Annotated in this window: 214 protein-coding genes and 2 pseudogenes (2 of these 216 running past the window's edge); 133 read left to right on the plus strand and 83 right to left on the minus strand. The window is 71.7% G+C overall.

The window, feature by feature from the left end:
* Positions 1–72: the start of a MarR family winged helix-turn-helix transcriptional regulator gene (locus BSL84_RS21050; RefSeq protein ID WP_045324113.1), read on the minus strand. It extends 450 nt beyond the left edge of the window; the window shows 72 of its 522 coding nt (coding positions 1–72); the start codon lies at positions 70–72; its stop codon lies off the left edge, out of view.
* Between the two features lie 249 nt (positions 73–321).
* Between BSL84_RS21050 and ilvA the strand changes: the two genes are divergently transcribed.
* The 3 genes from ilvA to BSL84_RS21065 all read left to right on the plus strand — a co-directional run bounded on the left by ilvA (position 322) and on the right by BSL84_RS21065 (position 3637).
* A complete protein-coding gene (gene ilvA / locus BSL84_RS21055) occupies positions 322–1554 on the plus strand; it encodes a threonine ammonia-lyase (RefSeq protein WP_030028893.1) in 1233 nt (410 codons plus the stop codon).
* Positions 1555–1751: 197 nt separating this feature from the next.
* On the plus strand, positions 1752–2783 hold the full coding sequence (locus BSL84_RS21060) for an ATP-binding cassette domain-containing protein (RefSeq protein ID WP_075970913.1): 1032 nt from the start codon (positions 1752–1754) through the stop codon (positions 2781–2783).
* Positions 2780–3637, plus strand: a complete 858-nt coding sequence (locus BSL84_RS21065) for an ABC transporter permease (protein ID WP_030028890.1) — start codon at positions 2780–2782, stop codon at positions 3635–3637. Before BSL84_RS21060 ends, BSL84_RS21065 begins: the two co-directional genes overlap by 4 nt.
* Before the next feature lie 92 nt (positions 3638–3729).
* Here the strand turns inward: BSL84_RS21065 and greA are convergent, their stop codons facing one another.
* Both greA and BSL84_RS21075 read right to left on the minus strand, forming a co-directional pair.
* Entirely contained in the window at positions 3730–4227 is a 498-nt protein-coding gene (gene greA / locus BSL84_RS21070; RefSeq protein WP_030028889.1) for a transcription elongation factor GreA, read from the minus strand.
* A gap of 213 nt (positions 4228–4440) precedes the next feature.
* Positions 4441–4854, minus strand: a complete 414-nt coding sequence (locus BSL84_RS21075) for a DUF4307 domain-containing protein (RefSeq protein WP_030028887.1) — start codon at positions 4852–4854, stop codon at positions 4441–4443.
* Between the two features lie 116 nt (positions 4855–4970).
* Here BSL84_RS21075 and mca point away from each other — a divergent pair, with 116 nt between their 5' ends.
* Positions 4971–5852: a mycothiol conjugate amidase Mca gene (mca, locus tag BSL84_RS21080; RefSeq protein WP_045324116.1), complete on the plus strand. Its 882-nt coding sequence runs from the start codon at positions 4971–4973 to the stop codon at positions 5850–5852.
* Positions 5853–5854: 2 nt separating this feature from the next.
* Entirely contained in the window at positions 5855–6076 is a 222-nt protein-coding gene (locus tag BSL84_RS21085; protein ID WP_030028884.1) for a hypothetical protein, read from the plus strand.
* A gap of 960 nt (positions 6077–7036) precedes the next feature.
* Here the strand turns inward: BSL84_RS21085 and BSL84_RS21090 are convergent.
* Complete coding sequence (locus tag BSL84_RS21090; protein ID WP_079273467.1) at positions 7037–10363, minus strand: tetratricopeptide repeat protein; 3327 nt, start codon at positions 10361–10363, stop codon at positions 7037–7039.
* Between the two features lie 262 nt (positions 10364–10625).
* On the opposite strand from BSL84_RS21090, the gene BSL84_RS21095 reads away from it, so the two are divergent.
* On the plus strand, positions 10626–11933 hold the full coding sequence (locus BSL84_RS21095; RefSeq protein WP_075970915.1) for a recombinase family protein: 1308 nt from the start codon (positions 10626–10628) through the stop codon (positions 11931–11933).
* A gap of 47 nt (positions 11934–11980) precedes the next feature.
* Positions 11981–14044, plus strand: coding sequence for a thioredoxin domain-containing protein (locus BSL84_RS21100; protein WP_075970916.1), 2064 nt, complete (start codon positions 11981–11983; stop codon positions 14042–14044).
* A 75-nt stretch (positions 14045–14119) separates the two neighbouring features.
* Here the strand turns inward: BSL84_RS21100 and trhA are convergent, their stop codons facing one another.
* A complete protein-coding gene (gene trhA, locus BSL84_RS21105) occupies positions 14120–14851 on the minus strand; it encodes a PAQR family membrane homeostasis protein TrhA (protein WP_420711234.1) in 732 nt (243 codons plus the stop codon).
* Between the two features lie 219 nt (positions 14852–15070).
* Between trhA and BSL84_RS21110 the strand changes: the two genes are divergently transcribed.
* Both BSL84_RS21110 and BSL84_RS21115 read left to right on the plus strand, forming a co-directional pair.
* Positions 15071–16897: a phosphoenolpyruvate carboxykinase (GTP) gene (locus BSL84_RS21110; RefSeq protein WP_075970917.1), complete on the plus strand. Its 1827-nt coding sequence runs from the start codon at positions 15071–15073 to the stop codon at positions 16895–16897.
* Positions 16898–17189: 292 nt separating this feature from the next.
* Complete coding sequence (locus BSL84_RS21115) at positions 17190–17630, plus strand: hypothetical protein (protein WP_159393541.1); 441 nt, start codon at positions 17190–17192, stop codon at positions 17628–17630.
* Positions 17631–17679: 49 nt separating this feature from the next.
* Here the strand turns inward: BSL84_RS21115 and BSL84_RS21120 are convergent, their stop codons facing one another.
* The 3 genes from BSL84_RS21120 to BSL84_RS21130 form a co-directional block, all read right to left on the minus strand.
* A complete protein-coding gene (locus BSL84_RS21120) occupies positions 17680–18318 on the minus strand; it encodes an RDD family protein (RefSeq protein WP_030033181.1) in 639 nt (212 codons plus the stop codon).
* A 230-nt stretch (positions 18319–18548) separates the two neighbouring features.
* A complete protein-coding gene (locus tag BSL84_RS21125; protein WP_045324179.1) occupies positions 18549–18941 on the minus strand; it encodes a hypothetical protein in 393 nt (130 codons plus the stop codon).
* A gap of 105 nt (positions 18942–19046) precedes the next feature.
* Positions 19047–20258 (minus strand): pyridoxal phosphate-dependent aminotransferase, encoded by a 1212-nt coding sequence (locus BSL84_RS21130; protein WP_030032561.1) that lies wholly within the window; start codon positions 20256–20258, stop codon positions 19047–19049.
* 329 nt (positions 20259–20587) lie between these two features.
* Between BSL84_RS21130 and BSL84_RS21135 the strand changes: the two genes are divergently transcribed.
* The 4 genes from BSL84_RS21135 (at position 20588) to BSL84_RS21150 (ending at position 24615) form a co-directional block, all read left to right on the plus strand.
* Positions 20588–20821 (plus strand): hypothetical protein, encoded by a 234-nt coding sequence (locus tag BSL84_RS21135; RefSeq protein ID WP_051873427.1) that lies wholly within the window; start codon positions 20588–20590, stop codon positions 20819–20821.
* Between the two features lie 2023 nt (positions 20822–22844).
* Positions 22845–23321 (plus strand): macro domain-containing protein, encoded by a 477-nt coding sequence (locus BSL84_RS21140; protein ID WP_075970918.1) that lies wholly within the window; start codon positions 22845–22847, stop codon positions 23319–23321.
* A gap of 64 nt (positions 23322–23385) precedes the next feature.
* Positions 23386–23613 (plus strand): hypothetical protein, encoded by a 228-nt coding sequence (locus tag BSL84_RS21145; RefSeq protein ID WP_158880266.1) that lies wholly within the window; start codon positions 23386–23388, stop codon positions 23611–23613.
* Between the two features lie 33 nt (positions 23614–23646).
* Positions 23647–24615, plus strand: coding sequence for an arylamine N-acetyltransferase family protein (locus BSL84_RS21150; RefSeq protein WP_045324399.1), 969 nt, complete (start codon positions 23647–23649; stop codon positions 24613–24615).
* 52 nt (positions 24616–24667) lie between these two features.
* On the opposite strand, the gene BSL84_RS21155 is transcribed toward BSL84_RS21150, so the two are convergent.
* Positions 24668–25126 (minus strand): nitroreductase/quinone reductase family protein, encoded by a 459-nt coding sequence (locus BSL84_RS21155; RefSeq protein ID WP_045324398.1) that lies wholly within the window; start codon positions 25124–25126, stop codon positions 24668–24670.
* 111 nt (positions 25127–25237) lie between these two features.
* Here BSL84_RS21155 and BSL84_RS21160 point away from each other — a divergent pair, with 111 nt between their 5' ends.
* On the plus strand, positions 25238–26257 hold the full coding sequence (locus tag BSL84_RS21160; RefSeq protein ID WP_075970919.1) for a LysR family transcriptional regulator: 1020 nt from the start codon (positions 25238–25240) through the stop codon (positions 26255–26257).
* Positions 26258–26634: 377 nt separating this feature from the next.
* Here BSL84_RS21160 and BSL84_RS21165 read toward each other — a convergent pair whose 3' ends face one another.
* On the minus strand, positions 26635–26820 hold the full coding sequence (locus BSL84_RS21165; protein ID WP_030034983.1) for a hypothetical protein: 186 nt from the start codon (positions 26818–26820) through the stop codon (positions 26635–26637).
* Between the two features lie 178 nt (positions 26821–26998).
* On the opposite strand from BSL84_RS21165, the gene BSL84_RS21170 reads away from it, so the two are divergent.
* A complete protein-coding gene (locus BSL84_RS21170; RefSeq protein ID WP_045323790.1) occupies positions 26999–28348 on the plus strand; it encodes a carbohydrate-binding protein in 1350 nt (449 codons plus the stop codon).
* Between the two features lie 98 nt (positions 28349–28446).
* On the opposite strand, the pseudogene BSL84_RS37800 reads toward BSL84_RS21170, so the two are convergent.
* The 3 genes and pseudogenes from BSL84_RS37800 to BSL84_RS21185 form a co-directional block, all read right to left on the minus strand.
* Positions 28447–29464, minus strand: a pseudogene (locus BSL84_RS37800) (YdcF family protein).
* Positions 29465–29528: 64 nt separating this feature from the next.
* Positions 29529–31109 (minus strand): N-acyl-D-amino-acid deacylase family protein, encoded by a 1581-nt coding sequence (locus BSL84_RS21180; RefSeq protein ID WP_075970920.1) that lies wholly within the window; start codon positions 31107–31109, stop codon positions 29529–29531.
* 14 nt (positions 31110–31123) lie between these two features.
* Complete coding sequence (locus BSL84_RS21185; RefSeq protein ID WP_075970921.1) at positions 31124–32416, minus strand: amino acid deaminase; 1293 nt, start codon at positions 32414–32416, stop codon at positions 31124–31126.
* A 160-nt stretch (positions 32417–32576) separates the two neighbouring features.
* Between BSL84_RS21185 and BSL84_RS21190 the strand changes: the two genes are divergently transcribed.
* Together BSL84_RS21190 and BSL84_RS21195 are read left to right on the plus strand one after the other, a co-directional pair.
* Positions 32577–33329 carry an IclR family transcriptional regulator gene (locus BSL84_RS21190; RefSeq protein WP_075970922.1) on the plus strand — a complete coding sequence of 251 codons (753 nt, stop codon included), beginning with the start codon at positions 32577–32579 and terminating at the stop codon, positions 33327–33329.
* Complete coding sequence (locus BSL84_RS21195; RefSeq protein ID WP_030027627.1) at positions 33326–33736, plus strand: RidA family protein; 411 nt, start codon at positions 33326–33328, stop codon at positions 33734–33736. Before BSL84_RS21190 ends, BSL84_RS21195 begins: the two co-directional genes overlap by 4 nt.
* 90 nt (positions 33737–33826) lie before the next feature.
* Here the strand turns inward: BSL84_RS21195 and BSL84_RS21200 are convergent, their stop codons facing one another.
* The gene (locus BSL84_RS21200; RefSeq protein WP_030027628.1) at positions 33827–35158 is read right to left on the minus strand and encodes a M14 family metallopeptidase; all 1332 of its coding nucleotides are present in this window, start codon (positions 35156–35158) and stop codon (positions 33827–33829) included.
* A gap of 127 nt (positions 35159–35285) precedes the next feature.
* Positions 35286–36977, minus strand: coding sequence for a chitinase (locus BSL84_RS21205; protein WP_030027629.1), 1692 nt, complete (start codon positions 36975–36977; stop codon positions 35286–35288).
* 388 nt (positions 36978–37365) lie between these two features.
* Between BSL84_RS21205 and BSL84_RS21210 the strand changes: the two genes are divergently transcribed.
* From BSL84_RS21210 to BSL84_RS21270, 13 genes are all read left to right on the plus strand, one after another.
* Complete coding sequence (locus BSL84_RS21210; protein WP_079273258.1) at positions 37366–38379, plus strand: hypothetical protein; 1014 nt, start codon at positions 37366–37368, stop codon at positions 38377–38379.
* Positions 38380–38429: 50 nt separating this feature from the next.
* Complete coding sequence (cpaB, locus tag BSL84_RS21215; protein WP_075970923.1) at positions 38430–39131, plus strand: Flp pilus assembly protein CpaB; 702 nt, start codon at positions 38430–38432, stop codon at positions 39129–39131.
* A gap of 7 nt (positions 39132–39138) precedes the next feature.
* The gene (locus BSL84_RS21220) at positions 39139–40410 is read left to right on the plus strand and encodes an AAA family ATPase (protein ID WP_075970924.1); all 1272 of its coding nucleotides are present in this window, start codon (positions 39139–39141) and stop codon (positions 40408–40410) included.
* 3 nt (positions 40411–40413) lie between these two features.
* Positions 40414–40800, plus strand: coding sequence for a TadE/TadG family type IV pilus assembly protein (locus BSL84_RS21225; RefSeq protein WP_030036421.1), 387 nt, complete (start codon positions 40414–40416; stop codon positions 40798–40800).
* 1 nt (position 40801) lies between these two features.
* Positions 40802–41170: a TadE/TadG family type IV pilus assembly protein gene (locus tag BSL84_RS21230; RefSeq protein WP_045323796.1), complete on the plus strand. Its 369-nt coding sequence runs from the start codon at positions 40802–40804 to the stop codon at positions 41168–41170.
* Positions 41167–42516, plus strand: a complete 1350-nt coding sequence (locus tag BSL84_RS21235; RefSeq protein ID WP_030036425.1) for a CpaF family protein — start codon at positions 41167–41169, stop codon at positions 42514–42516. The genes BSL84_RS21230 and BSL84_RS21235 overlap by 4 nt, the downstream gene beginning before the upstream one ends.
* Positions 42513–43451, plus strand: coding sequence for a type II secretion system F family protein (locus BSL84_RS21240; RefSeq protein ID WP_075970925.1), 939 nt, complete (start codon positions 42513–42515; stop codon positions 43449–43451). The genes BSL84_RS21235 and BSL84_RS21240 overlap by 4 nt, the downstream gene beginning before the upstream one ends.
* Before the next feature lie 16 nt (positions 43452–43467).
* Positions 43468–44361 (plus strand): DUF5936 domain-containing protein, encoded by an 894-nt coding sequence (locus BSL84_RS21245; protein ID WP_030036429.1) that lies wholly within the window; start codon positions 43468–43470, stop codon positions 44359–44361.
* A gap of 3 nt (positions 44362–44364) precedes the next feature.
* The gene (locus tag BSL84_RS21250) at positions 44365–45051 is read left to right on the plus strand and encodes a response regulator (RefSeq protein ID WP_030036432.1); all 687 of its coding nucleotides are present in this window, start codon (positions 44365–44367) and stop codon (positions 45049–45051) included.
* A gap of 110 nt (positions 45052–45161) precedes the next feature.
* The gene (locus tag BSL84_RS21255) at positions 45162–45407 is read left to right on the plus strand and encodes a hypothetical protein (protein ID WP_030036434.1); all 246 of its coding nucleotides are present in this window, start codon (positions 45162–45164) and stop codon (positions 45405–45407) included.
* The gene (locus BSL84_RS21260; protein ID WP_030036436.1) at positions 45407–46063 is read left to right on the plus strand and encodes a pilus assembly protein TadG-related protein; all 657 of its coding nucleotides are present in this window, start codon (positions 45407–45409) and stop codon (positions 46061–46063) included. The genes BSL84_RS21255 and BSL84_RS21260 overlap by 1 nt, the downstream gene beginning before the upstream one ends.
* Before the next feature lie 31 nt (positions 46064–46094).
* Positions 46095–46688, plus strand: coding sequence for a hypothetical protein (locus BSL84_RS21265; protein WP_075970926.1), 594 nt, complete (start codon positions 46095–46097; stop codon positions 46686–46688).
* 4 nt (positions 46689–46692) lie between these two features.
* A complete protein-coding gene (locus tag BSL84_RS21270; protein WP_030036439.1) occupies positions 46693–47331 on the plus strand; it encodes an OmpA family protein in 639 nt (212 codons plus the stop codon).
* Here BSL84_RS21270 and BSL84_RS21275 read toward each other — a convergent pair.
* Both BSL84_RS21275 and BSL84_RS21280 read right to left on the minus strand, forming a co-directional pair.
* Positions 47303–47695: an SCO4225 family membrane protein gene (locus BSL84_RS21275; protein WP_075970927.1), complete on the minus strand. Its 393-nt coding sequence runs from the start codon at positions 47693–47695 to the stop codon at positions 47303–47305. The genes BSL84_RS21270 and BSL84_RS21275 overlap by 29 nt on opposite strands.
* A 246-nt stretch (positions 47696–47941) precedes the next feature.
* Entirely contained in the window at positions 47942–48487 is a 546-nt protein-coding gene (locus BSL84_RS21280) for a TetR/AcrR family transcriptional regulator (RefSeq protein WP_030036442.1), read from the minus strand.
* A 104-nt stretch (positions 48488–48591) separates the two neighbouring features.
* Here BSL84_RS21280 and BSL84_RS21285 point away from each other — a divergent pair, with 104 nt between their 5' ends.
* The 11 genes from BSL84_RS21285 (at position 48592) to BSL84_RS21335 (ending at position 59981) form a co-directional block, all read left to right on the plus strand.
* Positions 48592–49005 (plus strand): nuclear transport factor 2 family protein, encoded by a 414-nt coding sequence (locus BSL84_RS21285; protein WP_075970928.1) that lies wholly within the window; start codon positions 48592–48594, stop codon positions 49003–49005.
* Positions 49006–49209: 204 nt separating this feature from the next.
* A complete protein-coding gene (locus tag BSL84_RS21290; RefSeq protein WP_079273259.1) occupies positions 49210–49635 on the plus strand; it encodes a hypothetical protein in 426 nt (141 codons plus the stop codon).
* Positions 49632–51527 carry an alpha/beta hydrolase gene (locus BSL84_RS21295; RefSeq protein ID WP_075970929.1) on the plus strand — a complete coding sequence of 632 codons (1896 nt, stop codon included), beginning with the start codon at positions 49632–49634 and terminating at the stop codon, positions 51525–51527. The genes BSL84_RS21290 and BSL84_RS21295 overlap by 4 nt, the downstream gene beginning before the upstream one ends.
* Before the next feature lie 98 nt (positions 51528–51625).
* Positions 51626–52120 (plus strand): hypothetical protein, encoded by a 495-nt coding sequence (locus tag BSL84_RS21300; RefSeq protein ID WP_030036450.1) that lies wholly within the window; start codon positions 51626–51628, stop codon positions 52118–52120.
* A 69-nt stretch (positions 52121–52189) separates the two neighbouring features.
* Complete coding sequence (locus BSL84_RS21305) at positions 52190–53017, plus strand: alpha/beta fold hydrolase (RefSeq protein WP_075970930.1); 828 nt, start codon at positions 52190–52192, stop codon at positions 53015–53017.
* A 243-nt stretch (positions 53018–53260) separates the two neighbouring features.
* A complete protein-coding gene (locus BSL84_RS21310; protein WP_030966572.1) occupies positions 53261–53593 on the plus strand; it encodes a hypothetical protein in 333 nt (110 codons plus the stop codon).
* 57 nt (positions 53594–53650) lie between these two features.
* Positions 53651–53965 (plus strand): pore-forming ESAT-6 family protein, encoded by a 315-nt coding sequence (locus tag BSL84_RS21315; protein ID WP_045320797.1) that lies wholly within the window; start codon positions 53651–53653, stop codon positions 53963–53965.
* A gap of 72 nt (positions 53966–54037) precedes the next feature.
* Positions 54038–54487 (plus strand): DUF6507 family protein, encoded by a 450-nt coding sequence (locus tag BSL84_RS21320; protein ID WP_075970931.1) that lies wholly within the window; start codon positions 54038–54040, stop codon positions 54485–54487.
* A complete protein-coding gene (locus BSL84_RS21325) occupies positions 54484–57351 on the plus strand; it encodes a hypothetical protein (RefSeq protein ID WP_075970932.1) in 2868 nt (955 codons plus the stop codon). The genes BSL84_RS21320 and BSL84_RS21325 overlap by 4 nt, the downstream gene beginning before the upstream one ends.
* A 65-nt stretch (positions 57352–57416) precedes the next feature.
* Positions 57417–58202, plus strand: a complete 786-nt coding sequence (locus tag BSL84_RS21330; RefSeq protein WP_234363492.1) for an immunity 49 family protein — start codon at positions 57417–57419, stop codon at positions 58200–58202.
* A 789-nt stretch (positions 58203–58991) separates the two neighbouring features.
* Complete coding sequence (locus BSL84_RS21335) at positions 58992–59981, plus strand: hypothetical protein (RefSeq protein ID WP_075970934.1); 990 nt, start codon at positions 58992–58994, stop codon at positions 59979–59981.
* A gap of 166 nt (positions 59982–60147) precedes the next feature.
* On the opposite strand, the gene BSL84_RS21340 is transcribed toward BSL84_RS21335, so the two are convergent.
* On the minus strand, positions 60148–60729 hold the full coding sequence (locus BSL84_RS21340) for a TetR/AcrR family transcriptional regulator (protein ID WP_030036465.1): 582 nt from the start codon (positions 60727–60729) through the stop codon (positions 60148–60150).
* A gap of 125 nt (positions 60730–60854) precedes the next feature.
* On the opposite strand from BSL84_RS21340, the gene BSL84_RS21345 reads away from it, so the two are divergent.
* The 3 genes from BSL84_RS21345 (at position 60855) to BSL84_RS21355 (ending at position 64078) form a co-directional block, all read left to right on the plus strand.
* Positions 60855–62483 (plus strand): MDR family MFS transporter, encoded by a 1629-nt coding sequence (locus tag BSL84_RS21345; RefSeq protein WP_075970935.1) that lies wholly within the window; start codon positions 60855–60857, stop codon positions 62481–62483.
* Between the two features lie 241 nt (positions 62484–62724).
* A complete protein-coding gene (locus tag BSL84_RS21350; protein ID WP_075970936.1) occupies positions 62725–63567 on the plus strand; it encodes a polysaccharide deacetylase family protein in 843 nt (280 codons plus the stop codon).
* A gap of 181 nt (positions 63568–63748) precedes the next feature.
* Complete coding sequence (locus tag BSL84_RS21355) at positions 63749–64078, plus strand: hypothetical protein (RefSeq protein WP_030036470.1); 330 nt, start codon at positions 63749–63751, stop codon at positions 64076–64078.
* Position 64079: 1 nt separating this feature from the next.
* On the opposite strand, the gene BSL84_RS21360 is transcribed toward BSL84_RS21355, so the two are convergent.
* Complete coding sequence (locus BSL84_RS21360; protein WP_045321741.1) at positions 64080–65216, minus strand: EstA family serine hydrolase; 1137 nt, start codon at positions 65214–65216, stop codon at positions 64080–64082.
* A gap of 144 nt (positions 65217–65360) precedes the next feature.
* Between BSL84_RS21360 and BSL84_RS21365 the strand changes: the two genes are divergently transcribed.
* Complete coding sequence (locus tag BSL84_RS21365; protein WP_030030623.1) at positions 65361–65984, plus strand: hypothetical protein; 624 nt, start codon at positions 65361–65363, stop codon at positions 65982–65984.
* A 257-nt stretch (positions 65985–66241) separates the two neighbouring features.
* Here BSL84_RS21365 and BSL84_RS21370 read toward each other — a convergent pair whose 3' ends face one another.
* From BSL84_RS21370 to BSL84_RS21380, 3 genes are all read right to left on the minus strand, one after another.
* Complete coding sequence (locus BSL84_RS21370; protein WP_037663376.1) at positions 66242–67528, minus strand: extracellular solute-binding protein; 1287 nt, start codon at positions 67526–67528, stop codon at positions 66242–66244.
* 275 nt (positions 67529–67803) lie between these two features.
* The gene (locus tag BSL84_RS21375; RefSeq protein WP_030030621.1) at positions 67804–68421 is read right to left on the minus strand and encodes an SMI1/KNR4 family protein; all 618 of its coding nucleotides are present in this window, start codon (positions 68419–68421) and stop codon (positions 67804–67806) included.
* 59 nt (positions 68422–68480) lie between these two features.
* Positions 68481–68837 carry a DUF192 domain-containing protein gene (locus BSL84_RS21380; RefSeq protein WP_075970937.1) on the minus strand — a complete coding sequence of 119 codons (357 nt, stop codon included), beginning with the start codon at positions 68835–68837 and terminating at the stop codon, positions 68481–68483.
* Positions 68838–68941: 104 nt separating this feature from the next.
* Between BSL84_RS21380 and BSL84_RS21385 the strand changes: the two genes are divergently transcribed.
* On the plus strand, positions 68942–69733 hold the full coding sequence (locus BSL84_RS21385; RefSeq protein WP_045321742.1) for a prepilin peptidase: 792 nt from the start codon (positions 68942–68944) through the stop codon (positions 69731–69733).
* Between the two features lie 142 nt (positions 69734–69875).
* Here BSL84_RS21385 and mgrA read toward each other — a convergent pair whose 3' ends face one another.
* Entirely contained in the window at positions 69876–70913 is a 1038-nt protein-coding gene (mgrA, locus tag BSL84_RS21390; RefSeq protein WP_045321743.1) for an L-glyceraldehyde 3-phosphate reductase, read from the minus strand.
* A 129-nt stretch (positions 70914–71042) separates the two neighbouring features.
* Here mgrA and BSL84_RS21395 point away from each other — a divergent pair, with 129 nt between their 5' ends.
* The 6 genes from BSL84_RS21395 to BSL84_RS21420 all read left to right on the plus strand — a co-directional run bounded on the left by BSL84_RS21395 (position 71043) and on the right by BSL84_RS21420 (position 77629).
* Positions 71043–71804, plus strand: coding sequence for an isoprenyl transferase (locus BSL84_RS21395; RefSeq protein WP_030029708.1), 762 nt, complete (start codon positions 71043–71045; stop codon positions 71802–71804).
* A 310-nt stretch (positions 71805–72114) separates the two neighbouring features.
* Positions 72115–73431: a PhoH family protein gene (locus BSL84_RS21400; RefSeq protein ID WP_030029710.1), complete on the plus strand. Its 1317-nt coding sequence runs from the start codon at positions 72115–72117 to the stop codon at positions 73429–73431.
* Between the two features lie 448 nt (positions 73432–73879).
* Entirely contained in the window at positions 73880–74569 is a 690-nt protein-coding gene (locus tag BSL84_RS21405; protein ID WP_030029711.1) for a transglycosylase SLT domain-containing protein, read from the plus strand.
* A 130-nt stretch (positions 74570–74699) separates the two neighbouring features.
* Positions 74700–76076, plus strand: a complete 1377-nt coding sequence (locus BSL84_RS21410; RefSeq protein WP_075970938.1) for an AI-2E family transporter — start codon at positions 74700–74702, stop codon at positions 76074–76076.
* Positions 76077–76231: 155 nt separating this feature from the next.
* Positions 76232–76915, plus strand: a complete 684-nt coding sequence (locus BSL84_RS21415; RefSeq protein ID WP_159393542.1) for a hypothetical protein — start codon at positions 76232–76234, stop codon at positions 76913–76915.
* 9 nt (positions 76916–76924) lie between these two features.
* Positions 76925–77629: a hypothetical protein gene (locus BSL84_RS21420; RefSeq protein WP_075970940.1), complete on the plus strand. Its 705-nt coding sequence runs from the start codon at positions 76925–76927 to the stop codon at positions 77627–77629.
* A gap of 65 nt (positions 77630–77694) precedes the next feature.
* On the opposite strand, the gene BSL84_RS21425 is transcribed toward BSL84_RS21420, so the two are convergent.
* Both BSL84_RS21425 and BSL84_RS21430 read right to left on the minus strand, forming a co-directional pair.
* The gene (locus BSL84_RS21425; protein WP_030027242.1) at positions 77695–78231 is read right to left on the minus strand and encodes an alkyl hydroperoxide reductase; all 537 of its coding nucleotides are present in this window, start codon (positions 78229–78231) and stop codon (positions 77695–77697) included.
* Positions 78232–78234: 3 nt separating this feature from the next.
* Positions 78235–78789 (minus strand): peroxiredoxin, encoded by a 555-nt coding sequence (locus BSL84_RS21430; RefSeq protein ID WP_030027243.1) that lies wholly within the window; start codon positions 78787–78789, stop codon positions 78235–78237.
* Positions 78790–78881: 92 nt separating this feature from the next.
* Between BSL84_RS21430 and BSL84_RS21435 the strand changes: the two genes are divergently transcribed.
* Positions 78882–79874: a hydrogen peroxide-inducible genes activator gene (locus BSL84_RS21435; protein WP_420711144.1), complete on the plus strand. Its 993-nt coding sequence runs from the start codon at positions 78882–78884 to the stop codon at positions 79872–79874.
* A 19-nt stretch (positions 79875–79893) separates the two neighbouring features.
* On the opposite strand, the gene BSL84_RS34845 is transcribed toward BSL84_RS21435, so the two are convergent.
* From BSL84_RS34845 to BSL84_RS21470, 6 genes are all read right to left on the minus strand, one after another.
* Positions 79894–80879 (minus strand): IS5 family transposase gene (locus tag BSL84_RS34845; RefSeq protein ID WP_420711141.1). Its coding sequence is split into 2 segments (ribosomal slippage): positions 79894–80475 and positions 80478–80879, totalling 984 coding nucleotides; the frame shifts between segments, so codons are not numbered across the junction.
* 109 nt (positions 80880–80988) lie between these two features.
* Entirely contained in the window at positions 80989–83337 is a 2349-nt protein-coding gene (locus BSL84_RS21450; protein ID WP_030027245.1) for an FtsX-like permease family protein, read from the minus strand.
* A complete protein-coding gene (locus BSL84_RS21455) occupies positions 83334–84023 on the minus strand; it encodes an ABC transporter ATP-binding protein (protein WP_030027246.1) in 690 nt (229 codons plus the stop codon). The genes BSL84_RS21450 and BSL84_RS21455 overlap by 4 nt, the downstream gene beginning before the upstream one ends.
* Complete coding sequence (locus tag BSL84_RS21460; protein WP_030027247.1) at positions 84020–84544, minus strand: PadR family transcriptional regulator; 525 nt, start codon at positions 84542–84544, stop codon at positions 84020–84022. Before BSL84_RS21460 ends, BSL84_RS21455 begins: the two co-directional genes overlap by 4 nt.
* A gap of 146 nt (positions 84545–84690) precedes the next feature.
* Positions 84691–84924 (minus strand): hypothetical protein, encoded by a 234-nt coding sequence (locus tag BSL84_RS21465; RefSeq protein ID WP_030027248.1) that lies wholly within the window; start codon positions 84922–84924, stop codon positions 84691–84693.
* Positions 84921–85829 (minus strand): SPFH domain-containing protein, encoded by a 909-nt coding sequence (locus BSL84_RS21470; RefSeq protein ID WP_075970942.1) that lies wholly within the window; start codon positions 85827–85829, stop codon positions 84921–84923. Before BSL84_RS21470 ends, BSL84_RS21465 begins: the two co-directional genes overlap by 4 nt.
* 232 nt (positions 85830–86061) lie before the next feature.
* On the opposite strand from BSL84_RS21470, the gene BSL84_RS21475 reads away from it, so the two are divergent.
* Positions 86062–88338: a transglycosylase domain-containing protein gene (locus BSL84_RS21475; RefSeq protein WP_075970943.1), complete on the plus strand. Its 2277-nt coding sequence runs from the start codon at positions 86062–86064 to the stop codon at positions 88336–88338.
* 79 nt (positions 88339–88417) lie between these two features.
* Here BSL84_RS21475 and BSL84_RS21480 read toward each other — a convergent pair whose 3' ends face one another.
* The 3 genes from BSL84_RS21480 to BSL84_RS21490 form a co-directional block, all read right to left on the minus strand.
* Positions 88418–90676, minus strand: coding sequence for a SpoIIE family protein phosphatase (locus tag BSL84_RS21480; protein ID WP_107484824.1), 2259 nt, complete (start codon positions 90674–90676; stop codon positions 88418–88420).
* A gap of 249 nt (positions 90677–90925) precedes the next feature.
* Entirely contained in the window at positions 90926–91645 is a 720-nt protein-coding gene (locus tag BSL84_RS21485; RefSeq protein WP_075970944.1) for a DUF402 domain-containing protein, read from the minus strand.
* A 113-nt stretch (positions 91646–91758) separates the two neighbouring features.
* Positions 91759–93162 (minus strand): class II fumarate hydratase, encoded by a 1404-nt coding sequence (locus tag BSL84_RS21490; protein WP_075970945.1) that lies wholly within the window; start codon positions 93160–93162, stop codon positions 91759–91761.
* A 107-nt stretch (positions 93163–93269) separates the two neighbouring features.
* Here BSL84_RS21490 and BSL84_RS21495 point away from each other — a divergent pair, with 107 nt between their 5' ends.
* Positions 93270–94796: a ricin-type beta-trefoil lectin domain protein gene (locus BSL84_RS21495; protein ID WP_045321747.1), complete on the plus strand. Its 1527-nt coding sequence runs from the start codon at positions 93270–93272 to the stop codon at positions 94794–94796.
* 96 nt (positions 94797–94892) lie between these two features.
* Here the strand turns inward: BSL84_RS21495 and BSL84_RS21500 are convergent, their stop codons facing one another.
* Positions 94893–95660 (minus strand): glycerophosphodiester phosphodiesterase, encoded by a 768-nt coding sequence (locus BSL84_RS21500; RefSeq protein ID WP_075970946.1) that lies wholly within the window; start codon positions 95658–95660, stop codon positions 94893–94895.
* Between the two features lie 53 nt (positions 95661–95713).
* Between BSL84_RS21500 and BSL84_RS21505 the strand changes: the two genes are divergently transcribed.
* Positions 95714–96163: a hypothetical protein gene (locus tag BSL84_RS21505; protein WP_045321749.1), complete on the plus strand. Its 450-nt coding sequence runs from the start codon at positions 95714–95716 to the stop codon at positions 96161–96163.
* Here the strand turns inward: BSL84_RS21505 and BSL84_RS21510 are convergent.
* The 7 genes from BSL84_RS21510 to BSL84_RS21550 form a co-directional block, all read right to left on the minus strand.
* Positions 96126–96731, minus strand: a complete 606-nt coding sequence (locus BSL84_RS21510) for a hypothetical protein (protein WP_045321750.1) — start codon at positions 96729–96731, stop codon at positions 96126–96128. The genes BSL84_RS21505 and BSL84_RS21510 overlap by 38 nt on opposite strands.
* A gap of 180 nt (positions 96732–96911) precedes the next feature.
* Positions 96912–97340 carry a hypothetical protein gene (locus BSL84_RS21515; RefSeq protein ID WP_075970947.1) on the minus strand — a complete coding sequence of 143 codons (429 nt, stop codon included), beginning with the start codon at positions 97338–97340 and terminating at the stop codon, positions 96912–96914.
* 101 nt (positions 97341–97441) lie between these two features.
* Positions 97442–97882 (minus strand): glycine-rich domain-containing protein, encoded by a 441-nt coding sequence (locus BSL84_RS21520; RefSeq protein WP_199816136.1) that lies wholly within the window; start codon positions 97880–97882, stop codon positions 97442–97444.
* A gap of 549 nt (positions 97883–98431) precedes the next feature.
* The gene (locus BSL84_RS21535; RefSeq protein ID WP_075970948.1) at positions 98432–99262 is read right to left on the minus strand and encodes a helix-turn-helix domain-containing protein; all 831 of its coding nucleotides are present in this window, start codon (positions 99260–99262) and stop codon (positions 98432–98434) included.
* Positions 99259–99777 (minus strand): DUF6879 family protein, encoded by a 519-nt coding sequence (locus BSL84_RS21540; RefSeq protein ID WP_075970949.1) that lies wholly within the window; start codon positions 99775–99777, stop codon positions 99259–99261. Before BSL84_RS21540 ends, BSL84_RS21535 begins: the two co-directional genes overlap by 4 nt.
* Complete coding sequence (locus BSL84_RS21545; RefSeq protein WP_045321755.1) at positions 99767–99964, minus strand: hypothetical protein; 198 nt, start codon at positions 99962–99964, stop codon at positions 99767–99769. The genes BSL84_RS21540 and BSL84_RS21545 overlap by 11 nt, the downstream gene beginning before the upstream one ends.
* 202 nt (positions 99965–100166) lie before the next feature.
* Entirely contained in the window at positions 100167–101834 is a 1668-nt protein-coding gene (locus BSL84_RS21550) for a fumarate hydratase (protein ID WP_075970950.1), read from the minus strand.
* A gap of 147 nt (positions 101835–101981) precedes the next feature.
* Here BSL84_RS21550 and BSL84_RS21555 point away from each other — a divergent pair, with 147 nt between their 5' ends.
* Together BSL84_RS21555 and BSL84_RS21560 are read left to right on the plus strand one after the other, a co-directional pair.
* Positions 101982–102656, plus strand: coding sequence for a DUF1707 SHOCT-like domain-containing protein (locus tag BSL84_RS21555; RefSeq protein ID WP_030027923.1), 675 nt, complete (start codon positions 101982–101984; stop codon positions 102654–102656).
* Between the two features lie 156 nt (positions 102657–102812).
* Positions 102813–103229 carry a WhiB family transcriptional regulator gene (locus tag BSL84_RS21560; protein ID WP_376506848.1) on the plus strand — a complete coding sequence of 139 codons (417 nt, stop codon included), beginning with the start codon at positions 102813–102815 and terminating at the stop codon, positions 103227–103229.
* A 145-nt stretch (positions 103230–103374) separates the two neighbouring features.
* On the opposite strand, the gene glpX is transcribed toward BSL84_RS21560, so the two are convergent.
* Positions 103375–104406: a class II fructose-bisphosphatase gene (glpX, locus tag BSL84_RS21565; RefSeq protein WP_030029065.1), complete on the minus strand. Its 1032-nt coding sequence runs from the start codon at positions 104404–104406 to the stop codon at positions 103375–103377.
* Between the two features lie 279 nt (positions 104407–104685).
* Here glpX and BSL84_RS21570 point away from each other — a divergent pair, with 279 nt between their 5' ends.
* Entirely contained in the window at positions 104686–105204 is a 519-nt protein-coding gene (locus BSL84_RS21570) for a DUF4245 domain-containing protein (protein ID WP_030029066.1), read from the plus strand.
* Between the two features lie 118 nt (positions 105205–105322).
* On the opposite strand, the gene BSL84_RS21575 is transcribed toward BSL84_RS21570, so the two are convergent.
* The 3 genes from BSL84_RS21575 to xseA form a co-directional block, all read right to left on the minus strand.
* Complete coding sequence (locus BSL84_RS21575; RefSeq protein ID WP_030029068.1) at positions 105323–105913, minus strand: malonic semialdehyde reductase; 591 nt, start codon at positions 105911–105913, stop codon at positions 105323–105325.
* Between the two features lie 130 nt (positions 105914–106043).
* The gene (locus BSL84_RS21580; protein ID WP_030029069.1) at positions 106044–106262 is read right to left on the minus strand and encodes an exodeoxyribonuclease VII small subunit; all 219 of its coding nucleotides are present in this window, start codon (positions 106260–106262) and stop codon (positions 106044–106046) included.
* Positions 106263–106316: 54 nt separating this feature from the next.
* The gene (gene xseA, locus BSL84_RS21585; RefSeq protein WP_075970952.1) at positions 106317–107639 is read right to left on the minus strand and encodes an exodeoxyribonuclease VII large subunit; all 1323 of its coding nucleotides are present in this window, start codon (positions 107637–107639) and stop codon (positions 106317–106319) included.
* A 248-nt stretch (positions 107640–107887) separates the two neighbouring features.
* On the opposite strand from xseA, the gene BSL84_RS21590 reads away from it, so the two are divergent.
* From BSL84_RS21590 to ppgK, 3 genes are all read left to right on the plus strand, one after another.
* On the plus strand, positions 107888–108103 hold the full coding sequence (locus BSL84_RS21590; protein WP_234308377.1) for a hypothetical protein: 216 nt from the start codon (positions 107888–107890) through the stop codon (positions 108101–108103).
* Between the two features lie 130 nt (positions 108104–108233).
* A complete protein-coding gene (locus tag BSL84_RS21595; protein ID WP_030029073.1) occupies positions 108234–109238 on the plus strand; it encodes a 4-hydroxy-3-methylbut-2-enyl diphosphate reductase in 1005 nt (334 codons plus the stop codon).
* A 21-nt stretch (positions 109239–109259) separates the two neighbouring features.
* The gene (gene ppgK, locus BSL84_RS21600) at positions 109260–110009 is read left to right on the plus strand and encodes a polyphosphate--glucose phosphotransferase (protein ID WP_045321769.1); all 750 of its coding nucleotides are present in this window, start codon (positions 109260–109262) and stop codon (positions 110007–110009) included.
* A gap of 61 nt (positions 110010–110070) precedes the next feature.
* Here ppgK and BSL84_RS21605 read toward each other — a convergent pair whose 3' ends face one another.
* On the minus strand, positions 110071–110478 hold the full coding sequence (locus BSL84_RS21605; RefSeq protein WP_045321770.1) for a DUF6542 domain-containing protein: 408 nt from the start codon (positions 110476–110478) through the stop codon (positions 110071–110073).
* 264 nt (positions 110479–110742) lie between these two features.
* On the opposite strand from BSL84_RS21605, the gene ychF reads away from it, so the two are divergent.
* The gene (gene ychF, locus BSL84_RS21610; RefSeq protein WP_030025957.1) at positions 110743–111831 is read left to right on the plus strand and encodes a redox-regulated ATPase YchF; all 1089 of its coding nucleotides are present in this window, start codon (positions 110743–110745) and stop codon (positions 111829–111831) included.
* Between the two features lie 84 nt (positions 111832–111915).
* Here the strand turns inward: ychF and BSL84_RS21615 are convergent.
* A pseudogene (locus BSL84_RS21615) lies at positions 111916–112014 on the minus strand (type II toxin-antitoxin system RelE family toxin); the annotation flags it as partial.
* 86 nt (positions 112015–112100) lie between these two features.
* Between BSL84_RS21615 and BSL84_RS37805 the strand changes: the two are divergent.
* Positions 112101–112385: a CbrC family protein gene (locus tag BSL84_RS37805; protein ID WP_075970953.1), complete on the plus strand. Its 285-nt coding sequence runs from the start codon at positions 112101–112103 to the stop codon at positions 112383–112385.
* A 183-nt stretch (positions 112386–112568) separates the two neighbouring features.
* On the opposite strand, the gene BSL84_RS36580 is transcribed toward BSL84_RS37805, so the two are convergent.
* Positions 112569–113198: a DUF6000 family protein gene (locus BSL84_RS36580; RefSeq protein WP_199838738.1), complete on the minus strand. Its 630-nt coding sequence runs from the start codon at positions 113196–113198 to the stop codon at positions 112569–112571.
* Positions 113199–113504: 306 nt separating this feature from the next.
* Entirely contained in the window at positions 113505–114086 is a 582-nt protein-coding gene (locus BSL84_RS21630; protein WP_030025993.1) for a Uma2 family endonuclease, read from the minus strand.
* Between the two features lie 112 nt (positions 114087–114198).
* On the opposite strand from BSL84_RS21630, the gene BSL84_RS21635 reads away from it, so the two are divergent.
* From BSL84_RS21635 to BSL84_RS21645, 3 genes are all read left to right on the plus strand, one after another.
* Complete coding sequence (locus BSL84_RS21635; RefSeq protein ID WP_037660520.1) at positions 114199–114810, plus strand: HdeD family acid-resistance protein; 612 nt, start codon at positions 114199–114201, stop codon at positions 114808–114810.
* Between the two features lie 63 nt (positions 114811–114873).
* Complete coding sequence (locus BSL84_RS21640; protein ID WP_075970954.1) at positions 114874–115314, plus strand: PadR family transcriptional regulator; 441 nt, start codon at positions 114874–114876, stop codon at positions 115312–115314.
* The gene (locus BSL84_RS21645; RefSeq protein WP_030025996.1) at positions 115311–115868 is read left to right on the plus strand and encodes a hypothetical protein; all 558 of its coding nucleotides are present in this window, start codon (positions 115311–115313) and stop codon (positions 115866–115868) included. The genes BSL84_RS21640 and BSL84_RS21645 overlap by 4 nt, the downstream gene beginning before the upstream one ends.
* A 22-nt stretch (positions 115869–115890) precedes the next feature.
* Here BSL84_RS21645 and BSL84_RS37075 read toward each other — a convergent pair whose 3' ends face one another.
* On the minus strand, positions 115891–116910 hold the full coding sequence (locus tag BSL84_RS37075) for an SMP-30/gluconolactonase/LRE family protein (RefSeq protein WP_234363493.1): 1020 nt from the start codon (positions 116908–116910) through the stop codon (positions 115891–115893).
* A 182-nt stretch (positions 116911–117092) separates the two neighbouring features.
* On the opposite strand from BSL84_RS37075, the gene BSL84_RS21655 reads away from it, so the two are divergent.
* The 4 genes from BSL84_RS21655 (at position 117093) to BSL84_RS21675 (ending at position 122546) form a co-directional block, all read left to right on the plus strand.
* Positions 117093–117530, plus strand: a complete 438-nt coding sequence (locus BSL84_RS21655; protein ID WP_030025999.1) for a MarR family winged helix-turn-helix transcriptional regulator — start codon at positions 117093–117095, stop codon at positions 117528–117530.
* A 378-nt stretch (positions 117531–117908) separates the two neighbouring features.
* A complete protein-coding gene (locus BSL84_RS21660; protein WP_079273470.1) occupies positions 117909–118964 on the plus strand; it encodes an alpha/beta hydrolase in 1056 nt (351 codons plus the stop codon).
* 1711 nt (positions 118965–120675) lie between these two features.
* Entirely contained in the window at positions 120676–121758 is a 1083-nt protein-coding gene (locus tag BSL84_RS21670; protein WP_030031361.1) for an alpha/beta hydrolase, read from the plus strand.
* On the plus strand, positions 121755–122546 hold the full coding sequence (locus BSL84_RS21675) for a trypsin-like serine peptidase (RefSeq protein WP_030031362.1): 792 nt from the start codon (positions 121755–121757) through the stop codon (positions 122544–122546). The genes BSL84_RS21670 and BSL84_RS21675 overlap by 4 nt, the downstream gene beginning before the upstream one ends.
* 49 nt (positions 122547–122595) lie before the next feature.
* Here BSL84_RS21675 and BSL84_RS21680 read toward each other — a convergent pair whose 3' ends face one another.
* Complete coding sequence (locus BSL84_RS21680; protein ID WP_030031363.1) at positions 122596–123537, minus strand: EamA family transporter; 942 nt, start codon at positions 123535–123537, stop codon at positions 122596–122598.
* 63 nt (positions 123538–123600) lie between these two features.
* Positions 123601–124749 carry a threonine synthase gene (locus tag BSL84_RS21685; protein WP_045323625.1) on the minus strand — a complete coding sequence of 383 codons (1149 nt, stop codon included), beginning with the start codon at positions 124747–124749 and terminating at the stop codon, positions 123601–123603.
* A 197-nt stretch (positions 124750–124946) separates the two neighbouring features.
* Between BSL84_RS21685 and BSL84_RS21690 the strand changes: the two genes are divergently transcribed.
* The 8 genes from BSL84_RS21690 (at position 124947) to BSL84_RS21725 (ending at position 134613) form a co-directional block, all read left to right on the plus strand.
* Complete coding sequence (locus BSL84_RS21690; protein WP_030029548.1) at positions 124947–126521, plus strand: S8 family peptidase; 1575 nt, start codon at positions 124947–124949, stop codon at positions 126519–126521.
* A gap of 169 nt (positions 126522–126690) precedes the next feature.
* Positions 126691–127857 carry a DUF4190 domain-containing protein gene (locus BSL84_RS21695; RefSeq protein ID WP_158880206.1) on the plus strand — a complete coding sequence of 389 codons (1167 nt, stop codon included), beginning with the start codon at positions 126691–126693 and terminating at the stop codon, positions 127855–127857.
* 139 nt (positions 127858–127996) lie between these two features.
* The gene (locus BSL84_RS21700; protein ID WP_030029545.1) at positions 127997–128749 is read left to right on the plus strand and encodes a GntR family transcriptional regulator; all 753 of its coding nucleotides are present in this window, start codon (positions 127997–127999) and stop codon (positions 128747–128749) included.
* A 430-nt stretch (positions 128750–129179) separates the two neighbouring features.
* Entirely contained in the window at positions 129180–129365 is a 186-nt protein-coding gene (locus tag BSL84_RS21705) for an SPOR domain-containing protein (protein WP_030029543.1), read from the plus strand.
* Positions 129366–129403: 38 nt separating this feature from the next.
* Entirely contained in the window at positions 129404–129835 is a 432-nt protein-coding gene (locus BSL84_RS21710; RefSeq protein ID WP_075970955.1) for a (deoxy)nucleoside triphosphate pyrophosphohydrolase, read from the plus strand.
* Between the two features lie 157 nt (positions 129836–129992).
* Entirely contained in the window at positions 129993–130433 is a 441-nt protein-coding gene (locus BSL84_RS21715) for an ATP-binding protein (RefSeq protein ID WP_030030647.1), read from the plus strand.
* 197 nt (positions 130434–130630) lie between these two features.
* Positions 130631–133261: a SpoIIE family protein phosphatase gene (locus tag BSL84_RS21720; protein ID WP_420711230.1), complete on the plus strand. Its 2631-nt coding sequence runs from the start codon at positions 130631–130633 to the stop codon at positions 133259–133261.
* A gap of 119 nt (positions 133262–133380) precedes the next feature.
* Entirely contained in the window at positions 133381–134613 is a 1233-nt protein-coding gene (locus BSL84_RS21725; RefSeq protein WP_075970956.1) for a hypothetical protein, read from the plus strand.
* A 12-nt stretch (positions 134614–134625) separates the two neighbouring features.
* On the opposite strand, the gene BSL84_RS21730 is transcribed toward BSL84_RS21725, so the two are convergent.
* The 6 genes from BSL84_RS21730 to BSL84_RS21755 form a co-directional block, all read right to left on the minus strand.
* On the minus strand, positions 134626–135345 hold the full coding sequence (locus BSL84_RS21730) for a PspA/IM30 family protein (protein ID WP_030034252.1): 720 nt from the start codon (positions 135343–135345) through the stop codon (positions 134626–134628).
* Positions 135346–135408: 63 nt separating this feature from the next.
* A complete protein-coding gene (locus BSL84_RS21735; protein WP_420718788.1) occupies positions 135409–137502 on the minus strand; it encodes a TPM domain-containing protein in 2094 nt (697 codons plus the stop codon).
* Positions 137503–137914: 412 nt separating this feature from the next.
* Positions 137915–138685: a succinate dehydrogenase/fumarate reductase iron-sulfur subunit gene (locus BSL84_RS21740; protein WP_045322769.1), complete on the minus strand. Its 771-nt coding sequence runs from the start codon at positions 138683–138685 to the stop codon at positions 137915–137917.
* Entirely contained in the window at positions 138682–140598 is a 1917-nt protein-coding gene (locus BSL84_RS21745; RefSeq protein WP_030031230.1) for a fumarate reductase/succinate dehydrogenase flavoprotein subunit, read from the minus strand. The genes BSL84_RS21740 and BSL84_RS21745 overlap by 4 nt, the downstream gene beginning before the upstream one ends.
* A gap of 1 nt (position 140599) precedes the next feature.
* A complete protein-coding gene (locus BSL84_RS21750) occupies positions 140600–141424 on the minus strand; it encodes a hypothetical protein (RefSeq protein WP_075970957.1) in 825 nt (274 codons plus the stop codon).
* A gap of 157 nt (positions 141425–141581) precedes the next feature.
* Positions 141582–141827, minus strand: coding sequence for a hypothetical protein (locus BSL84_RS21755; RefSeq protein ID WP_075970958.1), 246 nt, complete (start codon positions 141825–141827; stop codon positions 141582–141584).
* 385 nt (positions 141828–142212) lie between these two features.
* Between BSL84_RS21755 and BSL84_RS21760 the strand changes: the two genes are divergently transcribed.
* The 17 genes from BSL84_RS21760 (at position 142213) to BSL84_RS35595 (ending at position 164035) form a co-directional block, all read left to right on the plus strand.
* Positions 142213–144507 (plus strand): ABC transporter family substrate-binding protein, encoded by a 2295-nt coding sequence (locus BSL84_RS21760; protein WP_075970959.1) that lies wholly within the window; start codon positions 142213–142215, stop codon positions 144505–144507.
* A gap of 334 nt (positions 144508–144841) precedes the next feature.
* Positions 144842–146746, plus strand: coding sequence for a translational GTPase TypA (gene typA / locus BSL84_RS21765; RefSeq protein ID WP_030037016.1), 1905 nt, complete (start codon positions 144842–144844; stop codon positions 146744–146746).
* 482 nt (positions 146747–147228) lie between these two features.
* Positions 147229–148884 (plus strand): peptide ABC transporter substrate-binding protein, encoded by a 1656-nt coding sequence (locus BSL84_RS21770; RefSeq protein WP_234308467.1) that lies wholly within the window; start codon positions 147229–147231, stop codon positions 148882–148884.
* Positions 148885–149115: 231 nt separating this feature from the next.
* Positions 149116–150009, plus strand: a complete 894-nt coding sequence (locus BSL84_RS21775) for an ABC transporter permease (protein ID WP_234308468.1) — start codon at positions 149116–149118, stop codon at positions 150007–150009.
* Positions 150010–150032: 23 nt separating this feature from the next.
* Complete coding sequence (locus BSL84_RS21780) at positions 150033–150956, plus strand: ABC transporter permease (protein ID WP_045322774.1); 924 nt, start codon at positions 150033–150035, stop codon at positions 150954–150956.
* Between the two features lie 117 nt (positions 150957–151073).
* Positions 151074–152057 carry an ABC transporter ATP-binding protein gene (locus tag BSL84_RS21785; protein ID WP_376504744.1) on the plus strand — a complete coding sequence of 328 codons (984 nt, stop codon included), beginning with the start codon at positions 151074–151076 and terminating at the stop codon, positions 152055–152057.
* Positions 152050–153102, plus strand: a complete 1053-nt coding sequence (locus BSL84_RS21790) for an ABC transporter ATP-binding protein (protein ID WP_045322775.1) — start codon at positions 152050–152052, stop codon at positions 153100–153102. The genes BSL84_RS21785 and BSL84_RS21790 overlap by 8 nt, the downstream gene beginning before the upstream one ends.
* Positions 153103–153251: 149 nt before the next feature.
* Positions 153252–154178, plus strand: a complete 927-nt coding sequence (locus BSL84_RS21795) for a GNAT family N-acetyltransferase (RefSeq protein WP_030037001.1) — start codon at positions 153252–153254, stop codon at positions 154176–154178.
* A gap of 107 nt (positions 154179–154285) precedes the next feature.
* The gene (locus BSL84_RS21800) at positions 154286–155914 is read left to right on the plus strand and encodes a peptide ABC transporter substrate-binding protein (protein ID WP_030036999.1); all 1629 of its coding nucleotides are present in this window, start codon (positions 154286–154288) and stop codon (positions 155912–155914) included.
* A gap of 69 nt (positions 155915–155983) precedes the next feature.
* On the plus strand, positions 155984–156907 hold the full coding sequence (locus BSL84_RS21805; RefSeq protein ID WP_030036997.1) for an ABC transporter permease: 924 nt from the start codon (positions 155984–155986) through the stop codon (positions 156905–156907).
* A gap of 85 nt (positions 156908–156992) precedes the next feature.
* The gene (locus tag BSL84_RS21810; RefSeq protein WP_199838797.1) at positions 156993–157919 is read left to right on the plus strand and encodes an ABC transporter permease; all 927 of its coding nucleotides are present in this window, start codon (positions 156993–156995) and stop codon (positions 157917–157919) included.
* A 12-nt stretch (positions 157920–157931) separates the two neighbouring features.
* Positions 157932–158915 (plus strand): ABC transporter ATP-binding protein, encoded by a 984-nt coding sequence (locus BSL84_RS21815; RefSeq protein WP_075970961.1) that lies wholly within the window; start codon positions 157932–157934, stop codon positions 158913–158915.
* Positions 158908–159972: an ABC transporter ATP-binding protein gene (locus tag BSL84_RS21820; RefSeq protein ID WP_075970962.1), complete on the plus strand. Its 1065-nt coding sequence runs from the start codon at positions 158908–158910 to the stop codon at positions 159970–159972. The genes BSL84_RS21815 and BSL84_RS21820 overlap by 8 nt, the downstream gene beginning before the upstream one ends.
* 360 nt (positions 159973–160332) lie before the next feature.
* Entirely contained in the window at positions 160333–160527 is a 195-nt protein-coding gene (locus tag BSL84_RS21825; protein ID WP_030036986.1) for a hypothetical protein, read from the plus strand.
* A gap of 49 nt (positions 160528–160576) precedes the next feature.
* Positions 160577–161473 (plus strand): N-acetyl-1-D-myo-inositol-2-amino-2-deoxy-alpha-D-glucopyranoside deacetylase, encoded by an 897-nt coding sequence (mshB, locus tag BSL84_RS21830; protein ID WP_075970963.1) that lies wholly within the window; start codon positions 160577–160579, stop codon positions 161471–161473.
* Positions 161470–161853 (plus strand): DUF6113 family protein, encoded by a 384-nt coding sequence (locus BSL84_RS21835; protein WP_075970964.1) that lies wholly within the window; start codon positions 161470–161472, stop codon positions 161851–161853. Before mshB ends, BSL84_RS21835 begins: the two co-directional genes overlap by 4 nt.
* 205 nt (positions 161854–162058) lie before the next feature.
* Positions 162059–164035 carry a hypothetical protein gene (locus tag BSL84_RS35595; RefSeq protein ID WP_075970965.1) on the plus strand — a complete coding sequence of 659 codons (1977 nt, stop codon included), beginning with the start codon at positions 162059–162061 and terminating at the stop codon, positions 164033–164035.
* A 266-nt stretch (positions 164036–164301) separates the two neighbouring features.
* Here BSL84_RS35595 and BSL84_RS21845 read toward each other — a convergent pair whose 3' ends face one another.
* Together BSL84_RS21845 and BSL84_RS21850 are read right to left on the minus strand one after the other, a co-directional pair.
* Entirely contained in the window at positions 164302–165027 is a 726-nt protein-coding gene (locus BSL84_RS21845) for a transglutaminase-like domain-containing protein (protein ID WP_078849078.1), read from the minus strand.
* 65 nt (positions 165028–165092) lie between these two features.
* Entirely contained in the window at positions 165093–166079 is a 987-nt protein-coding gene (locus BSL84_RS21850) for a GNAT family N-acetyltransferase (RefSeq protein WP_075970966.1), read from the minus strand.
* A gap of 117 nt (positions 166080–166196) precedes the next feature.
* Between BSL84_RS21850 and fdxA the strand changes: the two genes are divergently transcribed.
* On the plus strand, positions 166197–166526 hold the full coding sequence (gene fdxA, locus BSL84_RS21855) for a ferredoxin (protein ID WP_030027294.1): 330 nt from the start codon (positions 166197–166199) through the stop codon (positions 166524–166526).
* A 107-nt stretch (positions 166527–166633) separates the two neighbouring features.
* Positions 166634–167731, plus strand: a complete 1098-nt coding sequence (dapC, locus tag BSL84_RS21860) for a succinyldiaminopimelate transaminase (protein ID WP_030027292.1) — start codon at positions 166634–166636, stop codon at positions 167729–167731.
* Positions 167732–167817: 86 nt separating this feature from the next.
* On the opposite strand, the gene BSL84_RS21865 is transcribed toward dapC, so the two are convergent.
* Positions 167818–168189, minus strand: coding sequence for a hypothetical protein (locus BSL84_RS21865; protein WP_030027291.1), 372 nt, complete (start codon positions 168187–168189; stop codon positions 167818–167820).
* Positions 168190–168490: 301 nt separating this feature from the next.
* Positions 168491–169471 (minus strand): hypothetical protein, encoded by a 981-nt coding sequence (locus BSL84_RS21870; RefSeq protein WP_420711199.1) that lies wholly within the window; start codon positions 169469–169471, stop codon positions 168491–168493.
* 87 nt (positions 169472–169558) lie between these two features.
* On the opposite strand from BSL84_RS21870, the gene dapE reads away from it, so the two are divergent.
* Complete coding sequence (gene dapE / locus BSL84_RS21875; RefSeq protein WP_075970967.1) at positions 169559–170638, plus strand: succinyl-diaminopimelate desuccinylase; 1080 nt, start codon at positions 169559–169561, stop codon at positions 170636–170638.
* Between the two features lie 64 nt (positions 170639–170702).
* Complete coding sequence (locus BSL84_RS21880) at positions 170703–171470, plus strand: TIGR00730 family Rossman fold protein (protein ID WP_030027288.1); 768 nt, start codon at positions 170703–170705, stop codon at positions 171468–171470.
* 187 nt (positions 171471–171657) lie between these two features.
* Here the strand turns inward: BSL84_RS21880 and folP are convergent, their stop codons facing one another.
* Positions 171658–172518 (minus strand): dihydropteroate synthase, encoded by an 861-nt coding sequence (gene folP, locus BSL84_RS21885; RefSeq protein ID WP_030027287.1) that lies wholly within the window; start codon positions 172516–172518, stop codon positions 171658–171660.
* A 77-nt stretch (positions 172519–172595) separates the two neighbouring features.
* Here folP and BSL84_RS21890 point away from each other — a divergent pair, with 77 nt between their 5' ends.
* Positions 172596–172952 (plus strand): DivIVA domain-containing protein, encoded by a 357-nt coding sequence (locus tag BSL84_RS21890; RefSeq protein WP_030027286.1) that lies wholly within the window; start codon positions 172596–172598, stop codon positions 172950–172952.
* Positions 172949–173536: a DNA-3-methyladenine glycosylase I gene (locus tag BSL84_RS21895; RefSeq protein WP_030027285.1), complete on the plus strand. Its 588-nt coding sequence runs from the start codon at positions 172949–172951 to the stop codon at positions 173534–173536. The genes BSL84_RS21890 and BSL84_RS21895 overlap by 4 nt, the downstream gene beginning before the upstream one ends.
* 64 nt (positions 173537–173600) lie before the next feature.
* Here BSL84_RS21895 and BSL84_RS21900 read toward each other — a convergent pair whose 3' ends face one another.
* Positions 173601–174404, minus strand: a complete 804-nt coding sequence (locus BSL84_RS21900; protein ID WP_030027284.1) for an enoyl-CoA hydratase/isomerase family protein — start codon at positions 174402–174404, stop codon at positions 173601–173603.
* A 332-nt stretch (positions 174405–174736) separates the two neighbouring features.
* On the opposite strand from BSL84_RS21900, the gene BSL84_RS21905 reads away from it, so the two are divergent.
* Entirely contained in the window at positions 174737–174904 is a 168-nt protein-coding gene (locus BSL84_RS21905) for a DUF3117 domain-containing protein (protein ID WP_003966491.1), read from the plus strand.
* 118 nt (positions 174905–175022) lie between these two features.
* On the plus strand, positions 175023–175640 hold the full coding sequence (locus BSL84_RS21910; protein ID WP_075972182.1) for a hypothetical protein: 618 nt from the start codon (positions 175023–175025) through the stop codon (positions 175638–175640).
* 53 nt (positions 175641–175693) lie between these two features.
* On the opposite strand, the gene BSL84_RS21915 is transcribed toward BSL84_RS21910, so the two are convergent.
* The gene (locus BSL84_RS21915; RefSeq protein WP_030032218.1) at positions 175694–176356 is read right to left on the minus strand and encodes an O-methyltransferase; all 663 of its coding nucleotides are present in this window, start codon (positions 176354–176356) and stop codon (positions 175694–175696) included.
* Between the two features lie 176 nt (positions 176357–176532).
* Here BSL84_RS21915 and sigE point away from each other — a divergent pair, with 176 nt between their 5' ends.
* The 5 genes from sigE to BSL84_RS21940 all read left to right on the plus strand — a co-directional run bounded on the left by sigE (position 176533) and on the right by BSL84_RS21940 (position 180851).
* Positions 176533–177309 (plus strand): RNA polymerase sigma factor SigE, encoded by a 777-nt coding sequence (sigE, locus tag BSL84_RS21920; protein WP_075970968.1) that lies wholly within the window; start codon positions 176533–176535, stop codon positions 177307–177309.
* On the plus strand, positions 177306–177968 hold the full coding sequence (locus tag BSL84_RS21925) for a zf-HC2 domain-containing protein (RefSeq protein ID WP_075970969.1): 663 nt from the start codon (positions 177306–177308) through the stop codon (positions 177966–177968). Before sigE ends, BSL84_RS21925 begins: the two co-directional genes overlap by 4 nt.
* A gap of 54 nt (positions 177969–178022) precedes the next feature.
* Positions 178023–179408: a S1C family serine protease gene (locus tag BSL84_RS21930; RefSeq protein WP_075970970.1), complete on the plus strand. Its 1386-nt coding sequence runs from the start codon at positions 178023–178025 to the stop codon at positions 179406–179408.
* Between the two features lie 118 nt (positions 179409–179526).
* On the plus strand, positions 179527–179961 hold the full coding sequence (locus BSL84_RS21935) for a sec-independent translocase (RefSeq protein ID WP_030027055.1): 435 nt from the start codon (positions 179527–179529) through the stop codon (positions 179959–179961).
* 137 nt (positions 179962–180098) lie between these two features.
* Positions 180099–180851, plus strand: a complete 753-nt coding sequence (locus tag BSL84_RS21940; RefSeq protein WP_079273261.1) for a hypothetical protein — start codon at positions 180099–180101, stop codon at positions 180849–180851.
* A gap of 109 nt (positions 180852–180960) precedes the next feature.
* Here BSL84_RS21940 and BSL84_RS21945 read toward each other — a convergent pair whose 3' ends face one another.
* The 3 genes from BSL84_RS21945 to BSL84_RS21955 all read right to left on the minus strand — a co-directional run bounded on the left by BSL84_RS21945 (position 180961) and on the right by BSL84_RS21955 (position 184105).
* Positions 180961–182121 carry an Mrp/NBP35 family ATP-binding protein gene (locus BSL84_RS21945; protein ID WP_045322631.1) on the minus strand — a complete coding sequence of 387 codons (1161 nt, stop codon included), beginning with the start codon at positions 182119–182121 and terminating at the stop codon, positions 180961–180963.
* 42 nt (positions 182122–182163) lie between these two features.
* On the minus strand, positions 182164–182715 hold the full coding sequence (locus BSL84_RS21950; RefSeq protein ID WP_030027058.1) for a DUF1003 domain-containing protein: 552 nt from the start codon (positions 182713–182715) through the stop codon (positions 182164–182166).
* 118 nt (positions 182716–182833) lie between these two features.
* Positions 182834–184105, minus strand: coding sequence for a magnesium transporter MgtE N-terminal domain-containing protein (locus tag BSL84_RS21955; RefSeq protein ID WP_030027059.1), 1272 nt, complete (start codon positions 184103–184105; stop codon positions 182834–182836).
* 187 nt (positions 184106–184292) lie between these two features.
* On the opposite strand from BSL84_RS21955, the gene BSL84_RS21960 reads away from it, so the two are divergent.
* Both BSL84_RS21960 and BSL84_RS21965 read left to right on the plus strand, forming a co-directional pair.
* Positions 184293–185084, plus strand: coding sequence for a hypothetical protein (locus BSL84_RS21960; RefSeq protein ID WP_234363495.1), 792 nt, complete (start codon positions 184293–184295; stop codon positions 185082–185084).
* 84 nt (positions 185085–185168) lie between these two features.
* Positions 185169–185723, plus strand: a complete 555-nt coding sequence (locus BSL84_RS21965; protein WP_075970971.1) for a hypothetical protein — start codon at positions 185169–185171, stop codon at positions 185721–185723.
* A gap of 50 nt (positions 185724–185773) precedes the next feature.
* Here the strand turns inward: BSL84_RS21965 and BSL84_RS21970 are convergent, their stop codons facing one another.
* Positions 185774–186289: a hypothetical protein gene (locus BSL84_RS21970; RefSeq protein WP_075970972.1), complete on the minus strand. Its 516-nt coding sequence runs from the start codon at positions 186287–186289 to the stop codon at positions 185774–185776.
* Between the two features lie 31 nt (positions 186290–186320).
* Positions 186321–187436: a magnesium and cobalt transport protein CorA gene (locus BSL84_RS21975; protein ID WP_030027063.1), complete on the minus strand. Its 1116-nt coding sequence runs from the start codon at positions 187434–187436 to the stop codon at positions 186321–186323.
* A 376-nt stretch (positions 187437–187812) separates the two neighbouring features.
* Between BSL84_RS21975 and BSL84_RS21980 the strand changes: the two genes are divergently transcribed.
* The 4 genes from BSL84_RS21980 (at position 187813) to BSL84_RS21995 (ending at position 190732) form a co-directional block, all read left to right on the plus strand.
* Complete coding sequence (locus BSL84_RS21980) at positions 187813–188397, plus strand: suppressor of fused domain protein (RefSeq protein ID WP_030027064.1); 585 nt, start codon at positions 187813–187815, stop codon at positions 188395–188397.
* Positions 188398–188457: 60 nt separating this feature from the next.
* Positions 188458–189102, plus strand: coding sequence for a DUF6758 family protein (locus tag BSL84_RS21985; protein WP_030027065.1), 645 nt, complete (start codon positions 188458–188460; stop codon positions 189100–189102).
* Between the two features lie 85 nt (positions 189103–189187).
* Positions 189188–190051, plus strand: coding sequence for a PHP domain-containing protein (locus tag BSL84_RS21990; protein WP_045322633.1), 864 nt, complete (start codon positions 189188–189190; stop codon positions 190049–190051).
* Between the two features lie 75 nt (positions 190052–190126).
* A complete protein-coding gene (locus BSL84_RS21995; RefSeq protein WP_045322634.1) occupies positions 190127–190732 on the plus strand; it encodes a MarC family protein in 606 nt (201 codons plus the stop codon).
* Between the two features lie 88 nt (positions 190733–190820).
* Here the strand turns inward: BSL84_RS21995 and BSL84_RS36590 are convergent, their stop codons facing one another.
* From BSL84_RS36590 to BSL84_RS22005, 3 genes are all read right to left on the minus strand, one after another.
* Entirely contained in the window at positions 190821–190973 is a 153-nt protein-coding gene (locus BSL84_RS36590; protein WP_183067205.1) for a hypothetical protein, read from the minus strand.
* A 96-nt stretch (positions 190974–191069) separates the two neighbouring features.
* Positions 191070–191927 (minus strand): alpha/beta fold hydrolase, encoded by an 858-nt coding sequence (locus BSL84_RS22000; RefSeq protein ID WP_075970973.1) that lies wholly within the window; start codon positions 191925–191927, stop codon positions 191070–191072.
* 102 nt (positions 191928–192029) lie between these two features.
* Positions 192030–194087: a DEAD/DEAH box helicase gene (locus BSL84_RS22005; protein WP_075970974.1), complete on the minus strand. Its 2058-nt coding sequence runs from the start codon at positions 194085–194087 to the stop codon at positions 192030–192032.
* Positions 194088–194534: 447 nt separating this feature from the next.
* On the opposite strand from BSL84_RS22005, the gene BSL84_RS22010 reads away from it, so the two are divergent.
* Positions 194535–195293, plus strand: coding sequence for a ferritin-like fold-containing protein (locus tag BSL84_RS22010; RefSeq protein ID WP_030029457.1), 759 nt, complete (start codon positions 194535–194537; stop codon positions 195291–195293).
* Between the two features lie 125 nt (positions 195294–195418).
* On the opposite strand, the gene BSL84_RS22015 is transcribed toward BSL84_RS22010, so the two are convergent.
* From BSL84_RS22015 to BSL84_RS22030, 4 genes are all read right to left on the minus strand, one after another.
* Positions 195419–195721, minus strand: a complete 303-nt coding sequence (locus BSL84_RS22015) for a hypothetical protein (protein WP_030029458.1) — start codon at positions 195719–195721, stop codon at positions 195419–195421.
* Between the two features lie 122 nt (positions 195722–195843).
* The gene (locus BSL84_RS22020; protein WP_030029459.1) at positions 195844–196071 is read right to left on the minus strand and encodes a DUF3107 domain-containing protein; all 228 of its coding nucleotides are present in this window, start codon (positions 196069–196071) and stop codon (positions 195844–195846) included.
* A gap of 140 nt (positions 196072–196211) precedes the next feature.
* Positions 196212–196850 carry a TetR/AcrR family transcriptional regulator gene (locus BSL84_RS22025; RefSeq protein ID WP_030029460.1) on the minus strand — a complete coding sequence of 213 codons (639 nt, stop codon included), beginning with the start codon at positions 196848–196850 and terminating at the stop codon, positions 196212–196214.
* A gap of 149 nt (positions 196851–196999) precedes the next feature.
* On the minus strand, positions 197000–197215 hold the full coding sequence (locus BSL84_RS22030) for a hypothetical protein (protein WP_045322637.1): 216 nt from the start codon (positions 197213–197215) through the stop codon (positions 197000–197002).
* Between the two features lie 141 nt (positions 197216–197356).
* Here BSL84_RS22030 and BSL84_RS22035 point away from each other — a divergent pair, with 141 nt between their 5' ends.
* From BSL84_RS22035 to moeZ, 7 genes are all read left to right on the plus strand, one after another.
* A complete protein-coding gene (locus BSL84_RS22035) occupies positions 197357–198352 on the plus strand; it encodes an alpha/beta fold hydrolase (RefSeq protein WP_075970975.1) in 996 nt (331 codons plus the stop codon).
* Between the two features lie 6 nt (positions 198353–198358).
* Positions 198359–199942 carry a DUF3152 domain-containing protein gene (locus BSL84_RS22040; RefSeq protein WP_079273263.1) on the plus strand — a complete coding sequence of 528 codons (1584 nt, stop codon included), beginning with the start codon at positions 198359–198361 and terminating at the stop codon, positions 199940–199942.
* 295 nt (positions 199943–200237) lie between these two features.
* Positions 200238–201860 (plus strand): DUF3492 domain-containing protein, encoded by a 1623-nt coding sequence (locus tag BSL84_RS22045; protein WP_030031688.1) that lies wholly within the window; start codon positions 200238–200240, stop codon positions 201858–201860.
* Positions 201857–202756 carry a hypothetical protein gene (locus BSL84_RS36175; RefSeq protein WP_045322640.1) on the plus strand — a complete coding sequence of 300 codons (900 nt, stop codon included), beginning with the start codon at positions 201857–201859 and terminating at the stop codon, positions 202754–202756. The genes BSL84_RS22045 and BSL84_RS36175 overlap by 4 nt, the downstream gene beginning before the upstream one ends.
* Positions 202757–202933: 177 nt before the next feature.
* Positions 202934–203947 carry an NAD-dependent epimerase/dehydratase gene (locus BSL84_RS22055; RefSeq protein WP_075970976.1) on the plus strand — a complete coding sequence of 338 codons (1014 nt, stop codon included), beginning with the start codon at positions 202934–202936 and terminating at the stop codon, positions 203945–203947.
* On the plus strand, positions 203935–204690 hold the full coding sequence (locus BSL84_RS22060; RefSeq protein ID WP_030030076.1) for a spherulation-specific family 4 protein: 756 nt from the start codon (positions 203935–203937) through the stop codon (positions 204688–204690). Before BSL84_RS22055 ends, BSL84_RS22060 begins: the two co-directional genes overlap by 13 nt.
* 63 nt (positions 204691–204753) lie before the next feature.
* Positions 204754–205932 (plus strand): adenylyltransferase/sulfurtransferase MoeZ, encoded by a 1179-nt coding sequence (moeZ, locus tag BSL84_RS22065; protein WP_030030075.1) that lies wholly within the window; start codon positions 204754–204756, stop codon positions 205930–205932.
* A 115-nt stretch (positions 205933–206047) separates the two neighbouring features.
* Here moeZ and BSL84_RS22070 read toward each other — a convergent pair whose 3' ends face one another.
* Together BSL84_RS22070 and BSL84_RS22075 are read right to left on the minus strand one after the other, a co-directional pair.
* Complete coding sequence (locus BSL84_RS22070) at positions 206048–207661, minus strand: alpha/beta hydrolase (protein WP_045322641.1); 1614 nt, start codon at positions 207659–207661, stop codon at positions 206048–206050.
* A gap of 486 nt (positions 207662–208147) precedes the next feature.
* Complete coding sequence (locus BSL84_RS22075) at positions 208148–210931, minus strand: lysylphosphatidylglycerol synthase domain-containing protein (protein ID WP_420718789.1); 2784 nt, start codon at positions 210929–210931, stop codon at positions 208148–208150.
* A 167-nt stretch (positions 210932–211098) separates the two neighbouring features.
* Between BSL84_RS22075 and BSL84_RS22080 the strand changes: the two genes are divergently transcribed.
* From BSL84_RS22080 to nudC, 5 genes are all read left to right on the plus strand, one after another.
* A complete protein-coding gene (locus tag BSL84_RS22080; RefSeq protein ID WP_075970978.1) occupies positions 211099–211515 on the plus strand; it encodes an MGMT family protein in 417 nt (138 codons plus the stop codon).
* A 180-nt stretch (positions 211516–211695) separates the two neighbouring features.
* Positions 211696–215172, plus strand: coding sequence for an ATP-dependent helicase (locus BSL84_RS22085; protein ID WP_075970979.1), 3477 nt, complete (start codon positions 211696–211698; stop codon positions 215170–215172).
* Between the two features lie 70 nt (positions 215173–215242).
* Complete coding sequence (locus BSL84_RS22090; protein ID WP_075970980.1) at positions 215243–219106, plus strand: UvrD-helicase domain-containing protein; 3864 nt, start codon at positions 215243–215245, stop codon at positions 219104–219106.
* A 9-nt stretch (positions 219107–219115) separates the two neighbouring features.
* Positions 219116–220549: a dipeptidase gene (locus BSL84_RS22095; protein WP_030029874.1), complete on the plus strand. Its 1434-nt coding sequence runs from the start codon at positions 219116–219118 to the stop codon at positions 220547–220549.
* Positions 220550–220601: 52 nt separating this feature from the next.
* On the plus strand, positions 220602–221543 hold the full coding sequence (nudC, locus tag BSL84_RS22100; RefSeq protein WP_030029875.1) for an NAD(+) diphosphatase: 942 nt from the start codon (positions 220602–220604) through the stop codon (positions 221541–221543).
* A 71-nt stretch (positions 221544–221614) separates the two neighbouring features.
* On the opposite strand, the gene BSL84_RS22105 is transcribed toward nudC, so the two are convergent.
* Positions 221615–221875, minus strand: coding sequence for a mycoredoxin (locus BSL84_RS22105; protein ID WP_030029876.1), 261 nt, complete (start codon positions 221873–221875; stop codon positions 221615–221617).
* 170 nt (positions 221876–222045) lie between these two features.
* Between BSL84_RS22105 and BSL84_RS22110 the strand changes: the two genes are divergently transcribed.
* The 5 genes from BSL84_RS22110 to BSL84_RS22130 all read left to right on the plus strand — a co-directional run bounded on the left by BSL84_RS22110 (position 222046) and on the right by BSL84_RS22130 (position 225893).
* Entirely contained in the window at positions 222046–224214 is a 2169-nt protein-coding gene (locus BSL84_RS22110; protein WP_199838739.1) for an ATP-dependent DNA helicase UvrD2, read from the plus strand.
* A 179-nt stretch (positions 224215–224393) separates the two neighbouring features.
* Positions 224394–224705 (plus strand): hypothetical protein, encoded by a 312-nt coding sequence (locus BSL84_RS22115; RefSeq protein WP_030029454.1) that lies wholly within the window; start codon positions 224394–224396, stop codon positions 224703–224705.
* Between the two features lie 181 nt (positions 224706–224886).
* Entirely contained in the window at positions 224887–225258 is a 372-nt protein-coding gene (locus BSL84_RS22120; RefSeq protein WP_030029453.1) for a WhiB family transcriptional regulator, read from the plus strand.
* Entirely contained in the window at positions 225255–225584 is a 330-nt protein-coding gene (locus BSL84_RS22125) for a hypothetical protein (protein ID WP_045323356.1), read from the plus strand. Before BSL84_RS22120 ends, BSL84_RS22125 begins: the two co-directional genes overlap by 4 nt.
* Positions 225585–225683: 99 nt before the next feature.
* Positions 225684–225893 (plus strand): hypothetical protein, encoded by a 210-nt coding sequence (locus BSL84_RS22130; RefSeq protein ID WP_030029451.1) that lies wholly within the window; start codon positions 225684–225686, stop codon positions 225891–225893.
* Positions 225894–225956: 63 nt separating this feature from the next.
* Here the strand turns inward: BSL84_RS22130 and BSL84_RS22135 are convergent, their stop codons facing one another.
* Both BSL84_RS22135 and BSL84_RS22140 read right to left on the minus strand, forming a co-directional pair.
* Positions 225957–227285, minus strand: a complete 1329-nt coding sequence (locus BSL84_RS22135) for an ABC1 kinase family protein (protein WP_030029450.1) — start codon at positions 227283–227285, stop codon at positions 225957–225959.
* A gap of 73 nt (positions 227286–227358) precedes the next feature.
* Positions 227359–227943, minus strand: partial view of a TOMM precursor leader peptide-binding protein gene (locus BSL84_RS22140; protein WP_075972185.1) — the 3' portion only. It continues 570 nt past the right edge of the window; the window shows 585 of its 1155 coding nt (coding positions 571–1155); its start codon lies off the right edge, out of view; the stop codon is at positions 227359–227361.

Consider the following 227943-nt stretch of genomic DNA (forward strand, 5'->3'; position numbering starts at 1 on the left):
GTCGAGCAGACCGGCTCCGGCAGGCCCGTCGGCCGGCACGGACAGATCGGAATTGGCCGGGGAGGAAGGCATGGCCGTGGGCTCTCTTCGCGTGGGTCCGACAAGGATGGGGGACAGAGTACGCGGCCCTGCGGCGGCTCGTACGCCTCGTACGAGAACTTGTACGGCCCGCACAGGCGGGCGCCCCGCACCCGTACCGGATGGCGAGATTTCGCCCATCGCCGCAGCTCCGCCCCTACCCGCCGGTAGACCCTCGCGCCGCCGCCGCCCCCCTCGTGGACGCTCCCGGCCCGGTCCCGCCCGGGCTGCGAGACTGACGGCATGAACTACCGCGTGCCCCAGCCCGTCCCGCAGGTCATCCTCGACGACGTACGGGGGGCTCAGAAGATGCTCTCCGGCGTCTCCCGGGTCACACCGATGGAAGGCAGCAGGCACCTCTCCGCACTCACCGGCTCCCCGGTCCACTTCAAGTGCGAGAACCTCCAGCGCACCGGATCCTTCAAACTGCGCGGGGCCTACGTCCGCATCGCGGGCCTGCGCCCCGAACAGCGCGCCGCCGGAGTCGTGGCCGCCAGCGCCGGCAACCACGCCCAGGGCGTGGCACTGGCCTCCTCCCTCCTCGGGGTCCGCTCCACCGTGTTCATGCCGGTCGGTGCGCCCCTGCCGAAGGTCGCCGCGACCCAGGAGTACGGGGCCGACGTACGCCTGCACGGACAGGTCGTCGACGAGACCTTCCTGGCCGCCCAGGAGTACGCGGACCGCACCGGCGCCGTGTTCATCCACCCCTTCGACCACCGCGACATCATCGCCGGCCAGGGCACCGTCGGCCTGGAGATCCTGGAGCAGTGCCCGGAGGTGCGCACCATCCTCGTCGGCATCGGCGGCGGCGGTCTCGCCGCCGGAGTCGCCGTCGCCGTCAAGGCGCTGCGGCCCGACGTACGGGTCATCGGCGTCCAGGCGGCGGGCGCCGCCGCCTACCCGCCCTCCCTCCGGGCCGGCCACCCGGTCTCGATCGACGACCCCAACACCATGGCCGACGGCATCAAGGTCGGGCGGCCAGGCGACATCCCGTTCAGGATCATCGGCGAACTCCTCGACGACGTGCGCACGGTGTCCGAGGACGCCCTCTCCAGCGCCCTGCTGCTCTGCCTCGAACGGGCGAAACTCGTCGTCGAGCCCGCCGGGTGCAGTACGGTGGCGGCCCTGCTGGCCGAGCCCGAGCTGTACGGGTCGGGCCCGGTCGTGGCCGTACTGTCCGGCGGGAACGTCGACCCGCTCCTGCTCCAGCGGATCCTGCGGCACGGCATGGCGGCGGCCGGCCGCTACCTGTCGCTGCGGCTGCGCGTGGCCGACCGGCCCGGGGCGCTGGCCGGCCTCCTGGGGGTGCTGTCGGCGGTGGACGCGAACGTGCTCGACGTCAGCCACGTACGGACAGACCCGATGCTGGGACTCACGGAGGTGGAGGTGGAACTGCACCTGGAGACCAAGGGGCCGGAGCACTGCGCGGAGGTCGCACGGACCCTGCACGGCGCCGGCTACAAGGTGATGGGGTAGCGGCCTGGGCCGGGGCCTGGGCCGGGGCCGGGGCCGGGGGCTGGGCCCGGGGGCAGGGGGCGGCGTACGCGTAGGCCGCCGGTTCGCACCGCCCACTCGTTCGGCCGAGCGCGACCCGCCCGCCGCCCATAGGATTTGCGCATAACTGCCCTGATCGGCTTGACACCACCGGCTCGATTCACATGGGGAGAATCCATATGCCAGGTGCTATCCACGCCGAAGGTCTGGTCAAGGCCTTCGGCGACGTACGGGCTCTGGACGGCGTCGACCTCGACGTCCCGGAAGGCACCGTCCTGGGCCTGCTCGGTCCGAACGGAGCGGGCAAGACCACGACCGTACGCGTCCTGACCACCCTCCTGCGGCCCGACAGCGGCAAGGCCCTCGTCGCCGGCATCGACGTTCTGAAGCACCCCAACGAGGTCCGGCGCGCCATCGGCCTCTCGGGCCAGTTCGCGGCCGTCGACGAGTACCTGACCGGCCGCGAGAACCTCCAGATGGTCGGCCAGCTCTACCAGATGCGGGCCCGGGCGGCCAAGGCGCGGGCCGCCGAGCTCCTCGACCGCTTCAACCTCGCCGACGCCGCCGACCGCCCCGCCAAGACGTACTCCGGCGGCATGCGCCGGCGCCTCGACCTCGCGGCCGCGCTCGTCGTCAGCCCGCCCGTGATGTTCATGGACGAGCCCACCACCGGACTCGACCCCCGCAACCGCCAGCAGCTCTGGGGCATCATCCAGGAACTGGTCGCCGCGGGCACCACCCTCCTGCTGACCACCCAGTACCTGGAGGAGGCCGACCACCTCGCGGACGACATCTGCGTCGTCGACCACGGCAAGGTCATCGCCCGCGGCACCTCCGACCAGCTCAAGGCCCGTACCGGCGGCGAGCGCGTCGAGGTCGTCGTCCACGAACGCGGCCACATCGCCACCGCCCGGGACGTGCTCGCCGGCTTCGGCAAGGGCGAGACCACGGTCGAGGAACACACCCGCAAGCTGACCGTGCCGGTCTCCGGCGGCGCCAAGCTGCTCGCCGAGGTCATCCGCGAACTGGACGGCCGCGGCATCGAGATCGACGACATCGGCCTGCGCCGCCCCACCCTCGACGACGTGTTCATCTCCCTGACCGGCCACGCGGCGGACCGGGCGGCGGAGGAGGAGAACAACGGCGACGGCGGTACCGGTACCGCGACCGGTACCGAGGCCAAGGGCCGCAGGAAGGAGACGGCGAAGTGACCCTCACCACCCCGACACCGGACCTCGCGGCACCGCGCCCGCGCGGCGGCCTGGCCCAGGGCGTCAGCGACTCCCTGGTGATCGCCAAACGGAACCTGATCCGGATGTCACGCATCCCCGAGATGATCATCTTCGGTGTGATCCAGCCGGTCATGTTCGTCGTGCTCTTCAGCTACGTCTTCGGCGGCTCCATCAGCGTCGGCGGCAGCACGTCACCCGCCGCCTACCGCGAGTTCCTGATGGCCGGCATCTTCGCCCAGACCGTCACCTTCGCCACCGCGGGCGCCGGCGCGGGCATCGCCGACGACATGCACAAGGGGCTGATCGACCGCTTCCGCTCCCTGCCCATGGCCCGCGGGGCGGTCCTCACCGGCCGCACCCTCGCCGACCTCGTCCAGACCTCGCTCACCCTCGTCGTCCTGGCCGTCGTGGCCCTGCTCGTCGGCTGGCGCACCCACACCAACCCCGGCGAGGTCCTCGCCGGCTTCGGCCTGCTGCTCCTGCTCGGCTACGCCTTCTCCTGGATCGGCGCCCTCATCGGCCTGTCGGTGCGCACCCCCGAGGCGGCCACCTCCGGCGGGCTGATCTGGCTCTTCCCGCTGACCTTCATCTCCAACGCCTTCGTCCCCTCCGAGAACATGCCGCCGTTCCTGCGGACCATCGCGGAGTGGAACCCCTTCAGCGCCACCGTGCAGGCGTGCCGCGAGCTCTTCGGAAACCTTCCGCCCGGCTATCCGGTCCCGGACGCCTGGCCCATGCAGCACCCGGTCGCGGCGTCCGTCCTGTGGTCGCTGCTGATCATCGTGGTCTTCCGGACGCTCGCGGTCCGCAAGTACCGCTCGGCGACCGCGTAGGACCCGCAGCGCGTCCGGCCGTACACGCGTGATGCCCGGCCGGAGAACCGGCCGGGCATCAGCACGTACAGGGTGGATCGGATCGGGGGTGATCAGCCGGTGAAGGGCTTGACGTCCAGGATCTTGACCGAGGCCGTCTTGCCGTTCGGCAGCTCGTACTCGGCGTCCTCGCCGATCGACTTGCCCATGACACCCGAGCCCAGCGGGGACTGCGGGGAGTACGTCTCGAAGTCGCCGGACGCGTACTCGCGCGACGCCAGCAGGAACTCCATCGTGTCGTCCTCGTCGCCGTCGAAGGCGATCTTCACCAGGGTGCCCGGAGCCACCACGCCGTCGGACGCGGGCGCCGTGCCGACCTTGGCGTTCTCCAGGAGCTGCGTGAGCTGGCGGACCCGGAGCTCCTGCTTGCCCTGCTCCTCCTTGGCCGCGTGGTAGCCGCCGTTCTCGCGCAGGTCGCCCTCCTCGCGGGCGGCTGCGATCTTCGCGGCGATCTCCGTGCGGGCGGGACCAGAGAGGTAGTCCAGCTCCGCCTTCAGCTGGTCGTACGCCGCCTGGGTCAGCCAGGTGACGCTCTCGCTCGTCTGGGTCACGGGTGCTCCTCGTCGGTACAGGGGACTACACGCCCGCCAGCGGCGGGCGAAACCACGAGCCTAACAATTCGGGAAGAAAAGGGGGAGGACCCCCACAGGGCCATTGCCCCGCCGACCACGCTCCCAAGCCCCGTCGCGGAAGCCCGGCAGAGGTGTGCGGTGGGATTCCCGGTCGGCGTGCCCCGACCGGCGTGCCCCGATCGGCGGAACGCCTCAGCCGGCGGAGGCCGCGGGCTGGCAGCCGACCAGCTCGACCGTGGTGGCCCGGCCGGTCGTCCGCAGCGAGACGACCTCGTCGACGCGCGACGAGGACTCGGCGAAGGTGAAGTCGCCGCGGCCCACCTCGGCGTGCTGCTCGTCCTGCGAGACCATGGTGCACACGCCGGTGACCGACGCGTCCTTGCGGACCTCCAGGTGCACCTTCACCTCGGTGTCCGACACCACCTGGAACTTGATCACCTCGGCGCTCACGCTCTGCGCCGAGACGTAGCCCCAGCCGATCCAGCCGATCACGCCCAGCAGCACGGCGCCCAGCGCCGCCCCGACGATCTTGAGCCTGCGGTCCGTACGCTCGTCCGCCGACCGGCCGTACCGGCCCTCGGGCAGTCCCTCACGCACCGCACTCATGATCTTTTCCTCTCGCTGGGGAGGGATGGGCCACCGTGTCACCCCTGGAATTTTCCGTCCCCCAGTTCGGTCACTATAGAAGCCGAGTGTCGCGCCGAACCGCAGAGGATCCTGTTTTGACCGAGCAGCTTCGACTGATGGCCGTCCACGCCCACCCCGACGACGAGTCGAGCAAGGGCGCGGCCACCATGGCCAAGTACGTGTCCGAGGGGGTCCCCGTGATGGTCGTCACCTGCACGGGCGGCGAGCGGGGCTCCGTACTGAACCCCAAGCTCCAAGGCGACAAGTACATCGAGGAGAACATCCACGAGGTCCGCGCCAAGGAGATGGAGGAAGCCCGCCAGATCCTCGGCGTCCGGCAGGAATGGCTCGGCTACGTCGACTCCGGCCTCCCCGAGGGCGACCCGCTGCCCCCGCTCCCCGACGGCTGCTTCGCCCTCGCGGACGTCGACGAGGCCGCCGGCGAGCTCGTGAAGAAGATCCGCGCGTTCAAGCCGCAGGTCATCACCACGTACGACGAGAACGGCGGCTACCCGCACCCCGACCACATCATGACCCACAAGATCTCGATGGTGGCCTTCGACGGCGCGGCCGACACCGAGAAGTACCCCGAGGCCGAGTACGGCGCCCCGTACCAGCCGCAGAAGCTCTACTACAACCAGGGCTTCAACAAGCCGCGCACCATCGCCCTGCACGAGGCGATGCTCGCGCGCGGCCTGGAATCCCCCTACGGCGAGTGGCTGGAGCGGTGGAAGGAGTTCGAGCGCAAGGAGCGGACCCTGACCACCCACGTCCCCTGCGCGGACTACTTCGAGATCCGTGACAAGGCGCTCATCGCGCACGCCACGCAGATCGACCCGGACGGCGGCTGGTTCCGCGTCCCCATGGAGGTCCAGAAGGAGGTCTGGCCCACCGAGGAGTACGAGCTCGCGAAGTCGCTCGTCGACACCTCCCTCCCCGAGTCCGACCTCTTCGCCGGCATCCGGGAGAATGCCTAGCCATGAGCGCTACACAGGCAGCACTGACCCAGCTCCTCCCCCTGGCGGGTGACACCTTCGACAAGAACAAGGTGACCCCCGGCATCCTGGGCTTCCTCGTGTTCGCGGCCCTCGCGGTCGGCGTGTGGGCCCTGATGAAGTCCATGAACCGCCACATGGGCCGTGTGGACTTCGAAGAATCCCCGGACCCGACCCAGCCCCCCACCCCCAAGCCCACCACCTAGCCCCCGCCCCACCGACGCCCCCGGCGTCCCACCGGGGCCTGCGGCCGCGCCACCCGGCCCGCCGGGCCTGCGGCCGGCCTGGCGTCCGTGCTGCCTGGGCATGCGCCCCCCTCCGGTGTCCCACGGTGCCGCGGCTGGGCCGCCCCGGGCCGCCCCAGGCCTGCGTCCACGCTGCCTGAGCGTGCGCCTCCGGCGTCCGTGCTGCCTGGGCATGCGCCCCTGGCCGCCGTTGTCCCACGGAGCCGCGGCTGGGCCGCCCCGGGCCGCCGGTACCCCCGGCGTCCCGCCGGGCCTGCGGCTGCGCCCGCCGTGGCCCGTGGCCGCGCTGCCCGGGCCTGCGTCCACGCTGCCTGGGGTCCGCGGCTGTGCTGCCCGACTGCGGTCCTACCTGCTGGGTACGCGGCCGTGCCATGTGCACGTTTTTGCCGGCTGATGCCGTAGGCCTGCGGGCCCCGCGCGGGGGCCTGCGCCCACGCCGCCCGCCCGGCCCGGCGGCGTGCCGCCCACACTGCCGGTGCCGCGGTCCGAACGACCGTTCCGCCTCGCTCCACGCACGGCTACCGCACGCTGGGTTGCGAGCCGCCCGCCAACGGGACCCGCGGCTGTGCTGCCCCGCTGGGGCTGTCGCCGACGGGGGCCCGCCGCCTGTGTCGTGGTGCCGGTGCACGGCTGTGCTGGGTGGCGCCGCGCGGGCTGCCGGGCTCGCGGGCGCCGTGACCCGACCTGCGCCCACGCCGCCGTCTGGGCCACAGATGCCGCCCGCCGGGCACGTAGCGGTCCCGCCCGGCTCTGCGGGCCGCGACCGGACCGGCCCGCCGCGGGCGGCAACCGGGCCCCGGCTCTGCCGCGGACGGAACCGGCCCCCGCCGACGCCGCCCTGCGGGCCGCCACCGGGCCGGCCCGCCGCAGGCGGCAGCCTGACCTCCGGCCCGGCCGTCCGCAGGGCCGCCGCGGGGGCCGTCATGACCGCGGCACGCCCATGACCTCCCGCGCATGAAGGTCCGGCACCAGGCCCAGCCGCCACGCCTGCCAGCCCTCCGCCGGATCCACACCCCTGCCCAGGATCACCCCGTACGTCTCCAGACAGTCCACCAGCCGACCGTCACGCGCCGGATGCGGCGCCTCCACGAGCCGCGCCAGCTCCGCCCGCGCCTCCTCCGGCACCCCCGGCCCCGCCAGCCCCACGTACGGCAGCAGCGTGCACCGCAGGAACCGCGCCCAGTCCTCCCCGCGCCGGTCGCCGTACGAGATGAACAGCCGCACCGCCTCCTCGCACAGCCCCAGCGCCTGCGACAGCCGCCCGTTGCCCGCGTCGACCACCGCCAGCTCCAGACACGTCCACGCCTCACCGTGCGCCAGACCGATCCGCTGGAAATCCGCCCGCGCGTCCACCAGCAGCTGCCGGGCGAAACCCGAGTTCTTCAGGTTCCCCGTCTGCGCCGCCCGCTGGTCCCGCGTCACCCGCCCCGAATGATGCCGGGCGTGCGCCAGCCCGTACACGTCCCGCATCCGCGAGAACATCGTCCGCGCCCGCTCCAGCTCCCGCACCGCCCGGTCCCGCTCCCCGCCCACCTCCAACGCCTGCCCCAGGTAGTACTGCGTCCACGCCTCACCGCGCGCGTCCTCCGCCTCCCGATGCCGCGACAGCGCCTCCCGCAGCCGCTCCACCGCCGCCCCCGGATCCCCGTCCACCACCCGCGCCCGGCCCAACTGCGTCAGCGCCCACGCCTCACCCCGCTCGTCCCGCGTCCGCCCGTACAGCTGCAGCGCAAGATCCAGCTCCTTCTCCGCCTGCCCCACCTCACCGAACCGCAGATACACCTGCCCCAGCTGGAAATGCGCCCACGCCTCCCCGTGCACGCTCTCGCTCTCCCGATGCAGCGCCAGCGAGGTCTCCAGCAGCCGCGCCGCCTCCGCCAGGTGCGCCAGATCCCGCTCCACCGCCGCCAGCGCGTGCAGACCCCACGCCCGGTCACCCGCCAGCTCCGCCGGCTCCTGCAACACCAGCGCCTCCCGGATCCGCACCGCGGCCTCCGGCAGATTCCCCTGGTGGTGCAGCGTGATCCCCAGCGAGACCAGCGCCATCGCCGCCCCCGCCTCCTGATGGGCCTCCATGTACTGGTCCACCACCGACGTCAGCGTCGTACGCGCCCTGTCCAGCTCACCCAACTGCCGCGCAGCGATACCCGTACGCCACCGCACCGACCGCACCAGCCGCCCCTGCGAACCCGCCTGACCCTGTCGGCCCGCCGCCACCGCCTGCGTCAACTCGTCGATCTCACCCAGCCGGTACAGGTCCCCGCGCAGCAGACAGAAATCGCACAAGGCCCCCAACAGGTCCAGCACCGCCTGCTGGTCCACCCCCTCCGAATGCCGCAGCGCCGCCGTGATGAAGCTCGACTCGTCATCCAGCCACCGCAGCGCCGCGTCCAGCGAGACGAAACCGTGCCCCCCGAACTGGTTCGCCCGCGTCGACATCTTCCCGTCGACCATCCGGATCACCGCATCCGCCAGCTGCGCGTAGTCGCGGATCAGCCGCTCGTGCGCCGCCACGGCCTCCGCCCGGTCCTCGTCCGCCGCCAGCCGCGCCGCCGCGTACGCCCGCACCACGTCGTGCATCCGGAACCGCTGACCCCGAACCCGCTCGATCAGACCGGCCTCCCACAGCTCCTCCAACGTACGCAGCGCCACCTGCTCCGACACGCCGGCCAGCGCGGCCGCCGCCGAACCCCCCAGCGAAGCCCGCCCCGCCAACGGCAACCGCCGCAACAGCAACCGGGCCGGCTCGGCCAACCGGGCATCGGCCGCCCGCAGCGCAGCCTCCACCGGATGCACCCCGCCACCGCCGGACCCGTCCCCCGCGGGAGCGGCAACACCGCCACCCACCAGCGGAGCCAGCATCCGCAACGCGAGTGGCAGCCCACCGCCCAGCTCCACCACCGAAGCCACACCCACCGCGGCCCCCTCGGCCGCAGCTCCCCCGGCCGCCGCCGCCTCCGGCGCCACAGCCCTCACCAGCTCCGCCGCCTCATCCCCGGCCAACCGCCCCACCGGCAGCTGATGCACCCACGCCGCCACGTCCCCCGGCAACTCCAACGGCTCCCGCGCCGTCACCAGCACCAGACTCTCCGAACGCTCCGGCACCAGCACCCGCACCTGCGCCGCATCCACCGCGTCATCCAGCAGCACCGTCACCGGCAACCCCCGCAGATGCTGGTGGTACAGCTCACCCAACCGCCGCACCTGCTGCTCCGCGGACGCCCCCTCCCGGAACAGCAACTGCTCACGCGGCGCACCCAGCCGGTTCATCAGGTGCAGCAGCGCCTCCCGCGTCGACAACGGCGCCTCACCGGCCTCACCCGCGTCACCTGCCTCACCCACCTCACGACCGGGGGAACCACCCCGCATGTCCACCACACACGCACCCCGGAACTGATCCCGCAGCGCATGCGCCGCCCGCAACGCCAGCGCCGTCCGCCCCACCCCCGGCTCCCCGTGCAACACCACCACCACCGGACGGGTCTCCGTACTCGCCCGCGCCGCCTGCACCCACTGCGCGATCCGCGTCAACTCCGACCGGCGCCCCACGAAACGCCCCGCCACATCAGGCAGCTGCCCGAAAGACTGCTCCAGCGCGCTGCGCCGCCGCGCCTCCGCACTCCGATCCACCCCCCGCAACCCCCCAGGCGCCCGCACCGGCGACACCGCCACCGGCCGCGGCACCCGCGCGGCCACCGCCACCGCCCGCTGCTGCTCCAGGAACGGACGTATCCCCCGCACCTCCAACGCCGACAACCACTGCAACCTCAGCTGTTCCGCCCCACCGGGCCGGCCCAGCTCCCCCGCCCGGCGATTCGCGGCCGGCACGTGCGACGCCGTCACCCTCACCACCGTCGCCACAGCCCCCGCGATCCCCACCACCGCGCCCGCCGTCAACGCCGTACCCGCCGCCACACCCAGCGACAGATCCGCCCCCACGGCCGCCGCCGCCGCGACCGCCGTCACCAGCACCGCCGTCGACGTGTCACCCCGCCGGAACGCCTCACCCAGCGACTGCTCCCCGGCCGCCGCCTCGTCCAACGCCCGTACATACGCCTCGTACTCGGGCGCCGCACTCGCGGCGAGCGCGTCCAGAGCCTCCCGGCCGCGAGACAGCAGCACCGCCCCGTCCACCGGCGGGACCCCCGCCCCGCCCGCGGCATCCGCCGAGCCCACCCCCCGCCGGACCGCCTCGTCCACAGCCCGCTCCAACAGGCGCTCGGCCTCACCGCGATGGCTGTCCCGCATCGGCATCCCCCTCAGAGAGCTCCGGCAACGAGCCACAAGTGTCCTGCGGGACAACGCCGTTCGCGAGTGCATCTGAGCTTCTTCAGAGGGAAGCGGTCATCGCCAACTCCCGCGGAGCGAAGTGTCGATGGCGCCATCGGGGACCTCCTCACGGACCGTCACGCCGAGCTGAAGGGCCTGGCACCCCTGCTCGGGGCGTAACCCCGTGTGTTGTTCGCGAGTTGTAGCGAACATCGCACCAACTCTCGACGGAGAACGCTCCATGGCCCAGATACCGGTCGCCTCGTATGCCCGAACCTCACAGGACACCCCCCAGCGCGATGCCCGCGGCGTCCGCCACCAGCACCGCATCAACGAACGCACGGCCCGCGAGCACGGCTGCGTCGTCGTCGCCACCTACACCGACAACGCGCGCAACGCGACCAAGGACGACCGTGAACGCCCGGCCTTCGACCACCTCCTCGCCGACCTCCACCGGGGTCACGCCTTCGCGGCCGGTCCGCTGCAGGGTGTCGTAGCCGTCGCGGATGACCGCCTCTACCGCAGGCCCGAGGACTTCATTCGTTTCATGGCGGCGCTCACCTCGGCGCCGGGACGTGTCTACGTTGCCCGGGACGGCCTGCGTGATCCGTACACCAAGGCCGGCCTGCTCCAAGGGGCCGCATGCCTTCAAGGAGCGGTGAGCGAGGGCGAGATGCGCAGCCGCCGGGTCCAGGACTGGCACTGGTCACGGGCCATGGACGGGCTGCCGCACAGCGGCCCCCGCCCCTTCGGCTGGCTTGCGGACCGCCGGACGCTGCACCCGGTGGAGTCGGCACTCGTCCGCAAGGCGATCGAGGACCGTGTCGGCGGCGCCTCCATGGGACAGGTGGCACGCGAGTGGGAGGCGCTGGGGATCACGGGAACGCGTGGCGGCCGTCCCAACGCGATGACCGCCACGCAGATCATCACGGCGCCGAGGGTCTGCGGCTTCCGCGCCAACCGGGGAGAACTGCTGATCGATCCCGAGACGGGAACTCCGCTGGTCGGGATGTGGGAGGCCATCGTCACGCCCGAACAGTGGACGGAGGTCTGTGCGACCTTCTCGGCCGGAAGCCTCTACACGCACCGGGGCTCGCTCAGTCCGCGCCTCACCGAAGGGAAGGCCGGGCCGAAGTATCTCGCTGCGGGATTCGTGCGCTGCGGGGCACCGCTCGGGGGCGGCGCCACGTGCGGTCAGCTCATGGGCGGCCGCAAAGTCGCCAGCCGGAAGAGTCCCTACAACTACATCTGCGCCTCGGGCCGCGGCTGCGGGCGATGCGCCATCAGCGGTCCGCTCGTGGAGGACGCCATCGACAAGCTGCTGTTTCCCGCCGACGAGCAGGGCCGGGTCCGGCTGCCCACGTCGATGAGGCTGCGATGGCAGACGGGTGAGATGGGTTTCGAGGAGAAGCGGAAGGTGATCGCCTCGGTCTTCGCCCACTTCGTGATCAGACCGGGCCGCAAGGGCTGCGGCACCTGGGACCATTCCCGTGTGGTCCCGACCTGGAAGTGGGCGGACCGTCTGATGTCCGCCGAACCGGCGGGCTGATGGCCAGGTCACCGGTCGTAAAGCGGATGGTGCGGCAGGATGGGGCCATGCCGAATCACCTCGTGAACGAGACCTCGCCGTACCTGCTCCAGCACGCGGACAATCCTGTGGACTGGTGGCCGTGGTCGCCCGAGGCCTTCGCCGAGGCACGGGAGCGGGGTGTGCCTGTGCACCTGAGTGTCGGCTACTCAAGTTGCCATTGGTGTCATGTACTCGCCATCGAGAGTTTCGAGGACGAGCTGACCGCCGCCTACATGAACGAGCACTTCGTCAACATCAAGGTGGACCGGGAAGAGCGGCCCGACGTCGACGCCGTCTACATGGAGGCCGTGCAGGCCGCCACCGGGCAGGGCGGCTGGCCCATGACCGTCTTCCTCACGGCAGACGCGGAACCGTTCTACTTCGGCACCTACTTCCCGCCCGAGCCCCGGCACGGGATGCCCTCCTTCATGCAGGTCCTCGAAGGCGTGCGGGCCGCCTGGGTGGGACGGCCCGAGGAGGTGGCCGACGTCGCGCGGAAGATCGCCCAGGACCTCGCCGGGCGGCAGCTGGACTACGGCAAGGCCGGAACCCCGGGGCCGGAGGAGCTCGCGCAGGCACTGCTCGGGCTGACGCGCGAGTACGACGCCACGCGCGGCGGGTTCGGCGGGGCGCCGAAGTTCCCGCCGTCCATGGTGCTGGAATTCCTGCTGCGCCACCACGCTCGCACCGGGTCCGAGGGCGCGTTGCAGATGGTCACCGACACCTGTGAGGCGATGGCCCGCGGCGGGATCTACGACCAGCTCGGGGGCGGGTTCGCACGGTACTCCGTGGACCGGGAGTGGGTGGTGCCGCACTTCGAGAAGATGCTCTATGACAACGCCCTGCTCTGCCGGGTCTACGCCCACCTGTGGCGGGCCACCGGGTCGGAGCTCGCGCGGCGCGTGGCGCTGGAGACCGCCGACTTCATGGTCCGGGAGCTGCGGACCGCCGAGGGCGGCTTCGCCTCCGCCCTCGACGCCGACAGCGAGGACCCGCTGACCGGGAAGCACGTGGAGGGCGCGTACTACGCCTGGACGCCCGCGCAGTTGCGGGAGGTGCTGGGGGAGGACGACGGGGCGCTCGCCGCCGGGTACTTCGGGGTGACGGAGGAGGGGACCTTCGAGCACGGCACGTCCGTGCTCCAGCTGCCGCAGGACGGGCCCGCGGTGGACGCGGAGCGGATCGCCGGGATCAGGGCGCGGCTGCTGGCCGCGCGGGTGGAGCGGCCCGCGCCCGGGCGCGACGACAAGGTCGTCGCCGCGTGGAACGGCCTGGCCATCGCCGCGCTGGCCGAGTGCGGGGCGTACTTCGAGCGGCCCGACCTGGTGGAGCGGGCGACGGAGGCGGCCGACCTGCTGGTGCGGGTGCACTTCGACGCGGCCGCCGGCCGGGCACGGCTCGCGCGGACCAGCAAGGACGGGCACGTGGGCTCGAACGCCGGGGTGCTGGAGGACTACGGCGATGTCGCGGAGGGGTTCCTCGCCCTGGCGTCGGTGACCGGTGAGGGGGTGTGGCTGGAGTTCGCCGGGTTCCTGACGGATCTGGTCCTGGACCGGTTCACCGCCGAGGACGGGTCGCTGTACGACACGGCGCACGATGCGGAGAAGCTGATCCGCAGGCCGCAGGATCCCACCGACACGGCCGCGCCGTCCGGGTGGACGGCCGCCGCGGGCGCGTTGCTGTCGTACGCGGCGCACACCGGGTCCGAGGCGCACCGTACGGCGGCGGAGCGGGCGCTGGGGGTGGTGCACGCGCTCGGTCCGCGGGTGCCGCGTTTCATCGGGCACGGGCTGGCGGTGGCCGAGGCGCTGCTCGACGGGCCGCGTGAGGTGGCGGTGGTCGGGCATCCGGAGGACCCGGCGCTGGCGGCGCTGCATCGGGCGGCGCTGCTGGGGACGGCTCCGGGGGCGGTGGTGGCGGTCGGGCGGCCGCAGTCCGCGGAGGACGGCGAGGGGGAGTTCCCGCTGCTGGCCGGACGCACACTCGTGGGTGGTCTTCCGGCGGCGTACGTGTGCCGGCATTTCGTCTGTGCGCGGCCTACGACGGACCCGGCCGAGCTGTCGGAGCAGTTGGGCGCGGTTCGTCCCTGACGGTGGTGGTGTCCCCTGCCGGGCAGGGGGTGAGGGGCCCGGTCGCGAGCGCGCGGCCGGGCCCCTGTCGTCGGCTCAGTGCTGGTACGCGGCGAGGGAGATGCCGACGTAGTGGGCGACGAAGGCGGCGAGGGTCAGGGAGTGGAAGACCTCGTGGAAGCCGAAGAAGCGGGGGGAGGGGTTGGGCCGCTTCATGCCGTAGATGACTCCGCCGGCGCTGTAGAGGAGGCCGCCGACGATCACGAGGACCAGGACGGCGATGCCGCCCGTGCGCATGAAGTCGGGGAGGAAGAAGACGGCTGCCCAGCCCATGGCGATGTAGCAGGGGGTGTAGAGCCAGCGCGGGGCGCCGACCCAGAAGACGCGGAAGGCGATGCCGGCCGCGGCCGCGATCCACACCGCCCACAGCAGGGTCCGGCCGGTGGAGGGCGGGAGGAGCAGGACGGTGAGCGGGGTGTAGGTGCCCGCGATGATGAGGAAGATGTTGGCGTGGTCGAGCCGTCGCAGGATGGCCTCGCCGCGCGGGCCCCAGGTGCCGCGGTGGTAGACCGCGCTGACGCCGAAGAGGAGGCAGGCGGTGAGGATGTAGATCCCGCAGGCGACGCGTGCCCGGGTCGAGTCGGTGAAGGCCATCAGGGCCAGTCCCGCGACGATCACGGCGGGGAACATTCCGAGGTGGAGCCAGCCGCGCAGCAGCGGTTTGGCTTCGATGGCGGACTCGACGGCCTCCGCGGCCTGGGTGACCGGGGAGGTCTCGGAGGTCGCTGCGGCCTCGGCGGCGGGGACGGCGGCGGCGTCGGAAGTCATGTGCGCCATGCTACCTACGGGTCCGTAGCTTTCCGGTCATCCTCTTTACGGAAGATTGACGGACGTGGCAATGCTCACGTGAGAGGCCCTCTGGACATATGCGCACATCCACCGGATGATCAGATGAGTGCGGTCGACACCGGATGAGCGGAGCGCGAAGCGTCCGGGTCGCAGCCCCCACGGGGCCTACACCAAACAACCCCTCAACAAGGAGCAATCGTGGCGCGCGACAACGCGGCTCCCACTGTCCCGACGAACCACCAGGAGCTGATCTCCTGGGTGGACGAGATCGCAGCCCTCACCCAGCCGGACCGCGTCGTCTGGTGCGACGGCTCCGAGAGCGAGTACGAGCGCCTGTGCGAGGAGCTCGTCGCCAAGGGAACGTTCAAGAAGCTCGACGAGACGAAGCGCCCGAACTCCTACTACGCCGCCTCCGACCCCTCCGACGTCGCGCGCGTCGAGGACCGCACCTTCATCTGCTCCGAGAAGGAGGAGGACGCGGGCCCGACCAACCACTGGAAGGCTCCTTCCGAGATGAAGGAGATCTTCGCGGGGGAGAAGGGCGTCTTCTGCGGCTCCATGAAGGGCCGGACGATGTACGTCGTCCCGTTCTGCATGGGCCCCCTCGGCTCCGAACTCTCCGCCATCGGCGTCGAGATCACCGACTCCGCCTACGTCGCCGTCGCCATGCGCACGATGACCCGCATGGGCAAGCCCGTCCTCGACGAGCTCGGCACCGACGGCTTCTTCGTCAAGGCCGTCCACACCCTCGGCGCTCCGCTCGCCGAAGGCGAGGCCGACGTCCCGTGGCCCTGCAACACCACCAAGTACATCTCGCACTTCCCCGAGACCCGCGAGATCTGGTCCTACGGATCCGGCTACGGCGGCAACGCCCTGCTCGGCAAGAAGTGCTACGCCCTGCGCATCGCGTCCGTCATGGCCCGCGACGAGGGCTGGCTCGCCGAGCACATGCTGATCCTCAAGCTGACCCCGCCGGCCGGCGAGGGCGAGACGAAGTACGTCGCCGCCGCGTTCCCGTCCGCCTGTGGCAAGACCAACCTCGCCATGCTGGAGCCCACGATCCCCGGCTGGACGGTCGAGACCATCGGCGACGACATCGCCTGGATGCGCTTCGGCGAGGACGGCCGCCTCTACGCGATCAACCCCGAGGCCGGCTTCTTCGGCGTCGCCCCCGGCACCGGCGAGCACACCAACGCCAACGCCATGAAGACCATGTACGCCAACACGGTCTTCACCAACGTCGCGCTCACCGACGACGGCGACGTGTGGTGGGAGGGCATGACCGAGGACGCGCCCGCGCACCTCGTCGACTGGAAGGGCAACGACTGGACCCCGGAGTCCGAGACCCCGGCCGCCCACCCCAACGCCCGCTTCGCCGTCCCGGCCTCGCAGTGCCCGACGATCGCCCCCGAGTGGGAGGACCCCAAGGGCGTCCCGATCTCCGCGATCCTCTTCGGCGGCCGCCGCGCCTCCGCCGTGCCGCTGGTCACCGAGTCCTTCGACTGGAACCACGGCGTCTTCATCGGCTCGAACATCGCCTCCGAGAAGACCGCCGCCGCCGAGGGCAAGGTCGGCGAGCTGCGCCGCGACCCCTTCGCCATGCTGCCGTTCTGCGGCTACAACATGGGCGACTACATGGCCCACTGGGTCAAGGTCGGTGCCTCCGCGGACGCCGCCAAGCTCCCGAAGATCTACTACGTGAACTGGTTCCGCAAGAACGACGCGGGCAAGTTCGTGTGGCCCGGCTTCGGCGAGAACAGCCGCGTCCTGAAGTGGATCGTCGGCCGCCTCGACGGCACCGCCGAGGGCGTCCAGACCCCCATCGGCATCCTGCCGACCAAGGACTCCCTCGACCTCGACGGCCTCGACATCGCCGACGAGGACCTCGACTTCCTCCTCACCGTCGACAAGGAGGTCTGGCGCGAGGAGGCCGCCCTGGTCCCCGAGCACCTCAACACCTACGGCGACCACACTCCGAAGGAGCTGTGGGAGCAGTACCACGCCCTCGTGGAGCGCCTGGGCTGAGCCGGGACACGCCCTGAAGAAGGGCCGATGAACGTGGGAGCCCCCGACCAAGCGGCGTCCCACCGCTGTGGGAGCCCCCGACCAAGCGGCGCCCACCGCAGCACCGACCCGCCCCGCCGAGAGCGTTCGCGCTCCTGACAGGCGGGTCGGTGCGCCTGCCGACGGCGGGCCTCCACCTCGTGGAGGCCCGCCGTCGCGCTTTGCGCCCCGCGCCGGTCCCGCTTCGAAATGCTGTGTGAGTTCGCGGGTGCTGGTGGGCGGGGCGGCCGCCCGGGAGGATCGGGGCATGGGCGTGAGCGCGTTGAAGTGGCAGGGCTGGCTGGTCGGCCTGGTGGCGATCGCCGGGCTGCTGGTGTTCGCCCCGCTGGGCCTGTACGTGTGGGCCAGCGGCGGCGGACAGCACGAGGCGCCGCCGCGGGCGGCGGTGGAGGACGTACGGGTCACGGGCTGCCGTGTCGATCCGGCCAGCCGGCGCGTGGCGGCCGCGGTCGAGGCGACCGGGCGGGCCGAGGGTGTCGGCGCGTATGTGGTGACGGTGGAGTTCCGTGACCGCGCCGAAGCGGACCCGGGGCGGCGGGCGGCGCAGGCGCTGGTGCGGATCCCGGGGGTGGCTCCGGGCGCGACCGAGTACGGGGAGGCGGTCGGCCCGGTGTGGCCGGTGGCGACGGTGCCCTGGTGCGGGGTCGCGGGCGCGGAGTTCACGCCGGCGACCCCGGCACCCGGGGTTCCGTAGCGGGCGGGGGCCGGTGGGCTGCCCCGCCCGCCAGCTCAGGTGTCGCTGCTCACTTCACCTTGACGACGACGGTGCTGCACACCTTGTCGGCGAAGGTCTGCTTCTTGGCGTCCCACAGCGGCCACAGCCAGCCGAGGTAGCAGGCCATGCTGTCCAGGAAGTGCGCCAGCTTGCGGACGAACGCCATGCCGAAGCCGAGGGTCGCGCCGTCGGCCTCGCGGTGCAGGCTGATGCCGACGATCTTCTTGCCCTGCGTCTGGCCGGTGGTGCCTTCCTTGTAGAGCTGGAAGAAGCCCATGCCGAAGGCGTACAGCATGCCGATGAGGCTGAAGACACCGGCGATGGAGTCGCCCGTCTCGTCACCGGAGAACGCCGCGCCGAGGCCGATCAGCGCGTACATCGGGCCGGCGATGATCAGCACGTCGAGCAGGTACGCGCCGAAGCGGAGACCCCAGTGCGCCAGCGGCGGCATCCCGCCGGGCATCCCGGGCATGCCGGGGGGCGGGTACGCGCCGTAGTTGGCCGGCGGAGGGGTCTGCGGGTAGCCGTACTGGGGGGCCGCGCCCGGCGCCGGCTGCTGCGGGTAGCCGTACTGCGGGGGGACGCCCTGCGGGGCCTGCTGGCCGTAGCCGGGCTGGCCCTGCGGAGGCTGCTGGCCGTAGGGGTTGTTCGGATCGCCGAAGCTCATTGGCGCATCTCTCCAGGTGCTCGATCGGGGACGAAGCGGAGTGGAGGAGATGGTCCAAACGAGCGGCCTCCCCCTTGCTGCCGCGATGTTTCAGCCAACATCGTGTTCGGAGCGCGGGGATCTGTCCAATTCGTTGCCTGCGGGGCGGGCGGCGGAGGTGGGCCTCGCGGGCCGGCCGGGCCGGTCATGGCGCCCGGTCCGGAGCCTCCGCGGCCCCGGACCGGGGCCGTCTAGAGGGCGCCCGCCAGGTCCAGGGACTCCAGGGCGGCGGCATGCGCGTCCATACGCTCGGCGGCGAGGATCGCGACGGTGGTGTCGGCGCGGGACGCGGCGACGAGGAGAGCGCGGGCGGCGAGGTCGTGCGCGCGCCGGTGCAGCGCGGCGGCGTCCCCCACGGGGGCCTGCGGCGCCCGGGCGGGCTGGGCCCCGCGCAGCCGGGCGACCTGGGCGGCGATGGTCTCGGCGGCCTCGTCGAGCCCGAGCTCGTCGGTGACGGCGAGCAGGGCCGCGAGGTGGCCGGCGAGCTGGATGTCCAGCGCTTCGCCGCGGCTGCTGTGGGGGTAGTCGACCGTGGTGCCGCCCATGCGGTGGACGACCGGCTTGGTGCGGATCGGCTCGTACATGAGGAGGCCTCCTGCGTGGTCAGGAGACCATCCTACATTGGATTGGTTCTAAAGTTGAGCTGGATCCTGATGTTGGCCGGTACGGGCGCTCCTGGCCGGTATCGGTCAGGCCTGGCTGTAGCCGTCCAGGAAGTTCCCGATCCGGGTCACCGCGTCCGCGAGGTCCTTGGCGTTGGGCAGGGTCACGATCCGGAAGTGGTCGGGCTCGGGCCAGTTGAAGCCCGTACCGTGCACGACCATGATCTTCTCGGCCCGCAGCAGGTCCAGGACCATCTGCCGGTCGTCCTTGATCTTGTAGACCGCAGGGTCCAGCTTCGGGAAGGCGTACAGCGCGCCCTTCGGCTTCACACACGTCACGCCCGGGATCTGGGTGAGCAGGTCGTGGGCGACGTTGCGCTGCTCCAGGATCCGCCCGCCGGGCAGGACCAGGTCCTCGATGGACTGCCGGCCGCCGAGCGCGGTGGCCACGGCGTGCTGCGAGGGCATGTTCGCGCACAGGCGCATGTTCGCGAGGATCGTGAGGCCCTCGATGTAGTCGGCGGCGTGCCCCTTCGGGCCGCACACGGCCATCCAGCCGGCCCGGTAGCCCGCGACGCGGTAGTTCTTGGACAGGCCGTTGAAGGTCAGCGTGAGGACGTCGGGGGCGATCGCGGCGGTGTTGAAGTGCTTGGCGCCGTCGTAGAGGATCCGGTCGTAGATCTCGTCCGAGCAGACGACCAGGTTGTGGCGGCGCGCGATGTCCGTCAGGCCGCGCAGCATCTCCTCGTCGTAGACGGCGCCGGTCGGGTTGTTCGGGTTGATGATCACGAGCGCCTTGGTGCGGTCGGTCACCTTGCGCTCGATGTCGGCGAGGTCCGGCATCCAGTCGGACTGCTCGTCGCAGCGGTAGTGCACGGCCGTGCCCCCGGCGAGGGAGACGGACGCCGTCCACAGCGGGTAGTCCGGTGCCGGGACCAGGACCTCGTCGCCGTCGTCGAGCAGCGCCTGCATCGACATCTGGATCAGCTCGGAAACGCCGTTGCCGAGGTAGATGTCCTCGACGTCCAGGTCGATGCCCTTGGTCTGGTAGTGCTGCATGACCGCGCGGCGCGCGGACAGCAGGCCCTTCGCGTCGCCGTAGCCGTGGGCGGAGCCCAGGTTGCGGAGCATGTCCTCAAGGATCTCCGGCGGGCACTCGAAGCCGAAGGCCGCGGGGTTGCCCGTGTTGAGCTTCAGGATGCGATGACCTGCTGCTTCGAGCCGCATCGCCTCTTCGAGGACGGGGCCGCGGATCTCGTAGCAGACATTGGCGAGTTTCGTTGACTGGATCACCTGCATGACGGGAGCTTACGGGGCCGGGTGCGGGCCCGACCCGCCTTTTGGCGAGAGACTCCAAGGTCGATATATCCCGTTTGGCGGGATGCGTGGGTGGGGGCGCCCTCTTCCCTTGGAATCCGGGGCGCGACCGCCGCCCGACCTACGGAATGCGCGCGTCCGAGCTGCGTGTGGGGGTGCGTGTTGCCCTCGTCACCTCGGGTGGGGACGGAGGTGACTGAGTACCGGGCTGAGTACGCGCACTCATGCGGGCGCCGGGCCGGCGGGAGAGGCTGGGGTCCTGGACCAGGGCGAGTGATGCCTGAACGGCGGCGATCAAGGAGCGCGGGGCAGTGGAATTCGTAGTCGGTGACATGGCTATCACCACGGTCGGCACGGATGGCGACGACCGGGCGATCGAGTTCCTGGTCAGGCCGGAAGGGACCTTGGAGGAAGGGCACTTCGCGATCTTCCGCGAGCACGGCCGTGGCTGGGAGGACGCCCGCCTGACCATCGACCCGGCGGCGGCGAGCGTCCCGGTGGCGGCGATCGAGTGGGCGGTCGAGTTCGCCCGCGAATACCTCTGAGGGGTCGGGGTCGGGGTCGGGTCGGCGGGCGCTGCGGGGGCGGGGTCGGGAAGGCGGGGCGGGATCGCGGGGGCGGGGGAGCGCTGAGGCGGGGTCGGGAAGGCGGAGCGGGAGCCTCTGTGCGGGAGCCGCGGGGGCGGGTCGGGGAGGCGGGCCAGGAGCCTCCGCGTGGGAGCCCGCCAGGGCGGGGTCGGAAGGTGCGAGGCGGCCTCGGGGTGGGCGCTGCGCATGCGGGGAGCGAAGGCCCGGCCGGGCTTCGGGGGGCGGGGGAGCGCTGAGGCGGGGTCGGGAAGGCGGAGCGGGAGCCTCTGTGCGGGAGCTGCGGGGGCGGGTCGGGGAGGCGGGCCGGGAGCCTCCGCGTGGGAGCCGCAGGGCGGGGTCGGAAGGTGCGAGGCGGCCTCGGGGTGGGCGCTGCGCATGCGGGAGCGAAGGCCCGGCCGGGCTTCGGGGGGCGGGGGAGCGCTGAGGCGGGGTCGGGAAGGCGGAGCGGGAGCCTCTGTGCGGGAGCTGCGGGGGCGGGTCGGGGAGGCGGGCCGGGAGCCTCCGCGTGGGAGCCGCAGGGCGGGGTCGGAAGGTGCGAGGCGGCCTCGGGGTGGGCGCTGCGCATGCGGGAGCGAAGGCCCGGCCGGGCTTCGGGGGGCGGGATCCACTCGGGCGGTGTTGGGGAAGGCCTGGGGGTTTCCCGTCAGTCCCATCGTCTCTCCGCGTCGGGCCGGTCCGTCAAGGGCGCTCCCGTTGGTCGCGTCACTTCGTGAGGGCCTTCGGCCCCCCTTGACTGACCGTCCCGCCACGGAAATCCGAAAGACTGCCGGGAAGCCCCCAGGGGAACGGGCCGGGTGTCCAGGATCGAGACGGGCCGTTGGCGCCGCGCGCCCGGATCCAGGAGCGCGTCAAATCGCTACGCGCTCCTGAAGGACGGCGTCAGCGAGCCTCTTGGGCTGGTCATAAGCCGCCCCAGATCGCTACGCGCTTCTCCATCACGCGTCCGCGAGCCTCTGGGGTCGGGCATAAGCCGCCACCAATCGCTACGCGCTCCTCGACGACCGCGTCCGCCCCTCGTTCGGGGCTGGGAGGGGCGAAATCGAGGGCCGGGAAAGCCATTCCTCGGCTCAGCCGAACTCAACCCCCATCAAGACGCACGACGAGATCCCACCCGTCGGTACAGACGGGGGCATTTGGGGCGAATGGCAGCCTCTCGGGTGCGGGCACTCTCCCAGACATGGATTGGCATCGCTCCAGCCGTCATCCGGCGCTTTTCCACCCCACCCAGGGGCCGGACGCCGTCCAAGAGGGGCGCGGAAAGCTTTCTGCGGCTTGTGCCCAGCCCCAGACGAACCGCAGACGCGTGATCGAGAAGCGCGCGGCCACCACTGGCGGCCTATGCCCAACCCATGAGACTCGCGGACGCGTGATGGATAGGCGCACCGCGCTCGCTGGCGGCCTATGCCCAACCCAAGAGACTCGCGGACGCCGCCTCGCAGAAGCGCGTAGCGATCGATGGCGGCCTATGTCCAGCCCATGGGGCTCGCAGGCGCCGTCGGGCAGGAGCGCGTAGCGATTGGGGGCGCTCCTGGATCCGGGCACGCGGCCCCGACCGCTTTGGGTGTCTCTTGATGGCCGGCCCGTTCCTCTGGGGGCTTCCCGGCAGTCTTTCGGATTTCCGTGGCGGGACGGTCAGTCAAGGGGGGCCGAAGGCCCTCACGGAGTGACGCGACCGAAGGGAGCGCCCTTGACGGACCGGCCCGACGCGGAGAGACGATTGGACTGACGGGAAACCCCCAGAACCCCACCGACACCGCCCCAGCGGATCCCGCTGCCCGCACCGCCGCCGCGCCTCTCGACACCCCCGCCTCGGCGGCCCCCGCCCTACACCGCCGCCGCGCCTTCCGCCCCCGCCCCGGCGGCTCCCACCCGCGCCCCCGCCTCGCCCGCCGAAGCCCCCGCTGCGGCGGCTCCCACCCGCGCCCCCGCCCCGCCGAAGCTCCCGCCCCGCGTTGTCGGTGCCGCTGCGTACCGTCGGGGTATGAAGTCGCTGAGCATCATCGCGGGGGATGCGACGAGTCCCCAGGCCGCGGGGCCCAAGGTCGTAGCGCACGTGTGCAACGACCTCGGGGGGTGGGGGAAAGGTTTCGTGCTGGCCGTATCGAAGCGGTGGCGTGAGCCGGAGATTGCGTATCGGGCTTGGCATCGGGGGCGCAGCGGCAACGACTTCGGGCTGGGCGCCGTACAGATGGTGCGGGTGAAGCCCGACCTGTGGGTGGCCAACATGGTGGCGCAGCGGGGGATACGGACGGGGAGCGCGGGCCCGCCGATCCGTTATGACGCCCTGGGGCGCTGCCTGGTCGCGCTGGGTGAACATGCCGTCGAGTTGGGGGCGAGCGTGCACATGCCGAGGATCGGGTGCGGGCTCGCGGGTGGCGTCTGGCCGCGCGTCGAGCCGTTGATCACCGGGGCGCTGTGTGAGCGCGGCGTTGCGGTGACCGTCTACGACCGGGGGTGAAGGCGTCGGCTGGGCTGGGTGTGCTGTGGCCGTGACCTGGTCCGGGTCGGCGCGTTTCCTCCACGTGACGCTCGACGACCTGTACACCAGCATCGTGGCTGACGAGATCGAATCCGCGGCCGAACCTGAACGCCTACCCCTTCTCAGTCGGGCGGAGGCGGACCTCGTGCTCGCCGTGCTCGACGTCGTCGCGGGCGGCTCCGTGGACGACGAGGTGCGGTCCATCGCCCGGGCCCTTCGGTCCCGGCTGGGACCGCGGTTGTGCACGGAGGGGCCGCGAATTCCGGCTTGACCTCAAGGCGGGTCGAGGTAGGAGGCTGGGATCATGACCACCAAGCCAGCCGACACTCCAGTTCCCGTCCCCGGTCCCGTTTCCCTTCCAGCCGTACCCAGCCCGACCGACCACCGGCCCGACCGGTGGTCCGGTGAGGTGCTCGATCTCGACGCCTACCTGGCGCGGATCGGGTACGACGGCCCCCGCGAGCCGACCCTCGCCGTGCTGAGGGACCTCCAGCGCGCCCACACCACGGGCATTCCCTTCGAGAACGTCCACGCCGTCCTCGGCCGGGAGCTGCCGCTCGACCTGCCCTCCGTCGAGGCGCGCCTGGTACGGGACCGCCGCGGCGGCTACTGCTTCGAGCACGTGCTGCTCTTCGCGGCCGCCGTCGAACGCCTCGGCTTCCACGTCACCGGCCTGATCGGCCGGGTCAGCCTGGGCGCGCCCAAGGTGCTCCCCGCCACGCACGGACTGCTCGCGGTGACGGCCCGCGACGACGACCGCGTGTGGCTGTGCGACGTCGGCTTCGGGGCCGGTCCGTTCGGACCGATCGAACTGGCCGACGGCGCCCACATCGCGTACGAGGGCTGGCATCACCGGCTGGAGCGACGGCCCGGCGCCCACGGCATCGACCAGTGGTGGCTGTACCAGACCGCCCCCGGCCCCGCCGGGCCCGACGACACGCCCGGGCGGGTGCCGACCCCGTGGATCGACCGGCACACCTTCACCCTCACCGCGCAGTACCCGATCGACTACGTCGTGGGCAGCCACTTCGTGGGCACGAACGCGCGCTCGCCGTTCGTCCGCAGGCTCTTCGCGCAGCGCATGACCCCGGCCGCCCATCACAGCCTGGACGGTCTGACGCTCGTCACCACCCTCCCGGACGGGACGAAGACCACCGAGGAGATCGCCCCGGAGGCGCTGGACGGGACCCTGCGCACGGTGTTCGGGATCGCGCTCACGGAGGAGGAGCTGAGCGGGATCGCCGCCCGCCGACAGGCGGCGGATCCCGTCTGATGCCGTACCGGGCGCCGTGGCCCGTGAACCTTTACGGTCGCAGCAGTAGGGCTCAGCGGTCCGGGTGGCGTTCCAGGATCACCAGGGGGATCTCGCGGGGACGGGCGGCCGCCTGGTCGTCCTCGAACGGGGGCCACAGGGCGGTCATCATCTCCCAGTACACCTCCCGTTCCGTCGCGGTGGCCGTGTGGGCCGTCGCTGTGAAGGTGGCGGCGCCCACCTGGAGGCGGACCTCCGGGTGGGCGGTGAGGTTGCGGTACCAGCGGGGGTGGTCCGGGGCGCCGTCTGCGGAGGCCACGACGAGGTAGCGGCCCGCGTCCTCGCCGTAGACCAGCGGGACGCGCACGGTGGTGCCGGTGGCGCGGTCGAGCGTGGTGAGCAGCAGGGTGGGAACGCCGTGCCACAGGTGCCCGTCGGCGCCGGCCGTGCTGACGTAGGCGCGGACGTGGTCGAGCCGGGCGCCGGGTCGTGGGTCCGTGGGGTGGTCCCAGTCGACTGCGAGTGTGTGCATCTACCTGTCCTTAGGGTCGTGGCGGCCCCCTGGCGGCTCAACGAGCATTAACGATTCTGGATGCGTACGACCCGTAGCGCACGTCCATATGTCTGGACCAAGCTCGGTGTCATGGATCTGGAGCTGAGGCATCTCAAGATCGTCAGGGCCGTCGCCGACGCCGGGAGCCTGACCCGGGCCGCCACCGTCCTCGGTCTGGCGCAGCCCGCGCTCAGTGCGCAGTTGAAGCGGGTCGAGCGGGCGTTGGGCGGCTCGCTGTTCGTGCGGGGGCGGGAGGGTGTACGGGCGACCGCGCTCGGGGAGCTGGTGCTGGAGCGGGCCAGGGTGCTGCTGCCCGCGGTGTGCGAACTCCAGGAGGAGGCGCAGCGGTTCGCCCGGCAGGGGGAGCGGGGCTACCGGCTCGGCGGGACGCACGGGCCGCTGCTCGGCGGGCTCGTGGACCGGCTGGCGGAGGAGGAACCGGGGGTCGCGGTGACCACGTACACCTCCTGGTCGGAGAGGGAGATCGCCGGGAGCGTCGCGGAGGGACGCCTGGACTTCGCGCTGGTCGGAGTCTGCGGGGAGAGCGCGCCGCCGGAGCCCGGGCGGCTGGCGTGGATGGAGGTGGCGCGGGATCCGGTGCACGTGATGCTGGCCGAGGACCACCCCCTGGCCCTGGGGCGGGCCGCGACGGACGAGGTCGAGCTGGCGGAGCTGGCGGCCGAGGCGTGGACGGACGTACCGGGCGACGGGTGCTTCGGCGACTGCTTCGCCGCGGCGTGCGTGCGGGCGGGTTTCACGCCCGCCTGTGTCTACGAGACCGACACGGCCTCGTGCGTGCACCTGGTGCAGGTGGGACGGGCCGTGGGGCTTTGCCGGGCCACGTTCCCGGCGACCCCGGGGGTGGTCACGCGGCCGCTGGCCGGGACGCCGCTGGTGTGGCGGCACCTGCTCGGATGGCATCCCGCGGGGCGGGTCGCGGCGCGGGCGGTGGGGGTGCTGGGGCATGCGAGGGCTGCGCATGCGGAGGCCCTGGGGCGGGCGGCGGCTGGGGGATCGGCCCTGCGGGCGGCTCCGGGTTCGGCTCCGGGTCCGGCTCCGGATTCGGCTTCTGCGGCCTTGCGGTCGGCTGTGCCGTGGCCTGCGGCGTAGCGGTGTGGGTGCGTGTGCGGAAGCGATGCCGGGTGCGGCGCCGTTGCGGGGGCGCTGCCCCCGGACCCCCGCGCCTCAAACGCCGGCGGGGCTGGATGTTGGGGGCGCTGCCCCCGGGCCCCTGCGCCTCAAGCGCCGGCGGGGCTGGATGTTGGGGGCGCTGCCCCCGGGCCCCTGCGCCTCAAGCGCCGGCGGGGCTGGATGTTGGGGGCGCTGCCCCCGGGCCCCCGCGCCTCAAACGCCGGCGGGGCTGGGATTGCGGGGCGGGGCTGGGGTTGCGGGGCGGGGCTGGGGCGGCGCCGGGGTGCTGCCCCGGCCCCCGCGCCGGCCGGGGTGGAGTTGGTCGGCGAAGGCGGGGGCGGGCAGCGCTTCGGGGGTTACGGCAGGTAGCGCTCGATGACCTGTGGGCCCTCCTTCTCGATCAACTTGCGGGCCTTCTCGACCCGCTCCGGAGTCGGGTCGTGGCCGGTCGCCATCACGAGGTCTTCGGGGTCGTACGGCCGTTCCCCGCCCGTGAAGAGCCGGTCCGACCGTGTGGGCTGCTCGTCGGGTTCACTGACCATCGCGTACCTCCTACGGTTTCCCTGCCCCCATGGTCCGGCCCCCGCCCCATGAACGCACTTCGGCCGCCGCGGAGCGACGGGCATACCGCCGGGGGAAGGGCCAACTGGCAGCTCCCGCGCGAAGGTTCGGATTTCTACGGTTTCCGCAGACCCCCACCGGAAACCGAGGAGATCCCCCATGCTCAAGCGACACGCCCGCGCGGCGTGTACCGCCCTGGCCGCCGCCGGGATGCTGCTGGCCGGGACCGGAGGCGCCGTCGCCGACCCGGCCCCAACCCCCGCGGCCCCCTCCGCGGCCGCAACGCTGCGGACCGCCGACGCTCCGCCCGAGCTGCTCGCCGCCATGCAGCGCGACCTCGGCCTGACCCCCACGCAGGCCAAGGCCCGTCTCGCCCACGAAGCCGAGGCCGGGGCCACCGCCGCCCGCCTCCGTGACCGGCTCGGCGCCGCCTTCGCCGGGGCCTGGGTGGACGGGGCCGACGCCGGCACCCTCACCGTCGCCACCACGCGGGCCGCCGACACGGCCGCGATACGCGCCGCCGGGGCCCGGGCCAAGCTGGTCCCCCGCACCCTCGCCGACCTCGACGGCGCCAAGGCCGCACTGGACCGGGCCGCCGGCCCCGCGACGCCCGTCCGCTACGTCGACCCGCGCTCCAACACGCTCGTCGTCGAGGAGACCGAGGCGGGTGCGGCCGCCCGGCTGCTCGACGCGACCGGCACCGATGCCGCCCTGGTCACGGTGGTGCGTACGGACGAGGCCCCGCGTCCGCTCTACGACCTGCGCGGCGGCGACGCCTACTACATGAACGGCAGCGGCCGCTGCTCCGTCGGCTTCCCCGTGACCAAGGGGACCGTCAACGGCTTCGCCACCGCCGGGCACTGCGGGCGGGCCGGGACCACCACCACCGGCTTCAACCGGGTCGCCCAGGGCTCCTTCCAGGCCTCGGTCTTCCCCGGCAGCGACATGGCCTGGGTCGCCGCGAACACCAGCTGGACCTCGACCCCGTACGTGAAGGGCAGCGGCGGCGCGAACGTGCAGGTCGCCGGCTCGGTGCTGCAACCGGTAGGGGCTTCGGTGTGCCGGTCCGGCTCGACCACCGGATGGCACTGCGGCACGATCCAGCAGCACAACACCAGCGTCACCTATCCCGAGGGCACCATCTCCGGCGTGACCCGTACGACGGTCTGCGCCGAGCCGGGGGACTCCGGCGGCTCCTACATCTCCGGGAGCCAGGCCCAGGGCGTGACCTCGGGCGGCTCCGGCAACTGCTCCAGCGGCGGCACGACCTTCTTCCAGCCGCTGAACCCGATCCTGTCGGCGTACGGACTGACGCTCAAGGTCAGCGGCGGCGACCCGGGCCCCGGCCCCGGTGAGCCCGAGCCGGGCGGCACCTGGAAGGCGGGCACCGTCTACGCGGCCGGCGCCACCGTCACCTACGGCGGGGCCACCTACCGCTGTATCCAGGGGCACCAGGCCCAGACCGGCTGGGAGCCGCCGAACGTACCGGCGCTCTGGCAGCGCGCCTGAACATCCGTACGTCAGTACGTCCATGCCGTGAACGGTGCCGTGACTGCCAAGGGGGGAGTCACGGCACCTTCCCGCGTCCCCCCGTCCGCCGCCGCGCCTCAGACCAGGACCGCCGCAAGCGTGCCGAGCGCGCCGAGGACGGTCAGCACGCCGCAGATGGCGAGGTTCACCATCCGGTGCTCCCAGAAGACCGCGACGAACTCCCTGATGGTGGCGCTCGGCCAGTAGTACTTGGCGGTGGGGGAGCCCAGGACCTGCCCGTTGACTCCGGTCTTGCGCGCCAGCATCGCGGCCCGGGAAGGCGTGGAAGTTGTTGGTGACCACCACGCACCGGTACGCCGGATCGTGCGCCTCCATGATCTCCCGGCTGAAGCGCATGTTCTCCTCGGTCGTCGTGGACCGGTCCTCCAGCACGACGTGGTGCGCCGGCACACCCTCCGCGATCAGCCAGTCCGCCATCGCCCGGGCCTCCGAGACCTTCTCGTCCGATCCCTTGCCGCCCGACACGAGCAGGACCGGCGGCCGGCCACCCCGGGCCAGCTGGCGCTCGTAGATCTGCTGCCCCTTGCGCAGGCGTGAGGCCAGCAGCGGCGGTACGCGGTCGCCGCCGATCAGGCCCGAGCCCAGCATGACCACGTGGTCGATGTCGCCGCGCACCTTGATCCGGCCGTAGAGGAAGGCGTAGCCGAGGAAGCAGAAGAAGACGAAGGAGACGTAGCCGGCGACGACGGTGAGGGTTCCGGCGATGCCGCCGAGCACGGGGGAGCCGACCACGGCGACGAGGACCAGCAGTGCGATCAGCGCGAAGATCGCGAGGCCGGCGAGCAGCGACAGCAGGGTGGCCGGGCGGAAGCCCTCCTTGCGGACCATGGTCACGCCGTTGCGTACGAGGAGGACGCCGAGCGCCAGGATCCCGAACGCGGGTGAGGCGAAAGTGAGGACGACGACCGTGACGGCCGCCCAGGTGGGCAGTTTGCCCACCTGGAGGAAGACGGCCGAGAAGGCGGCGAGGAAGGTCAGTCCCAGCAGCACGGCATTGCTGAAGCGGCGCCGGTCCTGCCGGACGCTTATGCAGAACGCGACGAACAGCAGGGCGGCGAGGGCGAAGGCGACCATGGCGCCATCGTAGGTGGCGGATCCGCCGGAGACCGCCGCCCGTTCACTGCCGGCCGGACCCCGGTCACCCGGTCCGGGAGCCGGTCCTGCGCACCGAACGTCCGGCCAGCACCTGGGTCCTGCGCCCGTCGCGCATCACGAAGCGGCCGCCGATCAGGACGTAGGGGATCCCGGTGGGCGGCGTGCGCGGCCGCTCGTACGTGGCGCCGGCGGCGACCGTGTCGGGATCGAAGAGGACGAGGTCCGCGCGGTGGCCCACCCGGATCAGGCCGCGGTCCGGCAGGCGCAGCCGGGTCGCGGGGCGGCCGGACAGGTGCGCGACGCACTCCTCCAGCGACAGCAGCCCGAGCTCGCGGACGTAGTGCCCCAGGTAGTGGGGGAAGGTGCCGTACGCGCGCGGGTGCGGTTTCGCGCCCTGGAGGATGCCGTCGGAGCCGCCGGTGTGGGCGCGGTGGCGCATGATCGCCCGGACGTTCTCCTCGTGGCCGACGTGCTGGAGGATCGTCGGCGCGAGCCGGTCGCCGATCAGGAGCCGGCGGGCGGTGTCCCAGCCGTCCACGCGGGTGCCGACGTGGGCGGCGTACGCGGGGTCGGTGACGCCCGAGATCTCGATCGTCGACCAGTCGACGGGGACGCCGTGGCAGCCGTCGGCGCCCTCCTGCTCCAGGGCGTGGCGGATCCGCGCGGCCTGGTCGTCGTCGCGCAGCCGGGCGAGGACCGCCTCCGGGCCGCCGGCGTTCGCCCAACTGGGCAGCAGGGCCACGAGGGTGGTGCAGCCCGGGGTGTACGGGTAGCTGTCCAGGGTGATGTCGGCGCCGGCGTCCAGGGCCGTGTCGAGGAGGGCGAGGAGTTCGGGGGCGCGGTCCTCGTTCTCGCCGAAGTTCATGGTGGCGTGAGCGAGGTGCAGGGCGCAGCCGGCGTCCCGGGCCAGGTCCACCATCTCGGCGTAGGCGGTGAGGGCGCCCCGGCCGTAACTGCGGTGGTGGGGGCAGTAGTAGCCGCCGTGCCGGGCCACCACCCGGCACAGTGCCGTCAGTTCGGACCGCGAGGCGTACATGCCGGGGGTGTAGGTGAGTCCGGAGGACATGCCGACGGCGCCCTGGGCGAGGCCGTCGGCGACGAGCCCGCGCATCCGGTCCAGTTCGGCCGCGGTCGCCGGGCGGTCGTCCCAGCCGACGACGTGGGCGCGGACGGTGCCCTGGGGAACGAGGTAGGCGGCGTTGAGGGCGACGCCCTCGCCGCCGAAGCCGCGGTCCAGCCGGTCGAGGTATTCGCCGACCGTGCGCCAGTCGAAGTGGATGTCGTCGCCGGGGCCGTTCCAGCCGGCGATGGCGGCCCGGACCGCGTCGAGCGTGCGGTCGTCGACGGGCGCGTACGACAGGCCGTCCTGGCCGAGGACTTCGAGGGTGACGCCCTGCGCGGCCTTCGCGCTGTGGTCCGGGTCGCGCAGCAGCGCCAGGTCGCTGTGGGCGTGCATGTCCACGAAGCCGGGAGCCAGGGCGAGACCGTGCGCGTCGACGGTCTCGCGGCCCCCGGACAGCCTGCCGACGGCGGCGATCCGGCCCTCGTGGACGCCGACGTCGGCAATGTACGAGGGGCCGCCCGTGCCGTCGACGACCCGGGCTCCCCGCAGGACCAGGTCCACGGCCGCGTCCGCGTCTAGAAGAAGGTGCGGACGTAGTCGGTGACGGCGCCGTCGGCCTCCACGACCGGGATCAGCGGCCACTTCTCGAAAATGGTGCAGGGGTGGGCCATCCCGAGGGAGACCCAGTCGCCGACCTCCAGTCCGGTGGCGTCGGCGTCCGTCTCGATCCAGGCGTGCTGGTCGGACAGCTTGGTCACCCGGATTCCGTGCGCGGCGCGCTCGACGCCGTCGCGGGCGCCGCGCACGGCCAGGACCTCGGGCAGGCCGAGGTCGTAGGCGATGTCGCGCTTGCCGGCGTTGACGAAGGCCTGGCCGGGCGTGGGACGGGAGACGACCTGGGTCCACAGCCGGAAGGCGGGGAGCAGGCCGCCCTCCTCGGGGACGCGGTTGAAGGGGGTCAGGCCCGAGTACCAGCCGTGGTCGTGGGAGACGTACGCGCCGGAGCGCAGCAGCGGCAGTACGGGCAGCGACAGCTGCGGGATGTCGGTGAAGACCTCGGCGACGGCGTCGAACCATTCGCTGCCGCCGGCGCTGACGATGACCTCGTCCAGGCCGGTGCCGGTGAAGAGGCCCTGCTTGTCGAGATCGGCGGCGAGCGCGGTGAGGCGGCGCAGCCAGGCGCGGACGCTGTCGGCGTCGGCGCCGGGCATGGTGGCCTCGTAGCCCGCGACGCCAGCCAGGCGCAGTGAGGGGGACGCGGCGACGGCCTCGGCGACGGCCTGGCATTCGGCGTCGGTGCGCAGCCCGGTGCGTCCCTCGGCGCCGGCGCCGAGTTCGAGGACGACGTCGAGGGTGGCGCCGCGGCCCTGCAGGGCGGCGTCCATCAGTTCTACCCCGCGGACGGAGTCGACGTAGCAGACGAAGCGGAAGCCGGGGTCGGCGGCGAGTTCGTCGGCGACCCAGAGCAGGGCGGGAGCGTCGACCAGCTCGTTGGCCAGGAAGATCGTCTGGATGCCGAAGGCGCGGCAGACGCGGGCCTGGTGGGGCATGGCGACGGTGATGCCCCACGCGCCGTGGTCCAGCTGGCGGCGGAAGAGCTGCGGGGCCATGCAGGTCTTGCCGTGCGGGGCGAAGGCGAGGCCGTGGCGGGCGGCGTAGGTGCCGAGGGCGGTGAGGTTGTGCTCCAGCGCGTCCGCGTCGAGGGTCAGGACGGGGGTGGTGAAGCCGCCGGTGTGCAGGCCGCGGCGCTGGGCGGCGAGCTGTCCGACGGTGAGGCCGTCCGCCTGGGCGTCCGGGGGCAGGCCCTTGAACCGGTGGTCGACCGGCTCGGCGGCGAGGTCCTTGACGGGGTCGCTGGCGCTGGCCATGCGGATGCCTCCCGGGCGTGTTGCGTTGGCTGCAACGGTCGTTGCGTATGCCACTGCATGCTGTCTAACATCCGCGGTGACGGTGGGTCAACGTCGCCCGCGCGGCGCCGCTGCCGACCGAGCCGGGCCGTGATGCCGTGACTGCGGGGAAGGGCAGGCGATGAGCCAGTCGGTCGAAAGGGCGCTCGGCATCCTGCCGTTGCTCGCGAAGGGGCCCGCCGGGCTCGGCGACGTCGCCGACGAGCTGGGCGTGCACAAGAGCACCGCGCTGCGCCTGCTGCGCACCCTGAGCGAGCGCGGGTTCGTGTACCGCCGCCCCGACGGCCGCTACCGCCTCGGCGCGCAGCTCTTCGCGCTCGCCGCCGAGGCCCTGGAGAACCTCGACGTCCGCGAGGTCGCCCGCCCCCACCTGGCCGAACTGAACCGGGCCACCGGGCACACCGTGCACCTCGCGCTGCACCAGGACGACGAGGTCGTCTACGTCGACAAGGTCGACAGCCGCTACCCGGTGCGCATGTACTCCCGCATCGGCAGGCCCGTGCCCCTGACCGTCGCCGCCGTCGCCAAGCTGCTCCTCGCCGACCTCCCCGAGGGCGAGCGCCGGGCCCTCGCCCACCGCATCGAGTACCCCCGCTACACCGCCCGCTCCACCCCGGACGCGGAGGCCTTCCTGCGCGAGCTGGACCTCGTACGGGAGCAGGGCTGGGCCGCCGACCTCGGCGGCCACGAGGAGTCGATCAACTGCCTGGGCGCACCCGTGCGGGGGCCCGGCGGGCGGGTCGTCGCCGCGCTGTCGCTCTCCGCGCCCGGTGTGGTCGTCCCGGCGGAGGGGTTGCTCGAACTGCTGCCGCAGGTGCTGCGGACCGCCGATGCCATCAGCCAGGACTGTTCAGGAGTACAGGAGACAGAGTGAGCGAGAAGACCGCCGTCACCCCCGCCACCCACACCGTCCCGCCCGCGAAGTTCTCGCACGGGGTGCGCAAGGGGAACATCCTGCAGGTGGCCGGGCAGGTCGGGTTCCTGCCGCACGTGGAGGGCCGGCCGCCGACGCCGGCCGGGCCGACGCTGCGCGAGCAGACCCTCCAGACGCTGGAGAACGTCCGCTCCGTGCTGGAGGCGGGCGGTGCGGGCTGGGACGACGTGATGATGATCCGCGTCTACCTCACCGACACGGCGCACTTCGCCGAGATGAACGAGGTCTACGACGCCTACTTCGAGGAGCAGGGGCTGAAGGAGGCCCCGGCCGCCCGCACCACCGTGTACGTGGGCCTGCCGGCCGGGCTGCTCGTCGAGATCGACGCCCTGGCCGTCCTGGGCTGAGCCCGGACGGTCGGGCAGGGCGCCCCTGCCGCGGGGAGGGGCGCCCTCCTCGCGGCGGGGCGCCCCCGGTTCAGGTGCCCGCCCCGGCCGCTACGAGCAGTACTGGGCTTCCTTGCCGATCGAGCGGTACATGCAGTCGGCGTTCTCCAGGAGCTGGAGTACGGCGTCCTTGTTGCGGGCGGTCTCGCGGTCGATCACCTCGTCCGGCGGGTAGAAGCCGCCACCGCCGCTCCGCGGGTACATCTCGAAGGTGTAGGAGAAGATCCTCTGGTTGCCCCACAGCCAGTCGTCGATCGTCCCGTCGGTGATGTAGAGGTCGCTCGCCTGCTCCGGGGTGTAGCCGTTGCTGGCCGCCATGCTCGTGCCGATCTTCTTGTAGACGGCGAGGTCGTCGGCGGTCAGGCCCGGGGCGGTGTCGTTGTAGGTGTAGCCGAAGGGCCACAGGACGAGCTCGCTGTAGGTGTGGAAGTCGATCGCGGCCTTGATCTGCTGCTTGCCGCCGACGACGCGGCTGCGGACGAAGTCCGACACGACCTTGACCTCGGGTGCGGACTCGGCGGCCGCGCCGCGGTAGGTCTCGGAGCCCTTGCTGCCGCTGGAGCCGCCGCAGCAGCCCCACTTGTAGTTCCAGTTCCGGTTCTCGTCGGTGCCGACGTAGGAGGAGCCGGAGTTCGGCTGCCGGTTCTTGCGCCAGGAGCGGTAGGAGCCGGTGGCGATGTCGTACTCGCCGCCGTCCGGGTTGAGGTCCGGGACGATCCAGATTTCGCGGCCGTTGACGGCGTTCGTGACGCGTGAGTCGGTGCCGTACTTGGAGGTGAACTCCTTGAGCAGGTACAGCGCCATCTCGACGGTCAGGTGCTCGCGGGCGTGCTGGTGCGCGGTGAAGAGCACCTCGGGCTCGGACTCGTCCGTCGCGACGTTGTCGCTGATCTTGATGGCGAGCATGTCCCGGCCCTGGTAGGACTTGCCGATCACCCGCTTGGAGGCGATCGCCGGGTACTGCGCGACGAGCTGGTTGATCTCGGCGGTCGCCTCGGCGTAGTTGTGGTACCTGGAGTCCGCCGAGGGGAAGTCCATCGGGTTCGCGGCGATGCCGGGCATCGAGCGGTCCGGGGGGCCGGGCAGGGCCGTCAGCTTGTAGCCGAGCTCCCTCAGCTTCCTGGCCTGCGTGGTGTCGGCGCTGACCACCACGGTGTGGTCGTCGACCTCGTCGATCGAGACGCCCGTGCCGAGCAGGGCGGTGCGGTCGGCGACGGTGGAGGGGCCGTGGATCCGGTACTGGACGACGGCCTCGTCCTGGGTGGCGGTGGACGGGCTGGGTGGTGGCGCTGCCGTCGCGCTCATGCCGTAGGCGGGTGCGCCCAGTGCGAGCGCCAGCAGGGCCGCCGTCAGGGCGGCCCTCCGGCGGGTATGGAGCCGCATGCGTTCTCCTGGGTGGGGAGTGTGGGGGTAGCCGTGCGGACGCGCTCAGCGTCCTCTCGTGGCATGTCCCGGTCAAGGACCTCGGGCGTAGGCCGAACCGATCCGGCCACCCCCACACGTCTACCGCCTACGGGAGCCCGTGGACCTTGGGACCCACCGAGTTCGACCAAGCACTACCCGCCTTGGCGTCCCAGTTGGTCGACCAGGTCATCGCGCCGCGCAGCCCGGGGTAGGTCTTCGACGGCTTGAAGGATCCGCAGTTCGTGCCGCGGGTCAGGCAGTCCAGGGCGTTGTTGACGACGGTCGGGGAGACGTAGCCGCTGCCCGCACCGCTGGGGGAGGCCGGGACGCCGATGCCGACCTGGGACGGGTCGAGGCCGCCCTCCAGCTGGATGCAGGCCAGCGCGGTGAGGAAGTCCACCGATCCCTGGGAGTACACCTTGCCGTCGCAGCCGTTCATCGAGCCGCTGTTGTAGTACTGCATGTTGACGACGGTGAGGATGTCCTTGATGTTGAGCGCCGTCTTGAAGTAGCCGCCCTGCGTGGACTGCATGTCGATGGTCTGCGGGGCCATGGTGATGACGAGCGAGGGGCCCGCCTTCGCGGACAGGGCACGCAGCGCCTGCGTCATGTAGGTGGGGTTGAGGCCGTTCTCCAGGTCGATGTCGATGCCCGTGAAGCCGTACTCCTGCATCAGGGCGTACGCGGAGTTCGCGAGGTTGGTCGCGGAGGCCGAGTCGTTGACCGTGATCGTCCCCTTCTCTCCGCCGACGGAGAGGATGACCGACTTCCCGGCCGCCTTCTTCGCGGCGATGTCGGCCTTGAACTGGGCGACCGTGTAGCCGCCGAGGCCGGCCGAGTCCAGGTTGAAGGTGATGGCGCCGGGCGTGGCGGTGGCGTCGGCGAAGGAGACGGCGATGATGTCGTACTGCGCGGAGACGTCCGAGATCCGCTGCACCGTCGCGCCGTTGTCGAAGTTCTGCCAGTAGCCGGTCAGGGCGTGCCTGGGGACGGCCGGGTTGCCCGGGTTCCCGCCGCCGGTCGTGGTCCCGGTCACCGGCGCGGACTTCGGGCCCTCGCCCGCGGAGCTGTACGCGCTCACCTGGAAGGAGTACGAGGTGGCGGGCGCGAGGCCGGTGACGGCGGTGGAGGTACCGGTCAGGGTCTGCACGCGGGCGCCGTCCTGGTAGACGTGGTACCCGGCCGCGCCGCTGACGGCGTTCCACGAAAGGGTGAGGCCGTTCGCGCTCTGGCCGGAAACGGCGGCCCCGGCCGGCGCTCCCGGGACGCCCGGCCCGGGGTCGGTGCCCCCGCCGCCGTCCGGGCCGAAGACGCTGAACTCGTCCACGGTGTAGGCCGGCTGGCCGTACCAGCCGTGCGTGTAGACGGTGACCTCGGTGGTGGAGGGGCCGGTGGTGAAGGTGGTGGACAGCTTCTGCCAACCGCCGCCCGACCCGGGGGTCCAGGTGGAGACGTCCTGGGTGCCCGTCCCGGTCGCGCCGAGGTAGACGTAGCTGCCCTGCACCTGCGTGCTCAGCGTGTACGTCGAGCTCGGCTTGACCCGGACGGTCTGGCTGCAGCGGGCGTTGTCCGAGCCGGCCGGGGTGGCCCTCAGAGCACCGGCGCCGGCGTACACGGGCGAGGAGACGGCGGCGCCGCTCCCGCCGGAACAGGACCAGTTCGCCAGGCCCGACTCGAAGCCGCCGTTGCGGGCGACGTTGACGTCGGCGGCCTGTGCGGTACCGGTGGCGAGGGCCGTCAGCGCCCCGGCGGCGACGGCGGCGGCGAGCGGCAGGGAGAGGGAGCGTATGCGGTTCACGTGGGCTCCGTGGGGGAGGGGAAAGGGTGAGGGGACAGCCGGGTCGTACGGGGTGGGGTCGACTCACGGCATGCGCTGCCAAGTTGGTCCAGACCAATCTCCGTGTCAAGGGTCTTCGCGAAGTGGCTTGAAATGGCTCAATGCGCGTTCCCTGTTGTCCGGGTTTCCCGTCACCTGTGACCGCTGCCTTACACACGGGAATCACCAAGCCCCTGACCTGCCAGGGGTCACGCGGTTATGGTGCTGGGGCAAGGGGGGACGGGTGACGCGCCGTCAGCGGCCGCGCAGTGGTGCGCGCACGCGAAACGGCTGCGACGCGTCCCCGTCGAGCGCGCGAGAGTCCGGGCGTACGGGGAGAACGTGGACGTGGGGGAACGGGGGGATTCGCGTGCCGACCGCAATCGCTGTCACCAGCGCCGACCTGGTGCTGCCGGCCCCTGACCGGCACACGCCCGGGGCTGCCCTGCTGCACCCGCCCGAACAGCACGACCTGGAGGCCGCGCTCACCGCGACCGGTGCCCTGCTGGAGCGGCACGGCCACCTCGTCGCCCTCGTACCGCCCTGGCTGCCCCGGACCACCGTCCAGCGGCTGCACACCGTCCGGGCCATCCTGGAAACCGACCGGATCGCGCTCCTCGACATCGATCTCCCGCCGCTGGGCACGGCCCTGCTGGCCCGTCAGCTGCGCCAGCTCAGCGTCTGCGACTTCAGCCCCGGAGTCATCGCCTCCGCGGCCCGGCTGCTGTCCCACTACATCTACGCGGGCGCCCTGCTCGGCTCGGTCGCCAAACTCGACCGGGTCCGCGTACCCGTCGGCCTCGGGGCGCACGCCCGGTCCTGGTCGCCGAGCGCTCAGTTCGCCGTACTCGCCCATCCGACACCGCACCTGGCCAGGCTGGGATCCGCCGGCGGGGGCGGGCGCGGCGGACGGGGCGGGCGCGGCGGTGCGCACGGCGGGGGCCGTGGAGGCCGCGGCGGCACCCCGCAGGGCGGTGCACCGGCTGGCGCAGCGGGCGGCGCACCGGACGCGGCAGCGGACCTGCCCGCCGGACCCGGCTTCGCCACGCACCTCACCTTCGCGCGCGGCCAGCTCGCCTCCGACTGGGTCGCCGCCGAACTCGCCACCGCCTGGCAGGTGCAGGGCGTCCTGGAGAACCCGCTGCCGGCCGCCTCACCCGCCTGGTGGGGCACCCCCAAGCTCGTCGAGTTCGCCGCCGGCATCCCCGACCTGTCCGTGCTCTACCAACTGGTCGCCTCGGTACGCCGCGAGCAGTGCCGCTGGTGCGGCCTCGAACTCATCGGCGACCGCTGCGGCTTCTGCGCCGCCCCGCTCACCGCCCCGCCCGCCACCCCACCACCGTCATCGGCGGTGCCGGCGGGCACCGGCCTCTCCAGACCCTGACCGACGACCGAACGTACGAGTGAAGAAAGAACGGCGAGGTAGTACGGCCTATGAACTCACGCCAGCGCCGCGGCGTCATTCTGCTGATCCTGTCGGTCCTGTGCGCCCTGGGAGCCTTCGCCGGAGTCCTCGTGGTGATCGGCGACGTCAACTCCAAGGTCGGGTCCGAGGTCGTCGCCTACCGCGCCAAGGCGGACATAGTCCCGTACAGCCCGCTGGCGGACAGCCAGTTCGAGGAGGTCAGGATCCCCGCGCGCTGGCTCTCCGGCACCGCCGTCACCGACCTCGCCGCCCTGAAGGACAAGATCGCGCTCACCACCCTGAAGAAGGGATCGCTGCTCCAGTCGGACATGTTCGTCGACCGGCCGCAGCTCCAGCCCGGCGAGCAGGAGATCGCCATCATGATCGACGCGGCGACGGGAGTGGCCGGGAAGATCACCTCCGGCGCCAAGGTCAACATCATCGCCACCTTCAAGGGCGCCAAGGACACCGAACCCTCCCGCTCGGTGATCATCGTCGCCAACGCCCGGGTCCTGGGCGTCGGCAAGCTCACCGCCCTGGAGAAGGACAGCGACCGCAAGGGCCCCTCCGAGGCCGTCCCGATCACCTTCGCCCTCAGCACCAAGGACACCCAGCGCGTCGCGTACGCCGAGTCCTTCGCGGAGCACGTGCGCCTCGCGCTGGTCGCCCCCGGCACCGACTCCGCGCCCTCCGCCGACGACCGTACGTACACCCTCGACGGGGACAGGTGAGGCCCGGATGACCACGCGAATCCTCCCCGCCGTCGGCGACCCGGACGCCGCCCGCATCTTCTCCACCCTGCTGAGCCAGCTCCCCTCGGCACAACCGGCGGATCCCGTCGCCGACTCGACCACCCTGCTGGACACCCTGGCCCGGCTCGCCGCGGACTCCCTCGACGAACTCCCCGAGGTGGTCCTCGTACACGAGCGGATCGGTCCGGTGCCCGCCCTGGAACTCATCCGGGAGGTGGCCCTGCGCTTCCCGGCGGTGGGTGTCGTCCTGGTCTCCTCGGACGCCGGGCCCGCGCTCTTCTCCGCCGCCATGGACTCCGGCGCCCGGGGCCTGGTCGGCCTGCCGCTGTCCTACGAGGAACTGGCCGCCCGCGTCCAGGCCGCCGCCCAGTGGGCCGTCGGAGTCCGCCGCCACCTGGGCAGGGCCGCCGCCGACGCCGTCACCGGGCCGGGCGGACGGGTGGTCACCGTCACCGGCGCCAAGGGCGGAGTGGGCACCACCTTCACCGCCGTCCAGTTCGCACTCGCCGCGGCCGCCTCGGGACGGCGTACCGCACTGGTCGACATGGACCTCCAGGCCGGCGACGTGGGCTCGTACCTCGACGTGCAGTTCCGGCGCTCCATCGCCGACCTCGCCGGCATCCAGGACATCTCGCAGAGAGTCCTGCAGGACGCCGTGTACGAGGACCGCACCGGCCTGGCGCTGCTGCTCGCACCGGCCGACGGCGAACGCGGCGAGGAGGTCGACGACCGGGCCGCCCGCCACATCGTCGGCGCCCTGCGCACCCGCTACGAACTCGTCGTCGTCGACTGCGGGACCCAGGTCACCGGCGCCAACGCCGCCGCGGTCGAGATGGCCGACGTCGCCGTCCTGGTCACCACACCCGACGTGATCGCGGTACGGGCCACCAAGCGCATGGTCCGGATGTGGGAACGCCTCCAGGTCCGCAAGGCCGAGGACACCTCGGTGGTCGTCAACCGCTGGAGCAAGCACACCGAGATCCAGCCCGCCCTCATCGAGAAGATCACCAAGACCCGCGCCACCCGCACCCCCGTCCCGGCCGCCTTCAAGGAACTCCAGGCCGTGGTGGACGCCGGCCGCGTCCAGGACCTCGACAACCGGTCGACGGTCAAGCAGGCCCTGTGGACTCTCGCCGGCGAACTCGGCCTCCTGGCCCCCGCCCCCGACACGCCCGCCCCCTCGGGCTCCCCGGGCGGCGCCCTGACCCTGCGCGCCGCGGGCACGGTCTCCCGCCTGCGCCGCGGCCGGGAGGGCTGACGGATGCCCGCGGGAAGAGCGGTCGGGGGCGAGCGGGGCCGCCGGGGCGACCGGGGCCAGGTGGCGATCGAGTTCGTCGGCACGGTCCCGCTGATCCTGCTCCTGGTGGCGGCGGTCTGGGAGTGCGTCCTGATCGGCTACGCCTTCTCCCTGGCGGGCAACGCGGCGGACGAGGCGGCCAGGGCGGGGGCGGTGCACGGGCCCCAGGCCTGCCAGGCGGCCGCGCAGGAGCACATCGGGGCCGCCTGGGGACCCAAGGCCGTCTGCGTGCGGTCCGGCGACATCATGCGGGCGAAGGTCACCCTCGGCGTGCCGGTCTTCTTCCCCGGCCTCGACTTCGGCGAGATCGACGCCACCGGCGGCGCGGCACTGGAGAAGGAGGCCGAGTGAGATGAGGCGGCGCATCCGTTCCGACCGGGGCCAAGTCGCCCTGGAGTACATCGGCTTCATACCGATCCTGCTGTTCGTAGCCCTGTGCGGCATCCAGCTCGGCTGGGTCGCGTACGTGCACGAGCAGGCGGACACGGCCGCCCGTACGGCCGCACGCGTGGAGGCCCAGCACCGGGGCCGGGGCGAGGCGGCGGGGGTGGCGGCCGTGAGGGAGGGGATCGGCGCTGACGTCCGCGTGACCAGGACCGGCGACGCGATCACAGCCGTCGCTGTCATCCCCGTCAACTCGATCATTCCCGGGCTGAACCCCGAACCGGCCAAGGCCACAGCCGTCATGCCCGACGACGACCCGGAGGAGACCGGACCATGAGCCTGCGTTCCCGGGTCAGCACCCCCGACGACCGCCACAGCCCCCGAGAGGACGGCCGGCTGGTCTCCTCCTACCGCGCCAAGCTGCTGGAGGAGATCGACCTCGCCGAGATGTCCGCGCTCGCGCCCGCCGAGCGCCGGGCGCGCCTGGAACGCGTACTCGGGCACATCATCAGCCGCGAGGGCCCCGTCCTGTCCACCGTCGAACGCGCGCAGCTCATCCGCCGCGTCGTCGACGAGGCCCTCGGCCTCGGCGTACTCGAACCGCTCCTCGAAGACGCCTCCATCTCCGAGATCATGGTCAACGGCCCCGACCAGATCTTCGTCGAGAGGGCCGGCCGCGTCGAACAGCTCCCGCTCCGCTTCGCCTCGCACGAACAGCTCATGCAGACCATCGAGCGCATCGTCTCGACCGTCAACCGCCGCGTCGACGAGGCCAATCCCATGGTCGACGCGCGCCTGCCGAGCGGCGAGCGCGTCAACGTCATCATCCCGCCGCTCTCCCTGACCGGCGCCACCCTCACCATCCGCCGCTTCCCCCGCGCCTTCACCCTGCACGAGATGATCGCCCTCGGCTCCCTCGACGAGCAGATGCTCCTGCTGCTGTCCGGGCTGGTGCAGGCGAAGATGAACGTGATCGTCTCCGGCGCCACCGGCACCGGCAAGACCACCCTCCTCAACGCCCTCTCCGGCCTGATCCCGGAGGGCGAGCGCATCATCACCATCGAGGACTCCGCCGAACTCCAGCTCCAGCAGGCCCACGTCATCCGCCTGGAATCCCGGCCCGCGAACGTGGAGGGCAAGGGCCGGATCACCATCCGCGACCTCGTACGCAACTCCCTGCGCATGCGCCCCGACCGCATCATCGTCGGCGAGGTCCGCGGCGGCGAGACCCTCGACATGCTCCAGGCCATGTCCACCGGCCACGACGGCTCGCTGGCAACCGTCCACGCCAACAGCTCCTCCGACGCCCTCACGCGCCTGCAGACCCTGGCCTCCATGTCGGAGGTCGAGATCCCCTTCGAAGCACTCCAGGACCAGATCAACAGCGCCGTCAACGTCATCGTCCAGCTGACGCGCTTCGGCGACGGCTCGCGCCGCATCACGGAGATCTCCATCCTCGAATCACACGGCCGCGAACCCTTCCGGATCACCACCGTCTGCCGTTTCGTCGCCCATCCCATGGGGCCGGACGGCCGCGTCCACGGCTTCTTCGAGTACCGCCCGCTGCCCCGCCGCATCGCCGAACGCCTCTACATGAACAACCAGCCCATCCCGCAGGCCTTCGGCGTCGCCCTGCCGGACGACCCGCTCACCACCCCGCACATCACACGGACCGCCCTGTGAACCCACTGATCCTCCTCACCCTCGGCATCACGCTGCTGGCCTGCGTGCTCGCGGTCGTCGGCCTCCAGGCGTACGCGGCCGGCCGCGCCCAGCACGCCGCCCTCGTCGAACGCCTCTCGGCGAGCGGCGCACCCGAACCGCTCGGCCGCGCACGCCGCTTCCGGAAGATCGACCGCCGACTGCGGAAGACGAAGCTCGGCCGGCGCATCGAGCAGAAGCTGGCGACGACCGGCCTGGACCTCACACCCGGCGAGTTCCTCGTCTACATGCTCGCCTCCGTCGCGGGCGTCTGGCTCATCGCCTCGTCCCTCCTCGCGCCCTTCTTCGGACCGGTCGCCGGCCTCATCGGCGGCTGGGCGGCGAACGCCTTCCTGAACTGGCAGCGGGCACGGCGTACGGAGCGCTTCATCAACCAGCTGCCCGACCTGGCCCGCATCCTCGCCAACGCCACGCAGGCCGGGCTGGCCCTGCGTACCGCCATCGGCATCGCGGCGGAGGAACTGGAAGCGCCGGCCGGCGAGGAACTGGCCCGGGTCGCCGACCGCCTCGCCGTGGGCCACTCCATCGAGGAATCCCTCGGGGAACTCACCGAACGCCTGCCGTCGCGCGAACTCGTCGTCCTCGTCTCCACCCTCGTGCTGTCGGCCCGCGCGGGCGGCGCGATCGTGGACAGCCTGCGCAACCTGACGGTGACGCTGGAGCAGCGCAAGGAGACCCGCCGCGAGATCCGCACCCAGCTGTCCCAGGTCACGGTGACGGCCTACCTGGTCCCCGCCATCGGGCTCGGCTCGCTGCTGCTCGTCGACATGATGATGCCGGGCGCGCTGGACCGGATGACGGGCGCGTTCCTCGGGCAGACGGCCGTCCTCGTCGCCCTCGGCCTCTTCGCGCTCGGCTTCGTCCTCATCCGCCGCCTCTCGAAGATCGACGTGTGAGGGGGCGGACGGGACGATGACCGCACTCCTCCTCGCCCTCGCCGTGAGCCTTTCCGTCTTCGGGGCCTTCCACGGCATCCGCCTCTACCGGGCGGACGTGAAGCTCCCCTCCGACCTGGCCCTGGCCCTGGAGGTCGGGGCGACCCGTACGACGGCGGTCGGATCGCTGGTCGACCGCATCGGCATCCGCTGGGCGCCGCTGGTCCTGCGCGCGATGGGCGCCGCCCGGGTGGCCCGCAAGCGCCGGCAGATCGACATGGCGGGCAACCCGGCCGGCCTGACGATCGACCGGTACGCGGCCCGGCGTGCGGTGTACGGGGTACTGGGCGCCGCGGGCGCCTTCTCCATGCTGGTCAACGGCCAGCTGGTCGCGGCCCTGCTGATGGTGGCGTTCGGCCTGTTCTGGATCGAGGTCGGCCTGTGGTCGGCCATCCGGGTCCGCCGCGACCACATCGAGCGGACGCTGCCGGACTTTCTGGACGTGCTCGCCGTGGTGGTGAGCGCGGGGCTGGGCTTCCGGCAGGCGCTGGACCGGGTGGCCGGCAAGTACGAGGGGCCGTGGGCGGACGAGGTCCGCATCACGCTCCAGCAGATGGACATGGGTGTCAGCCGCCGGCAGGCCTTCGACGAACTGCGGCGGCGCAACGACAGCGAGCAGGTCGCGCAGTTCGTGACCGCCCTCCAGCAGGGCGAGGAGCTGGGCTCCCCGATCGTCGACACGCTGATCGCGATCGCCGAGGACATGCGCCGTACGGACGCCCAGAACGCCCGCCGGCGGGCGGCGCGGGCCGTGCCGAAGGCGACGTTCGCGGTGACGATGTTCATGCTGCCGGGCACGCTCATCCTCCTCGTGTGCGGCTTCGTGTACGGCGCGAACGTCGACTTCGGCGCGCTGTTCGGGGGTGGCTGAGCGATGGCGCGGCTGAGCGTGCTCATCGCCGACGGGAACCCGGTCATCAGGGCCGGCCTCGCGGCCATCCTGGGCGCGGCCGGTGACGTGGACGTGACGGCCCAGGCCGCGGACGGCCGCGAGGCGCTGAGCCTGACCCGCCGGCACGCGCCGGACGTGGTCCTGCTGGACGTCCGGATGCCGGGGGTGGACGGGATCTCGGCGCTGCCGCACCTGGTGCAGCTGGCGCCCGTACTGATGCTGACGTACAGCAGGGAGGCCGACATCGTCCGCGAGGCCCTGCTGCTGGGCGCCGGCGGCTACCTCGTACACGGCGAGTTCACGGCCGACGACCTGGTCAGGGCCGTCCACGACGCCCCCCTGGGCCGCCCCCACTTCACGCCGACGGCGGCGAGCGCCCTGCTGGCGGAACTCCGCGCCTCTTCGCATCCGCAACGCGATGTGGCACAGTCGTCCGAGCGGATGCACAACTCGGTCGACTTCGGGCTCAGTTCGCGTGAGGTGGAGATCATGGATCTGATCGCGTCCGGGATGAGCAACCAGCAGATCGCCGCCGCCTGCTTCATCAGCGAGAAGACGGTCAAGAACCACATCAACCGCATCTTCGCGAAGCTCCGGAGCGCCACGCGCAGCGAGGCGATAGCCCGCTGGCTGGGAACCGCCCGTCCAGGAGTGACCGGTCATGGGTAGACGGAGTGCGCAGTGGGTCCGTAATTGGGTCCCGGGACCCTTGGTCACGACCGGTGACTCGCCGTACCGTCCGCAGATCGACACCGGTACCGGCCCGGGAGGGAACCCCCATGTCACAGAACACGCTGCTGAAGGCCGCCGTGGAGGCGCGGATCAGGGTGAACGGATGGGCGGACACGGCGGTGACGAGGCTCCGCAGCCGCCACGCCCAACGGGACCGCGGTCAGACGGCCTTCGAGTACCTGGGCATCATCCTGGTGGTGATCGTGATCGTCGGCGCGATCGTCGGCTCCGGTGTCGGGACAGAGATCACCACGCGGATCAAGCAGGCGGTGAAGGACATCAAAGCCGGCTGATGACGTCGCTTGAACGGCGAACGGCCGACCGTGGCCAGGCCTTTCCCATCTACGTCGTCGTGGTGGCGGGTCTGCTCTTTGCCGCGCTCGCCTTCTTCGTCGTCGGCCAGGCTTCCGTCAAGCGAAGCGACGCCCAGGGTGCTGCGGACGCCGCAGCTCTGGCTGCCGGGCGGGCGGTCAGGGACGATGTGCTGCTGGGTCTCGACCTGGCCGCGCTGACATCTGGCGACTGGGAGAAGATCCTCGGAGGGAAGGCCTTCGCGGTCGGCGAAGCATGTGGCGAGGCCACCGCCTTCGCAGCGAAAAACGACGCGACAGTGACGTCATGTGATCCCGCAGGCCCCAGGTTCACCGTCACGGTGGAGACCCGGGGAGCAGTTGGTCAATCCGTGATTCCCGGGACCGAGAGCATGCACGCGACTGCAACAGCCACAGCTTTGATAAAGCCGAAGTGCCACCTGGGTGCGGCATCCACTCCAACGCCCACCGCTAGCCCCACCACGCCAGGGGAGGGCGGCTCGACGGCCCCGCCGACGCCTACTCCGCCAACGGTGACTTTCGCTTGCGGCGGGGATCTGATCAAGCTCGACCCGCTCAAGCCCGGCTCGCTCAGCGGATTGACCAAGAAACTGTTCAGCGTGCGACTCGTCGGCTGACGGGGACCGAGAGACAAGGAAGCGTTCACAGATGAGCATGCGGCGCATGGTGAAGGTCCGCGGGGGAGCGGCTGTTGCGGGTGCGGCGGTCGTGATCCTCATGCTGGCCGGGTGTGGTGGCAATGGCGCAGACAACAAGCCGAAGGGGGAGCCGAAGCCTTCAGCTCCCCAGTCTCAGGGATCAGGAGCGCAGAACCCGGCGCCGAGCGGGAGCCAGGGTTCCGAACCGACCGCAGTGATCGCCACCGTGAACGGAGCGAGTGGTATGACACTGGTAGTCAACTCATTGCAGCGCGACCCGGGTGGGTTCCTGACGGTCAACGGTCAGATCAAGAACACGGGCAGCCAGTCCTTCACCGGTACTTCGGCGTGGCGGGGAATCGAACTGAAGGGCAGCGGAGAGTCCGTGGCCGGGGCCACGCTTGTCGACAAGGCGGGCAAGAAGCGCTACTACGTACTGCGGGACACCGAAGCGCGCTGCCTGTGCACCACGGGGATTTCGAGCGTCGACCCCGGTCAGGTGGTTCCGTTCTTTGCACAGTTCCCTGCGCCGCCGACCTCGACCACAGAGGTGGAGTTCAGCCTGCCCACCTTTGCCACGGCCACCGTCAAAATCTCGGGGTGACCCCATGACAACACGCCACCGCACCGTCGCCGCCACGGCCGCTGCCGGTCTTGTGATCGCGGGAGGACACCTCGTCGGGGCCACCGCCGCCCACGCCGACGACGTGAAGCCCTCCGTACCCCCCGGCACAGAGCCCTCAGCCTCCGCACCCGTGGCGATCGACTCCAACGCCCCCGGGCTGAAGATCCCGCAGGGCGGGACCCTCGCACCGGTCAAGGTCCTCGACATCGCCGAGGTCGTCGAAGACCTCGGCGGCGAGCAGCGGCGGCAGGAGACCAACGAGACCGTCATGATGGCGTTGCAGTCCGAGGTGCTGTTCCCAGAGGACAGCGCCGTGTTCAACGCGCAGGCCGCCGCCCGGATCCAGGCCATCGGGAACGAGATCAACCAGTCCAAGGCGACCCGCATCCGCGTCTTCGGTTTCACCGACGACCAGGGCAGCTACGAGCACGGCAAGGAACTGTCCAAGCAGCGGGCAGACGCCGTACACAACGAGCTGGCCAAGACCGTGACGAACCCGAGCGTCGTCTTCGACGTCCGCGGCTACAGCGAGGACTACCCGATCGCCGACAACAGCACGGAGGAAGGCCGCAAGAAGAACCGCCGGGTGGAGATCACCTTCCCGCGCGGCGCCGCAGGCTAGTCAGCTCTGCCACTCCCGCCCCCACGCCCGCCCCCGCCCCCGCCCGCCACCGGAGGCGCAGGCGGCCGCGGGAGGCCTCCACGATCGTGCCGAGGGCGAGCGACTGGAGCAGTACGCACACCACGAGCTCCGTCAGGAAGAGCCACGTGGCCGGCTGCCCCTCCCCGAGCACCGCCGCCTGGACCAGCGCCACGACGAGCATCAGCGGGAACGCGAACAGCGCCGGCAGCACCCATACGAACCCGGGATCCGGGGCGAACAGCGTGACGGCCGCCGCGACGACCGCGGCCACGCCGACGAGGCCCAGGTAGATCGCCGAAGCGGGGTTCGCGAAGGTGAGGCGGGCCAGCGTACGAGCGTTCATACCTCCATGGTCGGGCGGCCCCGCGCTCCTGTCGTGAGTACGCGTACCCAGTTGCCCCCGACCTCGCCAGGCCGCCCCATGAGGTGGAGGAGGCGGAGGCGCTGCCCGGCCTCTCCCTCGGCATCAAGCCGGCGCAACCCCCATAGGCAGCCGCTGATCCGGCCGGCCCGTGCCTCGCGAACACGGACGGTGGCGACGGAGCCGCCGAAGAACCACCACGCGACGGCGCGGGAAGGCGCCCCCGCGTCACTTCGACTTCGACAGCAGAAGCTCCGCCACCTCGCGCGCCCGGCGGGCCGGTTCCGGGCCGGGGTTCAGGGCGGCCACCGCCGTCGCTCCCTCGACCAGGACCAGGAGCTGGTCGGCGAGCGAGGGCGGGGACCCGGCCGGTACCCACTCGGTCAGGAGGGCGCGGAGTTCGGCCTTGTGGACGCGTACGACCTCCGGCGCGGCCGCGCCCAGCTCCCCGTACGCGTTGAGGAACGCACAGCCGCGGAAGTCCGGCTCCGCGAACCACCGCGCCAGCCAGTCGAACACGGCCAGAACCGGCGGCCGCGTCGACGCGGACGCCGCCGCCACCGACTCGCGCAGGCTCGCCGTCCAGCGGCGGTCGCGGCGTTCGAGGTACGCCGCCACCAGGGACTCCTTGGCCGGGTAGAGCCGGTAGAGGCGCTTGAGCGGGACGCCGGACGCGGTGCGGATGCGGTCCATGCCCACCGCCTGGATGCCGTGGCGGTAGAACAGCTCCTCCGCCGCGTCCAGCAGTCGGGTACGGGCCTCTTCGTCGTCCATGAGGGCAGCGTAGCCCGAAACCGCTTGCGGCGAGAACGATCGTTCTCCTAGTCTTCGCGATCAGGAGAACGTCCGTTCTCAACCCCTCGCCCAAAGGATGCGCCATGACCGCCCGTCCGCCCCTCCCGCCCTTCACCGACGAGACCGCCCGCGCCAAGGTCCAGGCCGCCGAGGACGCCTGGAACAGCCGCGACCCCGAACGCGTCGCCCTCGCCTACACCGAGGACTCCGTCTGGCGGAACCGCGACCGCTTCCTGACCGGCCGCGAAGAGATCCGCGCGTTCCTCGCCGACAAGTGGGCGCGCGAGCTCGACTACCGGCTCCGCAAAGAGCTGTGGGCCCACACCGGCAACCGCATCTCCGTCCGCTTCGAGTACGAGTGGCACGACGCCTCCGGCCAGTGGTGGCGCAGCCACGGCAACGAGCAGTGGGAGTTCGACGACGACGGCCTGATGCGCCGCCGAGAAGCCAGCATCAACGACGTCCCGATCACCGCGGAGGACCGCAGCATCCCCTGAACACACCCCTGGGTACGGGCACTCAGACGCGCCCCCGGGTCTGAGTACGCCCGCCCCTGGTCGGGGCCGTTTCGAGCTGGTATGACATGCCTCCCCAATGTCCGGAGGGGCCGCATGGCGAACTTGTGTTCGTCGTGCGCTTACTGATTCTTTGGGGGAAGGAAACGGCGTCGGGGAGGCGCCGCAGGAGGGGTGTCACACCAAATGAGCACACAGGGAGACCTGCCGGCGCACTGGCAGCAGCTTTTCGGCGAAGCACCGGCCATGAGGCTGGCATCGGCTGCCGCACCCAGCGGCGGGGGCGGAGGAGACGGGGATCTGGCGCACTCCGGCGGACCCTGGACCAAGGCCTCGGTCGCGGCAGGCGAGCTGCGCGTCACCACGGCTGAAGGTCTCGGCAAGATGGCCGCCGCACACGAGGGAATCGCTGCCGGGACGGCGGGGCTCGGCGCAACTGCGGCGCTGGCCGCTGTCCGCGAGTCGTGGGAGAGGCGGGTGTCCGCCATACGGGACGAGTGCGGCTCGGTGCAGGGCGCTCTGCTGAACGTCGCTCGGGAAATCGGCGAGGTGGACGAGAACAACAAGGTCGCGTTCTCGCAGCTCGTGCTCAAGCAGGATGCCGACCGGTGACACTGACCTGGCAGCAGCTCCGCGATCTGAAGACCCAGGAGTTCACGGAGGCCGCGACCGCGTGGGCCGACGTCAGCACCAGGGCCGACACCGGGCGTACGCGCATCAGCGTAGGGATGATCAAGGCGTTGGAGTCGCAGAAGGGTGCGTCCGCGACCGCGGCCTACGAACGGCTCAAGCGCGTCGACCGCAACTTCGACTTCATCCACACCGAGTGCGGCCTCGTCCGTACCACCCTCAACTCGCTGGCCCACGAACTCTCCGAGGAGCAGGTACGGCTCAAGCGGGCGCTCGACGACGCGGCGGCGCACGGCTACACCGTCCACTCGGACGGATCCGTCCAGTATCCGCAGGGCGGCGAGAACTTCCTCACCAAGGAGCCGGTGCCGGGCGGTTCCGTCCGGGGCGTCGACCGACCCTTGCACCTCCAAGGCGCACCCACGCACCCCCGGGGCAAGGCGCCCTTTCCCACCAGTGCCAATCCGCACCATGCCGTCGCCCAGGAGATAGCCACCCGTATCGCGGGCGCGCTGACAGCGGCCCAGGACGTTGACTCCCGTTTCACGCGGGCGCTGAACGGCCTCAAGGCGCCGGACGGCCTCGATGTCACGGAGGCAACCTGGGCCGATGCCGCGGGCGATGCGGCCGTGGTCCGCCGGGAAGCAGCGGACTACCTGCGCGACACCATTCCGGAGAGCAGCTCCCCGGCAGACCGCAGCAGCTGGTGGAAGGGGCTCACGGAGGACCAGCGGGCCGAGCTCATGGCCACTTACCCCGACGTGATCGGCAACCTGGACGGCATCCCGGCGGACGTCCGGCACCAGGCTAACCAGGACAACCTCCAGATGCTGATCGGTAAGCTGTCGGAACAGAGCGATGAAAAATCCCGGACACAGCTCGCGGGCATGCGCTCGATCGACCACCAGTTGCTCTATCCCAAGCCGGGAGATCCCCCGATGTACCTGCTGGGCATCGGAGACCAGGGCGGAGGCCGGGCCATCGTGGCCTTCGGCAACCCGGACACGTCGCGGAATGTCTCAGCGTACGTTCCGGGGCTGGGCACCGCGCTCGACGCGGAGTTCGCCCGCAATGACCTAACTCGGGCCCGCGATACCGCCAAGGGCGCCCAGAAGTTCGATCCGAGCTCCGCGTCCATCGTCTGGCTCGGCTATGACGCGCCTCAGCTGCCTGCTGACAGGATCCTCGACAACCTGGACGTCATGTCAAAGGAGCACGCGGAGAAGGGGGCGCCGGCGTATAGCCGGTTCATGGCGGGTCTCGCCGCCACGAACCACAACTCCGACCCACACATCACCGCCATCGGTCACTCATACGGTTCGCTGACGGTGGGGCAGTCTGCGTTGCAAAGCGGCGGGATCCCCGGTGTCGACGACATCGTCCTGGTGGGCAGCCCGGGTACCGGGGCGCAGCGCGCCGACCAGCTAGGGGTGGGTAAGGAGCACGTTTACGTGGGGGCTTCCGACCACGACCCGGTCTCCATGGCACCGAACAAGGTGGAGTCCGGGGCGATGCTGGGCAGTGGGGCGGCGGGTGCCGTTGCCGGCGGCCTCGCAGGATCGGTTCTGGGGCCCCTCGGCATGGTGGGTGGAGCCATCGTCGGAGGCGCTGGGGGCGCCGTCCACGGACTCGTGATGGGCGACGCGCTCACCGACGAAAGCCAGATCTACTTCGGCACGGATCCAGCACACAAGAACTTCGGAGGCAACCGCTTCAAGGTGGACGACGGCCCACTGCCTGTCATGGAAGGTGACGGCCCCATGGACGCACACTCCAACTACTTCAACCCGGATAAGGACCTGGATTCCGCGTCGAACATCGCACGGATCGTCTCGGGTCATGCCGAGGACATCAGCACCGAGGAACCCCGATGAAGTCACCGCGCGCCGTAGCCGTGCTTTTCGCGCTGGCAACCCTAGTCGCGGGATGCGGCCCGGGTACCGATGACGGATCAGCCAAGAGGAGTAAGTCCATGCGACTGCAGCAGGGCGCCGAGCGCGCCGACGCCATCCTTCAGGAGACGCTGGGAGCCGTACGGCCGGAGCTGAAGTGGAACCACGGTTCCTCGTCGGATTCCGGCTGCACGAACGCGGTGGGCGGGGGAACGGGCACTGCGGCAGCCAAGCGGACCATCCTGATCCTCACCATCGTCTCCGAGCAGAGGCGGGGCGCCCTGCTTGGAGTCATCGAGCGGACCTGGAAGGACCGCGGCTACAAGATCACCAATGTGAACAAGAGCCCGAAGTTCCCTGCCATCTTCGCAAAAACTCCGGACGGCTACAGCCTCTCGGTCGAGGTGGGCGGTGAAGGACAGTTCTTCCTGGAGGCCGCCACCCCCTGCCTGACCGATTCCGACGTCATGGAGCCCGCCACCAAGCCGAACACCTCGCAGCGCAAGGGGCCGTTCCCCCAGCGCCCCGACGAGCAGGACGAGTTCTGGTCGGCCACCACGCCCGTCCAGCAGTGAACCGCGTCTGACAGCATGATCAAGGCTTCGCGGGGAGGCCGGCATGGCAACGGGCAAGGGGGACCGGATATGGCACGGGCTCAGGTGAACGGCGTCGAGCTCTTCTACGAGATCGAGGGCGACGGGGAACCACTCGTCCTCGTGCACGGTTCCTGGACCGACCACCACAGCTGGGACGCCGTCCTGCCGCATCTCGCCCGCGCCCACCGCGTCCTCGTCTACGACCGCCGCGGCCACAGCCGGAGCGAGCGCCCGCCGGGCCAGGGCACCCGGGCCCAGGACGAGGACGACCTGGCCGCGCTCATCGAGATGCTCGGCGCCCCCGTCCACGTGGCCGCGAGCTCCTTCGGCGGCTCGGTCGCGCTCGGCCTCGCCGCCCGCCGCCCCGAACTGCTGCGCAGCCTCGCCGTCCACGAGCCGCCGCTCACCGCCGTCGTCGCCGGCGACCCGGAGCTCGACCGGCTGATGCGGGAGGCGCAGGCGCCCATCGACGCCGTCATGGCGGACGTGCGCGCGGGCGACTCCGAGGGCGGCGCGCGCCGCTTCGTCGAGGAGGTCGTGTTCGGGCCGGGCGCGTGGGACGCGATGCCGCACGCGGCCCGGCGCACGTTCACCACCAACGCCCCCACGGCCGCCGACGAACAGGGGGACCCGGGCTGGGACACCGTCGACCTCGCCCGGCTCGCCGGCTACACCGGCCCGGCGATGCTGAGCAAGGGCACCGACAGTCCGGCGTGGTTCCCCGCGATAGTCGACCGGCTCGCGCAGGTGCTGCCCGGAGCGCAGGCCCGGACTCTGCACGGAGAGGGCCACGTCCCCCACCTCACCGCCCCGCACCGCTACGCCGAGAACGTCCTCGCCTTCATCGCCTCCACCGGCTCCGCCACGCGCCGCTGATCGTCCGGCGGCGGTCGGCCGGAGGTGTCGTCGCGGAGTTCTCGTGTGCGATGACGTACCGGTCGTTCGGAGTATGGCGCGCTCCCGCACACAGGTGTGGGCTTGTGGCAGGGAAGTGCCTGGCGGGTTGTCATGGGTAAGCCATAACCGCTTCGTTGCTGGTTGCAGGTGCGATGTATGTTGATGGGACTCGTCATACGTGTGATCGATTGATCCTCTTTGGGGAGTGCGGGGGAGTGTGGGATGAAGTTCGACATGGGGACTCAGGTTCTGACGAACCTGATGTCGGGGTCGCGTACGTCGAATACCGACCTGGGATCGCTGATCAAGCAGCTGGTGGCCGCCGCGCAGCCGCTGGAGGGCAAGTTCCAGGGGCAGGGCAAGGTGGCGTTCGACTCGTTCAAGCTGCGTGCGGACGGTATCGCGAAGGAGCTGAACGCCTCGCTGGCGGCGATCCTGGGCGGCCAGTCGGGTATGGAGCAGGCGTTCGGGTCGGGTGACCAGGAGCAGGGCGAGAACGCCCGCCAGACGCAGGGTTCGGCGAACTTCGACGCCGCCCGCTTCCGCGGCCGCTAGGCCGGCCGGGTTCCGCTTCTTCTTCTTTCTTCGGTTTCAACGGTGAGTGTGGTTGTCATGGGTACGGGTGGGACGGACCGTCGTGCGTACGACGTGGGCGCCTCGACGGAGGTGCAGGGCGGCATCAAGGCGGTGATCGGCCAGCTGGAGCAGGTGATCGCCGCACGTGAGGCGCAGGTCGCGGCGGCCATGTCGGACTTCGCGGCGGACGGTGTGGCGGACGACTACCACGCCAAGGAACTGCGCTGGAAGAACGCCTCGCAGGAGGTCAAGAACATCATCCAGCTGCTGAACACGACGCTGGAGAAGAACGACGCGACGGCGCGCCAGACGCTGCAGCGCGCGAAGGCCGCGGTCGACAACATCGGCTGAGCAGGATCGTTTCAGCAGGCCGGTAAGCCGGATAGCCGGTAGGGAAGTCGGGTTCACGGGGGTGGATCGTCCATGACGTCATGGGACATCAAGCCGCAGGGCGTGCAGAGCCAGTTGAAGACCGTCGGCGGGAACGCCGGCGAGTTGGAGAAGGCCCTGAACGCGCTGCTCACAGCCATGTCTGAGGCGGCCCAGGCCGCGGGGACGGCCGTCCCGGGCTCGCAGTCGGGGATGACTCCGCAGGGTCCGCTGGCCCCGGGGGCGGGGCCGGCTCCGGGTTCGGCCTTCGTGGCGCCGCAGAAGGCGATGGGGCCGGTGGCTGCCGCCCTGGGCGAGTACCTGACGGCCCGCAAGCCGGAGTTCAAGTCGATGGCCGAGCGGATCGAGGCGTGCATCCTCGGCGCGGTCAAGGCCACGAACGAGTACCTGGAAGGCGACCTGGACCAGGCCAAGGCGGCCCAGGACGCGGCCAAGTCCGTCAACCTCGACATCCTGCGTGAGAAGCCCGGGGGCAAGAAGTGAGCGGGAACGCACCGGTCGACCCGGCCGAGATACCGGTCTTCACCGGCAACCTGGCCGTACTGGACGAAAAGGTCAAGCTGATCTCGTCCGGCGGGGCCACGGTCTCGACGAAGGCCTCGGACGTCCACACGAGCTTCGGCGGGCTCCAGGCTTTCTACCAGGCACCCGAGGCCGACCAGCTCTTCGCGACGACGAAGCCCGTCTCGGACCTTGGACTGAAGCTCAGCTCCGACATGGGCACCATCGCCGGCGCGCTGGGTACGTACTCCCGCGACGCCGCGCCGATCGTCGAGAAGCTGAAGACTCTGAAGACGGAGGCGGAAGCGTTCCGTACGAAGGTCGCCGACGACGACAAGTGGCGTGAAGACGGCAGCCTGATCGACGAGAATCTCGATCGCCGGAACGAGATCGCCGAGGTGTGGGAGCAGTTCCTCGAGGTGGAACGGGCCGCCCACGCGAAAATCGTCGCGCTGGTGGGCGGCAAGCCGCTGCGCGTGAACGACGGCTCCAACGCCCCGGACATGTACGGCTACGACGCCGAGGCGATGAAGCAGTCCAAGTCCCTGCCGTGGGGCGACGCGGTCGAGGAGTCCATCCCGGCGTGGCAGGTGTGGGAGCACGCCTGGGAGTACGGCAAGGGGTTCTTCGTCGACGGCGTGTGGGGGACTCTCAAGGGCTTGGGCGGCCTGGTCGGTTTGCAGGGTTGGGACACGTTCAAGCAGTCGTGGGCGGGCCTGGCGAAGCTTGGGACGGGCCTGTCGATCGCCATGATCCCCGGCGTGGGTGCGCTGTACATGGCAGTGCCGGACGACAAGCTTCCCGCCTACCTGCGTGAGTCGCGCACCGCGATGAAGGAGACGGGCAAGGCACTTCTCGCATGGGACCAGTGGGGCTCCAACCCCGGCCGCGCGGCCGGCGCGGTCACCTTCAACGTGATCACCACGGTCTGCACGGGTGGTGCGGGTGGCGCGGTCTCGGGCGCGGGCAAGGCGGGCGCCGTGGCGAAGGCGCTGTCGGTCGCGGGCAAGGCCGGTCGGATCGTCGACCCGATGACGTACGTCTTCAAGGGCGCGGGCGCGGGCATCTCGAAGATCGGCGACGTGATGGCCGGCCTGAAGGGCATGGGGAAGATCGAGGTCCCGAACATCAACCTCGACGGCGCGGTCGCCCTACCCGACGGCGCCGTGATGCTGCCCGACGGCGCGATCCACCTCCCGCCGGGCTCGGCCGTCCCGGACGGCGCGATCAAACTCTCCGACGGCAACATCAAGCTTCCGGAGAACACCACGACGTTCCCGCCCGGAACGGTAAAACTGCCGACGCCCGACGGCACCTCGCGGTTCATGGACCTCGACGGCAACATCTACAAGGCCGACGGCAGCCTCGACCAGAGCGGCACGGCCGCCCCGAAGGAACCCTCCCCGGAGACGGGCGCAGGCGTACCGCGCACCGAGGCCCCCAAGGTCGACACCCCCTCCACCGCCAGGGTCCCGGAACTGGAACTCGCCGGCGTCGGCGGCCGCGGCGGCGACAACGGCATCAACCTCGGCAGCAACATCTCCGACCCCGTCCACGCCATGGACAACGGCGCCCACGGCCCGCGCGGCATCGACAACACCCCGGGCGGCCACGCCCCGGAGAACGTGCCCCGGGGCGACCTGAACAACCCCGGCGGCGCCCCCCGCCCGGACCCCCCGAGCACCGCCGGCACCCACCATGACGGACCGGGCGGTGGCAGTCGAGACGACGGCCCGGGTGCGGGCGGTAGCCACCACGACCCCGCGTCCAGGGGCGGGCACCACCCGCAGACGCCGGGCACCGGAAGCTTGGGCGACCTCGGGAACACTGCGGACGACGTGGCCGCGCCTACCCCGGGCACGGGTGCCACGGACAATGCGGCAACATCGGCTCCCGCCACCACGCGCCAGCCGGTGCCACGGCCCAGCTTCATGCTCCACGGCAGTAATCCTTACGGCCGTCCCGGGCGTCTCACCGTAGATCAGATCGAGGAAATTCAGGTCTATCGGGCCAACGAAGAGCCCGGGTATTTTGATTCCTACTACAAAGAAAACGGAAACCGAAAAAGACTCAAGTACAAGGACGAGAGTAAGCTCACGCCGCCCCAGCTCACCAGGGAAAGTGAAAACCATCCGTGGATCAGGGCCAAGGATGCCCCCGACCCGCCTACGCCCCACTATCTTGACCCCGATCTCATCCACAGGGATGCCGGAACGGTTACCGATTCGGCACGCCTGGACAGGCTCAAGGTCGCCACTAAGGACCGATACTTCACCATCGAGTGGGACACTCTCGCCGAAAGACTGAAGAAGGAAGCGGAGGCCACCCACAAGATAACCGGAACCGATGAAACTCTCGGCCTGTGGGCGGAGAGCCGCGGCGTGTACCGGGAGTCCCACACGCAGATGATCAAGGAAACCGAGCGCTACGGCGAGTTCGTGGCGGAGTACCACTACATCGCGGAGAATCACCCCGGTTCCGTGAAGCAGACCCTGCATGGGCCGAAGAATGGCAACGACCAGTTCGACCAGGTGTGGCTCACGCCAGACGGCAGGTACATCGTCATAGAGGCAAAGAGCAGTATCAAAACGAAACTCGGAGGCCGAAACTTGCTCAGTGGACGCAGGGTTTCCCAGGGGTCGCAGGAATATTTTTTCGACATCATTAGGGAAATGACAGATCGAGGCAAGAAGATCAAGAGCGAGGGTGATCTCGCAGAGGCCCTTAAGACAGCCCTCAAACAGGGGAAGCTGGATTATGTGGTCGTCAAGGGCGACAGCAATGCGCCTGCGTACAATGGCCACCACTACCAGCGATTCGACCTCAGCAAGAGGAGCCTCCCGTGACCGTCACTGTGAGTCGGCATTTCACCCCAGGTGCCACAGAAGAGGAGTGGGCTGAGCGTCTCTGGGTGAGTCTGGCTCGGGACATCGACGAGCTGGAGGAGTACCCGAATTCACTCCCCATGGTGTTCAACGACGCGCTCCTGCACCTCGGGGCGCGCTGCACCGTGGATCCGAGCGCGGAGCGGCTGGAGACATGGGAGGCCCTGGTCAACACGCTGCAGCTAGGGTCGGCCGTATTCGCCACCGTGTGCGCGGACGAAGGCACCGTGGAGTGTCGGATCAACCGTGAGATGCGCACCCTGCCGGCCGAAGGCCCGGCAAGCTTCGCCGACCTCGGCACGTGGCTGACCACCTTCTGGATCGCCATGGTGTGCCGCGATCGGGAACGGCTGAACGCACTTGCGGAGGTTCCACTCAACCGCATCGCATCCAGCGGCTACGACATCTTCGTCTGGCATTGGGTGGACGCCCTCCAGACCTACTGGCTTCAGGGCCCCGACTTGGTGGAGAAGCTCACCCTCGCCGTCGAGATGTCACAGCCCGGCGCCGCCACCCTCACCCCGCACGGCCTGCTCCAGACTGTGCTGTCACCGCCCATCAACCTCTTCTACCTGCTGATTACCAACAACCCCGACGGCTTCAACGAGTTCCTCGTACAGGCACTCGAACTCCACAAGGCCTACTGGACCGTCGACGAAAAGCGAGCAGAGAAGCCCGACGGACATCTCGCTCTGGCCCCTCTGGCCCTCGCCTGCCACGCACGCGACGGCGGAATTCCCATCAACGTGGAGTCGGGATACCTTCCCCATCATCTCCTCACCCGCGACTGGGTGGGCGAGTTCCCGACGTAACCAGATCCAGGAAGCTCGGACGGACAACGGAGCGTCGTCCGCGGTGCTTCTACGGACGCCGATCCACCGGAAGACGGCCCGCCTCGACGTGCGGGAGCGGGCCTCGGCGGCGTGCTGGACGAGGAGGTCCGCTCCTGAGCGGAGGTCCCCCTCGGAGGTTCTGGGCCAGCAGGACGGTGTGAGCCGGCACGTGCTGCGTGGTGGGTCGTCGACCTGATCTCTCGCGTAGGGCGCAAGGCCACGTCACGGTCTCAGCCATGCAGGTGGGTTCGACTGCCTTTGCCGCCGCCTCCGTCACCGAGAGGTCGATCGGGGCGCCTGATGCCGAGCGGCAGACACCACACGGGCTTGATGCAGACCGTACTGACTCCACCGCGCCCTGGGGCAGGCTCTGAAACTCCACCCCGGCCTCGGCATCGTGGAACTCGACAGGAACGAGTACGCCGCCCTTCAGCAGATCCAAAGCCAAGGGAGATATCACCCTTCGCTGGGAGCCGACGGACCGACTCCCGGAGACGGAAGAGTCCGTCAAGGCCGCCGGCCTGGTCCCGCTGGACGAGATCGCCACGGCCGAACTCGTCGGCGACGCGATGGGTCGGCATCCCGATAGCTGGCCCCGGGCCGCGTGGGGGCAACCTCGAACCAGCCGTCCGTGACGCGGTGAAGGGCATTTCCGGCGGCTTACGTCAGAAGGGTCGAGGCCGGCAAGGACGTGACCTTCGTCATCCGGCTCGATGACGGGACGCTGGTCGTTCCCCAGGGCTCCAAGACCGATCCGAAGGACATGCTGTGATCACCACGGACCCTGTAGGCGAATGGTTCTGGGAGACGACGATTGCCGTCCCCGGACAGCAGGGTGCGCGCCAGGCGCTCCACCTCTTCGACCGAGTCCATTCTCTCGGTTCCGACCTCGGTATCGTCGATGGCTGGGGACACGGGGGTGTCAAGGTCGTCACGCTGGCGGCGCCGCGGGAGACGCGGTACGAGTGGGAGGGAAACGGGCGCCTCGACGGCGCGGTGGAGGAGAGCCGGGCCTGGTTCGACCATGACACGACCCTGCACATGTGGAGTGTGCTGCCCGGCGAATGGCTGGACGCCGACGGCGGTGCGCATCGCTCCGAACGCTTCTTCGCGTTGCGGCTGCTCCTCTGGCCCGGCGGGCACACCGTCGTGTCGCTCGCGGCGTACTCCGACGCCTGGATGACCCTGGACCTGAGGGAACGCCCCCAGCCCGAGGTCGCCGCGGCGAACGCGCCACGTCTGGCTGCCCTGTTGAGTGCCGTCTCCGACCTGCTGGGAGCCGAAGTCGATCCCGGGGATTCCACCTACTACGGCAGGCCCACGGCGTCCGGCTTCGAGGACCTCTCGGAGGAGGGCACTGACTACACAGACCCGTGGAGCACCTTCGCCGTACCGGCCAGGTGGCAGCGCATGCTGCACCTCCTGCCGAAGGGTTGTCAGGAGCAGTCCTACGAGGCGTTCACCGAAGGCCCGGTCAAGTACACCGAGGTGCGCCGGAGCGGTGGCACCGTGGGCTGGCTCTGGGCGGGCAAGGACGGCAGTTCTGCGGGATACGAGCCGCGCACCGCGGCCGGGGAGATCGCCTTCACCGCCGGTGTACCCCTGCTCCTGGCCTTCGCCGAGGCGTGTCGAGCCGGATCGGCCGCACTCGACGCTCTCGCAGCGGCGGCACGGTCGGAGTCCGGACCATCGGGGTCCGAGACCGAGATCCGTGACGTGCCCTCGCTCGACGCCCTGCAGGAGTGGGCGGGCAGCTGAACCCCGTGCCTGTTCTGTGGGCGGCGCGGCAGTCCGTGCGGGTGACGGGCGCGGCCCCGTCTGACGCATGTCCTCTCTGCAGTCGGCCGGCCGCCGTCGCCCTGCTCAGGCCGGTCCCGGACCCCGGGCGGGCATCGCCCTGCCGGTGCGGGACCGGCCGGCGGCGCTACGGCTCCTCGTGGTGCGCCTGCGTGATGAGGTCCGTGGCGACCTTCAGGGCGGCCAGGCGGGTTTCCTCCGGGTCGCCCTCGACGTGCTGGAGGAACATCATCCCGGCGTGCAGCGTGAACAGGGCGCTGACGCAGCGCACCTGGTCCGTCAGCGGGCCTTCGTCCGTGCGCAGCAGCTCCACCAGCCGGAACAGGCGCTTCTTGACCGTCTCGCCGATGCTCAGCTCGCGCGTCGTCGCCTGGTTCTCCTGCATGAAGCGGTACAGCGCCGCGCCCGCCGCCATCGCCTCGCTGTAGCGGCGCAGCACCTCGCGCTTGGTCTCCAGGGTGCGCGGCTGCTGCTCCGCCCACTTGATCAGCTCGTCGATGGGACGTGTGACGTCCTCGAAGAGGCTGATGATGATGTCTTCCTTGGTCTTGAAGTGGTAGTACAGCGCCGCCTTCGTGACCTCCAGCCGCTCCGCGATCTCGCGCAGCGACGTCTTCTCGTAGCCCTGCTCGACGAAGAGCTCCAGCGCGACGTCCTGGATGCGCTGGCGCGTGTCGCCACGACGGCGCTGCGGACTGCTGCTGGACATGACTCTCCTCGGATACTTACTTGACGCCCGGCAAGTTACGGGTCTACGGTCCCCAGTGTAGTGAACTAGCCGGGCGGCAAGTAAGTGCCGGTCCGGCAGGCGGTACCCAGGGGAGTGGACAGGAAATGGTGGAGACAAGCAAGCCCGCGGAGCCCTCGCAGGAGGTGAAGCCACGCAGCGTGCGGGTCGTCCTCATGGCCCTCATGATCGCAATGTTGCTGGCGATGCTCGACAACATGATCATCGGTACGGCGATGCCCACCATCGTCGGCGAACTCGGCGGCCTGGAGCACCTGTCCTGGGTGGTCACCGCCTACACCCTGGCCACGGCCGCCTCCACCCCCATCTGGGGCAAGATCGGCGACATGTACGGCAGGAAGGGCGCCTTCCTCACCTCGATCGTCATCTTCCTGATCGGCTCCGCCCTCAGCGGCATGGCCCAGACCATGGGCCAGCTCATCGGCTTCCGCGCGGTCCAGGGCCTCGGCGCCGGCGGTCTGATGGTCGGCGTCATGGCGATCATCGGCGACCTGATCCCGCCCCGGGAGCGCGGCAAGTACCAGGGCATGATGGCCGGCGTGATGGCCCTCGCCATGATCGGCGGCCCGCTCGTCGGCGGCACCATCACCGACCACATGGGCTGGCGCTGGTCCTTCTACATCAACCTGCCCCTCGGCGCGGTGGCCCTCGCCATGGTGACCGCCGTACTGCACCTGCCCAAGGCCGCCGAACGGCAGCGCCCGAAGATCGACTACCTCGGCGCGGCCCTGCTCACCGTCGCCATCACCTCCACCGTGCTGGTCACGACGTGGGGCGGCAACGAGTACGCCTGGGCCTCCGCCCAGATTCTCGGCCTCGCCGGCGTCGGCGTGCTGTCGACCGCCGCGTTCCTCTACGTCGAGACCCGGGCGGCCGAGCCCGTCATGCCGCTGCACATCTTCCGCAGCCGCAACTTCACCCTCATGTCCGTGATCGGCTTCCTGGTCGGCTTCGCCATGTTCGGCGGCGTGCTCTACCTCCCCCTGTTCCAGCAGTCGGTGCAGGGCGCCTCCGCCACCAACTCCGGCCTGCTGCTCCTGCCCATGCTGCTCTCGATGATGGCCGTCTCGCTGATCGCCGGACGCGTCACCACCAACAGCGGCAGGTACAAGATCTTCCCGATCGTCGGCGGCGGCCTCATGGTCGTCGGGATGTTCCTGCTCGCCACCATGGACACCGGCACCACCCGCCTCGTGTCCGGCCTCTACATGGCCGTCCTCGGTGCCGGACTCGGCTTCCTGATGCAGATCACCATGCTGGTCGCCCAGAACAGCGTCGAGATGAAGGACATGGGCGTCGCGTCGTCCTCGGCGACCCTCTTCCGTACGCTCGGAGGCTCCTTCGGCGTGGCACTCATGGGCTCCCTCTTCACTTCCCAGGTCACGGACACCATGTCCGACCGGCTGGGCCCCGAGGCCGCCGGAGCCGCCGGATCCGCCCAGTTGGACGCGGCGAGCCTCGCCAAGCTGCCCGAGGCCGTACGCGAGGCCTACCAGTACGCGGTGGCCGCCGGTACGCACTCGGCGTTCCTGCTCGGCGCTGGCGTCGCCGTACTGGGCTTCCTGGCGGCCTGGTTCGTCAAGGAGGTCCCCCTGAGGGGAGCCGGCCCGGCCCCCGCCGAGGCCCCGGCCGACGGCAGGTCCGCTCCGGCCGACGGCAAGCCCGCCGTCGACGGCAAGCCCGCCCCCGCCGCCCAGGAGTCCCTCGCGCACTGACCGGCGCACACAGCCCGATCCCGGCCCCGGCGGACGAACGCGTCCGCCGGGGCCGGCGCGTTTTCGCCGCTGCCCGCCCGGGCAGGAACCCCGGGCGATCGAGGACCGAAGTCCCATCAGCCCCATCGGTCCTGTCAGTCCCATTACGCGGAATATATGGGTGATTTGACTGGAACTCCTCTGAGGCGGTGAACGTCCTGGTCCACAGAACGCTCGCGCAGCGGATGGGGAGGGACGGTTCATGGGCTTCACGACGCACACGGACAACAACGGCGTCCGGACCGGTGCGGCCATCGTCGCGTCGGCCGTCGCCGTCGCGGCGACGGTCTGGGGAGTGGCGACCCTCGTGCACCCGGGCAGCGCAGGCGCCGCCTCCCGCCCCACCGTGTCCCAGCCGCACGGAGGCGACGACTCCGGCCACGGCCGAGCGGGCGGGCCGGGGCAGCAGCAGCCGCAGGCCGTACCCGAGGACATAGCCCACGCCTCGGAGAGCGGCGGGAACACCGTCAACATCACCATCGACGACGGCCCCGATCCCCGCTGGACTCCCAAGGTGCTCGACGTCCTGCGCGAGCACGGCGTCAAGGCGACCTTCTGCATGGTCGGCCCCCACGCCAAGGAGCATCCCGGCCTCGTCAGGAAGGTGGTCGCGGACGGCCACCGGCTCTGCGACCACACCATGGACCACGACACGGCCATGGACAAGAAGCCCGTCGACTACCAGGAACGGCAGATACTCGACGCCAAGAAGCTCATAGAGGAGGCCGCCGGCAACGGCGCGAAGGTCGAGTACTACCGCGCCCCCGGCGGTGCCTTCACCCCCGACAGCCGGCGCATCGCCGCCGCGAACGGCATGCGCCCGCTCGGCTGGAACGTCGACACCAAGGACTTCGAGAAGCCCGGTACGGCCGCCATCGTCGCCGCCGTCAAGCGCGAGCTGGGCAACGGCCCGACGGTCCTCTTCCACGACGGCGGCGGCAACCGCGCCCAGACCGTCGAGGCCCTCGACCAGGTGCTGGCCTGGCTCGCGGACCAGGGCCGGCCGACCGGCTTCCCCGTCCGCACCGCCCCCGACGGCCCGTAAGCCGCCACCCCTTCCGCCATCCTTCCGCCGTCCCGCCCGCCGCCCCTCCCACACACCGCCCGCCCCTGACACGCCGTCCGCCGCGCGAACGGGTGAGGGTCTACGACGCGGACCCGCGCCCGTTGTTACCTGGTCGGGCACGTACGCACATACGCACGTACGCCCGACCAGGAGGCTCCCCGTGGCCATCGCCCCCGCCAAACTGTCCGACCCCGTGGTCGGCGCCCTCGTCACCGCCGTCAACGCGCACGACAAGGACGCCTTCCTCAAGCTCCTGACCGCCGACGCGACCATGTCCGACGACGGAACCGACCGCGACCTCCACGAGTGGATCGACCGCGAGATCTTCGACTCCAGCGGCCACATGGACGTCCAGTCCGAGTCCGACGGCGGCCGCGCCCTCGTCGTCAACTACCGCAACGACACCTGGGGCGAGATGCGCACCGCCTGGCGCTTCACCATCGCCCCCGGCGGCGGCCGCATCAGCCGCTTCGAAACCGGCCAGGCCTGACTCACAGACCCCGAGCCACCTCCAGCACCGCCGCTGTGAGGCGCTCGTTCTCCGGGGCGATCCCGCCCGGGAAGCCGAAGCGGCGGCGCGTGTACCCGTACGCGATCCCCGTCACCGGGTCGGCGAACCCCTGCCCGCCCGCCGCACCGCAGTGCCCGAAGGCCTGCGGCCCCACCGCGGGCTGCCGCTCGAAGCCCAGCCCGTAGTGGTCCAACTCGCCGGTCAGCGCCTCCTGACCCGGCGTGTGCAGCTTCGCGAACTCCGCCGCGGTCTCCGGCCTCAGCAGCGCCGGGAGGCCCCCCGCCCCGCCGATCGCCGCCGCGTACAGGCCCGAGACGCCGCGCGCCGAGCCGATGCCGCCCGCCGAAGCCGGGCCGAGCTCCCGAGTCCGCGGGTGGTTGGCATGCGCGACCAGGTCCATCGGCGGCTCCCGGTGCCAGTTGAAGGCCACCGCCAGCAGCTCGGGCACCGGCCCGGCCGCCGCCTGCACCGCGGCCTGCTCGGGCGTCGGCCGCATCTCCAGCACCGGCTTCCAGCGGCCCTCCTGCGAGGCCGGGAGCCCCATGTAGAGGTCCAGCCCGTACGGGGCGCGTACGCGCTCCTCGTACAGCTCCTGCACCGACCGGCCCGTCGCGCGCCGCACGACCTCGCCGACCAGGGCGCCGATCACGAAGGCGTGGTAGCCGTACGCCGTCCCCGGCTCCCAGTACGGCTTCTGCTCCGCCAGCCGGGCCGCGATCAGCGCGTCGTCCGCGATCTCCTCGTAGCCGAAGCCCCCGTCCACACCGATCAGCCCCGCATGGTGGCTGATCAGCCGGCGCAGCGTCAGCCGCTCCTTGCCGTACCCGGTGAACTCCGGCCAGTACGCCGACACCCGCCGGTCCAGCTCCAGGACGCCGTCCTGCACGAGCAGCGCCACCACCAGGTACGCGGCACCCTTGGTGATCGAGAAGACCCCGCTCAGCGTGTCGGCGCCGGTGTCCTCGCCCGCCCACAGGTCCACGACGCGCCGCCCCCGGTGGTGGACGGCGAGCTGCGCCTCGGGCGAATGCGGCTCCGCCGCCGCGAACGCCTCGAACTCCTCCCGTACCCGTTCCCACCCGGCCGCCACCGTGCCGTCCACGGCGTTCCCGCCCATCGCGCCCCCTCGGTTCGGATCGTCGTTCCGCAGCTCACGAACCGAAGTGGATCACCGGATATTCCGACGGCCGGAGCGCTCCCGTACGGGTGAAAGGCCGGGCCGCGTCGTTCCGGCCCGCGCCGGGACGCCGTTGGTCCGGGCATGAAGCGCACCCGCACCGCCGCTCTCGCCCTCGCCACCGCCGCCGCGGCCCTCGCCCCCGTACTGGCCCAGCAGGCCACCGCCGCGGAGGGCACCTACCTCCAGGACCCGGCGGGCGGTGAGAAGGCCATGAAGTCGATGTGGACCAAGGACGAGATGCACAAGGTGGAAGGGCAGTTCCGCTTCCACCCGGGCGTCCAGTACAAGACGGTCAGCCGCCCCGGCCCGGCTGCCGCACCGGACTACGAGCGCAGGTCCGGCGATCCCTCGACGCTGGCGTGGGAGCCGTCGTACGAGTTCGCCTGGGCGGTGTCGGACTCGACGGTGGTGAAGAAGGCGGTGACGGTCAAGGAGGGCGAGCACCCGATCGTCGTGCACGCCGTACTGCGCCGCGCGGACCGCTCCACGGTGGCGGAGGTGCACAAGGAGCTGAAGGGGAAGCCGGCGACGGGACGCGAGAAGGTCGCGGGCGGCAGGCGGATCGCCTGCGACACCGGTGAGTACACGGTGGAATGGTCGGTGACGCGCTCCGGCTACGGGACGCTCACGGGCTCCCTGAACTGGAACTCCAGCTGCGAGCAGTACCGGACGGCCTTCTCGCGGGACCACGGGAAGCAGTCCTGACGCTGGAACAGAAGATGCTGCCTCGGAAACGGTCCATCGGAAACGCTCCGTCGGGAACGGTCCGTCGGGGACCGGCCGCCCCGCGCACCTCGTGAGTGCTCGGCGGGCGACAGGGCCGTGGCCTTGGATCAAGTGCCGTGGTCCCATGGTGCCGCACGGGATGGTCTGCGGCGCGGGTCGAAGGTCCCGTGTCGTGCGGGACTTGAGTGATCTCGACGCTCCCGGCGCTCTCTGGGCGCCCTCCGCTCCCAGCGCGCTCAGTTGGCCTTGGAGGCCTGGGCGGCCTGCGCGGCGATGGCCTCCAGTACCGCCTTGGGGTCGCCCGTCGGTTCCACCGCGCGTCCGATGTTGCGCTTGATGGTGTCGCTGACCGTCACCCAGGACGGGTCGTTGACCGGGTAGAGCTGGGCGCCGCGCAGCGCGTTCAGGAACTGCTGGTCGTTCTTGTCGAGTCCGCCGTCAGCCGGGCTGCGCGAGGCGGTCACGGTGGAAGGCAGCAGGTGGTAGCGGTCGGCGAAGGCCGACAGGTTCCTGTCCTGGTAGACGAAGTCCAGGAACTTCCCGATCTCGGCGCGCTTGCCGTTCTGCTTGAAGGCCATCATCCAGTCGGCCACGCCGACGGCCGGCGGGGTCTCCCCGGTGCCGAGGTCGTCCGAGACCGGCATGGCGGTGGTGGCGACGCTGATGCCCTTGGCACGCGCCTCGTGGGCGAGCGAGGGGTAGCCGTTGAGCATGCCGACCTCGCCGCGCGTGAACGCGGCGAAGGCGTCGGCCCGGTTCAGCTGTGACGGGGCCGTCGGGCCGGTGTACCCGGTCGCGACCATGTTCTCCTTGACCCACTGCCAGGTCTTGATGTTCTGGTCGGAGGCCAGGCTGTAGTTGCCGCTGCTGTCGGCGTAGCCGCCGCCGTTGCTCAGCTCCCAGATCATCGCCTCGGCGTGAGCCTCCTCGGGCCCCAGCGGCAGGGCGTAGGGGTACTTCACGCCCTTGTCCTTCAGCGCCCTGGCGGCGGCCTTGAGATCGGACCAGGTCTTGGGGGCCTCCTTGACACCGGCCTTGGCGAACAGCGCCTCGTTGTAGAAGAGGAGGCGGCTGCTGGCCACGAAGGGCAGGCCGTAGAGGGTGCTGCCCACCGAGCCGGCGTCGGCGAGCGGCTGCAGGAAATTCGCCTCGGCGGTGACCGAGAGGAGTTCGTCCGCGGGATAGAGCTCGCCCCGGGCGGCGAAGTCCGAGTAGGAGCCCATGAGCGCGATGTCCGGCGCCTTTCCGGACTTGACCCTACGGGAGACCTCGCGGTCGATGTCGGCCCACGGCAGGAGCTCGACCTCCACCTTGATTCCCGGGTTCTCCTTGGTGAAATCAGTCGTCACCTTCTCCCAGTAGGGCTTGGAACTGGTGGTCGGACTGTCGCCGTATTCGGCGGCGATCAGTCGCAGTGTTCCGCCGTCACCTGCACCGTCTCCGGAACCGCCACATCCGGACAGCGTTGTCAGCAGGCCGAGCACGGCCGCGGTGGCGGTCGGGCCGAAAATTCTCCGTCGCACGCGTATATTCCCCTGAATTTCTTTTGTCTCGCGTTGTTACTTATGGGTTGCTCCGAGCCGGCTAATCCCTCGATGGCCCGTTGGCCGGAATTCTCTCCTGTGAGAGGGGTGGTTGATTGCATGGGGTCCTCACTTGTGTTCGATGCTCCAAGCGGCGCATTTGTGAATGGTGCTTTCCGATATACCGCCGACAATTCTGACGCGCGTAGACATGCTGAAAAGCCCGTCTCCGGTCGGGAAACGGGCTTCGGGATGGTGCGCTCGGGAAGGGCCGGTCAGTCGGCGAATTCGCCCGCGTACGGGTCGGGCTCGCCCGTCTCCGGGTTGCGGCCCTCCTGCCAGCGGCGCTGCGCCTTGCGCCAGTGCACGAAGCTCAGGCGGCCGCCGTCCCAGAAGGTGATGCTGACCGGGCTCACGTCGAACTCGTCGGAGCACAGCCGGTGGAGGAACTCGGCCATGCCGTACGGGTACACGGCGAAGGAGTCGGCGGTGTGCCGGCCGCACACCAGGACCGGCCAGCGGTCCGGGTCGGGGTCGCGGGCCAGCCAGCACAGGATGTCCGAGCCGCCGGTGACACCCCAGGCGATGATCGACTCCGGGTCGGCGTCGAAGGCCGAACGGCCGCCCCCGGCCTCCCACATCTGCCGGGCGTTGTCCGTCTCCTCCGCCATCGCGGCCGGGTCCCACTGCGGTCCGGCCTTGGGCAGCGGAAGCAGGATGTCGGCCTCGCCGTTGATGGAGCCGGCGCCGAACCGGCCCATGAACGCGATGAAGTCAGCGGGGAACCGGGTCCCCCAGGCCGCCTCGACCGCGGGCCAGTCGATGTCCTCGTCGGCGCCGTGCGTCGCCGGCATGATCTGCTCCAGCGCCTTGATCCGCGCGTTCTCCGTCATGCCGCTCCCCTGTTGCCCCAGCTCAACCGCCCCAACCTACTGCCGGCGGGGGCAAACCTCTAAGGGGTGTCCACTTCCAGTGCGGTTCCGGCCGTCAGCCCCCAGCCGGCCATGGCGCCCGCCGCCGCCTCCAGGACGTGCCGGGCGCGCGGCCGGGGCAGCCCGAGCCGGCCGGGAGCCATGGTGACCACGCGGAGCACGCGCAGGTTCCGGTCCAGATACGCCACGTCGATCGCGAACCGCATCCGGAAGGTGTGCACGCTCGCCGCCGGGGTCAGGAGCATCGCCCCCTCGATCCCCTCCCGGCCGAGCAGTCCGCGCGTCCTCGCCCGGTAGGAGGCGGCCACCTCCAGCGGGATCCGCGTCGGGTCCGTTCCGACCCGCAACACGGCGGGACCGTCATGCCAGTGCGCCATGGCGGCCACCTTAAGGGCTGTCCCGTGATCCCCGGCGGGCGCGCGGCGCGCGGGACAGCCCGCAGGGGGTGCGGACCTTTGGGAACGGTGTCTACCGTCGGCCCATGGATGTGGGCGTGATCGTCGTCGCCGCCGGATACGGCGCGGCCGCCGGACTGCTGCTGCCGCGCGCGGCCTACAGGCTGTCCGTGGAGCCGGGGGACCCCTGGAGGGAGCAGTGCCCGCAGGGGCACCCGCTGCGCGGCTGGCTCGGCCCGGCCCGCTGCCGCCCGCCCCGGGCCGAGCCCGCCGTCCCGGGAGCGGAGTCGGCGCCGCAGCACGCGCCCGGGCCTCAGTCCGGGCCGGCGCACGCGTACGGGCCGCGCGCCGTGCTCCCGGCCGTCCTCACCGCAGGGGTGTGCGCCCTGATCGCGGGTGCCGTCGGGGCGCGGCCCGAGACGGCGGCGTACGCGGCACTGGCCCCGCTCCTGATCCTGCTCGCCCTGGTGGACCGGGCCGTGCACCGGCTGCCCGACGTACTGACCCTGCCGCTCGCCGCCGGGGCGGCGGCGCTGCTCGGGCTCGCCGCGCTGCTGCCCGGCTCCGCCGGGTCCTGGCGGCTCGCCCTGCTCGGCGGGGCGGCGCTGGGAGCGGCGTACCTGGTGCTCCATCTGATCAACCCGGGCGGCATGGGCTTCGGCGACGTCAAGCTCGCGCTCTCGCTGGGCGTCGCTCTTGGGTGGTACGGGTGGGGGGTATGGGCGGCGGGGGCCTTCCTCGGGCTCCTCTACGGCTCGCTGTACGGCCTGACGCTGCTCGTGCGCCGCTCCGCGACCCGCCACCAGGGCTTCGCCTTCGGGCCCTTCATGGCGGCCGGGGCACTCACCGGAGTGCTGCTGGGTGGTTTCGGAGCGTAATCACGGCGTGCCGATGCACGCAGCATGCTTTACGAAGGGTTATGGTGGAACCCCCCCCTCGGGCCGGTCCGTATCCCCCCCACGGACCGGCCCGTTTTCCGTACAGCCGCCCCCCGTACGGGCGTTGGGCCAAAAGCGCAGGTCAGCCGCGCTGGGCCCAGATGTTCGTACCGGGCGTGGACACCGCGAAGGAGTCGATCTCCTTCAGCTCCGCCTCGGACAGCGGCGCGCCCGACAGGGCGGCCACGTTCTGCTCCAACTGCCGGACGCTCGAAGCGCCGATCAGGGCCGAGGTCATCCGCTCGTCGCGCAGCACCCACGTGAGCGCGAGCTGGGCCAGGGACTGGCCGCGGCGCGAGGCGATCTCGTTCAGCCCGGCCAGCCGGCGCAGCACGTCGTCCGAGAGCAGGTCGGGGTTGAGCGACTTGCCCTGGGCGGCCCGCGAGTCCGCGGGGATCCCCTTGAGGTACTTGTCGGTCAGCAGGCCCTGCGCGAGCGGCGCGAAGGAGATGCACCCCATGCCGGCGTCCTCCAGGGCGTCCAGCAGGCCGTCCTCCTCCGTCCAGCGGTTGATCATGGAGTAGGAGGGCTGGTGGATGAGCGGGCGCACACCCATCTCGCGCAGGGTCCGCACGGCCTCGGTCGTCTGCTCGGCCGTGTAGGAGGAGACGCCGACGTAGAGCGCCTTGCCCTGCCGGACCGCGGACGCGAGGGCGCCCATGGTCTCCTCCAGCGGGGTCTGCGGGTCGAAGCGGTGCGAGTAGAAGATGTCGACGTAGTCCACGCCCATTCGCTTCAGCGAGGCGTCGAGGGAGCTGAGCAGGTACTTGCGGCTGCCCCACTCGCCGTAGGGCCCGGGGTGCATCAGATAGCCGGCCTTGGTCGACAGGATCAGCTCGTCGCGGTAGGACGCGAAATCCTGCGAAAAGATCTTGCCGAAGTTCAGCTCGGCCGAGCCGGGCGGCGGCCCGTAGTTGTTCGCGAGGTCGAAATGGGTGACACCGAGGTCGAAGGCCCGGCGCAGGATCGCCCTCTGGGACTCCAGCGACCGGTCGTCGCCGAAGTTGTGCCAGAGGCCGAGGGAGATGGCGGGGAGCTTGAGGCCGCTGTGGCCGGTGCGCCGGTACTCCATGGAGTCGTAGCGCGAGGGCTCTGCCCGATAGGGATTGGTATCAGTCACGTTGTCCTCCCTATCACGGAGTTGTGACAGACCGAGTTGGGTACCCGATCCCGACGCGCAGTAATGTGGCGGACTCGGGGGAGGGACCGCATTTCGCACGGGGGCAAGGCACGGAGGGGCTGGAAGATCGTGAAGCTGCGCGACCTGGTGTACAGGCTTTACGCACGCCGGGTGGAAGGCCGCCTCGACCATGACGCGTCGCCCAAGCACATCGGCGTCATCCTGGACGGCAACCGCCGCTGGGCGAAGGCGTCCGGAGGTACGACGGAGCAGGGCCACCAGGCCGGCGCCGACAAGATCTCCGAGATGCTCGGCTGGTGCACCGAGACGGACGTCGAGGTCGTCACCCTGTGGATGCTCTCCACGGACAACCTGGACCGGCCGGAGGTCGAGCTCCGCCCCCTGCTCAACATCATCGAGAACACCGTGCGGGGCCTCGCCGCGGACGGCCGCTGGCGCGTCCACCACGTCGGCAACCTGGACATCCTGCCCGCCGGGACCCAGCGGGTCCTGAAGGAGGCCGAGCAGGCCACGCACGACGTCGACGGGATACTCGTCAACGTGGCCGTCGGCTACGGCGGCCGCCAGGAGATCGCCGACGCGGTGCGCTCGCTGCTGCTGGAGCACGCGCGCAAGGGCACCTCCTTCGAGGAGCTCGCCGAGATCCTCGACATCGACCACATCGCCGAGCACCTCTACACCCGCGGCCAGCCCGACCCGGACCTCGTGATCCGCACCAGCGGCGAACAGCGGCTGTCCGGATTCATGCTGTGGCAGAGCGCGCACTCCGAGTACTACTTCTGCGAGGTCTTCTGGCCGGCCTTCCGCAAGGTCGACTTCCTGCGGGCCCTGCGCGACTACGCGGCCCGCCACCGGCGCTTCGGTACCTGATACCCCGTAGGCCGCGCGCCGCCCCGCCCCCTCCCCCCGAAGCCTTCACCAGGGATTCACCGAGCGTCCGTCATATGCCATGGCATGTCCTGGCCTGTTCGGGGAATATCCCTTTCAGGTCGATGCCCGATCCACGGGTGTCGAGTCTCAGCGGACGGCATGGGGCCGTCCGCCCGGGAGGCCCTTTGCACCAGGACGCACGTGCGGTTCGCACGGACGCAGTGGAGGGCCGGAAATCGGCCCTGGCATGGGTGCCGATGACCGGTCCGGTCTTCATGGCCCGACCTCTTCCGAGGGGGTACGTCCTTCCGTGGTGACCAGCACTAAGCGCCGCCTGTCAGACAGGCGGACCTACGTCCTCGACACCAGCGTCCTGCTGGCAGACCCCAACGCGATCTCCCGCTTCGACGAGCACGAGGTCGTGCTCCCGATCGTGGTGATCACCGAGCTGGAGGCAAAGAGGCACCATCCCGAACTCGGCTACTTCGCGCGCCAGGCCCTGCGCCTGCTCGACGACTTCCGGGTTCGCAACGGTCGCCTCGACGCACCCATCCCGCTGGGCGATCTGGGCGGCACGCTGCGCGTCGAGCTCAACCACTCCGACCCGGGCGTCCTGCCCGCCGGCTTCCGGCTGGGGGACAACGACTCGCGCATCCTCGCCGTCGCCCGCAACCTCCAGGCCGAGGGCTACGACGTCACGGTCGTCTCGAAGGATCTCCCGCTGCGCATCAAGGCCTCCTCCGTGGGGCTGATCGCGGAGGAGTACCGCGCGGAACTCGCCATCACCGACGGCGGCTGGACCGGCATGAGCGAGATCGGCCTCTCCGGCGAGCAGGTCGACCTCCTCTACTCGGAGGAGCGGCTCTACGTCCCGGAGGCCGCGGAACTGCCCGTGCACACCGGACTGGTCCTGCAGTCCGAGCGCGGCAAGGCCCTGGGCCGGGTCACCGCGGACGGCAACGTCAAGCTCGTACGGGGCGACCGCGACGCCTTCGGGCTGCACGGGCGCAGCGCCGAGCAGCGCATCGCGCTGGACCTGCTGCTCGACCCCGAGATCGGGATCATCTCCATGGGCGGCCGGGCCGGTACCGGCAAGTCCGCGCTGGCGCTCTGCGCCGGCCTGGAGGCGGTGCTGGAGCGCAGGCAGCACCAGAAGGTGATGGTCTTCCGGCCGCTGTACGCGGTGGGCGGCCAGGACCTCGGCTACCTACCCGGTGACGCCTCCGAGAAGATGAGCCCCTGGGCGCAGGCGGTCTTCGACACGCTCTCCTCGGTCGCGGGCCGCGAGGTCATCGAGGAGGTGCTGAACCGCGGGATGCTGGAAGTCCTGCCGCTGACGCACATCCGGGGCCGCTCGCTCCACGACGCCTTCGTGATCGTGGACGAGGCGCAGTCGCTGGAACGGAACGTCCTGTTGACCGTTCTGTCCCGGATCGGCGCGAATTCGCGGGTCGTTCTGACCCACGACGTCGCCCAGCGGGACAACCTGCGGGTCGGCCGGTACGACGGAGTCGTCGCCGTGGTCGAGAAGCTGAAGGGGCATCCGCTCTTCGCGCACGTCACGCTGACGCGGTCCGAGCGCTCCCCGATCGCCGCCCTGGTCACCGAGATGCTGGAGACCCTCTGACCCTGGTGAGCCCGTGACGCCGCTCTCCGGGGCGGTCGAAAAACGGTCATAAAAGGCATAGTGGGAAGGCGAGTTGACGCCGCCCGGCAAAGGTCCCAGAGCCTAGCCGGGCGGCGTCGTGCTGCACAGCCCTTTGGGGAAATCGACGGCCTCATGCCAGGTGTGACCTTTCCCACTCAGTGGAGAATTGCCTTGCGGCGCCGAGGTCCGGCAGAGTCTGGTTTCCGTCAGGCCCCGCATACGGCACACCTGTATCTCCCGTGAGGTACGCGCAGCACCACAACTCCACAGCCGATGGCCGTATGCCGCCCGGAGTTTCACGCGGCAGCCCCCGCAGGGGAGTTGCCCACGGGCCCGCGCCTCCAGTGACCGTAGAACCACGGAGGCCAGAGTCGAGGGCACTTTTGCGCCCGCGCGGTCACTGCGGACGCTGCTGGAAGGACACCGTGTGAGCCGGATCTCGGTCCGGGGGTTCGCAGTGGCTTCGGCCACCGCGGTCACCACCGTCGGCGCAGTCGTGGGCGTTGCCACCGGCGACCCCACGAACGATCTCGAAACGACCGCGTCCGGGGCGACCCTCCTCGCAGACATCCCGGTCGGCGACCAGGCGCAGGTCCAGGGCGCCCTGACGCAGCAGGCCGACACCATCGCGCACGCCGCCGACGCCGACGCCAAGCGTTCGGCGGAGGAAGCCGCCCGCCTCCAGGCCGCCGAGGACGCCAAGTCCAAGAAGGCCGAGGCGCAGAAGGCCGCCGACGAGAAGGCGAAGAAGGAACGCGAGGCGAAGGAAGTCGCCAGCCGTTCCGCCGCCCGTGACGCCGGCGACTTCGCCGTCCAGAGCTCCTACACGGTCGCCCAGGTCAAGGCCATCGCCCAGCAGATGGTCCCGGCCGGCCAGTTCCAGTGCTTCTCGAAGATCATCAACCAGGAATCCACCTGGAACTACCTGGCCGTGAACAAGTCCTCCGGGGCCTACGGCCTGGTCCAGGCGCTCCCCGGGTCGAAGATGGCCTCGGCCGGCGCGGACTGGCGCACCAACCCCGCCACGCAGATCAAGTGGGGCCTGAACTACATGGAAGACCGCTACGGCAGCCCCTGCGCCGCGTGGACCTTCCACCAGGCCAACGGCTGGTACTGACGGCCGCCGCCGCACCGCGGCGCCCAGCTCGTCCCCGCGCAGCCCCGCACCGTCGTACGGTGCGGGGCTGCGCGCGTGTACGGTCAACGGGGTGTGCCCGCAGACCGGGGGGCGGGGGAAGGAAGCTGACATGGCGAAGAGAGAAGGCTGGCTCGGCCGGCTGGGCAACAGGCTGAACGCGATGGAGGCGCGGCTCAACGCGCGGCGCGCCGAAGTCGAGGCCGAGGCCGGAGACGACCTGCCCGGGCGCTCACGGCCGGCCGGCACGGCCCAGGGGGCGCCCGCGCCCGCCGAGCCCTCCGACGCCCCGACGGAGGGCCGCACGGCCGCCGCGGTGCGCTACGAGCGCCCCGCGCGGCCCGACCCGGCGAGCGTCATCCCGTGGGGCATGCGCGTTGCCGCCGAGGCCAGCTGGCGGCTGTTGCTGCTCGCCGGGATGCTCTGGGTGCTGATGAAGGTCATCAGCGAAGTCCGCCTGGTCGTCCTCGCCTTCGCCGCCGCCATGCTCGTCACCGCGATGCTCCAGCCCTTCGTCGTCCGGCTGCGCCGGCTGGGCCTGCCGCGCGGCCTCGCCACGGCGGTCACGGCCGTCCTCGGCTTCGTCGTCATCGGGCTCGTCGGCTGGTTCGTCGTCTGGCAGGTGATGGACAACCTCGACGACCTCTCCGACCGTGTCCGCGACGGCATCAACGAGCTCAAACTCTGGGCACTGGACAGTCCGTTCCACGTGACCGAGAAGCAGATCAACGACATCGCGAAGAACCTCAGCGAAACGATCGGCACCAACACCGAGCAGATCACCTCCGCCGGGCTCCAGGGCGTGACGGTCCTCGTCGAGATCCTCACGGGCATCCTGCTCGCGATGTTCTCGACGCTCTTCCTGCTCTACGACGGCAAGCGCATCTGGAACTGGGCGCTCGGCCTGGTCCCGGCCGGCGCCCGCGCCGGAGTCGCCGGCGCCGGCCCGCGCGCCTGGCGCACGCTGACCGCGTACGTCCGCGGCACGGTCATCGTCGCCCTCATCGACGCCATCTTCATCGGCCTGGGGCTCTACTTCCTGGACGTGCCGATGGCGGTACCGCTGGCCGTCTTCATCTTCCTGTTCGCCTTCATCCCACTGGTCGGCGCGGTGATCTCGGGCGCCCTCGCCGTGGTCGTGGCGCTCGTGACCCAGGGCGTGTTCACCGCCCTGATGGCGCTGCTGGTGGTCCTGGCGGTGCAGCAGATCGAAGGGCATGTGCTCCAGCCCTTCATCCTCGGCCGGGCGGTACGGGTCCACCCGCTCGCGGTGGTCCTGGCGGTGGCCGCCGGCGGGATGATCGCGGGTATCGGAGGGGCGGTGGTCGCCGTTCCGCTGGTGGCCGTCACCAACACGGTGGTCGGGTACCTGAAGGCGTACTCCCGGGACCAGCACCACCTCGGGGCCGGGATGGTAGGCCCCGCGCCGCACGGCGCCACGGCCCTGGGCGTGGGGCCCGACGACGACGAGGAGTACACCCGCCCGTAGGTCAGGCCCGGAGCGGCCCGGAGCGGCCCGGAGCGGCCTGGTCCGGTCCGGCCGGGCCGCGACTGTCCGAATCGCGCACCACCGGACCCGAACGTCTCAGCGACCGGGGCTGCCATGATCGAGGCGTTCGGGTGTCCAACGACCGGGGGGAAGCCATGATCAGCGATCCGGAGCTCGACGGTGCGGGGGAGACCCGCCCCGCGCAGCCGGCGGAGCAGACGGCGTTACCGCCACCGAGCGGCCGGGAGGCCACCGGGGCGCGGGCGCGACGGCCGTGGTGGTGGGCACTGGGCGGCGCCGCGCTCGCTTCCGCGGTGTGGGCGGGCGGACTGTACGCCTGGGGGGACCGGCTCGCCGCGCCGGACCTCTCCTACCGGGCCACGGAGAACTTGTGCCAGGACTTCGCGGCGCGGAAGCTCAGCCGCATCGCGGGGGACCTGCACCGCTACCGGCCGGTGAACCGGCAGGACGACCGCCCGGCCGTGCACCGGGCGTCCTGCTCGCTGCAGAACGGGGAGAGCGTGTCCACGCTCCACGTGACGGCGCAGGTCGACCTGCACAGGAGGACCGATCCCGGCCCCGAGTTCGACGTACCGCCGGCCTGGCACCCTTCGGAGACGGGTGCGGGACGCACGGAGGAGGTCCGGGGAATCGGTGAACGCGCCCTGTTCCTCGTGGGCCCCCAGGAGACGTCGGCCGAGCTCAAAGTGCTGCACGGCGGTGCGGTGTTCACGCTCCGGGCCTCCGGCAACGAGCCGAAGACCCCGGCCGACACCGCCGTGCTCCGGGCGGCGATGGCCGAGGACGCCCGCGAGCTGATGACCGCATTGAAGAAGTAGAGGACACGGATGATCAGCGAGCCCGAGCTCGACGGGGTGTGGGAGTCGGCGCGCCCGACGGAGGTCGCCCAGGACGAGGCGGTGCGCGAGCGGCGGCCGGACCGGCCGTGGTGGTGGGTCGCGGCGACCGTCGTCGTCACGTCCGCACTGTGGGCGGGCGGACTGTACGCCTTCGGCGACCGGCTGGCCCAGGCGGCGCCGGAGGCCCGGTACACGGTCCCGGACGACCTGTGCGAGCCGTTCAAGGGATCGGCCCTCACGAAGGCGCTGGGACCGTTCACGGAGTCCACCCCGCGCAAGGCGGGCCGTGCGCCCGCCCTGGACTGGGCGGCGTGCACCCGCGACGGCGACACCAAGGACGGGCCGGGAGGCTACATCGTGGTGGCCATGGTGGAACTGCACAAGGTGTCCGACCCGGCGCCCGAGTTCGGGCTGGGCGCGCCTTCCGACCGGATGTTCGGCAACGACCTCCAGTGGGAGGAGGTGCCCGGCCTCGGCGAGCAGGCGCTGGTCGGCTCGTCCGGCCGCGGCGGCGATCTTCGGCTGCGCGTCCGTGACGGAGGCGCCGTGTTCACCTTCGACACGATGTTCTTCACCCGGAGCGAGGAGGCGGGCCCCCCGGAGAAGGGGGAGGCGCAGCCCGACCAGGACGCCCTGACGGCCGCCGCCGTCGAGGACATGCGGGCGTTGATGGCCGCGCTCCGGAAGGACTGACGAGCGACGCAAGGGCCCCGCGACCGGAAACCGGTCGCGGGGCCCTCGCGCTGTACGGGTTGCCGCTACTCGCCGGCGAGGGCGGCCTCGGCGTCGAGGGTGACCGCGACGGCCTGGATCACCGAGGCGATCTTGAAGGCCTCCTGGATCGTCTCGCGGTCGACGCCGGCCTTGCGCAGGACCTGCTCGTGCGAGTCCAGGCACTGGCCGCAGCCGTTGATCGCGGAGACCGCGAGCGACCACAGCTCGAAGTCGACCTTCTCCACGCCCGGATTGCCGATGACGTTCATCCGCAGGCCGGCGCGCAGCGTGCCGTACTCCGGGTCGGAGAGCAGGTGCCGCGTGCGGTAGAAGACGTTGTTCATCGCCATGACCGCGGCGGCGGACTTGGCGGCGGTGTACGCCTCCGGCGAGAGGTTCGCCTTCGCCTCGGGCTCCAGCTCACGCAGGACGCGCGGGGAGCGGGCGGCGATCGCGCAGGACAGGACCGTGCCCCACAGCTGCTGCTGCGGGAGGTCGCTGTTGCCTATGACCGAACCGAGGTTCAGCTTCAGGTCCTTGGCGAAGTCCGGGACCGACGCCTTCAGGGAGTCGAGGGACATCCGTCACTCACCGGCCAGCAGCGCGCCGGCGTCGATCGTGGCGTCGCCCTTGTTCCAGTTGCAGGGGCACAGCTCGTCGGTCTGCAGGGCGTCGAGGACCCGCAGGACCTCCTTGGGGTTACGGCCCACGGAACCGGCGGTCACCATCGAGAACTGGATCTCGTTGTTCGGGTCGACGACGAACACGGCGCGCATCGGCAGGCCGTCCTCGCCGAGGATGCCCAGCTCGGCGGAGAGCTCGCGCTTGATGTCCGACATCATCGGGAAGGGCAGGTCACGCAGGTCGGCGTGGTCCTTGCGCCAGGCGTGGTGCACGTACTCGGAGTCGAGGGAGAAACCGAGGACCTGCGCGTCGCGGTCGGCGAACTCGTCGTTCAGCTTGCCGAAGGCGGCGATCTCCGTCGGGCACACGAAGGTGAAGTCCAGAGGCCACGCGAAGATGACCTTCCACTTGCCCTCGTAGGTCTTGTGGTCGATCTGCGCGAACTCGGCACCGGCGTCGAGCGAGACACAGGCGGTCAGGTCGAAGGCGGGGAACTTGTCACCAACAGTGAGCACGCGCTCTCCTTGTTCAATGGGAAATGACCCCTTTTGGGGGCTTTCCGATGGGGTTGGACGTGTCTCACATGCTGGCACAACCAGCATTGATTATGGAAATAGCTAGTCTTGATGCGGGTGATCGGAGGTACCTATCAGTGGCTGTCGGTAACAGGGGAGCGAAGCAACCGACGCTCGCTCAGCTGCGCGCGTTCGCGGCCGTCGCGGAGCACCTGCACTTCCGCGACGCGGCCGCGGCCATCGGCATGAGCCAGCCCGCGCTCTCCGGCGCCGTCTCCGCGCTGGAGGAGGCCCTGGGCGTGCAGCTGCTGGAGCGCACCACCCGCAAGGTGCTCCTCTCCCCGGCGGGCGAACGGATCGCCGCCCGGGCGCAGGTGGTGCTCGACGCCGTCGGCGGACTGCTGGAGGAGGCCGAGGCGGTCCGCGCCCCCTTCACCGGGATACTGCGGCTCGGGGTGATCCCCACCGTGGCGCCGTACCTCCTGCCGACCGTGCTCGGACTCTTCCACCGCCGCTACCCCCGGATGGACCTCCAGGTGCACGAGGAGCAGACCGGCTCGCTGCTGGAAGGGCTGGCCGCCGGCCGCCTGGACCTGCTCCTGCTGGCGGTCCCGCTCGGCGTCCCCGGCGTCACCGAACTGCCCCTCTTCGACGAGGACTTCGTCCTCCTCGCCCCCCGCGAACACCCGCTGGCCGGCCGCCGGGACATCCCGCTCGACGAACTGCGCGACCTGCAGCTGCTGTTGCTGGACGAGGGCCACTGCCTGCGGGACCAGGCCCTCGACATCTGCCGGGAGGCCGGGCGGACCACCGGGGCGGACGTCACGACGACCGCCGCCGGCCTGTCCACGCTCGTACAGCTCGTCGCCGGCGGCCTCGGGGTGACCCTGCTGCCGCGCACCGCGCTGCGCCTGGAGACCGCCCGCAACGAGTACCTGTCCACCGGCTGCTTCGCCGAGCCCGCCCCCACGCGGCGGATCGCCCTGGCCATGCGTACGGGCACCGCCCGCCAGGAGGAGTTCGAGGCGATCGCCGCCGCCCTGCGCGAAGCCGTACGCCCGCTCCCCGTGTGGCCCACCGACTAGGTCCTGTCTGGAGTCCGGATCATGAGTGTGGTGCGATGCTGCGGAGCCAGAGCATCGCACCGCACAGGTGCAGTCCGGCCTCGTAGCTCTTCGGGGTCTTGTCGTACCGGGTAGCGATACCGCGCCAGTTCCGCAGTCGGTTGATGCACCGTTCCACGGTGTTGCGCTCCTTGTAGAGCGCCGTGTCGTGCGAGACCGGCCGACCGCCGACGCTGCCACGCTTCTTGCGGTTCGCGGCCTGGTCGACCTTCTCCGGGATCACCGCTCGGATACCGCGTCGTCGCAGGTAGCGGCGGTTGCGCCGGGACGAGTACGCCTTGTCCGCGGCCACCGCGTCCGGCCGGGTCCGCGGACGCCCGATCGGGCCGCGTACCTTGACCCGCTCCAGGACCGGGGCGAACTGCGGGCTGTCGCCGGCCTGCCCGGGCGTGAGGACGAACGCAAGCGGGCGGCAGCGCCGGTCGGCTGCCACATGGATCTTGCTGGTCAGCCCGCCTCGGGAACGCCCCAGCTCGGCGGCTTTCAAGCGGGCCCTGTGTCGCCGACGGGCCCGTCGCCGCTCGATGCGCGCCTCATCCTCGACCTGTCCGTCCTGCGGCCTTTGCCCAGTCGCCTCGCCCCCTTTTCGACCTCGACGACCATCTCCAAGGCCGCCAACTGCTCGGGGTCCAAGGCCATTCCGGCGGCGTGATGGTGGGCCCGGGCGGTCGCCGAGTCCACGCTGACCAGGCCCAAGTCGGCCTGGCCGCGGGTGGCGGCCTCGGCGATCACTGCCTGCATGAGGTGCTGGAAGACGCCCTGCGTCGCCCAGATCTGGAAGCGGTCGTACGCGCTCTGCCAGGGCCCGAACTCGCCCGGAAGGTCACGCCAGGGGCTACCGGTCCGGAACCGCCACATCACCGCGTTGAAGTGCTTCCGCAGGTCAGGGATGGGCCCAACCGCGGCAATCGGCAGATGGGGCTCGATCAGGGCCCACTGCTCGTCGGTGAGATCGCCTCGCGCCATGACTGACGGTCTATCAAGACCGAGCCTCCGCGCGCAGGCGATCTACTGAACTCCTGATCCGAACTCCAGACAGGACCTAGTACGGTGACCGGGGAGCAGGCGTACCGGGTCACTCCGTGCGCAGCCCGTCCGGGCGCATCAGCCGCAGCAGCGGCGGCAGGCTGAGCAGCGTCACGGCGGCGACGACGCCCGCACCGACCCCGGTCATCGCGAGGACCGACGGCCAGTCGATCCGGATCGGGTGGGCGGCCATCCCCATCAGGACGGCGCCCAGCCCGGTGCCCACGAAGGTCGCCAGCACCAGGCCCAGCACGATCGGCACGGCCGTCTGCCACAGCACCGACAGGCTCAGCGTGGAGCGCCTGGTACCGAAGGCGACCAGGGCGCAGAGCAGCCGCCGGCGCTCTCGCAACTGCTCCAGCTGCGAGACGAACAGGCTGGCGCCGATCAGGACCAGCACGGCCGCGGCGCCGAAGAACAGGCCCGTGCGGATCGCGGAGAAGCCGACGGTCTGCGCGGTGTCCCGCAGCGTCATCGTCGCGACGAGCGGGTCCGTCTTGAAGACGGCCGTGCGCGCCCGGTCCAGGGCGTCCGGACCGGACTCGTCGACCTGTACGAAGATCCGCGCGTCCGGGTAGTCGCCGAGCCCCTTCGGGGCGGCCGACGGGGTCACCAGCAGGCCGCTGCGCAGCTCGCCGGCGGGGTCCTCCCTGGCGGGGACCGCGCGGGCGGCCGCCGGAACCGTCCACTTCACGGGAGTGCGGTGGTCGGCCGTAGCGGGCTCGTACTGGTTCACGTCGCCGACGAACAGCTCGTCACCTGGCTTGGCCGCGGCCCCGAACACATCCGTGGCGGCGCCGGTCAGGACGAAAGCGTCGCCGTCCTCGCACGAGTCGAGCGTCGCGACCTCGCGGAGTGCGTCGCAGGTGCCGATGGTCAACCGGACCGTCTCCCCCTCCGCAGGCACCCGTGGGGCCGCCTGCGCGGAGGTCAGCGGGACCGCGCGGGTCACGCCCGGCACGGCGGAGATCCGCTGTGCGAGGCCGGCCATGGTGTGCCCGTCGTCGCCGTGCAGCATGACCGAGACGGCGGCCCTGCCGGGGTCCTGGCCGGTCGGCGTCGTGTAGTCGCCCTCGACGCCGGCGAAGAGCATCTGGAGGGCGATGGCGCCCGCGACGGCCACGGCGATTCCGTTGACGAGGCGGGCGGCGCCGCCGCTGTCGAGCTGGAGCCGGCGTATGGCCAGCTGCCAGGAGACCGGACCGCCGGAAACCCTCCCGACGAAGCGTTCCAGCAGCCACGGCAGCAGCACGGTGATCCCGACCAGCATCAGCAGTACGCCGCCGCCGACCTGCCACTGGTTGAACCTGCCCTGGTCGTTGCCGCGACCGCCCAGAGGGAGGAGCAGGCCGGCGCCGACCAGCGGCAGCAGCAGCCGCCACCAGATGCGGCGCCGAGCGGGCTTGGCCGTGCGGACGACACCCAGCGGCTCGATGACCACACCGCGCAGCGCGAAGAGGGTCACGGCCACCGCCGCCGCCGGCACCGCGACGGCGACCAGGGCGGCCAGCCACGGCGCCGGGTCGAGGTCCGCCGGGAAGACGCTGCGCTGGCGGAGGCTGACGCTGCCGACCAGGGACCGGCCGACCGCGAAGAAGCCGGTGCCCAGGACCAGTCCGACCAGGGAGCCGGCCAGCGCCTCGCCGGCCGCGATCCGACGGACCATCATGCCGTCGGCACCGACCAGCCGCAGTGCCGCGAGCCTGCGGTCGCGGCGCTCACCGCCGAAGCGGACGGCGGTGGCGATGAACACGGCTATGGGCATCAGCAGGGCGACGAACGTCAGGACGACCATCAGCATGAGCACGGGGTCGAGTCCTTCGCGGTCCGCCTCGTAGCCGAAGCCGGTCACGCGGCTGACGCGGAAGTCGCCGGGGCTGTCCTTGGCGAGGCTGTCGCTGCCCAGGTAGAAGAACAGTTCGCCGGGCCCGACGAGCCCCGGATCACCGATGGTCTCGGTGACCGGGCCGTCGAGCCGCTCGCGCAGCAGGGCGCCCTCGGAGGACTTGAGCAGCTCGCCCAGGGCGGGGGAGACGGCCATCTCGCCGGCCCCGGGGATCCTCTTCAGACCGGGCGGCAGCGGGGCACTCGGGCCCTCGGCCCGCATCGCGTACCCCTCGATGTCCTTGCCGCGATACGTCTGGCTGACCCGGGCGATGAGCAGGGTGTCGAGCCCGGGGGCGTCGGCCCGCCCGGAGTCGTAGGTCGACCGCGCGTCGCCGCGCTCGTAGCGTGCGGTGAGGGCTCCGGGGATCGCGGTGCTGATCAGCAGCAGCGCGACGCCGAGACCGACGCCGACCCCGGTGAACAGGGTGCGGATCCAGCCCTCGCGGCCGCCTCCGAAGGCGAAGCGGGTGCCCATGGCGAGGTCGCGGGTCCATACCTGGAGCCGGCTCATACGACCGGCTCCATGTCGCGGGACTTCCCGTCGCGTACGACGATCTCGCGGTCGGAGTAGGCGGCCACGCGCGTCTCGTGCGTGACGAGGACGACGGCGGCGTTCGCGGACCGGGCGGTCTCCGTGAGCAGCTGCATGACGAGTTCGCCGTTGAGGGAGTCGAGGGCTCCGGTCGGCTCGTCGGCGAAGACGACCCGGGGGCCGGTGACGAGGGCGCGGGCGACGGCCACGCGCTGCCCCTGGCCGCCGGATATCTCGCCGGGCCGCTTGGCGCCCAGGTCCTCCACCTGGAGCTGCTCCATCCAGTGCAGGGCGGTGCGTTCGGCCTCCTTGCGCCTGACGCCGGTCAGGCGCAGCGGGAGGGCGACGTTCTCCACGCAGGTCAGTTCGGGTACGAGCCGGCCGAACTGGAAGACGAAGCCGAACTCGGTACGGCGAAGGGCGCTGCGCTCGGCGTCGCTCAGGGAGGTGAGCTCGCGGCCGGCGTAGGTGACGGAGCCCGAGTCGGGCGGAACGATCCCGGCGAGGCAGTGCAGCAGGGTGGACTTGCCGGAGCCGGAGGGACCCATGACGGCGACGACCTCGCCCGGGTGGATGGAGAACCCGGCGCCGTCCAGGGCGTGGGTGGTCCCGTAGGCCTTGCGCAGGTCCGTGGCGGTGAGCAGGGAGCCGGCCGGGGCGTTCATCGGCGTACCTCCCGTGCGAGCTGGTCGAGCCGGGCCGCGGTGAGCTCCAGCCACCGCAGGTCCGCTTCGAGGTGGAACAGCGCGTGGTCGCAGACGAGCTGGTCGGCGATGTCGCCCTTGCGCTTGCGCTGGGTGAGGATGCGCATGAGGCGCAGGTGCTCGGCCCGCTGGGTGTCCAGCAGTTCGTCGGCGCGGCGGCCGGTGAGCAGGGCGAGGACGACCTTGGTGTAGAGGGTGGAGTGCAGGTACGGCTCCGGCTTCTCCGGCTGGGCGAGCCAGGCCTCGACGTCGGTGATCCCGGCGTCGGTGATGGAGTACCGCTTGCGGTCGGGGCCGCCGCCCGCCTCAATGCCCTCGACCTCGACGAGGCCGTTCTTCAGGAGGCGGGACATGGTCGAGTAGACCTGTCCGTAGGCGAGGGGGCGGTCGTGGCCGAACTTCTCGTCGAAGGCCCGCTTCAGGTCGTAACCATGGCGCGGGCCGGCCTCCAGGAGGCCAAGGAGGGTGTGACCGATGGACATGCCGCCGACTATACATCGTGTGTATACGCGGAGTGTATAGAGCTCGTGGAGCGAGAAGCCCGCACTGGGGGAGGGGTGGACACGCGCAAGCCGCTCCCGTGCGTGGGCACGGGAGCGGCGGCCGGTCGGGGAGTCGGCCCCGGCGCTCAGTCCGAGGACTTCGGCGGCCGGCCCCGGCGGGGAAGGGGGCCGGTCGCGGAGGGGAGCCGGCCGGCCTCGGCGAGGGCCCGGCGGAGCAGGAACTCGATCTGCGCGTTGGCGCTGCGCAGCTCTTCTCCCGCCCAGCGGGCCAGCGCGTCGTACACCTGCGGGTCGAGCCGCAGGAGCACCTGCTTGCGCGCCTGCCGGCCCGTCGGCTTCTCCTCGCCGGAGGGGCTCACTGGTAGAGGGTGCCCGTGTTGACCACCGGCTGGGCGGCGCGGTCGCCGCACAGCACGACCATCAGGTTCGAGACCATGGCCGCCTTGCGCTCCGAGTCGAGGTCCACGATGTCCTCCTCCGCCAGACGGGTCAGGGCGAGCTCGACCATGCCCACCGCGCCTTCCACGATCTGCTTGCGGGCCGCCACGACCGCGCCGGCCTGCTGGCGCTGGAGCATCGCGGAGGCGATCTCAGGAGCGTACGCGAGATGCGTGAAGCGCGACTCGATGATCTGCACCCCGGCGGCCTCCACGCGGGCGTGCAGTTCGACCGCGAGCTTCTCGGTGATCTCCTCGGCGTTCCCCCGCAGCGACAGGCCGCCCTCCTCGTGCGCGTCGTACGGGTACTCGATCGCGATGTGCCGGACCGCGGCCTCGGTCTGCGTCTCGACGAACTCGGTGAAGTCCTCGACCTCGAAGACGGCGCGCGCGGTGTCCTCGACCCGCCAGACCACGACCGCCGCCAGCTCGATCGGGTTGCCGTAGGCGTCGTTGACCTTCAGGACGGCCGTCTCGTGGTTGCGCACCCGGGTGGAGATCTTCTCCCGCGAGGTCAGCGGGTTGACCCAACGCAGGCCGTCGGTGCGGATGGTGCCGCGGTAGCGGCCGAAGAGCTGGACGACGCGGGCCTCACCCGGCGCCACCGTGTTGAGGCCGCTCATCGCGATCACGGAGCCGAGGCCGAGGAGTACGCCGACCGCGATCAGCGCCACCTTGGCGCCGGTCGTGCCCGCCGCCGCGCCGGCCACCACCAGTCCCGCGCCCGCCAGCAGGCCGACCAGGCCGAGCAGCAGCGCGAGCCCGCCGCCCACGCTGCGAGCGGTGAACTCCCTTACTCCGTCCGGAGTGGCAATGTGGTTCGTCATGGTTCGCCCCGTTTCTCTGCACGCGACCGATCGGGTCGCCTAGCAAAGTGATATCACTTTTTTGCGCAATGGCAACCCATCCGCTTATCTGAGCGTCGGTTCCTGTGATGTGGGTGCTGATTCTCACGTCCGAAATGACCGGAATTGGTCCGGATTAGCCAAAGTTTGTCACAGCCTGCGGTGTTAGCTTTCTGAGTTGACGTCGGGGGGGTAATCGAGCGGAGCGGGAGCGATGGGCCGAGCAGAAGTGCGTAAGGCGCAGCAGCGCGGTGCGCGGCGGGCGCCGAGCGGACGCGCGAAGGGCGCCGAAGGGAGCGGGGGTACCGGCAAACGCGCCGGCATACGCCGCTTCTTCACCTGGAAGAAGATCCTGGGCACGTTCTTCGGAATGATCCTGCTCCTCATGGCCGCGGCGGTCGCCCTCTACTTCTCGGTGGACGAACCCACCGACCCGAACAAGCAGGCGACCCTCCAGAGCAACACCTACCGGTGGTCCGACGGCTCGATCATGGCGCGCACCGGCGAGATGAACCGCGAGATCGTCAGCATCGACAAGATCCCGCCGGAGGTCCGCACGGCGTTCATCGCCATCGAGAACAAGTCCTTCTACCAGGACGACGGCATCGACGTGATGGGCGTGGCCCGCGGCCTGTTCAACACGGTCCGCGGCAAGGGCACGGCCGGCGGCTCCACGATCACCCAGCAGTACGTCAAGAACTACTACCTGACGCAGGACCAGTCGCCCACGCGCAAGCTCAGGGAGCTGGTGATCGCCCTCAAGGTCGACCAGCGCATGGAGAAGAACGACATCCTCGTCGGCTACCTGAACACCAACTTCTACGGCCGCAACGCCTACGGCATCCAGGCCGCGGCCCAGGCCTTCTACGGCGTCGACGCCGGACAGCTCACGCTGGAGCAGGGCGCCTACCTGGCCGCCGTCATCCAGGCCCCCAGCCAGTACGACCTGGCGACCGCCGGCCCGAACGGCAGGCGGCTGGTCAACATCCGCTTCAACGCCGTCCTCGACAACATGGTCGAGATGGGCGAGCTGGACGAGGCCAAGCGCAAGACGATGACCCTGCCGGAACCCATCAAGCCCAAGCCCCGCCCCGGCATGGACGGCCAGAAGGGCTACCTGGTCCAGGCCGCCAACGACGAGCTGAACAAGCAGAACATCACCGACGCCATGATCACGGCGGGCGGCTGGAACATCACGCTCAACGTCGACAAGGCCAAGCAGGCGGCGCTGGAGAAGGCCGTCCAGGACGAGCTGGAGTCCAAGCTCGACCGCAAGGACACCAAGGGCCGGCCGCAGGACCAGAGCGTCCAGGCCGGAGCCACCTCCGTGGACCCGAAGACCGGCGCCATCGTCGCGATGTACGGCGGTGTGGGCCTGGAGCAGAAGTCGGCGAGCAACGCCCTGCGCACCGACTACCAGCCCGGCTCGACCTTCAAGCCGATCGTGCTCGCCTCCGCCCTGGAGAACGCCTCCAACACCCAGGACGGCAAGCCGATCACCCCGAACGCCCTCTACGACGGCACGAGCAAGCGCCCGGTCGTCGGCAGCAAGATCCCGTTCGCCCCGCAGAACCAGGACAACACGAACTACGGCAACCCGATGATGACGGTCCAGGAGGCGACCAACTTCTCGGTGAACTCCGTCTACGCGCAGATGATCGTGGACGTGAAGCCGCCCAACGTGAAGAAGACGGCCCTGGAGCTCGGCATGCAGGACCGCGAGGGCTGGCCGGAGGACAAGCCGGCCATGGCCCTCGGCACCATGAGCGCGAACACCGTGGAGATGGCCGGCGTCTACGCCACCTTCGACAACCACGGCAAGAAGGTCACGCCGACCATCATCAAGAAGGCCGAGCACAAGGACCGCGAGTTCACCCCCCAGGAGGGCGTGGGCAGCCAGGCCATCAGCCGCAAGACCGCCGACACCGTCACCAAGGTGCTCCAGGGCGTCGTCGAGGACGAGGGCGGCTCCGGCAACAAGGTCCGCAGCAGCGCCTACGAGGCGGGCGGCAAGACCGGCACCACCGAGTCCAACGTGGCGGCCTGGTTCACCGGCTACACCCCCGAGCTGGTCACCGTCGTCGCGATGTTCGGCGAGGACCCCAACAGCCACAGCCAGGTCACCCTGACCGGTACCGCCGGCCTCGGCCGCGCGGGTGGCTCCAGCTTCCCCGCCTCCATCTGGAGGGCGTACACCCTGGCCGCCCTCAAGGGTGCGAACACCGGCAAGTTCCAGCTGACCGAGGCCGACATGGGCGCCGTGCAGGCGCCCTCCCGCAGCACCTCGCCGTCGGCCTCGGCGAGCCCGTCCTCCAGCCCGCCGGCCGCCACCACCAGCCCGACGCAGTCCCCGACGACGTCGCCGACGCCCACCGCGACCAAGACGGGCCCGACGCCCAGCGGTACGACGTCCCCGACGCCCACCGCCACCAAGACCGGCGGCCCCAAGCCGCCGGACCCGCCGATCCTGGGTGAGCACACCGGGAACTGAACACAAGAGCGCCGCCCCGCAGCCGACTCGGCTGCGGGGCGGCGCTCTTTCGTACGACCGCGGGCCGCCGGACGGGCGGTCAGCGCCGCTCGCCGACCCCCGTCAGCGGCAGTTCGAACCAGACGACCTTTCCGCTGCTGAGCCGGGTCGCACCCCACCGGCGGGCCAGCCGGTTGACCAGGAACAGGCCGCGGCCGCCCTCGTCGGTGTCCCGTGCCCGGCGCTGGCGGGGCAGCTGCGGGGAGTCGTCCCCGACCTCGCAGCGCAGCACGTCCGTACGCAGCAGACGCAGCGTCACGGGCCGCTCCGCGTACCGGACGGCATTGGTGACCACCTCGCTGACCAGCAGCTCCAGCGAGTCGCTCAGCTCCTCCAGGCCCCACCGCGTCAGCGCGCGCCGGGCGAAGCGCCGGGCCCGGCCCGGAGCGGTCTCCTCCGGGTCCAGGAACCAGTAGGCGACGTCACTGGGCGCGATGCCGTCGAACCGGGCCGCGAGCAGGGCGATGTCGTCGTCCCGGTCCCCCGGCCCCAGCATGTCCAGCACGTCGTCGCACAGGGCCTCCAGCGGCGGCGGATGGTCCAGCCCGGTCAACTGCGCGGTCGTGGCCAGCCGCTCGCGCAGCTGCTCGATGCCCGTCCACACGTCCCGCAGGCGCGACTCCACCAGGCCGTCCGTGTACAGCAGCAGCGTCGCCCCGGCGGGCGCGTCCAGCTCCACGGCCTCGAAGTCCACCCCGCCCACACCGATCGGCGCCCCGGGCGGTACGCGCAGCACCTCGGCCCGCCCGCCCAGGTGCAGCAGCACCGGCGGCGGATGCCCGGCGTTGGCGATGGTGATCCGGTGCGCGACCGGGTCGTAGACGGCGTACATGCACGTGGCCATGCGGTCCGAGCCGAGCCGCTGCGCCTGCTCGTCCAGGTGGTGCAGCACCTCGGCGGGGGGCAGGTCCAGCTGCGCCAGCGTCTGGGCGGTGGTCCGCAGCTGTCCCATGATCGCGGCGGAGGTCATGGAGTGGCCCATCACGTCCCCCACGACGAGCGCGACCCGGCTGCCCGGCAGCGGTATGGCGTCGTACCAGTCGCCGCCGACCCGGGCCGTCTCGGCCGCCGGCAGGTAGCGGGAGGCGAGGCGCACCCCCGTGGGCTGCGGCAGGCTGTCGGGCAGCATGGTGCGCTGGAGCTCGTCGGCGATGTACGCCTCGCGGCCGTAGAGGACCGCCTTGTCGATGCCGAGCGCGGTGTGGGTCGCCAACTGGGCGGCGACCAGCAGGTCGTTCTGCTCGAAGGCGGGACGCTCCGGGCTGCGCAGGAACACCGCCGCGCCGATCACCCGGCGCCGGCCCCGCAGCGGCGCCAGGACCGCCCGGTTGCCGCGCGGCAGCGGATGCTCGCCGCCGAGCAGTTCGGGCAGCGCCGCCCGCGCGCCGGCCGAGGACGCGAAGACGGGCCGTACGCCGCGCAGCACCTCGGCGAGCGCGCCGCCCGGCCGGATCTCGCACAGCTCGGCCGCGGGCAGGTCACCCTGCGGGCCGACCAGCGGCAGCTGGCTGAAGTCGAGCTCGCCGGCGGCCCCCGCGGCCCCGGCGAGGTCCATGCCCGCGCCGATGGTGCTGCTGATGTCGGTCAGGTCGTCGATCGGCCGGAGCCGGTCGGTGCGGCGCAGCCTTAAAACGACCGGGCCGACCGGCCGCTCGTCACCGACCGGCAGCGGGTCGCGGAGGTAGACGAGGATGGCGTCGGAGAAGGTCGGGACGGTGGCCCGGCACAGGCCGAGCACGATCTCGTCGAGGTCGATGCCGCGGGCGATCCGCCGGGTCGCGGCGCCGACGAACCGCAGCCGGTCCCCCTCGCGGCGCGCCGCGGTCGCCTCCGGGCCGCCCCCGCCCTGGAAGCCCGGTACGCCGCTCCCCGCGGCGGTGGTGGGAGGCCGGCCGGCCACCGCGCCGCGGGCGGCGTCGTAGGAGTCGTAGGCGTCGTAGGGGTCCGCCGGGTCCACGGTGTCCGCGGTGTCCCGGGGACGGGCGTTGTCGTGGTCCTGGCCCGGGCCGGAACCGGCGGGGCCGGAGCCTGCGGCGGCGGGCACCTCCGCGGACGCCGCTCCGCGCGGCCGGGGGAGCCCCGAGGCCGCGCCCGCCGCCGAGCGCGCCGCCCGTATGTCGGAAGCCGCCGCTGCGGCCGCCGCGCCCGGCTCGGCCGGCGCGCCCGTACCGGCGCCCGCGGCATGCGTGCGCACGGCCTCGGTGGCGGCGATGGGCGCCTTGCCGTGGCCGGCCTCGTCCGAACCTCCGCCGGAGGCGACGGGCGGCGGTCCCTCCTGGGAGGTGGGGTACTCCGTCACGCGTGGAATTCCGTCCGTTTGCGCTCGATGTGCGCTGCACTCAACTCGGTCAGTCGCGGTATACCCGCTCAGCGGCCCGGGCACCATCGCCCAGAGGTTCCTCGCTCGAACTTCCTCGTGTGTCGACCTCCGGTCAGATCCCGTGCGCAGAACGACACTTGCCGGTGTGCGGTCCGCTCGCACCGTCCCGCGCGCGCGACCTCGCGGAGGACGATCCTACGTTTGAACCCCGGGGGCGCATCAAGGGTCTCATGAGGTCATGTGCGCAGGGGTGCGGTCCCAGTCCTCGGGCAGGGCCGGAATCCCCCAGGCCGGATCCGGCCGCCAGTCCTGCCAGCCGGCGGAGAAGGGAACGCCCCACGCCTCGATCAGCGCGACGGCCGCCCGACCGGCCTCCCGTACCCGCCGTGCCTGCTCACGGCCCATCAGACCGGACCGCTGGGCCTCGGCGAACTCGTCCTCGTCCAGCCACTTCCAACTGCGGTCGGGGTAGACGGCGATGTCCAGGAAGTGGTCCTCGGAATCGACGCCGCCGGCCCATCTCGTCCGTGGCTCCTCCAGGTTGACGTACCAGTTCTTGAACTGCCAGCCCGCTCCCCAGAACAGCCACACCGACCACGGGTCCCCGGGCCGGGCCAGCTTCAGGACGCCGCCGCCGAACCAGCGCGAGCGTACGGTGGTGCGCGGCGCGGTGTAGCGGGTGGCCAGCGGCTCCTGGTGGACGGGGGTGCCGTCGGCGAGCACCGGCTTGACGCATTCGGTGCCGGGGGCCATCCACACGGCGAGCATCTCGTCCGTGTCCTGCACCACCGTCACCGGGCGGCAGATGTGCACCGCGCCCTTCAGTCCCGGGGCGTGGTCGCGGTAGCGCCAGAGGATCTGGTCCCCGGGCGCCCAGCGCGTCCCGCGCGCGGGGCTCGGCGGCGCGTCCGGCCCCCGGCCGTTCCCGGGCTTGAAAGTACCTGTCATGCGCAGATCTTAGGGCGGGGGCCCGTACGCCCGCTGCGGTGCAGGTCACGAGGCGATTCGGGGACGGTGGACGACCGGAAACGGCCCCCGCCCGGGGGGTGGCGGAGGCGCGGTCAGGGGCGTGTCATGCGCAGGACGTCCAGGGCCTCGTCGAGCTGCTCCAGGGTGAGGGCGCCGCGCTCCACGTAGCCGGACTCCAGGACGACCTCCCTGATCGTCTTGCGCTCGGCGAGGGACCTCTTGGCCACCTTCGCGGCCTCCTCGTAGCCGATGTAGCGGTTGAGCGGGGTCACCACGGAGGGCGAGGACTCGGCGTACTCCCTGGCCCGGGCCTCGTCGGCGGTGATCCCGTCGACCGTGCGGTCGGCGAGGAGCCGGCTCGCGCCGGCCAGCAGCCGGATCGATTCGAGGAGGTTCCTGGCCATCACCGGGAGCATGACGTTGAGTTCGAAGTTCCCGGCGGCGCCAGCCACGGCGACGGTGGCGTCGTTCCCCATGACCTGCGCGGCGACCATCAGGACGGCCTCCGGGACCACCGGATTGACCTTCCCGGGCATGATCGAGGAGCCGGGCTGGAGGTCCGGGAGGCTGATTTCGGCCAATCCCGTCCGCGGCCCGGAGGCCATCCAGCGCAGGTCGTTGCAGATCTTCGTGAGCGAGACGGCGATCGTACGGAGCATGCCCGAGGTCTCCACCAGCGCGTCGCGGGCGCCCTGGGCCTCGAAGTGGTCGCGCGCCTCGGTCAGCGGCAGGCCGGTGGCGACCGCCACCTCGGCGATCACGGCGGCCGAGAAGCCGGCCGGGGTGTTGATCCCGGTGCCCACCGCCGTGCCGCCCAGCGGGAGTTCGGCCAGGCGCGGCAGGGACGAGCGCAGCCGCTCGACGCCGTAGCGGATCTGCGCCGCGTATCCGCCGAACTCCTGGCCGAGGGTGACGGGCGTGGCGTCCATCAGGTGGGTCCGGCCGGCCTTGACCACCCGGTCGAACTCGGCCGCCTTGCGCTCCAGCGCGGCGGCCAGGTGCTCCAGGGCAGGCACCAGGTCGTTGGCGACGGCGGCGGTGGCGGCGATGTGGATGGACGACGGGAAGACGTCGTTGGAGCTCTGCGAGGCGTTGACGTGGTCGTTGGGGTGCACGTCCCGGCCGAGGCGCTCGGCGGCCAGGGTGGCGATCACCTCGTTGGCGTTCATGTTGGACGAGGTCCCCGACCCGGTCTGGAAGACGTCCACGGGGAAGTGGTCGTCCCAGCGGCCGTCCGCCACCTCCCCGGCCGCGGCTCCGATCGCGTCGGCGACGTCCTGGTCGACGACGCCGAGGCGGGCGTTGACGGCGGCGGCCGCGGCCTTGATCCGGGCGAGGGCCTCGATGTGGGCGCGCTCCAGCCGCTGTCCCGAGAGGGGGAAGTTCTCCACGGCGCGCTGGGTCTGCGCCCGCCACTTGGCGTGCGCGGGCACCCGTACGTCGCCCATGGAGTCGCGCTCGGTCCGGAACGCCTGGTCCTTCTGATTGTCTGTCATGTGTGCTGCCTCCTCGAAAAGTTGAGCAATCCTCTTGTTGGAAGTGTTCCCAACTCCCCCACCGGCCAGTAAATACCGTGGGTAACACCCATATTCGGGAGGCGTCCATGGCACGTGCCCGTACGAGACCCACCCTCAGATCTACCGCCGCCGCCGCCGCGGCGATCGCGGCCGCCCTCGGCGGCGTCACCGCCGTCACCCCCATGGCCCAGGCGGCCCCCACCGCCGGCGTCGTCACCACCCTCCCGCCCGAGCTGGAGGCGATCCGCGCCGCCGAATCCGTCGAGATCTACGGCGACCCCGCCGTGCGCCCGCAGGCCGAGCGCAGGACCGGCCTGATCTCGCTGGGCGACAGCGAGATCTCGGGCGAGGGCGTCGGCACCTACGACCCGGCCACCAACACCCCCGACAACCAGTGCCACCGCTCGCCGGACGCGGCGATCCACCGCACCGGCATCGCGGCCGACCTCACCTTCAACGTCGCCTGCTCCGGCGCCCACACCGGAAACATCAGGATCGGCGGCAGCAGGCAGTACGCCGACGAACTGGTGCAGAGCGACAACCTGGCGATCAAGGCCCGCAACACCAGGATCAAGATGGTCCTGCTGGTCGCCGGAGCCAACGACGACCTGCAGTTCGGCCCGGTCATGACCGACTGCGTGACCCGGTGGGTGCTCAGCCAGGGCACCTGCCAGCCCACGTACGCACCCGGATGGCAGGCCCGCGTCGACGGCCTCAGACCCAAGGTCGAGGCCACGGTCGCCGACCTCAGGACCGTCATGCGCGACGCCGGCTACGCCGACGCCGACTACCGGCTCGTCGTCATGGGCTACCCCAGCCCCATCGGCCCCGACTTCCACGACAACCCGAACTTCCCCGGGAAGCTGCCCGGAGGCTGTGCGGGCTACGACTCCGACGCCACCTGGGGCCGCGACCACGCGGTACCCGCCTTCGAGAAGGGCATACGCGCGGCCGCCCTGGCCTCCGGCGCGGTCTACCTCGACAACTCCCGGCTCTTCCACGGCCACGAGGTGTGCATGGAGGACACCTGGGCCCGCGGCCTCTACCTGGACCTCGGCGACCACTTCCCCTGGGACGAGAACACCGCCCGGCAGTCCTTCCACCCCAACCGCCGCGGCCACGGCGCCTTCGCGTCCTGCCTGACCCAGCTGTACGCGTCGGGCCTGCGCGAGGCGTCCTGCGCCGACCCCGCGAGCACCGGTACGCCCGTACTCCACGCCGGGGCCTGGGACGACGGGTTCAAGCCGCTCAGGAACGAGGCCACCGGCAACTGCCTCGACTCCTTCGGCGGCTCCAGCGCCAACGAGACCAGAATCGTGGGCTGGGACTGCCACGGCGGCCGCAACCAGGGCTGGTGGTACGACAGCACCCGAAAGTCCGTCCACATCGAACTGACCCACGACCGCTGCCTCGACGCCCCAGGCGCCGACTACCGCCCCGGCACCGGCCTGATCATCTGGAACTGCCACGGCGGCGCCAACCAGCGGTTCGTCCGCGACGGCGCCACCCTGCGCCCCGCCGCCGCCCCGGGCATGTGCCTGACCGTGGCCGCCGCCCACGACCCGCTGCGCCTCCAGACCTGCAACGGATCGCCGAACCAGCGCTTCGCGTAAACCGCCCGCTCCACCCGACTGATCCCCCCACGCCCGGCCGGCGCACCCCGGCCGGGTGCCTCCACGAGCGGCACCCACCAGGGGACACCGCACCGCCTACAGCGCCTCCAGCTGGGCGCGCACCTCGCGCGGCCGGTTGGTGATCAGGGTGTCCACGCCGAGCCGCACGCACAGCTCCACGTCCTCAGGCTCGTCCACCGTCCACACCCGCACCCGCAGCCCCTTCGCCTTCAGCCGGCCCACCAGCCCCGGATCCTGGCGCACCAGGTCGATACCCGGCCCGGCGTGCCCCGCGAACGGCGGCCGGGCGGGCCGCAGCCGCCGCTCGATCAGGTAGACCGCCGGCAGGCCCGGCGCCAGCCGGTTCAGCCGGACCAGGGCGTTGCGGGAGAAGCTCATCACCTCGACCAGGCCCGCCGAACCGTCGGCCAGGCCGTGGTCCTTCAGCACCCGCACCAGCTCGGCCTCCAGCCGGCCGCCGGCACGGGTGGGGTGCTTCGTCTCGACCGCCAGCCCCACGGGCCGCCCGGCGGTCAGCGCCTCCTTCAGCAGCTCCTCGAAGAGCAGCACGCGCGCCCCGCGGTGCTCCTCGCCCTTCCAGCCGCCGAAGTCCAGGGCGGACAGCTCCTCGTACGTCATCTCCGACACCACCCCGCGCCCGTCGGACGTCCGCTCCACGCGCCGGTCGTGCACACAGACCAGCTTGTGGTCGGCGGTGAGCCGCACATCGCATTCGAGGGCGTCGGCACCGTCCGCGATGGCCTGCCGGTAGGCGGCGAGCGTGTGTTCGGGATGCTCGTGGGACGCCCCGCGATGGGCGACGACCCGGACGGCGCGGTCGGTACGGAGCTGCGTGTGCGTCATGCCCCCGACGTTATCCGCATGCGCCCGGCGCCCCGGTACCGCATCCTGCACGGATGGCGGAACAGCAGACGTACGGACGGACGCACTGCGGCCCCTGCGAGGAGTGCGTCGAGGAGGAGTGGCAGCTCGTCCGGGAGGACGGCGAGCTGGGCTGGGAGGGGTACCAGCACTGCCCGCGGTACGAGGTGTACGCCTGCGACCGGGGCCGGGGCATCCCGCCGCCATGGGTCCGGGAGCGCGTCCTCGCCCGGGAGGGAGCCGTACACCTGGCGGTCGGCGGGCCCGACGGGATCCCGATCGCGCTGCTGCGCCGGGTGTACGGGCTGAGCATCGCCGAGGTACTCGCCGCACGGACGGCGGGGTACCGGGCCACCCCCGTTGAGGCCCGGTACCTGACAGCTGCGGCAAGGGCGGCCGCTCCCACTTCGGCAACGGCTACGTATGCGGCTACGGCTACGGCTACGGCTACGACTGCGGGCGGGGGGCCAGCTGGGCCGGGGTGACCTTGAAGCCGCCCCTGGTGACCTCGGTGAACGGCGCCGGGGCCATGCAGGTGCCGACCGTCGGCTCGGCGACCGACCCGTCCGGCTTCGCGTCGACGTTCACGATCCCCCACGAGAAGCCGACGCGGTCGGGCGCGCCGCGCTCGCCGTCCTGGACGCTCAGCCCGATCCGCTTGCCCTCCCAGCCGACGTTCGAGCTCGTGACCACCGCGGTGATCGTGGCCGTCCGGCCGCCCGTCACCATGCAGTCCACCTCGGCCTCGGCGACGCCGGTGAAGCCCTGGTCCGGCATCGCGTGGTAGACGGTCACCCGGCCGCGCGCGTCCGTCGGCAGGCCGTGCTCCAGGTTCTGCCCCTTCAGCGGCCTGCTCCACGGCACCGACTCGGCGTCGACCGTGAAGCGGATGTCGTGCGAGGCGGGCACGTACGGATAGTGCACCGTGCCACCCCCGCGCACCGAGGCGGCCTTCGGCGCGGCAGGCGCCGCGGGGGCCGGGGCGGCCGCCACCAAGGTGCCCAACAGGGCGGCGGACCCGGCGACGGCCAGGGCGCGCGTACGGTTCTTCATCGTGAACTCCCATGTCCAAAAAGGCTGTTCGGCTACACGAACAGCCTCGCCGCGCCGCGCCCCCGACTCCATCTGCCGATCGGCGGAAACCGCCTGGGGGCCTCTGCCATTCGGCAGAGGCCCCCAGGACGGGCACCGGGAGGTACGAGAACGCCGGCTCCGGAGCCGGACAACGGACGGTCAGACGGTGTAGATGGCAGGACGCCGTGCCACCTGGCCCGGCGTTAGCCCTTCCACCGTCAGGTTTCCCGTCCAGAGCTGGTCACGGTTGGCGTACGTCGACTCGAACCGGACGCGCTTTCCACCTGGCTCCAGCTTCCATCCCTGTTCCTGGAACTGCGTGATGCGGTCGCTGCCGCACACGAATGCCCGGGTGGCCTGAGTGAGTACCCATTGAGCCAGCTCGGTCTCGCCGGCTGTGGGGCGCCCGCAGTGGCGGGCCATCTGCCACAGGCGCGGCCATTCGGCCCCGGGAGTCAGCGGGCCGACGACGGCCACGTCTCCGATCCGCCGTAGGTCCAGGTGGTGCGTGGCGTACCCGAAGACCACGCCGAACATGGCGAATACGGTGACTCTGCTGATCCCGGCCAGACCCTCGTCAGATGCCATGGGCGGTACCTTTGCTCAGGGTAGGACCCGGGTACCTTCGACGTGCCCGGGTCCTACTTCGTACGAGCGGATCACGACGTGATCCGTGTCCTGGGAGCGGATCAGCAGCCGTCGCCGTCGCCGCAGCAGGCCGGCTGGTTGCACTCGGCTGCGGTGCCCCACAGCCGGGCGTCGACCTCGAACCCGGCGGCCCTGACACGGTCGGCCACGGACACCATGAGTCCGCGCGTCAGCACCACGGAGTTCGGGGAGTGGTGGACGAAGAAGCCGAACTGCTCCTGACACCAGGCGGCGTACTCCTGCGTGTGGAGCATGAACGAGTGCCAGCCGGGATCCACCCGCTCACTGGGCGCCAGGTCGAACGCCTTCTGGCTGCCCAGGACGTACACGAACGCGATGGCCTGGTCCATCACGCGGTCGGCCACGACCCGCTCAAGGCCGTACTCGTCCGCGCAGAACGCGGCCAGCCTCTCGAACAACCCGGGGCTCACAAGGTCCCTCCCGTGCCGTGAGGCGACGGGGCTTCCGACCATGGTCGTCATCGTGTGACTCCTCCTGTCGTTGGGCGTCTTGCTGCCCGCCCCCGTCGGGGCGGGAGTTTGTGTCAGGCCGTAGCGACCCGATGAACGAGGGCGATGTCCTCGAACCCCCGTAGGAAGCGGCCGTGTCCGGCGTTCAGGCCCGTATGCGTCATGCACTGTCGGTCCACCTCGGCCACGTCCGCGCCGGGAGCGGCAGCCCAGCCACAATCCGCGTGCAGGCAACTCGCAACGACGGTGGGCGTGGTCTCGGGGTCTCTGAAGATCCGGTGTTCTGCCCGCCGGATGACTGAACGCGTCATCGGCGCGACCCGTCCGAATCAACGCACCGGGTGTGCCAGTAGGCCACCTTCGGCGGGCCGTCCTTCCCGGCGAGCATCCCGCGCCGGGCGAGCTGGTGAAGGGGGATGGGCATGTTGCACGACGGGCACGTCTCGCGCTTTTTCGTGTAGGTCGCGTACTCGAACGTGTCTGTCGTGGTCGCCACTGTGCACCCCTTCACCACTGTCTCCGGGAATCGGCAACCATCGTGGCCGGGTGCGACGTGGGGTTCTAGCCGGTTTCCTGTTCCCGCAAGAACTCTTCCCGGATCGCCTCAAGTAGCGAACGCATGGAATCGCCGGAAAGCGCGAGTGAGGTGAACCCCTCGAACTTGCGCACATACAGTGCAACATCCCTGGCGTCGGTCACGACGATTTCCGCGTGCACGGTCTCGACGGTAACCGTCCGATCATCTCGGATGACGAAGGCATGATTGGCTATGTCCTCTTGGCGTGCGGACAAGGGGACGACGCGAATATCTATGTTCGGCAGGCGGGATAGGAAGAGGATCCTGTCAATCTGCTCTGCCATTCTTGCGGCTGACACGATGCGCCACCGCAGTACGGGCTCAGTGATAACAAACTGCAGCCGCTTGGCTGAATCGTAAAGCGCTTGCTGCCGCTCGATCCGGGCACTGATGGTCCGAGTAAGCGTGTCCTCGGCGAGGCTATGACGAGAGAGAATTGCGCGGACGTATTCGGGGGTCTGTAGGAGCCCGGGGACCAAGGCCGGCTGGAAGAGTCGCAGCAGCTTCATTTCCGCCTCTAGCGCCCGCATCTGTTGCTGAGCTTTATGCAGGCCCATTCGGCGGACGAGGCGCCAAGCTGTGGTTTCCGTTGCCGCCGCTCTGACTGCCTCTAGGTACTCTGCCCTGACCGCGTCCGAAACTCCGATCGCCGTGAGGATGCGTTCAACGTCAGCGGCAGAGGGGGCAACCTTAGCCGTCTCGATCTTGCTCAGCTTGCTTGCAGACATGACAGCGCTGCGGGCGACGGCTTTAGCCTCCTTACCGGAGGCTTGCCTGAGCGCCCGCAGCGCGGCCCCTAGCTCTGCTCTGTTCACTCCCCGTACTTCGCCCACCATTCGGGGAACGGCACAGCGTGCGCCAAAGCCTTACCCCTGTACGCCCGAAACTTCGCCGCCTGCTCATCGGGAAGCACGTCTGCACCGACGAATGACCCATCTGGCGTGTAGTTCATCACTGCCGGTGTAACGCCATCGAAGAGCCAAAATTCGGGGGCCCCTTGCAGGGGGTTGCTCTTCCCTGTGGTGTCAAGGATGAAGAATTCTTCTCCGCCCGTCATGTTCTTTTGGTAGCCCCAGCCCAGTTCGAACCGCAGATACGGCGTTAGCGGCCGAGAGAGAACGTGAACGCGATACACGCGTTTGCCCTTGTTGGTGTGGGAGCGGAGTTCGGCCACCCACTCGGCGTTATAGTCAGTCGGCTGGGGCATTCCGGCGAGGTAAGCCTGATAGGCGTCCACGTTTCCCGACTTGCTGTAATCATCCAGCGTCTCAAGACGGAAGGCTTCGTGCTGGAAGGTGTCGAACAGTTCCCCCAGAGTCCTAGGCGCCACGAATCCCCTTCCGGATGAGGTCGAAGATCAGCTGCTCCGGGATTTCGACCACGGTTTCGTGAGAGGGAATGTCGAGCCCGTGATCTGCCGGGGTCTGTCCCTGAACCAGCAGCGTGCCCCTGTCGGTCGCGTAGATCGTCGGGCAGTCCTTGAGGTCACATGTGCTGACGAGCTTGGTCACCTTCACGGGGTTCCCCTCCTAGGCGCTGCGTCGCGTTGTCCTGACCGATGCTTCCGACCAACTCACCTGAGGCGCAAGGGGTTCGAGTTTCCAAGACGGGAAACCGGCGCCACTCACGCCGAGTGCCCACTGCGGCCAACCGCGCTGTGGCCAACGCCAGAGCCCCCGGCGCTTGGCGCCGGGGGCTCTCCGGGAGCGGGGAGTGCCGTTACGCCAGGCCGGGGCCGCGGACCGGGATGTGGGTGAACGTCGGCTCCGGAGCCGGGTTCTGGAAGAAGTCGTTGCCCTTGTCGTCGACGACGATGAAGGCCGGGAAGTCCTCGACCTCGATCTTCCAGACCGCCTCCATGCCGAGCTCCTCGTACTCCAGGACCTCGACCTTCTTGATGCAGTCCTGCGCCAGGCGGGCCGCCGGGCCGCCGATCGAGCCCAGGTAGAAGCCGCCGTGCGCGGCGCACGCGTCCGTGACCTGCTGCGAGCGGTTGCCCTTGGCCAGCATGACCTTGGAGCCGCCCGCCGCCTGGAACTGCTCGACGTAGGAGTCCATGCGGCCGGCCGTGGTCGGGCCGAAGGAGCCCGACGCGTAGCCTTCCGGGGTCTTCGCGGGCCCGGCGTAGTACACCGGGTGGTCCTTCAGGTACTGCGGCATCTCCGCGCCCGAGTCCAGCAGCTCCTTGATCTTGGCGTGCGCGATGTCGCGCGCCACGACAAGCGGGCCGGTCAGCGACAGGCGGGTCTTGACCGGGTGCTTGGTCAGGGTCGCCAGGATCTCGTCCATCGGCTGGTTCAGGTCGATGGAGACGACGTCCGAGGAGTCGGAGAGGTGCTCGTCCGTGGTGTCGGGCAGGAAGCGGGCCGGGTCGCGCTCCAGCTGCTCCAGGAAGACGCCCTCGGCGGTGATCTTCGCGGTCGCCTGGCGGTCCGCCGAGCAGGACACGGCGATCGCGACGGGCAGGGAGGCGCCGTGGCGCGGCAGGCGCACCACACGGACGTCGTGGCAGAAGTACTTGCCGCCGAACTGCGCGCCGATGCCGATCTTCTGCGTCAGCTCGAAGACCTGCTGCTCCAGCGCCTCGTCACGGAAGCCGTGGCCCAGCGGGGAGCCCTCGCGCGGCAGCTCGTCCAGGTAGTGGGCGGAGGCGTACTTCGCGGTCTTGAGCGCGTGCTCGGCGGAGGTGCCGCCGACGACGATCGCCAGGTGGTAGGGCGGGCACGCCGCCGTACCGAGCGAGCGGATCTTCTCCTCCAGGAACTTCATCATGGAGGCCTCGTTGAGGACCGCCTTGGTCTCCTGGTAGAGGAAGGACTTGTTGGCCGAGCCGCCGCCCTTGGCCATGAAGAGGAACTTGTACGCGCCGCCGTCGGTCGCGTACAGCTCGATCTGCGCGGGCAGGTTCGAGCCGGTGTTCTTCTCCTCCCACATGGTGATCGGCGCCATCTGCGAGTAGCGCAGGTTCAGGCGGGTGTACGCGTCGTAGATGCCGCGGGAGAGGGCCGCCTCGTCACCGCCCTCGGTGAGCACGTTCTGGCCGCGCTTGCCCATGACGATCGCCGTACCCGTGTCCTGGCACATCGGCAGGACGCCGGCCGCCGCGATGTTCGCGTTCTTCAGCAGGTCCAGGGCCACGAACTTGTCGTTCGAGCTGGCCTCCGGGTCGTCGATGATGCGGCGGAGCTGCGCCAGGTGCGCGGGGCGCAGGAAGTGCTGGATGTCGTGGATGGCCTCCTCGGCGAGCTTGCGCAGCGCCTCGGGGTCGACCTTGAGGAACGTACGGCCGTCCGCCTCGAAGGTGGACACGCCCTCGGCGGTCACCAGCCGGTAGGGGGTGGTGTCCTCGCCCAGGGGCAGCAGGTCGGTGTACGCGAACTCCGGCATTGGGGCCATTCCTCACTCGGCAGACAGCACTGACGACCAATTTGGCAGCGCAGTCCACCAGCGTAGGACCTCCGGCCGGGCGTGTGTCTGTGAGGTAAGGCTCACTCGGTAGTATCGCGATCTATCGTGTCTCGCTATGCTGGCGTCGTGGACCTGGAAAAGCACCCCGCCGCCCCTGCCCCCGCGCCCGGCCCCGCGCCTTCCGGGCTGCGCGCCTCCGACGCCGACCGGGACCGGATCGCGCAGATCCTGGGCGACGCCGTCGCCGAAGGCAGGCTGACCGCCGAGGAGCACTCCGAGCGCCTGGACACGCTGTACGCCGTCAAGACGGTCGGTGAGCTGGAAGTGCTCGTACGGGATCTGCCCGCGCCCGGCGGCGCCCATGCCCCGTCCGCGTACGCCTCCCCGTACGCGGGGGCCGTGGGTCCGGCCGCCGAGACCATCGTCGCCGTGTGCAGCAGCTCCAGCCGCAAGGGCCGCTGGCGGCCGGGCGCGCACACCCGGGCGGTCTCGGTCATGGGCGACATCACCATCGACCTCACCCAGGCGGTCTTCGAGCAGCAGGTCACCGAGGTCAACGTGACCAGCGTCCTCGGCAACGTCGAGATCCTGGTCCCGGAGAACGTCACCCTGCGCGGCTACGGCAGCGGGGTCCTCGGCAACTTCGACGTGCGCGGCGAGAGCCGCGGGCAGACCGACCCGCTGGCGCCCGTGGTGATCGTCCGGGGGTTCTCGCTGCTCGGCAACATCGAGGCGCGGCCCAAGCCGGGTGCCCGCCTGGTCGACCTGGCGCGCAGGCTGCGCAAGAACCTCGACACGTAGGACGGGCGGCCGACGGGCGGGGCGCAACCGGATGCGGAGGGTCGCGTTTCGGACGAACCCCGGGCGCCCCGTGGCACACAGTGCATAGGGGCGCGTACAGCGGGTAGGGACAGGTGCGTCGTCTCTCGCTCACGTATACGTCGTCAGGAGTAGACCGTGCCGCATCCGCCGCATCAGTCCCTGCAGGTAGCCGCCGTGAAGAGCCTTCAGGGTCCTGGGGCACGCCCGTCGGCCGCCGTGCCGATCCCGCGGGTGCCGGCCAGGGCGGCGGAGGACGGGCCATGGCACGCGGAGGCGGTGTGCCGCCGGGACGAGGCGGGACTGTTCTTCGCGCCGTCCAAGGAGCCGACGGCCGCCCGGCTCTCCCGCGAGGAGGCCGCGAAGCGCGTCTGCGCCCGCTGCCCCGTGATGGTCGCCTGCCGCGAGCACGCGCTGCTGCAGCCCGAGCCGTACGGCGTCTGGGGCGGCCTCACCGCCGCCGAGCGCCGCGTGGTGCTGGCGCGGATGCGGCGCAGGTCCGCCGAGCTGCGGCAGGCCGCCCCCGGGCCGGGATCCATAGCCGCGGCGGGCTGAGCCGGCCTCCGCACCGGCGCCGCAGGCCCCGGTCCGCGTCGCGAGCCGCGCAGCGAGCCGCGCAGCGAGTTGCGTCGCGGACACGCGAGAGGGGCGGTCACCCCCGCACAGGGTGACCGCCCCTCTCGCGTTGTGCCCCCGCCTCCTACTGGGCGCGGTCGAAGTCGATCGCGCTGTACGCGCGCAGCTTCGACAGGCGGTGCGTGGAGTCGATCTTCCGGATCGTGCCGGACTTGGAACGCATGACCAGCGAGGACGTCGTCGCGGTCTCGGAGCGGTAGTGCACGCCGCGCAGCAGCTCGCCGTCCGTGATGCCGGTGGCGACGAAGAAGACGTTGTCGCCCGAGACCAGGTCGGTGGTGGTGAGGACCCGGTCCAGGTCGTGGCCCGCGTCGAGGGCCTTCTGACGCTCGGCGTCGTCCTTCGGCCACAGCTTGCCCTGGATGACACCGCCCAGGCACTTGATGGCGCAGGCCGAGATGATGCCCTCGGGGGTGCCGCCGATGCCCAGGAGCAGGTCCACGCCGGTGCCCTCGCGGGCGGCCATGATGGAGCCGGCCACGTCGCCGTCGGAGATGAACTTGATGCGTGCACCGGTCTCGCGGATCTCCCGGACGATGCCCTCGTGGCGGGGGCGGTCCAGGATGACGACCGTGACGTCCTCGGCGGCCATGCCCTTGGCCTTGGCGACCCGGCGGATGTTCACCGAGACCGGGGCGTTGATGTCGACGAAGTCGGCGGCCTCGGGGCCGGTGACCAGCTTGTCCATGTAGAAGACGGCGGACGGGTCGAACATCGTGCCGCGGTCGGCGGCCGCCAGGACGGCGATGGCGTTCGGCATGCCCTTGGCGTTCAGGGTGGTGCCGTCGATCGGGTCGACGGCGATGTCGACCTCGGCGCCGGTGCCGTCGCCGACCTGCTCCCCGTTGAAGAGCATCGGGGCTTCGTCCTTCTCGCCCTCGCCGATGACGACGACGCCGTTCATCGAGACGGTGGAGATCAGGGTCCTCATCGCGTTGACCGCGGCGCCGTCCGCGCCGATCTTGTCGCCACGGCCGACCCACCGGCCGGCGGCCATTGCGGCCGCCTCGGTGACCCGTACGAGTTCGAGCGCGAGATTGCGGTCGGGGGCCTCCGGGGAGACTTCGAGCTGGGGCGGCAGGTTGTGCTCGGTCATCGGAGCGCACCTTTCTGTACGGCGACGGCCGGGAAGTGAGGGTGCTGGAACTCTATCGGTACGTCGACATATTGAGCAGGGCGGGTCACGTATGAGCGGAATATCGGTCAGTCCATTGTCCTGAGCGGACGCCTTGCGCACCCGTGCCAGGGCTCGCCGGGGCTCGCGGGGGGCTCGTCGAGCCCGTCGGGGGAGTCAAGGGTGCGCCGTGCGGCGCGTCCGCGCGACCCCGGCGGTGATCGCGGCCCGGCGATGCGGGACGATGGTGCCGTGGCAGGTATGAAAGGCAAGCAGACGATCTGGGACATGGTCCGGTCGCTGGCGGTGATCGGAGTGGTCGTCGCCGGGATCTACGTCTTCGTCCCGCATGACGACAAGGCCGATCCCACGCGCACGGTCGACTACCGGGTGGAGACCATCACGGCCCGCCGCGCGGCCCCGTACCCGGTGGCCGCCCCCGTGGGCCTGCCGGAGCAGTGGCGGGCGACCTCGGTGACGTACGAGCGCAAGAAGGCCGACGCCTGGCACCTGGGCTTCCTCGACCCGGAGCAGCAGTACGCGGCGGTCGAGCAGTCCAGCGACACCTCCGCCAAGTACCTCGAACGGGTCACCAGGAACGCCAAGGCGTCCGGGCAGACGCAGCAGGTCGGCGACGCGCCCTGGGAGCGCTGGGAGGGCGAGAAGTACGACGCCCTCGTGCGCCGGGAGCAGGGTCACGTCACGGTGGTGACCGGCACGGCCTCCTTCGAGCAGCTCGGCACGCTGGCGGCGGCGCTGGAGTTCAAGCAGGGCCGGTAGGCCGGCGGCGCCGGCCGCGACCGGCCATGCAGCGCGAGAAGGGCCGTGCGCCCCGGGACACCGGGGCGCACGGCCCTTCTCGCGTGCCGCGGCCCCACGGGCCGCGGTTCGGTCCTGCTCAGACGGTGGTGATGACCTCGTCGATCGACAGGCGGGGGGAGCGCGGGAACCAGGCGTCCTCGCCCGGCTTGCCGATGTTGACGACCATGATCGGCGTGTGGTCGTCGTCCAGGAACTCCTTCTGGATGCCCGCGAAGTCGGCGCCGGTCATCGGACCCGCGGCCAGACCGGCGGCGCGGACGCCGAGGATGAAGTACGCGGCCTGCAGCGAAGCGTTGACCAGCGAGGACTGCTCACGGGCCGGGCGCTCGGCGAAGAAGAGGTCCTTGGCCTGCGGGAAGTGCGGCAGCAGCTGCGGCAGCTCCTCGTGGAACTCGTTGTCCGCGGAGAGGATCGCGACCAGCGGCGCGGCCAGCGTCTTGGCCTGGTTGCCCTCGGCCATGTGCTGCACCAGGCGCTCACGGGCCTCGGCGGAGCGGACCAGCGTGATGCGCAGCGGCGTGCCGTTGAAAGCGGTGGGGCCGTACTTCACCAGGTCGTAGATCGCCTGGACCTGCTCCTCGGTCACCGGCTCGTCGGAGAACGAGTTGGCGGTGCGGGCCTCGCGGAACAGCAGGTCCTGGGCGGCGGAGTCGAGTACGAGAGACATCGGAAAGCCTTCTTCCATGCAGAGGTGAAGCGATGTCCCCGACTCTACGGCCGATTTAGATTAACTTTCAACTAAACGGGGGTGGTGGTGACCGGGATCACTCCACAGTCACTCCCCGGTCACGCCCGGGTCACTCCTCCCCGGCGGCTTCGCGCGCCGCCAGCGCGGAGTCCAGCCGGGCCCGGGCCCCTTCCAGCCAGTGCCGGCAGACCTTCGCAAGCTCCTCGCCGCGCTCCCACAGCGCGAGGGACTCCTCCAGCGAGGTCCCCCCGGCTTCGAGCTTGCGGACCACCTCGATCAGCTCGTCGCGGGCCTGCTCGTACCCCAGCGCCGTCTCGGCCTCTGTCATTCCCTTTTCCACCCTAGGTTCGTAGTGCGACCACATGATTGCGGCAGCGTGTCGTCAGTCCGAAGCGGTCGGCTCGCCCGATGCGGTCGGCTCGCCCGATGCGGTGCCGTGCGGGACGGCGTCGTGAGGGACGGTGCCGTCCGCGCCGGCGCCGCCATCGGAGGCCCCCTCCGCAGCCACTTCCACGGTGAACGAGCCCTCCGCCACCCTCGCGCGCAGCACCTCCCGTGCCGACACCTCCTGCGGCGAGCGCACCACGTGCCCGTCCGCCCGCTGCAGTACGGCGTAACCGCGCTCCAGCGTCGCGGCCGGCGACAGCGCCACCACCCTCGCCAGGGTGTGGGCCAGCTCCGAGTCCGCCCGGTCCAGCAGGTGCCCCAGCGTGCGCCTGCTGCGTGCCAGCAGCGCCTCCAGCTCGTCCTCCCGCATCTCCACCATGCGCTGCGGATGGACGAAGACCGGCCGGGCCAGGGCGTGCGCGAGCCCCCGCTCCTCCCGGTCGAGCAGCGAGCTCACCGCCCGCAGCCCCCGGCCCTGCAGCTGGCGTACGCGCTCCAGCTCCTCGCCGACGTCCGGGACCACCTTCTTCGCCGCGTCCGTGGGCGTGGACGCCCGCAGGTCCGCGACCAGATCCAGCAGCGGCGAGTCCGGCTCGTGTCCGATCGCCGAGACCACCGGGGTGCGGGCGGCCGCGACGACGCGCACGACCTCCTCGTCGGAGAAGGGCAGCAGGTCCTCCACACTGCCGCCGCCGCGCGCCACGATGATCACGTCGACCTCGTCCATGGCGTCGAGTTCCTTGACCGCCCGGACCACCTGCGGCACGGCGTGCACGCCCTGGACGGCGACGTTGCGCACCTCGAAGCGGACCGCCGGCCAGCGGCGCCGGGCGTTCTCCAGGACGTCGCGCTCGGCCGCCGAGGCCCGGCCGACCACCAGCCCGATCAGCTGCGGCAGGAAAGGCAGCGGCTTCTTGCGCTCCAGCGCGAAGAGCCCCTCGGAGGCCAGGGACCGCTTCAGCCGCTCCAGCCGGGCCAGGAGCTCGCCGATGCCGACCGGCCGTATCTCCGTCGCCCGCAGCGACAGCTGCCCGCGCGGGGCGTACCACTCGGGCTTGGCCAGCAGAACGACCCGCGCGCCCTCCAAGACGACGTCCGCGACCTCGTCGTAGACCTGGCGGAAGCAGGTCACGCTGACCGAGATGTCATGCGAGGGGTCGCGCAGCGTCAGGAAGACCACCCCCGCCCCCGGCCGCCGCGAGAGCTGCGTGATCTGCCCCTCGACCCACACCTGGCCCAGGCGCTCGATCCAGCCCCCGATGAGCCGGGACACCTGGCCCACCGGCAACGGCGCCTCGGCCGACGTATTCAGACCCATGCACGCAGGCTATCCGGAGCCGCTGACAGCGTCTCAGGCTCCGTGCCGATGTCCGGAGAAGTCCTCTCGCGTGGCGGGCAACCGCCGTTGACGATCTTGTAAAGCGCTGCATAGTCTGCCCGGCACCCGAAGCCGACAGGCAGGCTTCCGGCAGCGCGAGAGGTTGCGGAGTGAACGGCTTAACGGTCCTGCCAACAGTCCTGCCAACAGTCCTGGCGTCGGCCGCCGCGGGCGGCGCCCTGTACCTCGTGACCGACTCGGCCGTGCGCCGGCTCAACCGGTCCGCGTCGCGCGGCGTCAGGCTCACGGGCCTCGTGGCGGTCGGCGTGGTCCTGTGCGCGGTCATCGCGACAGCCGCGTTCGCGAGCCGGAGCGCCGTACTCGGGTTCCTCGCCGGCGCCCTCCTGACACCGCCCGTCCACCGGCGCATCCTGCGACGACGCGGCAGGCGGTTCAGCGGTTAGGGGGTGTCCGGCGGATCAGGGTCGGGCCCTGGCCCGCTCATGCACCCTGGCCCCCTGGCCCTTGCCCGGGCCTTTCGGTCCGTCCGTCTGCCGTACGGGCGACGTCCGGCCTGCCCGCGCCCCCCGTACGATGGGGCACATGACTGCTCCTGCCCCTGCGCCCGCTTCCCGCCGTGTCCTGCTCGCCGCGCCCCGCGGCTACTGCGCGGGCGTGGACCGAGCCGTGATCGCCGTCGAGAAAGCCCTTGAGCAGTACGGGGCGCCGGTGTATGTCCGCCACGAGATCGTGCACAACAAGTACGTCGTCCAGACCCTGGAGAAGAAGGGCGCCATCTTCGTCGAGCGGACGGAGGAGGTGCCCGAGGGCAACATCGTGATGTTCTCCGCCCACGGCGTCGCCCCGGTCGTCCACGAGGAGGCGGCGCGCGGCAAGCTCGCGACGATCGACGCGACCTGCCCGCTGGTCACCAAGGTCCACAAGGAAGCCATCCGGTACGCCAACGAGGACTTCGACATCCTCCTCATCGGCCACGAGGGCCACGAGGAGGTCATCGGCACCTCCGGCGAGGCCCCCGACCACATCACCATCGTCGACGGCCCCCACGACGTGGACAAGGTCACCGTCCGCGACGAGTCCAAGGTCGTCTGGCTCTCGCAGACCACCCTGTCGGTCGACGAGACCATGGAGACGGTCGACGCGCTGAAGACGAAGTTCCCGCTGCTCGTATCGCCGCCGAGCGACGACATCTGCTACGCCACCTCGAACCGGCAGGCCGCCGTCAAGGTGATGGGCGCGGACTCCGACCTGGTCATCGTCGTCGGCTCGAAGAACTCCTCGAACTCCATCCGGCTGGTCGAGGTCGCCAAGGACGCCGGCGCGAAGGCCGCGTACCTCGTGGACTTCGCGAGCGAGATCGACGAGGCCTGGCTGGACGGCGTCACCACCGTCGGCCTCACCTCGGGCGCCTCGGTGCCGGAGGTCCTGGTCGAGGAGGTGCTGGAGTGGCTGGCCGCGCGCGGCTACGCGGACGTGGAGATCGTCAAGACGGCGGAGGAGTCCATCACCTTCTCCCTGCCCAAGGAGCTCCGCCGCGACCTGCGCTCCGAGGCCGCGGAACTGGTCGCAGACAAGTAACTCGTTTCGTACCGTATGTCCATGCAGATCTTCGGCGTGGACATCGGCGGATCCGGGATCAAGGGCGCTCCCGTGGACCTGGAGCGCGGCGACCTGGCGCAGGAGCGCCACAAAGTACTGACACCGCAGCCGGCCACCCCCGACGGGGTGGCCGGCTGCGTCGTCGAGGTGGTGCGCCACTTCGACTGGGACGGCCCGGTGGGGGTGACCTTCCCGGGCGTGGTCACGGGCGGGGTCACCCGCACGGCGGCCAACATGGACAAGTCCTGGATCGGCGTGGACACGGCCGCGCTGCTCTCGCGCGGCCTCGGCGGCCGGCCGGTGACGGTGCTGAACGACGCGGACGCGGCGGGCGTCGCGGAGATGACGTACGGCGCAGGCCGCGGGCGGGACGGCACGGTCCTCCTGCTCACGCTGGGCACGGGCATCGGCAGCGCCCTCTTCACGGACGGGCGGCTGGTGCCGAACACGGAGCTGGGCCACCTGGAGCTGAAGGGCCACGACGCGGAGACGCGGGCGTCGGTGAAGGCCAAGGAGGACGGGGACCTCACCTGGGAGCGCTGGGCGCACCGGCTGAGCAGGTACATGCGGCATGTGGAGATGCTGTTCTCGCCGGACCTGTTCATCATCGGCGGCGGCGTCAGCCGCAAGCCGGAGAAGTTCCTGCCGCTGATCGAGGGCGTAAGGGCCGAGATCGTCCCGGCCGGGCTGCAGAACAACGCGGGCATCGTCGGGGCGGCGATGGCGGCCAAGGGCAAGGCCAAGGGGTAGCCGGCGGCCTCCGGGGCGGGTGGCTGGCCCTACGGGGCCGGTGGACGCTACGGGGGACGCGTCAGGCTGCGCGGCGCGGGGCCGACGGGCGCCGGGGGAGGCGGCGCCGGCCGATGAGCACGGCCTTGCGCACCAGCGCGATCAGGGCCGCGACGAGCGTGCCCGCGTACAGCCAGCCCGCGTGCAGCGACAGTGCGGAGACCAGCCCCATCAGCTGACCGCCGAAGCCGCCGGAACCGCCCGAGATGGGCCACACCCCGGCGGCGAAGGCGATCGGGACGCCGATCGGCGCGGTGATCAGGTCCGCCGGACGCACCCAGAGCGCGGTGGCGGCGGCGACGGGCGGGAAGAGCAGCCCGTAGACGAAGAGCGAGGAGCTGAACAGCAGCCAGCAGATGCCGGCGACGAGCGCCATCGCGGTGCAGGCGAAAAGCCCGCCGCCCAGGCCCGTCAGCCGGGGGCGGGGCATGCGCACACGGCGTACGGGCGCCGGCCGGGCGGCGCCGCCCTGCGCGGGCACGCCCGCGGGCCGGGAACCCCTGCGCTGGGCCGGGGGTCGCTGCGGGTGAGGCGCCGGTCGCGTCCTGTATTGCTCCACCCCACCAAATTAGGCGGGAGGGCGGCCGGATCCGGGCCCGGACACGCGTACATCGACCGCCACTCATCGGAAAGTAAACTGTCCGGTGGCCCACTCCCGGGCCGCCGCCCCCTCCAGCTACGGGAAGTCGCCAACGTGTCGCTCACGATCGGAATCGTCGGCCTGCCGAATGTCGGCAAGTCGACCCTGTTCAACGCCCTGACCAAGAACGACGTGCTGGCGGCCAACTACCCGTTCGCCACCATCGAGCCGAACGTCGGCGTCGTCGGCGTCCCCGACGCGCGTCTGGCCGTCCTCGCGGGCATTTTCGGCTCGCAGCGGATCCTCCCGGCGACGGTCGACTTCGTCGACATCGCGGGCATCGTGCGCGGCGCGTCGGAGGGCGAGGGCCTGGGCAACAAGTTCCTCGCGAACATCCGCGAGTCCGACGCCATCTGCCAGGTCATCCGCGCCTTCAAGGACGAGAACGTCGTCCACGTCGACGGCAAGGTCTCGCCGAAGGACGACATCGAGACGATCAACACCGAGCTGATCCTCGCCGACCTCCAGTCCATCGAGAAGGCCGAGCCGCGCCTGACGAAGGAGTCCCGCCTCCAGAAGGACAAGGTCGCGGTCCTCGCGGCCGTCGTCGAGGCCAAGAAGATCCTCGAAGCCGGCGACACCCTCTTCTCGAAGGGCATCACGAAGGGCACGGAGCAGGGCGACCTCCTGCACGAGCTCCACCTGCTCACCACGAAGCCCTTCCTCTACGTCTTCAACGTGGACGAGGACGAGCTGACGGACGACGCCTTCAAGGCGGAGCAGAGCGCGCTCGTCGCCCCGGCGGAGGCCATCTTCCTCAACGCCAAGCTGGAGCAGGACCTTTCCGAGCTTGACGACGACGAGGCCCTGGAGCTCCTCCAGTCGGTCGGCCAGGACGAGCCCGGCCTCGCCACCCTCGGCCGCGTCGGCTTCGCCACGCTGGGCCTCCAGACCTACCTGACGGCCGGCCCGAAGGAAACCCGCGCCTGGACGATCAAGCAGGGTGCGACGGCCCCGGAGGCGGCCGGCGTCATCCACACCGACTTCCAGCGCGGCTTCATCAAGGCCGAGGTCATCTCCTTCGCGGACCTGGTCGACTGCGGCTCGGTGGCCGAAGCCCGCGCCAAGGGCAAGGCCCGCATGGAGGGCAAGGACTACGTCATGCAGGACGGCGACGTGGTCGAGTTCCGCTTCAACGTCTGATCGCCTCTCCAGATGCGGCCTGACCTGCGAGGATGCAGGTCAGGCCCTTCTGCTGTCCGCAACAGTCCGCAGAACCGGGAGCAGCTACGTGTCGTGGACCGTGGAGCGGTGTCCGACGTGTACGACCCACACCACCAGCTCCCCGTTGTCGATCGTGTAGACGACACGGTAGTCGCCGACCTGGGCGATGTCGGGTACGCGCGGCTCGACGCGATACGTGCCGTGAGACAGAGGAAGACCGCGCCGCAGCGGGCCGGGCGGCCTTCGCTATGACCCTCGGGCTCGGCTGCTGCGGCCGTGACCGCCTTCGGATCGAGGGCCGGGTGCAGTCCGGCAGGACGTGCCTCTGCTGCGGGAGGGCGCGGGGGTTCATCCACACCGGCCCGGTGTATGCGGTCGAGAAACTTTCCGGCCTGCTGTGCCCGTACTGCAGCGCGGCTGCGAAGTACGACGCACACTTCATCGGTGACCCGGTCGGGGACGATGTCCCTCTCCCACCGCCCAGCGAAGCCCGGTGTACACGTGTCGACGGGCGGCCGAACTGGTCGCGTTGACCGATGCTCGGGGGAACTGCGCAGCGAGGCCGGCGAGTGGGGGTGGTCTGCCGAGGCAGTGGAGAGCTACCTGGCTGCTCTGGACAAGGACAGTCAGCCTACGGGCTACCTCTTCATGTGGCGCACGTGCGGCCGGTACATGGCGTACGCGGACTCCACGTAGCCGCGATCAGGCAGCTACGGCTACGTCCGGGTCCAGCCGTTGGCGAAGTCGCAGTGGAGGTCCGTCCAGCGGCGAAGCTCGGCGGGGGTGGAACTGGCATAGCCGAGGCGTCCCACTCCCTTGACCCACTCGTCCCAGAGGCCGTCGGGCTCCGTGAAGCGGTCGGCGTGGTGGGTGTCCAGGTGGGCGTCGAGGCGGAGGAGGGCGCCCAGAGCGGTGGGCTGGTCGTAGTGGAGGTCGGTGCGCGGGAGGTAGCGGTCGAGGTAGGTGGCGAGGATCCCGGCGTCGGCGTGCGTGCCGAATCGGGCCAGGGCGAAGCAGTAGGCGCTGCCGGAGTAGCAGACCTCGCTGGCCAGGAGCAGGTCGCCTATGTGTTCCCGGAAGCGTTCGCGGCGGTCGACCCCGATCAGCCAGGCGGCGGTGAGGCGCGAGCGCCATTCGTACCCGAGGAGGGCTTCCAGTTCCTCGTCGGTGATCGCGGCGGCGTCATTGAGCAGGTGTCGGGTGAAGCGGGTGGTGTGCCACCACCGGGGGCTCAGGAACCGCCCGCCGTTCAGTACGAGATAGCGCGGGAGCCCCCCGTACGTCCTCGTCACATAGCTCTCGACCACGTGGCCGTAGCCGATTGTTTCAGGGTGCTGGAACGGCATCGGTCACCTCTCCGGGTACAGATCGCTGCGGTCGAGCCGGGTAGGGGCTCGGAGGCTTGTAGCGGGGACCAGGTGCGGGACTCTTGGACCAGATGCTCCCAAGGCGCGGTCCAGTCGAGTCCCCAGTCCCGGCCGGGGGCAGATACGCCGTAGTGCCGTCGGCGTCCACCTGCCGGAACTGTGCGGTGTCCGCCGCAGGGGCAGGGGCAGGAGTCGCATACCTGCGCAGTCTCGTCGCAGGCCCTGCCCGTGTGCCACGGATTTCTCTGCCTCGGGGTCCCCGGCCAGTCCGCAGTCAATGACTTGTCAGCTGCTTCGTGGCGGTGTGAGCTTGTCGAGATCGAGGCTGATCTCGAAGGGCACCGGGCGCTGGAGAGTGCCTCGGAAGATCCCGGCCGGCGCGTACGCGCTGGTGGGTTCGTCGAGTTCGTAGACGTGGACGACGGGTGAGCCGTCCTCGTCCTCGATGCACCAGTAGTGGGGGATGCCGGCCTCCGCGTACTTGCGGAGTTTTACCGTGCGATCGCGATGGGCTGACTCCGGAGAGACGACCTCGATGACGAGTTGGACGTCCTCCGGCGCGAACCAGGTGCGGTCGCCGTCGAAATCGGCCGTTGTCACCAGCAGGTCCGGTTCGGGGCGGTTGCGTGGATCCAGCTTGACGGTCATCTCGCGGCCGACTCTGGTGTCGGGGGGAACCTGGTCCATGAGTGCGACCGTGAGCATGGTGACGAGGTGGCCGTGCCACCACCTCTGCGGCGACATCATGAAGACGAGCACTCCGTCGATGAGCTCGGTGTGGCGGGGTGCCTCGGGGAGGCGGTCCAGGTCCTCCGCGAACCAGCCTTCCGCGCGTGGAGGGCGCATCCAGTCGGGCAGTGCGGTCATGGGTTCACGGTAGCGGCCCGCGGCTCAGGCCGGAGAGCCGGCGCTGGCGCGGGTTGGTTCATAGCGGCATAAAGTGGGTGTAAAGGTACTCCAGGTGGGTTCGGGAGGCGTGATGTCCGTACGGCCCGACGCGTCGCCGCAGCGCGCGCAGCATGATCCCGAGGACACGCTCAACCAGCTCGGCAGTTCGTGGCACTGGGCGCTCGGCGTCGCACTCGCGACCCTGATCCCGGGAATTCTCGTACTCGTCTGGCCCGACGAGACGCTGCACATCATGGCCGTGATCATCGGGCTCCAGCTCCTGGTGGCCGGCGTGTTCCGCTTCGTCGCGGCCTTCTCGCACAGCAACGACGCCGGCGGAAGCCGGCTGGCCGGCGTGCTGATCGCGATCCTGGCCTTCCTGGCCGGCGTACTCGTGCTGCGGCATCCGATGCAGACCATCGGCGCGCTGTCACTGATCGTCGGCGTGTTCTGGCTGATCACCGGCGTGCTCACGGCCTACGTCGCCATCGCGGACCGGCTCCTCCTGCACCGTGGGCTGCTCTTCGGCCTGGGCGCGCTCGGAGCCGTCGCCGGGATCGTCGTGCTCTGCTTCCCGGTGGACTCCGCCGTCGCCCTGACCAGGCTGCTGGGCCTGTGGCTCGTCCTCCTGGGCGTGTTCGAAGTGGTGATGGCCCTCGTGATGCGCTCCGCCACCCGCCGGATCGCCGCGACGCCGAGGTAGTGGGCGGGGTGCGCTGGGGGATTACCTTGCGGCACAAGGTAGTCGGGCACTATCTTGTGCCGCATGACAAAGGAGCTCCCCGCGGCCGGTGATCAACGGCGCAGCCAGCTCCTGCGCGGGGTGCTCGACCTGTGCCTGCTGGCCCTCATCGCCGAACGGCCCAGATACGGCTTCGAGTTCGCCGAAGCGCTCGCCGCCGACGGGCTGGAACTCGTCAGCGACGGCAGCATCTACCCACTGCTCGCCCGGATGGAGCGAGCGGGGCTGATCTCCTCGTACCGCGCCCCGTCCCCGAGCGGTGGCGCCCCGCGCAAGTACTACCGGCTGACCGACACGGGCCACGCCGAACTCGGCCGCGGCCGCGCCGACTGGCAGGCCTTCGCCGGACCGGTGGGCCGGATCCTCGCCACCGCCACCGCCACCGCCACCGCCACCGATGCCGACGCTACGGCCATCACCGACACCACCGACACCACGCCATCCACGGGGGAGAACACGGCATGACGAACGCGCAGATACTCGCCGCCTGCCGCAGCAACTGGGAGTACCGCGGGATCGACGACGCCTCCATGCGGGAGATGCTCGACGAGCTCTCCGCGCACCTGGAGGACGCCGAGGCGGCCGGCCGCACCGGGCGGGACGTCGTCGGCGACGACGTCCGCGCCTTCGCCGCCGCCTGGGCGCGGGCCCGCTCCCCGCTCCCGCGCCGCGTACTGCGCACCGTCTGCCTGGGCTCCTACTTCGCGGGGTGGATTCTGCTGGTGCCCTACCTGATCCGCCGGACCACGCAGCTGGATGTGACCCCCGGCAACATCGTCTTCTGGATGGTCCTCGCCGCCGTCACCATCACCTGGAAACTGCGCCGCGGCAGCCTCGGCATCCGCCGGAGCTGGGCCGTCGCCGTTCTCGTCGCGCTCCCCGCAGCCATCGGCGCGCAGTGGCTGGTCGGCGATTCCCCCCTCTTCACGCTGCCGCTGTGGGCGCCGCCGCTCCTGCTGCTGCCCGGGCTGCCGTACGCCGTGGCCGACATGCGGGCCAAGAGGCGCGGCGCCGCCTGACCGCACGTCCCGGCCGGGCCGCTCACAAGCCGCGCACCGAAGCCACCGTGAAGGCGGTCGGGGTGCCCGTGCCGTCGAAGTCCAGCGGGCCTCCCTTGTCGAACTGCGAGCGGACCACCAGGGTGCGACCCGGTACGCGCGCGAGGGTCGTGGGGATCTGCAGCGACGGGTCCGTGATCGTACGCGTCAGCCTGGCGCGGGTGCCGTCCGCGCAGACCTGCCACCGGGTCAGCGTGTTGGTGACGTTGTGCGCCACGCGCAGGGTGCCGTCCGGCGCGAGGTCGAGACCGTCGGCGGCCTTCATGTCACCGCCGGAGAGGGCGACCCGGCGAACGGCGCCGGTCCGCAGGTCGATGCGGTAGAGGTCGCCCGCCGTCATGTCGACGGTCAGGAGGTAGCGGCCCGCACGGTCGGACGTGATGCCGTTGAGACTGTAGGAGCCGGCCGGGCGCGGGCGCATGGCCGGGGTGAGGTCGTAGGCATCCGTCAGGACGCCGCTGCCGACGGCCAGTTGCCGCGGGGTCACGCGGTAGATCACGCCGCGGATGCTGTCCGTCAGGTACGCGGTGCCGTCCGGGGTGAGGGTCAGGTCGTTCACGAAGCGCGCCGACCCCGCGGCCACCTCGAAGTGGGCCAGCCGCCTCCCGGTCGCCGTGTCGTAGACGGACACGCCGGCGGTGGAATCCGTCACCCACAGCCGGCCGCGGGCGTCGACCCGCAGGCCGTTGGCCGTCCGGCGCCCGTCGGTACCGGAGGGCAGGAACACCTCGGCCTCGGCCCGCCCACGCCTGGTCCGGTAGATCGTGCCGTCCGTGTACGAGCCCACGTAGACGGTGTGCGTACGGGGATCCGCGGCGATGCCCTCCGGATAGACCTTCGCGCCCGGCAGGGCGAAGGCGGTGGATATCCGGGCGTCGCCGGAGGGGTGCGCCACGGAAGCGGCCACGGCCACGGACGGGGTTGTGGTCGGGGTCAGGGCCAGGGCCGGGGTCGGAGCCGCCGCTCCGAGGGCGAGTGCGCCGGCCAGGGATGCCGCCACCACGACGGACCTCCGGTGGAAAGGTGCCCTCGCCACGACCCAAGCCCCCTTTGCCGCAGGGCCCTTCGGTGCGGGCGTCTTCGTCTTCTGCGTCATGACATGCCTCGCTCGATGTCCTCTACTGATCATGTGAAGGTGAATGTATGTTAGAGCTCTAATGCATGCAAGGGTCGTAGGATTCGGCCATGACCTCCATGGCCCCCCAGGAGCGCATCGGCTCGCACCTCAAGCGCGCCGAGCAGGCGCTTCTCGCGGCGAAGAACGCGGCCTGCAAGCCCGCCGCAGTAACGGTTCCCCAGTACGCCGCCCTGCTCTGGCTCGCCGAGAAGCCCGGCATCTCGGCGGCGGCGCTCGCGCGCCTGTGCGGGGTGACGCCGCCGACCATGAACACCGTGCTGAAGAACCTCCAGGAGCGCGGACTCATCGAGCGGACCCCGCACGAGTGGCACCGCAACGTGCTGGAGACCCGGCTGACCGCCGAGGGCCGTGCGGCCATGGAACTCGCGGACGCCGGTGCGGTGCGGGTCGAGCGCGCGCTCGCCGCCGCGTTCACCGAGGAGGAGCGGGAGCTGTTCATCGAGCTGCTCGGGCGGTGCGCGGAGGCACTCGACGCCGAGCGCTGATCTCTCCGCCCGCTCACGGATCCGCGTATGTTTTTTGCTCGAATTTGGAACTGTGCGGGCGGTTTGCTCATCAGGAGTAGGGGAGACCAGCCGCTCTGCCCTCGGGGGCAGTCAAGACCGTTCGGAGCGAAGTTCGTGCACCAGTACCCGCAGCGCCCGCGGCCTGACGACCAGCAGTCGTACCAGGACTACCCGCCCCAGGGCCACGGCGGCCAGTACCACCAGCAACCCCAGCAGCACCAGCCGCATCAGCACCAGCAGCAGTCGTACGAGGCGCCCTCGCCCTACCCGGGCCGGCCGCCGTACGCGGAGCCGCCCACCGCGGCCGGGTACCCGCACGACCCCGAGCCCCCGCAGCCCAGGCGGTCCCGGCGCCGAATATGGATCAGCGCCGTGGTCGCCGTCGCGCTCCTCCTCGGCGGCGGCGGGTTCGCCGCCTGGAAGCTCGACTGGTTCTCGGGCAACGGCGAGGCAGTGACCTTCGGCAAGAACCCGCCCTCGGAAGCGGGTGCGGGTGCGGGCGCCGGTGCGGCAGCGGGTGCACCGAGCGCCGAGGCCAAGCCCTCCGGCGACCCGGACGTGCTCATGCCGACCGGACCGAGGTCGGACTTCAAGCAGACCGCCAAGCTCGACGACGGCACGATCATCGCCAAGACCCGCGTGGCGGGCGCGAAGTCCGGCTTCCAGGGCGACGTGTGGGTGTGGGCCCCCAAGCAGTACGACGACCCGAAGTACGCGAAGAGCGGCTTCCCGGTGCTCATCGCGCTCCCCGGCGGCAACGGCTTCCCCAACAACTACTGGGCGGACACCAGCCTCGGCCTCCAGAAGGCCATCACCGAGGGTGTCAAGGCCGGCACCAGCCTCCCGTACATCGTGATCATGCCGGTGCTCAACCCGGACGCGAAGTACTACTACGACGGCTCCGACATCCCCGGCCAGGCCAAGATGGGCACCTGGATCGCCGAGGACGTCCCGGCGTTCGCCAAGGCCAACTTCCGTACCTACAAGTCCCGTGACGGCTGGGCCTTCATGGGCTCGTCCTCGGGCGCGTTCGTCGGCATGAAGACCGTCCTCCAGCACCCGGACAAGTTCAAGGCCGTGATCGCCAGCGGCGGCGAGATCGTCCCCGACTCCCCGCTGTGGAAGGGCCACCAGGCGGAGATGGACGCGAACAACCCGGAGAAGCTGGCCCAGAAGCTGATCGACACCAAGGGCCCCGAGGTGTACATCAACTTCCAGGTCGGCACCAAGGAGTCCGGCAAGGACCGCATGGTGAAGTTCCAGCAGCAGTACGGCAAGGGGCCGGTCAAGACCACCATCCGCGACATCCAGAACGGCGAGCACAACGGCTGGCACTACGTGCGGGGCATGAAGGAAGGCTCGCTGGAATGGGTGAGCAAGGTCCTGAAGGCACCGAAGCCGGAGGCGGGCTGACGGTCGGGGGCGGGGGCCGCTGGGCCGGGATCCGCTCGGGCGGGGTCGCGAGGCGCGGGCGAGGTTTGGGTGGCGGGAGCCGCCGGGGCGGGGGCGGAAGGCGCGGCGGCGGTGCGGGGCGGGAGCCACAGGGGCGGGGGCGTCGAGAGGGGCGGCGGTGGTGCGAGGAGCGGGATCCACCCGGGCGGGGTCGCGAGGCGCCGGCGAGGTTTGGGTGGCGGGAGCCGCCGGGGCGGGGGCGGAAGGCGCGGCGGCGGTGCGGGGCGGGAGCCACCCGGGCGGTGTCGGTGGGGTTCTGGGGGTTTCCCGTCAGTCCCATCGTCTCTCCGCGTCGGGCCGGTCCGTCAAGGGCGCTCCCGTTGGTCGCGTCACTTCGTGAGGGCCTTCGGCCCCCCTTGACTGCCCGTCCCGCCACGGAAATCCGAAAGACTGCCGGGAAGCCCCCAGAGGAACGGGCCGGCCATCCAGACATCCCCCTGGGAGGTCGGCGCCGCGCACCCGGATCCAGGAACGCCCCAAATCGCTACGCGCTCCTGCCCGACGGCGCCTGCGAGCCCCATGGGCTGGACATAGGCCGCCATCGATCGCTACGCGCTTCTGCGAGTCGGCGTCTCCGAGCCCCATGGGCTGGACATAGGCCGCCACCAATCGCTACGCGCTCCTGCCTGACGGCGTCAGCAAGCCTCTTGGGTTGGGCATAGGCCGCCAGAAATCCGTGTGCGCTTATCCATCACGCGTCCGCGAGTCTCATGGGTTGGGCATAGGCCGCCAGTGGTGGCCGCGCGCTTCTCGATCACGCGTCTGCGGTTCGTCTGGGGCTGGGCACAAGCCGCAGAAAGCTTTCCGCGCCCCTCTTGGACGGCGTCCGGCCCCTGGGTGGGGTGGAAAAGCGCCGGATGACGGCTGGAGCGATGCCAATCCATGTCTGGGAGAGTGCCCGCACCCGAGAGGCTGCCATTCGCCCCAAATGCCCCCGTCTGTACCGACGGGTGGGATCTCGTCGTGCGTCTTGATGGGGGTTGAGTTCGGCTGAGCCGAGGAATGGCTTTCCCGGCCCTCGATTTCGCCCCTCCCAGCCCCGAACGAGGGGCGGACGCGGTCGTCGAGGAGCGCGTAGCGATTGGTGGCGGCTTATGCCCGACCCCAGAGGCTCGCGGACGCGTGATGGAGAAGCGCGTAGCGATCTGGGGCGGCTTATGACCAGCCCAAGAGGCTCGCTGACGCCGTCCTTCAGGAGCGCGTAGCGATTTGACGCGCTCCTGGATCCGGGCGCGCGGCGCCAACGGCCCGTCTCGATCCTGGACACCCGGCCCGTTCCCCTGGGGGCTTCCCGGCAGTCTTTCGGATTTCCGTGGCGGGACGGTCAGTCAAGGGGGGCCGAAGGCCCTCACGAAGTGACGCGACCAACGGGAGCGCCCTTGACGGACCGGCCCGACGCGGAGAGACGATGGGACTGACGGGAAACCCCCAGGACTTCCCCGACACCGCCCGAGTGGATCCCGCCCCCGAAGCCTGCCCTGCACTTCGATTCCGTCCGGCGTCTCCCACCCCCGCCCCCCGGCCCGCCCCCGCCCCCGCGTGGTGCGCGCCACGTCACCCCCGTCCCAGGCAACCCGCGCCGTCGTTCATACCTCTGTAAAGGGTGTAAGGGGGACCGATCGGTCCGGCCCGCGCTCCGAGGTGAGCGCCGGAGAAGGAACGGGACAACACCGTGCAGCATGACCAGCAAGGCGAGGACGGCCCCACGACCACGGGCCGCCGTCGCCCTCACCGCCTGCGCCTGCTTCTGATCAGCGGAGGGCTCGCGCTGACCCTCGCCGGGGGTGGCGCGGCAGCGTACAAGTTCGGCCTCTTCTCGGACATAGGGGATCCGGTCTCCTTCGGCAAGGTCCAGGAGAAGACGGTCACCGCCTCCGAGGCCCTGCCCGAGGTGCGCATGCCCACCGGGCCCGCGGCGTCGTTCGTCCGGACCAGCCGCCTGCCCGACGGCACCCAGATCGGCAAGGCGACCCTCACCGGCAAGAAGTCCGGGTTCACGGGTGACGTGTGGGTGTGGGTGCCGAAGGAGTACGACGACCCGAAGTACGCCCAGAGCGGCTTCCCCGTCCTGATCTCCCTGCCCGGCGGCCGCGGCTACCCGACGAACTACTGGGGCACGGGGCCCGGCCTCGGCCTCCAGCAGGCGGTCAGCGACGGTGCCAAGTCGGGCAAGAGCCTGCCCTTCATCCTGATCATGCCGGTGACCAACGCGGACACCAAGCACCACTTCGACGGATCGGACATCCCCGGCCAGCCCAAGATGGGCACCTGGATGGCCGATGACGTCCCGGATTTCGCGAAGGCCAATTTCCGGACGTTCACCTCCCGCGACGGGTGGGCCTTCATGGGGTCGTCGGCCGGCGGATTCAACGGCTTCAAGCAGCTCCTGAAGTACCCCGACCGGTTCAAGGCGGCCATCGCCAGCGGGACCGACATCGTCCCCGACTCCCCGCTGTGGAACGGGAACACGCGGGCCATGGACGAGAACAACCCCGAGAAGCTCGCCGCGAAGCTGATCGACGCCGGCGGTCCCGACGTCTACGTCAAGTTCCAGATCGGGACCAAGGAGACCGGCCGCGAGCAGGCCGAGAAGTTCATGAAGGAGTACGGCAAGGGTCCCGTGCACACCTCGCTCCAGGTGATCCAGGATGGTGAGCACAACGGAAAGTCGTACGTGCGCGGCATGAGGGAGGGCTCCCTGGAGTGGATCAGCAAGGTGATGAAGGGACCGACACCCGCTCCCGACGTGCCATGAGCACGGTGGTGAAGGGGGCATCGGCGACGGCCGCCGCGGGCATCGCGGCGGTGTGCGCCATGGCCTTCATGAAGGCCCCCGGCGAGCGGCCGGTGCTGCCCTTCCCCACCGTCGGGGTACTCATGGCCGGCGGCGAGCACTGGTGCACCGCGAGCGTCGTCGACAGCCCGAAGGGCAACGTCGTCGCCACCGCCGCGCACTGCGTGGCCCCCGCCGGCGAGGACGGGCAGCCCGGTGAGGTCGCCCACGACGGCCTCGCCATCGGCGAGCTCTCCTTCGCCCCGGCCTTCTCCGGCGAAGGCGACGGCACCCAGCCCCTCGGGGTGTGGAAGGTCAAGTCGATCCACGTCGACGACCGCTGGTCCAAATGGGGCGAGGACACCGCCGACTTCGCCTTCCTGACCATCGAGCCGGACGAGGACGGGCGCAGCGTCCAGGACGCCGTCGGCGGCCGCGCCGAGGCGCCCAGACCCGAATGGACCTCCGGCTACGAGCGGGACGTGACCGTCGTCGGCTACCCGGAGTCGGAGCGCAACCCGCAGAACAGGCCCGTCTCCTGCACCACGCAGACCCGCCATGACGAGGAGGACCCCGACATGCTCTACATGAGCTGCGCGGGCTTCTGGACGGGCACCAGCGGCAGCCCCTGGATCGCCGACCGGGGCGGCGCGGAGCCCGCCGGGCACCTCATCGGGGTGCTGAGTGGCGGGGACACCGATGTGGACTCCACGGCCGCGTTGTTCGACGAGCGGGCGAAGGCGCTGTACGAGCGGGCCGCGCGGGGCTGAGCGCCGCCGGCCTCCCCTCCGGTCGAGCCCGTCCCCGTCCCCGCCCCCGCTACCGCCTCTGCCTGCGCTCCGTGCTGACGATCACGACCACCGCCGCCACGACCACCGCTCCGCCGACGACGATCGGCCAGGTCAGGGCCTCGTCGAGGATCAGCCAGCCCAACGCGACGGCGACGACCGGGTTGACGTAGGCGTACGTGGCCACCAGCGACAGCGGTGCGGCCTGGAGCAGCCAGACGTACGCGGTGAAGGCGACGAGCGAGCCGAAGAGGACCAGGTAGCCCAGGGCCAGCCAGGAGGCGGTGGAGAAGGACCCCGGGTCCAGACCGCGGTGCTCGCCGCGCAGCAGGCCGACGACCACGCCCGCGATCCCGCCGGCGAGCATCTGGTAGGCGCTGCCGGTGAAGGGGTTGCCGGGCAGGGGCAGCTTCGAGGCGGAGAAGGAGCCCAGCGACCACAGCACCGAGGCGATCAGCACGAGCACGACGCCCGACAGCTGTACGGCGCCGCTGAGCCCGGGGCTGGTCAGTACCGTGAGGCCCGCGAGGCCGACGAGGACGCCGGCCAGGGTGCTGGCCGGGGGCCGGTCCCCGGTGGCCGTGCGCAGCACGACCACCCACATGGGCACCGCCGCCACGAGCAGTGCGGCGAGGCCGGACGGTACGGAGGTCTCGGCGAGCACGACCAGGCCGTTGCCGCCGAGGATCAGCAGCAGGCCGACGAGGACCGCCGAGCCGAGCTGCGCGCGGGTGGCCCGGAGTGCGGCCGTCCCGTGGCGCCAGGCCACCAGGGCGGCCAGGAGAACGCCGGCGGTGATGAACCGGGCTCCGGCGGAGAGGAAGGGCGGCATCGTCTCGACGACGATCCGGATGCCGAGGTAGGTCGAGCCCCACACGACGTAGACGAGGGCCAGCGCGGTCCAGACCGCGCCGGTGATCCTGCCGTGCGGGGTGGCCGTGGGCTTGCCGTCCTCGGGGACTGAGGTGCGCATGGCCGGATCCTATGTCGTTGGCTCATGCAGGCATCTGCCGTCTCGGCCCTTGAGCAGTCGGCCTCAGCTCGCCGGTGTGTCGGCCTCGCGTCCTGTGGGGTCGGGCGCCATGCCCGTCTTGGCGCCCGCGCCGCAGAGGGGGATCACTGCCGTGCGGCCCTGCAGGGGGTCGGTGGGGGCGGTGGGGGAGACCGCGGCCCAGCAGGCGGCGGCCGTCGGTTCGACGAAGAGGCCGCGGCGGGCCAGGTCGCGCTGGGCTTCGCGCAGCCGGGCGTCCGGGACCGTGACGAAGGTGCCGCCCGACGCCCGGACCGCGGCCAGGATCTGGCGGGCGCGCGGCGGCGCGGGGATGGCGATGCCCTCGGCCAGGGTCGGCCGCTGTTCCACCGGGGTGGCGTCGTCCGCGCCCGCCGCGAACGCCTGCGCCAGTGGGGCCACCGCCTCCGACTGGACCGCGATCAGGGCGGGCGGCCGTACTCCGCGCCGGGCCAGTTCCCGCGTCGCCAGCGCGGCGCCGAGCAGCAGAGTGCCGTTGCCCACCGGCACCACCAGCGCCTCGGGGAGCCGCCGGCCCATCTCCTCCCACACCTCGTACACGTAGGTCTTCGTGCCGTGCAGGAAGTACGGGTTGAAGACGTGGCTGGCGTAGAAGACGCCGGGGGCGTCGGCCTCCTTGCGGGCGGCCAGGGCGGCGGCTTCGCGGCCGCCGGGGACGACGCGGACGACCGCCCCGTGCGCCCGCATCTGCTCGGTCTTCTTCTCCGACGTCCCCTCGGGTACGAAGATCTCGCAGGCGAGTCCGGCCCGGGCGCAGTACGCCGCCACGGATGTCCCCGCGTTGCCGCTGCTGTCCGCCACGACGCGCTGCGGCGCCAGCCGCCGGGCGAGTTCGACGAGCATCACGGCGCCCCGGTCCTTGAAGGACAGGGTCGGCATCAGGTAGTCGAGCTTGGCGTGGATCCGCTCTCCCAGCGGGATCAGCGGTGTGTGACCCTCCGCCAGGGAGATGGAGAAGGCCCCCGGCAGCGGCAGCACCGGCGCGTACCGCCACAGTGATCCGGGTCCTGTCGCCGGTTCGAGCGGTGCGTCCGGATCCGGCGTGAAATCGAGGTCCCAGGGGCCGCCGCACAGAGGGCACCCCCAGGGCGCGGTCCGCACGTCGGCGCGTGTACCGTCCTCGGAGCAGACGTAACCGGGGGGTGCGTGCGTCATGTGCGAAGCACCTTCGTTTCGATCATGGCCGTCGTTTGGCACGGATGTTACGCGTTCGTCGTCGTCCTGAGGGTCGCGCCGACGGTGGGTCAGCCTTTTTGCGACAGCAGCCCGTTGGGCCGTCTGCATTGTCATGGTCACGCTTGTGCGCGGCCGGTCGGCCCCGCAGTGCACCACCCAAGAGGAGAGCCCGTCACATGCCAGTGATGCGTCACATCCGCCGGAAGACCGCCGGCATCAGCGCGACCGCGGTCGTGGCCCTCGCGCTGGGCGCGGCCGGCGCACTGCCCGCCTCGGCCGTCGGCAGCGAGGCGCGCGGCGTGGTCCAGAACGCCGGGGCCCCGGGGACCGTGGCCAACAGCTACATCGTGACGCTGAAGGACACCGCGCCCCGCTCCACCAGCGCGGGCGGCAAGCTCGTCGCCAAGAAGTACGGCGCGCGGATCGACCGCACCTACAGCGCGGCCCTCAACGGCTACTCGGTCGAGGTCTCCCGGGCCCAGGCCGAGAAGCTCGCGGCGGACCCGGCGGTCGAGTCCGTCGTGCAGAACCGCGTCTTCACCGCCAGTGCCACCCAGCCCGGCCCGCCGTCCTGGGGTCTGGATCGCGCCGACCAGCGGGCGCTTCCGCTGAACCAGAGCTACTCGTATCCGGACCAGGCGGGCCAGGGCGTCACCGCGTACGTCATCGACACCGGTGTCCGCATCACGCACCAGGACTTCGGCGGCCGCGCCTCCTACGGTTACGACGCCATCGACAACGACTACACCGCGCAGGACGGGCACGGCCACGGCACGCACGTCGCCGGCACCCTCGCGGGCGGCTCGTACGGGGTGGCCAAGAAGGCCAAGATCGTCGGCGTCCGCGTCCTGGACAACAGCGGCTTCGGCACCACCGCCCAGGTCGTCGCGGGCATCGACTGGGTGACCCGCAATGCCGTCAAGCCGGCCGTCGCCAACATGTCGCTCGGCGGCGGAGCGGACACCGCGCTGGACACGGCCGTGCGCAACTCCATAGCCTCCGGCATCACCTACGCCGTGGCCGCGGGCAACGAGTCGGCGAACGCCTCCACCAAGTCCCCGGCGCGCGTCGCCGAGGCCATCACCGTCGGCGCCACCACCAGCGCCGACGCCAAGGCGGGCTACTCCAACTACGGCGCCTCCCTGGACATCTTCGCCCCCGGCTCCGCCATCACCTCCGCGTGGTCCACGGGCGACACGATGACCAACACCATCAACGGCACCTCGATGGCCACCCCGCACGTCGCGGGCGCGGCCGCCGTGTTCCTGTCGCAGAACCCGTCCAGCACCCCGGCCCAGGTGGCCACCGCGCTGATCGGATCCGCCACCCCGGACAAGGTGACCGGCGCGGGCACCGGTTCGCCGAACCGCCTGCTGCACGTGACCGCCCTGGGCCCCGTCCCGCCGGGCAAGCGCTTCGAGAACACCGCCGACCGGGCGATCAACGACAACGCGACCGCGGAGTCCTCGGTCGCCGTGAGCGGGGTGATCGGCAACGCCCCGACGACGCTGAAGGTCCCGGTCGACATCAAGCACACGTACATCGGCGACCTGAGGGTCGACCTGGTCGCGCCCGACGGCACCGTGTACACGCTGCACAACCGCTCGGGCGGCAGCGCCGACAACATCATCAGGACCTTCACGGTGAACGCCTCGTCCGAGGCGGCGCCGAACGGCACGTGGAAGCTCCGGGTGAACGACAACGCCACGGGTGACACCGGCAAGATCGACTCCTGGGCGCTGCAGTTCTGAGGAGCGGGCCGGATGCAGTGACCGGAACGTGAGGGAACAGCGGGGGCGACCGAGTGCCGGTCGCCCCCGCTGCGTACTATTCGCGCATCCGTTCGCGCCCTCCGTGGTGCCTCCCGGCGCCCCCCGCCACCCGTGATGCCCTCTGCCACCTGCGATGGAGTACGACCCCTTGAGCATCCCGCCGAGTCCTCCTCCCGGGCCGGGCCACTCCTGGCCCCCGCCGGCACCGCGGCCGGGATGGGGGCCGCCGCCCGGCCAGGGGCCGCAGCCGCCGGCGCTCAACGGCTTCGCCCTCGCCTCGCTCCTGTCCGGACTGCTGTGCTTCCCGCCGCTCGGCATCGCCTTCGGCATCGCGGCACTCGTGCAGATCGCGAAGAAGGGGGACCGGGGCAAGGCCCTGGCGGTCACCGGGCTCGTGCTGTCCGTCGTGATGACCGGCGTGATGGTCTTCGCCGTCGGTCGCTTCGTGCAGGCGGTCGACGCCCGGCCCGGTGGACTGGGCGAGTACAGCGAAGTCGAGGGCGAGCTCAGGGACATCAGCGGCCTGAGGCCGGGCGACTGCTTCAACGTCCCGGGCGGGGACCTCTTCGACGACCGGCCCCTGGTGTACGCGGTCGACTGCTCGCGGGTGCACCACGCCGAGGTCACCGCGTCCAAGACGGTGGGCGGCGCCGACCCCGACTCGCCCGAGGCCGACCGGGCGGCGGAGGACGCCTGTTGGAAGGCCCAGGACGAGTACGCGATGGACACCTGGGCCCTCCCCGAGTTCGCGGAGATGTTCTACTTCGCTCCCTCGCGGGAGGCCTGGGTCCAGGGCGACCGGATGCTGCTCTGCGTCATCGGCACGACGGAGGAGGAGTGGCGCGGCAGCCTGCGCCGGGATGCCGGGATGCTGAAGCCCGAGCAGGCGGCTTTCCTGCGCGCGGCCAACGGTGTCGAGTTCGTCATGAGCCGGCCCCCCGAGGAGGACGCCGGCGAGGCGCTGGGCCGGCACCGGGCGTGGGCGCTGCAGATGCACGCGGCGCTCGGCGAGGAGGCGCAGGTCCTCCAGCAGGACGCGGCCCGGCCGGGGCTGGAGGTGGTCGTCCCGGCGCAGCTCAAGGAGATCGAGGTGGCCCGGGCGGCGTGGCAGCGCGCCTCCCAGGCGCGTACGGGGGCGGAGTTCGAGCGGCTGGGGGACCGGGCCGCGGCCGCGATGTCGCTGGAGACGGAGAAGGCGCTGCGCGGCGCGTACGGGCTGTCGACGCGGATTCCGCAATGGCTGGAGGACGACCAGGCCGGCCCGGAGGACCCGGAGGACTGGCACGGGCGCAGGCCCTCGTCCCAGGCGGTGTGACGCCCTCGGGGGGTTACGCACGGTAGCGGGTTTGAGTGACCTGGCTTCATCACTTCGGGTGAAACTCTGGCCCTTGCTTGCGGTATTCAACCGTCGGTTGCCAGGCTGTAGCTGTCTGTCAACCTGATGGGAGTGCCCAGTGACTTTCGGTGAGCAGCCGGCCTATCTTCGCGTGGCCGGTGATCTTCGGCGTCAGATCGTCGACGGTTCTCTGCCCCCGCACGCCCGGCTCCCGTCCCAGGCCCGCATCCGCGAGGAGTACGGGGTCTCCGACACCGTCGCCCTGGAGGCGCGCAAGGTCCTCATGGCGGAGGGGCTGGTCGAGGGCAGGTCCGGGTCCGGTACGTACGTGCGGGAGCAGCCGGTGCCGCGGCGGGTGGTCCGCTCCGGCTACCGCACGGGCGGCGCCTCGACGCCGTTCCGGCAGGAGCAGGCCGACTCCGGCGCGCGGGGGACGTGGGAGTCGAGCAGTGAACAGACGGGCGCGTCCGCGGAGATCGCGACGCGGCTCGGCATCGAGCCGGGCGAGCGGGTCATGCGTACGCGGTACGTGTTCCGCGACGCGGGGGAGACGATGATGCTCTCGACCTCCTGGGAGCCGCTCGCCGTGACCGGGCGGACCCCGGTGATGCTGCCGGAGGAGGGACCGCTGGGGGGCTCCGGGGTCGTCGACCGGATGGCCGCGATCGACGTCGTCGTCGACAACATGGTGGAGGAGGTCGGCGCCCGGCCCGGCCTGGCCGAGGAGATCATGCTGCTCGGCGGCGTCCCGGGGCATGTGGTGCTGGTGATCGGCCGCACCTACTACGCCTCCGGCCGCGCGGTGGAGACGGCCGACGTCGTCGTCCCGGCGGACCGCTACCGCCTCTCCTACCACCTGCCGGTGCGCTGAGGGGCGTCCGGCCGGCAAGGGCCTGGGGCGGCGGGTTTCGGCGCGATGGTGATCGTCCCCGGCCGCCCCGGAGGCCGTCTCCCGTGGGCCGCAGGGCGCTCGCACCACCCTCGCTGACTCCTTCGCGGTGGCCGGAACGGGCCTGTTCCCGGGCTCGCCGAGGGCTCGGGCAGCGGCGCCCCCTCGAAGCTACCTGCGGGTATACCCGTCCGTAGAGGCCTCAGGGGCGCGTGGGTGGTGTCCCTCGATGCCCGTGAGCGCCTGGTTCGGACCGGCGCACGCGGCGCACTCGTACGCATGGCCGGATGCGTACGCCTGCCAGGTATCTCTTCGTGAAAAACCGTATCCGCTGTGTAAAGGTCGGGCGTAAGGTCGGGCATATGCACAGTGCGGTTTCCCGGGCAGATACGTCGGCGGAGGGTGAAGCGCGATGAACGACAGCGGTGCCCTGCTCCCGTGGCTGGTCATACGTCAGGACGACAACGGCAACCGCTACCGGGTGGGCCGGTACGCCACCCGGGCCGAGGCCCAGAAGGTCGTCGACAGTCTCGACGACCGAGGACACAAGCAGCTCTACTGGGTCGAGCGGATCGGCCAGACCGCCACGATGAACTGAGTCAACGGCGCCTGACGGCGTCGGCGTAGGCTCCGCCCATGACTGTACGAGTGGTCGTGGGCGGAGCCCTTTGCCATGAAGGGCGCCTGCTGGCCGCCCGCCGCAGCGCACCGCCGGAGCTCGCCGGGCGCTGGGAGCTGCCGGGCGGCAAGGCCGAACCGGGCGAGTCCGTCCCCGAGGCGCTGGTACGCGAACTGCGCGAGGAACTCGGCGTGGAGACCGAGCCGCTGGAGCGGATCCCGGGGGAGTGGCCGCTGAAGCCGGGCCTGGTCCTGCACGTGTGGACGGCGCGGCTGCTCTCGGGGGTGCCGGCGCCGCTGGAGGACCACGACGAGTTGCGCTGGCTGGGGCCGGAGGAGCTGGAGTCGGTGGACTGGCTCGACCAGGACCGCCCCGCCGTCGCCGAGGCCGGCCGCCGACTGCGCGCGGACGGGCGCGCGGACGGGCGTGCGGACGGGCGCAGGGCATGAGCGGGGACGCGCCTTAGGCCGTCCGCGGCACGGTGCGCCGGTGGGTTCGGGATCGAGTGGTACGACGCCCTGAATATCGGGTATGTCGCTATTAATCCCTATCTCGTCCCTCTTTCGTCCCAGACGAACCGGACTGGGGTCGCAGCTGGCCCGGGAAGTGATCGGCGTGATCGACACAGACGGTGAGAGCGCCGAATGGGCCTTCCCCGCCGAGCCCGGCGCCGTCCGCACCGCTCGCCACGCCGTGCGCGGAACCCTGCACGAGTGGGGGCTCGAAGCCGTCGGAGACCTGACCGTGCTGCTGGTCAGCGAACTCGTCACCAACTCCCTCCGCTACGCCTCCGGCCCCATCGGCGTCCGCCTGATATGGCGGAATCCAGCCGCCGACGGCCTCGCGGACGCCCCCGCCAGAGGCCCCGCGCTCCTGGTGGAGATCTCCGATCCGCTTCCGGATCCGCCCCGCGAGCGGGAGGCCGGCGCGGAGGACGAGGGCGGCCGCGGACTGCACCTCGTGGCGGTCTCCTCGCGGCGATGGGGCACACGTCACGGGAAAACAGGTAAGACTGTGTGGTTCGAGTTGGCTCTTCCTGGTGAGTAACAAGGTGAGCGGTGGCGGGAGAACCCCCGCGGTCCCTTCCGGCGGTGGCCGGACAGGGGGCCGGGGGAGATCGCGCGACATGGCTCGAAATCATCGAGACCGTGCTGTGATCGTGAACGCCGTGCCGTCCGGGGTCGTGGTGCTGAATACTGCCGTCATGGCCGGTCCGGTTGCGGTGAGCTGGAGGGGACGGTCGCGTGAGCGAAATACCTGCGCAGGCACATCAGGCCAATGTGCCTCGGGAGACATGGCACGACGCCCTGTGGCACAGCAGTCCGCCTGGCTCGATATATGACTACATAAAGGTTGCATCCTTCTCGATCGGGCCCGACGGGTACATCGACCAGTGGAGCCTGCGCGCGGAAGAGCTCTTCGGGCTGACGGCCGCCCAGACCGTGGGGCGCGACCCCGTCGACGCCTTCATGCCGCCCGAACTGCGCCCCGACGCCCACCGCAAGGTCGCCGAGATCCTCGACGGCAAGGAGTGGACCGGCCTGATCCCCTTCCGGATCCCCGGCGGCAACGGCGCGCACGGCGTGGCCGAGATCTACGTGATGCCCACCCAGACCGAGACCGCGCAACGGGCCGCCCTCTGCGTCGTCGTCGACGTACGCGCACTGCGCCGCATCGAATCCGACCTCGCCGCGTCACAGGCCATATTCGGCCAATCTCCCTTCGGCTTCCTGCTCTTCGGCACCGACCTCACCGTGCAGCGCGCCAACCGCCGCTTCGCCACCGTCTTCGGCGGCACCGCCGAGACGCACCGCGGCCGCACCGTGCACGACTACCTGCCGCCGCACGAGGCCGACCGGATGGCGGACGCCCTGCGCCGGGTGCTGGACACCGGCGACGCCGTCACCGACCTGCGGATCACCGGAGCCACCCCCCGCAGCCGCGAGAACCGCCACTGGTCCATCAACCTCTACCGGGTACACGGCGGGAGCGGCCGCCCCATCGGCGTCGCCGGCATCGGCACCGACGTCACCCGCCGCCACCTCGCAGCCCGCGAGGCCGCCGGAGTACGGCGCAATCTCGCCCTGCTCAACGAGGCCGGGCACCGCATCGGGAACTCCCTCGACCTGGAGACCACCGCCCGCGAACTCCTCGACGTCACCGTCCCCGGCTTCTGCGACCTGGCAGCCGTCGACCTCTACCAGGGGCTGCTGCTCGGCGACGACGACCGCCCCGCACGGCCCCAGGGGCCGGGCGTACCCAGCCTCCCCGGCCAGGGCCCGGCCCGTACGCCCTCCGCGCCCCTGCGCCGGGTCGCCTTCTCCTCCGCCGTCTCCGACGCCCCGCTGTCCGGCCCCGGCGCCCTGGTCGCCGTAGGCGACATCCACCGCTATCCCGCCGCGTCACCGGGCGCCCTCGCCCTGCGCACGGCACGACCGCGGCTGATCGAGGGCGCCGGCCCGGAAGACCTCGTGCAGTCCACCCTGGTGGTGCCGATGGTCGCCCACGACACGGTCGTCGGACTCGCACAGTTCTCCCGTACGAAGGGCAGCGAGCCCTTCGGCGAACGCGACCGTGCGGTGGCCGTGGAGCTCGCCGCCCGCGCCGCCGTCTGCATCGACAACGCGCGGCTCTACCGGCGCGAGCACGAACGGGCGCTGATACTGCAGCGCAGCCTGCTGCCCCCCGGCGACCCGGAGGCCGCCGGCCTGGACATCGCCTGCCGCTACCTGCCGGGCAACGCGGCCACGGAGGTCGGCGGCGACTGGTTCGACGTCATCGAACTGCCCGGGCACCGCACGGCCCTGGTCGTCGGCGACGTCATGGGCCGCGGCCTGCGGGCCGCCGTCGCCATGGGCGAACTGCGCACCGCCGTAAGGACCCTGGCCCTGCTGGACCTCGAACCGGCGGAGGTGCTGACCGCGCTCGACGAGATCGCACGCGGCCTCGGCGCGCCCGGCGGATCCCAGCAGGCCTCACGCGCAGCCCTGCACTCGCGCGACTCCGACCGCTCGGAGGTGTACCTCGCCACCTGCGTGTACGCGGTCTACGACCCGGTGACGAGGCGCTGCACCATCGCCAACGCCGGCCACATGCCGCCCGCCCTGGTGTCGCCCCGACACGCCGAGCCGGGCGAGGAACGCGAACCGCTTCCCGCCCTGCTGCTGGAGGTGCCGACCGGGCTGCCGCTCGGAGTCGGCGGGGAGCCGTTCGAGGAGGTCGAGGTGGAACTTCCCGAGGGCGCCCTGCTCGCCCTGTACACCGACGGACTCGTGGAGTCCCGCGACCATCCGCTGGAGGAGGGCCTGCGCGGCCTGCGCGCCGCGCTCGCCGACCCGGTCCGCCCCCTGGAGGACGTCTGCGACCACGTGCTGAACACCCTGGACACCCGGCACGGTGAGGACGACATCGCCCTGCTGATGGCCCGGGTGCAGGGCCTGCCCGTGGACGCCGTCGGGGACTGGCAGCTACCGCGCGAGGCCCGGTCGGTGGGCCGGGCGCGGGAACTGGCCCGGGCCAAGCTGCCGGCGTGGGGCCTCGAAGGCCTGCTGGACACCACCGAGCTGCTGGTCAGCGAACTCGTCACCAACGCCCTGCGCTACGGCGAGGGCGAGATCCGGCTCAGGCTGCTGCTGGACCGGACGCTGGTGTGCGAGGTGTGGGACGCGAACCTGGTCCAGCCGCGCCGCCGACGCGCCCGCGACACCGACGAGGGCGGCCGGGGCCTCCAGCTGGTCGGCATGCTCTCCGCCGGGTGGGGCACCCGGCGCACCCACCGCGGCAAGACGGTGTGGTTCGAGCTGCCTTTGCCCGGCGCGGCGGAGGAAGCCGCCTCGGAACTCTCGGCGGAGCAACTGCTCAACATGTACGGCTGACCGGCGGGCCCGCTCACCGGCCCAACCCCCGGGAAGCCGGCCCGCCGGGGTTGGGGGTCGGGCCGCCCGCCGGTAAACCGGTTGGTGGCCGTGGCCCGGCTGCGGCATCGTGCGCGGAGATGACCTGCGAAACACCGGCCTACGCGCCGCCCGACTCCCTTCAGGGGCTCCTGCAACGGGGCCGCGGGCTGGGCCACCTCCGCGCCCTCGACGATCCCGCAGCCGCCGCGCCGTTCGTGTACGACTGCATCCGGCGGGAATGGCGCTGGGACCGCCAGTGCGACGCGCGCGCCCGCTACCACGCCCGGCTGGTCCGTGACCTCGGCCTGCCGATCGGGCCGCTGCTGGACCAACTGGTCGGTGACGAGGAAGCGGTGTGGCGGGCGAGTGCGGTACTGGAACTGCTCGCCTTGGCCGGGGACGGCGAGGCCGCGGAAGGCCTGCGCGACTACGTCCGGCACGGCGAACACTGGGTCGGCGTAATGGAGTCGATCGCCGGTGAATGGCCCCTCGCCTGGTGGGAAGGGCTCCGCGAGGTGGCCCGCGACCGGATCACCGGCGAAGAGGAGCAGCCCTGGGCCCGCGAACCCTGGGATCACTTCGGCATCCCGCGCAACCCCGCGGCCCAGCAGGGGCCGCAGCCGGCCCCCGTGCGCGAGCGGCTCGGAACAGACGCGCTGCTCGCACTGCTCGCCGAGCCCGGCGCCACCCCCCGCGACAAAGCCGGGGTGCTGCGGACCCTGACCCGCCGCGGCCCCCAGCCCGGACTGATCCCGCTCGTCCCGCTGCTCGGCCTCCCCGGCGCCGGCCGACCGCTGCCCGGACTCCGAGCCGCCCTGCAGGGACTCGGAGGACGGGCGGTGCCGGCGGCCCGCGACTGGGCCCGGGACGAACGGCCGTGGCTGGCCGCACTCGGCCAGGAGGTCCTGGACGACAACCCCGGCCCCGAGGCCCTGCCCAAACTCCTGCGCGAACTCGCCGACCTGCGGGACACCGGCGAATGGTGCGGCCCCGACGTCGCCGCCCGGCGACTGGCCCGCCTCGGGCCCCTCGCCGCCGACGGCGTCCGGCCGCTGCGCGCCCTCCTGCGGGAGACGCCCCACAGCCACGAGCGGGCCGACTACCTGCGCGCGATCGCCGCCATCGACCCGGGCGCGGCCCAGGACCTGTACGCGGAATGCCTCTGGGACTGCGAGGCCCGGACCCTCCTGCTCGCCGTCGCCGCCGCGCCGGCCGCCGACTCGGCCGTCCGCGCCCGGCTCGCGGCACTGGCCGACGACCCGCTGGAGGACCCGGACGTCCGGGCGGCCGCGGCGCAGCGCGCCGGAGCGTTCGCGGACGAGGCACCCTGAGGTCTCACAGCACTAAGCGGCGCGGCCCTGCTTGAGGGCGGCCAGGCGGGCCTCGATCTCCGAGGTCCGGCCCAGGTCCTCCAGCGACTCGAACTGGGCGTCCAGGGAGGACGCGGCCAACTCCTGCTTGCCCAGGGCCATCGCCTCCTCCCGCCGTACCTTCTCCTCGAAGCGGCCCAGGTCGCTCGTCGGGTCCATGACGTCGATGTTCTTCACCGCGTCCAGCATCGTGTTCTGCGCCTGGGCGGTCCGCGCCCGGGCCACCAGCTCGTCCCGCTTCGCCTGGAGCTCCGCCAGCTTGTTCCGCATCGACTCCAGGCCCGACTTGAGCTTGTCGACGACCACCGTCTGTGCGGCGATCGTCGGCTCGGCCGTCTCGGCCTCCTTCTCCGACTGCAGCTGCCGCCCCAGCGCCACCTTCGCCAGGTTGTCGAAGCGGTCGGCCTCCGCCGTCGCCCCCGACGCCCTCAGCTCGTCCGCTTTCCGGCTCGCTGCCAGGGCCTTGGAGCCCCACTCGGCGGCCGCCTCCACGTCCTCCTTGTGGTCGGCCTCCAGCATCCGCAGGTTGCCGATGGTCGTCGCGACGGCCTGGTCCGCCTCCGAGATGTTGTTGGCGTAGTCCCGGATCAGCTGGTCCAGCATCTTCTGCGGATCCTCCGCCTGGTCCAGCAGCGCGTTGATGTTGGCCTTGGCGAGCTGGGTGACCCGGCCGAGGATCGTCTGCTTGCTCATGATGGGCCTCTCCTGGTGAGGGGGTGGTCTGTCTGTCCGGTGCGCGGCCGCGCCGCGGGCGGTTCAGAAGCGGCCGCCACCGCCCATGCGGCCCCGGGTGCCGCCGCCGCCGAAGGACCCCGGTCCCCCGCCCCCGCCGAAGCCTCCGCCGCCCCTGCCGCCGCCACCCCCGAAGCCGCCCCGCAGGATCTCGCCGAGGATGATCCCGCCGAGGACGGCGCCGCCCTGCCCGCCGCCGCGCCGGCCCGCGAACGGGTCCTGGTACGCCCGTACGTCCTGCTCCGCCAGCTGCTGCGCCTGCCGCGCCAGCGCGTCCGCCTGCTGGGCCTGCGCCAGCGCCTCCGACGGGTCGCGCTCCGCCAGCGCCGCCGCCCGCTCCAGCCGCCGGCCCGCCTCCGCCAGCCGTGTGCGGGCCTGGCTGCCCACCGCACCCCGGGTCGTGGTGATGTAGTCGGTCGCGGCGCCGGCCGCACTGCGCGCCGCCAGCATGGCCTGGTCGAGGAGGGCCGCCGCCCGCTGCCGGCCCGACTCCCGCTCCCGCACCCCGGCCAGGGCCTCGTCCAGTGCCGCGTCGGCCTCCTCCACCCGGCGCAGCACGTCGATCGGGTCGTACCGGCCGGCCGCCTCCTCCTGCCGTACGACGGCCAGTACCGACTCGGCGCGGCCGATGCGCCCGCGCAGGTCCGCCGTCGAGGCGCCCTCGGCGGTGCCGGTCAGCAGCCCGCGGGCGTCCGCGAGGTCGGCCTCCGTCTCCGTCAGCGCGCCCGGCAGCTTTCCGGCCGCCTCCGCCAGCTCCTGCGCCCGCCGCTCCACCGCGTCCATCAAGGTCGCCGCCTGACCCACCGCGCCCTCGGCGGACCGTACGTGCACCGCCGCCGTGCCGTTCTCGCCGGCGTCGACCGCCGCGTGCGCCAGCCCCAGGCTGGTCGCCGCGAACAGCAGCCGGTCCTTGGCCTGTTCGGGATTGGAGGAGACCGGCGCGGAGGCGGAGTCCGCGTACCGCCGGGCCAGCGCGGTCAGCGTCGCCTCGGCGGTGGTGGTGCGCCCGGTCAGCTCCAGGTAGCGCTCCTCGACGGCCGCCAAGGCCTGCGGGGCGTTCCGCTCCAGGTCCCGCAGCCGGTCGAAGTCCGCGGCCTGGGCGTCCAGCCGCCGGTTCGCCTCGGTGCAGCGGGCCACGATCTCGTCCAGCATCCGGCGCCGGGCGGCGTCGTCCTCCGGGTAGGCGTCGTCGAGCTGCTGGCGCAGCCGGAAGGCGCGCGTCAGCTCGCCCTCGGCGTACTCCACGGCCGCCGTGAAGGGAGCCGCCGCCTCCTCGCCGAACTCGGCGACGGCGAAGCCCAGTTCCTCCGCGCTGGTGCGGACCGCGTCGTCCGTCTCCACCAGCAGCGACTTCGCGCGGCCGTCCAGTTCCGGCAGCGGCAGGCGGTCGGGCGCCCCCTCGGGCCAGCCGGGCCCGGTCGTCGTCCCGCGCCCGCCGGCCGCCGCCTCCCCGCGCTTGCGGCGCCGGTACGCGTACACGCCCAGCGCCCCGGCCGCACCGACCGCGACCACCGGGAGCACGAAGTCCCCGGCGCCGCCGCCCTCGCTCCCGCCGCCGGGGTCGGGCGGGCCGGGCGTGATGGTCGGCGCCGGTACGGGCTGCCCGCCGAGGACCGCGTCGTAGCCGTTCGCCGCGCCGATCGCCGCGCCGGCCCAGTCGTTCTGCCGCAGGGGCGGCTCGATGGCGGTCCGCGCCACCTCGGCCAGCTGCGCCTCGGTGAAACCGGAGTCGACATCGGCCGAATAGGCGTACTGGCGGGCCCCGGTGGCCACCGCCAGCAGGACGTCGTCCCGGCCCAGGCCGTTGCGCTGCGCCGTGGCGTCCGCCCAGCTCTGGGCGGAGCGACCGGAGAAGTCCCGCACGTACGCCACGAAGAGCTGGATCCTCCGGTCGTCGTACAGCTCGTCGAGGGCGGCGGTGACGGCGGGCTCCCGGTCGCCGAGCGCGCCGACGAGGTCGGTGATCTGCCCCTGCTGCGACAGGGCGACGGGGTCCTCGGCGCGTGCGCTCGGAGCCTGGACGGCGCCCCAGCCGCCGAGCGCCAGCAGTCCGGCGGCCAGGGCGAGTCCGGCCCGTACGCGTGCTCTGCTGCGCGGCTCGATTCTCGGCGGGATCACATTTGGGAGGGTATGAGCCGTTCATCCTGCCCGCATCCGCAGCAACGCGCAGTGACCCCGTCCGGGAGCCGTCGTCGGCAGCCCACGAAGAAGATCATGGCCGCGGCCGTGCTCACCGTGGCCGCCCTCGCCCTCTTCGCCCCTCCGGGTGGCCTGCAGGGCCCGGGGGTCCTCGCCGAGGGCCCCCGGCAGCCCCCTGGGGGGTGTCCGGCGGATCAGGGCCGGGCCCGGGCTGTCCGCCCCTGATCTAGGGCCTGTATCGAGTTGCCCCGCGGCGTCGCGACGCCCGGCACGCACCCTCGGCGCACGAGCCGAATGTCCTGGTAGCGGAGCTACCAGGACATTCGGCTCGTGCGCCGAGGGCACGCACCGAACGCCGCTCCTTGCTCCACGGGGCAACTCGATACAGGCCCTAGCCCTTGCGGCGGCCGATCCTGCTGCCCAGCCACACCAGCGGGTCGTACTTGCGGTCCACCGCCCGCTCCTTCAGCGGGATCAGCGCGTTGTCGGTGATCCTGATGCCCTCGGGGCAGACCTCCGTACAGCACTTGGTGATGTTGCAGTAGCCGAGCCCGTGCTCCTCCTGCGCGGTCCGCCTGCGGTCGAGCCCCGCCTCCGCGGCCGCGTCCAGCGGGTGCATGTCCAGCTCCGCCACCCGCATCAGGAAGCGCGGACCGGCGAAGGCCGACTTGTTCTCCTCGTGGTCACGCACCACGTGACAGGTGTCCTGGCACAGGAAGCACTCGATGCACTTCCTGAACTCCTGCGAGCGTTCCACGTCGATCTGCTGCATCCGGTACGCGCCCGGCGCCACCCCCTCGGGCGGCACGAAGGCCGGCACCTCCCGTGCCTTCTCGTAGTTGAAGGACACGTCCGTGACCAGGTCCCGGACGACGGGGAAGGCGCGCAGCGGCGTGATCGTGATCGTCTCGGTCCGCTCGAAGGTCGACATGCGCGTCATGCACATCAGCCGGGGCCGGCCGTTGACCTCCGCGCTGCACGAGCCGCACTTGCCCGCCTTGCAGTTCCACCGCACCGCCAGGTCCGGGACCTGGGTGGCCTGCAGCCGGTGGACGATGTCCAGGACCACCTCGCCGTCGTGCACCTCGACGGTGAAGTCCCCGAGCGCCCCGCCCTCCGCGTCGCCCCGCCAGATCCGGAAGCTCGCCTCGTACGTGCTCATCCGTGCAGCTCCTCTTCGGCGAGGTACTTGACCAGCTCTTCCTTGTCGAACAGTGCGAGCAGGTCCGGGCGGATGGGGTCGGTGCGGGTCCGGACCAGCTCGATCCGGTCGGCCGCCGGGTCCGCCGGCGCGGGGTCCACGGGCCGGCACAGCAGGTTCACCGGGCGCCAGGCCCGCTCCATCGCCGGGCAGTCCTCGCGGGTGTGCCCGCCCCGGCTCTCCGTACGCTCCAGGGCCGCGCGGGCCACGCACTCGCTGACCAGCAGCATGTTCCGCAGGTCCAGGGCCAGGTGCCAGCCCGGGTTGAACTGCCGGTGGCCCTCGACACCGGCCCGGGAGGCCCGTACGCGCAGGGTCGCGAGCCGCTCCAGGGCCTCGGCCATCTCACCCTCCCGGCGGATGATGCCGACGAGGTCGTTCATGGTCGTCTGCAGCTCCTGGTGCAGCGTGTACGGGTTCTCCGCGCCGTCGGCGGCGTGGAACGGGGCCAGCGCCTCCGCCGCCGCCGCGTCGATCTCCGCCTGGGAGACGGCCGGGCGCCCCGCGGGTGAGGCCGCGTACTCGGCGGCGTGCAGCCCGGCCCGCCGTCCGAAGACCAGCAGGTCGGAGAGGGAGTTCCCGCCGAGCCGGTTCGAGCCGTGCATCCCGCCGGCGACCTCGCCCGCCGCGAACAGTCCGGGCACCCCGACGGTTGCCGCCGTCTCGGAGTCGACCGCGATCCCGCCCATCACGTAGTGGCAGGTCGGGCCGACCTCCATCGGCTCCGCCGTGATGTCCACGTCCGCCAGCTCCTTGAACTGGTGGTACATGGACGGCAGCCGCCGCCTGATCCGCTCGGCGGGCATCCGGGTGGACACGTCGAGGAAGACCCCGCCGTGCGGGGAGCCGCGGCCGGCCTTCACCTCGGAGTTGATGGCCCGCGCCACCTCGTCGCGGGGCAGCAGCTCGGGCGGGCGCCGGTTGTGGTCGGGGTCCTCGTACCAGCGGTCGCCCTCCTCCTCCGACTCCGCGTACTTCTCCTTGAACACCTCGGGGACGTAGTCGAACATGAACCGCCTGCCCTCGGAGTTGCGCAGCACCCCGCCGTCGCCGCGCACGGACTCGGTGACGAGGATCCCCTTCACCGACGGCGGCCAGACCATGCCGGTCGGGTGGAACTGCACGAACTCCATGTTGAGCAGGGGCGCACCCGCGAGGAGGGCCAGCGCGTGCCCGTCGCCGGTGTACTCCCAGGAGTTGGAGGTGGTCTTGAAGGACTTGCCGATGCCGCCCGTCGCCAGGACCACGGCCGGGGCCTCCAGCACGAAGAAGCGGCCGGACTCCCGCTCGTAGCAGAAGGCGCCCGAGACCGCCGGCCCGTCCTTGCGGCCGTGGTCCTTCAGGACGCGGGTGACCGTGCACTCCTGGAAGACCTTCAGCCGGGCCTCGTAGTCCCCGTACTCCCTGAAGTCCTCCTGCTGCAGTGCGACGATCTTCTGCTGGAGGGTGCGGATCAGCTCCAGGCCGGTGCGGTCGCCGACGTGCGCGAGGCGGGGGTACTCGTGTCCGCCGAAGTTGCGCTGGGAGATCTTCCCGTCGGGGGTGCGGTCGAAGAGCGCGCCCCAGGTCTCCAGCTCCCACACCCGGTCAGGGGCCTCCTTGGCGTGGAGCTCCGCCATCCGCCACTGGTTGAGGAACTTCCCTCCGCGCATGGTGTCGCGGAAGTGCACCTGCCAGTTGTCGCCGTCGTTGACGTTGCCCATGGAGGCGGCGATCCCGCCCTCCGCCATCACCGTATGGGCCTTGCCGAAGAGGGACTTGCAGATCACGGCCGTACGGGCGCCCCGCTCACGGGCCTCGATCGCGGCCCGCAGCCCCGCTCCGCCGGCGCCGACGACGACCACGTCCCACTGCTGCCGTTCCACTCGGGCCATGTCAGAAGATCCTCGGGTCGGTGAAGGCGCCGTTCGCCAGCAGGTAGACGTAGAAGTCGCACAGGGCCACGCTGACCAGGGAGGCCCAGGCGAGCTGCATGTGGCGGGAGTTGAGCCGGCTGACCCAGCCCCAGAGCCGGTAGCGGACCGGGTGCTTGGAGAAGTGCCGGAGCCGGCCGCCCATGATGTGGCGGCAGGAGTGGCAGGACAGCGTGTAGGCCCAGATGAGCACGATGTTGACCAGGAACAGCAGGGTCCCGAGGCCCATGTGGCCCCACGCGTAGTCCGCGTCGCGGAAGGTCAGCACCGTGTCGTAGGTGAGGATGCCGGCGACCGGGATCGCCGCGTAGAAGAAGTACCGGTGGGCGTTCTGGAGGATCAGCGGGAAACGGGTCTCACCGGTGTACCGGGTGTGCGGCTCGGCGACGGCGCAGGCGGGCGGTGAGGCCCAGAAGCCGCGGTAGTAGGCCTTGCGGTAGTAGTAGCAGGTCAGCCGGAAGCCGAGCGGGAAGACGAGGATCAGCAGGGCGGGGGACAGGCCCCACCAGCTGCCGAAGAGGTCCCAGTTGGGGCCGCCGCGCATCTGCGCGCAGTTCTCCGCGAGGCACGGGGAGTAGAAGGGCGAGACGTAGGGCGCCGCGTAGTAGTCGGCGCCTGCGAAGGCCCGCCAGGTCGAGTAGACGATGAAGGCGAGCAGCCCGGCCGCGGTGCCGGCGGGGGCGAGCCACCACCGGTCCGTCCGCAGGTGCCGGGCCGCGATCGCGGCGCGGGAGGCGTCGTGGACGCCGCCGGGCCGCTGCTGGGGTCGTTCCGTGCCTGTGGCCAAAGAGGACTCCGGTAGGAGTGATGAGGGGACGCTCCCGGCGGCGAGGCGGCCGGGGCCTGGGGCGCGGTGCGGGGTGGACGGCGTGCGGGCCGTGTACGGGCGGCGTCGGGACGCGTGGGATCGCGGCCCGCGAGAGGGGCTTGTCGACCAGGCCGGATCAGGGAGCGGCACGAGGCGTCGTGGGCCCGGCCTGGTCGGCAGGACACCCCCCGAGGCCCTCGTCGTCGGAGTCCGTCCACAGTGCGCTGTCGTAGGGGGTGTCCGGGACCGTCACCATCCGGGACGGGTCCGGCGCGTCCGGCGCGGGCCTGTGGCGCGCGGCCCGCTGTTCCAGCCGCTCGACCTTGCGCGTCAGCTCGTCCAGGTTGCGCCGTACTGCGGTCAGATCGTCGTGCAGGGACATGACTTGCCCTCACTTCCGCCAGGGTGCGGTGGCAACGCTCATGTGCGCCAGCGAGTGTCGCGCCTGGGGCCCCGGTTGTGAAGGGGACGTGCGGCGATTGCGGGCGCGCAGGCGCGAACCGTGCGCCCCTCCCCGTCGCCTCCTCCCGTCCCTCCCGCCGTCCCCTCCGCCCCTCCCGTCGCCTCCTCCCCCTCCCCGGGGAGCGTCCCCCGCCCGCAAGCGGGATTGGTCCGCACGGGTGGGGTTCGCGGCGTGGCGAGAGGCGGCTGCGGAGGGTGCGGAGCGCCGTCGATTTCAGTGGAGTCCGGCAACCGGTGTGATCAGCTCCATATACCGCCGAACGTGATCATGCTTCCCCCACGCCCCGCCCCCGGAGGTACCACCCATGTCCCAGAGAAGGCGCAGGTCCTTGGCGCTCCTGACCTCGGGAGTCCTCGCACTGCCGCTGCTCACGGGCTGCGGCGCGGGTGACGACGAGGGCGGCCCGGCCGCCGCGGGCCAGGACATCGCCGCGACCACCCGCGACAAGGTCGCGGACGGGGGTGTGCTGCGGTGGGCGGTGGACACCCTGCCCGACACCCTCAACGCCTTCCAGGCCGACGCGGACGCGACCACCAGCCGGATCGCGGGGGCCGTGCTGCCGCACCTGTTCGTGCTGGACGCCAAGGGGCGGCCCGTGGCCAACCCCGACTACCTGGAGAAGGCCGAGGTCATCGAGCGGGAGCCCAAGCAGGTCGTCCTGTACAAGCTGAACCAGCAGGCCGTGTGGAGCGACGGGCGGGAGATCGGCGCCCCCGACTTCGTGGCCCAGTGGCGGGCCCTCAACGGCAAGGACTCGGCGTACTGGACGGCGCGCAACGCCGGCTACGAGCGGATCGAGAAGATCGAGAGGGGCAAGACCGACCTGGAGGTCAGGGTCACCTTCGCCAAGCCGTACGCGGACTGGCGCTCACTGTTCTCCCCGCTCTACCCCAAGCAGGTCACCGGCACCCCGGACGCCTTCAACGAGGGCGCCCGCGGCACCCTGAAGGTCACCGCCGGCCCCTTCGCGCTCGGGGCGATCGACAAGAAGACGGGCACCGCCGCCCTCACGCGCAATCCGCGCTGGTGGGGCAGGCCGGCCAAGCTGGACTCGCTCGTCCTGACGGCGGTGCCGCGGGCCGAGCGCCCCGCGGCGCTGGCCGCCGGGAAGGTCGACCTGGCGGAGATCGACCGCGCCGGTGCCGACCGCATCGCACTGGCCCGCCGGGACGCCGCCGGCAAGGGCGGCGCGGGCGCGGGCGGGGCCCCGGCGCACGGCCCGGCCGCCGAGCTGACCCCGGCGCAGGCCACGCTGTCCTGGGCGAACGCCTTCGGCACGGACGAGGAGAAGGCGGAGCAGGAGAAGGAGGCGCGTGCCAAGCACACCGAGTCGGTGAAGCGGTACGCGGACGAGCAGGCGGCTCTGCGCCGCTTCACCGTCCGCAAGTCCCTGGAGCCCGCCTACACGCAGCTCGCCATGAACGGGGCGTCCGGCCCGCTGGCCGACGAGCGGGTACGCCGGGCCGTGGCCCGCGCACTGGACCGCCAGGCGCTGGCCGACCTCGTACTGAAGCCGCTCGGCCTGCCCGCGAAGCCGGTCGGCAGCCATGTGGCCCTGGCCGGGCAGCAGGCGTACGCCGACAACAGCGACGCCCTCGGCGGTCAGGACGCCAAGGCGGCCCAGGCCCTCCTCGCCGACGCGGGCTGGCGCCGGGGCGGCAAGCTCACCGAGCCGGCCGGGGCGAAGGCCGGGCCGGAGAGCACCCCGCAGGACGACGGCAAGACCCCCGCGGGCCCGGGCACCGGCAACGACGGCCTGTACATCGTGGGAGAGGACGACGCGGCCAACGGCGACACCGCCTCCGACACCCGTGCCGCCGGCGCCGCCGCCGCGGACGGCGGCCACGACCGCGTCTCCCCGGTCCTGGCGCCCGCGCCCTTCGGGGCGCAGCAGAAGGCCTCCCTCCTCGCGCAGGCGGCCAGGGTCCGGACCGTCGACGACGCCAAGCGCGGCCCCCTCCTGGACGGCGACACGGCCGACGACCCCGCCAAGGGGTCCCCGGCCCCCGCCAAGCAGGCCACCCGTACCTCGGGCAGCATGCTCGCCAAGGACGGCAAGGCGCTCACCCTGCGCTTCGTCCTCCCCGCCGGACCCGGCTCGGAGCCCCTGCGCACCGTCGGCGAGCGGATCTCCCAGATGCTCCGCAAGCTCGGGGTGAACACCGAGATCACCAAGGTGGCCGACGACAGCTTCTTCAAGGACCACATCGCCTCGGGCCAGTACGACCTGGCGCTGTACTCCTGGCCGGCGACGGCCTTCCCCGCCACCGACGCCCGGCCGATCTTCGCCAAGCCGGAGCCCGCGGCGGACGGGTCGCTCCTGGTCGAGCAGAACTACACGCGGGTCGGCACCGACCACATCGACCAGCTGTTCGACCAGGCGGTCGGGGAGCTGGACGAGGCCCAGTCCCGCGAGCTGGTGCGCAAGGCCGACGCACGGATCTGGGCGGCGGCCGGCTCCATCCCGCTCTTCCAGCGCCCGGAGCTGGTGGCGGTCAAGCCCAGCCTCGTCAACGCCGGCGCCTTCGGCCTCGGCTCCCCCCGCTACCAGGACATCGGCTGGAAGAAGGCGCCGAAGGCCAAGGAGAAGAAGAAGTAGGCCGGCCGGCGATGTGGTGACAAAGGGGTGCCTGTCAGGTCGCCCCGCGGCTCACAAGCTCAGATGTGACTCAAGTCCCTTGCCCGCCGGAACTCCGGCGGGCAAGGTCGTGGATACCCGTTGACCCGCATGAATTCCCGCAGGAACGGCGGCCCGGGCACCCCACCTCGCGCTCGGCCGCGCTCATTCCTCCGGCCTCTTGACAGACCCCCCGGCAGGCGCTTCCCGCCAATCGACGTACCATGGGGTAAGGCCGTGGCAGGTTTTCGCCCGGTCGAGGCGCGCGTGCCAGGCCGTACGTGACGCCATCCACGATCCCGGGAGAAGCGCCGAAGTGCCCACGCGCCACGACATCCGTAACGTCGCCATCGTCGCCCACGTCGACCATGGCAAGACGACCATCGTCGACGCCATGCTCAAGCAGGCCGGTGCCTTCGCCGCCCACCAGCAGCTCGACGACCGCATGATGGACTCGAACGACCTGGAGCGTGAGAAGGGCATCACGATCCTCGCCAAGAACACGGCGGTGAAGTATCACCCCAAGGACGGCGGGGCCCCGATCACGATCAACATCATCGACACCCCCGGCCACGCCGACTTCGGTGGCGAGGTCGAGCGCGGCCTGTCGATGGTCGACGCCGTCGTCCTGCTGGTGGACGCCTCCGAGGGTCCGCTGCCCCAGACCCGCTTCGTGCTCCGCAAGGCGCTCCAGCAGCGCAAGCCGGTCATCCTCTGCATCAACAAGACGGACCGCCCGGACTCCCGGATCGACGAGGTCGTCAACGAGACCTACGACCTGTTCCTGGACCTGGACGCCGACGAGGACCAGATCGAGTTCCCGATCGTCTACGCCTGCGGCCGTGACGGCGTCGCCTCGCTGACCAAGCCGGAGGACGGCACCGTCCCCGCCGACAGCGAGAACCTGGAGCCGTTCTTCTCCACCATCCTGGAGCACGTCCCGGCCCCGGTGTACGACGAGGAGGCCCCCCTCCAGGCGCACGTCACCAACCTCGACGCCGACAACTTCCTCGGCCGTATCGCGCTGCTGCGCGTCGAGCAGGGCGAGCTGCGCAAGGGCCAGACCGTCGCTTGGATCAAGCGTGACGGCAGCATCTCCAACGTCCGCATCACCGAGCTGATGATGACCGAGGCGCTGACCCGCAAGCCGGCCGAGGTCGCCGGCCCCGGTGACATCTGCGCCGTCGCGGGTATCCCCGAGATCATGATCGGTGAGACCCTGGCCGACCCGGAGAACCCGATCGCGCTGCCGCTGATCACGGTGGACGAGCCGGCCATCTCCATGGTCATCGGCACCAACACCTCCCCGATGGTCGGCCGCGGCGGCTCCGGCAAGGGCGCGGACGCCAAGGCCGCGGTCAAGGACCGCAAGGTCACCGCCCGTCAGGTCAAGGACCGCCTGGACCGCGAGCTGATCGGCAACGTCTCGCTGCGCGTCCTCGACACCGAGCGTCCCGACGCCTGGGAGGTCCAGGGCCGCGGTGAGCTCGCGCTGGCGATCCTCGTCGAGCAGATGCGCCGCGAGGGCTTCGAGCTGACCATCGGCAAGCCGCAGGTCGTCACCCGCGAGATCGACGGCAAGGTGCACGAGCCGGTCGAGCGCATGACGATCGACGTGCCCGAGGAGCACATGGGCGCGGTCACTCAGCTCATGGGCGTCCGCAAGGGCCGCATGGACAACATGTCGAACCACGGCTCCGGCTGGGTGCGCATGGAGTTCGTCGTCCCGTCGCGCGGCCTGATCGGCTTCCGTACGGAGTTCCTGACCCAGACCCGCGGCACCGGCATCGGCCACTCGATCCACGAGGGCCACGAGCCGTGGTTCGGCCAGCTGGTCACCCGTAACAACGGCTCCCTGGTCGCCGACCGCGCCGGTGCGGTCACCGCGTTCGCGATGACCAACCTCCAGGAGCGCGGCGTGCTGTTCACCGACCCGGGCACCGAGGTGTACGAGGGCATGATCGTCGGCGAGAACTCGCGCGCCGACGACATGGACGTGAACATCACCAAGGAGAAGAAGCTCACCAACATGCGCTCCTCCTCGGCCGACACGTTCGAGGCGATCGTCCCGCCGCGCAAGCTCTCCCTGGAGCAGTCCCTGGAGTTCTGCCGCGACGACGAGTGCGTCGAGGTGACCCCGGAGGCGGTCCGCATCCGCAAGGTCGTCCTGGACCAGAAGGAGCGCTCGCGCACCGCGTCGCGCGCCAAGTCCGCCAAGTAGCAAGCGCATTCGGGCCGTCGCTCCGGGTTCGCCCGGGCGGCGGCCTCGGCGGTCGCAGGCGGTCGCAGTCGGCCGCACCGGCGTGGTAGAACAGCAGCCCCTTCCCTCACGGACTCCGTGCGGGGTAGGGGCTGTTCGCTTTTGTCAAGCGGATTTTTGCGTTCAGGTGTCCGCATACCGACCGTGACACTCCGGATGATGAGCTAACCGTCCGTTTCGCACGTGTCTGTCTCCTATCCGTTTGTCCGGATTTCGGGTTTCTGCCGCGGATCGATGTTGTGAAAACGAGACCACATAAGTGTGGTTTACGGCCTGGCGGTCCCTGAGGATGGCTCCATTGAGCTCGGGTCAATGGGTCACGCGATGTGGGGATCGCGCCGACTCACGAGCACACTATGGGCAGGAAACCACTCGCCGTCAGGGGTGTCGGCGAGGTTTTCATGCCCCTCAAGTCGATCAGTGGACTCATGAGGAGGAAACCCATGCGCGGTGCCAAGAGCGCCAAGTGGGTCGTGGGCGCGGTTGTCGTCGCCCTGGCCGCTACCGCCTGTGGCGGCGGTGACGGTGACAGCAAGGACAAGGGCAACGCTGCCGGCGGCGGCACGTTCCGCCTGGGCAGCACGGAGCCGGACACCATCGACCCGGGGCGTGCCCACGAGTCCACGGGCATCCTGCTGTCCAACGCCCTGTTCACGGGCCTGTACTCGAACACGCCGGACGGCCTGGCCGAGCCCGCGCTGGCCGAGTCGGCGAGCTCGGACGAGGGCTGCACCTCCTGGACCTTCAAGGTCAAGGCGGACACCAAGTTCTCCAACGGCGAGGTTGTCGACGCCGAGGCGTTCGCCCGCGGTTGGGCGCGTTCCGCGCACAAGGCCGCCGCGTCCGACGTGGCGTACCACTTCGCCGGCATCAAGGGTTACGAGGAGCTGCAGAGCGGCTCCGCCAAGACCTTCTCCGGTGTCACCACCCCGGACCCGCACACCATCAAGGTCGACCTGGCCAAGGCCGACTGCGAGTTCGTGCTGAAGACGGCGCACACCGCCTACAGCCCGGTCCCGAAGGTCGCCAAGGTCGGCGAAGAGGACAAGGCGTTCGGCGAGGCCCCCGTCGGCAACGGTCCGTTCAAGATGGACGGCAGCTGGGAGCACAACAAGGCCATCAACCTCGTCCGCAACGACGACTACGGCCTGGAGAAGGCGAAGCTGGACAAGGTCCAGGTCACCCTCCTCAACGACAAGACCGCGCACCAGCTTGAGTACGACGGCTTCCAGGCCGGCACCTTCGACTACGCGCACATCCCCGTGCCGATGCTGAAGACGGCCGAGGCCAAGTTCAAGCCGCAGAACAAGTGGTTCGCCAAGGACACCAACGGCATGAACTGGGTTCTGCCGATCGGTGACAACGGCCCGACCAACAACAAGGACGCCCGTCTGGCGATCTCCTACGCGATCGACCGCCAGGCCATCGCCAAGGGTGTCTTCCAGGGCTTCCAGACCCCGTCGACGACCATCGTGCCGCCGGCGTTCCCGAAGGCGTACCAGAAGGACCTCTGCACCTCCTGCGTCAAGCAGGACGTCGCCAAGGCCAAGGAGCACGCCGAGAAGGGCGGCCTGAAGCCGGGCACGGAGATCAAGTTCTCCTTCAACACCGGTGCGGGCCACGAAGAGTGGGTCCAGGCCGTCGCGCGTCAGCTTGAGGACGTCCTCGGCCTGAAGGTCAAGCTGGACGGCAAGGACTTCCCGGGTCTGCTCAAGGAGCAGCAGGGCAGCCAGGCCACCGGCCTCTACCGCTTCGCGTGGGGTGCGGACTACCCGACCCCGGAGAACTTCCTGTTCCCGCTGCTGCACTCGGCCTCGATGAACAAGGACGCCGAGGGCAACGTGGTCGGTGACAACCGCGCCCGTTACAACAACCCCGAGTTCGACAAGCTGATCGACACGGCCCGCGCCACCAAGGACGAGGCCGCGCGTACCGCGATGTACAAGCAGGCCGAGAAGATGGCCATGGACGACATGGCCCTCATCCCGACCTTCAACCGTTCCCAGTTCCGCCTGATGGCGACCGACAAGTTCAACGGTCTGGACGACATCAACTTCAACGAGGACCCGATCCTCGAGAAGATCTCGCTCAAGAAGTAATCGGTTCGGACGGTATATCCGTCAGGAGCGAACGTGCCGCGGCCCCCGGGTGACCGGTGGGCCGCGGCCCCGCTCGGCAGGCCGTTTTCACTTCGGCACCCCTCACATCCGCGGGCAATCCCCGCTGGCCGAGAGCCGGCCCGCTCCTTGGGCCGGAGGCCGCTGCTCCCAGAAGCGGCCAGGTAGAGAGGCACAAACATGGGAAGGTACGTCGCCCGTCGCCTCGGGCAGATGGTCATAGTCCTCATCGGCGCGACCATGGTTCTGTTCGCTTGTCTGTTCGTTCTCCCCGGTGACCCCGTGGGTTCGATCGCGGGCAGCGACAAGGCACGCGACCCAGCGGTGGTCGCGGAGCTCAAGGCGCGGTACGGGCTCGACAAGTCGCTGCCCGAGCAGTATGTGAACTACGTGTCCAAGGTCGCGACCGGAGACCTCGGCGAGGACTTCATCCAGCGCCGCGAGGTGTCCGACATCCTCGGCCCCAAGCTGCAGAACACCGCGAAGCTGGCCCTCCTGGCCATCGTCCTCGTCACGGTGTTCGGTATGGGGGTAGGCATCATCGCCGCCCTGTACAGATACAGCATTCTGGACATGGCCACGACATTCTTTACGACCATGATGGTCGGGTTCCCGACGTTCGTGATCGGCATGCTGCTCATGAAGTGGTTTGCGGTCGAGCTCCAGTGGTTCCCGCAGCTCGGCGGCGACAAGCTCGAAGGCATGGTCCTCCCCGCGGTCACCCTCGCCATCACCGACATCGCGTTCGTCGCCCGCCTGACCCGCGGCACGATGCTGGAGGTGCTGCGAGCCGACTACGTGAAGACCGCCGTGGCCAAGGGACTCCCGCGCCGCCGCGTGCTCTTCAAGCACGTGCTGCGCAACTCGTCCATCCCGGTTGTCACTTACCTGGGCATCTCGTTCGGCGCACTTCTCGGTGGCGCGCTCATCACCGAGGCGATCTTCAACTGGGACGGTGTCGGTCTGGCACTGGTTCAGGCGATCCAGCAGCAGAACAACCCGATCGTGATCGGCGTGGTGACCTACAGCGTCGCCATCTTCGTCGTCCTCAGCCTCATCGTGGACCTGCTGTACGCGGCCCTCGACCCGCGTATCCGCCTCAGCTGACCGCCCCCAAGGAGGATTTCCTCATGTCTGAGCTCGTCAAGAGCCCGGCGATCGGGGACGAGAGCCCCGTGCCGGCCACCCCGGCCGCCCCTGAAGCAACCCCCAAGCAGCTCACCCAGTGGGGTGAGATCCGCCACCGCTTCGTCCAGAACAAGCTGGCCGTCGTCGGTCTCGTGATCATCTGCCTGCTGTTCCTGACCGCGATCTTCGGCGACATGTTCGCGCCGTTCGATCCGGGCGCGCAGGACCTGGAGAACACCCTCGCGTCGCCCAACAGCACGCACTGGCTGGGCACCGACGCCCTGGGCCGCGACATGTTCTCGCGCCTCATAGCCGGTACCCGCGTGGCCATGTTCGTCGGCCTCGCCTCGATCTTCTTCGCCGTGCTGATCGGTGTCGCCCTCGGCGCCATCGCCGGTTACTTCGCCGGCTTCGCCGACACCCTCGTCATGCGCATCGCGGACGTCTTCCTGGCGTTCCCGCTGATGATCGGTGCCGTCGTCATCATCCTGGTCACCGGCCGCGGCATCACCCCGGTGATCATCTCGCTCGCCGTGTTCTCGTGGGCGACCGTCTCCCGACTGCTGCGCAGCTCGATCCTGTCGGTGCGCGAGATGGACTACGTCCACGCGGCCAAGGCGCTCGGCGCCGGCGGCTGGCGGATCGTCCGCACGCACATCCTGCCCAACTCGCTGACCCCGGTCCTGGTGTACGCGACGTTCAACGTCGGCACCTCGATCATCGGCGTCGCGGCCCTCTCCTTCCTCGGCGCCGGTGTCCCGGTCGACGTCCCGGAGTGGGGCAACATGCTGGCGGCCGGTCAGGCCTTCATCGGCGTCCACGACTACCTGTGGCTGTACCCCAGCCTCTTCGTCGTCGTCACCGTGCTCGGCTTCGCCTTCGTCGGCGACGGCCTGCGCGACGCGCTCGACCCGAAGCTGCGGTAGGGCCGCCCGATGCTCCGAGACAACATCAGCAAGCAGGACGAAGGTGGCGGCGTGACGACGTCGGAGATTCTCAGCGTTGCGGAGACGGGCGGCGGGTCCGGCGCACCGCTGCTGGAGGTGGACAACCTCCAGGTCGAGTTCAAGACCCGTGACGGTGTCGCCAAGGCCGTCAACGGCGTGAGCTACAGCGTCAGAGCCGGCGAGACCCTCGCCGTCCTCGGCGAGTCCGGCTCCGGCAAGTCCGTGACCGCCCAGGCGATCATGGGCATCCTCGACAGCCCGCCCGGACGCGTCTCCGGCGGCGAGGTGCGCTTCCACGGCAAGGACATCCTCAAGATGTCCGACGAGGAGCGCCGCAAGCTCCGCGGCGACAAGATGGCGATGATCTTCCAGGACGCGCTGTCCTCGCTGAACCCGGTCTACTCGGTGGGCGACCAGCTCGGCGAGATGTTCCGGGTGCACCGCGGCATGTCCAAGAAGGACGCCAAGGTCAAGGCCGTCGAGCTCATGGACCGCGTGAAGATCCCCGCCGCCAAGGCGCGCGTGGGGGACTACCCGCACCAGTTCTCCGGCGGTATGCGCCAGCGCATCATGATCGCCATGGCGCTGGCCCTGGAGCCGGACCTGATCATCGCCGACGAGCCCACCACGGCTCTCGACGTGACCGTTCAGGCCCAGGTCATGGACCTGCTCGCGGAACTCCAGCGCGAGATGAACATGGGCCTGATCCTGATCACCCACGACCTCGGCGTCGTCGCCGACGTCGCGGACAAGATCGCGGTGATGTACGCGGGCCGGATTGTCGAGACCGCTCCGGTCCACGAGATCTACAAGTCGCCCGCGCACCCGTACACCCGCGGCCTGCTGGACTCGATCCCGCGCCTGGACCAGAAGGGCCAGGAGCTCTACGCGATCAAGGGCCTGCCGCCCAACCTGCTCCGCATCCCCTCGGGCTGTGCCTTCAGCCCCCGATGCCCCAAGGCGCAGGACATCTGCCGTACGGAGATCCCGGTCCTGCACCCGGTCACCGCGCAGGACGGCACCGAACTGCCCGGCCGCGGCAGCGCGTGCCACTTCTGGAAGGACCAGATCCATGGCTGAGCTCAGCAAGACGACCACCGAGCGCGAGCCGATCCTCCAGGTACGCAACCTGGTCAAGCACTTCCCGCTGACCCAGGGCATCCTGTTCAAGAAGCAGGTCGGCGCCGTCAAGGCCGTCGACGGCGTGTCGTTCGACCTGTACCAGGGCGAGACCCTCGGCATCGTGGGCGAGTCCGGCTGCGGCAAGTCCACGGTCGCCAAGCTCCTGATGAACCTGGAGCGGGCCACCGCCGGCGAGGTCTTCTACAAGGGCCAGGACATCACCAAGCTGTCCGGCCGCGCGCTGAAGGCCGTGCGCCGCAACATCCAGATGGTGTTCCAGGACCCGTACACCTCGCTGAACCCGCGCATGACGGTCGGCGACATCATCGGGGAGACCTTCGAGATCCACCCCGAGGTGGCCCCGAAGGGCGACCGGCGCCGCAAGGTCCAGGAGCTCCTGGACGTCGTGGGCCTGAACCCGGAGTACATCAACCGCTACCCGCACCAGTTCTCCGGCGGCCAGCGCCAGCGCATCGGCATCGCCCGCGGCCTCGCGCTCAACCCGGAGATCATCATCTGCGACGAGCCGGTCTCCGCGCTCGACGTGTCGGTGCAGGCGCAGGTCATCAACCTGATGGAGAAGCTGCAGGACGAGTTCAACCTGTCCTACATCTTCATCGCGCACGACCTCTCGATCGTCCGGCACATCTCGGACCGTGTCGGCGTCATGTACCTCGGCAAGATGGCCGAGATCGGCACCGACGCCGAGATCTACGAGCACCCGACGCACCCGTACACCCAGGCGCTTCTCTCGGCCGTCCCGGTCCCCGACCCGGCCGCCCGCGAGGGCCGCGAGCGCATCATCCTCACCGGAGACGTCCCGTCCCCGGCCAACCCGCCGTCGGGCTGCCGCTTCCGCACCCGCTGCTGGAAGGCCCAGGACAAGTGCTCCACCGAGGAGCCGCTGCTGGCGGTCCCGGAGCGCTTCAAGGGCCAGGACTCCCCGGCCGCGCACAACTCGGCGTGCCACTTCGCCGAGGAGAAGGCCATCCTGGCCGTCTGACCGTGTGACGTACGGGCTCTGCCCGACGGCCGGTCCCCGGTGCCCCACGGCGCCGGGGACCGGCCGTTCGCGTATACGGCGAGGTGCCCGCCCGGCCCCCCCGCGGAAACCGGTTGCGGCCCCGGCGCCGCGGGCCGGAGAGTGGCCCGATGACCATCACCGTACGACCCGCCGGTCCCGGGGACGCCACCGACATCTGCGCCCTGCTCAACGCCGTGGACATGATCGAGATCGGCCGGCCCGAGACCGACCTGGCCACCGTGGAGGCCGACCTCAACGCCCCCGACGTGGACCTGGCCACCGACTCCTGGCTCGCCTTCGAAGACGGCAGGCTCCTGGCCTACGCCCTGGTCTGGGCGGACTCCGGACCCGGCCGGGTCGACGGCGACCACTACGTCCTGCCCGGCCACCACGAGGCCGCGACGCTGCTGCTGGAACGCATGGAGGCCCGCGCCCGCGAGATCACCGGCGCGGCGGGCACCCTGAAGATCCAGCTCAACGTGAAGCCCACCATCGACCTCGGCCTCCTCGCGGACCGCGGCTACCGCACCGTCCGCCGCTACCAGGTCATGACCCGCCCGCTGTCCGCGGCGGCCGACCCCGCTCCCACCCCGCCCGCCGGACTCGTCCTGCGCCACTGCGGCGACGACGAGGCCGACCGCCACCGGGCCCACGCCCTGGTCGAGGAGACCTTCGCCGCCCACTTCGGCCATGTGGACCGTCCCTACGAGACCTGGCTGGACCACATCGAGGGCCGCGCGCTCGACTGGTCGCTGGTCTGGATAGCCAGCCTGCCCGGCGAGGGCGACGTGGCCGTACTGCTCACCCGGGACGACCGTACGAGCATGGCCTGGATCAGCCACATAGGCGTACGCCAGGACGTGCGCGGCCGGGGTGTCGGCGGCTTCCTGCTGCGCCACGGGTTCGCCGCCTACGCGGCGCGCGGCCGCGACACCATCGGCCTCGGCGTGGACACCCTCAACGCCACCGGCGCACTCGCGCTCTACGAGGCGCACGGCATGGCCCTGCACTACGGCGTGGACGCCTGGGAGCTGGCTTTGCACCCCCAGGGGTGACAGGGGCGCAACGCGCGGGTGCAATCGGTCCAACCCTGCGTGTGGGGGACCGCGCATAGGGTGACATTGGCCCCTAAGTGAGTCTTGGGAGCCATAGGAGGCACTCCATGCGCGGAGCCACCCACGCCAAGTGGGCCGCAGGTGCGGTGGCCGTCGCCCTCGTGGCGACGGCCTGCGGCGGCGGGAGCGACAGCGGCGGAGGCGGCGAGACCGGGATCGTCAGCTCGTCGTGGGGTGACCCGCAGAACCCGCTGGAGCCCGCCAACACCAACGAGGTGCAGGGCGGCAAGGTCCTCGACATGCTCTTCCGCGGCCTCAAGCGCTACGACCCCAAGACCGGCGAGGCCAAGAACATGCTCGCCGAGTCCATCGAGACGACGGACAGTCAGAACTTCACCGTCACGCTGAAGGACGGCTGGAAGTTCAGCAACGACGAGCCGGTCACCGCGCAGTCCTTCGTGGACGCCTGGAACTACGGCGCCGACGTGCGCAACAAGCAGAACAACTCGCCGTTCTTCTCCGACATCGTCGGCTACGACGACGTCCACCCGGCATCCGGCGAGCCCAAGGCCAAGACGATGTCCGGGCTGGTGGTCAAGGACCCCAAGACCTTCACCGTCGCCCTCAAGAACAAGTTCTCCACCTGGCCGGAGACCCTCGGCTACCAGGCCTTCTCCCCGCTCCCCAAGGCCTTCTTCACCGACCACACCGCCTGGCTGGACAAGCCCGTCGGCAACGGCCCGTACCTGGTGGACTCGTACAGCAAGGGCACCGGGATGAAGCTGCGCAAGTGGGACGCGTACCCCGGGGAGGACAAGGCGCAGAACGGCGGCGTGGACCTGAAGGTCTACACCGACAACAACACCGCCTACACCGACCTCATCTCCGGCAACCTCGACCTCGTCGACGACGTCCCGGCGCAGCAGCTGAAGAACGTCAAGAACGACCTCGGCGACCGGTACATCAACCAGCCGGCCCTCATCATCCAGACGCTCACCTTCCCGCTGTACGACCCGCAGTGGAGCAAGCCCGGCATGGAGAAGGTCCGCCAGGGCATCTCGCGGGCCGTCAACCGCGACGAGATCACCAAGCAGATCTTCCGCGAGACCCGCACCCCCGCCAAGGACTGGACCTCGCCGGCGCTCGGCGAGAAGGGCGGCTTCTCCGCCACCGCCTGCGGCGATGCCTGCGTCTACGACCCGGCCGAGGCCAAGAGGCTCATCCAGGAGGGCGGCGGACTGCCCGGCGGCAAGGTCACGCTGACCTCCAACGTGGACACCGGCTCGCACCGCGACTGGATGGACGCCGTCTGCAACAGCATCAACAACGCGCTGGGGGAGGGCCCGGTCTGCACGGTCAACCCGGTCGGCACCTTCGCCGACTTCCGCAACCAGCAGAGCAGCTACAAGCTGACCGGCCCCTTCCGCTCCGGCTGGCAGGCCGACTACCCGCTGATCCAGAACTTCCTGCAGCCGCTCTACTACACCGGGGCCTCCTCCAACTACGGCAAGTTCAGCAACAAGGAGTTCGACGCCCTCGTCAACCAGGCGAACCAGGAGAGCGACGCGGCCAAGGCGATCACCAGCTTCCAGGAGTCGGAGAAGATCCTCGCCGAGCAGATGCCGTCCATCCCGCTCTGGTACCAGAACGGCAGCGCCGGCTACTCCGAGCGCCTGGAGAACGTGGCCCTCAACCAGTTCAGCGTCCCCGTCTACGACCAGATCACCGTGGTCTGACCCCCGCCCGGATCCCGGCCCCCCGCACCGCGGGGGCCCGCCGCGCCCGCCAACAGCATGGAGCACTCCATGGGACGTTACGTGATCCGGCGGCTGCTCCAGATGATCCCGGTGTTCATCGGCAGCACGTTCCTGATCTTCTTCATGGTGTACGCGCTCGGGGACCCGGTCGCTGCCCTCTTCGGCGACAAGGCCCCGGACCCGGCCACCGCCGCCCGCATCCGCAAGGATCTCTACCTGGACCAGCCCCTGTGGAAGCAGTACCTGCACTACATGGGGCAGATCTTCAAGGGTGACTTCGGCACCGCCTTCAACGGACAGTCCGTCACCGAGCTGATGGCGAGCGCCTTCCCCGTGACCCTGCGCCTGACCCTCGTCGCGATCTTCTTCGAGGTCGTCATCGGTATCACCCTCGGCGTGATCAGCGGCCTGCGCCGCGGCCGGACCGTCGACACCTCCGTACTCGTCCTGACCCTCGTGGTCATCTCGGTGCCCACCTTCGTGACCGGCTACCTGCTGCAGTTCCTCTTCGGCGTCAAATGGGGCTGGGTACGGCCCACGGTCTCCCCCGACGCACCCCTGAACGAGCTGATCCTGCCCGGCATCGTCCTCGCCCTGGTCTCCCTCGCCTACGTGACACGCCTGTCCCGCACCTCCATCGCCGAGAACGTCAAGGCCGACTACGTCCGCACCGCCACCGCCAAGGGACTGCCCCGCCACCGGGTCGTCACCCGCCACCTGCTGCGCAACTCCCTGATCCCGGTGGTCACCTTCATCGGCACCGACATCGGCGCCCTGATGGGCGGCGCCATCGTCACCGAGCGGATCTTCAACATCCACGGTGTCGGCTACCAGCTCTACCAGGGCATCCTGCGCAACAACTCGCCCACGGTCGTCGGCTTCGTGACCATCCTCGTCATCGTCTTCCTGCTGGCGAACCTGCTCGTCGACCTGCTCTACGCGGTCCTGGACCCGAGGATCCGCTATGCCTGATCCCGAGCGCCCCGAACCCGCCGGCTACGACCCGGTCGGCCCCCGCCCCAAGGAGGCGGTCTCACCCACGGGCCAAGGGGGACCCATGGATCTCGCACTGGACGAGGCGGAAAGCGTCGAAGGCATCGAGAAGACCGCCGGACCGGGCGCTTCCGGCCCCCGCGAGCGGCCCCGCTCCCTGTGGTCCGACGCCTGGCACCAACTGCGCCGCAACCCCGTCTTCATCGTCTCCGCGGCCCTGATCCTCTTCCTGGTCGTCATCGCGATCTGGCCGCAGCTCATCGCGAGCGGCGACCCCCTCCAGTGCGACCTCTCCAAGTCCCAGCAAGGCTCCGAGCCCGGCCACCCCTTCGGCTACGACACCCAGGGCTGCGACGTCTACACCCGCACCGTCCACGGGGCCCGCGCCTCCATCACCGTCGGCGTCTGCGCCACCCTCGGCGCCGCCCTCCTCGGCTCCGCCCTCGGCGGCCTCGCCGGCTTCTTCGGCGGCTGGGGCGACTCCCTGCTCTCCCGGGTCGCCGACATCTTCTTCGGCATCCCGGTCGTCCTCGGCGGCCTGGTCTTCCTGTCCGTCGTCACCAGCACCACCGTCTGGCCCGTGGTCGGCTTCATCGTGCTCCTGGGCTGGCCGCAGATCGCCCGCATCGCCCGCGGCTCGGTGATCACCGCGAAACAGAACGACTACGTCCAGGCCGCCCGGGCCCTCGGCGCCGGCAACGCCCGCATGCTGATGCGGCACGTGGCGCCCAACGCCGTCGCCCCCGTCATCGTCGTCGCCACGATCGCGCTCGGCACGTACATCGCGCTGGAGGCGACCTTGTCCTTCCTCGGCGTCGGCCTGCGCCCGCCCACCGTCTCCTGGGGCATCGACATCTCCAACGCGGCCTCGCAGATCCGCAACGCCCCGCACATGCTGCTCTGGCCGGCCGGCGCGCTCAGCATCACGGTGCTCGCCTTCATCATGCTCGGCGACGCGGTGCGCGACGCCCTCGACCCCAAGCTGCGCTGAGGAGCCCCGCACATGCTGCTCGAAGTCCGCGACCTGCACGTGGAGTTCACAACGCGCGACGGAGTCGCGAAGGCGGTCAACGGAGTCCACTACTCGGTCGCCGAGGGCGAGACGCTGGCCGTCCTCGGCGAGTCCGGCTCCGGCAAGTCGGTGACCGCCCAGGCCGTGATGGGGATCCTGGACGTGCCGCCGGGCCGGATCGCCGGCGGCGAGATCCTTTTCAAGGGCCGCGACCTGCTGAAGATGAAGGAGGACGAACGGCGCAGGATCCGCGGCGCCGAGATGGCGATGATCTTCCAGGACGCGCTGTCCGCCCTGAACCCGGTGCTGACCGTCGGCGCCCAGCTCGGCGAGATGTACGAGGTCCACCGCGGCACCTCCCGCAAGGAGGCCCGGGCCAAGGCCGTCGAGCTGATGGACCGGGTGCGGATCCCGGCGGCGAAACAGCGGGTGGGGGACTACCCGCACCAGTTCTCCGGCGGCATGCGCCAGCGCATCATGATCGCCATGGCGCTGGCCCTGGAGCCCTCGCTGATCATCGCGGACGAGCCGACCACCGCCCTGGACGTCACCGTCCAGGCGCAGGTGATGGACCTGCTGGCCGAGCTCCGGCGGGAGCTCAACATGGGCCTCATCCTGATCACCCACGACCTCGGCGTCGTCGCCGACGTGGCCGACAAGATCGCCGTCATGTACGCGGGCCGGATCGTCGAGGCGGCCCCCGTCCACGAGATCTACAAGGCGCCCGCCCACCCGTACACGCGCGGCCTGCTGGACTCCATCCCGCGCCTGGACCAGAAGGGCCAGGAGCTGTACGCGATCAAGGGCCTGCCGCCCAACCTCCTGCGCATCCCGCCCGGCTGCGCCTTCAACCCGCGCTGCCCGATGGCGCGGGAGGTGTGCCGCAGCGACGTCCCGCCGCTGTACCCGGTGACGGAGTCGCCCGTACCGCGGGCCAGCGCCTGCCACTTCTGGAAGGAGTGCCTCCATGGCTGAGCCCCTCCTCGAAGTGAAGGACCTGGCCAAGCACTACCCGCTCACCCGGGGCATCCTCTTCAAGCGCCAGGTCGGCGCGGTCAAGGCCGTCGACGGGGTCTCCTTCGACCTGCGCGCCGGCGAGACGCTGGGCATCGTGGGCGAGTCCGGCTGCGGCAAGTCCACCGTGGCCAAGATGCTGGTCAACCTGGAGCGTCCGACCGGGGGCTCGATCGCGTACAAGGGCGAGGACATCAGCCGGCTGTCGGCCCGCGCCCTGAAGGCCGTACGCCGCAACATCCAGATGGTGTTCCAGGACCCGTACACCTCGCTGAACCCGCGCATGACGGTCGGCGACATCATCGGGGAGCCGTACGAGATCCACCCCGAGGTGGCACCCAAGGGCTCGCGCCGCGGCCGCGTCCAGGAGCTGCTGGACGTCGTGGGCCTGAACCCGGAGTACATCAACCGCTACCCGCACCAGTTCTCAGGCGGCCAGCGCCAGCGCATCGGCATCGCCCGCGGCCTGGCCCTCCAGCCCGAGATCATCGTCGCCGACGAGCCGGTGTCCGCCCTGGACGTCTCCGTGCAGGCGCAGGTCGTCAACCTGCTGGAGAAGCTCCAGGACGAGTTCGGCCTGTCCTACGTGTTCATCGCGCACGACCTCTCGATCGTCCGGCACATCTCCGACCGCGTCGGTGTCATGTACCTCGGCCGCATCGTCGAGATCGGCACCGACGCCGAGATCTACGAGCACCCGACCCACCCGTACACGCAGGCGCTGCTTTCGGCCGTGCCGGTCCCCGACCCGCAGGCCCGCGCCCACCGCGAGCGGATCATCCTCTCCGGCGACGTCCCGTCCCCGGCCGACCCGCCGTCGGGCTGCCGCTTCCGCACCCGCTGCTGGAAGGCCCGGGAGCGCTGCGCGACGGAGGTCCCGCTGCTCGCGGTCCCGGAGGCCTTCCCCTCCGGTCCGGCGGCACATCCCTCGGCGTGTCACTTCGCGGCGGAGAAGCGGGTGGTCCCGCACGTGCCGCCGGAGGAGGCCGACCGGACCGGAGGGCCGCACAAGGACTGAGACGCCCACCCCGCCGACCGATGATTTCCGGCCACCCGTGGTGTTCCGCTTGCGGAGCCGGGAGCGGTTCCCCAACTCGGTTTACATCCAGGCAACTTGACCGTTTCTGCCCCGAGATCTGGGGCATGCAGGCTGGGTGGCGTGCGGCCGTGCGGGTGCCGACAGCCGGCCGGGGGGCGTGTACGCCCCCCGGCCGGCCTCTGCGTGACCCCGCACGTGCGCGGCATGCGCCCCTTGTGCTGCCGGATTTCGATCGATGCGCTGGTACGGAAAGTTATGATCCGTAGCGCACGGTGGGTATGACTCCTGCCGAGCACGATTACGCGTACCGATGTCCGCTCGACGTGGAGGTGAAACGCCGTGGCACTCTCGATCTCTGCCGTGGTGCTGCTGGCGATCATCGTTTTCCTGCTGGTCCGCCGTGCGGGCCTGAAGGCGGGACACGCGGTGGTCTGTGTGCTTCTCGGCTTCTACCTGGCGAGTTCCACCATCGCCCCGACCCTCAGCCAGCTCACCTCGAACGTGGCGAGCATGATCAGCGGCATCAAGTTCTGAGGGGGCGGGCAGGCCGGGTCCGGCGCGGGACACCCCCTACGCTAGGGCCATGAACGGTCTTCCCGCCCGTCGTCTACTCTTCGTGCACGCGCACCCCGACGACGAGTCGATCAACAACGGCGTCACCATGGCCAAGTACGCGGCCCAGGGCGCCCACGTCGCGTTGGTGACCTGCACCCTGGGCGAGGAGGGCGAGGTCATCCCGCCCGCCCTCGGCCACCTGACGGCCGACCGCGACGACACCCTGGGCGCCCACCGGATCGGCGAGCTCGCCGCCGCCATGGCCGAACTGGGCGTCCACGACCACCGGTTCCTCGGCGGCCCCGGCCGCTACCGCGACTCCGGGATGATGGGCGCCCCGCAGAACCACCGTCCGGAGGCCTTCTGGTCCGCCGACGTGGACGAGGCCGCCGCGTACCTCGTGGAGGTCATCCGGGAGCTGCGGCCGCAGGTGCTCGTCACCTACGACCCGGACGGCGGCTACGGGCACCCGGACCACATCCAGGCCCACCGCGTCGCCATGCGCGCCGCCGAACTGGCCGCGGAGAAGGCCTACCGGCGCGACCTCGGGGAGCCCCACACGATCGGGAAGATCTACTGGAACCGCGTCCCGCTCTCGGTGGTCGAGGAGGGCTTCGCCCGGCTGAGCGCCGCCGCGGACGGGGTGCCCTTCCCGGGGCTGGCCTCGCCCCGGGACGTACCGGGGGTCGTGGACGATGCGCGGATCACCGCCGAGATCGACGCCGACGAGGCCCTTGTGGCGGCCAAGGCGGCCGCCATGCGGGCCCACGCCACCCAGATCGCCGTGGACGGGCCCTTCTTCGCCCTCTCCAACGACCTGGCGCAGCCGCTGTTCGGGCGCGAGTACTACGAACTGGTCGAGGGCCGGCCGGGCGTCGCGGCGGGCGAGCGCGAACACGACCTCTTCGCGGGGGTGGACGCGTGAGGGGCACCCTGTCGGCGGGACGGATCGCCGGCTGCCTCGGCCTGCTGGTGCTGGGCGCGCTGACCGGCGCGGCCGGCTGGCTGGTCGTCGACCTGTGGTTCCCCGGCGGGCTGCTGCTCGCGCTGCTGGCCCTCCTCGGGCTGTTCCTCGGCGGCCGGCTCGCCCTCGGGACCGGCCTGGGGATCGGCGGCGGCGCGGTCGGCTGGTTCCTCACCTATGTGATGCTCAGCCTCCCGCGCCCCGAGGGGGACTTCATCCTCAGTTCGTCCGGAATCGGTATGTACGCCTACCTTTTGGGCGGAGCGGCGCTGGCTGTGATGTGCGCCACGGTCACGCTTCCCCCCGACCGGCCGGTTTCGGCCTCCCGGCCCGTCAAGTGACATGGTGTCGGACCTCGTAGGGAGTCCGGCGGACCGGTGCACGCGGGGTCTCTCGTGGCGCTTCAGGGGGGTTTGAGGGCCCCCAAGGGGAACCCCTGATTCCAGGCCGTCAGTTGCGCGCGGGCGGCGGCCAGTATGGTGGACGGGCCGCCGAGCTGCCCGCGCACGGTATGACGGGCGGCGGAGCCAACCGGGAGAACCTGCCTTGAGTCGTGAAACCGACAGTTCGTCCTCCGGGCCCAAGGGGCACGGTGGAGCCGCTTACCCCTCGGGTACGCCGCCGTACGGAACCGGCCAGTACCCGTCCACGACTGTGCCCGGGCCCGGCGCGGCGACCGCCCCGGAGGAGAACCCTGTGACCTCGAATCCGTCCAATCCCGAATCCGACGGACCCAAGACCGAGACCACCCTGACGACCCGGATCCGGATCAACATCCCGGGTTCGCGGCCGATCCCCCCGGTGGTCGTGCGCAAGTCGATGGGCACCAACACCGGCACGCCCGGAGGCGGGACCCCGACCCCGCCCGAGCCGGCGCCCGGGCAGCAGGCCGAGCCCCCGCTCCCGCAGCGGCCGGGTCCCCGCCCGACGCGCGTCGAGGCCGCGCCGGAGCCGGACCCCGCCCCGGCCGAGGAGGCCGCCAGCAACTGGTTCGCGCCCCGCAAGGCGCCCACCCCCGCTCCGGCGCCGGCCGCCCCCGCCGCCGCGCAGATGCCGCCGGCCGCCCCGGCGCCGCCGCTCGCCAGGCGGGTGCCCGGCGCGACGCCGACACCGCCGCCGCCCGCGCCCGGCAACGGCTTCGCGCCCCCGCCGCGCACCCAGGCCCCGCCGGCGCCGGACGCCGCGTACGCGCCGCCGCGCACCCCGCCGCCGCCCGTCGACGACTACGGCACGGGCTACGCCCCGCGGCAGACCCCCGCTCCGCAGGCCCCGATGCCCGGGGGCCCCGGCGTCGGGACGACCCAGGGCTTCCCCGCCTACGGGAACGACGGCGGCCCCTCCACCGAGGCGTTCCCCGTCTACGACAGCCAGGCCGACGGCCCCTCCGGCCCCACCGGCGGCGGCTTCGGCTCGCGTCCCGCCGGCGGTCCGTCCGCCGCGGCGGCCGCCGATGCCGCGAGCTGGCCCGGTCCGGACCTGGACGGCCCGCTGCCGACCCCCGTACCGGCTCCCGCGCCGGCCGTGCCGCGTCCGACTCCGCCCGCGGACAAGAAGGCCGCCGCGAAGCCGGCCGAGCCCGCGAAGAAGGGCCGCTCCAAGCTGGTCCTCGTCGGCGGCGGCATCGTCGCGCTCCTCGGCGTGGCCTACGGCGCCGGGCTGCTCCTGAACCACTCCGACGTCCCCAAGGGCACCACCGTCCTCGGTGTCGACATCAGCGGCAGCCGCGACGAGGCCGTCTCCAAGCTCCAGACGGCCTTCGGCACCCGCGCCGCGACCCCGCTCCAGCTGAGCGTCGGCGGCAAACCGGTCGAGCTGAAGCCCGACAAGGCCGGCCTGACCCTGGACAGCCAGACCACGGTCCGCAACGCCGCGGGCAGCGACTACAACCCGATCACGGTCATCGGCTCCCTCCTCGGCAACGAGCGGGTGGCCGACGCCGTGATGCCCGTCGACGAGGAGAAGCTGACGGTCGCGCTCCAGGAACTCGCCGGCACGGCGGGGTCCGTCACCGAGGGCACGATCACCTTCGACACCGGCAAGGCCGTCGCCGTCCCCGGCAAGGCGGGCACCACCCTGGACGTGGACGGCTCCGTCGACCTCGTCACGAAGGCCTTCCGCGACCAGGTCGGCACCGGCAAGGCGGCCGTCGTGCAGCTGCCGACCGTCACCAAGGAGCCGGTCGTCGGCCAGGCCGAACTCGACCGTGCGATGAAGGAGTTCGCGGAGCCCGCGATGTCCGCCAACGCCACCGTCAAGGCCGGCCCCAAGTCCATCAACTTCGGCAAGCTGTCGCTGCCCAAGATCCTCAGCATGCAGGCCGTGGACGGCCGCCTCACCGAGAAGTTCGACCTGGAGGCGCTCAAGGCGACCTACGGGAACACCTTCGACGGGGTCCTGATCACCCGCGGCACCGGCGCCAGGACGGCGGTCACCCCGCAGGACGTCGCCGGCGCGCTCGGCAAGGCCCTGCGCGGCAAGACCACGGCCGAGCGGACCGTGGTCATCGACACCAACCCCAGCTGAGATACGCCCACCGACGGTGCCCCGCCCGGGATCCGGGCGGGGCGCCGCCATGTCCGCCGGACCGGCCGGCAACCAGCCCGGCGCAGCGGGCCGGGTGGGTTCCGGCGGAACCGGGTCCACGCCGTGGCGTCTCCTCGGGCGCCGAACGGTCCCGGGGCCGACAGGTAGGGCGGCGGTGCGTTCGGCGCGCCCTGCGGGGGTCGCCCCGACACACCCGGCCCCGCCGGACCGGCGGTGGGGGTGGGCGTCCGGGCCTCCTGCGGCCGTCAGTTCAGCAGGGCGCGGGCCGAGACCGCCTCGGCCCGGACGCGGGCCGCGGCGGCGTCGTCCACCGCCGCGACGACGTCGGCGTACGCGTCGAGTTCGGCCGCCCCCTCCTGGAAGGCGCCCCGCTCCACCAGCAGCCGCGCCCGCTCGTAGCGCAGCGACGCCGGATGGGAGGGCAGCAGCAGCGACAGCTCCAGCGCCCACAGCGCCACCCCCGACTGCTCGGGGCGGGTGGAGGCCCACGCACGGATGTTGGTCAGGATCCGCAGCACGATGTCCAGCGTCGTCGCCGGCGTGCGCGGGCCGGACGCCAGCTCAGCCGGCCCGGCGCCCAGCGAGGCGCCGCCCGCGAACGGATCCACCACCACACCCTCCTCCGGGTCGCCGAAACCCACCACGAAGTGCCCCGGCAGCCCCAGCCCGTACACCGGCGCGCCGGCCCGCCGCGCGACCTCCAGCCACACCACGGACAGCAGGATGGGCAGGCCGCGCCGGCGCCGCAGCACCTCGTGCAGCAGCGAGGACGACAGCCTCTCGTAGTCCGCCGGGGTGCCGTGGAAGCCGAGCCGCCCGCCCAGCAGCTCCGTCACCGCCGAGGCCCACGCCCGCCCGCCCCGCAGACCGTACGGCAGCATCCCGGCCAGCCGGTCCAGCTCGATCTGCGCCCAGTCCATGGCGCGTTCGTCCAGCTCCGGATCCGCCTCCGCCGCCAGCAGCAGGCACATCAGCGCCAGGTCCGGGCGCTCCGACCGGGCCTGCGCGGCGAACTGCTCCCGCCGGGCCGGCGCGCTCACCGGGCCGCCCGGAAGTGGTGGTAGACGTGGTGCGTCGCGAAGCCCAGCCCGTCGTACAGCGCCCGTGCCCCCGCGTTGTCGGTCTCGACCTGCAGCCACGCCGCCGACGCGCCCTCCTCCAGCGCGCGCCGCGCCAGCGCGGCCATCACCGCCGTCGCGAGCCCCTCCCGCCGGTGGGCGGGATCGACCGTCACCGCCGCGAAGCCGGCCCACCGGCCGTCCACCACGCACCGCCCGATCGCCCGTCCGCCGGGCAGCGAGGCGAACCACACCGACGGGCCCCGCACCAGGACCTCCCGGGCCACGTCCGGATCGGAGACCCGCCCGTAGCGCCCCAGCCACTCCTCGTCCGGGACCCGGGCCAGCGTCACGGACCCGCACGCGGGCGCGTCCACGTCGCCCACGGGTGCCAGCGCCCCGATCCGCACCTCCGCCGACGCCTCGGACACCCAGCCCCGGCGCTCCAGCTCCGCGCACAGCAGCTCCTGCGTGCCGGCGGCCCCCGTGGCGGCCTGCACATAGGCCGGAAGTCCGCGTTCCGCATACCAGGAGGTCACTCGCGCGAGTGCATCGTCGAGCGGTATGCCCGGGTCGCTGGCCGGCAGCACGGAATTGGCCCGCCGGGTGAACCCGGACGAGGCGCGCAGCGTCCACCCGCCCAGGGACTCGCTCTCCAACGGCTGCCAGCCCCGCGCGCAGACCCTCGTCAGCTCCTCGAAGGAGGCCGCCGGACCCCGCCGCCGTGCGGGCGCCGCGGGCACGACCTTGCCCGCCACCAGGGAGGATTCCGGGATACGGACGGACTGCCCGTTCTTCTTTGTGATCAGCAGCACACCCTGGTCCCAGGATGTGAGAACACCGACCGTGTCCGTGAACTCGGGTGATCCGCTCACTCCGGTGTCCACCCGTCGTACAGAGACACGTTTACCCACGTCAGCCGGGGTGATTCGGACCTCCAGCAGTCCTCCGGCAGTGATTTCCACAGCTCTGTCCGCCCCTCCTGTTCGGATCGTGCCCGGGAACGGAGATACTAGGTGCGGGCATCGACGACGCCGCGCTCCCGCGCGATATGGAAAGCCCTACCGAGGAGGAACGAGAGCGTGACCTACGTCATCGCGGAGCCTTGTGTCGACGTCAAGGACAAGGCATGCATCGAAGAGTGCCCCGTCGACTGCATCTACGAGGGCCAGCGGTCCCTGTACATCCACCCGGACGAATGCGTCGACTGTGGTGCGTGTGAGCCGGTCTGCCCGGTCGAGGCCATCTTCTACGAGGACGACACTCCGGAAGAGTGGAAGGACTACTACAAGGCGAACGTCGAGTTCTTCGACGAGCTCGGTTCGCCCGGTGGTGCCTCCAAGCTGGGTCTGATCGAGCGCGACCACCCCTTCGTCGCGGGGCTGCCCGCCGGCATCAACGGCGAGCACTGACCTTTCACGGCAGAAGCGCCCCTCGGTCCCGTACGGCCTGCCCGCCGCACGGGACCGCGGTGTTTTCCGACCCGACCCACCAGCATCCAGAGAGAGCAGAGACCACCGTGGCCGCAGTATCCGACCGTCTTCCCGCCTTCCCCTGGGACAAGCTGGAGCCGTACAAGAAGACGGCGGCGGCCCACCCGGACGGCATCGTCGACCTCTCCGTCGGCACCCCGGTGGACCCGGTCCCGGAGCTGGTCCGGCAGGCCCTGATCGACGCCGCCGACTCCCCGGGCTACCCGACGGTGTGGGGCACGGCCGCCCTGCGCGACGCCATCACCGGCTGGCTGCGCGGCCGCCTCGGCGCGAGCGCCGCCGGGCACCGCAACGTCCTGCCGGTCGTCGGCTCGAAGGAACTGGTGGCCTGGCTGCCCACCCAGCTGGGCCTGGGCGCCGGCGACCAGGTCGCCTACCCCCGGCTCGCCTACCCGACGTACGAGGTCGGGGCGCGGCTGTGCGGCGCGGAGCCGGTGGTCTACGACGACCCGACCACCGATCTCGACCCGGCCCGCGTGAAGCTGCTCTGGCTCAACTCCCCGTCCAACCCCACCGGCAAGGTCCTCGACAAGGCCGAGCTCGTCCGGATCGTGGCCTGGGCGCGGGAGCACGGGATCCTGCTCTTCAGCGACGAGTGCTACCTGGAGCTGGGCTGGGAGGCCGAGCCCGTCTCCGTCCTCCACGACGACGTCTGCGGCGGCTCGTACGAGGGGATCGTCGCCGTCCACTCCCTGTCCAAGCGCTCCAACCTGGCGGGCTACCGGGCGGCCTTCGCCGCCGGCGACGCAGCCGTCCTCGGCGAGCTCCTGGAGATCCGCAAGCACGGCGGGATGATGACCCCCGCCCCGGTGCAGGCGGCCACGGTGGCGGCCCTCGGCGACGACCGGCACGTGACGGAACAGCGCGAGCGCTACGCGGCCCGCCGCGCCGCGCTGCGCGCGGCCCTGGAGGCGCACGGCTTCCGGGTCGAGCACAGCGAGGCCAGCCTCTACCTGTGGGTGACCCGGGACGAGCCCTGCTGGGACACCGTCGCGCACCTCGCGGAGCTGGGCATCCTGGTCGCGCCCGGCGACTTCTACGGCGAGGCGGGCGCCCGCTTCGTGCGCGTCGCCTTCACCGCCACCGACGAGCGGGTCGAAGCGGCGGTCAAGCGCCTCGGCTGACCGGGCCCCTGACAGCCCGAAGGGGCCGTGACAGCCCGAGGGGCCGGGAGTGTGAAACTCCCGGCCCCTCGGACGTTTCCCGGGCGTCAGCCGCCCAGGGGCAGACCGCCGGGCAGGCCGGCCGGCAGGCCACCGCCCAGGGGCAGGGAGGAGACCGGCAGTTCCTGGGTCGTGGGCAGACCGCCGAGCAGGCCGCCGGCCTGGCCGGCCACGTCGGAGGCCGGGGCCGGCAGGGTCTCGGCCGCGGCACCGGCGGTGCCGACGACGTCGGTGGCCGTTCCCGTGGCCGTGTCGGCGGCCGCCGCCGCGGGGGCGTCCGTGGCGGTGAGTGCGCCCAGCTGCGGCACGGACTCCAGACCGGCGGCGTTGGCCGCGCCGGCCGCACCGACCACGGGCGCTGCCCCGGCTGCGACGAGCAGCGCGGCACGGGCGATCCGACGGGTCAGGGGGAGGGACATGATGCTCCTAAGCGGTAGCGGCTGAGTACGGCCTGTCTAACCGCTCGGGGGGCGGGTGGAGTTGCGGCGCCGCCGGGTAAAGGATCGGTAACGCATCGTTTAATCGGCTTCCGCGACAAGAGCATTGGATGCGCGCCGACCAGGGATTCCGTCCGTCAAGGGCGTCCGCCGGGCGGGGTGCGGCCCGATGGTGATCACCCCCGCGCGAGTGATCACTCGTACGCGCTGCCGGGCGCTCCCGGTCGATCCGCTGATCCTCTGATCCGCTCTGGCCGGAGCCCGGTGCGGATCAGCGGGCGGATCAGCGGGCCATGAAGATCCGCACCTCGCCGGGGGCCGCGCCGTAGGGATCGCCGTCGCCGTTCTTCGCGCCCGCGTCCCCCTTGTCCTGCCAGCGGCCCCGGTCCTTGCCCGCGACCCAGCCGCGCAGGTCGTAGGAGACCCGGGCGATCCCCATCTCCCGGGAGTTGGCCACCGCCCAGTGGGCCATCGCCCGGCTGCGGCGCGTCGCGGCCTCGCCCGCGTCCCGCTTCTCCACCATCGTGATCTCGGGCTCCGCGACGGACCGGCCGCCGGCGCTGCGGCCGGCCTGGCCGCCCTGGCCGTCCTGCGGGCCGAAGGTGTGCATCCCGTCCTTGCCGAAGATCCGCACCAACCCCTCGCGCACCTTCTCCGGGTCGCCCGGCCGCGTGGGCGCCGGACCGCCGCAGTCCAGGCTCCCGCCGCCGGCGAAGGCCGCGGTCAGCACCGTCGCGTCCGGCTCGTGCTTGGCGTACGCCTGCGGGAAGCCGCTGCGCTGCACCTTCTGCGCGGCCACCGTCAGCGGCAGCCGCGAGTACCCCGGCACGTCGACGAGGTGGTCGTAGAAGATCCCGGCCGAGTAGACCGGGTCCGTGATCTGCTCCGGTGTGCCCCAGCCCATCGACGGACGCTGCTGGAAGAGCCCGAGGGAGTCCCGGTCGCCGTGGTCGAGGTTGCGCAGGGCCGACTCCTGCATCGCGGTCGCCAGGGCGATGGTGACGGCCCGGTCCGGCAGGCCCTTGGCGATGCCCACGGCGGCTATCGTCGCCGCGTTCGCCGCCTGCTCCGGGGACATCTCGTACTTCGCGGAGCCGCCGCCGCGACCGGAGGCGTCCGCGGTCGCGACGCAGAAGGGGGCGCCCCCGCCGTTCGAGGCGCGCTGCACGGCGAAGTACCCGGCCACCGACAGGAGAACGAGCAGGCCGACGACCACACGGAGCAGCCTGCCGCGGCGAGGACGGGGATCACGGATCTCGGACACGCCGCCCACGGTACTTGAGGCATATGACGCGTCCACCGTCCGGACGAGGGACGCTTCGCCACACCCCGGGGCGTTAGGGTCAGTTCCATGTCCGAATCCGAGCTGAACCTCACCCTGGACGCCGCCGAGCTGACCGCCCGGCTCGTCGACATCCCCTCCGTGAGCGGCGACGAGAAGGTACTCGCCGACCTCGTGGAGAACGCGTTGCGCGGCCTGCCCCACCTCACCGTGGACCGCTTCGGCAACAACGTCGTCGCCCGCACGAACCTCGGCCGCGCCGAGCGCGTCGTACTCGCCGGCCACCTCGACACCGTGCCGATCGCCGACAACGTCCCGTCGCGCCTCGACGAGAACGACGTCCTGTGGGGCTGCGGCACCACCGACATGAAGTCCGGCGTCGCCGTGCAGCTGCGCATCGCGGCGACCGTGCCCGAGCCCAACCGGGACCTCACCTTCGTCTTCTACGACCAGGAGGAGGTCGCCGCCGACCTCAACGGCCTCGGCAAGGTCGCCGAGGCCCACCCCGACTGGCTCACGGGCGACTTCGCGGTCCTGCTGGAGCCCTCGAACGCCGAGGTCGAGGGCGGCTGCCAGGGCACCCTGCGCGTGCTGCTGCGCACCGCCGGCGAGCGCGCCCACTCCGCCCGCAGCTGGATGGGATCCAACGCCATCCACACGGCGAGCCCGATCCTGGCCCGGCTGGCGGCGTACGAGCCCCGCAAGCCGGTCATCGACGGCCTGGAGTACCACGAGGGCCTCAACGCCGTCCGCATCGAGGGCGGCGTCGCCAACAACGTCATCCCCGACGCGTGCACGGTGACGGTCAACTTCCGCTACGCCCCCGACCGCACCGAAGCCGAGGCGCTGGCCCACGTCCGCGAGGTGTTCGCGGACTGCGACATCGCGGAGTTCGTCGTCGACGACTCCTCCGGCGGCGCCCTGCCGGGCCTCTCCCACCCCGCGGCCGCGGCCTTCATGGAGGCGGTGGGCGGCCGGGCCATGCCGAAATTCGGCTGGACGGACGTCTCCCGCTTCAGCGCGCTGGGCGTCCCGGCGGTGAACTACGGTCCGGGCGACGCCCTGCTGGCACACAAGGTCGACGAGCGCGTGGAGACGAAGGCGATCCTGCACTGCGAGGAACGACTCCGCGCCTGGCTGACCTCCTGAATTCCCCTTCCCGTCACCTTTGTGCGCCTACCCTGATCCAACGATCAGCAGGAGGGAGCACATAATGGGCAACCCCGGCATCTCCGACGGGTCCGCTCGTCACCGGCCCGAGGAGCAGCAGCTCGGGCCGGTCCTGAGGCGGCGGAGCCAGGTGCAGGCGGGCAGTACGACGGACCAGCGGCTGCTGGACTCCGCCGGGCCCTCCGAGTGGGTCCACACCGATCCCTGGCGGGTCCTGCGCATCCAGTCGGAGTTCATCGAGGGCTTCGGCACGCTGGCCGAGCTGCCGCCCGCGATCAGCGTGTTCGGCTCGGCCCGCACCCCGGAGGGCTCGCCCGAGTACGAGGCGGGCGTGCGGATCGGCGGCGCACTGGTCGACGCCGGTTTCGCGGTGATCACGGGCGGCGGTCCGGGAGCGATGGAGGCCGCCAACAAGGGCGCCCGCGAGGCGAACGGGATCTCCGTCGGCCTGGGCATCGAGCTCCCCTTCGAGCAGGGGCTCAACGAGCACGTCGACCTCGGTCTGAACTTCCGGTACTTCTTCGTCCGCAAGACGATGTTCGTGAAGTACAGCCAGGGCTTCGTCGTACTGCCCGGCGGGCTGGGCACGCTGGACGAGCTGTTCGAGGCGCTGACCCTGGTCCAGACCCAGAAGATCACCCGCTTCCCCATCGTGCTGTTCGGCACGGAGTACTGGAGCGGGCTGGTCGACTGGCTGCGGGGCACGGTGATCGCCCAGGGCAAGGCCTCGGAGAAGGACCTCTACCTCTTCCACGTCACCGACGACGTGGACGAGGCCATCGCCCTCGTGACCAAGGAAGTCGGCAAGTAGGTCCGGTCCGCGGGCCGGCCCAGGCCGGCCCGCGGCCGTCAGGCGAGGCCGCGGCGGGCGACGGCGGGCGGGCGGTGGCCCTGGATCGAGCGGACCATGTTGCTTCTGGACGCCGCTCTCGCGCGGTTCGGCGCCGGGGCGCCTCGCCGGCTTCGGGCGGCTGCGCCGGCCTCCGGCCGGCGGTGCTTCAGGCGAGGCCGCGGCGGGCGACGGCGGGCGGGCGGTGGCCCTGGATCGAGCGGACCATTTCCAGGATCTGGCGGGTCTCGGCGACCTCGTGGACGCGGTAGACCTGCGCGCCCAGCCAGGCGGAGACCGCCGTGGTGGCCAGCGTGCCCAGCAGCCGCTCCTTGACCGGCTTGTCCAGGGTCTCCCCGACGAAGTCCTTGTTCGACAGCGAGACCAGCACCGGCCAGCCCGTGGCCGTCATCTCCTCCAGCCGCCGGGTCGCCTCCAGCGAGTGGCGGGTGTTCTTGCCGAAGTCGTGCCCCGGGTCGATCATGATCGCGTCCCGGCGGACGCCGAGGGCCGCAGCCCGCTCGGCGAGCTCCACCGTGACCCGCAGGATGTCCGCCATCACGTCCTCGTACGCGATCCGGTGCGGCCGGGTACGGGGTTCGACCCCGCCTGCGTGCGTGCAGACCAGGCCGGCGCCGTAGCGTGCCGCCACCTCGGCCAGCTTGTGGTCCACCCCGCCCCACGCGTCGTTCAGCACGTCCGCCCCGGCCTCGCAGACGGCTTCGCCGACCTCGTGCCGCCAGGTGTCCACGCTGATCACCACGTCCGGGTGGCGGCGCCTGACCTCGGCCACGAACCCGACCGTGCGCCGTGCCTCCTCGGCCGCGTCCACGTGCTCGCCCGGGCCCGCCTTCACCCCGCCGATGTCGATGATCGCGGCGCCCTCGGCGACGGCCTGCTCCACCCGGTCCAGCGCCGGCTCGTCGCGGAAGGTCGCGCCCTGGTCGTAGAAGGAGTCCGGAGTCCGGTTCACGATGGCCATGATCACCGGCTCGTGGGTGTCGAACTCGCGCCTGCCCAGTCGCAGCATCCTGGTCTTTCCTCCTCCGGCGGCCCTCGCGCCTCGCCTGCGACCTTAACCTGGTGGCCGGAAGTCTCTCAGGGGAGTTGATCGTGTTCTTCTTCTTGATGATCGCGCTGGTCGTGGTCGTGGCAGCGGTCACCCTCGCCGTGATCGGCGGCGGCTCGGAGGCCGTCCTGCCGGAGGTGGAGCCGGACCGGGTGGCGGACGGGCTGCCGGAGACCCGGCCCGTGGTGCGGGAGGACATCGACGCGCTGCGGCTGCCGGTCGCGCCGCGCGGCTACCGGATGGCCGAGGTGGACGACGTACTGGAGCGGCTGGCCGCGGAGCTCGCCGAGCGGGACGCGCGGATCGCCCTGCTGACGGGGACCGCGCCGTCCGAGCCCGCCGCCCCGCAGGACGCTCCCGGCCCGGTCGACCTCGGCAAGGGCGGTGACCGGTGAGCGGACCGGTGGCCGGCCCGGACGGGCTGCTGCGCTGCCCGTGGGCGCTGTCCACGGGGTCCACCGGGGAGTACGTCGCCTACCACGACGGCGAATGGGGCCGGCCGGTCCACGGCGACGACGCCCTGTACGAGCGGCTGTGCCTGGAGGCCTTCCAGTCGGGGCTGTCCTGGCTGACGATCCTGCGCCGGCGCGAGGGCTTCCGTAAGGCGTTCTCCGGCTTCTCCATCGCGGCGGTCGCCGAATTCGGCGTCGCGGACGCGGAGCGGCTGCTCGCCGACGAGGGGATCATCCGCAACCGGGCCAAGATCGAGGCGACCCTGGCCAACGCGAAGGTCCTCGCCGGCTGGGAGTCCGGCGAGCTGGACACCCTGATCTGGTCCCACGCCCCCGAGGAGCCCGGTCCCGCGCCGCTCACGGTCACCGAGGTCCCCGCGGTCACCCCTGAGTCCACCGCCCTCGCCAAGGCCCTCAAGAAGGCCGGCATCCGCTTCGTCGGCCCCACGACCGCCTACGCCCTGATGCAGGCGTGCGGGCTGGTCAACGACCACCTGGCAGCCTGCGCCCTGCGCGACCCGGCCTGAGGTCCTTCGGCGTCCACCCCGGGACGCACCCCCCTGCCCGGGCCGCACCGGACGGCTCACCGGCTCAGCGGCCGAGGTACTTCGGCGGCTGCTTCGCCAGGAACGCCTGGACGGCGATGGAGTGGTCCTCGGAGGCACCCGCACGGGTCTGCAGGACGTCCTCGTGCACCAGGGACTCCGCGAGGGTGTGGGAGGCGCCGTACGCCAGGGACTCCTTCAGGGAGGCGTAGGCGACCGTCGGGCCGGCGGCCAGTGCGCGGGCCACGGCCTCCGCCTCGGCGTGCAGCGACTCCGACGGCACCAGGCGGTTGACGATGCCGAGCTCGTACGCCTCCTGCGCCTTGATCGAACGCGGGAAGAGCAGCAGGTCCGAGGCGCGGGAGGCGCCGATCAGGCGGGGCAGCGTCCACGAGACCCCCGAGTCGGCGGTGAGCGCCACCCCGGCGAACGAGGTGTTGAACGAGGCGGTGTCGGCGACGACGCGGAAGTCGGCCGCCAGCGCGAAGCCGAAGCCGGCCCCGGCCGCGACGCCGTTGACGCCGGCCACCACGGGCTTGGGCATCTCGGTGAGGGCCCGCACGATCGGGTTGTAGTGCTCCTTGACCGTGTTCATGGTCAGCGAGGAGCCCGTCTCGCGGTCCGAGGCGAGGTTCCCGATGTGCTCCTTGAGGTCCTGGCCGACGCAGAAGGCCCGGTCGCCGGCGGCGGTCAGCAGGACCGCCCGGACCGCGGTGTCCCCGGCCGCCGCCTCCGCCGCGTCGCGCAGGGCGACCTTGGCCTCGGTGTTCATCGCGTTCATCGCGTCGGGACGGTTGATCGTGATGGTCGCGAGTCCGTCGGTCACTTCGTAGAGCACACTGTCGGCCATGGCAGGGGGTCCCCCTTCGTCGCAGGCTTGGCTACCGGTCGGTACCGTCCGGTGCAAGGGCCAGCATGGCGGACCGGACGCGGAGCGCACATGTGATGTGTGTCAAAGAAACCGCAAGCGGTTCCCCAGGTGCGGCGGCGAAGTATCGCAGGCGGATCCCCGAAATGAGTGGTTTTGGTCGAGCGCGTTGCCGAAGCGTTCCCGGGTGATGTTGGTCATCGGGTCCTGACATGCGGGATAATGGCTGGGAAGCAATGTGTTCGATGCCGGGTACTAGGCGCCTGAATGGGGCCGTCGGCGACGATGAGCTGGTTTCAGGAAGGGGAACGAGCATGGCGGCCATGAAGCCGCGGACGGGCGACGGCCCGCTCGAGGTCACCAAGGAGGGGCGGGGCATCGTCATGCGCGTACCGCTCGAGGGCGGCGGTCGGCTTGTCGTCGAGCTGACCCCCGATGAGGCGGACGCCCTGGGTGACGCCCTGAAGAAGGTCGTCGGCTGATCCGCTGACAGCACTTCCACCTTCTGCTTTCGCATTCTCTGCGCTGCCCCGACCGCGATCCGCGGCCGGGGCAGCGTTGTGTCGTGTCCGAGGACCCGCAGCCCCAGTGGAGCCGCACGTGACCTTCTCCCCGCCCGCGCCGCCGGCGTACGCGGACTGCACCCCCCGCCAGAAGGCGGCCCGCCTGCTGTCGGACGTGCTGGCGCCGGCGAACCTGGTGGTCGCGCTGCTCCTGCTCGTCGGCCTGCACAGCACCGGGTCGTGGACGGGCCTGGGCTGGGGCCTGCTGGCCGCCCTGTTCTGCGGTGTCGTCCCGATCGGCATCATCGCCGTCGGGGTCCGGCGCGGGGCGCTGACCGACCAGCACATCCGGATCCGGCGCCAGCGGGTCGCCCCGATGGCCCTGAGCCTGCTCTCGGTCCTGGCCGGGGTGGCCCTCCTGCGCCACCTCGGAGCCCCCGCGCAGGTCTTCGCGCTCGTCGTCGCGATGCTCGTGGGACTGCTCTCGTCCCTGCTGGTGACGGTGGCCTGGCAGATATCCGTCCACATGTCCGTGGCCGGCGGCACCGTGATGATCCTGCTGCTCGTCTTCGGCCCGCCGGCGCTCCCGGCGGCGCTGGTCGCCGCCGCCGTCGGCTGGTCCCGCCTGGCGCTGCGGGCGCACACGCCGGCCCAGCTGCTCGCCGGCACCGCGCTGGGCGGTACGGCGGCCCTCACCTTCACGCTCCTGACCTGACCCGGTCCGGGTCGATCCGGCCGGCGCCGCCCACCCGCCGGGGTGGGGCGCCGTCAGCGGCGCACGGCGCAGAGGAGCCCGTCGCCCACCGGCAGCAGCGCGGCCTCCAGCGCGGGGCTCTCCCGGACGCTGCGCAGCAGTTCGCGCACGCGGAGCACTTCGACCGGCTGGGCCGCGGAGTCGACCGTACGGCCGTCGGAGAAGACCCCCTCGAAGCACACCAGCCCCCCTGGGCGCAGCAGGCGCAACGATTCGGCGAGGTAGTCCAGGGACTCGGTCGGGTCGCCGTCGCAGAAGACGAGGTCGTAGCCGCCGTCGGCGAGGCGGGGCAGGACGTCGAGTGCGCGGCCGGGGATGAAGCGGGCGCGGTTGCCCGCGAAGCCGGCGGCGCGGAAGGCCTGGCGGGCGAAGGCCTGCCGGTCGGCCTCGGGATCGACCGTGGTCAGGACCCCGTCGGGGCGCATCCCGTGCAGGAGGTGGATGCCGGAGACGCCGGTTCCGGTACCGATCTCGGCGACCGCCTTGGCGTCCGCGGTCGCGGCCAGCAGGCGCAGCGCGGCGCCGGTCCCGGGGGAGACGGAGCGCAGGCCCGCTTCCCTGGACCGATCGCGGGCCCATCGCAGAGCGTCGTCCTCGGCGACAAACGCGTCGGCGAACGCCCAGCTCGTCTGCCGGTTGCCGGTAATGACCCTCTCCTGTCCCCATAGTTGGCGCAACGGTGACTGTATCCGCTGACGTCGGGAACCCGCAGATGGGACCGGGCGTTGTGAGGGGTGGAGGCGGGACGAGAAGGACGGCGCCGGGCAGATCGGCGGCGGGGACCGCCCTGGGCCTAAGGCTTGCGTAAAGATACTGCAAAAACCCTTATCCGGAGCTGACAGAGGGGGTGGCTATGGTAGGGACTCCACTGGACACCACCAGAGCCGACAGGGGAGGTGCGGCTGCGCCTGTGGATCGTCGGGGCGTGTTCAGGCGCCTCTTCTGGTCGGCGGGTGAGCCGAAATCCGTGACCGACATTGCTGACCGCTTCCACACCGCAGACACCGCAACCACCGCGACCTTTGCCGCAGATGCGGGATCGCAGGCGTGGACCCCTCCCTCGTGGGAGGAGATCGTCAGCACGCACAGCGCGCGGGTCTACCGCCTCGCCTACCGCCTGACGGGCAACCAGCACGACGCCGAGGACCTGACCCAGGAGGTCTTCGTCCGCGTCTTCCGCTCGCTGTCCACCTACACGCCCGGCACCTTCGAGGGCTGGCTGCACCGCATCACCACGAACCTCTTCCTGGACATGGTCCGCCGCAAGCAGCGGATCCGCTTCGACGCGCTCGCCGACGACGCCGCCGAGCGGCTGCCGAGCCGTGAGCCGTCTCCCCAGCAGGTCCTGCACGACACGCACTTCGACGCGGACGTGCAGCAGGCGCTGGACACCCTCGCCCCCGAGTTCCGGGCGGCCGTGGTGCTGTGCGACATCGAGGGCCTGTCCTACGAGGAGATCGCCGCGACGCTCGGCGTGAAGCTCGGCACCGTGCGCAGCCGTATCCACCGAGGCCGCTCGCACCTGCGCAAGGCGCTCAGGCACCGGTCGCCCGCGGCTCGTGCCGAGCGGACCCTGGCGGGCGTGGCGACGGGAGCGCCGGACGCCGGGAGAGAGGGCGGGGCCGAGTGACCGGAGCCAGTCCGTCCCCCGCAGAACAGCACCTCGGTGACCGGCTAGCCGCCCTCGTGGACGGGGAGTTGAAGCACGACGCGCGCGAGCGGGTCCTCGCGCACCTGGCGACCTGCGCCAAGTGCAAGGCGGAGGCCGACGCACAGCGCCGTCTGAAGACCATGTTCGTGGAGAGCGCGCCGCCGCCGCTGTCCGCGGGCCTGCTCGCGCGCCTCCAGCAGCTCCCGGGAGGCGCGCTCGACGGCCCGTCCGGACCCGCGGGGCCGGGGCCCGGCTCCGCCCGGCCCGACCCCTTCGAGGCCTTCGCGTACGCGCTGCCCGTGGCCGCCGCCCGCCCGCAGCAGGAGGGCTTCCGCATCCACGAGGTGGGCCGTCCCCGGCGCCGGTTCGCCTTCGTCGCCGCCGGAGCGGTGTCGCTGGCCGCCCTCGCGCTGGGAGGCACGATGCCGCTGGAGGGCACCGAGCCGATCGTCCGGGGCGATTCCCCGGCGCCCACCTCCAGACCCGGCCCCGCGCTGCCCGTGAGCGACGCGGCCGCCCGTGAACGGCCGCCCACTCCGGCGGCCGTACCGACCCTCCTGACGGCCGTGGCGAGCCCGCCGGCGCCGCCCAAGCCCTCGCCGCCGGTCTCGGCGCGCCCGGTCTCCCTGATGCGCTGACCGGCGACCTGGTTGAATCGGCCGGACATGCGCACAGGTACGCGGGGAGCGCCCATGGCCGACAGGCAGCAGACCGAACCGGCTCCGCAGTGGTGGAGCCGGCCCGAGGGCACGGCCGACGGCCGTCGCGACGGGGTCCCGACCCCGCGGCCCGGGGCCGCGGGCGAAGCCGGCGGCGCGGTCGGTGGCACGCCCGCCGGTGAAGGCGAGGAGGACGGGGCCGCCGGGCAGGCGGCGGCCCCACCCCCGGAGACCGCCCCCGCCCCGGAGGCGCCGGTCCGCGAGGTCCGGTACGACCCCTGGGGCGAGCGGCCCCTCCAGGTCGTGGACCGTGGCCAGGACCGGCGCGGGTTCCGGCTGTGGCAGGTGGCGGCCCTCGCCGCGGGAACGGCCCTGCTCGCGGGCGGAATCGGCGGCTACGTCGGCGTGCTCGCCGAGCGGCAGAGCAGCACGAGGCTGGAGCTGCCCCAGGCGGCCGTGGCGGACAAGGGCCGCGCGCCCGACAGCGTCGCCGGGATCGCGGCCGCCGCACTGCCCGGAGTGGTGACCCTGCACGTGCGCGGCGCCAAGAGCAGCGGCACCGGCACCGGCTTCGTACTGGACCCGCAGGGGCACATCCTGACCAACAACCACGTGGTCGCCGACGCCAGGGAGATAGCGGTCACCTTCAGCACCGGCGAGAGCGTCACCGCCGAGCTGGTCGGCCGCGACTCCGGCTACGACCTGGCCGTGGTCAAGGTCAGCGGCGTGCGCGGGCTGCGCCCGCTCAGCCTGGGGAACTCCGAGAACGTGAAGGTCGGCGACCCGGTCGTGGCCATCGGCGCACCCTTCGACCTCTCCAACACGGTCACCGCCGGCATCATCAGCGCCACCGGCAGGCCCGTCACCGCCGGCGGCGACAAGGGAGACGGCAGCGACATCAGCTACGTCGACGCCCTCCAGACCGACGCCCCCATCAACCCGGGGAACTCCGGCGGCCCCCTCCTCGACGCCCGCGCGCACGTGGTCGGCATCAACAGCGCGATCCGCGGCGCCGACAAGGACGACCCCGACCGGCAGGGCGGCTCGATCGGCCTCGGCTTCGCCATCCCCATCAACCAGGGCAAGCGCGTCGCGGAAGAGCTCATCGCCACCGGCCGCGCCACGCATCCCGTCATCGGCGTCACCCTCGACATGGACTACACGGGTGACGGAGCCCGGGTGGGGGACAAGGGCGAGGACGGCAAGCCGTCCGTGACCCCCGGCGGACCGGGCGCACGCGCCGGGATCAGGCCCGGTGACGTGATCACCAAGGTCGACGGCCAGCGGGTCCGCGGCGGCGACGAGCTGATCATCAAGATCCGGGCCCACCGCCCGGGCGATCCGCTCACCCTGACCGTGCTGCGCGACGGCCGGGAGCGCACGCTGGGCGTGGTCCTCGGGTCGGCGAACGGCTCATGACCCCGCGGCGGCCGGGAGTGAAACCGGCACGGGGCCGGGACGTGTGTAGGGGCCCGCGGGCAAGGGCGGGTACCGTGTGTCGGGGCCCCGCAGTGACAGAGAGCCGAGGAGCGGCAAGGTGTTCAACGACATAGGCGCACTCGAACTCGTCACGATCGTGGTTCTGGCCATCCTCGTCTTCGGCCCGGAGAAGCTGCCGAAGGTCATCCAGGACGTCACGGGCTTCATCCGCAAGGTCCGTGCCTTCTCCGACAGCGCCAAGCAGGACATCCGCTCCGAACTCGGGCCGGAGTTCAAGGACTTCGAATTCGAGGACCTGAATCCGAAGACCTTCATCCGCAAGCAGCTGACGGAGAACGAGGACCTCAGGGAGATCCGTACCAGCTTCGATCTCCGCAAGGAGCTGAACGACGTCACCGACGCCGTCAACAACCCGGAGCCCGGTCCCGCCCCGGCCCCGCCGTCCGGCGCCGCCGTCGGCGCGGACCTGCTGAAGAAGCCCACGGCCCCGGCCTCCGAGCCGCGCGTACGCTTCGACGCCGACGCCACCTGACCCAGCCTGCCCGGCGATCCGGGGTCCGGTGGCTATCCTCCATCTGTCCGGATCGCGGGACGCCCGAGGGAGGGGGTCCCCCCAGCACAGCGAGGGGGAGGGCCGTTCCGGACCCCACGGAACGAGAGGCCGCCCAGATGGAGACGACGAGCAGCAGCCTGGTAGGCGCGCAGACCGCCGAGGCACCCGCCGCCGCGGACCCCGCGCAGGAACCGCATACCAGCCCGCATACGAGCCCGCATACCGGCGACCGTGCCGAGGGGCAGCAGCCGGAGGCAGCCGCCCCCGTGCCGGCGGCCCGCCGGACGGTCGAGGGCTTCCTGGCCGCTGACTTCCCCTGGTACGGGCTGGACGGAGCCTTCACCGGCCCGCGCTGGCTCATGCAGGTCGGCACCGCCGCCGACGGAACGGTCGAGCACGGCTCCACCGGCCACGGCGACGAGCCGTCCGCCCGGGGCGAGATCGCCACGGGCGAGAAGGAGCGCTTCGCGGTGGTCATCACCGTGGCGAGCAACCCGCTGCGCCGCAGCGGCGACGGAACCGGAGTCCTGGAGGCCACCTCGGTCTCCTCGGCGGCCTGGCTGGCCGGCTCCGGGCTGCTGGCCTACAGCTGGCCCGGACAGATGGACCACGCCCTGCGCGACGACTGGCTCGACCAGCAGACCGAGGCCGCGTGGGAGCTCGCCGACGACCTCGACGGCGAGGACTGGTCCACGCTGTCCCTGCCGGTGGACGGCGAGCCGACCACCTTCCACTACCGCGAGTCCGAGTCCGGCTGGGTGCTCGCCGGCTCCACCGGCAGCGGCGTGCACCTGGGCGCCTACGGGCGCGGCATGAGCGCCTACGGCCTCGGCTTCTCGGCGATCTCCGACCTCGGCACGTACGAGTAGCCGCACCGGCCGGGCCGGGACCGCGGCACCGGACACGGGTACGGAGAAGGGCACCGCCGGCCGGCGGTGCCCTTCTCCTCGCGAAGCGGTGACCAGTACGTGTCGCGCCCTAGAACTTGTTGCGCGGGGTGATGCCCAGCGACATGCCCGACAGGCCGCGTGCCCGGCCGCCCAGCTTGCCCGCGATCGCGCGCAGGGCCGCACCGGCCGGCGAGTCCGGGTCGGACAGGACGACGGGCTTGCCCTCGTCGCCGCCCTCGCGCAGCCGGACGTCGATCGGGATCTGGCCCAGCACCGGCACCGTCGCGCCGACCGTCTTGGTCAGCCCGTCGGCGACCTTCTGGCCGCCGCCGGAGCCGAAGACGTCCACCATCTCGTCGCAGTGCGGGCACGGCAGGCCCGACATGTTCTCGACGACGCCGACGATCTTCTGATGGGTCTGCACGGCGATCGAGCCGGCCCGCTCGGCCACCTCCGCCGCGGCCTGCTGCGGGGTGGTGACCACCAGGATCTCGGCGTTCGGCACAAGCTGCGCCACCGAGATCGCGATGTCGCCCGTACCGGGCGGCAGGTCCAGCAGCAGCACGTCCAGGTCGCCCCAGAAGACGTCGGCCAGGAACTGCTGGAGGGCCCGGTGCAGCATCGGCCCGCGCCACACGACCGGAGCGTTGCCCGGGGTGAACATGCCGATGGAGATGACCTTCACGCCGTTCGCGGACGGCGGCATGATCATGTTCTCGACCTGGGTGGGCCGGCCGTCCACGCCCAGCATGCGCGGCACGCTGTGGCCGTAGATGTCCGCGTCGACCACGCCGACCTTCAGGCCGTCCGCCGCCATCGCCGCGGCCAGGTTCACCGTGACCGACGACTTGCCGACGCCGCCCTTGCCGGAGGCGACCGCGTACACGCGGGTCAGCGAACCCGGCTTGGCGAAGGGCACCTCGCGCTCGGCGGTCCCGCCGCGCAGCGTGGCCGCCAGGTCCTTGCGCTGCTCGTCGCTCATCACGTCGAGGGACACGGCGACGGAGGTGACGCCCGCGACCTTCTCGACGGCCTCGGTGACGTTCTTGGTGATGGTCTCGCGCATGGGGCAGCCCGACACCGTGAGGTAGACCGTGACGGCGACCGCGCCGCCGTCGCCGATCTCCACCGATTTGACCATGCCGAGCTCGGTGATCGGCCGGTGGATCTCGGGGTCGTTCACCGTCGCCAGAGCGTCCAGGATCGCGTCCTGCTCAGGCACGGCGGCGGAGCTTGTGTCGGTAGCCATGCCCCGATGGTACGGCTCGGTAGCACGCCTCAGGAAAGCCCGTCAGCGGTCGCCTTCATCACGTTCCGCCGGGAATAGACGGCGCTCGTCCATCTCCTTGATCAGGTCCTGGAACTCCGACCTGATCCAGTCGCGGGTGGCGACCTCGCCCAGACCCATCCGCAGCGCCGCGATCTCCCGCGTCAGGTACTCCGTGTCGGCGATGGACCGCTCGTTCTGCTTGCGGTCCTGCTCGTGGGTGACCCGGTCGCGGTCGTCCTGCCGGTTCTGCGCCAGCAGGATCAGCGGGGCGGCGTAGGAGGCCTGGAGCGACAGCATCAGGGTCAGGAAGATGAAGGGGTACTTGTCGAAGCGCAGGTCGTCGGGCGCGAAGACGTTCCACAGCACCCACACGATGATGACCAGCGTCATCCAGACGATGAACCGGCCCGTGCCCAGGAACCGGGCCACCCGCTCGGACAGCCGCCCGAAGGCCTCCGGATCGTATTCGGGCAGCAGGGACCGGCGCGGCGCCCGCGGCAGGTCCAGCCGGACCCTCGGACGCGCCAGCGCGCTCGACCCGGCCGGGGAGGACTTCCCCGCCCGTTCGGCCAGACGTTCCGCCGCGTCCGACGCATGCCCGTGCTCGCGCCCCGCGTGCTGCCGCGCCTGTTCGCGCCGCTCCCGGATCTGCTCCCGGCGCCGCTCGCGGCCCTGCTCGCCGCGCCCCCGCTCACTGGCCACGCAGCGCCTCCTCGGAATGGAAGTCCGTCTCACGCCAGTCGTCCGGCAGGAGGTGGTCCAGTACGTCGTCGACCGTCACCGCCCCCAGCAGCGATCCGCCCTCGTCGACCACCGGCACCGCGACCATGTTGTAGGCGGCCAGGTGCGTGGTCACCGCCGGCAGCGAGGCGTCGGGCCGCAGCGGCGGCAGGTCGGTGTCCACGATCGAGCTGACCAGGGTGAACGGAGGATCCCGCAGCAGCCGCTGGAAGTGCACCGTACCCAGGTACTTGCCCGTCGGCGTCTCGTCCGGCGGCCGGCACACGTACACCTGCGCCGCCAGCGCCGGCGACAGGTCCGCCTGCCGTACCCGGGCCAGCGCGTCCGCGACCGTCGCGTCCGGGCGCAGCACGATCGGCTCGGTCGTCATCAGACCGCCGGCGGTGTTCTCCTCGTAGGACAGCAGGCGGCGCACGTCGGCCGCGTCGTCGGGCCGCATCAGCGTCAGCAGCCGCTCCTTGTCGTCCTCCGGCAGCTCGGAGAGCAGGTCGGCGGCGTCGTCGGGGTCCATCGCCTCCAGGACGTCGGCGGCGCGTTCCTCCTTGAGCTTGCCGAGGATCTCCACCTGCTCGTCCTCGGGCAGCTCCTCCAGGACGTCCGCGAGCCGGTCGTCGTCGAGGGCGTTGGCCACCTCGGCGCGCCGCTTCGGCGTCAGGTGGTGGAGCACGTTCGCCACGTCGGCGGGGCGCATCTGCTCGAAGGTGGCGACGAGGTTCTCGGCGCCCTGTCCGTGCTCCTCCAGTGAGAAGCCCGTCACGGCCGACCACTCCACGGTCAGGGCCTCGCCGCGCCGGCGCAGCGCCCCCGACTTGCCCTTGCGTACGAAGATCCGGTCGATCTCCCAGTCCCGGCGGGCCGGCAGCTGCTGGATGGCCACGTCCAGGACGGTGACCTCCTCGCCGCTGGCGACGAGCGTCACCCGCCGGTCCAGCAGCTCGCCCAGGACCAGGCGTTCGGTGGGTCGCTGCTCGAAGCGCCGCATGTTGATCACGCCGGTGGTGATGACCTGGCCGGACTCGACACCGGTGACCCGGGTCATCGGCAGGAAGACCCGCCGCCGGCTGACCACCTCGACCACCAGGCCCAGCAGCCGGGGCGGGCGGCCGCCGACCCGGAGCATCGCGACGAGGTCGCGGACCCGGCCGACCTGGTCGCCGTTGGGATCGAAGACGGGCACACCCGACAGATGCGAGACGAAGATCCGCGGGGCGCCTGCAGCCATCCGAGCGCCTCCTCCAGCGTCTGTCGACAGTCGTGCCGCCCCTCAGGCTAGCCCGTGCCCGGGGAAAGCGTCCTGGTGGGCAGGTCCGCCCGGGGCCCGGCGGAGGGCGGGGAGCGGTCGCGGGCCGCGACACGCGGGCGGGTACGCTGCCTGCTGGCCGCAGACGACCGACGAGAGGCACCTGCCCGTGACCGCCTACTTCCCCGCCGCGCGGCTGCGCCGGGCGGCCGTCATCGGTGCGCTGTGCGCGGGCCTCGCCGTGACCGGTACGGGCTGTGGGGACGACCCGGACGAGGGCACGAACGGCGTCGGCAAGCTGTCCGCCGACAAGATCGAGGCGAAGGCGAAGGCGGCCGCGACCGAAGCCGAATCGGTGCACCTGTCCGGCACGCTGGTCAGCGGCGGCAAGTCCTTCACCTTGGACATGCGCCTGAAGTCGGACGGCGGCTCCGGCGAGGTGAAGTCGAAGGAGGACACCTTCCAGCTGCTGCGGGTGGGCGAACAGCTCTACCTGAAGGCCAGCGCGGCGTTCTGGGGCCAGTCCGACTCGGCCGGCAAGCTCGGCGACAAGTACGTGAAGGTTCCCGAGGGCGACCCCTCCTACAAGCAGTTCCGCGGCTTCACCGACATGGACGTCCTGCTCGACGGGCTGCTGGGCCTGGAGGGCAAGCTCGCCAAGGGCTCCTACACCAAGGTCGGCAGCACCCGCGCGGTCCAGGTCACCGCCGACGAGGGCAAGGGGGGCAAGCTCTCGGTATCCTTGGAGGGCACCCCGTACCCGCTGCTCATGGAGCGCGCCGGGGGTGCCGGCCGGGTGGAACTCGCGGAATGGGGCAAGCCGTTCCAGCTCGATCCGCCCGCGCAGGACCAGACGGTCGACTACGGCAGCCAGTTGCCGACGACCAAGGGGGAGGGCGGCGAGCCCGCCCCGGCCCCCTCCAAGGGCTCGGGCCAGGGGGCGAACCCCACCAAGCCCTGAGCCGCCCCGACCCCCGCGAAGCGCCTTCGGCCTGCCGGCGGGGCGACAGGGCGCGCAGGCCGCCCCACCACAGCGGGAGGAATCGTGACCCGCAAGATCAGGAAGAACTCCGTCCGCCTCTGCATCGCGGCGATCGCGGCGTCGGCCGCCGCGGCCGGGGGAGGCGCCTTAGGGGGTGTCCCCGCCGCGACGGCGACCGCGCCGTTCAGCACCGGGGTGAACTCCGCCCCGTTCGTCGAGGACCCGGGCGGGGACGAGGGCACGGAGCCCCCGGGAGAGCCCGACGCGCAGAGGGTCCGGACGGCTGAGCCGACCGAGCCGCCCGAAGAACCCTCTCCGGAGCCGACCGAGCCGCCCGAAGAACCCTCTCCGGAGCCGACCGAGCCGAACGAGCCGAACGAGCCGACGGAGCCCTCGCCGGAGCCTGAGGAGCCACCGACGGAGCCGCCTTCGCCGGATCCGACCGAGCCGCCTGAGGAGCCGCCGCCGGATCCGACCGAGCCGCCGGATCCGACCGAGCCGCCCGAGGAGCCGCCGCCGGATCCCGACGATCCCCCGTTCGACATCCCCACGAAGGCCCCGCCGAACCCCTACGAGCAGCAGGACCCCCCTGAGGAGGATTCCAGCGGAGAGGAGTGACGCGTACCGCGACGGCCGGCCGGGACACGGAGAGGTGCGCCGGACACCCCCTAACCCCGGGCGGCCTTCCTCCGCTTGAGCAGAAGCTTCGGCAGGGCCGCCGGCACCGGCCTGCGGGTCGTCGCCGGGGAGCCGAGCGGCGCCGCGGCCAGTGAGCCGTCGGGCAGCCCGGACCGCACCGATTCCGGCTCCAGCCTGAGCAGTCGGCACTCCCGGGCCCACCGCTCGGTCATGGCCTCCGAGTCGGGCGCGTTCAGCCGCTTGCCCTTGAGCTCCGCCACGGCCGCCTGCCACTGCTCGCCGCGGGGCGGGAGCTCGCGTACGGTCGCCGTCCAGGCCACCAGGCGGCCGCCCTTGTCCTTGCTCCGCACGGTCACCTCGGCGCTCGCGCCGTCCGCCAGCCCCGGGAACGGCTGTTCGCCGGGCCCGTCGCCCAGTACGTGCGCGGCGCCGTCCACCCAGGCGTGCCACAACGCGCGGTCGGCCCCGGCGCCGCGGACCCAGATCAGGCCGGACTTCTTGGTGGCCTCCTCGACGAGGGCCAGGTCGAGCGTGCTGAGAGTCATGCGCACAGGGTAGGGGGTCGCTGCGCGGCCCCTACAGCCAGCCGTTGCGGCGCAGCGCCCGGTGGATGGTGAAGCAGGCGCCGAAGATCGTCGCCATCACCATCGGGTAGCCGTACTCCCAGCGGAGCTCGGGCATGTGGTCGAAGTTCATCCCGTACACCCCGCAGATCATCGTCGGCACGGCGATGATGGCCGCCCAGGAGGTGATCTTGCGCATGTCCTCGTTCTGGGCGACCGTCGCCTGCGCGAGGTTGGCCTGCAGGATCGAGTTCAGGAGTTCGTCGAAGCCCACCACCTGCTCGTGCACCCGCGCGAGGTGGTCGGCCACGTCCCGGAAGTACTTCTGGATGTCCGGGTCCACCAGCCTCATCGGCCGCTCGCTCAGCAGCTCCATCGGCCGCAGCAGCGGCGAGACCGCCCGCTTGAACTCCAGCACCTCGCGCTTGAGCTGGTAGATCCGGCCCGCGTCGCCGCCGCGCGCGCGGCCCTTGGCGGGGGCAGCGAAGACCTCGCTCTCCACCTCGTCGATGTCGTCCTGCATCGCCGCCGCGACCGCGATGTAGCCGTCGACGACGTGGTCGGCGATGGAGTGCAGGACGGAGGAGGGCCCCTTGGACAGCAGCTCCGGGTCGTCCTGGAGGCGGTGGCGCAGTCCCTTGAGGGAGCCCTGGCCGCCGTGCCGGACGGTGATGACGAAGTCGGGGCCGGTGAAGCACATCACCTCGCCCGTCTCCACCACCTCGCTGGTGGGGGTCAGTTCGGCGTGCTCCACGTAGTGGATCGTCTTGAAGACGGTGAAGAGGGTGTCGTCGTAGCGCTCCAGCTTCGGCCGCTGGTGCGCGTGCACCGCGTCCTCCACGGCCAGCGGGTGCAGCCCGAAGGTGGCGGCGATCCCCGCGAACTCGGCCTCCGTCGGCTCGTGCAGGCCGATCCAGGCGAAGCCGCCGTCCTCGCGGACCCGGCGGATCGCCTCACGGGGCGTCAGACACGCCGGGCCCAGCACCCGGCGGCCGTCGCGGTACACGGCGCAGTCGACCACCGCGCTGCTCGCCGACGGGTCGCGGGTCGCGTCGTAGCCGGGCTGTACGGGGGTGGACTTGCGCAGGGACGGGCGTACGGCCGCACGCAGGTAGGGCAGCATCGACATGGCAGGCTCCTTCGCACGCACGGCTGCGGACCGTACGGGTGGGAGACCCTCCGGCACGCGGGGCGGGCAGGCCCGGACAGGCGGGAGGGAACAGGACGGGAGGACAACGTTCTGCCGTCGCTCTTCTACTGATCAGAAGATCACAGAGGGCGGGAAGCGCCCGCCGGAGAAGCGGAAGAGCGATTGGTACTGCACGATCGACTTCGGTCCATCGCAGCCCCACCTCCTCCGGCCGGTCCCCCGTGGGGGAGGTCCTGTCTCCGGAGCCTTGAAACAACGCTTCTGCGTGCGGCCCCGAACAGCTGTCAACACTATCAGCCGACGGATGGTCAAGACCCGCCCTTTACCCGTCTCATACGAGTTCTATGCTCGCTGCATGGCAGAAATTCTGGCCCTCGTGGAGGCCCGGCTGCGTACCGCGTTCGGTGAACCCGACGCCCGCGCCGCCGTCACCTTCCTGGGCACCGACCGCATCGAGGTACTCCGTTTCGCCGAGGGCGACCTCCTGCGGTACGCGACCCTCGGCATGTCCGCGAACCCGATGACCGATCCGACCGCCGTGGTCGCCGACCCCGTGCGCGGCCCGCGCGCCGAACTGGTGCTCACCGTACGGGCGGGGCTGGCCGACACCGACAAACTGCTCAGGCCGCTCGCGGTGATGGCCGCCTCCCCGCAGGTCGAGGGGCTGGTCGTGGCCCCGGGCGCCTCGCTGGACGTGGGCGGGCCGCTGTGGGAGGGGGCGCCGTTCAGCTCCGTCCTGGTGGCCGAGCCGGGCGGTCTGGTCGAGGACCTGGAGCTCGACGAGCCCATGGACCCGGTGCGGTTCCTGCCGCTGCTGCCGATGACGGCGAACGAGGCGGCGTGGAAGCGGGTCCACGGCGCGGCCGCGCTCCAGGAGCGCTGGCTCGCGCGCGGGACGGACCTGCGGGACCCTCTGCGTAGCGCTGTCGCACTGGACTGACAGCCCGGACGGGTGACCGCGCCTTGACTGGCGGCCGGGCGGGGAGGAGCGTGGCTACCTATGAGGGGTGAACCAACTTGCCCGAAGTGCGGTGGCCGGGTCAGGGCGCCCGGACTCTTCTCCGACTCCTGGCAGTGCGCGGTGCACGGCGCCGTCCACCCCCTGCAGCCCGTCATCCCGCCGAGCGTGGAGGGCCTGGGCGTGGTCGTGCACCGCGCGCGGGTGCCCGTGTGGATGCCGTGGCCGCTGCCGCTGGGGTGGCTGTTCACCGGAGTGGCGTCCGCCGGTGACGACCGCAGCGGGGGCAGGGCGACGGTGGTCGCCTGCTCGGGTCCCGGACCGGTGGGCGGCATGGGCGAGCTGCTGCTGATCGCGGAGGAGCTGGGCGTCGGGCTGGGCGCGCGGTACGCGGGGATCGACGGTCTCGATCCGGGCCCGTCCATCGACATGGCCGGGCCGCCCCACACCAAGGTGGTCGCGGCGGGCCGGCCGACACCGCTGTGGAACGTGGCCGGAGCGCCGGACGACCGGGCCGTCTTCGCCGGCGAGGCGCGCGGCCTGTGGCTGTGGGCGATCGTGTGGCCGCAGCAGTCGGGCCTCCTGCTGTACGACGAGCTGGTCCTGACCGACCTGCGCGAGGGGGGCGCCGAGGTCGAGCTCCTGCCGTGCGGGGCGCTGAGCCCGCGCATCCTGGGCCCGGCGTAGACCGCCAACCGGGCGGAAGGGGGCCCTACGCCCGGTTATCCTGGAGTGTCCTCCCGCCCGTACGTACGACCCATGGAGCCCCGCTGTGCGCATCGACCTGCACGCGCACTCCACGGCGTCCGACGGTACGGACACCCCCGCCGAGCTGGTGCGCAACGCCGCCGCTGCCGGGCTGGACGTGGTCGCGCTGACCGACCACGACACCGTCGGCGGGTACGGCGAGGCCCTTGCGGCGCTTCCCGCCGGACTGACGCTGGTGACCGGTGCGGAGCTGTCCTGCCGGCTCGACGGGATCGGCGTCCACATGCTCGCCTACCTCTTCGACCCCGAGGAGCCCGAGCTCGCCCGTGAGCGGGAACTCGTCCGGGACGACCGGGTCCCGAGGGCCCGGACCATGGTCGGCAAGCTCCAGGACCTCGGCGTGGACGTCACCTGGGAGCAGGTGGCGCGGATCGCCGGGGACGGCTCGGTCGGACGGCCCCACATCGCCACCGCCCTCGTCGAGCTGGGCGTCGTGCCCACCGTCTCGGACGCCTTCACGCCGGACTGGCTCGCCGACGGCGGCCGGGCGTACGCCGAGAAGCACGAACTCGACCCCTTCGACGCCGTACGCCTGGTCAAGGCGGCCGGCGGTGTCACCGTCTTCGCGCACCCCGCCGCCGTCAAGCGCGGCCGGTGCGTGCCGGAGTCCGCGATAGCCGCGCTGGCGGCGGCGGGCCTGGACGGCATCGAGGTGGACCACATGGACCACGACGCCGACACCCGTGCGCGGCTGCGCGGCCTGGCGGCGGACCTCGGGCTGCTCACCACCGGTTCCAGCGACTACCACGGCAGCCGCAAGACCTGCCGTCTCGGCGAGCACACGACCGACCCCGAGATCTACGGCGAGATCACACGCCGTGCGACCGGGGCCTTCCCCGTGCCCGGCGCGGGCGGACGCGAGCGCTGACCGGCCGCGCTGCGGCCCGCTCCACCCCTCCCCACCTCTTCTTCGCGACACCCCTCTCTCCTGCAAGGCATCACTGTGTTCGACTTCGCCGTCTTCGGATCCCTTTTTCTCACCCTTTTTGTGATTATGGACCCGCCGGGCATCACGCCGATCTTCCTGGCGCTGACCTCCGGCCGTCCCGTCAAGGTGCAGCGCCGCATGGCCTGGCAGGCCGTCTGCGTGGCCTTCGGCGTCATCGCGGTCTTCGGCGTCTGCGGTCAGCAGATCCTCGACTACCTGCACGTCTCCGTCCCGGCGCTGATGATCGCCGGCGGCCTGCTGCTCCTGCTGATCGCGCTCGACCTGCTCACCGGCAAGACCGACGAGCCCAAGCAGACCAAGGACGTGAACGTCGCCCTGGTCCCGCTCGGCATGCCGCTGCTGGCCGGACCCGGTGCGATCGTCTCGGTCATCCTGGCCGTGCAGAAGGCCGACGGGGCGGCCGGCCAGGTATCGGTCTGGGCCGCGATCATCGCCATGCACGCCGTGCTCTGGGTCACCATGCGCTACTCGCTGGTGATCATCCGGGTCATCAAGGACGGCGGTGTGGTCCTCGTGACCCGCCTCGCCGGCATGATGCTCTCGGCGATCGCCGTCCAGCAGATCATCAACGGCGTGCTCCAGGTGGTCCAGGGCGCCTGACCGCCCCCGCCGCCCGCCCGTCTGCACGTACGCGAACGCCCCCGCACCGGTTCGGTGCGGGGGCGTGGACGTTTCGCGCGGGGGAGCGTCAGGAAGACGCGCTCTCGGCCGGTCGGATCAGGATGCGCTGGCCGATCGACGCGGCCTGCTGCACGATCCGGTTGACGGAGGCCGCGTCCACGACGGTGCTGTCCACGGCGGTCCCGTCGACATCGTCCAGGCGCAGAATCTCGAAGCGCACGGGGCTTCTCCCTTCGTCAGTGTTCTCCTTGCACTGTGTCAACGAAGTGTAAGCCGCAATCATTCCCTACGCTAAGGAAATTTTTTCACTGGCTAACTACACCGGGGTGGTGGAGTCCCAGAACGAGGCCAGCGCGGCAGCCGTGGTCGCCGGGTCCTCGGCGTTCGGAGAGTGCTCGGTCCCCGGTACGACCACCCGCCGCGCGCCCAGCCGCTCGGCCATCGCGTCCAGCAGCGGCACCGGCCACGCGTAGTCCACGGACCCCGACAGCACCAGCTTCGGCAGGGCGATCCGGCTGAGCTCGTCCACCCGGTCGGGCTCGCAGATCAACGCCCGGCCCGTGACGATCAACTGCTCGGGCACCGTGGCCAGCCACCGCTCGCGCAGGAAGTCCGTCAGCTCGGGGGAGTCCCGGGCCGCGTCCTCGGGATCGTGCGCCCGCATCGCCGCCCAGATGCCCGGCATGTCGTCGCCCATCGCCTCCAGCGCGGCGACCAGCAGCTTCGTCCTCGCCTGCTGCTCCTCGGCGATGGCCGCCGGACCGCTGCTCAGCAGCGTCAGCGAGGCGAAGGGCGCCGGGTCGCGCAGTACGGCGGCCCGCGAGATCAGCCCGCCGAGCGAGTGGCCGACCAGGTGCACGGGACCCGCGCCCAGGGCCCGTACCTGCGCGAGGAGGTCGCGCGCCAGCTCCTCCAGGCCGTACGGCGACTCCTCGCGCGGACCGGGCGTCTCGTACTGGCCGCGCCCGTCGACGGCGACCACCCGGTAGCCGGCGGCGGCCAACGGCTCCAGCAGGGCGATGAAGTCCTCCTTGCTGCCCGTGAAGCCCGGGACCAGCAGGGCCGTACCCCGGACCGGCTCGCCGGCCTCGTGCACGGCGAAGGCACCGCGGTCGGTGGAGAGGCGGTACGCACGGGCGGCGGACGGCAGCGTAAGGCGCGGGGGCTTGCTCATGGCCCGAGGTTACCGGCCCGTAGCCCACGGCGCCGCCCGGGTACGCGGACGGCCCCGGCCTCCTCCGAAGGGGGCCGGGGCCGTCGGTGCTGTGCTGTGCTCCTACGCCTCCGGAGCGGCCGCGGCCTTGCGGGTGCGGGTCCGCTTCGGCTTGGCCGGGGCCTCCTCGGCCACGGCGGCGGCCTCCACGGCCGGAGCGGCGGCTGCGGCCTTGCGGGTGCGGGTCCGCTTCGGCTTGGCCGGGGCGTCCTCCGCTGCCGCGACGGTCTCGGCGGCCTCCACGACCGGAGCGGCCGCGGCCTTGCGGGTGCGGGTCCGCTTCGGCTTCGCCGGAGCCTCCTCGACAACGGCCACGGCAGCGGTCTCGGCCGCCGCGGCCTCGGCGACCGGGGTCACCGGAGCGGCCGTCGCCTTGCGGGTGCGCCGCGCCCTGACGGGCTCGACGGGCGGAGCCATCTGGAAGTCCGGCTCGGGGGCCGACGCCACGACCCGGCGCGGACGGCGCGCCCGCACGGGAGCCGGCTCGACGAGCGGAGCCATCTGGAAGTCCGGCTCCGGGGCGCTCTCCACGGCCTTGCGGACGCGGGCACGCCGCGGCTTGACCGGGGCCTCCTCGGCGACCGGGGCCACCGGAGCGGCCGCGGGAGCCGCGGCCACGACGGCCTCGACCACCGGAGCCTCGGCGACCGCCGGCGGGGCGGACTGCACCGGCACCGCACCCACACGGGTCCGGCGGCGGCGCGGCCTGCGCGGCTCGTCACCCGCGGCCGGCGCCTGCGGGGCCTCGGCCACCGGGGAGGCGGCCGAAGAGACCGCCTGCTCGGCGCCGACCTCGGACCCGCCCCGCGTACGGCGGCGCTGCCGCGGCGTACGCGTACGGGCCGGACGCTCCTCGGTCACCGTCGAAGCCTGCGCGGAGCGGCCGCCACGGCCACCGCGGCCGCCGGTCTCGCCCAGGTCTTCGAGCTCCTCGGCCTTCAGGCCGGCCCGCGTGCGCTCGGCGCGCGGCAGGATGCCCTTGGTGCCGGCCGGGATGTTCAGCTCCTCGAACAGGTGCGGCGACGTGGAGTACGTCTCGACCGGGTCGTGGAAGTCCAGCTCCAGCGCCTTGTTGATCAGCTGCCAGCGCGGGATGTCGTCCCAGTCGACCAGGGTGACGGCGGTGCCCTTGTTGCCCGCGCGGCCGGTACGGCCCACACGGTGCAGGAAGGTCTTCTCGTCCTCGGGCGTCTGGTAGTTGATGACGTGGGTCACACCCTCGACGTCGATGCCGCGCGCGGCGACGTCGGTGCACACCAGCACGTCGACCTTGCCGTTGCGGAACGCGCGCAGGGCCTGCTCACGGGCGCCCTGGCCCAGGTCGCCGTGGACGGCGCCGGACGCGAAGCCGCGCCGCTCCAGCTGCTCGGCGATGTCGGCCGCCGTGCGCTTGGTACGGCAGAAGATCATGGCGAGCCCGCGGCCCTCGGCCTGCAGGATGCGGGAGACCAGCTCCGGCTTGTCCATGTTGTGCGCACGGAAGACGTGCTGCGTGATGTTGGCGACGGTCGCGCCCTCGCCGTCCTCGGAGACGGCGCGGATGTGCGTCGGCTGCGTCATGTACCGGCGGGCCAGGCCGATGACCGCGCCCGGCATGGTCGCCGAGAACAGCATCGTCTGACGCTTGGCGGGCAGGTAGGCCATGATCTTCTCGACGTCGGGCAGGAAGCCCAGGTCGAGCATCTCGTCGGCCTCGTCCAGGACGAGCGCGCGGACGCGCGACAGGTCGAGCTTGCGCTGGCCGGCCAGGTCCAGCAGACGGCCGGGCGTGCCGACGATCACGTCGACGCCCTTGTTCAGGGCCTCGACCTGCGGCTCGTAGGCGCGGCCGCCGTATATGGCCAGGACGCGGACGTTGCGGACCTTGCCGGCGGTGAGCAGGTCGTTGGTCACCTGGGTGCACAGCTCGCGGGTCGGAACCACCACGAGGGCCTGCGGGGCGTCGGTCAGCTGGTCGGGCGTGGCCCGGCCGGCCTCGACGTCCGCGGGGACGACGACCCGCTCCAGCAGGGGAAGGCCGAAACCGAGCGTCTTGCCGGTTCCGGTCTTGGCCTGGCCGATGACGTCCGTGCCGGAAAGGGCGACGGGGAGGGTCATCTCCTGGATCGGGAAGGGGGACACGATGCCGACGGCCTCAAGGGCTTCGGCCGTCTCGGGAAAGATCCCGAGGTCTCGGAACGTAGTCAGGGTGCTGCCTCTTCTGTGAGACGCGGCGCGAGGCGGCGAGGGGGGTCCTACCGTGCTGTGCTTGCAGTACTGCCACGTACGAAGCTGCGCGGGACCACTGGCCTTCGCTCAAGCGCATCTGCCGCTGAGGGGGCCCCTCGTGGGAGGCGGTACGCATGGACGTACGCACCACACCGAGGGCGGTCGGTTGGAGCCGATCGGGCCACCGACCGGGCATCCTCATTCGGATGGCCCGCCGAGTATTCGGCAGGCGCATTACCACTGTACCCCGGAATCGCGCAGGTGTGTCGGGTGAATTCACCGGGGAGGTGGGTTTAGGTGGACAGGCTATGAGCAGACGTGGTGACTTGAGACGCCATTCGGCGGGCTATTGTGCGGAGCATGCCGACCGTAGAAAACGCCTCGCCCGCCGACGACAGCACCCCCGCCGAAGCCACGGGGATCGCCTCGCAGGACTGGGCGACCGCATCTGCCTCGCCGCAGTACCGGGCCGCCGTCGTCGACCTGCTCGGCGCGCTCGCGTACGGAGAGCTCGCGGCCTTCGAGCGCCTCGCGGAGGACGCGAAGCTCGCGCCCACCCTGGACGACAAGGCCGAGCTCGCCGCGATGGCCTCCGCCGAGTTCCACCACTTCGAGCAGCTCCGGGACCGCCTCGCCAAGATCGAGGTCGAGCCCACCGCCGCCATGCAGCCCTTCGCCCAGGGAGTCGACGACTTCCACCGCCAGACCGCCCCGTCGGACTGGCTGGAGGGCCTGGTCAAGGCGTACGTCGGCGACTCCATCGCCAGTGACTTCTACCGCGAGGTCGCTTCCCACCTGGACACCGACACCCGTGCCCTCGTGCTCGGTGTCCTCGACGACACCGGCCACGGCAACTTCGCCGTCGAGAAGGTGCGCGCCGCGATCGAGGCCGACCCGCGCTGCGGCGGCCGGCTCGCGCTGTGGGCCCGCCGCCTGATGGGCGAGGCCCTCTCGCAGGCCCAGCGCGTGGTCGCCGAGCGCGACGCGCTCTCGACCATGCTGGTCGGCGGCGTCGACGGGATGGCGGCGGGCTTCGACCTCGCGGCCGTCGGCGAGATGTTCACCCGGATCACCAAGGCGCACACCAAGCGGATGGCGGCCCTCGGCCTCGCCGCCTGATCTGACGGTCCGTACGACGATCGGCCCCGGCGCGCCGTGTGCGCGCCGGGGCCGACGTACGTCATCCGGGAAGTCGGCCGCACGGCCCGGTTCAGGGGCCCGGCCTCACGACCCGGCGTCAGGGGTCACCCCCGCGACGGAAGCGAAAACGGAGTCCTGTGGGGACGCCTGCGGGGCCCGCGGGCCGGACGGAGCAGCAGGGACAGCACCACGGCCGACACCAGCACCGCACCGACGAAGGTCGCCATCAGGGTGTAGTGCCCCGGGCCCAGCGCGAAGTGGGTGAGATAGGCGCCGAACAGCGCCCCCAGCACCCCGCTGGCCAGCACCGTCCGCCGGGAGGGAAGCCGGGGCGCGAGCACTCGGACGGCTGCGGCGGACAGGCCGAGGCCCAACAGCGCGGAGCCGAGCACTTCCAACAGCACCATGAGGTCTCTCCCATACGTCAGGGCAAACCGGGTCACTGCGGTCCTACCCGAAGCGGAAGAAAGGGAAACGACCCGGCGGAATCAACCACCGGGCCGTTTCGGACAGTTCCCCAGAGAGCTTCTCAGAGCGCTCCGAAACCGACCTTGCGTGCGGTCGGCTCGCCCAGGTCGACGTACGACAGGCGGTCGGACGGCACCAGGACCTTGCGGCCCTTGCTGTCGGTGAGGCTCAGCAGCGGCTCGTTGCCGGACAGCGCGGCGCTGACGATGCTCTCCAGCTCCTCGGCGCTCAGGTCGCTCTCCAGCACGATCTCCCGGGGTGCGTGCTGCACGCCGATCTTGACCTCCACGGCTTTGTCCCTCCGACGATCCGGTTCGCGCGATCAGCCGCGCCGTACGCGGTCCACATTAGCCCGGAGAGGGGATGCGGACCGCGCAGAGCGGACACGCTGGCAGCGAACACCGTGAGGGCCGCGCGGGCGGCCGCCGGTCAGGATTCCGCGCCGTGCAGCGGGAAACCGGCGATGCCGCGCCAGGCGAGCGAGGTCAGCAGGCCGACCGCCGTGTCACGGGCGACCGGGCTCTCGCTGGAGAGCCAGTAGCGGGCCACGACCTGGGAGACCCCGCCCAGGCCCACGGCCAGCAGCATCGACTCGTCCTTGGACAGGCCGGTGTCCTCGGCGATGACGTCGGAGATGGCCTCCGCGCACTGGAGCGAGACGCGGTCCACCCGCTCGCGCACCGCGGGCTCGTTCGTCAGGTCGGACTCGAAGACCAGCCGGAAGGCGCCGCCCTCGTCCTCCACGTACGCGAAGTAGGCGTCCATCGTGGCGGCCACGCGCAGCTTGTTGTCCGTCGTCGACGCCAGCGCGGTGCGCACGGCCAGCAGCAGCGCCTCGCAGTGCTGGTCCAGCAGGGCCAGGTACAGGTCGAGCTTGCCGGGGAAGTGCTGGTAGAGCACCGGCTTGCTCACGCCGGCGCGCTCGGCGATGTCGTCCATCGCGGCCGCGTGGTAACCCTGGGCGACGAAGACCTCCTGGGCCGCGCCCAGCAGCTGGTTGCGCCGGGCTCGGCGCGGCAGTCGCGTGCCCCGCGGACGCGCTGCCTCGGTCTGCTCGATGGCTGTCACGCCGCCTCCCACTTTCTCGTCAGAACACAGGCGCCTTGCGCCGCGCCGCCATCGTACTTTTCGGTAACCGAATCTGGGGGGTCGAAGCCGAGTTTTCTCGCGGTACGGACGGCCCGGAGGCGCTGGTCAGGGGTCGGTCGACGATCCGGTCAGCGGTAGTCGTCCTCGTCCAGCCGCACCACCCGCGCCTGCTCGGCGGCGTCGCCGTCGGCGGCCTGCCCCGCCGGGCGGCCGCTCTCGGGGTCGTCGTCGCCCGGCTGCAGATCGGCCTGCTGTTCGGCCACGTCCGCCTCGGGCGCCTCAGGATCGAGGGATTCCGGATACCGCTCCCGGAAGGTGTCCGGCTCCGCAGGGTCGACAGTCATCGCCGCTCCCCTCGCTTCCTTGTGTCACTTACGAGCCTAGGAGGATCAGGGAGGCTCCGCTATGCGGATGCGAGGATCCGCGATCAGACTGTGACCGCGAACACAACAAGTGGAACGTGATCCTCTCGTAACATTGCCCGCATGTCTTCGACCGAGCTGCCGGGCGTGCGGTCCACCCCCGAACTGTCCTCCCCCGCGGGAGCGGTCCGGGTGGCCGACGGAGAGCAGCTGCGCACCGCCGTGCTTCCCGGGCTGGAATTGGCCGTCCGGGCGCGCCCGCCCCAGCGCGCAGGCCTGCCGCCCGCGCTCTTCGTGCACGGTCTGGGCGGCTCCTCGCAGAACTGGTCGGCGCTCATGGAGCAGTTGGCGGACACCGTCGACGGCGAGGCTGTGGACCTGCCCGGCTTCGGCTGGTCCCCGCCGCCCGCCGACCGCGACTACTCCGTCACCGGTTTCGCCCGGGCCGTCATCCGCCACCTGGACGCCGCGGGACGCGGCCCCGTCCACCTCTTCGGCAACTCCCTCGGCGGAGCCGTCTCCACCCGGGTCGCGGCCGTCCGCCCCGACCTCGTGCGCACCCTGACGCTCGTCTCGCCGGCCCTTCCCGAGCTGCGCGTGCAGCGGTCGGCCGTACCGACCGCGCTCCTGGCGCTGCCCGGGGTGGCCGCCCTCTTCAGCCGGATGACCCAGGGCCTCACCGCAGAGCAGCGCACCCGGGGAGTGACGGAGCTCTGCTACGGAGACCCCTCCCGGGTGACTCCCGAGGGGTTCCGCAACGCCGTGGAGGAGATGGAGCGCCGGATGGCCCTCCCCTACTTCTGGGACGCGATGACCCGCACGTCACGCGGCATCGTCGACGCCTACACCCTCGGCGGCCAGCACGGACTGTGGCGCCAGGCACAGCGGGTGCTCGCCCCGTCCCTGCTCGTCTACGGTGGCCGGGACCAGCTGATCTCGTACCGTATGGCGCACAAGGCAGCCGCCGCCTTCCGGGGCTCGCGGCTGCTGTGCCTGCCCGAGGCCGGGCACGTGGCGATGATGGAGTACCCCGAGGTGGTGGCCGCCGCCTTCACGGAGCTGCTGCGCGACACCGGCGCGGGGGCTGCGGACCGGGACACCGAAGACGGCAGGGGCTGAGCGGTCGTGGGACGACACAGTCGAAAATCCGGGGCGCCCGCTCCGGAGTCAGCTCCGGCGCAGGCGCCCGCCGCCGCGCGCCAGCAGGCGCAGCCGGATCCCGCCGGATACGGGGATCCGTACGCGTACGACGCCTTCGGGAACGTCGTCCACGAAAGCGACGCGTTCGGGTACGGCACCCCCGGGAACGACTCCTTCGGGAACGGCTCCTACGCGAACGACTCCTTCGGGAACGGCTCCTACGCGAACGACCCCTACGGGAGCGATGCCTACGGCAACGGCGACCCGTTCGCCGGGTGGCCCGAATCGACCGTCACCCACCAGGGCTACGTGCCGCAGGACGTCCCCGCCGCCGACACGCGCACCGGCGGCCACCCCCAGCAGTACGAACCCGGCGGCGCCTGGGGCGCCCGGTCCGACTCCGGCTCCGTGTACGGGGACTGGCGCGGGGTGCCGCGCCCGCGTACGGAGGCACCCGCGGCCGGAGCACCCGCGGCCGGGACGGCGGCCCACGCCGCGCCCCCGGACACCGGCACCCCGCCCTTCGGCACGCCCGCCGCGGGCTTCCCGCGGGTCACGTACGAAGAGGCCGCGCCCGGCCCCCTCACCTCCACCGGCTCGCACCGCCGGGTGCCCGGCCCGCGGAGGCCGGTCGACCCCGTCGTGGAGTCGCCCGCCCCCTCGGCCGAGGCCGAGGTCCGGTTCGAGCCCGAGCGTGAGGCCGACCCCGAGTCCGGCTCCGGCCGCGGCCGTAAGGTCCGTGCGTACACCGGCATGGCCGCCGCCGCGGTCACCACCGTCCTCGCGGTGGTCGTCGCGGGCCAGGGGTACCTCGACGGCGACACCGACGAGGCCAGGGCCGGCGCGCCCGCCGCCACCGGGAAGGACCGCAGCGACCCGGCCGCCTCCCGCTCCGACGGCCGGCCCACCCCGAACGGCGGCGTGGCCGCGCCCGTGGCGCCGTCCGCCCCGGCGGCCGCGCCCGAGCTGACGTACGAGCAGCAGATGGCGGCGCAGCTGCCCCTGGACCCGAAGCTCGCCGGGCCCGGGACCTTCGACACCGTGCCCGGCGTGGCCAAGGGCCCCGGCAAGGGCAAGGTCGTGCGCTACCGGGTCGACGTCGAACAGGGCCTGGGCCTGGACGCCCAGCTCTTCGCGGAGGCCGTCCACCGCACCCTCAACGACGACCGCAGCTGGGGCCACGGCGGCACGAAGTCCTTCGAACGGGTACCGGGCGAGGAGGCCGACTTCGTGATCACCCTCGCCAGCCCCGGCACCACCGGCGTCTGGTGCGCCAAGTCCGGCCTCGACACCGTCGTCGGCAACGTCTCCTGCGACTCGGCGAAGACCGAGCGGGTGATGATCAACGCCTTCCGCTGGGCCCAGGGCTCCGAGACCTACGGCCCGGACCAGATGTTCGCCTACCGCCAGATGCTCATCAACCACGAGGTGGGCCACCGGCTCGGCCACGGCCATGTCAACTGCCGCACCCCGGGCGCGCTCGCCCCGGTCATGCAGCAGCAGACCAAGTCCCTCAACGTCGACGGCATCCCGTGCAAGGCCAACCCCTGGGCGTTCCCGGAGAGCTGACGCCCCGCCCGGCGGATGGGGCGCGGCCTGTTCCGGTTTCGGGCCGCGGCCGCGCCCGCCGCATGCCGTACACCGCGTCAAGAGCCCCTGGCCGCCGCCCGGTTCGGCCCGTTCCGAGGCCGTACTTCTAGCGTGCTCGAACGCGAACCGTACGGGAAAGTTACGACTCTTCACCCCTTCCGGTGGCGCGACGGACAACCGTCCGCCGAGCCCTCGGCATATCCGCTTGAGTTCTCCCGCGGCGGGTCGCCTGACCGACGGCGACCGCCTGGACGGGAGATCGGGGGTGCCACTCGTGCGGATCGGACTGCTCACGGAAGGTGGTTATCCGTATGCGACGGGCGAGGCCAGGCTGTGGTGCGACCGGCTCGTGCGCGGACTCCCGCAGCACGAGTTCGAGCTCTACGCGCTGAGCCGCAGCGCCGAACAGGAGCGCGACCGGGTCCCGCTGCCCGAGCACGTCACCCGCGTCCGCACGGCTCCCCTGTGGGCCCCCGCCGACGACGGGCGGACCTACTGCCGGCGCGAACGCCGACGGTTCGCGGACTGCTTCACGGAACTGGTCCACGGCATCTGCGCCGGCGCCCCCGACCCCTTCGCGGCCGGACTGTACGGACTCGCCGGACTCGCCCGGGAACAGGGCGGGCTGTACGCGGCACTGCGCTCCGAGTCCGCGGTGCGCGCCCTGGAGACCGCCTGCCGGGCCCCCGGCGCGCCCCGCCCCGTACAGGCGGCCCGCGTCGCCGACCTGCTGGAGTTCGCCGACGCACTGGAGGGCATGCTGCGGCCGCTGTCCCTCGACTGGTACGAGGACGACGCCCCCGGCGACGGCCTCGGCGCGGTCGACGTGTGCCACGCGGCCGCCGGCGGGGTGGCGGCCCTCCCCGGCCTGCTGGCCAAACGCTTCTTCGGAGTCCCGCTGCTGGTCACCGAATACGGGGTCCAGCTACGCGCCCACTACCTGGCCCACCTCGGCGGCGTCGGTGCGGCGGAGCCGCCCCGGCCCGCCGTACGCGCCCTGCTCGCCGCCTTCCACCTGCGGCTGGCCACCGAGATCTACGCCCGCGCCGACTTCCTCACCCCCGGCAACGCCCACGCCCGGCGCTGGCAGGAGCGCTGCGGCGCCACCCGCGACCGGCTGCGGACGGTCTACCCGGGAATGGAGGCGGACCGATTCACCTCCGTCGGGGAGTCCGCCGACCGCGGGGACCCCGACACCCTGGTGTGGGTCGGCCGGGTGGAGCCCGCCAAGGACATCGTCGCCCTGCTGCACGCCTTCGCCGAGGTCCGCAGGGCCGAGCCGCGCACCCGGCTGCGGATCTTCGCCACGGCCGCGGACCCCGGCTACCTCGCCGACTGCCGCTCCCTCGCCGCACAGCTCTTCCCCGACGAGGCCGCCGACCGCGTCACCGTCGGGGAGAACCCGGTGGCATTCGAGGAGATCGGCGGACCGGAGGCCCCGTCCGCGGCCGAGGCGTACGGCGCCGGGCGCGTCGTCGTGCTCTCCTCCGTGATCGAGGGCTTCCCCGTCACCCTGGCCGAGGCGATGCTCTGCGGACGCGCCACCGTCTCCACCGACGTCGGAGCGGTCTGCGAGGTCATCGGCGGCACCGGGCTCGTCGTCCCGCCCCGCAACCCGCGGGCGCTCGCCGAGGCCTGCCTGTCCCTGCTCGGGGACGCCGAGCGGGCCGAACGCCTCGGAGCCGCCGCACGGGCGCGCGCCCTGGAGCTGTTCACCGTCGAGCAGAACGTCGCCGCCTTCCAGGAGATCTACCTGCGGCTGCTGGCCAAGGGCTCCGAACGGCCCGACGGCGGTGTCCTCTTCGCCCGGCCCCCGGAGGCGCGGGTGCCCGGCCACTGGACCAGCCCGACCTGGGCCAAGCCCGTACCGGACCCGACCCCGGAGGCCGCCGTATGACCACCGCCGATCCCGACACCGCAGCCCCGCCGCCCGCCGGTAAGGCGCGCCGGAGGGCCGCCGGAGACCCGGTCAAGACCCTGCTGCACCGGCACCGCGAGCTGTGCGAGCGGGCCGTGGACCCCCTGGAGATCGCCGCCGGGCTGGAGGCACACGGCATCACCGACCGCACCGCCGCCCGCTTCCGGCACCGGGACGTCTTCTCCCTCGCCGAGGAGCTGTACGCCCGCAGCCCGCGCGGCGAGGCGCCCGCCGCCGCCAGCGCCACGGCCCCGGCCGGGCCCTCCGCCTACCGCGCCCTCGGCTGCGCGCTGCTCCCCGGGGCCCTCGCCGCCGGCGCGGCCGCCGCCGGCCAGCCGTGGGCCGGGCCCGCCGCCGTGGCCGCAACCGCCGCCGCCCTGGTGTGGCCGGGGCGGGCCGCCGGGGGCCGCCGCCCCTGGCTCGCCCACCTGCTCGCAGCCGCCGTCGCCGGCTGGGCCGTCCACCGGCACGGCACCGCCCTCGCGGTCTGCCTCGCGCTGGCCGTCGCCCCCGGGCACCTGCTCGCCGCCGCATTCGCCGCCGGAGCGCGGGCCCGGCTCGACGGGAGCCGCGCCCTGGAGGACTTCGCCGACCGGGCCCGACCCCTGCTGCTCACGGCTGTCGCCGCCTTCACCGCGGCCGCGGCCGCCGCTGCCGCGCTCGCCGGAGCACCGCTGCCCGCTGCCGTGCCGCTCGCCCTGCTCCTCTTCCTGACCCGGCTCCTGCTGCGGCACGGATCGCGCCGCGGCCCCGTCGCCGCCGCACTCGCGCTCGCCCTGATCCCGGTCCCGGCGGCGGCCCCCGCCGCCGCGGCCGCACTCCTCGTCCACGCCGTCCTCGCCCTGTCCCGCGCATCCGCGCACGCGAGGGCATGACGCCCCCCGGGTCCACCACAGCCCCCGGCGGGTGTCCTGCCCCCGGGTGCCGACCCCGATGTCCTGCCCGCGGGAGCCGACGCCGAGGCGCAACTCCTGTACCCCGCCCCGTCCATTCATCCGTCCGCAAGGAGAAACAGACATGACCGGCCAGCCAACCGACCAAGGGGTCTCGCGATGAGGGTGCTGCTGATCGGAGCCAACGGATACCTCGGACGCTACGTCGCCGACCGGCTGCTCGCCGACCCCGCGGTCCAGCTCACCGCCCTCGGCCGCGGCGACGACGCCGACGTCCGCTTCGACCTCGCCACCGGCAGCCCCGGAGCGCTCACCCGCTTCCTCGACGCCGTCCACCCGGGCGTCGTCATCAACTGCGCCGGAGCGACCCGGGGCGGGGCCCGCGAGCTCACCCGGCACAACACCGTCGCGGTCGCGACCATCTGCGAGTCGCTGCGCCGCAGCGGCTGCGGGGCCCGGCTCGTCCAGCTCGGCTGCGCCGCCGAGTACGGGCCCAGCCAGCCGGGATCCTCCACGGCCGAGGACGCCGTGCCGAGACCCGGCGGGCCGTACGGCGTCAGCAAGCTGGCCGCCACCGAACTGGTACTGGGCTCCGGGCTGGACGCCGTCGTGCTGCGGATCTTCTCGCCCGTCGGCCCGGGCACCCCCGCCGGGTCCCCGCTCGGCCGGCTCGCCGAGGCGATGCGCCGCGCGATGCAGTCCGGCGACGGCGAGCTCAAGCTCAGCGGGCTCGGCGTGCAGCGCGACTTCGTCGACGTCCGGGACGTGGCGCGGGCCGTGCACGCCGCGTCCCTGTCCGCCGCCCAGGGCGTGGTCAACATCGGCACCGGCCGTGCCGTCCGGCTGCGGGACGCGGCCGCCGTCCTGGCCCGGGTCGCCGGGTACGCAGGAGCCCTCCACGAGATCGACGTACCGCACGGCGGAGCCCAGCAGGCGCACGGGCACCCCGGCCGCCCGTCGGCGGGGCTCACCTCCATCGGGTCCCCCCGCTCCGAGGCCACCGCTGAGCAGCTCGCCGCCACGGCCCCCCAGCCGTACCCGTACCCCGACGGCTGCGGGGCCTGGCAGCAGGCCGACGTCCGTACCGCGCGGGACCGGCTCGGCTGGCGGCCCCGGATCAACCTGGAGGAGTCCCTGGCGGACATCTGGATGGAGGCGGCGTGCCGCATCTGACCACTCCGCCGGGGGCACTGGCGGCGGCCGCGACCGGGGCCGGCCGCCTCGGCCTGGGCACCCCCGGCTACGCGCACCCGCTGTTGGCCCCCGTGGAATGGGCCGAGCTGACCCGCCCCGGCACCCCACTGCACTGGGCCGTGCTGAACGTCGCCGACGGCCCCGGCGGGCGGCCCGATCCACACTGCACGGAAGCGGCCGCGAAGCTGCGCGCCGCGGGCGGCACGGTCCTCGGCCATCTCGCGATGCGGGACGGGGCACGGTCCTTCGGCGAGCTGGTCTGCGACGCCCACCGCTTCCGGGACTGGTACGGGGTCGACGGCTTCTACCTGGCCGGTGCCCCGGCCGGCAGGGCGGAGCTGGCCTCGGTGCGTCGCGTGGCCGACTCCCTGCGCGGCCTCGGGGAGGACCTGCGGATCGTGCTCGGGCACGGCACGCACCCCTGCGAGGGCTACGCGGACGCCGCCGACCAGCTGGTCACCTTCTCCGGGGCGTGGGCGGACTACCGCTGGTCGCAGGTGGCGGAGTGGACCGCCGAGTACCCGCCGGAGCGCTTCTGCCACCTGGTCCACGGGGTGCCGCGCACGCACCTGGAGGAGGCGATGCGGATCGCGCGCTGGCAGGGGGCGGGAACCATCTGGTTCACCGACCGCACCGCTGTCGCGGATCGCGACCCGTGGGCCTCCCTGCCCGGCTACTGGGACGAAATCGTCTCACGTATCGGAACAGGTGTCTTGGAATGAAGACGGGCGTGGCAGTGTTACGGAGAGAACCACCGTTAAGTCGTAACCATCTACGGAGTCCCCGTGTCGCTGCCACCCCTGGTCGAGCCGGCTGCTGAGCTCACCGTTGACGAGGTCCGTCGGTACTCCCGCCACCTGATCATCCCCGACGTCGGGATGGACGGCCAGAAGCGCCTGAAGAACGCGAAGGTGCTGGCCGTGGGCGCGGGCGGCCTCGGCTCGCCCGCCCTCATGTACCTGGCCGCGGCCGGCGTCGGCACGCTGGGCATCGTGGAGTTCGACGAGGTCGACGAGTCGAACCTGCAGCGCCAGATCATCCACAGCCAGTCGGACATCGGCCGTTCCAAGGCCGAGTCCGCCCGCGACAGCGTGCTGGGCATCAACCCGTACGTGAACGTGGTCCTTCACGAAGAGCGGCTTGAGGCCGAGAACGTGATGGAGATCTTCAGCCAGTACGACCTCATCGTCGACGGCACGGACAACTTCGCCACGCGCTACCTCGTCAACGACGCCTGCGTGCTGCTGAACAAGCCGTACGTCTGGGGCTCGATCTACCGCTTCGACGGCCAGGCCTCGGTCTTCTGGTCCGAGCACGGCCCGTGCTACCGCTGCCTCTACCCGGAGCCCCCGCCGCCGGGCATGGTCCCGAGCTGCGCCGAGGGCGGCGTACTGGGCGTGCTCTGCGCGTCCATCGGCTCCATCCAGGTCACCGAGGCCATCAAGGTCCTCACCGGCGTCGGCGAGCCGCTGGTCGGCCGCCTGATGATCTACGACGCCCTGGAGATGCAGTACCGCCAGGTCAAGGTCCGCAAGGACCCCGACTGCGCGGTCTGCGGTCCGAACGCCACCGTCAAGGAGCTCATCGACTACGAGGCCTTCTGCGGCGTCGTGTCGGAGGAGGCCCAGGAGGCGGCCGCCGGCTCCACGATCACTCCGAAGCAGCTCAAGGAGTGGATCGACACCGACGAGCCGATCGAGATCATCGACGTCCGCGAGGTCAACGAGTACGAGATCGTCTCGATCCCCGGCGCGAAGCTGATCCCCAAGGGCGAGTTCCTGATGGGCACGGCCCTGCAGGACCTGCCGCAGGACAAGCGCATCGTCTTGCATTGCAAGACGGGTGTCCGCAGTGCGGAAGTCCTCGCGGTCCTGAAGTCCGCGGGCTTCGCGGACGCGGTGCACGTCGGCGGCGGCGTCATCGGCTGGGTCCACCAGGTCGAGCCCGAGAAGCCGGTCTACTGATCGTCAGGCCGTCAGGCCGTCAGGCCGTCAGGTCGTTTGAAGAAGGGGCCGTGCCCGCGCGTTCGCCGCGGGTACGGCCCCTTCTTCTCGTTGCTCGTGTTCTTCGGGCTTTCGCTCAGGCGCCCAGGGGTTCCACCGGGGCCGACGGCTGGGCGGGGGGCTGCGAGGCCTCCGGGGCCTCCGGGGCCGGGGTGCAGACGGTGCCGGCGGCGGGCACCTTGCCGTCCAGCAGGTAGGAGTTCACGGCTCCCTGCACGCACGGGTCGCCGCTGTTGTAGGCCCCGTGCCCCTCGCCCTTGTAGGTGAGTTCCACGCCCACGCCGGGGCCGAGCCGTTCCACCATCCTGCGGGCGCCCTCGTACGGGGTGGCCGGGTCGCCCGTGTTGCCGATCACCAGGATCGGGTCGGCTCCGGGGGCGGAGACGTCGGGGGTTTCCGAGGTGCCGGGGACCGGCCAGCCGGTGCAGCCCATCATGGCCCAGCCGAGGAAGTCCCCGAAGACCGGGGAGGCGGCGCGGAAGGCGGGCAGTTTGGCCTTGGTCTGCTCCAGGGTGTAGCGGTCCTTGGAGTCGACGCAGTTGATCGCGGTGTTGGCGGCGCCGATGTTGCTGTAGTCGCCGTTCTGGGAACGGCCGTTGAGGGCGTCGGACAGGGCCATCAGCAACTGCCCCTGGCCGCCCTCCGCCTCGTCCAGGCCCTGCTCCAGCAGGGGCCAGAGCTCCTGCGAGTAGAGGGACTGGGCGATGCCGTTGGTGGCCGAGGACTCCGTCAGCATCCGGTCGCCGATCCCGGGGATGGGCTTGGCGGCCAGCTGCTTCTGGAGCTTGATGATGTTGTCCTCGATCTCCTTGGCGGTGCTGCCCTGGAGCCGGCACTCGTCGCCCCGGTCCACGCAGTCCTGCGCGAAGTTGCCCAGGGCCAGCTGGAAGCCCTTGGCCTGGCCGAGCGCCCCCTGCTCGGAGGTGGCTGTGGGGTCCACGACGGCGTCGAAGACGGCCCGGCCGACCTTCTCCGGGAAGAGGTGGGCGTAGACGCCGCCGAGCTCGGTCCCGTAGGAGATCCCGAAGTAGTTGAGCTTCTCGTCGCCGAGGGCCTGGCGGATCCGGTCGAGGTCGCGGGCGGCGTTCTCGGTGCCGACGTAGGGGAGCACCTTCCCGGACTTGGCCTGGCAGGCCTGCTGGTACCTGCGGGTGTTGTCGAGGTACGCCTTCTCCGCCTCCGGGGTGTCGGGGGAGGAGTCGGAGGCGTAGTACGCGTCGAGCTGCTTGTCGTCCAGGCACAGGACGGGGGCGCTGCGGCCCACTCCGCGCGGATCGAAGCTCACCAGGTCGTAGCGCTCGCGCAGGGCCTCGTACTCCTTGGCGGCGCCGGGCAGCGTGGTGATCCCGGACCCGCCGGGTCCGCCGAAGTTGAACACGAGGGAGCCCAGGCGCTCGTCCTTGTTCCTCGCCTTGGCCCGGATCAGGGCGAGAGGAATCGTTTCGCCTTCGGGGTCGGCGTAGTCGAGCGGTACGTGGAGCGTGGCGCACTGCCAGTCCTTCGGCGGTGCCTGCCCGCCCCCCTCGGCGGCCGTCGGGGCTTCGCAGTCCGTCCACTTCAGGGGTGGCGCCCCCTCGGTGCCGCCGGCCTTGGGCGTCTTCTCCTCCCCGCTGTCGGAACAGCCACTGGTACCGGCAGCCCCGGCCAGGAGAGCGACGGCGACGGCGACCCGCAGGAGGTGTCTGGGCATGTCACCATGGTGCGCGCCCCCGTCGCCCCCCGCCCGCGCGCTGACCCGTTCGTGTACCCACCGCCCGGCCCCCGCCCACCCCGCCGCAGGCGTAGCGGCTGCGGTCGGGGCAGCGCCCCGGGCAGGGCCGGAAACCGGGGCGCGGGCCGGCCCCCGCCCACCCGGCCGGGGGCGTAGCGGCGGAGCCCGGTGTCCGCCCGGCAGGGTCGGAGCCCCGCCCAGGCGGAACGGCTGCGGTCAGGTGCGGAGCACGCGTCTCTGTCCGGCTGGCCCGGAAACCGGGGCGCGGGCCGGCCCCCGCCCACCCGGCCGGAGGCCTAGCGGCGGCGGAGCCCGGTGTCCGCCCGGCAGGGTCGGAGCCACGCCCACCCCGCCGGAGGCGGGAGCGGCTGTGCTCGGGGGCGGAGCCCCGGGGCCCCGCCCGGCCGGGCCGGTAAGCGGGGCGCGGGCCGGAGCCCCCGCACGATCCGCCGACCGAGCCGGAGGCTAGATGGCCTCTTTGCGGGTCAGGAAGTTGAACGAGATCCACCCCGGCAGCACCGGCAGCCAGAACGTCATCAGGCGGAACAGCAGCACCGCCGAGATCGCGACCTCCTTCTCCAGCCCCGCCGCGATCAGCCCCAGCGTCAGGGTGGTCTCCACCGCGCCCATGCCGCCCGGCGTCGGCGCCGCCGATCCGAGCGCGTTGCCCGCCAGGAACACCACCGCGATGCTCGCGTAGCTGATCGCCTCGCCGCCCCCGAACGCCCGGATCGACGCGTCCAGGCACATCACGAAGCAGCCCGTCAGCAGCAGCATCCCGCCGATGCCGGTCATCAGCTTCTTCGGCCGCTGGAGCACGTCCAGCATGCGCGGCACCACGCCCGCGAACAGCGCCCGTACCCGCGTGACCACGAACTTCCGCATGAACGGGACCGCCGTCACCACCAGCACGAGCACCGCCACCGTCAGCAGCCCCGCGATGACCGCCCGGGAGGGGGTCATCTCCGGGGTCTTCTCGGTGCCGGTCAGGTAGCCGAAGGACAGCAGCAGCAGGATGTGGCTGGCCAGCCCGAACAGCTGCGAGGCGCCCACGCTCGCGACCGCCAGGCCCGGCCGGACACCCGCCCGCTGCAGGAACCGCGTGTTCAACGCGACACCGCCGACCGCCGCCGGGGCCACCAGCTTCACGAACGACCCGGCGACCTGCGCGACCACCGTCCGCAGGAAGGACACCCGCTCCGGGACGAAGCCCAGCAGGCTCATCGCCGCCGCGACGTAGCTGAGCGCCGAGAAGGCGAGCGCCGCCCCGACCCAGCCCCACTGCGCGTCGCCGACGATCGTCCCGAAGTCCACGTGCGCCAGCTGCGTGAGCAGGAAGTACGCGCCGAACGCGCCCGCGATGAACGACACCAGCGTCCGCGGCCGGATCCGCTCCAGCCGGGCCGGCTCCACCGGCGCCTGCGGGCGGATCAGCAGCACCTGCTGGCGGATCTGGCTGAGCAGGTCCTCCTCGCGGGCCTCGTCCAAAGCGTCGTCGAGGGCCTTCTTCTCCGCCTTGCGGTCGGCCGCCGCCGAGGTCGGGGCCGCGGTCGCGGACGCCTCCGCCTCACGCGCGGCCTTCGCCGCCCGGGAGGACTCCAGTACGGCCTCTCGTTCGCGCTCCGCCCGCTCCCGGGCCAGCTTGCGCAGCGTCGCCCGGGTGGAACGGCTCAGCGCGATCGGCTGGAGCAGCGGCAGGCAGTCCGCCACGATGTCCGGGCCGAGCACCGACACCGCCGAAGCCACCGCCCGCTCGGCGCCGACCCGCAGGCCGAGGGTGGCCAGCAGCTGCGCGACGTCCATCCGCAGCACCAGATCGCCGGCGGCGATCTCCCCGCCCCGCAGGTCGGTGAGGATGACATTGCCGGAACGATCCACCACGAGCGCGTCACCGGTGAGCCTGCGGTGGGCGATCCGCCGCGACTGCAGGGCGCGTACCTGCTCCCACGCGTTGCGGCTCAGCTCGTCGGTGATCTCCTCGTCGGGGAGGGAGTCCAGGGTCCGGCCGCCCAGGTGCTCGTAGACGAGCATCACCGCGTCCGGGCCCAGCTCGGAGGTGGCGATCAGCTTCTGCGCGTTCGCCCCGGCCGCGATGGCCGCGTACGCGAGGAGCGCCTCCTGCTCCAAGGCCTGCCGCAGGGACTGCAGGCTGCGGCGCGTGGTGATGCCGCGCAGGGTGAGCCGGCGCCAGACCCGGTAGAAGAAGCCCTGGGCCTGCTGCTCCCGGTCGACGACCGTCACATCGAGCGGAGGACCGTCCTCCAGGGTGACGTGGTACCGCCGCCCGCGGTCGCCGGTCTCGGACGCCTCGGGACCCTCGGGCATCTCGGCGCGCATCGCGCTGACCGGCTGGAAGCCGACCCGGCGCAACCCGGCGAGGAGGTGCTGCCCGGTCGGGCGCACGTTGGGGGAGCCGACGGCGTACAGGGTGCCGTAGGCGACGGTCCAGCCGATCAGCACGGTGAGGATGATCGAGAAGGGCGTGGTGTAGCCGTTGACCAGCATGGTCAGCGCGTTGAGCAGCAGGACCACCCAGAGCGCGACACGCCAGTGGGGCCTACGGGTCATGCCCACCGCGGTCATGTAGGCGATCACGGGCGCGAGATAGCCGTGCACGGGATCGGTGAGGGCCCCGCCGCCCGCGGAACGGGTGAGGGCGTCCTGGATGGTGTCGGGGGCGGCCTGCGCGACCCACAGGTCGGTGGCCAGGGTGACCCCGTGCGCGAGGACGGCGGCGAGCACGCCGTCGGCGATGCGCAGGCCGTCGCGTTTGATCAGCCGCTCGATGGCGAAGGCGACGGGGAGCAGCAGCACCGCGATGCTGGAGACCAGCGCCGCGACCTTGATCAGGAGGTCCGGCGCCTGGCCGGTGCCCTTGCTGATGTCCTCCTCCAGCCCGACCGTGGTGCCGTGGGCGAAGGCGGCGATGCCGAGCAGCACGGCGATGCCGAGGATGCCGACGAGGAGGCGTACGAGGTCGGACGGCCGGTGCACACGGGCGGCGAGCAGCGGTTCGTCGACCTCGACCCGGTCGGCGGCGGTGGGGGAGTGGCCGTGCGGGTCGTCCGTGTCCGCGTCCTCCCCGTCGCCGTCGTGGCCGGTGCCGGGGCCGGGGGTACGGCCGGCCGGGAGGCCGGGCGCGCCGTCCGGCGCGTAGTCCGGGTTCTGGGGGCGGTGGTCCGGGCGGGAGGCGGGGCCGTCGTCAGGGCGCGCCGCGTCGTCCCCCGCCGCGCCTTCCGGAGGGCTCACACCCTGCTCCTTCGTCGTCACATCCGTCTCTTCTTGATCACGTATCACCAGTCACCGCCCGGAAGATGGTGGCACGGACCGAGGGGCCGCCGGGGCATCAGGGTGCGCGCCGGTCCGGAACCACAACTTCCGCCGGTGGGTGTCCGGCGTACTGCACCATGTGCTGAATGAGTGAGGAGCTGCCCGCGTACGCGGAGCGCGTACTGGAGGTCGTCGAGCGTATTCCGCCCGGCCGGGTGATGACATACGGGGACGTCGCCGAATGGCTCGGCGAGGGAGGACCACGCCAGGTCGGGCGTGTCATGGCCCTCTACGGGGGAGCCGTGCCCTGGTGGCGTGTGGTGCGGGCGGACGGCATGCCGCTGCCCGGTCACGAGGCGCGGGCCCTGGAGCACTACCGGACGGAGGCCACGCCGCTGCGCCTGACGGCCGGCGGCGAGCCGCGCCTGGACATGCGCCGGGCCCGCTGGGACGGGGACCCGGACCCCGGACAGGACACAGGAGGGGACCCCGGACAGGACCCGGGACGGGGCGCGGGACGGGGTCCGGGGCGGGGCGGCGGGCGCGACGAGGCTCACACCTGACAGCTTCGGCCATGCGGCGCCGGGGCGGGCGGCCGGGCGACCGGGCGAACGCCCGTCCGGGGTACCCGGGGGGACTGCGCGGGCCGCGCCGGTTGCCGTAGCGTTGCCTCTTCGGCTTCCGCGCGAGCCGGCACGGCAGCACCGCCACACCACGCAGACCCACCAGGACCGGCACCTCACGTGATCACCTCTTCCTCCGACCGCTCCGAACGGCGGCGTACGCGGACCCCCGGCGCGTACCGCCTCGTGCGCACCGGGCCGGAACGGGTGGATCCTCCTGTGCTGGACGCAGCGCAGCGCGCGGTGGTTGACCACGCCGGCGGACCACTCCTGGTCCTGGCCGGGCCGGGCACCGGGAAGACGACCACGCTGGTCGAGGCCGTCGCCGCCCGCGTGGAGGCGGGCGCGGAGCCCTCCCGGATCCTCATCCTCACCTTCAGCCGCAAGGCGGCCGTCGAGCTGCGCGACCGGGCCGCCCTCAGGCTGGGCGGCGCGCGCGCCCCGCAGGCCACCACCTTCCACTCCTTCTGCTACGGCCTGGTCCGCGCCCACCAGGACACCGATCTCTTCGCCGACCCGCTGCGGCTGCTGTCCGGCCCGGAGCAGGACGTGATGGTCCGCACCCTGCTGGAGGGCCAGCGCCGGATCCGCTCCATCCGCTGGCCGGACGACCTGCGGGCCGCGCTGACCACGCGCGGGTTCGCCGACGAGGTCCGGGCCGTCCTCGCCCGCGCCCGCGAGCTGGGCCTCGGCCCGCAGGCCCTCGCCGACTTCGCGGACCGCATCGGCCGCCCCGACTGGAAGGCGGCGGCGGCCTTCCTCTCCGAGTACCTGGACGTCCTCGACATCCAGGGCACCCTGGACTACGCCGAGCTCCTGCACCGCGCGGTCCTCCTCGCCGAGCGCACGCCGTCGCTGGCCTCCGCATACGACGCGATCTTCGTGGACGAGTACCAGGACACCGACGCCTCGCAGCTGCGGCTCCTGCGGGCCCTGACCGGGCGCGGCGGCACACTGGTCGCCTTCGGCGACCCCGACCAGTCGATCTACGCCTTCCGCGGCGCCGACATCAACAACGTCTTGGACTTCGAGTCCGCCTTCCCAGGCGCGCAGGTCAGGGCCCTGACCGTGAGCCGCCGCTCCGGCGCGGCCATCGTGCGGGCGACCCGCCTCCTCACGACCCGCATGCCGCTGCCCCGCCTCCCCGCGGCGGCCGTCCGCGCGCACCGGGACCTGCGGGCCACGCGGGAGGGCGGCCGGGTGGAGGTCTTCACCTACCCGACGGCCGGCGCCGAGCTGGACAACATCGCCGACATCCTGCGCCGTGCCCACCTGGAGGACGGCGTGCCCTGGCAGGACATGGCCGTCCTGGTCCGCGCCGGCGGCCGCACCCTTCCGCAGATGCGCCGCGCCCTGATCGCGGCGGGAGTACCGGTCGAGACCGACGGCACGGACACCCCCCTCCGCCACGAACCGGCGGTCGCCCCCCTCCTCACCGCCCTCCGCCTCGCAGCCACCTGGCCCCCCGCCGCGACCGACCCGGCGGCACCGCCCCCGGCTGCCGCAGCGAACGAGTCCGGTCCTGCGACCGCCCCCGCCCCGGAGCCGGCCCGCGCCGACGAGGCCGCAGCGGTGCCCGCTGCCCCGGCGGAACCGGGCGCGCCCGCTGCCACCGCCGCACGCGACTCCACTCCCGAGGCGGCCCCCGAGGCCGCGGTAGACGGGGCCGGGGCCGGTCCGCAGGACCGCGCCACGGAGGCCGGCCGCGGAGGGTCCGGCGACCCCGCCGGAGGCGTCGAGGCGGCGCTCACCCTGCTCGCCTCCCCCCTCGGCGGTATGGACGCCGCCGACCTGCGGCGCCTCGGCCGGGCCCTGCGGGACGAGGAGCGCGCCGCAGGCGTCAAGGTGCCCGCCCCCTCCGACGTCCTGCTCGCCCGCGCCCTCGCCGAGCCCGAGCGCCTCACCGCGCACGACCCGGCGTACGCCCGCGGCGCGCAGCGCCTCGGCCTGCTCCTGCGCAAGGCCCGCGAACTCCTCCAGGGCGGCGGCACCGCCGAAGAGGCCCTGTGGATCCTGTGGGACGGCACCCCCTGGCCCGACCGGCTGGAACGCCAGGCCCGCCGCGGCGGCGCGGCCGGCCGCAACGCCGACCGCGACCTCGACGCCGTCTGCGCCCTCTTCGACACCGCCGCCCGCGCCGAGGAGCGCACCGGCGGCAGCGGCGCGCTGAACTTCCTCGAACAACTGGAGGCGGAGGACATCGCCGCCGACACGTTGACGGTCCGCACCACCCGCCCCGACGCCGTCCGGCTGATGACCGCCCACCGCTCCAAGGGACTGGAGTGGCCCCTCGTCGTCGTCGCGGGCGTCCAGGAGGGCCTGTGGCCCGACCTGCGCCGCCGCGGCTCCCTCCTCGAAGCCGACCGCATCGGCCGCGACGGCCTCGCCGAGCCCCTCACCCCCGGCGCACTCCTCGCCGAGGAGCGCCGCCTCTTCTACGTCGCCGCCACCCGCGCCCGCGACCGCCTCGTCGTCACCGCCGTCAAGGCCCCCGCCGAGGACGGCGACCAGCCCTCCCGCCTCCTCACCGAGCTCGGCGTCACCCCGAAGGACGTCACCGGCCGGCCCCGCCGCCCCCTCGCCGTCCCCGCGCTCGTCGCCGAACTGCGCGCCACCACCGTCGACCCGGACGCCTCGCCCGCCCTGCGCGACGCGGCCGCCCGCCGCCTCGCCCGCCTCGCCGCGCTCACCGACGACGAGGACCGCCCCCTGGTCCCCGCCGCGCACCCGCAGCGCTGGTGGGGCCTGTACGAGCCCACCCGCAGCAGCGTCCCGCTCCGCGACCGGGAGCGGCCCGTCGCCCTCTCCGGCAGCGCCCTGGACCAGCTCGCGAACACCTGCTCCCTCCAGTGGTTCCTCGGCCGCGAGGTCAAGGCCGACGCCCCGTCCACCGCCGCCCAGGGCTTCGGCAACGTCGTCCACGTCCTCGCCGACGAGGTCGCCTCCGGCCGGACCCCCGCCGACCTGGCCGTCCTCATGGAACGCCTCGACTCGGTGTGGGACGCCCTCGCCTTCGACGCGCCCTGGAAGTCGGCGCAGGAGAAGGACAACGCCCGCGCCGCCCTCGAACGGTTCCTGCGCTGGCACACCACCGACCGCGGAGGCCGGCAGGCCGTGGCCACGGAGCACGAGTTCGACGTCACGCTCGAAGCCGGCGACGTCGCCGTCCGCGTCCGCGGCTCCATGGACCGGGTCGAGGCGGACCCGCAGGGCCGGGCGTACGTCGTCGACTTCAAGACCGGCAAGTCCGCGCCCACCAAGGACGAGGTCGCCCGCCACCCCCAGCTCGCCGTCTACCAGCTCGCCGTCCGCGAGGGCGCCGTCGACGAGGTGTTCGACGGACGGCGTCCCGACTCCGGCGGCGCCGAGCTCGTCCAGCTCCGCCAGAGCGCGGCGGTCCGCGACGGCGGCGAGAGCGTCCCGAAGGTGCAGACGCAGCAGCCGCTCGACGGGGAGTGGGTCGGCGACCTGCTCGCGACCGCCGCCGGCCGGGTACTGGACGAGCGGTTCGCGCCCGCCGCCGGCCGCCACTGCGACCACTGCTCCTTCCGCAGCTCGTGCAGCGCCCGCCCGGAGGGCCGCCAGACCGTCGAGTGACCCCGGGCCCGCGGGGCCGTCCGGTCCGCGGCGGTCGGGGGCTGTCGGTGGGGGCGGCTAGCCTTTTCACGTGTCCGCGCGTGCGTCCGTACTGACCGATCCCGAGCAGCTCAAGGAGCTCCTCGGGATCCCGTTCACGCCCGAGCAGATGGCCTGCGTCACCGCCCCGCCCGCCCCGCAGGTGATCGTCGCCGGCGCCGGATCCGGCAAGACCACCGTCATGGCGGCCCGCGTCGTCTGGCTCGTCGGCACCGGCACCGTCGCGCCCGAACAGGTCCTCGGCCTGACCTTCACCAACAAGGCCGCCGGTGAACTGGCCGAGCGCGTACGCACCGCCCTGGCCCGGGCCGGCATCACCGACCCCGACCCCTCCCCGGCCGACGCCGCCGCGGCCGGCGGCGAGCCGCGCATCTCCACGTACCACGCCTTCGCCGGCCAGCTCCTGGCGGACCACGGCCTGCGCATCGGCCTGGAGCCCAGCTCCCGCCTCCTCGCCGACGCCACCCGCTTCCAGCTCGCCGCGAAGGTGCTGCGCGACGCCCCGGGCCCGTACCCCTCGCTCACCAAGTCCGTCCCCGACCTGGTCGGCGACCTCCTCGCGCTCGACGCCGAACTGTCCGAGCACCTGGTCGACCCGCAGAGCCTGCGCCTCCACGACACCGACCTGCTGGACGTGCTCGCCGGCACCCGGCTCACCAACGAGGACCTGCGCAAGGTCCCCGAGGCCGTGCGCGGCCGCCTCGAACTGCTGGAGCTCGTCGGCCGCTACCGCGCGGCCAAACGCTCCCGGGACCTGTTCGACTTCAGCGACCAGATAGCCCTCTCCGCGCAGCTCGCCACCACCCGGCCCGAGGTGGGGGTACTGCTGCGCGAGGAGTTCCGGGTGGTCCTGCTCGACGAGTACCAGGACACCTCGGTCGCGCAGCGGCTGCTGCTGTCCGGCCTGTTCGGCGCGGGCACCGGCCACGCCGTCACGGCCGTCGGCGACCCCTGCCAGGCGATCTACGGCTGGCGCGGCGCCTCCGTCGCCAACCTCGACGACTTCCCCGCACACTTCCCGCACGCCGACGGCACCCCCGCCACCCGGCTCTCCCTCAGCGAGAACCGGCGCAGCGGCGGCCGCCTCCTGGACCTGGCCAATGGCCTCGCCGCCCCGCTGCGCGCCATGCACGAGGGGGTGGAGGCGCTGCGTCCGGCGCCGGGGGCCGAAGGCGTCGGGCAGGTCCGCTGCGCCCTGCTGGAGACCCACGCGCAGGAGCTCGACTGGGTCGCCGACTCCGTCGCCCACCTGGTCCGCACGGGTACGGAGCCGCGCGAGATCGCCGTCCTGTGCCGGTCCGCCGCGGACTTCGCGCAGATCCAGGCCGTGCTGGTGGACCGGGACGTCCCGGTGGAGGTCGTCGGCCTGTCCGGGCTGCTGCACCTGCCCGAGGTCGCCGACCTCGTCGCCGTCTGCGAGGTCCTCCAGGACCCGGGCGCCAACGCCTCCCTCGTCCGGCTCCTCATCGGCCCCCGGTGGCGGATCGGCGCGCGCGACCTGGCCCTCCTGGGCCGTCGGGCGCGGCTCCTGGTGGGCCGTACGCCGGCCGGGACGGACCCCGACGAACGGCTCGCGGCGGCCGTCGAGGGCGTCGACCCGGCAGAGATCGTGTCCCTCGCGGACGCCCTGGAGACCTTCCTCGACGGCGCCGGCCAGGCCCCGGACGACCTCCCCTTCTCCGCCGAGGCCCGGGTCCGCTTCGCGCACCTCGCGCAGGAGCTGCGCGACCTGCGCCGGTCCCTCGCCGACCCGCTGATGGACGTCCTGCACCGGGTGCTGTCCGCCACCGGCCTCGAAGTGGAGCTGTCCGCGTCCCCGCACGCGCTGGCGGCCCGCCGGCGCGAGACCCTGTCGAACTTCATGGACGTCGCCGCCGGTTTCGCCGCGCTCGACGGGGAGGCCACACTGCTGGCCTTCCTGGCGTTCCTGCGCACGGCCGCCCAGTACGAGAAGGGCCTCGACCACGCGCTGCCGGGCGGCGAGAACACCGTGAAGGTCCTCACCGCCCACAAGTCCAAGGGCCTGGAGTGGGACGTCGTGGTGGTCCCGGACCTGTGCGCGGGGTCCTTCCCGAAGGAGAAGCCGCCGGAGGCCTGGACCTCGTACGCGAAGGTCCTCCCGTACGCCCTGCGCGGCGACGCCGCCACCCTGCCCGCGGACCCGGCCTGGACCTCGGCGGGCCTGAAGTCCTTCAAGGCCGCCCTCAAGCACCACAAGTCGGTGGAGGAGCTCCGCCTGGGCTATGTGACCTTCACCCGCCCGCGGTCCCTGCTGCTGGCCTCGGGCCACTGGTGGGGCCCGACCCAGAAGAAGCGGCGCGGCCCGTCGCGGTTCCTGCAGGCCCTCTACGAGCACTGCGCGGCCGGTTTCGGCGAGATCGAGGCCTGGGCGGAGGAGCCCGAGCCGTCCGCCGAGAACCCGGCCCTGGCGGACGGGTCCACGGCGGACCACTCCTGGCCGCTCCCGCTCGACCCGCACTCCCTCGCCCTGCGCCGCTCGGCGGCCGCCCTCGTGGAGTCCTACCTGGCGACACCGCCCCCGCCGGAAGAGGACGACGACGCCTACCTCTGGCCCCCGGACTGCGAGGACCCCGCCTACGACGACGAGCCGTGGCCCACCGACCCCGGCGAGGAGTGGGACACCGACGGGCCCGCAGCCCCGAGCCCCCACGTCGTCCCCCGGCCACGCGGCCCACGACCCGCCGCCCCACCGGCAGAGCCGCACCCCTCCCCGCAGGACCCCTGGGCCGATGAGGCCCGGGCGGCCGACCCGTCGGCGCAGCCCGGCGCCCGTGGGGCCGACCCGCAGGGTGAGCGGCACCCCGCGCCGCAGGGCGCGTGGGCCGCCGACCCGTCGGCGAAGCCGGGCGCCCACGCGAACGCCCCGCAGGACTCCTGGGCCGATGAGGCCTGGGCGGCCGACCCGTCGGCGCAGCCCGGCGCCTACGGCGCCGACTCAGTGGCGGAGCCGCGCTCGGGCGTGCCCCCGTTCGCCTCCGCAGCCGACCCGCAGGGTGAGCGGCACCCCGCGTCGCAGGGCGCGCGGCCCGCCGACCCGTGGGCGCAGACGGCCGCCCGTGCGGCCGACCCGGCGGCGGAGCCGCGCTCCCAGGTGGCCCACCCCGCCGGAGGCGCCCCCCTCACGCCCGAGGAGGCCAGGGCGATCGCCTCCTGGGACCGGGACCTCGACGCCCTGGAGGGCGAGCTCCGCCGTGCCCGCGCGGCCGTCCGCGACGTGGAGCTGCCCCCCGCGCTCTCGGCCAGCCAGCTGCTCCGGCTCGCCGCCGACGAGGAGGGCTTCGTACGCGACCTCGCCCGCCCGATGCCCAAGCCCCCGCAGCCCGCCGCCCGCCAGGGCACCCGCTTCCACGCATGGGTCGAGTCCCGCTTCGACGAGCTGCCGCTGCCCTTCCTCGACGTCCTCGACCCCGTCGCCGACCTGCCCGGCGCCGCCGGCGACGGCCCCGGCTCCGACCAGGACATCGCCGACGAGGCCGACCTCGAAGCCCTCAAGGCCGCCTTCGAGCGCAGCCCGTACGCCGACCGCCCGCCCCACCGCATGGAGGCCCCGGTCCAGCTCACCCTCGCCGGCCGCGTCATCCGCGGCCGCATCGACGCCGTCTACCGGACCACCGACGAGAACGGCGACGACGCCTACGAGATCGTCGACTGGAAGACCGGCCGGACCACAGAGGCCGATCCGCTCCAGCTCGCCGTCTACCGCCTCGCCTGGGCCGAGGCCACGAACACCCCGCTCGACCGGGTCACCGCCGCCTTCCTGCACGTCCGCAGCGGCCGTGTCATCCGCCCCCGCAACCTGCCCGGCAGGGCCCGTCTTGAGCGGATCCTCCAAGGCGAATCGGGCCCCGACGGCGGCCACCGGACGGACGGCTAGGCTCGGGGCATGAGCGACACCCAGCCGGACAGCGTCGTCCGCACGTACATCGACACCCACCGCACCGCCTTCCTCGACGACCTCGCCGAGTGGCTGCGGATCCCCTCCGTCTCGGCCCAGCCCGAGCACGCGGACGACGTACGCCGCAGCGCCGAATGGCTCGCGGCGAAGCTCAAGGAGACCGGCTTCCCGGTCGCCGAGGTCTGGGAGACCGACGGCGCCCCCGCCGTCTACGCGCACTGGCCGAGCGAGGACCCGGACGCGCCCACCGTCCTCGTGTACGGCCACCACGACGTGCAGCCCGCCGCCGTCGCCGACGGCTGGCACACCGACCCCTTCGAGCCGGTCGTCCGGGACGGCCGGATGTACGCGCGCGGCGCCGCCGACGACAAGGGCCAGGTGTTCTTCCACACCCTGGGCGTACGCGCGCACCTCGCGGCCACCGGCGCCGCCGCCCCCGCCGTACATCTCAAGCTGATCGTCGAGGGCGAGGAGGAGTCGGGCTCCGCCCACTTCCGCGAGCTCGTCGAGGCCCGCGCCGGCGAACTCGCCGCCGACGTCGTGATCGTCTCCGACACCGGCATGTGGTCCGAGACCACCCCCACCGTCTGCACCGGCATGCGCGGCGTCGCCGACTGCGAGATCGACCTGCACGGCCCAGACCAGGACATCCACTCCGGCGCCTTCGGCGGAGCCGTGCCCAACCCGGCCACCGCCGCCGCCCGCCTCGTCGCCGCCCTGCACGACGCCGACGGCCGCGTCACCGTCCCCGGCTTCTACGACGGCATCGCCGAACTCACCGACGCGGAGCGCGCCCTGATCGCCGAGCTGCCCTTCGACGAGGCCGAGTGGCTGCGCACGGCCAAGTCCCACGCGGCCGCCGGGGAGGCCGGGTACAGCACCCTGGAGCGCGTCTGGGCCCGTCCGACGGCCGAGGTCAACGGCATCGGAGGCGGCTACCAGGGCCCGGGCGGCAAGACCATCGTGCCGGCCTCCGCCCATGTGAAGCTGTCGTTCCGCCTGGTGTCCGGGCAGGACCCGTACGAGGTCGAGGCGGCCGTCAGGGAATGGGTCGCGGCCCGCGTCCCGGACGGGATCCGCCACACGATCACCTTCGGCGCGCCGACCCGCCCGTGCCTGACCCCGCTGGACCACCCGGCCCTGCAGTCCGTCGTCCGGTCCATGGGCCGCGCCTTCGGACAGAAGATCCGCTTCACCCGCGAGGGCGGCTCCGGACCCGCCGCCGACCTCCAGGACGTCCTGGGCGCGCCCGTGCTGTTCCTCGGCATCTCCGTGCCGTCCGACGGCTGGCACGCGCCGAACGAGAAGGTCGAACTCGACCTGCTGTTCAAGGGCGTCGAGACGGCGGCCTACCTCTGGGGGGACCTGGCCGCCGGACTCCGCGCCCCCCGCACCACCCGTACGTCCCGCACACCCGCCTGACCCGGCGCACCCGTCCGTCGTACCGAGCCTGCCTGTCCCACCACCGGGGGAGTTGGAAGTACCAGTGAGCACCCATACCGAGCGCCCTCTCTCGCTCACCGCGCCCAGCGGTATCGACCGGTCCGCGCACCACCGCCTCGACGAGGCGTGGCTCGCCGCCGCCTGGAGCCACCCGACGACCCGCGTCTTCGTCGTCTCCGGCGGGCAGGTCCTGATCGACGACACCCCCGACGGAGGCACCGGCATCGTGATGACACCGGCCTTCGAGGCCCCGGTCACCGAGACCCACCGCTACTTCCTGGGCACGGACGAGGACGGCGTACGGTACTTCGCGCTCCAGAAGGACGCGCTGCCCGGCCGCATGGACCAGTCGGCCCGCCCGGCCGGCCTGCGCGAGGCCGGACTGCTGCTGAACGACCGCGACGCCGCACTGATGGTCAACGCGGTGGCGCTGGAGAACTGGCAGCGGATGCACCGCTTCTGCTCCCGCTGCGGAGAGCGCACGGTGGTCGCGGCGGCCGGGCACATCCGCCGCTGCCCGGGCTGCGGCGCCGAGCACTACCCCCGCACGGACCCGGCCGTGATCATGCTGGTCACCGACGAGTACGACCGCGCGCTGCTGGGCCGCCAGGTGCACTGGCCGGAGGGCCGCTTCTCGACGCTCGCCGGGTTCGTGGAGCCGGGGGAGTCGATCGAGCAGTCCGTCGTCCGCGAGGTGTGGGAGGAGGCGGGCGTCCGGGTCGGGCGGGTCGAGTACGTGGCCAGCCAGCCGTGGCCGTTCCCCTACAGCCTGATGCTGGGCTTCAACGCCCGCGCCACCAGCTCCGAGATCACCGTGGACGGCGAGGAGATCCAGGAGGCCCGCTGGTTCTCGCGCGACGAGCTGCGCGCGGCGTTCGAGTCGGGCGAGGTGCTGCCCCCGTCGGGCATCTCCATCGCCGCGCGGCTGGTCGAGCTCTGGTACGGGGAGCCGCTGCCGAAGGCCGCGGCGTGAGCTTCGCCACCCCGTGACGGCGCGAGGCCCCGCCCGGCAGGGGCGGGGCCTCGCGCGGCAGGGGCGGCCGCTCAGACGGCGAGGGCCTGCTTGACCTGGGCCAGGCTCGGGTTCGTCATGACGGACTCGTTGCCGGCGGCGGACTTCACGAGCACGGTGGGGACGGTCTGGTTCCCGCCGTTGGCCTTCTCCACGAACGCAGCGGACGCCGGGTCGAGCTCGATGTTGATCTCGTTGTACGCGATGCCTTCCCGGTCCAGCTGGGTCTTCAGCCGACGGCAGTAGCCGCACCAGGTCGTGCTGTACATCGTGACGGTGCCCGTGTCCTGCATGCTGCGCTCTCCTTCGTGAAGGCTCGGTGGTCCGAGTACTCGAACGTACGGGATCCCGAGGCCATTCCCGTACGTACTCATCCGCACCGCCGGTGTGACTGATATGACGTATCGGTGACGCCTGTGGACAGATTTCCCGCCCGGCTCACGAGACCTGGCAGCATGGCGGAGTGACAGCAGCAACGCACTCCTCCTCCTTCACCGCCGCAGCGGACTCGGCCGACGCGGTGCTCCTGGGCCTCGACCCGGAGCAGCGCGAGGTCGCGACCAGCCTGCGCGGACCGGTGTGCGTGCTGGCCGGAGCCGGCACCGGCAAGACCCGCGCGATCACCCACCGGATCGCCTACGGGGTCCGGTCGGGCCGGCTCATGCCGGCCAGCGTGCTCGCCGTCACCTTCACCAACCGGGCCGCCGGCGAGATGCGCGGCAGGCTGCGCGCGCTCGGCGCGGGCGGCGTCCAGGCCCGCACCTTCCACTCCGCCGCCCTGCGCCAGCTCCAGTACTTCTGGCCCAAGGCCATCGGAGGGGACGTGCCCCGGCTGCTGGAGCGCAAGATCCAGTTCGTCGCCGACGCGGGGGCCCGCTGCCGCATCCGCCTCGACCGCGGCGAGCTGCGCGACGTCACCGGCGAGATCGAGTGGGCCAAGGTCACCCAGACGGTGCCCGCCGACTATCCGGCGGCCGCTCTCAAGGCGGGCCGGGAGGCCCCCCGCGACATGGCGGAGATCGCCCAGATCTACGGGACGTACGAACAGCTCAAGCGCGACCGCGGCATGATCGACTTCGAGGACGTGCTGCTCCTGACCGTCGGCATCCTCCAGGACCGCCACGACATCGCCGAGCAGATCCGCGGCCAGTACCAGCACTTCGTCGTCGACGAGTACCAGGACGTCAGCCCGCTCCAGCAGCGGCTGCTCGACCTGTGGCTCGGCGAGCGCGACAGCCTCTGCGTCGTAGGCGACGCCAGCCAGACCATCTACTCCTTCACCGGCGCCACCCCCGACCACCTGCTGAACTTCCGCACGCGCTATCCGCACGCCACCGTGGTCAAGCTGGTCCGCGACTACCGCTCCACCCCCCAGGTGGTGCACCTCGCCAACGGACTGCTGAAGCAGGCCTCGGGGCGGGCCGCCGAGCACCGCCTGGAGCTGGTCTCCCAGCGCGAACCCGGACCCGACCCGGTCTACGCCGAGTACGCCGACGAGCCCGGCGAGGCCGAGGGCGTCGCCCGCCGCATCCGCGACCTGATCGCCGCGGGCGTCCCGGCGGGCGAGATCGCCGTGCTCTTCCGCATCAACGCCCAGTCGGAGGTCTACGAGCAGGCCCTCGCCGACGCCGGGGTCCCGTACCAGCTGCGCGGCGCCGAGCGCTTCTTCGAGCGGCAGGAAGTCCAGAAGGCCATCCTCGCCCTGCGCGGAGCGGCCCGTTCCGGCGGGAACGACCCCCTGCTGGAGGACGTCGTCGACCTCGGCTCCCAGGTGCGGGCGGTGCTCAGCTCCACCGGCTGGACCACCGAGCCGCCCGCCGGCTCCGGCGCCGTACGCGACCAGTGGGAGTCGGTGGCCGCGCTGCTCCGGCTCGCCGAGGACTTCGCCCGCACCCGGCCCGGGGCCACCCTCGCGGACCTCACGGTCGAGCTGGACGAGCGCAGGGCCGCCCAGCACGCCCCGACCGTCCAGGGCGTCACTCTGGCCTCGCTGCACGCGGCGAAGGGCCTGGAATGGGACGCCGTGTTCCTCGTCGGCCTCACCGACGGCATGCTGCCGATCACCTACGCCAAGACCGACGGCCAGGTCGAGGAGGAGCGGCGCCTGCTCTACGTCGGCGTCACCCGGGCGCGACTGCACCTGACCCTCTCCTGGGCGCTCTCCCGCGCCCCCGGGGGAAGGCCCACCCGGCGCCCCAGCCGCTTCCTGAGCGGCCTGCGGCCGGGATCCGCCGCGCCGGGCAGCCGGCCGGGCGGCTCCGCCCCCGAGCGGTCGCCCCGGGCGCGCGGCCGCCGCGGCCCGGTGCGCTGCCGGGTCTGCGGCAGGACGCTGACCGAGGCCGGCGAGCTGAAGCTGATGCGCTGCGAGGACTGTCCGTCCGACATGGACGAGGGCCTCTACGAGCGGCTGCGGGACTGGCGCGCCGGCCAGTCGAAGGAGCAGGGCCTGCCCGCCTACTGCGTCTTCACGGACAAGACGCTGATGGCGATCGCGGAGGCCGCGCCCACCGAGGCGGGCGAGCTTGCGATGATCTCCGGGGTGGGCGGCCGCAAGCTTGACCGGTACGGAGCCGACGTCCTGGCCATCTGCGCAGGTCAGGTGCCTGGGAGTGAGGATCCTGACGGCGCGTAGAAACTCGTCGGAAAAATAGTTTGCACATGCCCTGCGAAGACCCATAGGTTCTTAGCAACGGAAACGGTGGCTTCTCCGAAGCCCTGGATCCGTGCTGTACTTATCCGAATACGCATGGGACGGGCCCTCGGGCCAGGTCCCCGAGACGCCGAGAGGAGGCGAGACCAGTGACCAGCTTCATGACCTTCACCAAAATGACCGATCGCTCGGTTGATGCCTCCTGCCTGCTCGGTTCCGTCTCCGCTCTGGGCACCGGTGCGTCCGCGATTTCCGCCGGCCGCCCCGCCCTCCTCGCGACCCTTGCGATCAGCGAGCGCAATGAGCGACCGACCCAGGCACCGGTGGCAGTACTGGCAGCAGAAGCACAGGCGCATGGCGCCTATGGATTTGCCGCCGCGGCCGGTGCCGGATCCCTGACGAAGCAGACGAAGCAGCAGCACCACCTGATGTGGGCCTTCCGTGGGCTCGAACCCTGGAGTGATCCAGCCTGATCGCATGATCAGGCCGGCGCCTTCAGGGCCGCGGAACCCCACCCGGGATCCGCGGCCCTTCTGTTTGTCCCCGACCGGGGCCACGACAGAGAAGGGGCCTCGGGACTGGCAGAACCAGGTACCAGCCACCCCGGCCGACCGGCCGGAACGCCTAGCCGAACAAGACGAGGAAGAAAACACCGTGCAACTCGAAGCGCACGCCCCGTCCGTACCGCAGACCCAAACGATCTCCCCGCCCGCAGTCCCGGAGGACCACACCTTGACCCCGCTCACCGCGCTCACCGCGCTCGACGACGCCATCGAGAACCTCGGCGTCCCGGTTCCCTGCCGTACCTTCGACCCCGAGGTCTTCTTCGCCGAGTCCCCGGCCGACGTCGAGTACGCCAAGTCCCTCTGCCGCACCTGCCCGCTGGTCGAGGCCTGCCTCGCCGGAGCGGTCGAGCGCCGCGAGCCCTGGGGTGTCTGGGGTGGCGAGCTCTTCGTCCAGGGAGTCGTCGTAGCCCGGAAGCGGCCGCGTGGCCGTCCGCGCAAGAACCCGGTCGTCTCGGCATGACCGCCATCGGAACCATCGACCGCCCCCTGACGCACGACCCCCTGAAGCAGGCCCTCATGACCGCCTACACCACGAGCGAGCAGCCCCACGGCGCCGCCCACGCAGACTTCATCACCACCGGCGCGATCACCTCGCGTCAGAACAGGACCCGCGAAATGCAACTCATCCCAGAAGCCCTGGCTCGTGCCCATATGGACGAGCGCATGCGCGAGGTGGACGCCGAGCGTCACGCCCTGCGCCTGGTCGCCGCCCGCCGCATGCAGCGGCGAGCCGAGCGCGTCTCGATGCGCGCCCGGCGGGCGCTGGCCATGGCCGTCATGCACTGAGAACCGAACGCAGCACTCCGGGGGGACCGGTCCGAAGGGGCCGGTCCCCCCGGTGCGTTGCGCGGGCTCGTCCACCCCCTGCGGAGGTATCGTCTGGAGGTGGACCAGCCGACTCCCCAGCCCGACCCGTCGGGATCCGAGGCCCAGCCCGTCGCCGTCTGCGCGCGCTGCGGCAAACAGTCCCCCGGCGGAGCGCCGCCCACCTGGACCTGTTCGGTGGAGAACGGGACCAGAGAGTACTTCTGCGTCGAATGCGCCCGCGCCAACCTCAGGGCGATCGAGGGCAGGCTCGACTCCTCCTGGTGGTGACCTCCCGGGGGCGGAGCACCTCCCCCGGGGACCTCACTGGACCTTGCCTGACCCCACTGGTCCTCACTCCGCGGAGGCGAACCCCGGCAGCCAGGTGTCCAGTTCGTCGCGCAGCCGCACCGTCGCTCCCAGCTGGCACAGCACGCCGATGGTGCTCAGCGTCACGCGGTGGATCAGCAGGTAGGAAGGCGGCAGGTTGATCTGCCGGCCCAACTGGTGTGCGGGGGAGCGAGGATCGGCGATCCGCGCCGCCTGACCGCGCAGCCAGGGCCGGGTGAAGGTGAACTCCTCCGCCTCCGCGGGCTCGATGATCGGCTTCAGGTAGTCCAGTACGGCGTCCGGGTCCAGCTCGACGGACTCCTTCACGAACCCCTCGGCGCGCAGATGGCCGTAGACCCCCTCCGCGTCGCCGTCCAGCGTCATCCGCAGAGACCTGCCGATGGGCTTCGGCCAGCCGCCGGGCAGCCGGTCGACCGTGCCGAAGTCCAGCACGCCCAGCCGTATCCGGCCGTCCGCCCCCGGTATCAGCCGGAAGTTGCCCGGGTGCGGGTCGGCGTGCAGCAGACCGGTGCGGGCGGGGCCGGAGAAGAGGAACCCGGCCAGCAACTGCCCGGCGCGGTCACGCTCCTCCTCGCTGCCGTCGGCGATCACCTCCGACAGCGGGGTCCCGTCCAGCCACTCGGTCACGAGCACCTGGTCGCCCTGGTGCACCACGTCCGGGACCACCACGTCGGGGTCGTCCACGAAGGCGTCCGCGTGCGTCCGCTGTGCCTCGGCCTCCAGCTCGTAGTCGAGCTCCTCCGACACCCGGTCGCGCAACTCCTTGATCAGAGGCTTGATCTCCATACCGGGGACCAGCGGGCCCAGCAGCCCCGCGAACCGGCCCAGCTGCTTCAGGTCCGACAGCAGCGCCTCACCGGCTCCCGGGTACTGGACCTTGACCGCCACCTGCCGGCCGTCGTGCCACACCGCCCGGTGCACCTGCCCGATCGAGGCCGCCGCGGCCGGCTTGTCCTCGAACTCCTCGAACAGGTCCCGCCAGTCGGCGCCGAGACGCTCCGTCAGCACCTGGTGCACCGTCGCGGCAGGCAACGGCGGGGCCGCCTCCTGGAGCTTGGTCAGCGCCGCCCGGTAGGGCCCCGCGACCTCCTCGGGCAGCGCGGACTCGAACACCGACAGGGCCTGCCCGAACTTCATGGCGCCGCCCTTCAGTTCACCCAGGGTGCGGAACAACTGCTCGGCGGTGCGCTGCTGGAGCTCTCGCGCCACGATCTCCGCGGACTTCCCCCCGATCCGCTTGCCCAGCCCCCACGTGACCCGACCCGCGATGCCGAGCGGCAGCGAGGCCAGCTTGACGGTACGGGTGACCGCCTTCCGGGGAAGATCAGACATACGCCCCTCCAAAACCCAGACAGCTGCGCCGCAAGCGGCGGTTCGGCAGAACCCTCGTTCTCCGAGCATCCTGTCACGGCCCTCCTGGCGGGTTCCCTCCCGATCCTCCCCCCGCGGCCCGGCCCGCCGGCCGGAGCCGCCCCGCGGACTCCGCGGCCGCCCCGCAGGGGCAGTCGGGATGGGGGCGGACCGGGGCGGAATCCCAGTGCAGGGTGGGCAGGGCCGCCTCCCAGCGGGACCCCGTGGAGGCGGGCAGCTGACCGTCGAGGAAGGCGAGGGCGTGGGCCGCGGCCAGCCCGGCCACCGCCGCGGACAGGCCCAGGTCGCAGGAGGCGCCCCCGCGGCGGCGCCGGGACGAGCGCCACTGCACGAGCATCCTCGGCCAGGCCGCGTCCCGGTCCACGCGGTCGCGCTCCATGCACCCCGCGCACGCCGTCGTCCCCGGCAGCACCAGCGGCCCCACCACGCCCGTGCCCTCCAACACCCCCGCGTACAGGTGCGGAACGCCCGAGGCGACCCAGTCGGCCGCGGTGTCCGGATCAGGAGCCCACGCGTCCAGCCCGTCCCGCGGCGCGACCACCACCAGGGACAACCCCGGATCCGCACCCTCCCCCTCCCCGGCCCGCGGGCCGGGACCAGGTACCGCGGAGCGTACGGC

The organism is Streptomyces sp. TN58 (genome assembly GCF_001941845.1).
Lineage (GTDB): Bacteria > Actinomycetota > Actinomycetes > Streptomycetales > Streptomycetaceae > Streptomyces.

Bases quoted from the DNA above. Each gene is read 5' to 3' on its own strand.
- BSL84_RS21305 (WP_075970930.1), top strand. From the start codon at position 52,190: ATGGCACGGGCTCAGGTGAACGGCGTCGAGCTCTTCTACGAGATCGAG.
- BSL84_RS21260 (WP_030036436.1), top strand. From the start codon at position 45,407: ATGACGTCGCTTGAACGGCGAACGGCCGACCGTGGCCAGGCCTTTCCC.
- BSL84_RS22080 (WP_075970978.1), top strand. From the start codon at position 211,099: ATGAGTGAGGAGCTGCCCGCGTACGCGGAGCGCGTACTGGAGGTCGTC.
- BSL84_RS21755 (WP_075970958.1), bottom strand. From the start codon at position 141,827: ATGTCCCTGCACGACGATCTGACCGCAGTACGGCGCAACCTGGACGAG.
- BSL84_RS21795 (WP_030037001.1), top strand. From the start codon at position 153,252: ATGACCATCACCGTACGACCCGCCGGTCCCGGGGACGCCACCGACATC.
- BSL84_RS21820 (WP_075970962.1), top strand. From the start codon at position 158,908: ATGGCTGAGCCCCTCCTCGAAGTGAAGGACCTGGCCAAGCACTACCCG.
- BSL84_RS21790 (WP_045322775.1), top strand. From the start codon at position 152,050: ATGGCTGAGCTCAGCAAGACGACCACCGAGCGCGAGCCGATCCTCCAG.
- BSL84_RS21455 (WP_030027246.1), bottom strand. From the start codon at position 84,023: ATGAACGCCCCGGCCGGCTCCCTGCTCACCGCCACGGACCTGCGCAAG.
- BSL84_RS21245 (WP_030036429.1), top strand. From the start codon at position 43,468: ATGACCGCACTCCTCCTCGCCCTCGCCGTGAGCCTTTCCGTCTTCGGG.
- BSL84_RS21475 (WP_075970943.1), top strand. From the start codon at position 86,062: ATGGGCCGAGCAGAAGTGCGTAAGGCGCAGCAGCGCGGTGCGCGGCGG.
- BSL84_RS21345 (WP_075970935.1), top strand. From the start codon at position 60,855: ATGGTGGAGACAAGCAAGCCCGCGGAGCCCTCGCAGGAGGTGAAGCCA.
- BSL84_RS21815 (WP_075970961.1), top strand. From the start codon at position 157,932: ATGCTGCTCGAAGTCCGCGACCTGCACGTGGAGTTCACAACGCGCGAC.
- BSL84_RS21690 (WP_030029548.1), top strand. From the start codon at position 124,947: ATGCCAGTGATGCGTCACATCCGCCGGAAGACCGCCGGCATCAGCGCG.
- BSL84_RS21730 (WP_030034252.1), bottom strand. From the start codon at position 135,345: ATGAGCAAGCAGACGATCCTCGGCCGGGTCACCCAGCTCGCCAAGGCC.
- BSL84_RS21255 (WP_030036434.1), top strand. From the start codon at position 45,162: ATGTCACAGAACACGCTGCTGAAGGCCGCCGTGGAGGCGCGGATCAGG.
- BSL84_RS21160 (WP_075970919.1), top strand. From the start codon at position 25,238: ATGGATCTGGAGCTGAGGCATCTCAAGATCGTCAGGGCCGTCGCCGAC.
- BSL84_RS21410 (WP_075970938.1), top strand. From the start codon at position 74,700: ATGGCGAAGAGAGAAGGCTGGCTCGGCCGGCTGGGCAACAGGCTGAAC.
- BSL84_RS21595 (WP_030029073.1), top strand. From the start codon at position 108,234: ATGGGGCACATGACTGCTCCTGCCCCTGCGCCCGCTTCCCGCCGTGTC.
- BSL84_RS21605 (WP_045321770.1), bottom strand. From the start codon at position 110,478: ATGCCCCGCCCCCGGCTGACGGGCCTGGGCGGCGGGCTTTTCGCCTGC.
- BSL84_RS21685 (WP_045323625.1), bottom strand. From the start codon at position 124,749: ATGACGCACGCACCCCCCGGTTACGTCTGCTCCGAGGACGGTACACGC.
- BSL84_RS21360 (WP_045321741.1), bottom strand. From the start codon at position 65,216: ATGGGCGGGAACGCCGTGGACGGCACGGTGGCGGCCGGGTGGGAACGG.
- BSL84_RS21490 (WP_075970945.1), bottom strand. From the start codon at position 93,162: ATGACAGACAATCAGAAGGACCAGGCGTTCCGGACCGAGCGCGACTCC.
- BSL84_RS21800 (WP_030036999.1), top strand. From the start codon at position 154,286: ATGCGCGGAGCCACCCACGCCAAGTGGGCCGCAGGTGCGGTGGCCGTC.
- BSL84_RS22125 (WP_045323356.1), top strand. From the start codon at position 225,255: ATGACCGCCATCGGAACCATCGACCGCCCCCTGACGCACGACCCCCTG.
- BSL84_RS21865 (WP_030027291.1), bottom strand. From the start codon at position 168,189: ATGTCCCTCCCCCTGACCCGTCGGATCGCCCGTGCCGCGCTGCTCGTC.
- BSL84_RS21805 (WP_030036997.1), top strand. From the start codon at position 155,984: ATGGGACGTTACGTGATCCGGCGGCTGCTCCAGATGATCCCGGTGTTC.
- ilvA (WP_030028893.1), top strand. From the start codon at position 322: ATGAACTACCGCGTGCCCCAGCCCGTCCCGCAGGTCATCCTCGACGAC.
- BSL84_RS21320 (WP_075970931.1), top strand. From the start codon at position 54,038: ATGACGTCATGGGACATCAAGCCGCAGGGCGTGCAGAGCCAGTTGAAG.
- BSL84_RS21985 (WP_030027065.1), top strand. From the start codon at position 188,458: ATGAGGGGTGAACCAACTTGCCCGAAGTGCGGTGGCCGGGTCAGGGCG.
- BSL84_RS21230 (WP_045323796.1), top strand. From the start codon at position 40,802: ATGAGGCGGCGCATCCGTTCCGACCGGGGCCAAGTCGCCCTGGAGTAC.
- BSL84_RS21710 (WP_075970955.1), top strand. From the start codon at position 129,404: ATGACTGTACGAGTGGTCGTGGGCGGAGCCCTTTGCCATGAAGGGCGC.
- BSL84_RS21900 (WP_030027284.1), bottom strand. From the start codon at position 174,404: ATGGCCGACAGTGTGCTCTACGAAGTGACCGACGGACTCGCGACCATC.
- BSL84_RS21975 (WP_030027063.1), bottom strand. From the start codon at position 187,436: ATGTCGATGCTGCCCTACCTGCGTGCGGCCGTACGCCCGTCCCTGCGC.
- BSL84_RS22010 (WP_030029457.1), top strand. From the start codon at position 194,535: ATGCCGACCGTAGAAAACGCCTCGCCCGCCGACGACAGCACCCCCGCC.
- BSL84_RS22070 (WP_045322641.1), bottom strand. From the start codon at position 207,661: ATGCCCAGACACCTCCTGCGGGTCGCCGTCGCCGTCGCTCTCCTGGCC.
- BSL84_RS21435 (WP_420711144.1), top strand. From the start codon at position 78,882: ATGGAAATAGCTAGTCTTGATGCGGGTGATCGGAGGTACCTATCAGTG.
- BSL84_RS21630 (WP_030025993.1), bottom strand. From the start codon at position 114,086: ATGACCGCACTGCCCGACTGGATGCGCCCTCCACGCGCGGAAGGCTGG.
- BSL84_RS21225 (WP_030036421.1), top strand. From the start codon at position 40,414: ATGCCCGCGGGAAGAGCGGTCGGGGGCGAGCGGGGCCGCCGGGGCGAC.
- BSL84_RS21550 (WP_075970950.1), bottom strand. From the start codon at position 101,834: ATGCCGGAGTTCGCGTACACCGACCTGCTGCCCCTGGGCGAGGACACC.
- BSL84_RS21075 (WP_030028887.1), bottom strand. From the start codon at position 4,854: ATGAGTGCGGTGCGTGAGGGACTGCCCGAGGGCCGGTACGGCCGGTCG.
- BSL84_RS21880 (WP_030027288.1), top strand. From the start codon at position 170,703: ATGGGCAACCCCGGCATCTCCGACGGGTCCGCTCGTCACCGGCCCGAG.
- BSL84_RS21780 (WP_045322774.1), top strand. From the start codon at position 150,033: ATGTCTGAGCTCGTCAAGAGCCCGGCGATCGGGGACGAGAGCCCCGTG.
- BSL84_RS21810 (WP_199838797.1), top strand. From the start codon at position 156,993: ATGGATCTCGCACTGGACGAGGCGGAAAGCGTCGAAGGCATCGAGAAG.
- BSL84_RS36175 (WP_045322640.1), top strand. From the start codon at position 201,857: ATGACCACCGCCGATCCCGACACCGCAGCCCCGCCGCCCGCCGGTAAG.
- BSL84_RS21460 (WP_030027247.1), bottom strand. From the start codon at position 84,544: ATGTCCATCGGTCACACCCTCCTTGGCCTCCTGGAGGCCGGCCCGCGC.
- BSL84_RS21420 (WP_075970940.1), top strand. From the start codon at position 76,925: ATGATCAGCGAGCCCGAGCTCGACGGGGTGTGGGAGTCGGCGCGCCCG.
- BSL84_RS21520 (WP_199816136.1), bottom strand. From the start codon at position 97,882: ATGACGACCATGGTCGGAAGCCCCGTCGCCTCACGGCACGGGAGGGAC.
- BSL84_RS21300 (WP_030036450.1), top strand. From the start codon at position 51,626: ATGCGACTGCAGCAGGGCGCCGAGCGCGCCGACGCCATCCTTCAGGAG.
- BSL84_RS21265 (WP_075970926.1), top strand. From the start codon at position 46,095: ATGAGCATGCGGCGCATGGTGAAGGTCCGCGGGGGAGCGGCTGTTGCG.
- BSL84_RS21140 (WP_075970918.1), top strand. From the start codon at position 22,845: ATGAAGTCGCTGAGCATCATCGCGGGGGATGCGACGAGTCCCCAGGCC.
- BSL84_RS21090 (WP_079273467.1), bottom strand. From the start codon at position 10,363: ATGCGGGACAGCCATCGCGGTGAGGCCGAGCGCCTGTTGGAGCGGGCT.
- BSL84_RS22115 (WP_030029454.1), top strand. From the start codon at position 224,394: ATGACCTTCACCAAAATGACCGATCGCTCGGTTGATGCCTCCTGCCTG.
- BSL84_RS21675 (WP_030031362.1), top strand. From the start codon at position 121,755: ATGAGCACGGTGGTGAAGGGGGCATCGGCGACGGCCGCCGCGGGCATC.
- BSL84_RS21120 (WP_030033181.1), bottom strand. From the start codon at position 18,318: ATGAGCTTCGGCGATCCGAACAACCCCTACGGCCAGCAGCCTCCGCAG.
- dapE (WP_075970967.1), top strand. From the start codon at position 169,559: ATGTCCGAATCCGAGCTGAACCTCACCCTGGACGCCGCCGAGCTGACC.
- BSL84_RS21350 (WP_075970936.1), top strand. From the start codon at position 62,725: ATGGGCTTCACGACGCACACGGACAACAACGGCGTCCGGACCGGTGCG.
- BSL84_RS21515 (WP_075970947.1), bottom strand. From the start codon at position 97,340: ATGGCATCTGACGAGGGTCTGGCCGGGATCAGCAGAGTCACCGTATTC.
- BSL84_RS21270 (WP_030036439.1), top strand. From the start codon at position 46,693: ATGACAACACGCCACCGCACCGTCGCCGCCACGGCCGCTGCCGGTCTT.
- BSL84_RS21470 (WP_075970942.1), bottom strand. From the start codon at position 85,829: ATGACGAACCACATTGCCACTCCGGACGGAGTAAGGGAGTTCACCGCT.
- BSL84_RS22095 (WP_030029874.1), top strand. From the start codon at position 219,116: ATGAGCGACACCCAGCCGGACAGCGTCGTCCGCACGTACATCGACACC.
- BSL84_RS21645 (WP_030025996.1), top strand. From the start codon at position 115,311: ATGACGAACGCGCAGATACTCGCCGCCTGCCGCAGCAACTGGGAGTAC.
- BSL84_RS37805 (WP_075970953.1), top strand. From the start codon at position 112,101: ATGACCCTCGGGCTCGGCTGCTGCGGCCGTGACCGCCTTCGGATCGAG.
- BSL84_RS21200 (WP_030027628.1), bottom strand. From the start codon at position 35,158: ATGCGGCTCCATACCCGCCGGAGGGCCGCCCTGACGGCGGCCCTGCTG.
- BSL84_RS21970 (WP_075970972.1), bottom strand. From the start codon at position 186,289: ATGACTCTCAGCACGCTCGACCTGGCCCTCGTCGAGGAGGCCACCAAG.
- BSL84_RS21085 (WP_030028884.1), top strand. From the start codon at position 5,855: ATGAGCGCTACACAGGCAGCACTGACCCAGCTCCTCCCCCTGGCGGGT.
- BSL84_RS21275 (WP_075970927.1), bottom strand. From the start codon at position 47,695: ATGAACGCTCGTACGCTGGCCCGCCTCACCTTCGCGAACCCCGCTTCG.
- BSL84_RS21655 (WP_030025999.1), top strand. From the start codon at position 117,093: ATGACCTCCATGGCCCCCCAGGAGCGCATCGGCTCGCACCTCAAGCGC.
- BSL84_RS22135 (WP_030029450.1), bottom strand. From the start codon at position 227,285: ATGTCTGATCTTCCCCGGAAGGCGGTCACCCGTACCGTCAAGCTGGCC.
- BSL84_RS21155 (WP_045324398.1), bottom strand. From the start codon at position 25,126: ATGCACACACTCGCAGTCGACTGGGACCACCCCACGGACCCACGACCC.
- folP (WP_030027287.1), bottom strand. From the start codon at position 172,518: ATGCTGCGACTGGGCAGGCGCGAGTTCGACACCCACGAGCCGGTGATC.
- BSL84_RS22055 (WP_075970976.1), top strand. From the start codon at position 202,934: ATGAGGGTGCTGCTGATCGGAGCCAACGGATACCTCGGACGCTACGTC.
- cpaB (WP_075970923.1), top strand. From the start codon at position 38,430: ATGAACTCACGCCAGCGCCGCGGCGTCATTCTGCTGATCCTGTCGGTC.
- BSL84_RS21170 (WP_045323790.1), top strand. From the start codon at position 26,999: ATGCTCAAGCGACACGCCCGCGCGGCGTGTACCGCCCTGGCCGCCGCC.
- BSL84_RS21415 (WP_159393542.1), top strand. From the start codon at position 76,232: ATGATCAGCGATCCGGAGCTCGACGGTGCGGGGGAGACCCGCCCCGCG.
- BSL84_RS21100 (WP_075970916.1), top strand. From the start codon at position 11,981: ATGCCGAATCACCTCGTGAACGAGACCTCGCCGTACCTGCTCCAGCAC.
- BSL84_RS21940 (WP_079273261.1), top strand. From the start codon at position 180,099: ATGGAGACGACGAGCAGCAGCCTGGTAGGCGCGCAGACCGCCGAGGCA.
- BSL84_RS21425 (WP_030027242.1), bottom strand. From the start codon at position 78,231: ATGTCCCTCGACTCCCTGAAGGCGTCGGTCCCGGACTTCGCCAAGGAC.
- trhA (WP_420711234.1), bottom strand. From the start codon at position 14,851: ATGACTTCCGACGCCGCCGCCGTCCCCGCCGCCGAGGCCGCAGCGACC.
- BSL84_RS21580 (WP_030029069.1), bottom strand. From the start codon at position 106,262: ATGACAGAGGCCGAGACGGCGCTGGGGTACGAGCAGGCCCGCGACGAG.
- BSL84_RS21775 (WP_234308468.1), top strand. From the start codon at position 149,116: ATGGTCATAGTCCTCATCGGCGCGACCATGGTTCTGTTCGCTTGTCTG.
- BSL84_RS21500 (WP_075970946.1), bottom strand. From the start codon at position 95,660: ATGACGCACACGCAGCTCCGTACCGACCGCGCCGTCCGGGTCGTCGCC.
- BSL84_RS21385 (WP_045321742.1), top strand. From the start codon at position 68,942: ATGGATGTGGGCGTGATCGTCGTCGCCGCCGGATACGGCGCGGCCGCC.
- BSL84_RS22030 (WP_045322637.1), bottom strand. From the start codon at position 197,215: ATGACTGTCGACCCTGCGGAGCCGGACACCTTCCGGGAGCGGTATCCG.
- BSL84_RS21095 (WP_075970915.1), top strand. From the start codon at position 10,626: ATGGCCCAGATACCGGTCGCCTCGTATGCCCGAACCTCACAGGACACC.
- BSL84_RS21760 (WP_075970959.1), top strand. From the start codon at position 142,213: ATGTCCCAGAGAAGGCGCAGGTCCTTGGCGCTCCTGACCTCGGGAGTC.
- BSL84_RS21640 (WP_075970954.1), top strand. From the start codon at position 114,874: ATGACAAAGGAGCTCCCCGCGGCCGGTGATCAACGGCGCAGCCAGCTC.
- BSL84_RS21510 (WP_045321750.1), bottom strand. From the start codon at position 96,731: ATGAAGAACCGTACGCGCGCCCTGGCCGTCGCCGGGTCCGCCGCCCTG.
- BSL84_RS22035 (WP_075970975.1), top strand. From the start codon at position 197,357: ATGTCTTCGACCGAGCTGCCGGGCGTGCGGTCCACCCCCGAACTGTCC.
- mshB (WP_075970963.1), top strand. From the start codon at position 160,577: ATGAACGGTCTTCCCGCCCGTCGTCTACTCTTCGTGCACGCGCACCCC.
- BSL84_RS21680 (WP_030031363.1), bottom strand. From the start codon at position 123,537: ATGCGCACCTCAGTCCCCGAGGACGGCAAGCCCACGGCCACCCCGCAC.
- sigE (WP_075970968.1), top strand. From the start codon at position 176,533: ATGGTAGGGACTCCACTGGACACCACCAGAGCCGACAGGGGAGGTGCG.
- BSL84_RS21770 (WP_234308467.1), top strand. From the start codon at position 147,229: ATGCGCGGTGCCAAGAGCGCCAAGTGGGTCGTGGGCGCGGTTGTCGTC.
- BSL84_RS21495 (WP_045321747.1), top strand. From the start codon at position 93,270: ATGGCACGTGCCCGTACGAGACCCACCCTCAGATCTACCGCCGCCGCC.
- BSL84_RS21725 (WP_075970956.1), top strand. From the start codon at position 133,381: ATGACCTGCGAAACACCGGCCTACGCGCCGCCCGACTCCCTTCAGGGG.
- BSL84_RS21380 (WP_075970937.1), bottom strand. From the start codon at position 68,837: ATGGCGCACTGGCATGACGGTCCCGCCGTGTTGCGGGTCGGAACGGAC.
- BSL84_RS21280 (WP_030036442.1), bottom strand. From the start codon at position 48,487: ATGGACGACGAAGAGGCCCGTACCCGACTGCTGGACGCGGCGGAGGAG.
- BSL84_RS21290 (WP_079273259.1), top strand. From the start codon at position 49,210: ATGAGCACACAGGGAGACCTGCCGGCGCACTGGCAGCAGCTTTTCGGC.
- BSL84_RS21165 (WP_030034983.1), bottom strand. From the start codon at position 26,820: ATGGTCAGTGAACCCGACGAGCAGCCCACACGGTCGGACCGGCTCTTC.
- BSL84_RS21745 (WP_030031230.1), bottom strand. From the start codon at position 140,598: ATGGCCCGAGTGGAACGGCAGCAGTGGGACGTGGTCGTCGTCGGCGCC.
- BSL84_RS21220 (WP_075970924.1), top strand. From the start codon at position 39,139: ATGACCACGCGAATCCTCCCCGCCGTCGGCGACCCGGACGCCGCCCGC.
- BSL84_RS21955 (WP_030027059.1), bottom strand. From the start codon at position 184,105: ATGGCTGCAGGCGCCCCGCGGATCTTCGTCTCGCATCTGTCGGGTGTG.
- BSL84_RS21375 (WP_030030621.1), bottom strand. From the start codon at position 68,421: ATGACGGAGAACGCGCGGATCAAGGCGCTGGAGCAGATCATGCCGGCG.
- BSL84_RS21980 (WP_030027064.1), top strand. From the start codon at position 187,813: ATGGCAGAAATTCTGGCCCTCGTGGAGGCCCGGCTGCGTACCGCGTTC.
- BSL84_RS21705 (WP_030029543.1), top strand. From the start codon at position 129,180: ATGAACGACAGCGGTGCCCTGCTCCCGTGGCTGGTCATACGTCAGGAC.
- BSL84_RS21505 (WP_045321749.1), top strand. From the start codon at position 95,714: ATGGCGGAACAGCAGACGTACGGACGGACGCACTGCGGCCCCTGCGAG.
- BSL84_RS21150 (WP_045324399.1), top strand. From the start codon at position 23,647: ATGACCACCAAGCCAGCCGACACTCCAGTTCCCGTCCCCGGTCCCGTT.
- BSL84_RS21740 (WP_045322769.1), bottom strand. From the start codon at position 138,685: ATGAGCACGTACGAGGCGAGCTTCCGGATCTGGCGGGGCGACGCGGAG.
- BSL84_RS21845 (WP_078849078.1), bottom strand. From the start codon at position 165,027: ATGTGCCTGCTGCTGGCGGCGGAGGCGGATCCGGAGCTGGACGAACGC.
- BSL84_RS22105 (WP_030029876.1), bottom strand. From the start codon at position 221,875: ATGCAGGACACGGGCACCGTCACGATGTACAGCACGACCTGGTGCGGC.
- glpX (WP_030029065.1), bottom strand. From the start codon at position 104,406: ATGACCGAGCACAACCTGCCGCCCCAGCTCGAAGTCTCCCCGGAGGCC.
- BSL84_RS21945 (WP_045322631.1), bottom strand. From the start codon at position 182,121: ATGGCTACCGACACAAGCTCCGCCGCCGTGCCTGAGCAGGACGCGATC.
- BSL84_RS21575 (WP_030029068.1), bottom strand. From the start codon at position 105,913: ATGTCTCTCGTACTCGACTCCGCCGCCCAGGACCTGCTGTTCCGCGAG.
- BSL84_RS21185 (WP_075970921.1), bottom strand. From the start codon at position 32,416: ATGGCCAGCGCCAGCGACCCCGTCAAGGACCTCGCCGCCGAGCCGGTC.
- BSL84_RS21125 (WP_045324179.1), bottom strand. From the start codon at position 18,941: ATGTACGAGCCGATCCGCACCAAGCCGGTCGTCCACCGCATGGGCGGC.
- BSL84_RS21905 (WP_003966491.1), top strand. From the start codon at position 174,737: ATGGCGGCCATGAAGCCGCGGACGGGCGACGGCCCGCTCGAGGTCACC.
- BSL84_RS21285 (WP_075970928.1), top strand. From the start codon at position 48,592: ATGACCGCCCGTCCGCCCCTCCCGCCCTTCACCGACGAGACCGCCCGC.
- BSL84_RS21130 (WP_030032561.1), bottom strand. From the start codon at position 20,258: ATGCAGGTGATCCAGTCAACGAAACTCGCCAATGTCTGCTACGAGATC.
- BSL84_RS21235 (WP_030036425.1), top strand. From the start codon at position 41,167: ATGAGCCTGCGTTCCCGGGTCAGCACCCCCGACGACCGCCACAGCCCC.
- BSL84_RS21250 (WP_030036432.1), top strand. From the start codon at position 44,365: ATGGCGCGGCTGAGCGTGCTCATCGCCGACGGGAACCCGGTCATCAGG.
- BSL84_RS21930 (WP_075970970.1), top strand. From the start codon at position 178,023: ATGGCCGACAGGCAGCAGACCGAACCGGCTCCGCAGTGGTGGAGCCGG.
- xseA (WP_075970952.1), bottom strand. From the start codon at position 107,639: ATGGGTCTGAATACGTCGGCCGAGGCGCCGTTGCCGGTGGGCCAGGTG.
- BSL84_RS36580 (WP_199838738.1), bottom strand. From the start codon at position 113,198: ATGCCGTTCCAGCACCCTGAAACAATCGGCTACGGCCACGTGGTCGAG.
- BSL84_RS21340 (WP_030036465.1), bottom strand. From the start codon at position 60,729: ATGTCCAGCAGCAGTCCGCAGCGCCGTCGTGGCGACACGCGCCAGCGC.
- BSL84_RS21450 (WP_030027245.1), bottom strand. From the start codon at position 83,337: ATGAGCCGGCTCCAGGTATGGACCCGCGACCTCGCCATGGGCACCCGC.
- BSL84_RS22015 (WP_030029458.1), bottom strand. From the start codon at position 195,721: ATGGTGCTGTTGGAAGTGCTCGGCTCCGCGCTGTTGGGCCTCGGCCTG.
- ppgK (WP_045321769.1), top strand. From the start codon at position 109,260: ATGCAGATCTTCGGCGTGGACATCGGCGGATCCGGGATCAAGGGCGCT.
- BSL84_RS21365 (WP_030030623.1), top strand. From the start codon at position 65,361: ATGAAGCGCACCCGCACCGCCGCTCTCGCCCTCGCCACCGCCGCCGCG.
- BSL84_RS21485 (WP_075970944.1), bottom strand. From the start codon at position 91,645: ATGACAGGTACTTTCAAGCCCGGGAACGGCCGGGGGCCGGACGCGCCG.
- BSL84_RS21635 (WP_037660520.1), top strand. From the start codon at position 114,199: ATGTCCGTACGGCCCGACGCGTCGCCGCAGCGCGCGCAGCATGATCCC.
- BSL84_RS21310 (WP_030966572.1), top strand. From the start codon at position 53,261: ATGAAGTTCGACATGGGGACTCAGGTTCTGACGAACCTGATGTCGGGG.
- BSL84_RS21315 (WP_045320797.1), top strand. From the start codon at position 53,651: ATGGGTACGGGTGGGACGGACCGTCGTGCGTACGACGTGGGCGCCTCG.
- BSL84_RS21060 (WP_075970913.1), top strand. From the start codon at position 1,752: ATGCCAGGTGCTATCCACGCCGAAGGTCTGGTCAAGGCCTTCGGCGAC.
- BSL84_RS21190 (WP_075970922.1), top strand. From the start codon at position 32,577: ATGAGCCAGTCGGTCGAAAGGGCGCTCGGCATCCTGCCGTTGCTCGCG.
- BSL84_RS22000 (WP_075970973.1), bottom strand. From the start codon at position 191,927: ATGAGCAAGCCCCCGCGCCTTACGCTGCCGTCCGCCGCCCGTGCGTAC.
- BSL84_RS21570 (WP_030029066.1), top strand. From the start codon at position 104,686: ATGAAAGGCAAGCAGACGATCTGGGACATGGTCCGGTCGCTGGCGGTG.